Genomic DNA, 189,221 nt, shown 5'->3' with positions numbered 1-189,221 from the left:
GATCCAGTAGACGACCCGCCCGTAATCGTCGAACCCCGAATCCACACCGACCTCCCGCATCCCCTCAGGCAACGACAGGTCACTGAACTCCGCGAACCCCTCCAAAGACGCCTCAGGCGGAGACACCGTGGGATCCGGAACCTCCCATCGAGGTTCAATGACATCCTCCAGCGAACACCCGGAGAGCACCACGAGAACGGCCGTAGACGAGAACGCCTTGTCGATCCACCCTGAAACGGCCATGCCTCTCCTCCACTCCTCCACGAGCGGTTTCCAGATGAGGACCCTACGCGACCGATCTTCACGGGACCGGAGTGGTTTCCCCATCCGGCCACCGGAACGGTTCCGGCCCTTCTATCGCGCGCAGTGGCTCCGGCGGCAGGCATGGGCCCATGTCCCGCTCCGCCATCCGCCCGATCCTCCACGGAAAGTGATGTCTCAAGCCATCGAATTCATGTTCTTCCGTGAATTCGGCGATGCCCCGGTCCCTTTGTCGCCGGGGCCTGGCACGAGTGGAACAGCACCGCCGGCCGTCGCCCGTCCCACCGTCCCCGTTCCGGTGTGCCGGAGCCTCCGGAAAACCAGGTGCCTCATGTCGGAGGGTGCCGTTACCGTCGGTCCCATTCGTCCCCATCACTCCAGGAGGCGCAGGTGAAGCACTCCACCCCCGAGGCCGCGCGGATCGCCGACCAGGGCACGATCCTGCTCTGCCAGGTCGGCTCCGGCGTGCACGGAACCTCCGTCGACGGTCTGAACGACCGCGACGAGATGGGGATCTGCGTGGAACCGCCCGAGTACGTGATCGGGCTGCGCTCCTTCGAGCAGTACGTCTTCCGTTCCCAGCCCGAAGGCGCTCGATCGGGTCCCGGCGACCTCGATCTCACCGTGTACTCGCTGCGCAAGTGGATGCGGCTGGCCCTGAGCGGGAATCCCACGGTCCTGTTGCCGCTGTTCGTGCCCGACGCGGAGATCGTCCACCTCTCTCCCCTGGGGGAGGAGCTGCGCGCCTCGGCCTCCCGCATCGTCTCCCGGCAGGCCGGCCACCGTTTCCTGGGCTACCTGCGAACCCAACGCGACAGCCTGCTCGGCCGACGCGGCGGACGCCGCACCAACCGGCCCGAGCTGGTCGACCGCTACGGCTTCGACGTGAAGTTCGCGATGCACATGGTGCGTCTGGGGGTGCAGGGCGTGGAACTGCTGGAGACCGGGCGGATCACGTTGCCGATCCCCGACCCGTGGGGGCCGTGGCTGCGCGACCTGCGCCGTGGGCGCTTCACGCGGGAGGAGGCCCTGGAGGCGGCGAAGGGGTTGGAGGAACGGCTGGAGGAACTGTCGAGGTCGTCGTTCCTGCCCGAGCGGCCCGACCACGCCTGGGCCGACGCCTGGATGACCCGGGCCTACCTGAGCGCCTGGCGTGAGCGCGACGAGGTCGCCTAGCCGGCAGCGGGGCGCCCCGCTGTCTCAGGAGCGGCGCGCCACCCCGGCGAGGACTCCGGTTCCGCGACCGGTGACCTCCTCGTCGGGGTAGGGCCACCAGGCCATGTCGGCGAGGCCGGGTTCGATCAGCCGGAACGGGGCGAACAGCTCGGCGGTGTGTTCCCGGCTCCGCGTGTCGGGGCAGCCGTGGGGCGGCCGGGTGATCGCGAGGTGGCTGCCCGGGCACAGCACCGCGTGGAACGTCGCCGCCAGTTTGTGCGGTTGGAGCGGGCCCGTGAGGCGAAGCTGGGCGTCGAGGACGAACACGGCGACCGGTGCCGTGAAGTCGACCAGCCCCCGGACGCGGAGCCGGCCGATGAGCTCCCCCGCGGGGAGACCGCCGGCGCGTAGGACCGTGATCTCCTCCTCCCCCGCCTGTCCGCGGCCGGCCAGGGAGGGGACGGAGTCGGTGTCGATCCGTAGGAAGTGGGGGTCGGGGACGTGTTCCCGGGCGGCGTCCCGGGCGGCGCCGACGGCGGCGGCGTCGGCGCCCAGGGTGATGTACTGGCGGACGCGCAGATCCGCGGCCAGGTAGCCGACGGCCCGGCGCAGGAAGGCGGTCTGGGCCCGTTCCAGGGGAGAGGGAGGTTTCACGATCGCTTGTGCCCGTGGTGCCGCACGGCGCGGCCCGCTACGTCGTTCGTCCAGCCGGACCACGCGCGGCCAGGGGATCTCCAGCACGCTCGGCCGCCGGTCGGTCCTCGTCGCCCACCAGTGATCAGTCACGATCGCGCTCCCCGAGCCGTCGGCTGATGGGCGCCCGGACCGGAGTGGACTCGTGATCCATTCCGGCTCCGTTACGGTGCCCGTTCATTAGCGCCCGATGCTACCGCCTCTTCGGACTTTTATCCCCCCGGGATAATTCTCACTTTATTTAAGCGAATTTTGTCCTCTGAAAAGTCTTTTGTCCTTTACTCGTGGAGGCGGAGGTCCGGAACCGGGACGATCCGCCCCTCCTCGCGTCCGTAGGTCCACCGGGGTCCCTCCGCCACGAGTTCGGCGACCGCGTGGACGAGGCGGTCCACGTGCTCCGGGGTCGTCCCCAGCCCGATGCTGGCCCGGACCGCGCGTCCGTGTCCCTCCGGCAGGAGCGCCCGGGTGAGGGGGTGGGCGCAGAACAGGCCGTCGCGCACGCCGATCCCGTACTCGGCGGACAGCGCCGCGGCCAGCAGGTCACCCGCCACCCCCTCCACGACGAACGACGTGATCGCCACCCGTGGCCACCCCGTCCCCCACAACGCGAGCTCGGTCACCGCGGAGATTCCCGCCAGGCCGTCCCGCAACCGGCCGAGCAACAGCTCCTCCCGCAGGCGCAGATGTTCCCACCCCGCCTCGGTCAGGGCCTCACAGGCCGCGGCGAGCGCCACCGCCCCGATGACGTTGGGGCTGCCCGCCTCGTGCCGATCCGGTAGGTCGCTCCAGACGACACCGGCGTCGGTGACGTTGGCGGTGGCGCCACCACCGGCCAGGTAGGGGTCGGCCGCCCGGAGCCAGTCGGCGCGTCCGGCGAGCACGCCACAGCCGAAGGGCGCGTAGAGCTTGTGGCCGGAGAAGGCGACGTAGTCGGCGCCGCAGGCCGCCAGGTCGAAGGGCCGGTGCGGGACGAGCTGGGCGGCGTCCACCACGACGCGCGCCCCCTCCTCCCGCGCCACCAGCGCCAGTTCCTCGATCGGCCACACCTCGCCGGTGACGTTGGACGCCGCCGTCACGCACAACAGGCGGGGTCCCGGCCGCGCGGCCCGCAGCGCGGCGCGGGCGGCCTCGACCGCCTCCTCCGGCCCGCCGGGCAGCGGGAGCCGGACGACCTCGCCCGCCCGGCTCCCCTCGTGCTCCCAGGGCAGCAGGCTGGCGTGGTGCTCTCCGGCGAACAGCACCACGGTGGTGCCCCGCGGCAGACACCGCGCCAGGAGGTTGAGCGCGTCGGTGGTGCCGCGGACGAACACCACCGTGTCCTCCTCGCCGGCGCCGACGAAGCGCGCCACCGAGGCCCGGGCCCGCTCGTAGGCGTCCGTGCTGATCTGCGAGTGCAGTCCGGCCCCGCGGTGCACGCTCGCGTAACGGGGCAGCGCCTGTTCGACGGCCTCGCGGACCGCCTCCAGGCACGGGGCGCTGGCCGCGTGGTCGAGGTTGGCGTACTCGGCGCTCCCGCCGGTGACCAGCGGAACCCGCAGTCCGGTCCCGACCACGGCGGGGGCGTCGGGCAGGTCGGTGGAAGCGAGCGGGGACGGGGCGATAGCTGTCATCAGGCACCTCTCAGAGTCACAGAGGACCCCAGGGCGCATCTGCTGGCACCGTCGGACGGGGTCCGCGCTTGTCTGACACGTTGACGTTGGTGGTCGTGTCTCGACCTGGTCCTCACCCGGGGCACCCCACCGCGGAAGGAGGGTTGCCGGCCAGCGAGCCGGGGCTTGGCGCTGGCGCTCATGACCTGGCCCGGACTATAGCGCACGCTCCCCTGGGGAAGGCAAACCGGGCTGTTCGGGGGTGGGAGCGTTGACACCGCCACGATCGGATCCGACATACTGGGAGGGCCTGCCCTCCCGCCGAGGGTGACCGGTCCTTCCCGGTCGTCCTGTCCAGGCGCGAGACTCCAGTGCAAGACATGGAGTACTCGCATGCCCTCTGGAGGAACAGCACCGTGCAGGCACACGACCGTTTCCGGCCGCTCCTGGACAACCCCGACGTGGTCCTGGTCTCGGGCTACGCCCGCCTTCCCGACACGGTCGCCGGTCACTCCCAATACGAACGGCTGGGGGTCGTGCTCGCCGTCGACCTCTCCGACGGCCGCGTCGTCGCCGCGGACACCACCTTGCTGACCGATCTCGCCCGAGAGTTCTTCCGCTGTCTCGTGGAGGGGCTGTCGGTCCGTACCGACACCGCCGAAATGGTGCGTCGCGTCCAGACCCGTTACGCCGGGCAGTCGGGGGGAGCGCTGGCCACGGCACTCCGCCGCTGTCTGGAGACCTGTCACCAGTTGCGCGCTTCCCGCGCCGGCACGCATGAGGAGTGTTCCCGAGGATGACCGACACCGATCGCACCGCCCCCTCCGGTCCCCTGGACGGGATCCTCGTCGCCGACCTGTCCCGGGTGCTCGCCGGGCCCTACGCCACCATGCTGCTGGCCGACCTCGGAGCCGAGGTCGTCAAGGTGGAACACCCCGGTCACGGAGACGACACCCGCTCGTGGGGACCGCCCCGGGCCGGTGGGGAGGCCGCCTACTACCTGGCCGTCAACCGCGGCAAACGGAGTCTGGCCGTGGACGTCAAGGACCCCGACGGTCTGGCCGCGGTGCGGGAGCTGTGCGCGCGCGCCGACGTGGTGGTCCAGAACTTCCGTCCGGGTGTGGCCGAACGGCTCGGCCTGGGGTACGCGGCGGTGCGGGAGCGCAACCCCGCGGTGGTCTACTGCTCCATCAGCGGCTTCGGCCCCGGGCACGTCCCCGCCCAACGGCCGGGGTTCGACCTGATCGTGCAGGCGGAGAGCGGGCTGATGGCGGTGACGGGCGAGCCAGACGGCGCGCCGGCCAAGGTGGGCGTCGCCGTGACCGACGTCCTGACCGGGCTCAACGCGGCCGTGGCGATCCTCGGCGCGCTGGTGCGCGCCCGCGCGTCGGGAAGGGGCGAGCACGTCACCGTGTCGCTGATCGGCTCCGCCCTGTCCGGGCTGGTCAACCTCGCCCAGCAGGCCCTGGTCACCGGCCGCGAGCCGGGACGCGCCGGCAACGCCCACGGCGCGATCGTGCCCTACCAGGTCTTTCCCACCGCCGATTCCGACATCGTGATCGCCGCCGGCAACGACACGCTGTACCGGCGCCTGTGCGCCGTGCTGGAGCGGCCGGACCTGGCGGCCGACCCACGCTACGCCACCAACCCCGGCCGGGTGGAGCATCGCGGGGAACTGGTCGCCGAGATCACCTCGGTACTGCGTGGGCGCGGCGCCGAGGAGTGGACCCGGCTGCTGATGGAGGCGGGCGTGCCGGTGGGCCGGGTGCGTGGCGTGCTCGACGCGATCCGCACGGCCGACGCGGCCGGCGACGACGTCACCATGACGACCGACCACCCCACCGCCGGGCGCCTGGACCTGGTCCGGGCCGGCTTCCGGCTGGAGTCCCAGGCCGATGACGCCGGCGCGGTGTCACCGCCTCCCCTCCTGGGTCAGCACTCGGCCTCCGTGCTCGCCGAGCTGGGCTTCACGGCCGAGCAGATCGGCGGGATGATCGACCGGGGCGCGGCCCGGCAGGCCACTCCCTGACGATCCGCCCGCCAGCACGCTCGGTTCCCTGGACATCCACACCACAACCGAAAGGACCCATCATGGGCGACCAGCACAAGCCCGCCGCCCCCGACGCGCGGGACTTCCTCGCCGTTGACACGTCGCTGGACGCGGAGGAGGGCTCGATCCGCGACACGGTCCGCGACTTCGCGACCCGGGAGCTCCTCCCCCACGTCGCCGACTGGTTCGAGGCCGGCACGATCCCCGACCCTCGCGGACTGGCCAAGGCGTTCGGCGACCTCGGCGTGTTCGGCATGCACCTGGAGGGCTACGGGTGCGCCGGGACGAGCGCGGTCGCCTACGGGCTGGCCTGTCGTGAACTGGAGGCGGTGGACTCGGGGCTGCGCAGCTTCGTGTCGGTCCAGGGGTCACTGGCGATGACCGCGATCCACCGGTACGGCTCGGAGGAGCAGAAACGGGAGTGGTTGCCGCGCATGGCGGCCGGCGAGGCGATCGGCTGCTTCGGACTGACCGAACCGGACTCCGGCAGCGACCCCGGATCGATGCGCACCCGCGCCCGCCGTGACGGCTCCGACTGGATCCTCGACGGGACGAAGATGTGGATCACCAACGGCTCGGTGGCCGATGTCGCCGTGGTCTGGGCGACGACGGAAGAGGGGATCCGCGGGTTCCTCGTCCCCGCGGGAACGCCCGGCTTCAGCGCCAACGTGATCCACCGCAAGCTGTCGTTGCGCGCGTCGATCACCTCCGAACTGGTGCTCGACGGAGTGCGGCTGCCGGAGTCGGCGCGGCTTCCCGGTGCGGCCGGTCTGGGCGCGCCGTTGTCGTGCCTCAACGAGGCCCGTTACGGGATCGTGTGGGGGGTCGCCGGCGCGGCGCGCGCCTGCTACGAGGCCGCGCTGGAGTACGCCGGCACGAGGGTGCAGTTCGGCCGTCCGATCGCGGCCTTCCAACTCACCCAGCGCAAGATCGCCGACATGGTCGTGGACGTCAACTCCGCCGCCCTGACTGCGCTCCAGATCGGCCGGCTCAAGGACGCCGGCGCCTGCCACCACACCCAGGTCAGCTACGGCAAGTTTGCCAACGTCGCGGCGGCCCAACGGGTGGCCGGCGCCGCGCGGTCGATCCACGGCGCGAACGGGATCACCCTGGAGTATCCGGTGCTGCGGCACCTGCTGAACCTGGAGACCGTGGCCACCTACGAGGGCACCGAGGAGGTGCACGCGCTCAGTCTGGGACAGGCGGTGACGGGTATCCCGGCGTTCCGATGAGCCCCTTCGCCCCCGCGGGTTCGCCGTCGGGCCGGCGGGTATGGAGGGTGCGCGCGAGGTGATCGTCGCGCCCCCCAGAATGGAGGGGAGTGCGACGTAGGGAGAGGCGATGACGAACGGCACCAGGCGATTTGAGATGACCAGACTGCGACGCACGGCGAACGCCCTCATCGGCGGTCTCGTCAAGTACGGCGCCGCGCCACGGGAGACCCACCTGCTCACCACCCGCGGCGCGAAGTCCGGGTTCCTGCGTACAACGCCGATCAGTCTCGTGGAGAACGCCAACGGCCGTTTCCTGGTCGCTCCCTACGGCCCCGTGGGCTGGGTCCGCAACCTCCGCAAGGAGGGCATCGCGACGCTGCGCCGGGGCGGTTGGATCGAGCTGATCAGCGTTCTCGAGGTCGAACCCGAACGGGCGGCGCCGGTACTGCGCGAGTACCTCGCCCATCCCCGGGCCGTGGTGGTCGGTTCCTACTTCGAGGTGGGCCGTGACTCCTCCGACACCGAGTTCGTGGAGGCGGCACCCAACCATCCGGTGTTCGAGATCGTGCGCAGCACCACCATTCGCATCTGAGGCCCGCCGGAGGCGGCGTCGCGGTGGATCCCGCGACGCCGCCTCCGGCATGTCAGGGGGAGATCCGTCCCTGAGAGTCCTCCGAAAGCAGCATCCCGGTTCGGCATTCGGCAGGAGGCGCGGGAGACGCCCGGGCGGAAGTATCGGAAGCGTTCCGGCCGGAAGGGCGGCCGACTGATGGAGGGACGCTGACGATGGAGACCACGACCACACGGACCGGAGTAGCCGCGGGGCCGGCCGCGGCGCGGCGACTGCCGCTGCTCGACGTGTTACGTGGCGTGGCGATCCTGGGCACGCTCGGCACGAACGTGTGGATCTTCACCGCCCCGGGCGGCGACATCGCTCCGCTGGCGGCCGGCACTCCACTGGTGCCGTTGGACTCGCTGCTGACGGACCCCTCGCTCTCCGGAATCGCCGAGGTGCTGCTCCGCTTCGCCGCCAACGGAAAGTTCCTGGCCCTGCTGACCGTGCTGTTCGGCGTGGGCCTGGCGATCCAGTTCCGTTCGGCGGCCCGGCGAGGGGACCGTTGGCCCGGGCGCTACCGCTGGCGGGCGCTGTTCCTGCTGTTCGAGGGGGCGGTGCACTTCACCCTGGTGTTCGCCTGGGACGTGCTCATGGGGTACGCGGTGACCGCGCTGATCGTCGCGTGGCTGCTCCCCCGCTCCCGCGTGGTCCAGCGGGTCGCGTTGTGGGGCTCGGGGGCGTTCCACGTCATCGCGATGACCGCGTTGACCGTGGTGCTGGTGGCCGCGGCCCGCTCCGAACCCGGCGGCGGGGACGCCTCCGCGGTCGAGGATCCCGTGGTCGCGCTCTACGCCCAGGGCGGTTACCTCGACCTGGTGGCCTTCCGGCTGGCCAACGTGGCCGTGCTCCGCGCCGAGATGGTGGTGGCGCTGCCGTTGATGGTGTGCCTGTTCCTGGTGGGGGTGCGGCTGTTCAGGGCCGGGGCGTTCGATCCCGGCGCCTCCGGGCGGCGCATACGGACGCGCATGCTGGTCTGGGGCGTGGGCGCGGGCCTGCCGCTGAACCTGGCGACGACGTTGGCCGGGCCCGACTTCTTCCTGCTCGACCGCTACGTCGCCGCGCCGGTACTGGCGATCGGCTACATCGGCCTGGTGGGGGTCGTGATGGACCGCGTCCGGCGTCCGGGGCCGCTCACGCACGGCCTGTCGGCGCTGGGCCGTACGGCGCTGTCGGGCTATGTCGCGCAGAACGTGGCGTGCATGCTGCTGTGCTACGGCTTCGGGCTGGGACTGGCCGAGCGGATGGCCGGCAGTGGGCCGTGGTGGGTGCTGGGCCTGTGGGCCGCGGTCAGCCTGCTGCTGGTCGTGGCGGCTTCCCTGTGGCTGCGCCGTTTCTCGCAGGGGCCGCTGGAGGCCGTGCAGAAATGGACGCTGGCTCGCCTGCCCTCGGCCTCCTGAGGCGCCCATGGACGAGACGGGACGGGACCCGCGCATGACCGCGCGGGTCCCGTCCCGGCGTTGTCGCGTGCGGGGCAGGCGGTCAGGCCCCGACGGCGCTCTTCAGCGCCTCGGCCCGGTCGGTGCGCTCCCAGGTGAACTCCGGGAGCTCGCGGCCGAAGTGACCGTAGGCGGCGGTCTTGGAGTAGATCGGGCGCAGCAGGTCGAGGTCGCGGATGATGGCGGCCGGACGCAGGTCGAAGACCTCGAGGACCGCCTTCTCGATCAGCTCGGGGGCGACCTGCTCGGTGCCGAAGGTCTCCAGGAAGACGCCGACCGGGTGCGCCTTGCCGATGGCGTAGGCGACCTGGACCTCGGCGCGCTCGGCCAGCCCCGCGGCCACGACGTTCTTGGCCACCCAGCGCGTGGCGTAGGCCGCGGAACGGTCGACCTTGGAGGGGTCCTTGCCGGAGAAGGCGCCGCCACCGTGGCGCGCGTAGCCGCCGTAGGTGTCGACGATGATCTTGCGGCCGGTCAGACCGGCGTCTCCCATGGGGCCGCCGATCTCGAAGCGGCCGGTCGGGTTGACCAGGAGGCGGTAGTCGTCGGTCTCGAGGCCGTAGCTGGCCACGACCGGGGCGATCACGTGCTCCTTGATGTCGGGCGTGAGCAGCTCGCCGAGGTCGATGTCCGAGGCGTGCTGGCTGGAGACCACGACGGTGTCCAGCCGGACCGGGGTGGCGCCGTCGTACTCGATCGTGACCTGGGTCTTCCCGTCAGGGCGCAGGTAGGGGATGGTGCCGTCGCGGCGCACCTCGGACAGCCGCTGGGACAGCGCGTGGGCGAGCTTGATCGGCAGGGGCATGAGCTCGGGGGTCTCGCGGTTGGCGTAACCGAACATCAGCCCCTGGTCGCCCGCGCCCTGGAGGTCGAGGTCGTCGGAGTCCTGGTTCTCGCGCTTCTCGTAAGCGGTGTCCACGCCCTGGGCGATGTCGGGGGACTGCGCGCCGATCGAGACGGAGACCCCGCAGGAGGCCCCGTCGAATCCCTTCGCGGAGGAGTCGTAGCCGATCTCGAGGATCTTCTCCCGGATGATGCTGGGAATGTCGACGTAGGTTTCGGTGGTGACCTCACCGGCGACGTGCACCTGCCCGGTGGTGATCAGCGTCTCGACGGCGACCCGGCTCTTCGGGTCGTCCTTGAGCATTGCGTCGAGGATCGCGTCACTGATCTGGTCGGCCATCTTGTCGGGGTGGCCTTCGGTGACCGACTCGGAGGTGAAAAGGCGACGGGACACGTTGAGGGACTCCTTGCAGCGGCTGCTGGCTGACAGTTGTCGGCGGCGATCGGTACCCGAGGGACGCTACCGCCCGCAGGTCTCCGGCCGACGCGATCGATTGGTGGGAACCACTGTAGTAGGGCGCCTTCCCGCACGGCATCCGCACAACAGTACGACACCGGCGATGGCATGTCACCATGGAATCCCACCAAATGACGACCTTACCGGTGGGTTTTCACCGGGACAGCCTTTCCGTCACCAGATCCCACACCCGATCGGCCAGATCCTCCTTGGGACCGCGCGGGATCTCGGTGCTCGTACCGTCGCGGCCGAGCACGACCGCCTGGTTGTCGACGGTCCCAAAGGCCCTGCCCCGACCGACCTGGTTGACCACGAGCAGGTCGCAGCCCTTGCGGGCGAGCTTGGCGCGCCCGTTCTCCAAGACGTCGTCGGTCTCGGCCGCGAACCCGACGATGACCTGGTCAGCCCGCGCGCGCTCGCGCACCAGCTCGGCGAGCACGTCAGGGTTCTCGACCAGGGTGATCGGCGCGGGTGCGGCCCCCGTCTTCTTGATCTTCCCACCGGCCTCACTGGAGGGCCGGAAGTCGGCGACCGCCGCGGCCATCACCACGGCGTCGGCCGCGGGCGCCTCGGCCAGAACGGCCTCGCGCAGCTCCAACGCGGAACCGACCCTGCGCACCTCGACCCCCGCGGGGTCGGCCAGCTCCACGTTGGCCGAGACGAGGGTGACCTGGGCGCCGCGGGCCACCGCGGTGGCCGCCAGCGCGTACCCCTGCCGTCCCGAGGAACGGTTGCCGATGAACCGGACCGGGTCGATGGGCTCGCGGGTGCCCCCCGCCGAGATCACCACCCGCCGGCCGGCCAGATCGGTGGACAGGGCGCCGCGCGCGAGCACGCGCCGTCCCACGGCGAACAGCTCGGCGGGGTCGGGCAGCCGGCCACGGCCGGTGTCGGCGCCGGTGAGCCGGCCCACCGCCGGGTCCAAGACGATGGCGCCCCGCGATCGCAGTGTCGCGACGTTGGCCTGTGTGGCCGGGTGCTCCCACATCTCGGTGTGCATCGCCGGAGCGAACACCACCGGACAGCGGGCGGTGAGCAGCGTATTGGTGAGCAGGTCGCCGGCCAGGCCGTGGGCCGCCCTGGCGAGCAGGTCGGCGGTGGCGGGGGCGACGAAGACGAGATCGGCGCGCTGGCCGATGCGTACGTGCGGGACCTCGTGGACCCCGTCCCACACACCGGTGGCGACCGGACGGCCGGACAGCGCGGCCCACGTCGGCTCACCGACGAAACGCAACGCCTCGGCGGTCGGCACGACGGTGACCCCGTGCCCGGATTCGGTGAAGCGCCGCAACAGGTCGCAGACCTTGTAGGCGGCGATGCCCGCGCCCACTCCCAGGACGACTTCGGGCTGGTGTTCAGTGCTCACGGTCGAACCCTAACGAAACCGCCCCGGCCCCTGGTGGGCGACCCCGGACGGTCCGTCTCAGACGCCCTCGTAGGGGTCCGCGCTGAGCAGCCCCTCCTTGACCTCGCGCAGGGCGATGGACAGCGCCTTCTCCTGGACCTGGGTCTCGACGAGCGGCCCGACGTACTCGAGCAGGCCCTCGCCCAGCTGGGCGTAGTAGGCGTTGATCTGCCGAGCGCGCTTGGAGGCCATGGTGACCAGGCTGTACTTGCTGTCGACGACCTGCAGGAGCTCGTCGATGGGCGGGTTGGTGATGCCTTCGGCGACAGGCAGGGTGCCAGCCACGTTGCGTACTCCCGGATATCGACCGGCCCCGTGTCGACGGGGCCGTGGGTGGATCGTGCGGTGGCCGTCGCAGAGCGCCCCTGGGCTGCCGCCCTGTCGGGTCGCCCCTATCACACAGACGGCGCGAACATCAACGCTAGCAGCTCATCGCACACGTCGCGCACGGACGTGTTGACGAGCGTGGTGTCGAACTCCTTCTCGGCCGCGAGTTCGACGCGGGCCGTGTCGAGGCGGCGGCGGATCACCTCGGGCGATTCGGTGCCGCGGCCGGTCAGCCGGCGCACCAGCTCGTCCCACGAGGGCGGGGCCAGGAAGACGAGATAGGCGTCGGGCATGTTCTCGCGGACCTGGCGCGCCCCCTGGAGCTCGATCTCCAGCAGCACGGGATCGCCGCCGGCGAGCCGTTCGACGACGGGACGGCGCGGGGTCCCGTAGCGGTTTCCCGAGAACTCGGCCCACTCCAACAGCTGCCCTTCGGCCACGAGGCGGTCGAACTCCTCGTCGGAGACGAAGTGGTACTCGACGCCGTCGGTCTCGCCCGGACGAGGGGCGCGGGTGGTCACCGAGACCGAGAGCCACACCTCGGGGTGGCGTCGGCGGATCTCCTTGACGACCGTGCTCTTGCCCACTCCCGACGGCCCCGACAGGACGATGAGCCTCTTCGACGGGCTGGTAGGGCTGGCGTCGTTCCGCGGCTCAACAGGCACTGGATTCCAAACTCTCAACCCCGCGCGAGCGGATCGACGGTTGTTCGTGCTCCGGCACCGCGTGGACGAAGGCGACGCGCGTGCCGTGCGCCCGACCTCGTCGCGGACGGCCCCATAAAGCCGTTCCGGCACATCGAGCGGGCCGTTGGCATGGGTCTTTTATACCACCGTGCCGCGGCGCGACCGGGCGGGATCGCGATCGGAAGATCGCTCTCGCCCCAGGTCACACCGCGGCATCGGTGTCCGGTCGGCCGGAGCCTAGGGCTCGCGACCTGCGGTCACCGAGCGGGACATCCACGTGCCGGATCTCCCGCTCGGGACCGTCCGGTTATTCGGCGCTGCCGAACTCGCGCTCCAGCGCGGCGCGCTGGTTGGCCCCGAGACCACGGACACGCCGGGACTCGGCGATGTTGAGGCGCTCCATGATCTGCTTGGCGCGGACCTTGCCGACGCCGGGGAGCGACTGCAGCAAGTCGGAGACCTTCATCTTGCCGATGACGTCATCGGTCTGCCCGTCGGCGAGGACCTCGGACAGGGAGATGCCACCGTGCTTGAGACGGTTCTTGACTTCCGCACGCTCTTTTCTGGCCTTCGCGGCTTTTTCCAGAGCCGCGGCGCGCTGTTCAGGAGTGAGGGGAGGAAGGGCCACGCCGGGTCACCTCGGTTTTCTCTCGTTTGCGGAGGGCGGACGCCTGCGCAAGTTAGTAGGTTCCGGGCCTGTTCGGCAACGCAAAGTGGCTTTTCAAGCGCTATTTCGTCCAACTAACTACGTTGCGTTATCAGGCGATCGCGGAGAGGTGATGAAAATCGGGATTCCGGCCTCTTGCGCAGCCGCCTCCCTCTTTCCCCTTCCAGGACCGGAACCGACGTGACCTTTCCCACTCCGGCCCATTTCGGCCACATTTCGGTTGGGCCTTTATCCCTCCCACTTATGACCGTAAGTGGGCCTACCGAGGGTCACGCCGACGCCGTCGACGCCCTGCGCAGTGCCGCGGCGATCGTCGCCGCCGCCGCACCGGGGTCGGCGGCGCGGGTGATCGGACGACCGATCACCAAGAGATCGGCCCCCGCTGCGATCGCCTCCTCCGGCGTCGCCACGCGGGCCTGGTCCCCCTTGTCGGCCCCCGCAGGACGGACGCCGGGGGTGATGAGCGTGATGTCCGGACCGACCTCCGCGCGCAGCGAGGACACCTCGTGCGGCGAGCACACCAGCGCCCGCGCCCCCGCCTCCACCGACAGCACGGCCAGGCGGCGGACCGCGTCGTGGGCCGGGCCCCGCAGCCCGATCTCCTCCAACGCGGCGTCCTCCAGCGAGGTCAAGACGGTCACGGCGGCGATCCTGGTCTCGGGGGCGGCCTCGACGGCCGCGCGGATCATGTCGCGCCCGCCCGCCGCGTGGACCGTCAGGATCGAGGGGCGCAGCCGGGCGACGGAGCGCGCGGCGCCGGCCACCGTGGCGGGGATGTCGTGCAACTTCAGGTCGAGGAAGAGCGCGACCTTGTTGGCGCCGCGCATGGAGGCGATGACGTCGGGCCCATAGCGCAGGTAGAGCTCCAGGCCGACCTTGACCGTACTGACGTGCGGGGCGACCGACGACGCCCAGCGGGCTGCGGTCTCGATGTCGGGTGCGTCGATGGCGACGGCGATGGGCGCGACCACGTTCGTTCTCCTTCGTTCTCCGGGTGAGCGGCTCTCGTGGGCGTCCGCAGGTGACGGAGCCCCTGTGGGGGACGCACGGTGCCATCGCGCGTCTCGCGACGGCACCGTGCCGGGCCCACGCGGGCGCACTGCCCCGTGCGGTTCCCCGGCTGGACCGGATCATGCCCGTGGCAGTGCGATCGCGCTGGTGATTCGGGGTGCCCGGACCTGCCGGGCACCGGATCTGTCATCGTCTGCGGCGCTCAAAGGGCCGTGGCCGCCCCGCCGCTACTTCGGCCTCTCCTCGGCCGTTCCCAGCGGGAACGGCCCGCCACAGGCCATCTCAGCGCGCCCGGTTCAACGCAGCGCCGTGGCTCCCAGAGGTCGGTGGGCGGCGCCGATGAGGTCCCCCACCCGGGCGACGCCTCGTTCCTCCAGGGCCTCCTCGAACTCCCGCAGAATGCGCACGCAGGCGGAGGGATCGTGGAAGATGACCGTTCCCACGGCCACCGCCGAGGCCCCCGCGAGCAGGAACTCCAACGCGTCGGAACCGGTGCGCACGCCCCCCATCCCGATGATGGGAACATCAGGCAGCGCGGCGTGCACCCGATAGACGCAGGCGATCGCGATCGGGCGGATCGCCGGCCCCGACAGCCCGCCCGTCCCCCCGGCGACCGCGGGACGCATCGTCGCGGTGTCGATCGCCATGCCGCGCACCGTGTTGATCATGGACAGCCCGTCGGCCCCGGCCTCGGCGCAGGCCGTGGCCAGCCCCACCAGGTCCGGCACGTCCGACGACAGCTTGGCGAAGACCGGGATGTCCGAGCGGGCCGAGGCGCGGACCACGCGCACCACCCGCGCCGCCGCCGCCGGGTCCTCGGTGAAGTCGCGCCCGCGGTCGGCCAGGTTGGGGCTGGACAGGTTGATCTCGATCATCGTGACCCCCGGCGCCATGGACAGGCGCCGGGCCAGCTCCGCGTACTCCTCGGCAGAGCCCCCCGCGATCGAGACCACGGCGCGCCCGCCGCGCGCCAGCAACCAGGGCAGGTCCCGCTGGAGGAACACCTCGATCCCCGGGCCCTGGAGCCCGATCGCGCTGAGCATCCCGCTGGGGGTCTCGGCCATGCGCGGCGCCGGACGTCCCGCCCGCGGCTCCAGCATCACCGATTTGGTGACGACCGCGCCGATCCGGGCGACGTCGAAGAACTGGGCCAGTTCACGTCCCGCGCCCGCGCAACCCGCCGCGGTCATGATCGGATTGGCCAGCTCCACGTCCCCCAGTCGGGTCCGCAGGTCGGGACTCATCCCGGACGCACCTTTCGTTGCCTCGTCCCGGCCGGACCCGTCGGTCCGCCGGGCCTCCTCCTGTGTCCCCCCGCCGCCTGCGGGCACCTCGGCCACCGGCGGGAGCAGGGGGCCGCCCGCGCCCTTCCACCATGTCGCGCCGGGAGTCGTCGCGGCCACGGCTAACCCGCCTCGCGCGTCTGGACGGCGTCGTCACCGTGCGTCTTCCAGCCCGGGGCGCCCAGGGCGTCGAAGGGGATGGTGCCGACGTCGTCGAAGCGCACCCGCTCGCCCCGGAACACCGGACCGTCCACACAGGAGCGCGTCATACGGGTGATGCCGTCATCGCCGATCACCGGGATGACGCACGTCATGCACACCCCGGTGCCACAGGCCATCGTCTCCTCGACCGACACCTGCACCGGGATGTCGTAGCGCGCCGCCAGCGCGGTGACCTCGCGCAGCATCGGCATCGGCCCGCAGGCGTAGATCACGTCGGAGCGGGCGTCCTCGACGACCTGGGGCAGCACCTCGGTGACCTGGCCGCGCAGGCCGAAGGAGCCGTCGTCGGTGGTGAAGGTCGCGGTCTCGGCGACCCTGCGCGCGGTGATGGCGCCGAAGACCCGTTCCGCGTCGGCCGCGCCCAGCACGAAGTCGACCCGGCAGCCCCGCCGGCGCAGCGTGTGCGCCAATGGGAACAGCGGCGCGGCCCCCGCGCCGCCGCCCACCAGCACGCAGTTGACCGGGTCGCGCGGCAACGGGAAGGGACGTCCCAGCGGCCCCACGATGTCGAGCAGGTCCCTGGAACGCCGCTCGGCCAGCCAGGCGGTGCCCCGTCCACGCACCGCGAAGAGGAACTCCACGGTTCCCCCGTAGTCGGGCTTGACCTCGTGGATGGCGAACGCGCGGCGGAGCAGCATGCTGGACTGCTCACCGCCCACCGCCACCGCGACGAACTGTCCCGAACGGAACCTCTCGGCGATGCCCGGCGCCACCACGGTGATGGCGTGGTAGGCGTCGACACGCCGCACCGTCAGCACCGGACTGCGCATCTGCACGGGTCGGAAATCACTCACTGTCCACTGGCCTCGCTTCGCTCGGTGGATCCGGGGCGGTCGGACCCGGTTCCACGTCTCGCGCCGGTCCGGCGGCCTCCCTCGTCGGTTCCCCCACAGCTTCTCCGGACAGGTCGCGGACCGCGAGCACGGCACGCGCGAAACCACCGAATCGGTCCGAAGAGGGTCCGGGTACGCCGGACGCCCCGCTGTCGACAGCAGGGCGTCCGGACCGCCCCTGAGTCTAGCCCCGGCGCGCCTGAAGGCTCTCGGCGTGCTCCTGGAGCGAGCGCACCCCGATGTCGCCGCGCACGAGAGCCTCGATGCCCTGGACCGCGGCGGACAGGCCCTGGACCGTGGTGACGCTGGGCACGCCCCGCACCACCGCGGCCGTGCGGATCTCGTAACCGTCCAGGCGCGGGCCCGACTGTCCCGCACCGCCGAAGGGGGTGTTGACGATCAGGTCCACCTTGCCGTCGTGGATGAGCCCGACGATGGTGGGCTCCCCGTTGGGACCGGGCCCTTCGCTGTGCTTGCGCACGACTTGGGCCTGGACCCCGTTACGGCGCAGCACCCAGGCCGTCCCCTCGGTCGCCAGGATCTCGAAACCGAGGTCGGCCAGCCGCTTGACCGGGAAGATCATCGTGCGCTTGTCACGGTTGGCCACCGAGACGAAGACCGTCCCCGAGCGGGGCAGCGACCCGTAGGCGGCGAGCTGGGACTTGGCGTAGGCCGACCCGAAGTCGACGTCGAGTCCCATGACCTCGCCGGTGGAGCGCATCTCCGGCCCGAGGACCGTGTCGACCCCCTCGCCCTTGCGGTCGATGAAGCGGTTGAAGGGCAGCACCGCCTCCTTCACCGACACCGGCGCGTCCATCGGCAGCGTGCCGCCGTCGCCCTCGGCCGGGAGCAGCCCCTCGGCCCGCAGTTCGCGGATCGAGGCCCCCAGCATGACCCGGGCCGCCGCCTTGGCCAGGGGGACGGCCGTGGCCTTGGAGACGAAGGGCACGGTGCGCGAGGCGCGCGGGTTGGCCTCCAGGACGTAGAGCACGCCCGAGGCCAGCGCGTACTGGACGTTGAGCAGGCCGCGCACCCCGGTCCCGCGGGCGATGGCCTCGGTGGAGTAGCGGATGCGCTCGATGTCCTCGTTGCCGAGCGTGATCGCCGGCAGCGCGCACGCCGAGTCGCCGGAGTGGATACCGGCCTCCTCGATGTGCTCCATGATGCCCCCGAGGTAGAGGTCGGCGCCGTCGTAGATGGCGTCGACGTCGATCTCGATGGCGTCGTCGAGGAAGCGGTCGACGAGCACCGGGTGTTCGGTGCTCACCTCGGCGTTGCGCTCGATGTAGTCGCGCAGCATCGTCTCGTTGTAGACGATCTCCATGCCGCGTCCGCCGAGCACGTAGGAGGGACGCACCAGGACGGGGTAGCCGATCTCGTCGGCGACCGCCTTGGCCTCCTCGAAGGACTGGGCCATGCCGTGCTTGGGCGCGGGCAGGCCGGCGTCGGCGAGCACCTTGCCGAACGCGCCGCGGTCCTCGGCCAGGTCGATGCTCTCGGGGCTGGTGCCGACGATCGGGACGCCCGCCTCCTGGAGGCCGCGCGCCAGGCCCAGAGGAGTCTGGCCCCCCAGTTGGACGATCACGCCGATCACCTCGCCGGTGAGCTGCTCGGCGCGGACGACCTCCAAGACGTCCTCCAGCGTCAGCGGCTCGAAGTAGAGCCGGTCGCTGGTGTCGTAGTCGGTGGAGACCGTCTCGGGGTTGCAGTTGACCATCACGGTCTCGTAGCCGGCCTGCGACAGCGCGAAGGAGGCGTGGACACAGCTGTAGTCGAACTCCACGCCCTGGCCGATGCGGTTGGGGCCGGAGCCGAGGATGATGACCTTGGGCCGGCTCCCCTCGGGGACCTCGGTCTCCTCGTCGTAGCTGGAGTACAGGTAGGGCGTGTTGGCGGCGAACTCCGCGGCGCAGGTGTCGACGGTCAGGTAGACCGGGTGGATCCCGAGCGCGTGACGCAGCTCCCGCACCACCTCCTCGGACTTGCCGAGGATCTCGCCGATCTGCTGGTCGGAGAAACCGAGCCGCTTGACCGAGCGCAGCAGGTCGGCGTCCACCTGGGGGGCCGCGGCCAGCTCGCGCGCGGTCTCCTCCAGCAGCAGCAGCTGGTCGAGGAACCACGGGTCGATGCGGGTGGCGGCGTGCAGCTCGGCCACCGTCGCCCCCGCCCGCAGCGCCTGCTGGACCAGGCGCAGCCGACGCTCGCCGGGGGTGGCGACGGCGCGCAGCAGCTCGTCCTTGTCGCCGGGCTCGCCCGCCCAGGTGAATCCGACGCCCTTCTTCTCCAGGGAGCGCATCGCCTTTTGCAGCGCCTCGGGGAAGGAACGGCCGATCGCCATGGCCTCGCCCACCGACTTCATGGTCGTGGTGAGGCCGGGGTCGGCTCCGGGGAACTTCTCGAAGGCGAACCGCGGCACCTTGACCACGACGTAGTCGAGGCTCGGCTCGAAGCTGGCCGGGGTCTCGGCGGTGATGTCGTTGGGGATCTCGTCGAGCGTGTAGCCGACCGCGAGCTTCGCGGCGATCTTGGCGATCGGGAAGCCCGTGGCCTTGGAGGCCAGCGCCGAGGAACGCGAGACCCGCGGGTTCATCTCGATGACGATGATCCGGCCGGTCTGGGGATGGACGGCGAACTGGATGTTGCAGCCGCCGGTGTCCACGCCGACCTCGCGGATGACCGCGATGCCGATGTCGCGCATCCGCTGGTACTCGCGGTCGGTGAGGGTCATGGCGGGCGCCACCGTGATCGAGTCGCCGGTGTGCACGCCCATGGGGTCGAGGTTCTCGATGGAGCAGACGACGACCACGTTGTCGTTGGCGTCGCGCATCAGCTCCAGCTCGTACTCCTTCCAGCCGAGGATCGACTCCTCCAGGAGCACCTCGGTGGTCGGCGACAGCGCCAGGCCCTGTCCGGCGATGCGGCGCAGCTCCTGCTCGTTGTGGGCGAAGCCCGAACCGGCGCCGCCCATGGTGAACGAGGGCCGCACCACGACCGGGTAGGACAGCTCCTCGGCCGCGGCCAGGCACTCCTCCAGGGTGTGGCAGATGCGGGAGCGGGCGGACTCCCCGCCGATCCGCTCGACGATGCCCTTGAAGGTCTCGCGGTCCTCACCGGACTGGATCGCCTCGACGTTGGCGCCGATCAGCTCGACGCCGTACTTGTCGAGGACCCCCGCCTCGTGCAGCGCGACAGCGGTGTTGAGGGCGGTCTGCCCGCCCAGCGTGGGCAGCAGGGCGTCGGGACGCTCCTTGGCGATGATCTTCTCGACCATCTCGGGGGTGATCGGCTCGACGTAGGTGGCGTCGGCGATCTCCGGATCGGTCATGATCGTGGCCGGGTTGGAGTTCACCAGGATGACACGCAGGCCCTCTGACTTGAGGACCCGGCAGGCCTGGGTGCCGGAGTAGTCGAACTCCGCTGCCTGCCCGATGACGATCGGTCCGGAACCGACCACGAGGACGGATGAAAGGTCACTACGGCGCGGCATTGCTCTTCCTCTGCGGAGGTGGTTGATGCGCGGGGCCCGCGGCGATCGGCGCGGTCGCCCCGCGGACGACGGGGTTCCCCGGCTGTCGGGGAGAGGCGGGACGGGGACCGGGGGTCACCGTCGGCCTTCGCGCGAAGGCCGACGGTCGGCTCCGGCGTGTCTCACCCAGCGGCCCGCACGGACACCGCGCCTTTCCGCTCGGCCATGAGGTCGCAGAACGCGTCGAAGAGCTCGGCGGCGTCGTGCGGGCCGGCCGCGGCCTCGGGGTGGTACTGGACGCTGAAGGCGGGCCGGTCCAGCAGCCGCAACCCCTCGACCACGCCGTCGTTGAGGTCGACGTGGCTGACCTCGGCCCGGCCGTAGGGGGTGTCGAACGGGCCGTCGGTGGGCGCGTCGACCGCGAAGCCGTGGTTGTGGCTGGTGATGTGGACCCGCTTGGTGTGCACGTCCTGGACCGGCTGGTTGACGCCGCGGTGACCGAATCGCAGCTTGTAGGTCCCCAGGCCGAGGGCGCGGCCGAGCACCTGGTTGCCGAAGCAGATGCCGAAGAGGGGCTTGCCCGCCTCCAGGACGCCGCGCATCGCGGCGACCGGGCCGTCGGCGGTGGCGGGGTCGCCGGGGCCGTTGCTGAAGAACACCCCGTCGGTGTCGAGCGCGAGGATGTCCTCGGCGGTCGAGTCGGCGGGCAGGACGTGCACCTCGCACCCGCGTTCGGCCAGGCGCTGGGGGGTCATGGCCTTGATGCCCAGGTCGACGGCCGCGACCGTGAAGCGGGTGGCCACCCCCTCGGGGGGACGGACCACGTAGGGCCGGGCCGTGGTGACCTCGGCGGCCAGGTCGGCCCCTGCCATCCCGGGACTGGCCAGGACCCGCTCCAGCAGGGCCGCGGGATCGGTCTCGGTGGTGCTGATCCCCGCCCGCATCGCACCGCGGTCGCGCAGGTGGCGGGTGAGCGCGCGGGTACCGGACATCGCGATGCCGACGACGCCCTGGCGGCGCAGCTCCTCGTCGAGGGTGCGCTGGGAACGCCAGTTGGAGGGGATGCGGGCCGGCTCGCGCACGACGTATCCGGCGACCCAGATACGACCGGACTCGGGGTCGTCGTCGTTGACCCCGGTGTTGCCGATGTGCGGGGCCGTCATGGCCACGATCTGGCGGTGGTAGGAGGGGTCGGTGAGGGTCTCCTGGTAACCGGTCATCCCGGTGTTGAACACGATCTCACCGAACGTCTCGCCCTCGGCGCCGAAGGAACGACCGTGGAACACCCGGCCGTCCTCCAGCACGAGCAGAGCGGGGACCTTCGGGTTGGCTGCTTGTGTGGTCACTGAATCTTCCCATCGAGAACCGTCGGAACACCGCGCAGGAACGTGGCGACGACCCGGCCGGGCAGGCGCATGCCCCGATAGGGGGTGTTGGCGCTCTTGGAGACCATGGCCGTCGGGTCGACCTCGCGCGTGGCGTCCGCGTCATAAAGCGTAACGTTGGCGGGTTCGCCGACCGCGAGCGGGCGGCCGTGCCCGCCCAGACGGCCGATGCGCGCCGGGGCGGCCGACATGCGCTCGGCGACCCCGGCCCAGTCGAGCAGCCCGGTGTCGACCATGGCGTGCTGGACCACCGAAAGGGCGGTCTCCAGCCCGATCATCCCCATCGCGGCGTTGGACCACTCGGTCTCCTTCGCCTCGATGGGGTGGGGCGCGTGGTCGGTGGCCACGCAGTCGATCGTGCCGTCGGCGAGTCCCTCGCGCAGCGCGCGGACGTCCTCGGCGGTGCGCAGCGGCGGGTTGACCTTGTAGATCGGGTCGTAGCTCTCGGCGAGGTCGTCGGTGAGCAGCAGGTGGTGGGGGGTGACCTCGGCGGTCACGTCGCAACCGCGGCTCTTGGCCCAGCGGATGATCTGCACGGATCCCTTGGTGGAGACGTGGCAGATGTGCAGGCGCGAGCCGACGTGCTCGGCGAGCAGGCAGTCGCGGGCGATGATCGCCTCCTCGGCGACGGCCGGCCATCCGGCCAGGCCCAACCGGTCGGAGACGACGCCCTCGTTCATCTGCGCGTGCTCGGTCAGCCGTGGCTCCTGCGCGTGCTGGGCGATGACACCGTCGAACGCCTTGACGTACTCCAGCGCCCGGCGCATGAGCAGCGCGTCGGAGACGCACTTGCCGTCGTCGGAGAACACGCGGACCCCGGCGATGGAGTCGGCCATCGCGCCCAGCTCGGCCAGGTGCGCGCCGTCGAGGTTCTGGGTGACCGCGCCCACCGGCTGCACGTCGCAGTATCCGGCGTCGCGGCCCAGCCGCCAGACCTGCTCGACGACACCGGCGGTGTCGGCGACGGGGTCGGTGTTGGCCATGGCGTGTACCGCGGTGTAACCGCCCATCGCGGCGGCCCGGGCACCACTGGCGACGGTCTCGGCGTCCTCGCGGCCGGGTTCGCGCAGGTGGGTGTGCAGGTCGACCAGGCCGGGCAGGGCGATCAGCCCCTCCGCATCGACGACCCGCGCGTCCCCGGCGTCCAGGCCGGCGCCGACGGCGGCGACGACGCCATCGCGCAGCAGGAGGTCGGTGGGGTGGCCGCCCAGCAGGCGGGCGCCGCGGAGCAGGTAGGTGGTGGTCTGGCTCATTCGTCGTCTCTCCTAGTTGCCGATCGCCGACTCGGACCCGCCGAGCAGCAGGTAGAGCACTGCCATGCGGACACTCACACCGTTGGTGACCTGTTCGGTGATCGTGGAGCGCGGGGAGTCGGCGACCTCGGCGGAGATCTCCATACCGCGGATCATCGGGCCGGGGTGCATGACGATGGCGTCGTCGGGCAGACGGGCGAAGCGGTCGCGGTCCAGCCCGTAACGACGGCTGTACTCACGGGCGCTGGGGAAGAAGGCGGCCTGCATGCGCTCGGCCTGGACGCGCAGCATCATGACGACGTCGCTCTTGGGCAGCACCTCGTCGAGGTCGTAGGAGACCGCGCACGGCCAGGCGCCGACCGAGACCGGCAGCAGGGTGGGCGGGGCCACCAGGGTGACCTCGGCGCCGAGCGTGCTGAGCAGCAGGACGTTGGAGCGGGCCACCCTGCTGTGCAGGATGTCGCCGACGATCGCCACGCGCAGCCCCTCCAGGCGGCCCATGCGCTCGCGCATCGTGTAGGCGTCCAGCAGGGCCTGGGTGGGGTGCTCGTGGGTGCCGTCGCCGGCGTTGAGAACCGCCCCGTCCACCCATCCGGCCAGGCGCCGAGCGGCCCCCGAGGAACTGTGCCGGATGACGACGCCGTCGGCGCCCATGGCCTGCAACGTCAGCGCGGTGTCCTTGAGGCTCTCGCCCTTGGAGACGCTGGATCCCTTGGCGGAGAAGTTGATGACGTCGGCCGACATGCGCTTGGCCGCGGCCTCGAAGGAGATGCGGGTCCGGGTGGAGTCCTCGTAGAAGAGGTTGACGACGGTCCGCCCCCGTAGTGTGGGCAGCTTCTTCACCGACCGGCCGCTGACCTGCGCGAGCTCCCTGGCCGTGTCGAGGATGAGAAGGGCCTCGTCACGGGAGAGGTCCCCGGCGGAGAGCAGGTGCCTCATCGCTTCTCCTCCTCGATCGGCTGTCCGCCGCGAGGACGGGCCGGGCCCAGCAGGACGGCGTCGCTACCGTCCAGTTCCTCCAGCAGCACGGTGACGCTCTCGCGCAGCGAGGTGGGCAGGTTCTTGCCGACGTAGTCGGCGCGGATCGGCAGTTCGCGGTGACCGCGGTCGACCAGGGTCGCGAGCTGTACCGCGCGCGGGCGGCCGATGTCGTTGAGCGCGTCCAGCGCGGCGCGGACGGTGCGGCCCGAGAAGAGGACGTCGTCGACCAGGACGACGACACGTCCGTCGATGCCCTCGGCCGGGATCTCGGTGCGCCCCAGCGCACGGGCCGGCGCCAGGCGCAGGTCGTCGCGGTACATGGTGATGTCGAGGGAGCCCCAGGGGACGGAGCGGTTCTCGACCTGCTCGATACGCCGGGCCAGCCGCCGGGCGAGAGGAACGCCGCGGGTGGGGATCCCCAGCAGCGTGATGTCGGTGCCGCCCTTGGTGCGTTCCAGCACCTCGTGGGCGATGCGGGTCAGCGCCCGGTCGATCTCGGGGCCTTCGAGGACGGCCCGCGCGCCGTCGGAGTCCGCGCGCGAGGGCGGAGCTGCGGCCTGTTCGCCACCTTCTGCATGATTTCGGGCACGCATAGTGATGACCTCCTTCCCTGCCTCACAGGACAGGTCGTTAAAGGACGTCGGACGATCATCACGCTATCAGCGCGGCACGGGAGGGCCGACATGGCAAGGACCCCATCCCCTGGAAGTTGTGATGCTCGTCACCGAGCGGAGTATTGACCAGATCCCGCCCGCCGTACTCGCTCTCGCGCCCCTAAACTTCCGGCGACAGTGGCCACAACGCGCCATCCCTTACGCCGCAGGGGTTTCCGCCTCACCTTGCCAGAATGAAGTGTCCTATTTAATTACGGTATGAGAGCCCCCTCACTTACGCACAGTTTGGCCACTGATTCGTCGCGTTTTCACCTAACGGCTTGACCTCGCGCGCTCACCGCTTTACCGTCACTGTCCGTAACCAATCTGGGTGGAACGGCTCCGCGCCGCTCCGGCCGGGCCCCGTCGTACGGGCCGCCGGACCGCCGCGTCCGTCGAGTGGGCTCGGGGAGAGTCCACCGCCCACCTTCACGGCCGGGGAGCGACGAAGAAAATGCCATCGGAATACGCCAAGTCCCTCGGCGCGCGGCTGCGCGCCATCCGCACCCAGCAGGGGCTGTCCCTGCACGGTGTCGAAGAGAAGTCCCACGGGCGCTGGAAGGCCGTCGTGGTCGGTTCCTACGAACGTGGTGACCGCGCCGTGACCGTGCAGAAGCTCGCCGAGCTCGCCGACTTCTACGGGGTCCCCATGTCGGAGCTGCTGCCGGGCGGCGCGGCGCCGACCCCGCTGGGCCCCACGCCCAAGCTGGTGATCGACCTGGAGCGCATGCAGCAGCTGCCCCAGGAGAAGGCCGGCCCGCTGGCGCGCTACGTCGCCACGATCCAGAGCCAGCGCGGCGACTACAACGGCCGCGTCCTGTCCATCCGCCAGGAGGACCTGCGCTCCCTCGCCGTCATCTACGACCGTTCGCCGGGGGACCTGACCGAGGAACTGATCAGCTGGGGCGTGCTCGACCCCGAGGCACGCCGCGCGGTCGACGCCTTCTAACGGCGGCGACCACCGGCCCGGCCTTCCTCCGTTGTGGGCCACGCTCGCTGGCGAGAGCGGCCCACAACGGCGGGTGAGGCCCGGCCCCACGCGCTCGGGCCGTGGCGGTCGCCGCCCCACCACGCGCCGGGGCGGTTCGGCCTGCGCGGGCGAGCCCGGCGGGCGGGTTCATCCCGCGCGCCGTAGCGCCGTGCCGCCGGACGTGGCTCCGAGGATCGCCCGGGCCACGTTCACGAACGTCCGGGCGTCCCTGATGAGCTCATCGGCCTCGGCCCGCGAGACCGCGTCGGGCAGGTGAGCCTCGGCCGCGGCGCGTTTGGCCGCACCCGCGGCGAAGAACCCGGCCCACTCGCGAAGTTCGGGCGCGTTCTCCTCGAGCAACTCCCACACACTGCGCAGTGCCCTGCCCCGCACCGGCCGGGCCGACGGCCCGCTTCGGTGGGCGACGATGGCCGCGCCCGCGCGCAGGGCCGCCATGTGGGCGTTGATGTAGCGCAGATCGGGATCCGAGGCGTCGACGGCGTCGCGTAGGTAACCGTGAGCCGATTCGAGCAGGTTCAGCGCCGCCGGGGCGGTCCGCGGGCGCGGGCGCGCGTTGACCAGGTCCGCGGAGAAGATGGGTGGCTGTACGACGGTCATGGATGACCTCCAAACCGGGTGCCCGTTGGATGCGGCCGGGCGAGGGGCTTCCCCTCCTCCCGCCCGACCGCTCCCGTGTCCGTCCGCCGCGGGGGCGGCGCCGGGCACGAGCCTGTGAAGGGCTCCAGGGTCACCCGTCGATCAGAAGGGGATCGGCCCCGCATACGCGGAAAGCGTTCCGTCCTTGGTGATCCGTGCGTCCGACCAGGGCTTGATTTCAGTGAACCTTATCGAACACCTGTTCGTCAAGGCCGCCCACCTGCGCCTTCGTCATCACCGGGACGCGAGCGGAACTTCCGGCGTACAATCGCCGCCATGGGACCGGCCTCTCTGCTCGTCGCCGACCGCCTCGCCGAACTCGGGGTCAACGGCGAGGTACGCGAACTCCCCCACCCCGCTCGAACCGCGGCCGACGCCGCCAGGCAGCTGGGCTGTCCGACCGGGGCGATCGCCAACAGCCTCATCTTCGCGGTGACCTGTGACAGTTCCCCCCGGCCCACCCCGCTGCTCGTGCTGACCAGCGGCGCCCACCGGGTGGACACCGCCAAGGTCGCCGCCCTCCTCGGCGCCACCTCGGTGGAACGGGCCACGCCGGAGTTCGTCCGCGCCGCCACGGGACAGCCCATCGGCGGCGTCGCCCCGTTGGGACACCCCTCGCCCATTCCCACCCTGGTCGACGAATGGCTGCGCGGGTACGACGTAGTGTGGGCGGCAGCGGGACACCCGCACACCGTCTTCCCGACCTCGTTCGCCGAACTCGTCCGGATCACCTCCGGAACGGTCGCCGACGTCGGAGCGGACTGACCAGCCGATCCCGTCCCAGGAAGCGCCGTGGACACCCAGACCGAGATATGGGATCTCGCCGCGCCGGCGTTCGTTCGCGCCATTCCGGCGCTGGCGGAGATCTACTCCGCGGCCATGCGCCCCGAGCCCGACCTTCTCCCCGGCCGGCGCGCCATCATGCACCACCACGCCGACCTGCCCTCGTTCCACTCCGTCGTGGCGGTGAAGGCCGACACGGACGAGGCCGTGGGCTTCGCCTACGGCTTCCACGGGCGGGCCGGGCAGTGGTGGCACGACGTGGTCACCCGGGAACTGACGGCGCACGATCCCGCCGCCGTTCCCCGCTGGTTCGGCGACTCCTTCGAGATCGCCGAGGTCCACGTCCGTCCGGAGTCACAGGGACGGGGCCTGGGGCGCGCCCTGCTGGAACGGCTCACCTCTGGCCGGACCGAGCGCACCGCGGCGCTGTCGACCCCCGTGGGCCCCAGCCGCGCGCGGCGGCTCTACCTCTCGTGCGGCTTCGTCGACGTGCTGGACTCGCTGCGCTTCCCGGGAAGCCCCGACCAGCCGTTCGCGATCATGGCCGCGACGCTGCCCCTACGGGAACCCGCGAGCCGGCGATCCTCCGGTAGATCTCCCGGGTCGCGGTCGACTGGTTCAGCGTGATGAAGTGGATGCCCGGCACCCCTTCGGCCAGCAGCCGTTCGCACAGACGGGTCCCCTGCTCGATACCGAGCTGACGCACCGCCTCGGGATCGTCCCCGAGGCGTTCGAACTCCTCGGCCAGACGACGGGGGAAGGGCGCTCCCGACAGCTGCTCGGAGCGCTCGATGGTGCTCAGCTTCGTCACCGGCATGATCTCGGGGATGATGGGGATGTCACACCCCTTGGCCGCCACCCGGTCGCGCAGCCGCAGGTACTGGTCGGCCTCGAAGAACATCTGGGTGATCGCGTAGTCGGCTCCGGCCCGACACTTGCGGACGAAGTACTCCAGGTCAGTCTCAAGGTCGACCGAACGCGGGTGCTTGTGCGGGAAGGCCGCGACGCCGACGCTGAAGTCCCCGCTCTCCTTGATGAGCCGGACCAGCTCCTCGGCGTACTCCAGCCCCTCGGGATGGCGCACCCACTCGCCCAACGGATCGCCCGGGGGATCGCCGCGCAACGCCAGCATGTTGGTGACCCCGACGCCGGCGAAACGGCCGATGAGATGACGCAGCTCGCGCAGCGAGTGGTTGACCGCCGTCATGTGGGCCACCGGCAGGAGCGTGGTGTCGGTCGCCACGCGCTCGGTGATCTCGACCGTCCGGTCGCGGGTGCTGCCACCCGCCCCGTAGGTGACCGACACGAAAGAGGGTTGCAGGGCCTCGATCTCGCGGATGACCCGCCAGAACTTGCGTTCGCCCTCCGCGGTCTTCGGCGGGAAGAACTCGAAGGAGAACGTCGTCTCGCCCGCGGCGAGAAGATCGCTGATGCGCCGCGGGCGAGGGGCGGCTCCCCGCGGCGCGCCGGAGCGTGACGGTGACCCAAGCATGACCCTTACCTTAGGCCACGTCGTCATCCTGCGCCCCGGCCGGTGGCCGGATGAGGCACGGGGACGACGGAGTACGTCCCGAACCTGGTGGTATGGGCCCCGGTCTGGTAAGGGATAACCTGCTCTCCATGAGTTCCTCGCACTCCTCCCCCGTCTCCTTCGTGCGTCCGGCGATCGACGCCCGGCTCGCCGGGTTCGTCCAGCGCCGCCGCCCCGAGGTCCTGGAGATCGGCGCGGAGCTCGCCCCGTTGCTCGACTCCCTGGACTCCATGCTCACCGGGGGGAAGCGGCTGCGTCCGGCGTTCTGCTACTGGGGGTGGCGAGGGGCCGGCGGCGAGGACGTCCCGGAGATCTACGCCGCGGCGGCGTCCCTGGAATTCCTCCAGGCCTGCGCGCTCATCCACGACGACGTCATCGACAACAGCGACACCCGCAGGGGGCTCCCCGCCGTCCACCGGCAACTGGCCGCCCTGCACGCCGACGCCGGCTGGGACGGCGGGTCGCTGGAGTTCGGGCGCGGCGCGGCCGTTCTGCTCGGCGACCTGTGCCTGGCCTGGTCGGACGAGATGTATCAGGCCAGCGGCCTGCCCGCCGACGCGCTGAGCGCGGGCCGGGGCCCGTTCGACCTGATGCGCACCGAGGTCATGGCGGGTCAGTACCTGGACCTGGTGGAACAGGCGCGGGGCGCCGACAGCGTCGAGGCGTCGCTGCGGGTCATGCGTTACAAGTCGGCCAAGTACACGGTCGAGCGGCCTATGCATCTGGGAGCGGCGCTGGCCGGACGCGGCGTTGAGCTGGCCCCCGTCTACTCCGCCTACGGGATTCCGCTCGGCATCGCCTTCCAGCTCCGCGACGACGTGCTCGGCGTGTTCGGCGACCCCGAGTTGACGGGCAAGCCCGCCGGCGACGACCTGCGCGAGGGCAAGCGCACCCTGATCGTGGCCGAGACGCTCAGCCGCGCCAAAGCAGCCGAGACACGCCGGTTCCGGGACCTGCTGGGCGATCCGGGGCTGAGCGCCGAGGACGTGGAGTGGATGCGCGACGTCATCGTCGACAGCGGTGCTCTGGCGGCGTGCGAGCAGCGCATCGACGACTACGTCGGTGAGGCGACGACGGCCCTGGAGAGCGACCTGATCGCCGAAGAGGCCCGCTCCGCGTTGGCCGACCTGATCGTGGCGGCCACCGCGCGCAAACACTGAAGGACCCGAGTGTCACCTTCGGGTTCCACATGGGGCCTCCCCCTCATGGGGGACGCCGGGGTGCGCGCTCGTCTCCCAGACTGAGACACGGCCCGCGATTCCGCCCGAGTTGGAGATCCCACGATGAGCCCGCCCGCCGCCCCGTCCCCCGGCCCCGTTCGCGCGTCCGAGCGGATCCTCGCCCCCGACCTCGCCCGGGGGTCGATGCTGCTCCTGATCGCGCTGGCCAACACCCCCTGGTACATCTGGGGACGGGAACTGAGCGGCTACTCCGTGCATCCCACCGAGGGATCACTGCTCGACCGGGCCGTGCAGTTCGTGATCATCACCGCCGTGGACGCCCGCGTCTACCCGATGTTCGCGTTCCTCTTCGGCTACGGGATGGTGCAGCTGCTCCGGCGTCAGACGGCCGCGGGGGTGCCGGAGCGCTCGGCGCGCGCCCTGCTGCGCCGGCGCAACCTGTGGCTCCTGGTGTTCGGGTTCCTCCACGCGGCGCTGCTGTGGATGGGCGACGTGCTCGGCGCCTATGGCCTGGCCGGCCTGGTCCTCGGCGCGCTCTTCCTGCGCCGGCGCGACACCACGCTGCTGGTCTGGGGCGGTGTCCTGGCCGCGCTGCTCTTCCTGGCCGGGATCCTGGCGGTGCTGGGCGCCGTCGCCCTCACCCTGCTCGGGGGGTCTTTGGGCGCGGGCGACCTCATGGCGGGGTTGAACGCGAGCGTGACCACGGGGAATTACGCGACCTCGGTGGTGGAGCGCGTCCTGTTCTGGCCCTCCGCGGTGGTCGACCAGGGACTGTTGTCCATGTCCGTTCCGATCGCGATCCTGCTCGGGTTCTGGGCGGCACGGCGACAGATCCTGGAGGAACCGCACCTGCACCTGCCCCTGCTCCGGACGGTGGCGGTCGTCGGTGTCGGCCTGGGCCTGCTGGGGGGAGTGCCGAACGCGCTGCACCACCTCGGCGCCCTGCCCCTGCCGGCCGAGCAGGGCTGGGTGTTCGTCTTCACCCAGACGGCCACCGGCCTGGCCTGCGGGATCGGTTATGTGGCGCTGTTCGGGCTGCTGGGGCACCGCCTGGCCGGCCGTGCCCGGCACGGCCTGGCCATCACCGCCGTCACCGCCGTGGGCCGACGCTCGCTGTCGGCCTACCTGGCCCAGTCGGCCCTCTGCGCGCCGTTGCTGGCGGCCTGGGGTCTTGGGCTCGGAGGCGAGTTCGGTAGCGCGGCCATGGCGGCCTTCGCGCTGGGCGTCTGGCTGGTCACCGTCGCCGGCTGTTACGCGCTGGAGCGCGTGGGGCGGCGTGGCCCCGCCGAGGCGGCGCTACGCCGGCTCGCCTACGGTCGCGCGGCCGGCCGGAGCTGATCCGGCCGACCGCCGGTAGAGGTGGGCCTCAGCCCGCCTCCGTCAGCCTGCGGCGGAATTCCGCGGCGGCGGCACGGGGATCGGCGGCCTCGGTGATGGCCCGCACGACCACGACACGACGGGCGCCCGCCGCCACCACCTGGTCGAGGTTGTCCAGGTCGATGCCGCCGATGGCGAACCAGGGGCGGGCGGTGGCCAGACCCGCGGCGTACTCCACGAGGGGGATCCCCGCCGCGGGACGGCCGGGCTTGGTCGGTGTGGCCCAGACCGGTCCGACGCAGAAGTAGTCCACCCCCTCCTGCTCGGCGGAGGCCGCGGCGGCCGACGGGGAGTTGTTGGAGCGCCCGATCAGCGGCCCATCGCCGACGATTTCACGGGCGTAGGGGACCGGCAGGTCGTTTTGGCCCAGGTGCAGCACGTCGGCCCGGACGGCGCGGGCGATGTCCGCGCGATCGTTGACGGCCAGCAGCGCGCCATGGCGTTCGCACGCCTCGCGCATGACCTCCAGCGCCTCCAGCTCCTGACGGGCCTCCAGCCCCTTGTCGCGCAACTGGACGATGTCGACGCCGCCGGCCAGGGCCTCGTCGAGGAACCCGGCCAGGTCGCCTCGTTCCCGGCGGGCGTCGGTGCACAGGTAGAGCCGGGCGGATTCCAGGCGTTCTCGCAAGCTCGCATTCACGCCGCCCAGGTTAGGGCGTGCGGCGCGCCCTCCCGCGCGCCGGCCCACCCTGGACGGGAGGCGTGGCCGGACGGCCGGCCACGCCCGTCGGGTTCACCGTCAGGTCACAGCAGCATGGCCTGGGCACGGCGCCGGACTTCGGTGCCGCGGTTGGCCCGCAGTGCGTCGATGGGCGAGCCCGGCAGCGACTCATCAGAGGTGAACATCCACCGCAGGGACTCCTCCGGGGCGAACCCGCAGTCGGCGAGCACGGTCAGGGTTCCGGGAAGTCCCTTGACGATCTCGCCGTCGGTCACGAAGGCCGCCGGAATCGACAGTTCGCCGTCACGCACGGCCCCGGCGAGTCGGTGCTCGCGGACGAGCTGTTTGATGCGGTTGGGGCTGACGTTCAGGGCCTTGGCGGCCTCCCGGAGAGTCAGCCAGTCGCCGACGAGGGCGTCGGTCTCAGGGTCGATCTGCGTCACGTGACCCAATTTCCCACACCCTTTCCCCTCCCAAACCCGGTTTCCGCCGGTGATCGCTCTAGGCGTAGCCGCCGCCCGCCCTGCCCAGAGCCCCTCCGCGGTCCCCTCGAAAGGGCGCCACTAGGATGGGCGCGAGGACACGAGAACCCCGCGGGAGCCGGGCGGACCCGGCTGAGAGGGAGGCTGACCGCCTCCGACCGCACGAACCTGATCCGGATCATGCCGGCGAAGGGAGCGGAGGGCGACATCATGCGCACGACGACCGACTTCGACGTGATCGTCGCCGGCGGTGGACTGATCGGCCTGGTCACCGCCTGGCGGGCGGCCCGGCTGGGGCTGCGCGTGGCGGTCGCGGCGCCCCACACCCCGGGCGAAGCGTCGGGGGTGGCCGCGGGCATGCTCACCCCGGCCACCGAGGCGACGTTCGGCGAAGAGGCGCTCATGCGCTTCGGGCTCCTCTCGCGCGACCGCTATCCGGAGTTCGTCGCCGAACTCCGCGCCGACAGCGGGCATGACGTGGGCTACCGCACGGAGGGCACCCTCCAGGTCGCCTTCGACACCGACGACCTGGCCAGGCTCACCGAATTGATGGAGCTCCAGGCACGGCTGGGCATCCAGACCCGGCGCCTCACCGGACGCGAGTGCCGAAGGCTGGAGCCGATGCTCGCCCCTTCCGTCCGCGGTGGTCTCCTCGCCCCCGACGACCACTCGGTGGACCCCCGCCGGTTGACGGCCGCGCTGCGCGCCGCCGCGGAACGGCACGGCGCGGCACTGGTGGACGCGAGGGTCGAGGAGGTCGCCGTCTCGGCGGAGCGGGTCCGCGGCGTCCTGCTGGACGACGGCCGGCGGCTGGAGGCCGACCAGGTCGTCCTGGCGGCCGGTACCTGGACTTCGCGTATCGGCGGGCTGCCCGAGGGGGTGGTGCCCCCGCTGCGTCCGGTCAAGGGCCAGCTGCTGCGGCTGCGCACCCCTTCGGGCGAGGAGCCGATCGTGACCCGCACGGTACGGGGGCTGGTCCGCGGCACCCCCGTCTACCTGGTCCCGCGTGTCGACGGCGAGGTCGTGCTCGGCGCCACCCAGGAGGAGATGGGCCACGACACCCGGCTCACCGTCGGGGGCGTCTGGGAGGTCCTGCGCGACGCCCGCGAGCTGGTGCCGGGGGTCACCGAACTGGAGATCGCGGAGACCTGCGTGGGCCTGCGCCCCGGCTCTCCCGACAATGAGCCGCTGCTCGGGCCGACCCGCGTGCCCGGTCTGCACCTGGCCGTCGGTCACTTCCGGCACGGCGTGCTGTTCACGCCGGCGACGGGCGACGCGATGGCCGAGGCGCTGACGACCGGGGAACTCCCCGACTACGCGCGCCGCTTCGCCGCGACCCGGTTCTCGCACGCCTCCGCGACCGTCTGAACAGCCGCACCCGTGCGGCCGGGCGGTCCGCGCCATCGCCCGGCCCAGGAAGGAAAGAGTGAAGCAGTGGACGTGATCGTCAACGGTGAGCGTCGCGATCTGGCCCCGGGCACCACGGTGGCCGACCTGGTGCGGTCGCTGACCGACGCAACGGGCGGCGTCGCCGTCGCCGTCAACGACGAGGTCGTACCGAAGGCCGCGTGGAGCGGTACCCCGGTCTCGGCCGAGGACCGCGTGGACGTGCTCACCGCGGTGCAGGGAGGCTGAGATGACCACCACCCCGACAACGGACGGTCCTGCGGTGTCGGCCGCCGTCGAACACGATCGGCTCGTCATCGCCGGTGAGGAGTTCGGCTCGCGGCTGATCATGGGCACCGGCGGAGCCCCCTCCCTTCAAGTGCTGGAGGAGGCGCTGCTGGCCTCTGGAACCGAGATGACCACCGTCGCGATGCGCCGGGTCGATCCCACGTCGACCGGTTCGGTCTGGGACGTGCTGCGCCGTAACCGGATCCGGGCGCTGCCCAACACCGCCGGCTGCTTCACCGCGACCGACGCGGTGCGCACCGCGCGGCTGGCCCGCGAGGCCCTGGAGACGAACTGGGTCAAACTCGAGGTCGTCGCCGACGAGCACACCCTGCTGCCCGACCCGGTGGAGCTGCTCGACGCGGCCGAACGGCTGGTCGACGAGGGGTTCGTCGTCCTGCCCTACACCAACGACGACCCCGTCCTCGCCCGCCGCCTGGAGCAGGTGGGCTGCGCCGCGGTCATGCCGTTGGGCGCGCCGATCGGCTCGGGGCTGGGCATCCGCAACCCGCACAACATCGAGTTGATCGTGGAGCAGGCGGGCGTCCCCGTCATCTTGGACGCGGGGATCGGAACCGCGAGCGAGGCGGCGTCGGCGATGGAACTGGGCTGTGACGCGGTGCTGCTCGCCACCGCGGTGACCCGGGCGCAGGAGCCCGTGCTCATGGCGTCGGCGATGCGTGACGCGGTCACCGCCGGCCGTCTGGCCCGGCGGGCCGGCCGTATCCCGGTACGCCGCTACGCGCACGCCTCCTCCCCCGCGGTGGACTGATCCGCCCAGGGCACGACAGCCGGCGGAAAGCGGCGTGACCGGACGCACACCGTCCGATCACGCCGCGCGACGTCCTCCCGGTCGCGGGCGGATCGGGGCCGGCCCCCGCCCGTGGCCTCCGCGTTTCGTGGCGGCACGCGGCCACGACCCGCCCGCATCGTCGCGATCGCCCGTAAACTCACCCTCGTGGACATGACGACTGCGGACCCGCTCGTTGGCGCGACCCTCGACCATCGCTACTCCATCGAGGCGCGCCTGGCGGGTGGAGGCATGGCGACGGTCTACCTTGCGCACGACCTCCGGCTGGACCGGCGTGTCGCGTTGAAGGTCATGCACACCTCGCTCGCCCAGGACCCCACCTTCGTGCGCCGCTTCATCAACGAGGCGCACGCCGTGGCCAAGCTGTCCCATCCCAACGTGGTCCAGGTCTACGACCAGGGGACCGACCAGGGGCGCGTCTTCCTGGCCATGGAGTACGTTCCCGGTCGTACGCTGCGCGACGTGTTGACGGCCCGCGGGCGCTTCTCCCCCGTCGAGGCGTTGCAGGTCATGATCCCGGTGCTGGCCGCCCTGGGCGCGGCGCATCGCGCCGGCATGGTGCACCGTGACGTCAAGCCCGAGAACGTCCTGATCGACCAGGAGGGGCGCGTCAAGGTCGTGGACTTCGGCCTGGCCCGGGTCATCGAGGCGACGCAGCAAGAGCTGACCAGGACCGGGACCCTGATGGGCACGGCGGCCTACCTGTCCCCCGAGCAGATCTCGCAGAGCCTGGCCGACGCCCGCAGCGACGTCTACGCCGCGGGCATCATGCTGTACGAGCTTCTCACCGGCGAGCAGCCGCACACCGGCGAGAACGCCATCACCGTGGCCTACCAGCACGTCAACGAGGACGTCCCTCCCCCCTCCCACATCGTCCCCGGCATCCCGCCCGAGGTGGACGAGCTCGTGCTCCGGGCCACCGAGCGCAACCCCGACTACCGTCCCGCGGACGCCGGCCGGTTCCTCGCCTCGTTGTTCGAGGTCCACCAGGCCCTGGGAGGCGGCACCGGCCCCAACGGGACGATGGTCGGCCATGCCCCGGGGGCCTCCTCCACAGGAGTGCCCGAGAGCGGGGACAGCGAGCTCAACCGGACCCTCGTCGTCGACCTCGATGAGATCGGCCTCGCCTCCGAGGGCTCCGGCCACCGACGGCGACGGAGCGGCCCCGGCGCGAACCTGCCGATCCTGCTCGTCGGCTCCCTGGTGCTGGTGGCCCTGCTGGGCTTCGGCTGGTGGATGCTGCTCGGTCGCTACGAGAGCGTCCCCGACCTGGTGGGGATGTCGCGCGAGCAGGCCCAACAGGAGCTGGCCAGCCACGGTCTGAAATTGGAGGTGGCCGAGGAGGCCGTCTACAGCGACGAGGCCGAGATCGACGCGATCGCCGAGTCGACTCCGGCGGCCAACGGCCGACTCCTTCCGGGCGAGACCGTGACGGTGGCCCTGTCCAAGGGACCCCAGAGCGTCGAGATGCCCGATGTCGTGGGCAAGCCCGTCGAAGAGGCGCGCACCCTGCTGGAGGACAACGGCATCACCCTGATCGAGGAGGAGACGACGGTCTCCTACGACCAGAAGTCCGGGACGGTGCTGTCCTCCGACCCCGAAAGCGGCGAGCAGGCCGATCGCGAGGAGGCGGTGACCCTGACGGTCAGCGCCGGCTTCGAGTTGCCCGACGTCGTCGGCCGTGACCAGGACGAGGCCAGGAGCCTGCTGGAGGACAAGGGGCTGCAGGTGGACGTCACCCAGAAGCCCAGCGACGACGTTCCCGCCGGACAGGTCATGGAGCAGAGCCCCGGCGAGGGCGCGGGGGTCGAGAAGGGGGTGACCGTCACCCTCACCGTCTCTTCGGGCCCCGAACAGGTCGAGATCCCCGACATCACCGGGTGGAAGGTCGACGACGCGAAGAAGAAGCTGGAGGAGCTGGGCTTCACCGTCACCGTCCACCGGATCCTGGGCGACCGGGTGACCGAGTACTCCCCCCAAGGCGAGGCGGAGAAGGGCAGTGAGGTCCAGATCTGGGCGACCCCGTTCGGGGGCGGCGACAGGGGCCGTGGACGTGGCGGCGACGACGACTGAGGTCCGCCCGCGGGAAGGACGCCTTCTGTCGCCCGGCTTCCAGCGCCGTCTTCGCCCGGCCTCTCGCCGGCCGGACGCCCGTGGTTTCGGGGGCGGTCTCCGGTAACGCGGGCCGGCGGCCCCGTGAGCCCGAAGCGGGGCCCGCGTACCGGGGGTGAGCGTCCCGACGCACCGGACCTCGTCCCCCTGAGGGGGTTCCCGTCGTGGCCGGGCCCGCGTCGGCGGATTCCGGCACGACGGTACCGCCCGGGCTCCACCCTCGTGGCGCCCGGGCGGCTCCTTCCGGCGCCGTTCCCCTCTTCGCTCCGACGGTTCCCCGGCCGTCTGGAGCGCGGCGCCGTTCCTCCCCCTGTTCATCCGGTTCCGGGCTGAGCCGGTTCCGGTCGGTCCAGGCCGGTTCGTTCCTCTCCGGCCCGTCCTGTGGCATCACACTAGGCCCAGTGGGGGGCCCGCGGAGAGGTTCGGGGCGTCTGATCGGCGGGCGGTGCGGCGGCGTCGCCACGCGGGGAACGGTTCACGCCGAACGGTCATCCTCGGACGATGAACGGTCATCCCCTGTGTCAGGACGCATGACCCGGCAGGTGCATACGGGCCAGCTTCTCGTCCACGTCCGCGGGCACCCGATGGCGGGTGCACCAGGAGACGGTGACCATCACGGCCAGCGTGAGCGGGAACAGGAACAGCGTCGGGGCCAGCGCGACGGCTCCGCCCTCCACGTCCGTCGTCCAGCCCAGCGCCCCGGCGCTCACGCACAGGGCCGTTCCGGCCATTCCGAAGAGCACCCCCGACGCGGCGCCCACGTCGGTCAGACCGCGCCACCAGATCCCCAGGAGAAGGAGCGGGGCGACGGTCACCGCGCTGACCTGGAACGCCACCAATGCCAGCACGTTGAGGCCCAGCTCGGTGACCTCGGGAACGAGCGCTATCAGGGCCAGCGGCAGGCCCAGGGCCAGGACCGCCCCACCCCAAAAGGCCCGGCGGTCGCCGGCTCCCGCGCACTGGGCGATCATCCCGGCGACCGCGGAGGTCAACGCGACCGACGCCGTGACCACCGCCGCCGCGGCCCCCGCGGCGAGCAGCGCGGTCAACACCATGCCGGTGGACCCCGGCAGGAGGCGCTTCGGCAGCTCCAACGGCAACAGGTCCAGCCGGCCGGTGACCAGGAGGTCGGGGGTGTGGACGCGGCCGAGTCCCCCGAGCAGGATCGGAGCCACGGAGAACACCGAGAGCAGGGCGAGTACCAGGATGAGCGTCCGGCGGGCCGATCTGGGCCCCGTGGTCCCGTAGAAACGGGCCACGAACTGTGGAAGGCCGATGACCCCCAGCACCAGCGCGAGGTAGATCGAATACCCGTCCCATGTGAAGGGGCCCATGTGCACCCCGTTCCACTCCCCCGTGTCGAGCACCGGCAGGAAGGAACGGTGGGGAACGGGGGCTCCCTCGGCGAAGGACATCCGGGTCCCGCCCTCGACCTCGTACATGCCGGGCTCCAACACGACCGCGCCGTCCTCGCCGGTGTAGGCGACCCCGTTGATCCGTCCCTCGACCCGCACCAGGGTCGACTCGGAGACCACGACGTGCTGCCCCTGGTCGATGTCGACCCCCATCGACTCGTGGAACACCGGCGGTCCCGACATCGTCCCGGTGTCCCCCCCGTGTCCCCACCACACTCCGGCCAGCACGAGGGCCGGCAGCCCGATGGCCACCAGCTTGAACCAGAAGTGCAGGGCCTGGAACCCCGTGCTGGATCCCCCGGCCGAACCGAGCACGACCGACAGCGTGAGGACGAGGAGCGCACCCCAGGCGCCCCATTCGGGCACGTGGGTCAGCTCCCGGGTGAGCATCCCGGCCGCGACGTACTGCACCAGCAGGTACAGCACGGAGGCGAGCACGACGCTCGCGGTGACGATCCGGCGCGCCACGCGCGAGCCCAGCCGCCACTCCGCGAAGTCGGAGGGACTGTAGGCGCCACTGCGTCGCAGGGGCGCGATCACCAGCGTGGCCAGCAGGACATAGCCCAGGGCGATCCCCGAGAAGAACCAGGCGCCGCGCACCCCGGAGGCCAGCACGATGCCGCTGGAGCCCAGGAACAGCACCGCCGAGAGGAACTCCCCGCACACCGCGGCCGCCGCCGACCTCGACGACACAGGGCGGACGGCGACGCTGAAGTCGGAGGTGGCGCGGGAACGGGTCAGGTAGCCGACGACCAGGAGCGTGGCCAGCAGAGCCGTGAGCGCCAGCAGCGCACCGCCCATCGGTGAGGTCACGGGAGGTCCCGTCGCGTCGCGCACCGGCACCGTTGTTCACCGCGTTCGACCATCCGCACGTAGCATCCCACCGAGAACAGGGCGAGCTGCGGCAGGAACATCACGAAGACGGCCCAGCCGAACTGGCTGCCGAAGAGCCTCGGGACGGCCCCGCACAGCAGGGGCGCCCCCATGGCGAGGAGCAGGCAGGGCAGCACACAGGCCGCGCCCAACAGGAGCTGGTGGCGCATGTGGGCGGCGATGTCGACCACGCGGCGCGGCGCGGGTGCGAGGGGCTGCGCTCCCCCCTGCTCCGTCAGGGCCTGCCGGGTGGCCGGACCGGCGACCACACTGCGCCGTGTCTTCGTGGCCACGCCGTCGAGGAGGGGCGGCTCGCTCACGCCGGTTCTTCCTCCCCCGGCGGCGGCGGCAGGAGGCGATCGCGTACCTCGCGGGTCTGTCTACGGCTCACCGGCAGCAGCTCGTCGCCGACTTTCACCCTGGTCCTCGTACCGTCGGAGTGCAGTTCTGAGACATGCCGGGCGGCCACCAACATGCTCCGGTGCACGCGCACGAAGCCGGCACCGGTCCAGGCGCGTTCCAGCGCCCCGAGGGTGCTGCGGATCAGGTAGCTTCCCTCCGCGGTGCGCAACCTGACGTAGTCTCCCCGGGCCTCGGCGTACCAGATGTCGGCGCGTGAGATGAAGCGGGTGCGCCCGGCGAGCTCCACGGCCACCCGCTCGGGCGAGGGGTCGGGGGCGTGGACGTGGGTCAGGCGTCCCAGGGTCTCGCTGAGACGCTCCTCCCTGAGGGGCTTGAGCAGGTAGTCGACGGCGCGCAGCTCGAAGGCGGTGACCGCGTGGTCCTCGTAGGCCGTGACGAAGACGATGGCGGGGGGCCGGGGCAGCGCCGAGATGAAGCGGGCGATGTCGATTCCGCTCGGTCCCGGCATGTGGATGTCCAGGAAGAGGACATCCAGGAGGCCGGCCGCGACACGCTCACCGATGAGCCGCATCGCCGTCGTGGCGTCGCTTGCCGTGACGACATCGGCCACACGGGGGTCACGCCGAAGCAGGTAGGCCATCTCCTCCAGTGCCGGAACCTCGTCGTCCACTGCGAGGACACGGAGCATGCCACTGAGAATGTCCGAGCCTTCTGCCAGCCGCAACCGTTTTACGGTAATGCGATGGGATCTCTATTTACCGCACTGTTATTTGCCCCATTTTTCCTTTTATTCCTGCGGGTGGCTCGCCCGACTCCGTCCGGAAGCAGGACAAGCGCCCTCATCCCCCCATCCCCTCGGGACGGAATTTCGGAATACGCAGGTTCACCTTGGTCCCCATCCCGATCCCGGTCTCGATGACCAGCCCGTAGGCGTCGCCGAACATGTTGCGCAGCCGCTCGTCGACGTTGGCCAGCCCGATCCCCGACGTCCCGGCGGCCTCCCCCGCGAGGATCGCGCGCAGACGTTCCGGATCCATTCCCACACCGTCGTCCTCGACGCTGATATGGGCCTCGGGACCGGCGTCACGGGCGGTCAGGCTGACCAGGCCGGTCCCCGTCCGCGTCTCCAGACCGTGCCGGATCGCGTTCTCCACCAGTGGTTGCAGGCACAGGAAGGGGACCTTCACCGAGAGCACCTCGGGAGCCACCCGGACCTTCAGGCTCAGCCGACCACCGAAGCGGGCCCGTTCCAGGGCCAGGTAGCGGTCGATCGACCGGAGTTCCTCCTCCAGCGTGGTGAGGTTGCGGGAACTACGGAAGGAGTACCGCGCGAAATCGGCGAAGTCGAGCAGGAGGGCGCGGGCCCGCACCGGATCGGTGCGGACGAAGGAGGCGATCGTCGTCAGGCAGTTGTAGACGAAATGCGGTGAGATCTGGAGCCGCAGCGCCCGCAATTGGGCGTCGGCCAGCCGGGCGCGGACCCGGTCCAGATCCGCGAGTTCGAGTTGGCCCGAGGCCCACCTGGCCACCTCGACCGTCGCCTCGGTGAGCGCGGGCACACCGGGCCGGCCGAACGCCAACAGCGCCCCCACCACCCGGTCGGCCACCGTGAGCGGGGCGACGGCGCCGCTTCCCAGGGGACACGCCGAGTCGTCACAGGAGGGCCGGGGCAGCGTCTGGGGCCGGCCCCCCGCGAGGACCGGCCGGGCGAGTTCGACGGCGTCGACGCATCCCGGCCCGGCGCCGTCCCAGGCCAGGAGCCCTTCGGCGTCGACGATGGCGACGGCGCGGGCCCCCAGCAGTACGCGCAGGTGCCGCACCGCCCTGCCCGCCGGACCACTGCGCAGCCCCTGGCGCAACGCGGGTGCCGCCAGCGCGGCGATGCCCAGGGTGCTCCTCGTCGTCTCGGCGACCGGCGCGGCGGCACGGCTGCGTTCGGCGGACACCCGTCGCAGCAGCTCGCAACAGCAGGCCAGGGCGATCAGGCCCGCGGTGATCGCGACATAGACCATGCGCCACAAGCTAGAGGATCGGCCTACGGCGGGTGGGGCGTTCTCGGGAGCCACCGCACCGGCTTCAGACCAAGGGTGGACCTTGTCCCGGTTCCTCCTGGTAGGAGTAGCGCTGCTCGGCCCAGGGGTCGGCGAGGTTGTGGTACCCCCTCTCCTCCCAGAAGCCACGGCGGTCGGCGGTCAGGTACTCGATCGCCCGCAGCCACTTGACGCTCTTCCAGGCGTACAGGTGCGGGACCACGAGCCGCAGCGGATGGCCGTGCTCGGGTGAGAGCGGCCGCCCCTCACGGTGCGTCGCCAGCAGGACCTCGGGGCGCAGGAAGTCGTCGATGCGCAGGTTGGCGCTGTAGCCGTACTCCGCCCACACCATGACGTGGGTGACCGACGGCGCCGGCGGCGCGAGTTCGACGAGCCTGGTCGCCGGAACCCCTCCCCATCGGCTGTCGAGGATGGTGAACCTGGTGACACAGTGGAAGTCGGCCACCACCTCGGTGACCGGTAACTCCGCGAACTCCGGCCATGTCCAGCGGTGACCTCGCGGATCCTGTGTCGCACCGTAGACACGCAGGTCCCAACGGTGCGGACGGAAACGGGGCACCGGCCCGTAGTGCACGGCCGGCCACTCGCGTGGCTCGTACTGTCCGGGGGGCAGTCGATGCTGCGACATCGCTCTCCTTCGTGGCCGTCCCGGCAATCCTGCCAGGCTTCCCCGGCCCGCCCGAGCAGACCCCGGTGTCGCGGCGGATACAACGAGGTGCGCTATAGTCACTGTTATGCAGCGGAAGTTTTGGCGCTTTTATGGCTACCGGCCCTTGGGTAGGACGGTCGCCCGACTAGCGCTGCGCTGACACGGACGACTTTCGAAGAGCCCCGGGCCGAACGGCCCGGGGCTCTTTTCGTTTTCCGGCTCTTCCCGATCTCACACCGATTGCTGAGGACGAAGCACATGGTCATCGTGATGGCTCCCGAAGCCTCTTCCGACAACATCGACGCCGTCGTCGAGCTGGTGGCCGCGGCGGGGGGCGAGGCCTATGTGACGCGCGGCGTGAGCCGGACGATCATCGGCCTGGTCGGCGACGTCGAGCGGTTCGAGGGGCTGGGGCTGCGCGCCCTTCCCGGGGTCAGCGACGTGCTGCGCATCTCGGCCCCCTACAAGCTGGTCAGCAGGGAGAACCACGTCAGCCGGACCGTGGTCAGCGTCGCGGGCGTGCCGATCGGCGGCGATGGGATGACGTTGATCGCCGGCCCGTGCGCGGTGGAGACGCCGGAACAGACGCTCAAGGCCGCCCTGATGGCGCGTTCGGCCGGTGCCGCGCTGCTCCGTGGCGGCGCCTACAAGCCGCGCACCTCCCCCTACGCCTTCCAGGGGCTGGGCGAGGCCGGTCTGCGGATCCTGGCGGACGTGCGGGCGGAGACGGGGCTGCCGATCGTCACCGAGGTCGTCGACGCGGCGGACGTGGAACTCGTCGCCTCCTACGCCGACATGCTCCAGGTCGGCACCCGCAACATGCAGAACTTCGCGCTGCTTCAGGCCGTCGGCGACGCCGGCCGGCCGGTCATGCTCAAGCGGGGGATGAGCTCCACCATCGAGGAGTGGCTGATGGCCGCGGAGTACATCGCCCAGCGCGGCAACCTCGACATCGTGCTGTGCGAACGCGGCATCCGCACCTTCGAGAAGGCCACCCGCAACACCCTGGACATCAGCGCGGTCCCGGTCGCCCAGCGCCTGTCGCACCTTCCGGTGATCGTCGACCCGTCGCACTCGGGGGGCCGACGCGACCTGGTGCTGCCGCTGTCGCGCGCGGCGATCGCGGTGGGCGCTGACGGACTCATCGTCGACGTCCACCCCCACCCCGAGACCGCCCTGTGCGACGGCCCCCAGGCGCTGGTCGGAGAGGACCTGGAGGAGCTGGCCACGCTGGTCCGGACACTGCCGAACGCGCTGGGCCGCGTCCTCACGCCGGCTCCGGAGGCGGTGGCCATGGGCGTGTGAGGCGCCGCATCCGGCTCCGCGGACGCCATCGACGTGTCACGACGCGAACGTCCGGGAGCCACCCGGGGCGGAGGCCAAGCGCCTCCGCCCCGGCGGAGCGGGTCAGGCCCCGGCGGGCATCGACTCGGGGCCGCCGAAGTAGCTGGGCTTGTGCAGCTGGGCGGTTCCGGCGAGGTAGTCGGCGAGTTCCTCGGCGTCCAGCCGCTTCTCGATCTGGCGCAGGTCGGCGATCTTGGCGGCGGTCTCGACCTGTCGCGGGGTGAGCAGCGTGCAGCAGTCCTCGTCGGGCAGCTCGGAGATCGCCAGCGTGCCGATGCGACGGGCCTGGTCCATGATCTCGGTCTTGTCCATGCCCACGAGGGGGCGCAGGATCGGCAGGTCCACGGCGTCGTCGAGGGCCGTGATGTTGGTCAGGGTCTGGCTGGAGACCTGTCCCAGGGCGTCACCGGTGATCAGGGCCGCGCCGCCGAGACGGTCGGCGAGCACCTCGGCGGTCTTGAGCATGAGACGGCGCTGGGCGACGATCTGGAGCCGCTCGACGCCGGAGTTCTTGATCTGCTGCTGGGCCTTGCCGAAGGGGACGACGAACAGCCGCGATCCCCCCTGGAAGCGGTCGAGCTGGCGGACCAGGCTGTAGGCCTTGTAGATCGACTCGGGCCCGGTGAAGGGCATCCCCGAGAAGTGCAGGAAGTCCACCTTGAGACCGCGGCGCATCATCCGGTGCGCGGCGACCGGGGAGTCGATGCCGCCCGACATCAGCACCAGGGCGCGTCCGCTCATACCGACGGGGAGTCCCCCCTGGCCGGGCATGCCGTCGGTGAAGACGAACGCCTCGTCCTTGTCCACCTCGATGGACACGGTGTTGTCGGGGTTCTTGAGCTTGACGTCGAGGTGGGGGTGGGCCTTCTTGACGGCGGAGCCGACGTGCGCGGCGAGCTCGGAGGAGATCAGGGGGAAACGCTTGTCACGGCGGCGGGCCCGCACCGCGAAGGTACCGGTGCGCTCGGCCATGGAACGCACCGCGACGTCGGTGATCGTGTCGAGGTCCTTGGCGACCCGGCGTACCAGGTGCACCCAGACGATGCCCATGACGTTGCACATGCGCTCGGCCAGCTCGGCGACCTCCAGGTCGGAGGCTCCGGGCAGGCGCAGCATGATGATGCCCTTGCGCTGGGAGATCTTGAGTTCGGGCAGTCCCTTGGCCGCGGCCCGGATGTTGTTGTGCAGCCGGCGCTCGAACAGGTGCCGGTTGCTGCCCTTGAGAACGATCTCGCCGAGCTTCATCAGGACGCACAGCTCGCCCAGGCCGTCCAGACCCTCCGGGGCACTGGGCGCCGGGCCGACAGCGTCCTCTCGCGCTTCGACGACCGCGTGGTCGGACGTGGCGGACATGACGACGCCTCCCAGGTGATTCGGTGAAAGGGGATCGGGGCTCGCTCGTGGGGTCCCGTACTCCAGTATCGAACACGCGCGCAACCGGTTGGACCACCTTCGTCCCGGCGCGGACCTCCTGGCACGCGAAGGGCCCCGCCCTTGTGAGCGGGGCCCCGAGCGCGGGATCCGTGGACCGGCCTAGCCGAAGAAGACCTCGGCCTCCTGGTAGCGCTCGACCGGAACGGTCTTGAGCTTGTCGGTGGCCGCGGCCAGCTCCACCCGGACGATGGAGGTGCCCTGGAGGGCGACCATCTTGCCGAAGTCGCCGTCGTGGACGGCGGCGATGGCGTCCAGGCCCAGGCGGGTGGCCAGGACGCGGTCGAACGCCGAGGGGGTGCCGCCGCGCTGGACGTGGCCCAGGACGACCGAGCGGGCCTCCTTGCCGGTGCGCGACTCGATCTCCTCGGCCAGGCGCTGGCCGATGCCGCCGAGCCGGACGTGGCCGAAGGCGTCGCGTTCGCCGCTGGCGAGCTCCATCTGGCCCTCCTTGGGGTGGGCCCCCTCGGCGACCACGATGATCGGCGCGTAGTTGGTCTTGAAGCGGCTCTCGACGTGGGCGACGACCTCGTCGATGTCGAAGGGGCGCTCGGGGATGAGGATGACGTTGGCGCCGGCGGCCATGCCGGAGTGCAGCGCGATCCAGCCCGCGTGGCGGCCCATGACCTCGACGATGAGCGCGCGGTGGTGGGACTCGGCGGTGGTGTGCAGCCGGTCGATCGCCTCGGTGGCGATGTTGACCGCGGTGTCGAAGCCGAAGGTGTAGTCGGTGGCGTTGAGGTCGTTGTCGATGGTCTTGGGGACGCCGACGACCTTGACGTCGAAGTCGTGGAGCTGACGCGCGACGCCGAGGGTGTCCTCGCCGCCGATGGCGACCAGGGCGTCGACCCCGAGACCCGCGAGGTTGTCCTTGACCCGCTCGACACCGCCCTCGATCTTCATCAGGTTGGTGCGCGAGGACCCCAGGATCGTGCCACCGCGCGGGAGGATCCCGCTCACGGCCGCGCGGTCCAGCGGCATGGTGTCGCCTTCGAGCGGTCCGCGCCAGCCGTCACGGAAGCCGACGAACTCGTAGCCGTAGTCCTTGATACCCCTGCGGACCACCGCGCGGATGACCGCGTTCAGCCCCGGGCAGTCGCCGCCTCCGGTCAGAACCCCGACTCGCATGCGTGTACTCCTCAAATTCCCGTTGGAAACCAGCGCCATGGGGTCACCCGCGACGCCTCGAACATGGATCATCGACCTCGCGGTGCGCCGCCGCCGACCAGGCGACGGCACTGTGACAGGCGTCACGGAAGCGGGTCCCAAAAGAGTTGAAAGATGTTCACACCCGGGTAGATCTCCGGGATGCGCCCCCTTCACGGGACACCGTCGCCGTACCGCACACCTCACATGGTCTAGACCATAGTCGTCCGAGCTACTGGAGGCCAACCCCATGACCGTGCTCACCATCGACGCCGGGACCACCGGCGTGACAGCGCTGATGGTAAGCGAGAACGGGACCGTCCTCGCCCGCGGTTACCAGGAATTCGCCCAGCACTACCCGGATACCGGATGGGTCGAGCACGTTCCGGAGGAGATCTGGCAGGCCACCCTGGCCGCCTGCCAGACCGCGATCGACGCGGCCGGGGTCCAGCCGGCCTGTCTGGGAATCACCAACCAGCGTGAGACCGCGGTGCTGTGGGACCGCAAACGCGCCACCGCGCCACGCCGTGCGATCGTCTGGCAGGACCGCCGTACCGCCGGCATCTGTTCCTCACTGCGTGAGGAGGGGCATGAGGAGCGGATCACCGAACTGACCGGGCTGCGCCTGGACCCCTACTTCACCGCCACGAAGCTGACCTGGATCGCGCGCAACGACGAACGGGCCTGGAAGGGCGTCCAGGCCGGCGATGTCGCGATCGGAACCGTGGACTCCTACATCGTCGCACGGCTCACCGGCGGGGCGCGCCACATCACCGACGCCTCCAACGCCTCGCGCACCCTCCTCTACGACATCAGGGCCGGCTCGTGGTCGCCCGAGCTGTGCGAGCTGTTCGGCGTCCCCATGGAGGCGCTGCCCGAGGTCGTCCCCTCCTACGGCGCCCTGGGCGAGACCTCGCCCGAGGAGTTCCTGGGCCTGCGCATCCCCATCGCCGGCATCGCCGGTGACCAGCAGGCCGCGATGTTCGGACAGACCTGCTACTCCCCCGGCACCTCCAAGTGCACCTACGGCACCGGGTCCTTCGTCCTGCTCAACACCGGCGGCGAACCCGTCGCGCCGGAGCACGGCCTGCTGAGCACCGTGCTGTGGCAGCACCCCGACGGCCGGTTGGAGTACGCCCTGGAGGGCTCCATCTTCGTGACCGGCGCCGCGGTGCAGTGGCTGCGCGACGGCCTGGGGCTGATCGACAGCGCCCCCCAGTCGGAGGCCCTGGCCACCAGCGTTCCCGACTCCGGGGGCGTGGTGTTCGTCCCCGCCCTGACCGGTCTGGGCGCGCCCGACTGGGACCCCCAGGCGCGTGGCGCGATCTTCGGCATCACCCGTGGCACCCGACGCGCCCACCTCGCCCGCGCCACGCTGGAGGCGATCGCCTTCGAGGTCCGTGACGTCGCCGAGGCGATGACCAAGGCGTCGGGCACCGAACTTCCCGAGCTGCGGGTGGACGGCGGGGCCTCGGCCAACAACCTGCTGTGCCGGCTACAGGCCGACCAGCTCGGCGTCAGCGTGGCCCGGCCACGGATCCAGGAGACCACCGCGCTGGGAGCGGCCTTCCTGGCCGGGCTCGGCGCGGGCGTGTGGTCCTCCACCGAGGAACTGGTCGACACCTGGAAACTCGATCTGCGTTTCGAGCCGGGCGAGCGTGACGAGGCCGCCTACCGTCGCTGGCGCGAGGCGGTGGAACGCTCCAAGGGCTGGGCCGACCTGGGGTAGCCGGGGTGGTGTCGCGCGTCGAAGGGGCGGGCACCGTGTGGCGCCCGCCCCTTCGACGCGCGCCGTGGTCGTCGATCCGGGGAGGGGTCAGCCCGTGGAGCCGGCGTCCTCGCCGGCCTCTCCCCGACGCTCGGCCTTCCGCTGTCGGCGCTGCGCCTTCTTCTCCGCCTTCTTCCGCGCGCGTTCGGTCTTCTTCGACTCGCGCTCGGCGCGGCGCTGCTCCTTGCGTCCGGCGTGCTGCTCCTTGCGCTCCTCCTTGGCCGCGGCCTCCAGCTCCGCCTTGACCGACTGGGCGTAGCGGTCGACGTACTCCTGCCCGGAGAGCTTCATCAGGGCGTACATGATCTCGTCGGTGACGGCCCGCAGCACCCTCGGGTCCTTCTCCATGCCCTGATAGCGGGAGAAGTCGAGCGGTTCACCGAAGACCACCTTGGGCCGGATCCCGAGCCGGGGCAGGGTCCGTCCCGGAGGCATGATCTTGTCGACGTTGATCATCGCCATCGGCACGACCGGGGCACCCGACTCCAGGGCCAGGCGGGCCACGCCGGTCCGGCCTCGGTAGAGCCGGCCGTCGGGTGAGCGGGTGCCTTCGGGGTAGATGCCGAGGAGCCTGCCCTGCTTGAGCACCTTCAGGCCGGTGCGCAGCGCGGCCTCACTGGCCTTGCCTCCGGACCGGTCGATCGGGATCTGTCCGACTCCGGTGAAGAAGAGCCTGCTCGCCAGCCCCTTGACGCCCTTGCCGGTGAAGTACTCGGCCTTGGCGAGGAAGGTGATCTTGCGGGGAAGAGGGAGGGGCCCGAAGAAGTGGTCGGAGAAAGAGAGGTGATTGCTCACCATGATCGCCGGTCCGTGCCTCGGTACGTTCTCGACGCCTTCGGCCCGCGGCTGCCACAGCACCGCGAGCACCGGGCCGAGAATCGCCTTGACCACCCAGTAGAACACCCGGATTCACCCCCGCACGCACGGGGAGGGGTCGCCCTGACTTGTCACGCTCACCTTCCCGCTTCCACGAACAATCGCCGTTATCTTCGCATCGCTCGCGGCCTACTACCAATGTCGGCTCTGGTTACCTGGGGGTAGGGGACCTTCGGCCCACTCCTCCGCCACACCAGGGCGGGGGTTACGGGGGCCTTGTCCCTGAGCTAATTTCGTAGACCCGGTGCGCTACGCCGACGGCGCGACGACGCACACAGGACTGTCGAGGGAGAACCCATGTCGTTACTGCCAGGCGCCGGGGCCTTCCGGCACGACGGCGGGTCCGTCGGCGTGGTGCTGTGCCACGGTTTCACCGGAAGCCCGCGGTCGATGCGGCCCTGGGCCGATCACCTGGCCGCCGCGGGGATGACGGTACGTCTTCCCCTGCTCCCCGGACACGGGACCACGTGGCAGGACATGAACCTGACCACCTCCGACCAGTGGCTCGCCACCGCGGAGGAGGCCCTGCAGGACCTGCGCGGACGTTGCGACGAGGTCTTCGTGATGGGCCTGTCGATGGGCGGGTGCCTGGCGTTGCGGCTCGCCCAGCTCCACCCCGGCGCGGTGTCGGGGATCGTCGTGGTGAACCCCTCGATCGCGGTGGAGAACCGGGGCCTGCACGTCGCCCCGCTCCTCAAACACGTGCTCCGGTCCACGCGCGGTCTCACCAACGACATCAAGAGGCCGGGTGTGGACGAGCACGGCTATGACCGCGTGCCGCTCGCCGCGGCGGCGACGCTGCCCCGGCTGTGGCGGGCGACGCGACGCGGGCTCGCCTCGATCACCGCGCCGATCCTGGCCTACCGCAGTTCCGAGGATCACGTGATCGGTCCCGCGAGCATGCGTATCCTCACCGAGGGAGCGGTCAACACGACGGTGACCGTCGTGACGCTGGAGAACAGCTACCACGTCGCGACACTCGACCACGACGCGCAAACCGTCTTCGAGGGAAGCCTCGCCTTCGTGCGCGGGCACAGCCGGAGCGGGGAAGGGACAGCAGCATGACGCACCGTCGTGGCAACGGCCTGCTCGCGGACTCCTACGTGCCGCTGATCCTGCTGCCTCCGGCGCTGGCCGACGTCATGCTCGACGCGCTGCGCCGGGCCGGGATCGCCGCCTACGCGGTCCCGCTGGGCGAGGACGTGCTGGAGCCGGACGGGATCACGCTCGAGGAGCCCCCGACCGACCACCTCTACGTCGACACCAACGAGCGCTCCGCCGCCGAGGAGATCCTGCGCGCGGAACTTCCCGGGCTCCGGGAGTCCGCCACCGAGCCCGGCGACGACGCGATCGCCGGGCTGGACGAGGCTCCCACCACCACGGCGCAGACCGGCCGGCGCGATCCCGCGGCGCCGGCCGACGGGGAGGACGAGGAGGTCTGGGCCGACCTGGTGGCACGCTTCTACGCCCAGGAGGGCGCCGGCGACCTCGGGCCGCCGGTGTGGCCCGACGCCGAGAACGTCTCCCCGGGCGAACGCGAGCGCCCACCGGAGCCGGACGAGGAGCACGCCACCGACGAGACGCCGACCGTGTCCCGACGAGGCCGGCGCGAGGGCGTGGTCGAGGAGGACGAGGGGCACTACGTCCCGCCGCCGCCTCCCCCACTACCGCGCGGTGACCTCGTCAGCCGGTTGTCCTGGGGCGGGCTGTTTGGAGGACCGCTCCTTCTGCTGGGATCGATGCTGGTGGGCATGCGCATCCCGGGCTGGCTGGCCTTCCTCGCCGTGGGCGCGTTCATCGTCGGATTCGTGGTGCTGGTGGCGCGCATGGGCGATCGCCCGCCACGGGACAGCGGGCCCGACGACGGTGCCGTGCTGTGAGGGCGACCGGCCCCGCTCACAGCGCGATCTCGGCCAGCAGCGGCCGGTGATCCGTGGCGAGCTCGAGGTCGGCTTCGCTGACCAGTTCCAACGGCACTCCCGCGCCCACGGGCCGCAGCCCGGGCCCGGTGAAGATCGCGTCGATGCGCTTACGCGGGCGCCGCGCGGTGAAGGTCATCTCCCCGCCTCGGGGAACGGTCGCACCGGTGTCGACCATGCCCGACGCCAACAGCCGCCAGGCGGGTCCGTCCGCCTCCTCGTTGATGTCGCCGGTGAGCACGGGATCCACCCCGTCCCCCGTGACGGCCGCCAGGCGCTCCACCACCTCCGCGGCGTGCTGGAGGCGCGCGCCCTGGTGCAGGTCCAGGTGGGTGGTGGCGAGCGCGACACGGCGTCCGGCCATCTCCACCACCGCGATCGAGACCGCCCGTACGTGCAGCCCGAGGTGGTAGGTGAGCCGATGGTGGGCGGTCCGGACGACCCTGACATCGGGGGCCGCGAGGATCGCCAGGCCCCCGACACGCCGGTTGACCACGGGGGCCAGGCCCACCGCCCGGGCGAAGCGACGTCGCCGGCTGCGCCACCGCCATAACCGGGGCGCCTCCTGGAGGCAGAGGACATCGGGACGACAGGCCCTGACGACCCGGACGAGCGCGTCGACGTCATCGCGGAGTGAACGGACGTTGTAGGACAGGACCCGCAGCACCGCCATGCCCAGGGGATACCCCGTTCGGGCAGGCGTGACCCGCTCCCGGCCACACGGTCGCGGCCGGGAGCCGGGAGGTCAGCGTTCCACGAGGTCGGCCGCGCCGACCAGGCCCGCCTCGGCGCCGAGCTCGGCCGTGCGGATCTCCGCGAGCCGGCGGGTGACCCGGCCGGTGACGCTTCTGGCGAACGCCGCGCGGACGGGTTCGAGCAGGATCTCGCCGGCCTCGGAGACGCCGCCGCCGATGACGAAGCACTCGGGGTCGAGGATGGCCGCCATGTCGGCCAGTCCCAGACCGACCCAGTGACCGACGATCCGGAAGCACTCCAACGCGGCGCCGTCGCCCTCAAGGGCCGCCTGGGTGATCTCGGGGCCCTGGATACGCGCCACATCGCCGTCGGCGAGCTTGAGCAGGCGCTCGGCGCGACGGGGCTCGGTTCTGGCGAGGTCCTGGGCCTCGGCGACGAGGGCCCGGCCGCTGGCGTACTGCTCCCAGCAGCCGTGGTTGCCGCAACCGCACCGGCGCCCGTTGGGGACGATGCGGTAGTGCCCGATCTCGGCGGCGATGCCGTAGCGTCCCCGGTACAGCCGCCCGTCCAGGACGACCCCTCCGCCGATGCCGGTCCCCAGCGTCACGCACACCACGTTGCCGGTGTCGCGGCCGGCCCCGAAGCGGGCTTCTCCCCAGGCCGCCGCGTTGGCGTCGTTCTCGATGACCACGGGCAGGTCGATGCGGCGCTGGATCCGCTCCTTGAGCGGTTCGTTGCGCCAGGCGAGGTTGGGCGCGAACACGACGACGGAACGGCCCTCGTCGACGAAGCCCGCGGTACCGACCCCGACCCCGGCGAACGTGTCGTCGGGGTGGGTGGCCATCAGCTCCTCGATGGCGTCGCAGACCACGTCGGCGATGGCCGAGCTGTCGTTGGCGGGGGTGGGGTGCTTGACCTTCGTGAGGATCCGTCCATCCGGATCGACAACGCCGGCGGCGACCTTCGTGCCACCGATGTCAACGCCGATAGTCAACCGCATGGACGGCTCCTTTTCACCTCATGTCCGGGCGCGCTGCCCGGGGTTTCCCGGGCGCTCGAATGGAGTAAACCATTGGATTAAACCAGCGCCCCGGTTCAGTGGTGGCCGTCGGCCCCGCCCCGTGACCCGTCCGGGCGCGCGGAGCCGTTGCGGCGCTCCCGCTCGGCCTGTTCGCGGGCGCGCTCGAAGACGTCCCAGGCCTGGCCGACCGCGCCCACGAGAACCGACCCGGCCCGGCCGAGATGCCCGACGACCTGGGGGGCGGCGGTCCGCACGATGTCGATGACCTGGTCCAGGGGCGGCTCATCGCGCCGGGTCTGCTCGGCCACGGCCTGCTCCCACACGTCGCCCTTGGGAGGTGGCGGGGTGGAGACGACGTTGGTGACGCCTCGCCGCACACCGGCGATGATCAGCTTCCGTTGCAACGCGTCCACCAGGCGCAACGCCTCGTCGATGAGCTCGGAGGAGGGCGCGGGGTCGCGGTTCGGCTGTGCCATGGTCACCTGCCTGTTCGTCGGTCTCCTGTCACGTTAACCGGACGATGGCGCCGGGAGTTCCACGCGGGCGGGAAACCAGGGGGAACCCCGGAGGGTTTCAGGGTGGGGCGGGAGAAACGGTTCCGTCGGTCAGGGAACGTGGCGCTCGTCGCCTACCAGCGCGTAACCCGCTCATCTGTGCTTCCGCAGCACCCTACCGGTGCATACTTGGCTTTTCCAGGCACAGAGCCTCCGGCTCCGGCCGCGCACCGCGGTCTGGTCCAGGATCACTATCCCATACCAAAGAGAAGCCGGTTTTACCGGCCGGTAGCAGAACTTGTTACCGTCCTCACGTTCCCTCGTCGAACCCGTATCGTCCAGGAGCTGACCACGTGCGCGAGTACAGCCGTCCAATAAAGGTCGAGATCCCTACCGACGCGCGTCTGACCGACACCGTCTTCGCGCGCGCCGCGCAGGAGCCTGACACCGTCATGCTCCGGCGTCTGGAGTCGGGGCAGTGGCACGACGTGACCTGCGGGGAGTTCGGCGCCACGGTGACCGCCATCGCCAAGGCCCTGATCGCCGCCGGCGTCGGGCACGGCGACCGCGTCGGCCTGATGTCACGCACCCGCTACGAGTGGACCGCCATCGACTACGCCGTGTGGGCCGTGGGCGGTGTGACCGTCCCCATCTACGAGACCTCCTCCGAGGAGCAGGTCCAGTGGATCCTCGGCGACTCCGGCTGCGTCGCCGTGTTCGTCGAGACCGCCGAGCACGAGAACCGGGTCGAGGCGGTACGCGCCGACCTCCCCTCCCTCACCTCGGTGTGGCGCATCGAGGACGGTGGGCTGAAGGAGTTCACCGCCTCGGGCGGCGAGATCGACGGGGCGGTCGTGGAGGAGCGCCGTCGCGCGGGAAGCGCCGACGATCTCGCGACGCTCGTCTACACCTCCGGCACCACCGGACGCCCCAAGGGCTGTGAGCTGACCCACCGCAACCTCCTGTTCACGATCCTCAACATCATCGAGGGGCCGCTTCGGGAGGTCTTCACGGTGGAGGGGCGCTCGACACTGCTCTTCCTGCCGCTCGCCCACTCCTTCGCGCGCATCATCCAGGTCGGCTGCATCGAGTCCAAGACGGTGCTCGGCCACTTCCCCACCACCGGCCCCGAACTCATCGACACCCTCGGCGTGTACCGGCCGACGTTCCTGCTGGCCGTGCCGCGGGTCTTCGAGAAGGTCTACACCAAGGCCGAGCAGAAGGCCGTCTCCGAGGGCAAGGGAAAGATCTTCCACGCCGCGGCCGAGACCGCGATCGCCTACAGCCGCGCCCTCGACTCCGGCGGCCCCGGACTGCTGCTCAAGCTCAAGCACGCCCTGTTCGCCAAACTGGTCTACGGCAAGATCCTGGCGGCCGTGGGAGGCCGGGCCGGCTACGCGGTCTCCGGCGGGTCCGCGCTGGGCGAGCGGCTGGGGCACTTCTTCCGGGGTGTCGGGCTGACGATCATCGAGGGGTACGGGCTGACCGAGACCTCGGCCCCGACCGCCGTGAACAGCCCCGACGCCAACAAGATCGGCACGGTCGGCCCGCCCTTCCCCGGCGTCTCGGTGCGGATCGGCGAGGACGGCGAGCTGCTCATCAAGGGCGACCACGTCATGCGCGGCTACTGGGGCAACCCCAAGGCGACCGCCGAGGCCTTCGACGAGGACGGCTGGTACCGCACCGGCGACCTCGGCTCGCTCGACGAGGACGGCTACATCCGCATCACCGGCCGCAAGAAGGAGATCATCGTGACCGCCGGGGGCAAGAACGTCGCCCCGGCCGTCATCGAGGACCGCATCCGCGGCCACGAGCTGGTCAGCCAGTGCATGGTCGTCGGCGACAACCGCAACTTCGTGTCCGCCCTGATCACCTTGGACGCCGAGGCCCTGGAGTTCTGGAAGAAGCAGAACCGCAAGGAGGGGGAGCTCGCCTCGCTCATCTCCGACCCCGACCTGGTCGCCGCGGTCCAGCAGGCGGTCGACAACGCCAACAAGGCCGTCTCCCGCGCCGAATCGGTCCGCAAGTTCAAGATCCTGCCGGTGGACTTCACCGAGGAGGGCGGCCAGCTCACCGCGTCGCTGAAGGTGAAGCGGCACGTGGTGGCCCGGCAGTTCGAGCGTGAGATCGAGGAGATCTACGGGGGCTGATCCACGGGGCGGTCGGTGGAGGAGACGCGCACCGGCCGCCCCCGCCCTACCCCTCCAGCAGTTCCCCCAGCCGGGCCGCGGCCCGGTCCCAGCTCCACTCCTTCTCCACCCAGGCCCGGCCGCGCTCCCCCATCTCCCTGGCGGCCGAGGGGTCGCGCAGCAGCCGGACCACAGCGCGCGCGGTGGGGCCGGGGCGCGTGCCGTCGACCACGTGACCGGTCTCCCCCTCCTCGACCGCGTCCGGGGCCCCACCCGAGTCCCCCGCGACCACCGGCAACCCGGTCGCCGACGCCTCCAGGTAGACGATCCCCAGGCCCTCGACGTCCAGGCCCCCGTTGCGGGTACGGCACGGCATCGCGAACACGTCACCGGCGTCGTAGTGGGCGGGAAGCTCCTCCCAGGGAACCGACCCGGTGAAGCGCACCGACCGATCCACCCCCAGCTCCTGGGCCAACCGCTCCAGCCGGGACCGGTAAGGGCCGCCCCCCACGATCAGCAGCGCCGCCTCGGGCACCTCGGCGAGCACCCGGGGCCAGGCCCGCAGCAGCGTGTCCTGCCCCTTGCGGGGCACCAGCCGCGACACGCACACCACGACCGGTCGGTTCCCCAGCCCGTACCGTTCCCGCACCCACGCGCCCCCCGCCCCGCGCCGGAACCGGTCCACGTCCACGCCCGGCGCCAGATGGCGCATGCGCGCCGCGGCCTCGGGGGTGAGCGCGCGGGCCAGCCGGGTGCGCGTGTATTCACCCAGGTAGGTCAGGACGTCGGTCTGCTCGCCGATCCGCCGCAGCAGTTCCCTGCCACCCGGCAGCGCCGCCCAGCCCGCCTCGTGTCCGTGGGTCAGCGCGACGATGCGCCGCGCTCCGGTTCGGCGCAGCCCGCCGGCCAGCAGCCCGAGCGGGGCGGCGGCACCGAAGAGGACCGAGTCGCACTCCTCCAGCCGGGCGATGGAACGGGCCCGGCGCAGCACGCCCGGGGTGGGCAACAGCACCGAGGTGCGCTCCCGGATGACCGGGAAGGGCTGGCGCAGGTCGAACGCCTCGGGATCGCGCCAACCACGCGCGCCGGGCCGGCGCGCCGGGGAGGAGCAGTAGACCACCACGGAACCGGGCGGCCGGCGCAGCGCCAGCGCGTGCACGAATGCCTGGATTCCACCGGGGCGGGGCGGGAAGTCGTTGGTGATGATCAGCGTTCGGGCCACGGGGGCAGTCTAGGAGCAGCCCGCTCCGGTTCCCACGGGGCGAGGGGGCGCGTGGACGCCGAAGGGCCCTCCGGACGCCGGATCCAACCCTGCACCCGGCCCGGAAGGCCCTGTCGTCCGCTGTGGGAGGCGGCCGCGGCTAGGGACGCACGCCGCCGACGAACTCGCTGCGGTAGTAGTCGTTGAGCGTGACCTCGCCGATGGGCTTGGACGAGGTGGAGGCGTGCACCATCTTGCCGTTGCCGGCGTACATGCCGACGTGGGTGGGCGAGGAGCCGTAGAAGAACATCAGGTCGCCGGGCTGGAGCTGGTCCCAGGAGACCCGGGTCCCGGCGTGGAACTGCTCCTGTGAGGTGCGGGGGAGGCTGACGCCGGCCTGCGCCCAGGCCGCCTTGGTCAGGCCGGAGCAGTCGTAGCCGTCGGGGCCGTTGCCGCCCCAGATGTAGGGCTTGCCGATCTGGGCGTAGGCGAAGTCCAGCGCCACTCGGGCGTTACCGGAGGCCGAACCCGTGTAGGAGGCGCCGCCGCCGGAGGACGAGGAGGATGAAGAGGACGCCGAGCCCGACGAGGTGGAGCCCAGGTTGGCGGTGGCCGCCTCCTGCTCTTCGGCCGTGAGTTGCTCGAGCAGCTCCTCCTGCTCGGCGATCTTCGCCTCGCCCTCCTCCTTGGCCTCCTCGGCCTCGGCGAGCTTGTCCGCGGCCTCCTGCTCGATCTGCTGGGCCTCGGCCTCCAGTTTGGCGAGCTTGTCCTTCTCCGAGGAGTAGCGCTCCAGGCTGGCCTGCTGGCTGCTGGAGAGGTAGCCGAGGTCGGCCGACTGCCGGAGGACCTGCTCCGGCCCCTGTGAACCGAGCAGATAGGCGGGTGAGCCGTAGTCCACGCCGCTGTAGGCGGAGCTGGCCAGGATGCGGACGTCATCGCGCAGGGCGGCGAGCCCTTCGTCGGTCTCCTCGAGGTCGTCCTGGATCTCCTCGAGCTTCTTCTGCGCGGCGTCGTGGTCCTGCTTGGCCTGGTTGTACTCCTCGTTGAGTGCCGAGAAGTCCCGCTCGAGCTGCTCGATCTCCTCCTGCACGTCCTGCGCCGTGGGGTCGGCGTGGGCGACCGCGGGGGTGAGGATCAGGGCGCCGGCGGCGATGAAGCCGACCGACGCCAGGTGGCGGCGATAAGAGCCACGATCATGGCGTTCATCCACGGTTGTGGCACACCTTTCTCCCAGTCATCCGCCTACCGGCCGAGCACGGGGCTTCGGTGGGGAGTCCGGCGCCGCGGACTGACCGACGGGCGCGGGGGTTTCCCGGGAGCCACCCTGGCGCGCGGCCCGGTCGGGCGGGGGTGTCGCGCGGGGGCTGGGCTCCCTCGGTCTCCGCGCCTCGGGTGAGTTAGCGAGTGGAGCGCGGAGTTCGGCGGGAGTGGCCGCCGCCATCCTGGTGATGGCGAGAAGACGACCTCACTCGGCGATGAACCCTAGTGCATCTCCAGGACTGGTCTCAACCAATTCGTTACGTTAGCCCCATTTTTCCTGCAAGGAGCACCCCGTCCCCTTGACGACGACGCCGCCCGGGCCACGGCAGACCGTGGCCCGGGCGGCGAGGCGAACAATCTCACTCGTCCCGGTCGACGGGACGAACGCTAGGGGCGGACGGCGAACTGGTACTGACCGTCCCAGTAGCCCGCCAGCGACGTGATCTCGATGTTCTTGCCGGTACGCGGGGCGTGGACCATCTGGTTGTTGCCGACGTACATGCCGACGTGCCCCAGGTCACTGAAGAAGAGCAGGTCGCCCGGCTGAAGAGCGTCCCGGCTGACCCGCTGGCCGACCTCGGCCTGGCCGTAGGTGGTGCGCGGCAGGCTCACGCCGGCCGCCCCCCAGGCGCGCATGGTCAGACCCGAGCAGTCGAAACCGTCCGGACCGGCACCGCCCCAGACGTAGGGCTTGCCGATCTGGGCGTAGGCGAAGTCGAGAGCGGTGGCCGCGCTGCCGGAGGCCGACCCCGTGTAGGTGGCTCCCCCGGAGGAGTCGACGGAACCGTCGTCGGTCGGGTCGGCGCCGGGGAACTGCGCGAGCAGCTCCTCCTGCTCGGCGATCTTCTCCTCGACCTCGTCCTTCTTCTCCTCGGCCTCCTCCTTCTGCTCCTCGGCCTCCTTCAGGGCGTCCTCGGCCTCCTGCTTCAGCTTGATGAGGCGCTCGGAGGAACCGGCGAACTCCTCCAGCTCGGCCTGCTGGCTCTCGGAGAGGTAGCCGATGTCGGCCGACTGGTCGAGGATGTCGGAGGGGTCGTCGCTGGCCAGGATGTTGGTCGTCGACCCGACGTCGGTTCCCTGGTAGGCCGCGCTGGCGAACTGGGCGACCTTGTCACGCAGCTCGTTGTAGCGGTCCTCCTCGTCGCCGACCTGCTTCTCGAGCTCGTCGACCTTCTTCTTGGCGGCGTCGTAGTCCTCCTTGGCCTGGTTGTAGTCCTGGACTACGCTGTCGGCCTCTTCCTGGAGTTCCGCGAGCCTCTGCTCGGCCTCCTCCTGCGTCTGCTCCGGCTCGGCGTGGGCGATGCCGGACGGCAGGATGATGCTTCCTGCGGCCACGACTCCGAGACCGGTGACGATCCGGCGGGCCGTGCGCCGACCACCGTTGTCAGTCATGGGCGGTACACGCTCCTTCATCAAAGTCCGCTGCGGGAGTGGGGATGGGCGAGGGGTCGGCGCCAGCGATCACGGCGCACGCGAGCCAGGCGGCGGGGGAACCGCCGTCCCGTGCGTGGGGGGTCGTTGACGCGGCAGCACGACCACGTGCTCCCGCACGATCGGGCGAACCTCCCGCGCGCGGTCGGGCTACCACGAGTCCGCCACTGCGGCGCGGAAGCGATCAAGCTCCGGATAGAACCTAGCGGACGACCCCACCGGGCTCAACCACAACAGGGCACTTGTAACGGCGGACACAGTCGTCCCAGAGGTGTCACCGCAGCCCTCCACCTCGGGAGCCGACCCCGCCCACCTGGCCGCTTTCGGTCAGACGGCGCCCTGATGTCCGCATCCGTGTCCGTCAGGAGGCGAAAGACCACGCTGCAATCGTGACCTGCCGGCGCCCGCCACCCCGCCCACACCGCGTGCTCCCGCGCGGCCGGGCCTCTCAAGCCGAGGGGTCCAGGCGGCGCAGCAGCAGCGCCGAGGGCACCGCGTGGGCCCCCTCGCGCCGGACCGCGGACACGATCTCCCGGTCGGAGGTGACCACCGCCAAGGGCCGTCCCGAGGGTTCGGCCCGGACGAGCCGGATGATCAGCTCGTCGGCGGTCTCCCCCGGCTCGCTGAACAACAGGCGCACCCGTCGCTGGCCGGACTGCACGGGCGGGAGGTCGACCTCCGCCCCGTCGAAGACGCACGTGATCTCGGCCTTGGTACGGCTCGCCAACCCCTCGAGGCCGGCCATCAGCCGGGTGCGCTGATCGGCCAGGGGGAGCGTGCCATAGCCCGTCTTGGTGACGTTGTAGCCGTCGACCAGGAGATGGACGCGCGGCATGGTGAGCAGCTGGTCGATCAGGGCGGGATCGTCCGTGGGCAGCCCTCCCGTCATGGGGGTCCGCCCGCGCGCCCCGCCGGCCACCAGGTCCGCCGGGCTCTCGATGGACGTGGGCAGCGCCAGTTCGCGACGCAGCCCGTGCGCCGCGTCCAGCAGCACGTCGACGAGGACCCGCAGCCGCGCCTCTTCGGCGCTGCGCCCCGCGCGGGCGGCGCGGCGGGCGTTGTCCACCTGGGCCTCGGCGGCGGCCAGCCGGTTGCGCAGCCGCCGGTTCTCCGCTTCCACCGCGCTGACCTGTCCCGCGGCGTTGCCGCTACGGTCCGCGGCCTCGGCGATCGCCTGCTCGGCGCGGCCGATCGCCTCCTTGGCCCGCTGTCGCTCGGCGTGGATCCGCCGGCGCAACTCGGCGATCTCGCCGCGCTGCTCCCGTAGTTCGGCGCGGAGCCGGATCACCTCGTCACGGTGTTCGTCCTTGAGCTCGCCGATCTGACGGCGGAGCTCGGCGATGGTCTCGGCCGCCTCGTCGGCCTCCTTGGCGCTGGCTCGCCGCTCCAACTCGCTGTTGACCCGGTTGACGACGTCGACCCAGCCGTCAGGGCGGATGAGATAGGCGGCCGCGGCGACCGTCACCGGATCGGCGGCGGGGGGCACCACCCCCTTGCGCAGCCCTTCGGTCAGCTCGGGCCAGACCGCCTCCATGCGTTCGGCGACCCGTCCACGAAACGTCGCGTCCGTCTCCAACTGGGCGGCGATCTGCGGGCCGGCGAGCCGGGCCCGTCTGCGCGGCTCGAACTTGGCGACTCTACGCAGCACCGGGGGGAGATCGGTGATCGGCAGCCCGCCGAGAACGTCGGACCCGTAGTCGATGACGCGGGTCCGCACGCTCTCCGGGAGCACGAGAGGTACCCCGCCGTTGCCGGAGGCGTGGGAGGACTGCTCCGGCGCGGACGTCCCGACGTCCTCCGGTTCGGCGCCCGCCGTCCCGTCGGAGTCGGTGCTCATGCCCGCCCCACGGGGCCTTCCGCCGCAACGGTCTCGCCCGCCGGACGGTCGACGACCTCGACGGAGTCGACCGCGTTGCACCAACGGCACCGGACCTGCTCGACCGTCTCGCTCAGCGTCTCGCTCTCCTCGAAGCGGCTGTCACCGGACAGGTCGAAGTGCAGGTAGTCCCGCGAACGGACGGTGCGGGTCACGTCGAACCGGGTCAGGTTCCCGCATTGGGTGCACCGCCACCGCTGGGCGTCGGTCGGCATCGTCGTGCTCACGGCCTTGTCACTCCTCGACTTCGATCCCCGATCCCCTCCACGTGGAGGGCGGCCCGCACCGGTTCCTCCGGCCGGCCGTTGCTGGTCCGGTCCATCTTTCCATGTCGGGGGATAGTTCCCCCCAGTCCCCCACAAGGTGCAGGAACCCCGCCCCCATCGCGGCCCCGCCTTCCGCCGGCACGCACCACCTCCACCACGGTCCCTTCCCGTCACCACCTGCGCCTACCCTGACGAGGTGGCACAACAGCAGCACTCGGTCCAGACGTCGCTGGAGGACCTGGGGACACCCCTGTCGGCCACGACCTTCGTGGTCGTGGACCTGGAGACGACGGGGGCGCGGTCCAGCGGCGCCGGCATCACCGAGATCGGCGCGGTGAAGGTCCGCGGGGGCGAGGTCCTCGGCGAATTCGGCACCCTCGTCAACCCCGGCGTGCCGATCCCCCCGTTCATCACCCTGCTGACGGGCATCACCCAGGCGATGGTCGCCACCGCCCCGCCGGTCGACGCCGTCCTCCCCGGTTTCCTGGAGTTCGCCGAACTGGACCGGGGCGCCGTCCTGGTCGCCCACAACGCCCCCTTCGACGTGGGTTTCCTCAAGGCCGTCTGCGCCGACCACGGTCTGCCCTGGCCGGCTCCCACGGTCGTGGACACCGTGCCGTTGGCCCGGCGGCTGATCCCCCGCGGCGAGGTCGGCAACCACAAGCTCGCCACCCTCGCCGGCTTCCTCGGGGTGCCCGACCGCCCGACCCACCGGGCGCTCGACGACGCCAGGGCGACGGTGGGCGTGCTGCACGGCCTCTTGGAACGGCTCGGCGCCTTCGGAGTGGACACGCTTGAGGAACTGCGGGCGTTTCGCAGCGCCCCGACCTCGGTCCAGCGCGGCAAGCGGCACCTCGCCGACGACCTGCCCGAGTCCCCCGGCGTCTACGTCTTCGAGGACGCGCGCGGCGACGCGCTCTACATCGGCAAGAGCGGCAACCTGCGCCGGCGGGTGCGCTCCTACTTCACCGCGGCCGAGACCCGCCGCAGGATCAGGGAGATGGTCGGGCTGGCCGAGCGGGTCAGGCCGATCGTGTGCGCGACCCCCTTGGAGGCCGAGGTCCGCGAATTGCGGCTGATCTGCGAACGCCACCCTCCCTACAACCGCCGTTCCCGCCACCAGGAACGGCTGGTCTGGCTCAAACTGACCCGCGAGCCCTATCCGCGCCTGTCGGTGGTGCGCGACCTGGCCGAGGACGGCGCCCCCTACCTCGGACCGTTCCGTAGCGCGCGCGAGGCGCAGCTCGCCCGCGAGGCCCTTGAGGAGACCGCCCCGATCCGGCGCTGCAACCACCGTCTGCGCCGCTCCCCCACCGTGGCCGCGTGCGCGCTGGCCGGGATGGGGCGCTGCGGCGCCCCGTGCGAGGGACGGGAGAGCGTCGACGACTACGCCGCGCACGTGGCCGCGGTGACCGCGGCGATGACGGATGAACCGGGCCGCGTGGTCACCCGGCTGCGGCAGCGGATCGAGGAGCTGTCGCGGGAGCTTCGCTATGAGGAGGCGGCGGCCCACCGCGACCGCCTGGCCGCGTTCCTACGGGCCTCGATCCGCCGGCAGCGGTTGGCCGCGCTGGCCGGCTGCTCCCACCTGGTGGCCGGCCGCCCCACCCCCGCCGGGTGGGAACTGGCGGTGATCCGACACGGCCGGCTCGCGGGATCGGCGCTGATGGGCCGGGGGGAGCGTCCCGCGCCCTTCCTCTCCGCCCTCGTGGCGACCGCCGAAACCGTGGAGCCGGGCCCCGGCCCGGCGCCGCGCGCCACGCCCGAGGAGATGGAGTGTCTGCTGCGCTGGCTCGAATCCCCTGGTCTGCGGTTGGCCGAGATCGAGGGCACGTGGAGCTGCCCGGTCGATGGAGCGGAGAAATACCGGGACCTGACAGACTGGGGCCATGGCAGGCATCCCGCTCAGTGACGACTATCCGGTCCGGCGCGTCCCCGTCGTCACCTACCTGCTGATCGCGGTCAACGTCGCGGTCTACCTCCTGTCCCCCTCCTCACTGGTGGCGACGTGGTACGGCGCGGCCGACGGGATGGTACGGGCCTGCGCCCAGGAGTTGTATCTGCTGCGCTGGGCGGCGATCCCGGCCGAGCTGCTGACCGGCGACGCGCTGGGCGCGGCGGGGCTCACGCAGACCCCCGGCTGCCCGCCCACCGAGGTGGCCAAGATCCCCTGGATATCGGCGGTGACGTCGATGTTCCTGCACGGGGGCACGCTCCACCTGCTGGGCAACATGGTCTACCTGTTCGTCTTCGGCCCGTGTGTCGAGGACCGGCTGGGCCGGATGCGCTATCTCGGGATGTACCTGGCCTGCGGTGTCCTGGCCTGCTACGGGTTCGCCCTGAGCGAGGGAGCGATCGAGGTGCCGATGGTCGGCGCCTCCGGCGCGATCTCCGGCGTGCTGGGCGCCTACCTGGTGGTCCAGTTCCGCAGCCGGGTGATCACCCTGGTCTTCGGCGTCCTGCCGGTGCGGCTGCCGGGCTGGGTCCTGGTCGCCACCTACTTCGTGCTGCAATATTTCCTCTACATCAGCCTGTCACTGTTCCCCGGCGAGGACGCCGGGGTCGCCTACGCCGCGCACGTCTACGGCTTCGTCGCCGGTGTGGCGGGCGGGCTGCTCGTCTACCGCATCCGCTGGCGCGCCGGATGGCGCCTTTCCGACGTGCACTGACGCCGCGACCCGGCGCACCCTCACCACCGATCCCAGGAGGATTCCACGTGATCACCGCGATCGTCATGATCAAGGCCGACGTCGACCGCATCCCGGAGGTCGCGGAGGCGATCGCCGAGATCGACGGCGTGAGCGAGGTCTACTCGGTCACCGGAGGAATAGACCTCATCGCCCTCGTCCGGGTGCGACGGCACGAGGAGCTGGCCGAGATCATCCCCGGCCGGGTGAACAAGGTGGCCGGCGTGCTGTCCTCCGACACCCACATCGCCTTCCACACCTACTCCCAGCACGACCTGGAGGCCGCGTTCTCCCTGGGGCTGTAGTCGTCGGGTCCGTGCCCGGGGCGCGCCCGGGCACGGACGGCGAAGGCTAGTTCCGCGCGGCGCGCTCCTGGCTGGCCTTGATCCAACGGTCGAGCGTGGCCTGCGCCGCGCCACTGTCGACCGCGGCGGCCGCGCGCTCGTAGGCGGCGCCGATCCCCTCGGTCAGGGTTCCGCTGAACCCCTCCGCGGCCACGAGCGCGCCGGCCGCGTTGAGCAGAACGGCGTCGCGCACGGGTCCGGTCTTACCTCCGACAAGGTCGCGCACGACGGCGGCGTTGAATCCGGCGTCCCCCCCGCGCAGCGCCTGCGGTTCGGCCCGTTCGATGCCGAGGGCGGCCGGGTCGAGCCGCTCCTCGCGCACCTCCCCGTCACGGACCACCCACACCGCGGAGGTGGTGGTCGTGGTCAGTTCGTCCAGGCCGTCGTCGCCGCGGAAGACCAGCGCGGAGACGCCGCGCCGGGCGAACACCCCGGCGATGACCCCGGCCATGCGGGGATCGAACACCCCGATCGCCGCGGCGGTCGGGCGCGCCGGGTTGGTCAGCGGGCCCAGGAAGTTGAAGACGGTGGGGGTCCCCAGTTCGCGCCGCGGCTTGGCCGCGTAGCGCAGCGAGGGGTGGAACAGCGGCGCGAAGCAGAAGGTGATCCCGACCTCCTCGACGACGTCGACCGTGTGCCGGGGGGACAGGTCGATGACGACGCCGAGGCGTTCGAGCACGTCGGCCGTTCCACACGAGGACGAGGCGGCGCGGTTGCCGTGCTTGACCACGCGCACCCCCATGGCCGCGGTGACGATCGCGGCCATGGTGGAGACGTTGACCGTGTGCGCCCGGTCCCCTCCGGTGCCGACGATGTCCAGGGTGGGTCCCGGGACGGTGATGGGCACGGCGTTGTCCAGCATTCCCTGGGCGAGACCGGTGACCTCCTCGACGGTCTCGCCCTTGGCGCGCAGCGCGATGGCGAATCCCGCGATCTGGGCGTCGGTCACGGCGCCGGACATGATCTCGTTCATGGCCCAGGCGGTGTCGTCGGAGTCGAGGGACCTCCCGGCCAGCAGCGTGTCGAGGAGTTGGGGCCAGGTGCGTTCGGAGATGCTCACTAACGGTTCCTTCAAAGGTGTCGTGGTCCGTGGGTGTTCACTGCGGGCACGTGTCAGGCACGCCATCGGGCGATGTCCGCACCGTGGTGGAGGGCACCGCTGAAGAACCGGAGGGATCGTCCGCCGTACCGGGGCACGGCGACACCTTGGAAGAGGGGCATCTACAGAATTATCCGTGGGACGGCCCGCCGCTGGGCGACGGGCGGGGCGTGTCGTGTGACGTGGCGGCGCCGCCCGGGCCGAAGCGCCCGGGCGGCGCGCATCGTCAGCCGGCGACGACCGACTTGCGGGCGCGCTCGCGCAGCATCTCGGCCAGCGTTCCGGCCAGCGCCACGGGGTCGATCGGGTGGGCGAGCACACGGTCGGCACGCGACCAGGCCCCCAGCCAGCGGTCGTCGCGGCGGCCGATGAGCAGCAGCACCGGTGGGCAACGGTAGATCTCGTCCTTGGCCTGCCGGCACAGGCCCATGCCGCCGGCGGGCCGGGCCTCGCCGTCGAGGATCGCGACGTCGATGGCGGAGTCCTCCAGCCGCTTGAGCACCACCGGCGCGGTGGCGCACTCGACGAACTCGACCTTGGGCACGTCCGCGGCGGGACGACGGCCGATGGCCAGGCGTACCTGTTCGCGGACGCCGGCGTCATCGCTATAGATGAGGACGCGCATCGTGGGGGTGTGTTCGGCGGTCTCGGTGCCGCTGTTCGCCATGGGAACCGTCCTTATTGTTCGGCCACCGCGTCCGGCGTCGGCCGCCGCCGCTGGGCCATGACTTCGTTGTCCCGGCCGATCAGGCGGCGCGCGGGCGCCACACGCCCTCTCCGGCGCCCACGTGTTACCCCGCCACGGCCACTCCCACACCCGCCCTCGAACGCACGCGGTCGGGTGCACACGGCACCGAGCCTATTGCCTTGAGACGTTCGACACGACGGGAGCCCGCGAACCCGTGGGACGCCGGCCGTATCAGGACGTCCGTTCCGGCCGCATCGCCATGGGCGTTGCCGAGACCTTCCTGATACCCTCGCTGCGGACCGACGGCCCGACACGAGGCGGTCGGGGCCGCTCGACCTCCGTATCAATGGGGGTTCGGCGGGCCCCCTTCCGCCCGGATGTCCCCGCCACGTCTCGTTCCCACTGGTCACGGGGATGTCACGACGGCCCCAGGGGCGCACAGCCACCTCTGGCCTCGTGATCACGACCTATCTCACCCGATACGGGGGGTCGTGCAACACCCCTCGTCAGATGCCGCAATAATGCAGACGTGGCGACAGCAACCGCGAACCAAGAAACAGGACCGACACCAGCACATCATGGTGCGGCGAAGCGACCTGACCTGGTGAGCGTTGGCACCATCGTTTGGTTGGCCAACGAGCTCATGTTCTTTGCGGCGCTGTTCGCGATGTACTTCACCATCCGATCGGTGACCAAGGGAAACCCGGAACTGGGCGCCTGGCCCGACGTTCACCTGAACGTGCCGTGGGCCCTGTCCATCACCGTCATCCTGGTGGCCTCGAGCTTCACCGCGCAGGCCGGCGTCTGGGCCGCCGAGCGCGGTGACGTCAAGAAGCTCCGTAAGTGGTTCTTCATCACGTTCGCCATGGGCCTGATCTTCGTGCTCGGCCAGGCGTACGAGTACTACGAGCTGATCGTGCACGAGGGCCTGACCCTGCAGTCCAGTGCCTACGGTTCGATGTTCTACCTCACCACGGGCTTCCACGGGCTCCACGTGATCGGTGGTCTGATCGCGTTCCTGATCATGCTGGGACGCACGTACGCCGCGAAGCGCTTCACTCACCAGCAGGCGACCAGCGCCATCGTCGTGTCTTACTACTGGCACTTCGTTGACGTGGTCTGGATCGCTTTGTTCGCATCCATCTACTTCATCCAGTAACCCGAACGGGGAAACCGTGAAATGGATTACCGCGCGGCGACGGCATCCCCTTGCGGGGTATGTCGTCGTCATAATCGCGCTCGCCTTCTTCGGCGTGGGCTACGCCTTCGTGGCGCCCAACGCTGATCGGGCTCAGGCGCAGACCGTTGCGGCCGGCTCCGAGGAGGCCCCGGTCGACATCAGCAACGGCAAGCAGATCTTCGTCCAGAGCTGCGCCAGCTGCCACGGGCTCGACGGGAAGGGCACCGAGAACGGTCCCGACCTGACGGGCGTGGGTGCGGCCGCGGTGGACTTCCAGGTCAGCACGGGCCGTATGCCGTCCATGAACCCGGACGTGCAGATGCCCCGCCGCGACCCGGTCTACACCGAGCAGGAGATCCTCGACCTGGCCGCCTACGTCGACCAGGAGTTCGGCGGCGGCCCGGCCATCCCGGAGCAGGCCCCCGGGCTGGCTCCGCAGCGCTCGGACTTCGAGGACGAGAGCGAGTACAAGGCCGCCAAGGAGCAGTACGAGGCGGCCTACGAGCAGTACATCGCCGGTGGTGACACCGAGGCCGGCATGAAGCTGTACATGACCAACTGCGCGCACTGCCACAGCTGGTCCGGTGCCGGCGGCGCCCTGACCGACGGGCGTTGGGCCCCGGAGATCCACGAGGCGACCCCGCGCGAGATCTACGAGGCCATGATCACCGGTCCCGGTGCGATGCCGGTGTTCAACGACACCACCATCACCGAGGAAGAGAAGCAGTCCCTGATCAAGTTCGTGAAGGACCTGCAGGCCGAACCGGACGCCGGCGGCGTCTTCTCGCTCGACCGCATCGGCCAGGTCGCCGAAGGCTTCATCGGCTGGACCGTCGGCATGAGCCTGATCGTGGCGTGCGCCATCTGGATCACCGCGAAGCAGCGAGCACATGACTGATAACAACACCAACCACGACAGCGGGGCCGGTGCCGAAGGACCCGACCGGGTCATCGGCACCCCCTCGCCCGCCGGCGAATCCCTCGCCGGCGCCACGGCGACCGCCCATGAGCGGCGGCACGAGGGGCCCTACCCCGCCGTGGAGACGCACCCGCGCCCCGAGGAGATGCAGCGCAAGGGCGAGAAGCTCGCCGCGCTGTGGTTCCTCGTGGCGTTCCTCGCCGGCATCGGCTTCTTCGTCAGCTACTTCTCGTTCCCGCCGAACGCCGAGGGCGAGCCGGCGATCGCCGACCCGCAGACCGCGCAGTACGCGAACATGCTCATGGGCGGCACGATCGCCCTGGCGCTGTTCGCCATCGGCGCCGGTATGACGGTGTGGGCCCGCCGGGTGATGCCGCACTACGAGGTGTCCTCGCCCTACGACGAGCTGCCCTCCTCCCCCGAGGAGAAGGGCTCGTTCAGCGACTTCTTCATGCAGGGCGCGCATGAGAGCGGTTTCACCAAGCGTCCGCTGATGCGCCGTACCCTCCTGCTGGCCATGGTCCCGCTGGGCCTGGCCCCCATCGTGCTGCTGCGCGACACCGGGCCGCTGCCCGGTGACAAGCTGAAGCACACGATGTGGGAGGACGGCATGCGGATGGTGGTCGAGGGCACCGACCGCCTCATCCGCGCCTCCGACCTCGACGAGGTCGGCGGCATGGTCACCGCGCTGCCCGAGTCGCATGACCCCGAGCACGGGCTCAGCCTGAACGACCAGGCCAAGACCGTGGTCCTGCTCATCAAGATGGACCCGGCCGACTTCAGCGACGAGATGACCCAGCAGCAGCTCGACTGGACCCACGACGGGATCGTCGCGTACTCCAAGATCTGCACCCACGTGGGTTGCCCCGCGGCCCTCTACGAGCAGACGTCGCACCGGATCCTGTGCCCGTGCCACCAGTCGACGTTCGACGCCGCCAACGGCGCCAAGGTCGTCTTCGGGCCGGCCCACCGGGCGTTGCCGCAGCTCCCGGTTAGGGTGGACGATGAGGGGTACCTCGTCGCGGCCGGTGACTTCTCCAGCGCCGTCGGCCCGACGTTCTGGGACGCGGAGAAGGGTGACTAGCAGATGAGCACTACTCCTGCCCCCAAGGCGCTGCGCGGCCTCGGCAACTACATCGACGACCGGTTCCACCTGGCGAAGACCGGCGAGAAGAACCTGCGCAAGGTCTTCCCGAACCACTGGTCGTTCATGCTGGGCGAGATCGCGCTCTACTCGTTCATCATCCTGTTGGTGACGGGTGTCTTCCTGACGCTGTGGTTCAACCCCAGCATGGGTCACGTGGTCTACGACGGCTCCTACGAACGGCTGAGGGGCGTGGGGATGAGCGAGGCCTACGCCTCGACGCTCCACATCACCTTCGACGTCCGTGGCGGCCTGTTCATCCGCCAGGTGCACCACTGGGCCGCGCTGATCTTCGTGGCCTCGCTGGTCATCCACATGCTGCGGGTGTTCTTCACCGGCGCGTTCCGCAAGCCGCGCGAGATCAACTGGCTCATCGGTGTCGCCATCTTCACGCTGGCGATCGTCGAGGGCCTGTTCGGCTACTCGCTGCCCGACGACCTGCCCTCCGGCATGGGCGTGCGCATCTTCCAGGGCGTGCTGCTGGCCATCCCGGTCATCGGCACCTACCTGATGATGTTCATGTTCGGTGGGGAGTTCCCCGGCGAGGCCATCATCCCCCGGCTGTACACGCTGCACATCCTGGTGATCCCGGGCATCCTGCTGGCGCTGATCGTGGCGCACTTCATGATCCTGTGGCACCAGAAGCACACCCAGTACCCGGGAACCGGACGGACCGAGAAGAAGGTCGTCGGCACGCCGATGTACCCGGCGTTCGCCGTCAAGGCCGGTGGGTTCTTCTTCTTCACCTTCGCGGTCATCGCCGGGCTGGCGGCCTTCGTCCAGATCAACCCGATCCACCTGTTCGGGCCGTTCACCCCGACGTCCATCACCTCGGGCCTCCAGCCCGACTGGTACATGGGCTTCCTGGAGGGTGCGCTGCGCATCTTCCCGAACTGGTTCGACTTCACCATCGCGGGTTACGCGGTGCCGATGGGCGTCTTGCTGCCCGGCCTGGGCGGCATGGGCCTGCTCTTCGGCGGCCTGGCGGCGTGGCCGTTCATCGAGGCCTGGATCACCGGGGACAAGCGCCACCACAACGTGGCCGACCGTCCGCGCAACGCCCCGACCCGCACCGGCATCGGTGCGGCGGGTGTGACCGCCTACGGTCTGATCTGGCTGGCCGGCTCCAACGACATCCTGTCGGAGACGTTCTCCATCAGCCTGTACGCGACGACGTGGTTCTTCCGCATCGCGATCATCCTCGGCCCGATCATCGCGTTCATCGTGACCAAGCGCATCTGCCTCGGTCTGCAGCGCCGGGACCGCGAGATCCTGGAGCACGGCTACGAGAGCGGCACCATCCAGCAGCTCCCCAGCGGTGAGTTCATCGAGGTGCACAAGGAGTCCTCCCCGGACACCGTGCACGTCCTCCAGAGCAAGCCGCCGGCCCGCATCGACATCGACTCCACCGACGAGAACGGGGTGGAGCCGCCGAGCGGGCGGGGGGCCAAGGGACGGCTTCGCGCGCGTCTGGCCCACTGGTACACCAAGGACAACGTCTCCTTCGAGGGCGTCCGTCCGCACAGTGGGCACCACCTCCACCACGGCGCCACCGCGTCCGAGGAGGAGTCCGTGAAGGCCCACTGAGCCCGTCTCGGTGGCCTGTGAAGGGCCCGGCCTCCCCCGCGCCACGGGGAGGCCGGGCCCTTCGGCGTTCCCGGCCGCTCTTCGCCCGCGGGGCCTGTGATACCTTGCAGCCGCCAGCCGCCCCGCACGGGGCAGGGAATCCGGTGCGAATCCGGAACTGACGCGCAGCGGTGAGGGGGACGGACGGGGCACGGGCCACTGGGACCATCCTGGGAAGGCGCTCCGGCCGGACGAACCCGAGTCCGAAGACCTGCTGGCACTCTGGTCTCCCGCCGACCGGAGGAGGATGCCCGCCGGGCCCCGCGACCGGGCCCCACGCGAAAAGGACGGCCGTGCCGACCCCCCATCGTCCCCTCGTCCCCGTCCTGCTCTCCCTCGCCCTGTGCGCCGCCACCGGATGCGGTGCCGACTCCGCGGACCCGACCACGCACGCCGCCCCGGAGTCCGCCGTGACGGTCCACAACTGCGGCCGTGACGTGGTGGTCGCCGAGCCGCCCCAGCGCGCGGTCTCGCTCAACCAGGGGTCGACCGAGATCCTGCTCTCCCTCGGCCTGGCCGACCGGATGGTGGGGACCGCCACCTGGACCGATCCCGTCGCCGAAGGGCTGGAGCAGGCCAACGCGGGCGTGCCCCGCCTGGCCGACAACGCCCCCTCGTTCGAACGGGTCCTGGACGCGGAGCCCGACTTCGTCTCCGCGTCGTTCGTCTCGACCCTGGGCGAAGGCGGCGTCGCCACCCGCGACGACTTCGAGCGGCTCGGGGTGGCGACCTACCTCTCCCCGGCCGACTGCGCCAAGTCCTCCTTCGACAGGGGCGACGGTTCCCGCGCGGAGCCGTTGACGATGCAGGACGTCTACGGTGAGGTGCGCGACCTCGCGAGGATCTTCGGAGTCCAGGAGCGCGGCGAGGAGCTGGTCGCCGACCTCTCCTCCCGTGTGGACGCCGCCACCCGTGACGTCGACGCCTCCGGCACCACCGTGCTCTTCTGGTTCGCCAACTCCGAGGCGCCCTACCTGGCGGGATGCTGTGGGGCGCCGGGCATCATCACCGAAGCCGTCGGCGCGGAGAACGCCTTCGACGACACCCACGACGAGTGGCCCCAGGTCAACTGGGAGACCATCGCCGACCGCGACCCCGACGTTCTCGTGCTCGGCGACCTGACCCGGGACAGCCAGACGGCCGAGTCCGGTGCGGCCAAGATCGACTTCCTGAAGTCCACTCCGGTCACCCGCCACATGGACGCCGTCGAGAACGACCGATTCATCCTCGTCAGCGGTGCCGCCATGAACCCGTCGATCCGCACCGTCGAGGGGATCGAACAGGTCGCCGCCGGGCTGCGCGAGCTGGGTCTGGCCGGCCCCCGACGTTCGTGAGAGGGCTTTTCGCGGCGCGCCCCCTCCTGCTGTGGCCGGCCGGCTGCGCCCTGCTGGTGGCCTCCGTCGCGGTCGCGATCACGATCGGCCCCGCGGGGATCTCCGTGGGCGAGGTCGCGGCGGTGACCGTCTCACGCCTGGGCGGAGCCGACTCGGGGCTCAGCGCGATCCGTGAGGGCATCGTGTGGGACCTGCGGCTGCCCCGCACCCTGCTCGCGGCGGTGTGCGGCGCCGGACTGGCCCTGTGCGGGGTGGTGATGCAGTCGCTGCTGCGCAACCCGCTCGCGGACCCGTTCGTCCTGGGGGTCTCCTCCGGAGCCTCCACCGGCGCGGTGCTGGTCGTCGTGCTGGGCGTGGGCGGGGGCGCGCTGTCCCTGTCCACCGGGGCGTTCCTCGGCGCGGCCTGCTCCTTCGCCCTCGTCTTGGGCCTGGGGCACCTGTCGGGGGGAACGACCGACCGCGTGGTGCTGTCCGGCGTCGCCACGATGCAGTTGTTCTCGGCGCTGACCTCTCTCGTCGTCATGTCCTCGGCCGATCCGGAACAGACCCGGGGCGTGCTGTTCTGGTTGCTGGGCTCGTTGAGCGGGGCGTCCTGGCCCGATGTGTGGCCCTGCCTGCTGGTGCTGCTCCTGGCGTTGCCGGCGTGCCTGGGACGGGCCCCCGCTTTAGACGCGCTCGTCTTCGGCCAGGACGCCGCCGGCTCGCTGGGGATCCACGTCGCCCGAACACGCCTGGCGCTGCTGGGGGTGACCGCCCTCATGACCGCGGCGCTGGTGAGCGTGGTCGGCGCGATCGGTTTCGTCGGCCTCGTCCTGCCCCACGCGGCCCGGGCGATCGTCGGCCCCGGCCACCGCCGGCTCCTGCCCGTCTCGGCGCTGGCCGGCGCGATCTTCCTCGTGTGGGCCGACACCGTGGCGCGGACCGTCCTGGACCCGCAGGAGCTTCCGGTCGGCGTGGTGACCTCGTTGATCGGTGTTCCCGCCTTCGTCCACATCCTGTACCGCGGCCGGAGGACGGCATGAGGACGCGGAGGGGGCACGGATGAGCCTGCGCGCGGAGGACGTCTCCTGGAGCGTCGGCGGCAGGATGATCGTGGCCGGCGTCAGCCTGGAGCCGGCCCCGGGACAGACGGTGGGGCTGCTCGGCCCCAACGGGTCCGGCAAGTCGACGCTGCTGCGGCTGCTGGCCGGGGTGCGCCGGACTTCATCGGGGGTGGTCCGCCTCGATGGCGCGCCCCTGGAGGAGATCGGGCGGAAAGGGGCGGCCCGCCGGATCGCCGTGGTGGAGCAGGAGGCCACCCCCCAGGTGGACCTGACCGTGGGCGACGTGGTCCGGCTGGGCCGCATCCCGCACCGCAGGGCCTGGGCTCCCCTCTCCTCGGCCGACGAGGCGGCGGTGGAGGCCGCCCTCGGTCACACGGGGTTGACGGACCAGGCGGAACAGTCCTGGCACACCCTGTCGGGAGGGGAGCGCCAGCGCGCCCACATCGCCCGCGCCCTCGCCCAGGAGCCTCGTGAGCTGCTCTTGGACGAGCCGACCAACCACCTCGACGTCCGTCACCAGCTGGAACTGCTGGACCTGATCACCCGCCTCCCGGTCACCACGGTGATCGCGCTGCACGATCTCAACCTGGCCTCGATGTTCTGCGACCACCTCGTGGTGCTGCGGGAGGGGAGGGTGGTCGCCGCCGGACCGCCGGAACGGGTGGTGACCCCCCGGTTGGTCTCCGAGGTCTACGGGGTCCGCGCGGTGGTGTCTCCCGACGGGCCGGGGGGACGGCCCTACGTCCGTTTCCTCCCGCCCACCGGGGAGGCGCGCTGAGAGGACGTGGCGGGAGCGCCACAGCGCCGGCGCCCCGCCCGGGAGGGGTCCCTGTGGCGGGCGGCGGGAGGCCGCTCAGCCGGCCTCTCCCGGCCATCGGGGCCTCGGGCCTTCCCCGGCCGTACCGGAGAGGCAGCTGAGAGATCTCAGGCCCCTGAAACGGTCCGTCCATAATTCGTCCGTCCCTCACCGCGGAAGGCCCCCGGAGCGATGCTCCGGGGGCCTTCCAAGCGGGCTCGGCCGCGTCAGTCCGTGGCGGAGGCGGCGGCCGGCTCGGCCAGCGGGGAGCCCGGCGAACCGGCCTCATCCGTCTTGTCGGACTCGCCCAGGTTGCTGTTTGCCAGCCACTCGTCCCACGAGCGTTGCCAGTAGCCCCACCCGTTGTCGACCTCGAGCTCGCGGTCGGTCCCGGTGATGGTGAGCGGGTCGCCCATCAGCGAGTTCTCGTAGAACCACTTGGCGTCCTCGGTGCTCATGTTGGTGCAGCCGTGGCTCATGTTGGCCTGGCCCAGGGAACCGTTCCACGGGGCGGCATGGGTGAACTCGCCGCTGTTGGAGAAGCGGACCGCGTACTGCACGTCGAGCTTGTAGTAGTCGGGGTGCCCCTCGGGGATGCCGACCGTCGCGGAGTCCATGACCAGGTGCTCGTACTTCTCCATGGTCAGGTGCACACCGCTGGTGGTGGTGTAGGCGCGGGTCGTGGCGTTGCCGTTGCTGATCGGGAAGTCCTTGATCTGCTCGCCGTCGCGCTCGACCACCATGCGGTGCGTGTCGTCGTCGATCTCGGTGAACTGCGCCCGGCCGACCTCGAAGTTGATCTGGGAGTTCTTGATGCCGTAGACGCCCTCGGCTGCCTGGACACCGGCCAGCCGCAGGTTCACCGTGACCTTCTGGTAGGGCTCCCAGTACTCCTTGGTGCGGAAGACCGCCATCTGGTCGCCGAACCAGTTCCACGCGCCTTCGGCCGGCTTCTCGGAGACGACCTCCATGGCGGCCTCGACCGCGGCCTTGTTCTCGACCGGAAGGTCGAAGTTGACGATGATCGGCATGCCCACGCCGACCGTGTCGCCGCTGACCGGGAAGTTCGACTGGAGTTCGAGCCGCTTGCCCTCGGTCGCGGGGAGGGTCGAGAACTCGCTGACGACCTCGGTCTTCTCACCGTCTTCACCCTCGGCGGTGGCCGTGACGGTGACGTCGCTGCCCGGTGTCAGCGTCCAGTCGCTGACCCATTCGGTCTTGTCCTCGTTGAGCGTTCCGGTGATCTCGTCGAGCGCGCTGTCGGTCGACTCCTGCTGCTCCGTGGACACCTCGGCCGTCTGCGCCTGCTCGCCGGCCGCCTGGGTGATCTTCACGTCGGTGATGGTGCCGTTGGCCGCGGTGACGGTGACCGGCAGGTTGGGTTGGACCTCGGTCGACCCGTCCTGCGGGGTGATCTCGACCTCGACCGCGCTGCCGGTGCTCTCAGAGCCGGTGGTGTCGGCCCCCGGTCCGGCTTCGCCCCCGGAGCACGCGGCCGTGAAGACGAGGGCCACACCGGCCAACCCTGCGCCCAGGCGACGAAGTGTCGGTGTGAATGCGCTGTCCTTCACGCGTGCGACCTCCAGCATCGAGCTCGACCGGATCCCGACCCGTCCGCTCGGGCTCGAATCCAAGCGAACAAGTTCCAAAAACGATGACAAGGCGGCCGTACCGGGAGATACCCCGACAGGATGTATCGGTCCGCTCGAAAAGAATACCCCGGCCGGGCAACGATCTCAGCGGATTCGTTGCCCGGCCGGGGCCACAAAAGGACATCGATACCCGGTTACAACCGGGTTCAATCCTGTTCTAGTGCTGGAACTCCTTGCGGTAGTACTCGAAGACCCAGCCGATCGAGGTGAGGATGATGGCGAAGGCGCCGATGAAGACCATCCACCAGCCGATCGCCACGCCCACCGCGGTGAACGCGACCGCCATGGCCACGAACAGCGGCCACCAGCTGTGCGGGCTGAAGAAGCCGTACTCGCCGGCGTTCTCGGCGATCTCACCGTCGAGGCGCTCCTCCGGCGGCAGGCCGTGCGCGCGCTCGCTGCGACGCGCCGCCTGCCACAGCCAGAAGCCGACCATCCAGCCGAAGCCGATGGCGACGACCAGGGCCACCGTGCCGGTCCACTCGATCTGGCCCTCGACGGCCCACGCCCAGTAGGCGTAGAGGCCGGCGATGAGCCCGAAGAAGGTCGAGACGCCCATAAACAGGTAGGCCTGCATCTTCATGGTGAGCCCTCCCTCCTACTTCGTGGTTGCCGGAGCCGGGGCCGCGCCGGGCGCGGCGGCGTACGGGTGGTGCAGGTCGAACGCCGGACGCTCCGACCGGATCCGCGGCAGCGAGGTGAAGTTGTGCCGGGGCGGCGGGCAGGAGGTGGTCCACTCCAGCGAGCAGCCGTACCCCCACGGGTCGTCGACCTGGACCTTCTCGGCCTTCTTCGCGGTGATCCAGAGGTTCCAGAAGAAGATCAGCGTGGAGGCGCCCAGGATGAACGAGCTCACCGAGGAGAACTGGTTCAGCGCGGTGAAGCCGTCAGAGGGCAGGTAGTCGGCGTAGCGGCGGGGCATCCCCTCCGCGCCCAGCCAGTGCTGGACGCCGAAGGTGCCGTGGAAGCCGAGGAACAGCGTCCAGAAGTGCCACTTCGCCAGCTTCTCGTTGAGCATCTTGCCGGTGAACTTGGGCCACCAGAAGTAGAAGCCGGCGAACATCGCGAAGACCACGGTGCCGAACACGACGTAGTGGAAGTGGGCCACCACGAAGTAGGAGTCGGTGACGTGGAAGTCGATCGGCGGGGAGGCCAGGATGACACCGGTCAGGCCGCCGAAGAGGAAGGTGACCAGGAAGCCGATCGTGAACAGCATCGGCGACTCGAAGGTGAGCTGGCCCCGCCACATCGTCCCGATCCAGTTGAAGAACTTCACACCGGTCGGAACCGCGATGAGGAAGGTCATGAAGGAGAAGAACGGCAGCAGCACCGCGCCGGTCGGGAACATGTGGTGCGCCCAGACCGTGACGGACAGGCCGGCGATCGCGATGGTCGCGGCGACCAGGCTCTTGTAGCCGAAGATCGGCTTGCGGCTGAAGACCGGCAGGATCTCCGTCGCGATACCGAAGAACGGCAGCGCGATGATGTAGACCTCGGGGTGGCCGAAGAACCAGAACAGGTGCTGCCACAGGATGGCGCCGCCGTGCTCGGTGTCGTAGACGTGGGTACCGACGATGCGGTCGGCGCCCAGGGCGATGAGGGCGGCGGTCAGCACCGGGAACGCGATGAGCACCAGCACGCTGGTCAGCACGGTGTTCCAGGAGAAGATCGACATCCGGAACATCGTCATGCCCGGTGCGCGCATGCACAGGGCGGTGGTGATGAAGTTGACCGCACCGAGGATCGTGCCCAGACCGGAGACGGCCAGGCCGAGGATCCACAGGTCACCGCCGACGCCCGGCGAGCGGACCGCGTCGGACAGCGGGGTGTAGGCGAACCACCCGAAGCTCGCGGCGCCACCAGGGGTGAGGAAGCCGCTGATGGCGATCAGGCTACCGAAGAGGAACAGGTAGTAGCCGAACAGGTTGATGCGCGGGAACGCCACATCGGGCGCGCCGATCTGCAGCGGCAGCAGGATGTTGGCGAAGCCGACGAACAGCGGCGTCGCGAACATCAGCAGCATGATCGTGCCGTGCATCGTGAAGAGCTGGTTGAACTCTTCGTTCGTCATCATCTGCATGCCGGGGTACATCAGCTCGGCGCGGATGAGCAGCGCCAGGATGCCACCGAAGATGAAGAACGCGAACGAGGTGATCAGGTACATGTACCCGATGACCTTGTGGTCGGTCGACGTCATCCAGTTGACGATGATCGACCCTTTTCTGCGCGCCGGCGACTGCTCAGTGGCCGGGGCGGCGTGCGACTCAGTGACAGCCGTCATGACTGCTCCGCCTCCTCGTCAGCCGCGGGGGAGGCCTCGGGCGACTGCTCGCCCTCGGGACGCGCGGACGCGCCCTCGTTCTGCTCCGCACCCTCGGTGCCGGCGTCCGGCTCCTGGCCGGTCTCCTGCTCGGCCTCGGGAGCGGGGGCCTCGATGACGCCCTCCGCGGGGTTCTGCTTCTGGTCCTCGAGCCACTGCTCGTACTCCTCGGGGCTGACCACCTTGACGGTGAACAGCATGCGGGAGTGGTCAACACCGCACAGCTCGGCGCAACGGCCCGCGAACGTGCCCTCGACGTCGGGGTTGACCTTCACCTGGAACTCGTTGGGGTGACCCGGGATGACGTCCATCTTGAAGACGAACGCCGGGATCCAGAACGAGTGGATGACGTCGGGCGACTCCAGGTCGAAGTGGATGACGCTGTCGTTGGGGAGGACCAGCTGGGGGTCATCCCCGGGAATGCCGGCGATCGAGACGTCCTCGCCGTTGACGTTCTCTTCACCCTCGTACGTGAACTGCCAGCTCCACTGGAACGCGTTCACGTGGATGTTGACGTCGGCGGGCTCGTCGGTCTCCATCAGGTAGGCCTGGTCACGCGCGGTGAAGTAGAACAGCACCGCGATGATGACGATCGGCAGGACGGTGTAGAGCGCCTCGATGGGCATGTTGTAGCGCACCTGCGGCGGAAGCTGCTCGGAGCGCTTGCGGTGGAAGATCACCGACCAGATGATCAGTCCCCACACGAGAATGCCGACCGCGATCGCCGCCACCCACGAGCCCTGCCAGAGCGCGAGGACACGCTCGGCCTGCTCGGTGATCGGCTCCGGCACACCCAAACGAGTGAACTCGTTCGACGCGCAGCCGGTCGCGGCTATACCCAGCGCGGCGAACGCGGCGCCACGTGGTGCCCATCGGCGCAGCGCGGGGCGCCGATTCCTATGGCGGGTCGGACTCACGGATTGCCTTCCCAGCGGTGATGCCCGCGCGAAGCGCGGGCGGTCGTATATCCAAAGCTTGTCAAGGGGAAACATTATCGCGAACCACCCGCGGTGCTGATCACGGGCATGGCGGGCCAGCGTGTTGCGTTGCGCCCATTCGGTGGCGCGGCAGGGTCGGTCCGGTGCTTTGGACCTCTCCCACCCCGAGGCGCCGCGCTTTCGCACTTGAGGCCGTCATGGTGTCGCGTCTGTCGCCCGGCCCGCTCTCGGGAGCGCCCCGGTGTCCGTCAGACCCCGAAACACGCCCTCCTCGAGCGGGCTAAGGCGAGGGTATCGCTGGTTTTACGAGGCCCTTAACCGGGTGCCTCTTACCGGCCCACATGGGTAAAGATTGGGACACGAACCGTAGACGCGAGGAGCAAGACCGTGCCGGAACAGCCAGTCCTGACGATCGACGCGATCGGCCGCAAGTGCCCCATACCGATCATCATGCTGGCCGGGCGGATCCGCGAGGTGCCGATCGGTTCGGTGATCGCGGTCACCGCAGACGATCCGGCCGCGATCACCGACATCCCATCGTGGTGCCGGCTGAAGATGCAGGAGTTCGTCGCGCGGGTGCCGTTGGCGCGCGGAAGCGCGTTCCACATCCGGCGCATGTACTGAAGGCGGCCGGCCCCGGCACCGCCGCGTGGTGGATCCGCGCAGCGCGAGGGCCGCGCGACCTTGCGGTCGCGCGGCCCTCGTTTCGTGCTCGCTGTGTCCTAGCGGGCGTAGTACTCGACGACGAGCTGCTCGTCGAAGGGCACGGGGACCTGCTCGCGCTTGGGGCGGTCGACGACCGCGATGCGCAGGTCCTTGTGGCTGACGGCCAGGTAGCCGGCGATCTTGTCGTCGGCGTGGACACCCTCGGCGGCCTCGACGAACGGGACCATCTGCCGCGACTTCTCGCGAACGCCGATGATCTGGCCCGGCTTGACCTGGTAGGACGGGATGTCGACCTTCTTGCCGTCAACCGTGATGTGACCGTGGTTGACGAACTGGCGAGCGGCGTAGATCGAGGCGGCGAAGCCGGCGCGCAGCACGACGGTGGCCAGGCGCAGCTCCAGCTCGGCGATCATCTCCTCACCGGTACGGCCCGGGCGCTTCTTGGCGTTCTCGTAGACGCGCGCGAGCTGCTTCTCCGAGAGGTCGTAGTACCAGCGCAGCTTCTGCTTCTCGGCCTGCCGGACGGCGTAGTCGCTGGTGGAGCGACGGACACGGCGGCCGTGCTCGCCGGGCGGGTACGGGCGCTTCTCGAAGTAGCTGACCGCCTTACGGGTCAGCGGGGTACCGGCGCGCCGGGACAACCGCACCTTCGGTCCGGTGTAGCGCATTCAAGTCCTCCGTTTTTCGTTTCTTGCAAAAACGGGAATCCTAGGTAAGGCTTGCCTAAGTCTAGGAGGTGTCATGCGACAGCCCTGCCCGTCCGAGATCGAACGGGTCCGTTCCCTCGCCGCCACGGCGACCCCGACCGCGGTGGCGTTGGCCGATGATCCGGACACGCGTTTCAGCGCATCCGGAGCGGTCGACCGTGTCGGGCGCGTAGTCCTGCTGATCGGCACCGACCACCCGCTGCACGGGGCACTGCGGGAGGTTTCACGCGGGTCGACCGGCCCGCGGGCCGGTGTCGATCTGTGCGCGATTCGACACGTGGGTCGGACACCCACTGTACGCGCTCGGCTGTGGTGCGAGGGCCGGGTGTCCGAGGTCCCCGCGCACGAGCGCCGCCAAGCCGCCCTCGCGATCTGGGAACGTCATCCCGACGAAGGGCTGCTCGCCGCAGTGGACAATGATCCCACACCCGACGGACCGCTCCTCGCCTGCATCGAGCCCGACGTGGTGGTCTACGACACCTACGACGACGCCGGCGTCATCGACGGCGCGGCCTTTCGCGCCGCCCGCCCCGATCCGCTGACCCTCCCCGCCGAACGGATCCTGGCCCGGGTCAACGACCGCCATCGCGACGAGTTGAGCGCGTCCCTGCGCGACGTGCCCGACGTCCCGCAGGGCCGGGCCTGGCTGTGGGAGCTGGACGGATTCGGCGCGACCCTGTGGGTGTCCCCCTACGCCTCGGACCGGCCGGTGCTGGTCCGGCTGCCCTGGAACGTGCGCGCCACCGCGCCCTGCCAGTTGGAAGGAGCCCTACGGGAGCTGTTGGGCCGCCGCGGGGCGCTGCGCTGATCCCCACGACGGCTCCGACGTCACAGGTGGATCTCGACCTCGTGGGCGGCCTCGTCACCGTAGGACAGCGCGATCCGCTCGGTCAGCGACTCAGCGGTCAGGGTGTACTCCTGGGGACCGTTGACCTCCAGGGCGTGGACCGCGACCGCGTTGCCCACCTGGGCGCAACGCTCCAGGGACAGCCCCCACGACAGCGCGGAGAGGAAGCCGGCGCGAAAGGCGTCGCCGACGCCGGTCGGGTCGACCTTCGTCGTGACGCTCGCCGCGGCGACGTGCAGGGACGGCTCGCCCTTGCGGTCGATGCGCACGCCCTTGCCCCCCAGCGTGGTGACACGAACGTCGACCCGGTCGAGGATCTCCTCGTCGCTCCAGCCCGTCTTCTGTTCGGCGAGCGCCTTCTCGTACTCGTTGGTGAACAGGAAGCGGGCGCCCTCGATCAGCCCGCGGACCTCGGGCCCCTCCATACGGGCGAGCTGCTGGGAGGGGTCGGCGGCGAACGGGATGCCCCGCTCGCGGCACTCGTCGCTGTGACGGGTCATCGCCTCGGGGTCGTCGGCCCCGATCAGCACGAGGTCCAGTCCCCCGACGCGCTCGGCCAGCGGCGTCAACTCGATGAGCCGGGCCTCGGACATGGCACCGGCGTAAAACGACGCGATCTGGTTGTGGTCGCGGTCGGTGGTGCAGACGAAGCGGGCCGTGTGCCGCAGTTCGGAGACGTGCACCGCCGAGGTGTCCACCCCGTGGCGTTCGAGCCAGGAACGGTAGTCGGCGAAGTCGGTCCCGACCGAGCCGACCAGGAACGGGGTGAGCCCCAGGCAGCCCATGCCGAAGGAGATGTTGGCGGCCACGCCACCCCTCCGCACCTCCAGCTCATCCACCAGGAACGACAGCGACACCTGTTCCAGCTGGTCGGCGATGAGCTGTTCGGCGAAGCGTCCCTCGAAGGTCATCAGATGGTCGGTGGCGATGGATCCGGTAATCGCGATACGCACTGCGGCGGGCTCCTCAGATGGGGGCGGGCGAGACGTCTCAAGGGTAGCGACCAGCGCCCACCCGGCCCCGTGATCGGACCACCATAGGACAGGCCCGCGCGGTGTTCCGCGCGGGCCCGTGTGGCTGGGCGTCTTGGCCCGGTGCCCTAGTTGAACGAGTCGCCGCAGGCGCAGGAACCGGTGGCGTTGGGGTTGTCGATGGTGAACCCCTGCTTCTCGATCGTGTCGACGAAGTCGATCGTGGCGCCCATGAGGTAGGGGGCGCTCATCCGGTCGGTGACGACCTCGACACCGCCGAAGTCGGCCACCACGTCGCCGTCGAGCTCACGCTCGTCGAAGAAAAGCTGGTACCGCAGGCCCGAGCACCCCCCGGGCTGGACGGCGACACGAAGACGAAGGTCGTCGCGGCCCTCCTGCTCCAGGAGTCCCTTGACCTTGTTCGCGGCATCGTCAGTCAGGATGATCCCCTGCGCGGTGGCCTCGCTCTGAACCGTCATCTGCTAGCTCCTCCAAAAGGGGTGGCGGCCGCCACGGCGACCTTTCTGCCTCTGACGTCTCAACGCCGAGGTGTCGTTGCGCATTCCTGCCGCGGCCCCGAACGCCCGGCTGTGCTGTATCCAGGTTAGGTTCTCCGCGGCACCGTCGCCATCCCGGCCACCCCGTGCCGGCGCGGGTCAGCGCCGCCAGCGGCGGGCGACCTGGGCGGCCAGCCTCCGCAGTTCCTCGGCCGGCCGCGCCAGGGCCGCCTCGACCGATCCCGCGGAGTCGGTGAGCGCGTAGGTCTCGGTGATGCCGGCGGCCGCGGCCTCGGCCCGCCCCACCGCCACCCGTCCGGCCAGCACCAGGCAGGGGACACCGTGGTCGGCGGCGGTCCGCGCGACGCCGTGGGGCAGCTTGCCGCGCAGCGACTGGGAGTCGAAGGACCCCTCTCCCGTGACCACCACGTCGGCCCGCGCGACCTGGGCGTCGAGCCCGACCGCGGACAGGACGCGGGACACCCCTGATTCCACCGTTCCCCCGAGGAGGAGCAGGGCGTATCCCAGGCCACCCGCGGCGCCCGCGCCCGGGGTGGCGCGCAGTGTCGCGTCGGGGTCGGTGGCGTCGGCGAACACCGTCAGCGCCGCGTCCAGGCGCTGGACCAGGTCGCGGTCGGCACCCTTCTGGGGGCCGAAGACCGCGCTGGCGCCGTGGATGCCCAGCAGGGGGTTGTCGACGTCGGTGGCGGCGACGAGGCGCACGCCCTTGGTCGCGGCACGGGCGGGTTCGAGGTCCACCCGGCCGGCGAGGTCGGCCAGGGCGACGCCGCCGCGGTCCAGGGCCGAGCGTGGGGTGGCGCCCAGGGCCGCGAGCATCCCGGCGCCGCCGTCGTTGGTGGCGCTGCCCCCCAACCCGACGACCACGGTGCGCGCTCCCGCGTTGACGGCGTGGGCGATCAGCTCGCCGACACCGGCGCTGGTGGCGCGGCCGGGATCGCGGGTCGTCGCGGGCACCAGGTGCAGCCCGCAGGCGTGCGCGCTCTCGATGTAGGCGGTGTCACCGGCGAGGAGGTACTGCGCGCTCACGGGGGCGCCGAGCGGGCCGGTCACGGTCACGTCGGCGACCGCGCCGCCGAGCGCGGCGTGCAGGACCTCGACGAAGCCGGGACCTCCGTCGGAGAGCGGGATGAGTTCGGTCTGGGCGTTGGGGTCGGCCGAGCGCCAGCCCTCGGCGACAGCCTGGGCCGCCTCGAGCGCGGTGAGGGTACCGGCGAACTTGTCTGGGGCAATCACGATACGCACGGCCCCAGTCTGCCCTTGGTGGAAGTGTTCCAGCCATACCCCCAACGGAAATACTCCACTTTGCGGTATCAAGAATCCGCATCACGGAATTACCATGGTCCTGTCCCTCAGGAACCGGCGTGTTCGGCCCGGGTGGTGAGGTCCGGGCCACCGACGGGCCGCCGCCCGCCCTCGCCCCTGCGCCCGAGTGGCGTCCGTCCGGTCACGGCGAGGGCCGGCTCATCGGCCGCCCCCTGCCGGCACCGCCTCCGCCGGCGTCTCCGGAGGCGCCCGCGGCGGGTCGAAAAGGGAGCGGACTCCCGCAGGCTCACGCTCCGCGCCCACCGAGGTCTCGGTTCGATCGGCGCACCGGCACCTCGCGCGGCCCCGTGGGCCGGAAGCGGACACACCGGCCCGCTTCGGCACCGGAGCGGGACGAGGCACCGGCGGTGGTCTCCGGGGTTCCGTCGCGCCCGCGGACACGGGCGGAGCGCTTCACCGGTTCTCGCGGCGCCCGGTGGGTGGGGCCGCGACCACGGCTCACAGTCCGGGCGCCCCGTAGACCGGGAACCACCGCGCCTTGTCCTTCTCCAGGAGAAGGTCCCCCTCGACGGCCGCGGCCACCTGGAGTTCCAACGCGGTGTCACGGCGTTGCCCGCCCAGAGGGGCGAAGGGGTAGAAGGTGCCGCGCTTGTAGAGGTAGACCAGGGCGACCCGGCGTCCGTCCTCCCCCTGGAAGGCGACCAGCGAACACAGCAGGGAGGGGCCGAAGCCGGCCTCCTCCAGGGTGGAGTTCACCGCGTGGACGTCGGTGACCAGGGAGCCGATGCCCGCCGGGTCGTCGGGATCGCCGCGGAGCACCAGCCAGGTGTAGCCGTACTCGTCGGCGACCTGGTCGACCGGTGGCCCCTCCCCCGCGTCCAGCAGTTCGGTGACCTCCCGCCGGACGTCGGCGAAGGCCCGCCCCTCGACGGCGCGGAAGGCCACCGACGCCGTTCCCATCGGGCGCAGGCCCGACGCCGCGCGCAGCGTCACCGCAGCCGAGGGAAGCGCGAACAGACGGTCCAGGTCGGGCTCTGGCGGCTTGGATCGGCCCAGCAGGGCGCGCAGGAACCCCACGGAACTCCCCCTTCGGTCGTGGTGGACGTCGTGGTCGGCGGCGGACGCCGCGCGAGGCTAGGCTCCGCTCCCCAGCCCCCGGGAGATCTCGGCCAGCTGGGTCAGCCGGCGCTCGATCGGCGGGTGGGTGGAGAACAGTGCCGCAAGACCCCCCTGGCCGTGGGCGAAGGCCGGGGTGAAGAAGAAGGCGTTGAACGGCTCCGCCTGGCGGAGGTCGCGTGTGGGGACCCGGGCCATGTCCCCGCTGATCTTGGTGAGGGCGCTGCCCAACGCCGAGGGACGGCCGGTGAGGAAGGCCGCGGCGCGGTCGGCCGACAGCTCCCGGTAACGCGACAGCGCCCGGGTGAGCAGGAAGCTCACCACCCACACCACCGCGCTCACCGCGACGACGAGCAGGGCCACCAGCGCCGGATTGTTGTCACGGTTGCCGCGTCCGGCCGCGCCGAAGGCGGCGAAGCGCAGCCCGGCCTGGGTGAGGAACCCGGCGACCACGCCGAGGAAGCCCGCGATCGTCATCACCATCACGTCGCGGTGGGCGACGTGGGACAGCTCGTGGGCCAAGACGGCCTCCAGCTCGACCGGCTCCAATCGGCGCAGGATGCCGGTGGTCGCGCAGACCACGGCCCTCTTCTCGTCACGCCCGGTGGCGAAGGCGTTGGGCACGTCGGTCCGGGCGATCGCCACCTTCGGCTTGGGCATGTCCGCCATGGCGCACAGCCGGTCCACGATCGCGTGCAGCTGCGGCGCCTCATGGGGAGTGACCTCCCGGGCGCCCATGGAGTACAGCGCGAGCTTGTCGGAGGCGAAGTACTGCACCAGCGCGAACCCGGCGACGATGAGCAGCACGAGCCACACGGACAGGCCGGCCAGCACCAGCCCTATGACGAACGCCACGTAGACGACGCCGAGCAGGGCCATCGTCGCGACCATCCGGACGGTCAGACCCCGGTCGGGAAGAAAACGGGATCGTGCCACGGTGTCCCACCCCCATGGTCGGCCGGGAACGCTCCTACCTGCAACGAGTCTAGGCGGAGGGGGTTCACGGGGCGGAGACCGCCGTCCCGGGCGCGGCCCACTGGGCGGTCCGCTCCGACCGCGGAGAACGCGAAGGCCGCCGTGAGCGAGTCACGGCGGCCCGCACAGCCGCGGCCCGGGGCGGCGAAGCACCGCCCCGTGGGGAACACCGGTGCGCCCGGGGAGGGATCAGGTGGGGTCGGGGATCAGACCCTCGTCCCCGAGCATCGCCCGGACCTCCTCCATGCTCGCGTCAGCGGGAGGGAGGATGAACTGCGAGGTCTGCAACGAATCGGGGGGAAGCGGCCGGCCGTCCTGGCGGACCTTCTCCAACAGGTCGTGCAGTGCCGCGCGGAACCGGGACTCGTCACCGGACTCGATCGCCCGCTCCAGGGCGTCGTCGAAGGAGTTGAGAAGGTCCAGGTCGGCCTCTGACAGGTCGAGCTGGCCCTCGCCCATGATCCGGACGATCATGCCCCTTCCCCCTGCCGGTAGCGCTGCGCCTGCCCGTCGGAGGCACTGCCGCTGGCGCCGCCCTCGATCTGGGGCGTGCTGGAGCCTCCGGTCCCCTGGCCCAGCTCGCGCTTCATGCGCTCCAGCTCCAGCTCCACGCCGCTGGTGCTGGCCATACGGTCCAGCTCGGCCTGGATGTCGTCCTTGGGCGCCCCGGAGACGTCGTCCAGCGCACCGGAGGCGAGCAGCTCGTCGACCGCGCTGGCCCGCGCCTGCATCTCGGCGGTCTTGTCCTCGGCCCGCTGGATGGCCAGGCCGACGTCGCCCATCTCCTCGGAGATGCCCGAGAAGGCCTCGCTGATCTGGGTCTGGGCCTGGGCGGCGGTGTAGGTGGCCTTGATGGTCTCCTTACGGGTGCGGAAGGCGTCGACCTTGGCCTGGAGGCGCTGAGCGGCCAGGGTCAGCTTCTGCTCCTCGCCCTGGAGCTGTTCGTGCTGCTGGCGGAGCCCCTCGATCTGCTGCTGAAGGCCCGAACGGCGGGTCAGGGCCTCGCGGGCGAGGTCCTCACGGCCCTGGGAGAGCGCGGCTCGGCTCTGGTTCTCCAGCTTGTCCGACTGCTGCTGCAGCTGCTGGAGTTGCAGTTCCACCCGCTTACGGGAGGTGGCGACGTCGGCCACCCCCCGACGGACCTTCTGCAGCAGTTCAAGCTGCTTTTGGTACGAGTAGTCAAGGGTCTCTCGCGGGTCCTCGACAGAGTCCAGGGCCCTGTTGGCCTTGGACTTAAAGATCATGGAAAGTCGCTGAAACACGCTCATCGGCGTGGCCGTCCCCTTCTCGGTCCGTATCGGCTGTTCCCAGCGGGCGCTTTAACCAACCCTACGCGCAATGGCAAGAGGTCGCTATGAAGCTCGAACCGGCTACCCTGAAGGAGTGTTCCGACGTCGCTCCGCTCCCGCATCCGAAGAGCAGGTCATGACCAGCTCCGTTGATTCCGAGGCTACTGAGGCCAGCCAGCGAAAGGGATATACCCCGCCCAAAGACCGGCCCACGCCCAAGCGCAAGGAGGCCGCTCGCGACCTCCGGGGTCCTGTCAGCGCGCCTCAGACCCGCAAGGAAGCCTATAAGCAGTACCGCGACCGGCAGCGGCGCCAGCTCCAGCGCGAACGCGAGGGCTACATCAAGGGCGACGAGCGCTTCTTCCAGCCCAAGGACCGTGGTCCGGTCCGGGCGTTCGCGCGCGACTACGTCGACTCCCGGCGCAGCGTCAGCGAGTTCTTCCTCTACTTCTCGCTGGCCATCATCGTCCTGCTCTTCCTGCCCTTCCCCGAGTTCCAGCTCACCGTCACCTACGTGGTGTGGCCGCTGATGATGATGACGATCGTCGTCGAGGGGCTGTTCACCGGGCGCCGCGTCAAGCGCGCCGCGGCGGCCCGCTTCCCCGACGAGTCGCTGCGTGGCGTGGGCATGTACGCGGCCATGCGCCAGCTCCAGATCCGCAAGCTGCGCCTGCCCAAGCCCCGGGTCAAGCCGGGCGAGGCCATCTAGGCCCGTCCCCTCTGGGCGCGGGACCCCCGCGGGCCGTAGGGTCTCGGGCATGGAATTCCGTCATCTTGGCAACAGCGGTCTCGTCGTGAGCGAGATCTCCTACGGCAACTGGCTCACCCACGGGTCTCAGGTCGAGGAGGAGGCCGCGGTCGCGTGCGTGCGCGCGGCGCTGGACGAGGGCATCACCACCTTCGACACCGCCGACGTCTACGCGCAGGGACGCGCCGAGGAAGTCCTGGGCCGCGCGCTGAAGGGCGAGCGTCGCGACGGCCTGGAGATCTTCTCCAAGGTGTACTGGCCGATGGGTGAGGGCCGCAACGACCGCGGCCTGTCCCGCAAGCACATCGTGCGTAGCGTGGAGGACTCGCTGCGTCGGCTCGGCACCGACTACCTCGACCTGTACCAGGCCCACCGGTTCGACTACGCCACTCCCCTTGAGGAGACGATGCGGGCCTTCGACGACCTGGTCCGCCAGGGCAAGGTGCTCTACATCGGCGTCTCGGAGTGGCGCGCCGAGGAGATCGAGCGGGCCTTGAAGATCGCCGACGACATGGGGCTGGACCGGATCGTGTCCAACCAGCCGCAGTACAACATGCTGTGGCGGGTGATCGAGTCCGAGGTGGTCCCCGTCTGCGAGCGCGAGGGGATCGGCCAGATCGTGTGGTCGCCGATCGCCCAGGGGGTGCTCACCGGCAAGTACCGGCCGGGCCAGGCCCCGCCGGCCGGCTCCCGGGCGACGGACGGGCAGGGCGGCGACAAGATGATCCGTCGCTTCCTCGACGACGAGAAGACGCTGGAGCGCGTCCAGGGCCTCGCCCCGCTGGCGCAGGAGGCAGGGTTGAGCATGGCCCAGCTCGCCGTGGCCTGGGTGTTGCAGAACCCCAACGTCTCCTCGGCGATCATCGGCGCCTCGCGCCCCGAACAGGTGCGGGACAACGTCGGCGCCGCCGGTGTCCGGCTCGACGCCGAACTGCTGCGCCGCATCGACGAGCTGCTGGGCGACAGCGTCCAGCGCGACCCCGCCCTCACGGCGAGCCCGGCACAACGGCCCTGACCCAAGACGCCCGGCGGGCCCAGGGCCCGCCGGGCGTCGGCTACTCGGCGAGCTCCATCCGGTAGACCTCGCGGTCGTCCTCCAACAGCGCCACACGTTCGGCGCCCGCGTCGGCGAGGTCGCGCCAGGTCTCCCCGAGCCAGCTCTCGGCGTCCCCCCGGGAGGAGAACGTCTCCTGGGGCAGCGCCTCGTCCGCGAGCAGCGCTCCCTCGGCCGTCTCGTACCGCCAGCTCCACGTCATGGCCAGCCTCCGTCACCACCGGTTCAGGGTCGGAGCCGAGCCTAGGTCCTCGCCCCGGACACTTTCCAGTTCCCTCCCGGCCCCGCTCCGGTCGCACACGTTTCGCGTTCCCGAGGCCCATCGGGGTGCTGTTAACTGACGGACGTGCGTATCCGTTTCTCGGGGACCGCGGGTCCCACCGGCTGGCCGGCTCCCAACTGCCGGTGCGCGTCGTGCAACCTCGCCGCAGAGCAGCGCCGTCTGCCGTTGCGCGTCACCGTGGACGATGCCTTCGCGCTCACGGCGCCCGACACGGCGCCGGCCCGCCGTCTTCCCCCGGGCTACCACTCCTCCGTCACCGAGCACGGGGTCCGGATCGACGCTCCGGACGGCACCCGTCTGCTCTACGCCGCGTCGGGGGCCTGCGCCGATCTCGCGACCGGTTCGGGCCGGCACGACGACCCCGAGGTGGACCTGGCCATCGTGGACGTCGGGGAGTCGGCGTCGGTCATCGGCGCGCTGCGCCGTTGCGGCGTGGTCGGCGCGGCAACGGCCGTCGCGGCGGTCGGTGGCGACCACCGGGTGCACTCCCCCGCCGAGTTCGCGCGCCGGGCCCGGTTGTGGGGAGCGCTCGCCCCCGCCGACGGCCAGGTCGTCGGCTGTCCTCCCGCGACGTGGCCGCCCGAGCGGGTGCGCGGCCCCTATCGGGTGCTGGTCACCGGTGGAGCCCGTTCCGGCAAGTCCTCCGAGGCCGAACGGCGGCTCCTGGCCGAACCCGAGGTCACCTACATCGCGACCGGTCCCAAACCGACGGCGCACGATCCCGCCTGGAGCGCGCGGGTGACCGCCCATCGCGAGCGCAGGCCGTGGTGGTGGCGCACCGAGGAGACGCTGGAGGTGGCCCACCTCCTGGAGAACGCCTCCGGGGCCGTGCTGCTGGACTGTGTGGGCACGTGGCTGGCCGGCGTCATGGAGGAGTGCGGCATGTGGGAGGAGCACCCGCGTCCCACGGCCGCCGACGAGGTGCGCTCCCGCATCGACGCGCTCGTCGCGGCGTGGCGGCGCTGCCCGGCCCACCTGGTGGCGGTGACCAACGAGGTGGGGTCGGGGGTGGTCCCGGCCACCGTGAGCGGCGGCCTGTACCGGGACTGGCTGGGCCGGCTCAACCAGGCCCTGGCGGCGGAGTCGGAGGAGGTCACGCTGGCCGTCGCCGGCCGGATCGTGGAGCTGCGGTGAGACCGGCGGACGGGGTCGCGGGGCTGCGCCTGGCCGTGGGCACGCTCACGGTGGTCCCGGTGCGTGTGGGCCGCGTGGACCGCGTCGCCGCGGGGTGGGCGATGGCGCTGGCCCCGCTGGTCGGGCTGGGCGTCGGCGGAGCCGGCGCGCTCGTCCTGGTGATCGCGGTCCTGGTCGGGCTGCCCGCGGCCCTGGGGGCCGCGCTCGCCGTGGGGGCCTTGGCGTTGTTCACCCGCGGGCTGCACCTGGACGGCCTGGCGGACCTGGCCGATGGCCTGGGCAGCGCGCGTCCGGCCGAGGGGGCGCTGGAGGTCATGAAGCGCTCCGACATCGGCCCCTTCGGGGTGATCACGCTGGTGCTGGTGCTGCTCGTCCAGGTGCTGGCCCTGGCCGGGCTGGAGGCGCGTTCCCTCGCCACGGCGGCCAGCGGACTGGTGAGCGCCGTGGTCGCCGGACGCCTCGCCATCACCTGGGCCTGCACGCGCGGCGTGCCGCCGGCGCGTCCCGGCGGCCTGGGAGCGCTGGTGGCCCAGACGGTACCGCGTCCCGTGGCGGTCGCGGTCACGGCCGCGGCGCTGCTCGCAGCGATCTCGGTCGGCCATGGCGTGGCCCTGCTCGCCGGGCTGGCCGGCGCGGGCGCGCTGCTGTGGCACGCGCGGCGGCGGCTGGGCGGGATCACCGGGGACGTGTTGGGCGCGGTGGCGGAGGCCGCGACGACCGTCGCCCTGGTGATCGCCCTCGCCCTCTCCTGACCGTCGTGCGCCCGGCGACACGCGGAGGAGGCGCGACGTTTTGTCCCACCCCGGCCGCACATTGGGACGATACACACAAAACCTGTATCCAGCGTCACATTTTTTCACACCGCGTTCCGTCTCCGCGCTGCTCGGGCCCGCCACGGCGCCGACTTCGCCCCCTCCCCCCTCCCATGCCCGCCGACCGCATGCGATACTGTGCGCCGCCCGCACGCCCGTCGACGGCCACACCGCCCGCCCCACCGCGGAAGCCGCAGGTCACCCCGGCCCGGCGCGGACGCGCCGCCCACCGTCGCCGGCCTGCGCGCAGGCGTCCCGCCCATCCCTTGCCCGACCACGCCCCACCTCCCCGAGCGGCGGCTCGCGCGGTCCTTTCGCGGGACGCCGCGTCTCCGGCCGCACGTCATAAGGACTAGCATCGGGACCGTGAGCACGTCGTTGTCAGTCATCACGGAGTCCCCCAGTTCGCTCGACGCCGACGCGGTAGTCGTCGGCTACCACTCCGGCGCCAATGGCCCGGAGCCCGCGTCGGGCGCTCACGACGTCGACGCCGCCTTCTCCGGCGGCCTCGCCTCGACCCTGTCGCTGCTGGGAGCCCGCGGCGCCCTTGAGGAGGTGCGCACGGTTCCCACGCTCGGCGCCCTTCGGGCCCCCGTCGTCGTGGCGGTCGGCCTCGGCGAGCTTCCCGCGGAGGGCGACGAGATCTCCTCCGACACCCTGGCCCGTGCCGCCGGCGCCGCCCTGCGCGCCTGCGAGGGCAAATCGCGCGTCGTCCTCGCGCTCCCGGCCGCCAGCGCCGAATCCGCCGGCGCGGTCGCGCTCGGCGCGCTGCTGGGCGCCTACGGGTTCGACCGCTACCGCACCTCCGAGGAGCCCGTCCAGCGTGCCGAGACGCTGCTGCTGGCCAGCTCCGCCGAGGGGGCCGACGCCGCGGCCCGGCGGGCCACGGCCCTGGCCGAGTCGGTCAACCTCGCCCGCGACCTCGTCAACACCGCGCCGGCCGACCTCACCCCCGAGGACCTCGCCCACGCCGCCGAAGAGGTGGCCCGCGAGTGGGGCCTGGACGTCGAGACGCTCGGCGAGCAGGCACTCGCCGACGGGGGGTACGGCGGCATCCTCGGCGTCGGACAGGGCTCGGCCAACCCGCCGCGGCTGGTCCGCCTGGCCTACTCCCACCCCGAGGCCCGGCGCACCGTCGCCTTCGTCGGCAAGGGGATCACCTTCGACTCCGGTGGCCTGTCGCTGAAGCCGGCCGCGTCCATGGACTGGATGAAGTCCGACATGGGAGGCGCGGCGGCGGTGCTGTCGGCGCTGCGCGCCGTGGCGGAGCTCAAGCCGGCCGTCAACGTCGTCGGTTACCTCGCCATCGCCGAGAACATGCCCAGCGGCACCGCCCAGCGTCCCTCCGACGTGCTCACCATGTACGGCGGCAAGACCGTCGAGGTGCTCAACACCGACGCCGAGGGGCGCCTGGTCATGGCCGACGCCCTGGTCCGCGCGCACGAGGACGGGCCCGACCTGATCGTGGACGTGGCGACGCTGACCGGCGCGCAGCTCGTCGCGCTGGGCACCCGGGTGTTCGCCGTCATGGCCAACGACGACGAGGTGCGCGAGCAGGTCGTGGCCGCGGCCGCCGAAGCGGGCGAGGCCGCCTGGCCGATGCCGTTGCCCGAGGAGCTGCGCAAGGGACTCGACTCCTCCGTCGCCGACATCGCCAACGTCGCGGGGGAACGCTGGGGCGGGATGCTCAGCGCCGGGGTGTTCCTCAAGGAGTTCATCGCCGAAGGCGTGCGCTGGGCCCACCTGGACATCGCCGGTCCCGCCTTCAACCAGGGCGGCCCCTACGGTTACACCCCCAAGGGCGGTACCGGCTCGGCGACGCGCACGCTGGTGCGCATCGCCGAGGCCTACGCCGAGAACTGAAAAAGGAAACACGGCCGGACGCGACCCGTGTCCGGCCGCGCGAACTGTCTGAACAAGACAAATGACGAATCCGGAACAAGGAGTGTCCTTCCCGTGAGTGAGAGCGGCGGCACCTTCGACCTCGTCGTCCTGGGCGGCGGCAGCGGCGGCTATGCGGCGGCGCTGCGCGCGGCCGAACTGGACATGAGCGTCGTCCTGATCGAGAAAGACAAGCTCGGCGGCACCTGCCTGCACAAGGGCTGCATCCCCACCAAGGCCCTGCTGCACTCCGCCGAGGTCGCCGACAGCGCCCGGGAGAGCGAGACGTTCGGCGTCAAGGCGAGCTTCGAGGGCATCGACATCGAGGCCGTCCACAAGTACAAGGACAAGGTCATCGGTGGCCTGCACAAGGGTCTCAGCGGCCTGATCAAGGCCCGCAAGATCACCGTCGTCGAGGGCGAGGGCAAGCTCACCGGCCCCGACGAGGTCACCGTCGACGGCACGGCCTACAAGGGCCGCAACATCCTGCTCGCCACCGGTTCCAAGCCCAAGACCCTGGGCCTGGAGATCGACGGCGAGAAGATCATCACCAGCGACGAGGCCCTCAAGCTGAACCGCGTGCCCGGATCCGTCGTGGTCCTGGGCGGTGGCGTGATCGGCGTGGAGTTCGCCAGTGTGTGGCGTTCCTACGGCGCCGAGGTGACCATCGTCGAGGCGCTGCCGCACCTGGTCCCGGTCGAGGAGGAGTCCAGCTCCAAGCTGCTGGAGCGTGCCTTCCGCAAGCGCGGCATCAAGTACGAGCTGGGCACCCCGTTCGAGAGCGTCAAGACCACCGACTCCGGTGTCACCGTGACGTTGCAGGGCGGCAAGACGCTGGAGGCCGAACTGCTGCTCGTGGCCATCGGCCGCGGCCCGGTCTCCGAGGGCCTGGGCTACGAGGAGCAGGGCATCACCCTGGAGCGCGGTTTCGTCAAGGTCGACGAGAACCTGCACACCGGCGTCGGCAACATCTACGCCGTCGGCGACCTCATTCCGACCCTCCAGCTCGCCCACGTCGGCTTCGCCGAGGGCATCTTCGTGGCCGAGCACATCGCCGGCCTCAACCCGCCGGCGATCGACTACGACGGTGTCCCGCGGGTCACCTACTGCGAGCCCGAGGTCGCCTCCGTGGGCATCACCTCGAAGGTCGCCAAGGAGCGCGGTTACGACATCGTCGAGATGAACTACAACCTCGGCGGCAACGGCAAGAGCCAGATCCTGCAGACGCAGGGCGCGGTGAAGGTCATCGCCGAGAAGGACGGTCCGGTCCTGGGCGTCCACATGGTGGGCAGCCGCGTCGGCGAGCTCATCGCCGAGGGGCAGCTCATCTACAACTGGGAGGCACTGCCCATCGAGGTGGCCCAGCTCATCCACCCGCACCCGACCCAGTCGGAGGCGCTCGGCGAGGCGCACCTGGCGCTCGCCGGCAAGCCGCTGCACGTCCACGACTGACGCACCCGGTCGCGCGGGCGGACCGCTCCCGGTCCGCCCGCGATCTCTTCCGCGTTGAGACCGTCCATCCAAGAGGAACCCATGCCGACTCCCGTAACCATGCCCGCGCTGGGCGAAAGCGTCACCGAGGGCACCGTCACCCAGTGGTTGAAGAAGGAGGGCGAGACCGTCGAGGTCGACGAGCCGCTCCTCGAGGTCTCGACCGACAAGGTCGACACCGAGATCCCCTCGCCGGTCGCCGGTGTCTTGACCCGCATCCTCGTGGGTGAGGACGAGACCGTCGAGGTCGGTGCCGAGATCGCGATCATCGGTGACGCCGGGGAGGCCCCCGCTGAGGAGGCGGCCCCGGCCGAGGAGGCCGCTCCCGAGCCCCAGCCCGAACCCGAGCCGGAGCCCCAGCCCGAACCGGAGCCGGAGCAGGCCCGCCCCGAGCCCGAGCCCCAGCCGGCCGCCCCGGCCCCGCAGCCGGCCCGTGCCAGCCGCGAGGAGTCGACCCCGCCGGTCGACGTCGAGACGCTGAGCGGCACCGGCCGTTCCTCCGGTACCGACACCGGTGGCGAGGCCTACGTGACGCCGCTGGTGCGCAAGCTCGCCGCGGAGCAGGGCGTCGACCTCTCCCAGGTCGAGGGCACCGGCGTCGGCGGCCGTATCCGTAAGCAGGACGTCCAGGAGGCGGCCCGCAAGCAGCGCGAGCAGCGTGCCGCCGCCCCCGTCGCGGCCGCCGCCGCTCCGGCGCGCCCCCGCCAGGTCGTGGCCGACACGACGCTGCGCGGCCGTACCGAGAAGATGTCGCGCCTGCGTCAGACGATCGCCGAGCAGATGGTGGAGTCGCTGCAGACCTCCGCCCAGCTCACCCAGGTCGTCGAGGTCGACGTCACCAAGATCGCGCGGCTGCGTGAGAAGGCCGGGGAGCAGTTCCGGGCCCGCGAGGGCGTCGAGCTGTCCTTCTTCCCCTTCTTCGCGCTGGCCACGGTCGAGGCGCTGAAGGTGCACCCCAAGCTGAACGCGGTCATCGACGGCGCCAGCCACGAGGTCACCTACCACAGCATCGAGAACCTCGGCATCGCGGTCGACACCGAGCGCGGTCTGCTCGCCCCGGTCATCAAGGACGCCGGTGACCTCAACCTCGGCGGCATCGCCCGCAAGGTCGCCGACCTGGCCGAGCGCGCCCACACCGGTGGGCTCAACCCCGACGAGCTGAGCGGCGGCACGTTCACGCTGACCGACAGCGGCGCCGAAGGCGCCCTGTTCGAGACGCCGATCATCAACCAGCCGCAGGTCGCGATCCTGGGGACCGGCACCGTGGTGAAGCGTCCGGTCGTCGTGGAGGACCCGAGCCTGGGCGAGGTCATCGCGGTGCGCTCGATGGTCTACCTCTCGCTGAGCTACGACCACCGGCTGATCGACGGCGCCGACGCCGCCCGCTTCCTGCGGACGGTCAAGGAGCGCCTGGAGGAAGGCGCGTTCGAGGCCGAGCTGGGCCTGGCCTGACCCTCCGGCCGTGTTCCCGTGGGGTGAGGCCCCGCGGGAACACGGCGGGGCGGCTTGACCGCCCGGAAACGCACGGTGGGGCGGTACCCGAATCGGGTACCGCCCCACCGTTTTCACCCCACCATTCACCATCCCCTGATGATCCCCATCACCAAGGTCTGCGGTCGGCGACACGCGGTCACCGGACCCCCGGCCGCTTACTGGCGGCTCAGGTGCCAATACATACGGTAATCCATCTCCGGGGCTGCGCGCGCCGTTTCTCTGGGAAACCTCGGATTTCCGGGAGATCTCGATCGTCCGTTCCGTCCCGCGTGGTCCGCCCGTCCCCGGGTAGACCGCGGGCATGAGGATCGCGATCACCGGAGCCTCCGGGCTCATCGGGACGGCGCTCAGCCGTTCCCTCACCGCCGAGGGACATGACGTCCTCCATCTCGTGCGCCGTCCGGCGCGGACCGCGGCCGAGATCGAGTGGTCCCCCGAGGAGGGGCGGGTGGACACCGAGCGCCTGGCGGGCGTCGAGGCGGTCGTCCACCTGGCCGGAGCCCCGATCGGACCGGCCAGGTGGACGGCGCGGCACCGGCACCGGGTCCGCGAGAGCCGTCTGGCCGGCACCCGCACGATCGCCACGGTCCTCGCCGCGATGGACACGCCGCCCCGCCGACTGCTCTGCGGCTCGGCGATCGGCTTCTACGGGGACACCGGGACCCGCTCGGTGGGGGAGGACGGTCCGCGGGGCACGGGTTTCCTGGCCGACCTGGTGGCCGAGTGGGAGGCCCAGACCGACCCCGCCGAACGGGCCGGGATCCCGGTGGCGCACCTGCGGACCGGTGTCGTCCTGGACCGCGCCGGAGGCATCCTCGGCGCGACGCTTCCCCTGTTCCGGCTCGGCCTGGGAGGCCGATTGGGCGACGGCCGGCAGTACCTGAGCTGGATCTCGCTGGCCGACGAGGTGGGCGCCATCCGCTTCCTGCTGGAGCGGCCCGACATCACCGGACCGGTCAACCTGACCGCGCCCGGTCCGGTGCCCAACGCCGTCTACACCTCGACCCTGGCCCGCGCGCTGCACCGTCCGGCGCTGGTGCGGGTGCCGGGCGCGCTGATGCGCGCGGCGCTCGACGGGTTCGCCGAGGAGGCCGTTCTGGTGAGCCAGCGGGTGGTGCCCGAACGCCTGACGGCCTCCGGTTATTCCTTCCACCATCCCGACATCGCCGGTGCGCTATCCGACATCGTCGGCAGGTGACGGCGGGGCGTATGGTGGAAATCGTGAGTGAGCTCGTCTACGCCCGGCTGGGCACGATCCCGGTCCCCTACGAGGAGGGCTGGGCACTTCAGCGGCGACTACACGAGCGCCGCGTGGCCGGCCTGGTCCCCGACACCGTTCTGCTCCTGGAGCACGAGCCCGTCTACACCGCGGGCAAGCGGACCGGCCCGTGGGACCGGCCCCAAAGCGACCCCGGAGCCCCCGTCTACGACATCGACCGTGGTGGCAAGATCACGTGGCACGGCCCCGGCCAGCTCACCGTCTACCCCATCGTCAAGTTGCGGGACCCGATCGACGTCATCGCCTACGTGCGCATGCTGGAGGAGGCCGTCATCCGCGTCATCGCGGAGTTCGGGCTGTCGGGCCGGCGCGTCGAGGGACGCACCGGGGTGTGGCTGGAGGCCGACCCGCAACGGGGACTGATCGAGCGCAAGATCGCGGCGATCGGCTGCCGCATCGCACGCGGGGTGGGGATGCATGGTTTCGCCCTGAACTGCAACAATGATCTGACCTGGTTCGACCGGATCGTCCCATGCGGGATCTCCGACGCCGGCGTCACCTCGCTGACCCAGGAGCTGGGGCGCGACATCGGGGTCGCCGACGTGATCGAGGCCACCGAGCGGCACCTGGCCGATGTCCTCGGCGCGCGGACCTACGACCACGTCGACGGCGTCCCCGAGCTCCCCGAACCCGCCGAGCCCGCTCGTGCCTGACCCCCGCGCCGCAACCACCTCCCCACGAGGGACGCAGAAAGGAAGGGCCCCGTTGACTGTCGCTCCCGAGGGACGCAGGCTGCTACGGATCGAAGCCCGCAACAGCCAGACCCCCATCGAGAAGAAGCCGTCGTGGATCAAGATCAAGGCGAAGATGGGGCCGGAGTACTCCGAGCTGCACTCGCTGGTGCGCCGCGAGGGGCTCCACACGGTGTGCCAAGAGGCGGGCTGCCCCAACATCTTCGAGTGCTGGGAGGACCGCGAGGCCACCTTCCTCATCGGCGGTGACCAGTGCACCCGCCGCTGCGACTTCTGCCAGATCGCCACGGGCAAGCCCACCGCCCTGGACCGCCGCGAACCGCTGAAGGTCGCCGAGTCGGTGCGCACGATGGGCCTGAAGTACGCGACCGTCACCGGTGTGGCCCGCGACGACCTCGACGACGGCGGGGCCTGGCTCTACGCCGAGACGGTGCGCAAGATCCACGAGCTCAACCCGGACACCGGCGTCGAACTGCTCATCCCCGACTTCAACGCCGACCCCGACCAGCTCGCCGAGGTCTTCGGCGCGCGTCCCGAGGTGCTCGCCCACAACGTCGAGACGGTGCCGCGGATCTTCAAGCGCATCCGCCCCGGCTTCCGCTACGAGAGGTCGCTCGAGGTCATCACGCGGGCGCGCGAGGCGGGCCTGGTCACCAAGTCCAACCTGATCCTCGGCATGGGCGAGACCCGTGAGGAGATCAGCGAGGCGATGCGCGACCTGCACGAGGCGGGATGCGACCTGCTGACGATCACGCAGTACCTGCGCCCCTCCAAGCTGCACCACCCCATCGACCGGTGGGTGAAGCCGGAGGAGTTCGTCGAGCTCGGCGCCGAGGCCGAGGAGATCGGCTTCGCCGGTGTCATGTCGGGGCCGCTCGTGCGTTCCTCCTACCGGGCCGGCCGGCTGTACCGGCAGGCGGTGGAGCGCCGTGAGGCGCAGGTCACGGCCGGTGCCTGACCTCGTTCGGACAACGTGACCAACCTGAAACGGCGGCCTGAGGCCGCCGTTTCACGTATGCTCCCCTATTCGCCATATCCTTGTTTCATGGCGAAGAAGCCCCAGGAACCCCAGGAACCCTCGGCGCGTGCCGCCAAGGGCAAGGACGGCGCAGAGAAGCCGCCCGGCAGGCTGAAGCAGATCCGCATGGTCGCCAAGGTCGTGCACCAGCAGAGCCCCAAGAGCATCCCGATCGCCGTCGGCGTCTCGGTCGCCCTGGTGGCCCTGGCCGTGCTCGGGGCCGTGCTCACCGGCGCGTGGCTGTACTGGTTGCTGCTGGGCCTACCGATCGCCTTCCTCGTGGGCTTCATCGTGTTCACCCGCAGCGCCCAGAAGGTCCAGTACAAGATGCTGGACGGGCAGCTCGGCGCGGGCATGGCGATCCTGGAGAACATGCGCGGCGACTGGACCGTCGACGCCGGGGTCAACGCCAACCGCAGCATGGACATCGTGCACCGCGCGGTGGGCCGGCCCGGCATCGTGCTCGTGGGCGAGGGCGACCCCCAGCGGCTGCGCGGACTCATCGCCGCCGAGAAGAAGCGCACCGCGCGCGTCGCGCCGTCGACCCCCATCTACGACGTCCAGGTCGGCAACGGCGAGGGCCAGGTGCCGGTCTCGGAGCTACAGAAACGGATGTTCAAGCTCCCCCGCAACCTGGACAAGCCCGAGGTCGCGGAGCTGCGTTACCGTCTCAAGGCTCTGGCTCCCGCGATCCAGATGCCCAAGGGGCCCATCCCCAAGGGCGTGAAGATGCCGAAGGGACCCAAGACCCAGCGCTGATTCGCCGTGGATGCCGAGGGGCCCGGTGGGAGATCTCCCACCGGGCCCCTCGGCGTCTCGGCGAACCGCTCAGAAGCGCAGGCTGACGGTCCCCGCCACCCGGTCGTGCAGGCCGCGCTGGTCCCGGTCGTAGACGACGGCCGGGATCACCAGACACAGCAGGAGCGTCCGCGCGAGCATGGCGACCGGCCACGGCAGCGACCGCTCCCCCGTGGCGGCGACACGTATGCCCACGATGCGCTTGCCCACCGTCGAGCCGAACAGGGTGAGCAGGACGACGGTCAGGAGCGCGAAGACGAGCAGCGTGACGTTGGCCTGGTCGGCCTGGTCGAGGTCGAACAGCAGCCGGACGATGGCGAGGGCCAGGATCCAGTCGAGTATGAGGGCCACGAGTCGGCGCCCGACCCCGGGGATCGATCCGCTGCCCTTCTCCGGCAGCCCCAACCGGTTGCCCCGGTAGAGGTAGTCCACATCCTCGGCGCCGGTACCCGCGCCGCCGCGTCGCGCGCCCTTGTCTTCCATGGTCAACACGTTACCGAGCGTTCCAGAGCGGACCGAACCACCCCGGTCGCCGGGAGGGCCCGGCCGCTTCCCGTTTCACCGGGCGCTCGCGGGAAAGACGGAGGAGGGTGGCCGGCTCCGCCCCCACCGGCCTCTGTAACATGCGCGAAACATTGGGGACATGGGTCGGAAATGGCCCACTCCTAGCGTCGAGAGGGTAGCCAAGGGGTCATGTGTCCGGGCCGTCCAACCCGGCGTACGGCAGCGGCACCGGCCCCTTATACCTGCACGGAGGTACGTTTTGTTCAGCAGCGCCGAAGAGGCTCTCGCTTTCATCCGCAACGAGGGCGTCCAGTTCCTCGACGTCCGGTTCACCGACCTGTTCGGCGGCGTCAACCACGTCACCATCCCGACGGAGAACGTCTCGGAGAAGACGTTCACCGAGGGACAGATGTTCGACGGCTCCTCGATCCGCGGCTTCCAGGCGATCCACGAGTCCGACATGCTGCTGCTGCCCGACCTCAGCACCGCCGTACTCGACCCGTTCCGCGAGTACAAGACCCTCAACGTCACCTTCTTCGTGCACGACCCGTTCACGCTGGAGTCCTACAGCCGGGACCCCCGTAACGTCGCCCGCAAGGCCGAGGCCTACCTGAAGAGCACCGGCATCGCCGACACCGCCTTCTTCGGTCCCGAGGCCGAGTTCTACATCTTCGACGACGTCCGTTTCGAGACGAAGTCCAACTCCGGCTACTACGCGATCGACTCGGTCGAGGGCGCGTGGAACACCGGCACGGCCGTCGAGGGCGGCAACCGCGGCTACCGTCCGCGCTACAAGGGCGGCTACTTCCCGGTCGAGCCGGTCGACCACTACAGCGACCTGCGCTCCCGCATGGTGCGCGCCCTGATCGACGCGGGCATCCCGGTCGAGCTGCAGCACCACGAGGTCGGTACGGCCGGTCAGGCCGAGATCGGCATCGAGTTCGGCACCCTGCTCCAGGAGGCCGACCGGGTCCAGCTCTACAAGTACATCGTCAAGAACGTCGCCAACGCCGCGGGCAAGACCGTGACCTTCATGCCCAAGCCGCTGTTCGGCGACAACGGTTCGGGCATGCACTGCCACCAGAGCCTGTGGAAGGACGGCGAGCCGCTGTTCTTCGACGAGAGCGGCTACGCCCAGCTCTCCGACACCGCCCGCTACTACATCGGCGGCCTGCTCAAGCACGCTCCCGCGCTGCTGGCCTTCACCAACCCGACGGTGAACTCCTACCACCGCCTGGTGCCCGGCTACGAGGCCCCCATCAACCTGGTGTACTCGCAGCGCAACCGCTCGGCCTGCATCCGCATCCCGCTGACCGGCTCCAACCCCAAGGCCAAGCGCCTGGAGTTCCGCGTCCCCGACCCCTCGGCCAACCCCTACCTCGCGTTCTCCGCGATGCTCATGGCCGGGATCGACGGCATCAAGAACAAGATCGAGCCGCCGGAGCCGATGGACAAGGACCTCTACGAGCTCCCGCCCGAGGAGGCCGGGGCCATCGAGAAGGTGCCGGCGTCCCTCGACGCGGTGCTCGACGCGCTGGAGGCCGACCACGAGTTCCTGCTCGAGGGCGGCGTGTTCACCCAGGACCTCATCGAGACCTACGTGGACTACAAGCGCACCGAGGAGATCGACTCCCTGCGGCTGCGCCCGCACCCGCGCGAGTTCGAGCTCTACTACGACATCTAGGGAGGGGCACGGCCGGGCGCGAGCCCCGGTCGCCTTCCAGGGCCGCCGGTCGCGTTCCCTCAGCGGGACGCGGCCGGCGGCTCCGTCGTGTCCGGACCGTCCGGTCCTCGGACGTCCCGCCTTCTGGCCGGCCCCGCCCACCGGCGGGCCTCGGCACGGACGTCGTCCAGGTCCGCGGGGTCGCGCAGCAGGGCGCGCAGGACGAAGTCGGCGGTGCGCCGGGCCTCGGTCTCGCCGGTGCTCCGCCCGGGGGGAGAGCCGCCGCTCAGCCGGAGCAGGTGCAGCAGCAGGCCGTCCACGCTGTCGGTGACGAACATCGGGTCGATGTCGACGAACTCCCCCTGCCGCACCCCTTGGGCGACGATCCCGGCGATCGAGGAGAGGGTGGCGTCATAGGCCTCGCGCCAGTGGGCGAACTCGGGGTCGGAGAGCACACCGGTGCGGTACAGCCCGGTCAGGTCGTAGGGGCTGGAGACGATGGCCTGGGCCTCGGCGTGCACATAGCGGTACAGGCGGACCGCGGCGCTTCCCGGCTGGTCGGCGAGTTCGCTGGTGAGGGCGAGGGAGGCGGCCAGGTCGATCTCGAACAGCTTCTCGAGGATCGCCCGTTTAGAGGGGAAGTGATGGAACAGGGAGGGTTGGCGGATGCCCACGGCGGCGGCGATGTCGCGGGTGGAGGCACCGTGGTACCCCTTCTCCGCGAACAGCCGGGAGCTCTCGCGCAGAATGCGCTCGCGCGTGCCGGCCGGGGGCCCGGTCCTGGGGGGAGGTAACGGATCCACCCGACCACGCTACCCGCCCCCTACGCGGCCCCCGGCGGCGTCCCCGGCCCGAACGGGGCTCCGAGGGGCGCGCCCGCTCAGGTGACACGGTCGGCCGATCCCGACTTGATCGACTCGACCAGCCGAGCGAGCTTGTCCTCGGGGAGGTTGCGGGCGAGGTCGGCCTCGCTGATCATGCCGACCAGCCGGTGCTCCTCGATGACCGGCATCCGCTTGACACGGTGCCGCATCATCCGCTTCAGGACCTCGTCCACGTCGACACCTGCGTCGACGCAGAAGGGCGTGCCGCCGGCGATCTCGCCGGCCCGGCACTGCGCCGGATCCTTGTCCTCGGCCAGGCACTTGATGACGATGTCGCGGTCGGTGATGATGCCGTGCAGCCGATCGTCCTGGCCGCAGACCGGCAGCGCCCCGACCCCCAGGTCGCGCATCTTGTGCGCGGCGTCGCGCAGTGTCTCGTTCTCTCCCACGCACTCGGCCCCGCGGTGCATGATCTCCGCTGCGGTGGTCATGGCCTCTCTCCTCTCCCTGTGAAATGGGTCCTCTCTCCTGCGCCCATACCCGGCTGTCACCGGAGGCCCGTCCAGGGGCGGTAAGACACGGGTGAAAGACCGGTCAGGGATGGCCCCGCCCCGGCGTCACGCGGGCAGCGGGAGGCGGCGGTCCCGGGGACGGCGCCTGAAGACGGCCAGCGCCCGCCCGGCGGGCTACGGTAGGCGTGTGGCAACTCGCGACAGGCTGGGCACGACCGCCGGCACGCTGGCCCGCCGGGGATTCACCGACGCCTCCCGGGCCGAGCGCCTTCTCTCCGAGGCGGGAGTGGATCCGCACGAACACGCCGTCCTGGTCGACGCGCTGGCCTCCGCCGCCGACCCCGACCTCGCCTTGCTGGGGGTGACCCGGCTGCTGGAGCGCTCCCCCGATCCCGACGAGCTCCGCACCGCGCTGTGCGAGGACCCCGACCTTCGCCTGCGACTGACCCGGGTGCTGGGTGCCAGCGCGGCGCTCACCGACCACCTGGTGCGCCACCCCTGGGACTGGTTGGAGCTGCGCGGCGCCGACGCGGCCCGGGTGCCCGACCCCGAGGAGCTACGCGCGGGACTGCTCCACACCGTCGGCGCCGACCCGAACTCCCCGGCCCCGATCGCCGACCCCGCCGTGGCCGGGCCGGACGGCCTGGAGCACACGTTGCGGGTCGCCTACCGGCGCCGGGTGCTGCGCCTGGCCGGGCGCGACCTCACCGGCGCCCAGTCCATCGACGAGGTCGCCGCCGAACTGGCCGACCTGGCCGCGGCGATGTTGGACGCCTCGCTCGCGGTGGCGCGCGCCGCCGCGCCCGAGGACGCGGCGCTGTGCCGCCTGGCCGTCATCGGCATGGGCAAGTGCGGCGGGCACGAGCTCAACTACGTGAGCGACGTCGACGTCGTGTTCGTGGCCGAGCCCGCGGAGGGGGTGGCCGACGAGCAGGCGGCGCTTCGCGCGGCGGCCCGGCTGGCCGCGGCGATGATGCGGGTCCCCGGCGAGACCGACGCCGAGGGGACGCTGTGGGAGGTGGACGCCGCGCTGCGCCCGGAGGGGCGCAACGGCCCCTTGGTGCGCACCCTGGCCGGACACCTCGCCTACTACGAGCGCTGGGCCAAGACGTGGGAGTTCCAGGCGCTGCTCAAGGCGCGGCCGATCGCGGGGGACACCGCCCTCGGCTCGGCCTACCTGGAGGCGATATCGCCGTTGGTGTGGCGGGCCGCGGGCCGGCCGAACTTCGTCGACGACGTGCAGGCGATGCGCCGCAGGGTCGAGGCCCACATCCCCCCGCACGAGGCCGAACGCCAGATCAAGCTGGGACCGGGAGGGCTCCGGGATATCGAGTTCTCGGTCCAGCTCCTCCAGCTCGTGCACGGCCGCACCGACGAGTCGCTGCGCTCGGGGTCCACGTTGATCGCCCTGGAGGCGCTGTCGCGCGGCGGTTACGTGGGCCGCGCCGACGCCGCGGGGCTCGCCGACGCCTACCGCTTCCTGCGCCGCGTCGAGCACCTGCTCCAGCTCTACCGGTTGCGGCGCACGCACCTGTTGCCCGATGCGGCGACCCCCGCGGGGAAGGAGCAGCTACGTCGGCTGGGACGCGCGCTGGGATACGGCGCCGACCCGGTCGCCGCCCTGGTGGCGGAGTGGCGCAAGCAGTCCGCCGAAGTCCGCCGGCTCCACGAGAAGCTGTTCTACCGGCCGCTGCTCAACGCGGTCGCCCGCCTGCCCGGGGACGAGGCCCGGTTGACGCCCGAACAGGCGCGCGACCGTCTGGAGGCCCTGGGGTTCGTCGATCCCGGCGGGGCGCTGCGCCACCTGGAGGCGCTGACATCGGGGGTGACGCGGCGGGCCGCGATCCAGCGGACCCTGCTGCCGGTGATGCTGGGCTGGTTCTCCGACGCCCCCTCCCCCGACGCGGGCCTGTTGGGCTTCCGCCAGGTCAGCGACGCGCTGGGGACCACGCCGTGGTACCTGCGGCTGCTCCGTGACGACGTGCGCGTGGCCGAGCGCATGGCGCGGCTGCTCGGCACCAGCCGCTATGTCACCGACCTCCTGCTGCGGGCCCCTGAGGCGGTGGCGCTGCTCGCCGACGACGCCTCGCTGCGCCGGCGCGGCAACGCCGAGCTGGCCGCCGAGGCCGACGCGGCGCTGCGCCGCTACGACGACGCGGAGAACGCGGTCGCCGCGCTGCGCGCGCTGCGCCGTCGCGAGCTGCTGCGCACCGCGGCCGCCGACCTGCTGGAGGTGTCGGGGATCGAGGAGGTCGGGAGCGCGCTCACCGCGATCTCGGCGATCACGGTCGACGCCGCGTTGCGCGCCGCCACCAACCGGGTGGCGAGGGCGACCGGGGAGGAGCCGGGCACCCGGTTGTGCGTGGTCGCGATGGGCCGGTTCGGCGGTGGCGAGCTGTCCTACGCCAGCGACGCCGACGTGATGTTCGTCCACGAACCACTGCCCGGCGTTCCCGTACAGCAGGCCACGGCGGCCGCGGACGCGATCGTCCGCGAACTGCGCCGGTTGCTGGAGCTGCCCGCCGCCGACCCGCCGGTACGCCTGGACGCCGATCTGCGGCCCGAGGGGCGTAACGGCCCGATGGTGCGCACCCTGGACTCCTACGCCGCCTACTACGCCCGTTGGTCGTCGCCCTGGGAGAGCCAGGCGCTGCTGCGCGCGGCCCCGGTCGCCGGGGACCCCGGGCTGGGCGAGCGTTTCGTCGCGCTGATCGACCCGATCCGCTATCCGGCCGGCGGGGTGGACGACGCCGCGGTCCGCGAGATCCGCCGGCTGAAGGCGCGGATGGAGGCCGAGCGGCTACCGCGTGGGGCCGACCCGGCCCTGCACACCAAACTCGGGCGGGGCGGCCTGTCCGACGTGGAGTGGGTCGCCCAGCTCATCCAGCTCCGGCACGGGCACGACGTCGCGGCCCTGCGGACCACGGGGACGATCCAGGCGTTGGACGCCGCGGTGGCGGTCGGGCTGCTGGACGCCGAGGACGCCGCGACCCTGGAGCTCGCCTGGCGGCTGGCGGCCCGGGTGCGCGGGGCGATCATGCTGGTCCGGGGCAAGGGGGGCGACTCGATCCCCAGCGACCTGAGGGACCGTTCGGCCCTGGCCGGCGCGTTGGGCTACCGCGGTGAGGAGGAGGGCGAGGGCGTGGCCGAGCAGCTCGTCCAGGACTACCGGCGTGTCACCCGGCGGGCGCGCGCGGTGATGGAGCGCGTCTTCTACGACGACTGAACCGGCCGTGCGGCCCCGTAACGACGAGGGCCAGACCGCCCTCGGGAGGGGCGGTCCGGCCGGTGCGCGGAGAAAGGGTCTACCAGAAGACGGCGACGGCGACGTTGACCAGGGTCAGCACGCCGGCGGCGGTGGCCAGGCCGGTGCTGGGCTTGCGCAGGTTGACCACGCCGAGCACGGCGACGGCGAAGGCGACGACGAGCTTGACGCCGATCTTCATGTGGTTGAGGTCGCCGTCCCCCATCTCGGCGACGCCCACCAGCAGCAGGCCGGTCGCCAGCTGGAGGAGTGAGCTGTGCAGCAGCACCTTGGGGGCTTTGGCGTGGCCGGCGATGAGCTGCATGAGCCAGCCGCTCACGATACCGGCCATACCGAGCAGGTGCAGGAAGACGAGCGCGGAGTAGACGATGTCCATGCTCCGCACGCTACTACAGCCTGTAGTACACCTTGCCCGTTTTCTCGACACGGTGACATCACATTTCGGGCGGACGGCGCGCCCTGGCCCTCAGACCGGCCGCCCGGGGGCGGGCGCCCCCGGGCGGCGACTCAGGCGCGGCTCACCTCCAGGTGTCGGAGAAGGTCACCGCGCATCCCTCCCCAGCGGCCTCGGCGACGCGGGCGCGGTTGGGGTCGGACTCCCACGTGATCCGCCCGTCGGGATCTTTCTTGATGTACTTGTACTCCAGCCGGGTCCCCTCGGGGATGTCCACGCTGGCCTTCCACACCGGATAGTCGGCCGAGGAGAGCGCGACCGCCCGCCCGGTGTCCCAGCTCCCGAGTTGGGGGACGGACCCGACGACGAACACGTTCTGCCCGTACCAGGTGGTCACCCTGGCGTGGAAGGAGACGTCCACGGTGGCGCACTCCCCCGGCGGGTCGGTGGGCCCGGGCGTGGGCTCCCCGCCACCACCGTCGACCCTGGCCTGGACGTGCAACGCCAGCGAGCTGTCGGCCGGGACCGCGGCGGTGAACGTCCCGTCGGCCGCGACCGTGTGGGTGGGACCGTCGCACGCGCCGTCGCTGAAGGTGCCGTTGACGACGTCGCAGTAGACGCCGGGCGGCAGCGAGGTGGTGAACGTGCGCTGGAGGGCGCCGCCCTGGTTGAACACCGCGTAGCCGGCCGACCCCCGGCCGAAGGCGATCTGGTCGCCGGCGCCGCTCCACCAGTTCGTCACCCCCGCGTCGCCCACGGCGTTGCGGAAGCCCACCATCCCGGCGATCCCGGGATCGCGATGCTCGCAGACCCAGGCCGCCGAGGCGCAGTCGGCGGCGCTGGTGGTGCCGTCGCCGGAGGCCGGCGGGCCCGCCTCCTTGTCGGAGAAGGCGAAGCTCGACATCACCTTGGGGGTGCCGAACGGGTGGGCGAGCATGAACTCGGTGGCCTGGCGGTAGGCGTCACCGTCCTTGTAGGTCAGGATCGGGTCGCTGCGTTGGGTGTCGTGGTTGTCCACGAACACCACCGCCTGGTCCGATCCCACGGCCATCCGCCCGGAAAGGTCCCGCAGACCCGACAGGTTCCCCTGTTTGAAGGCGTTGCTCACCTCGCGGTGGTAGCGGAAGTCGGTGACGTCCCCCTGGCCGGTGTACTCGTCCGGCCGGATCGCGGCGTCCTCGATGACCTCCTGGTAGACGTAGGGCCGGCCGCCCCACCCGGGGACGTCGTTCAGGCCCGCCGTGATCGCGGCGATGTCGGCCACCGCCATGTGCTTGGCCGCGTCGATCCGGAATCCGGCGACTCCCAGCCCGATCAGGTCGTTGAGGTAGGCGGTGAGCCTGTCCCGGACGTAACCGGACTCGGTCTTGAGGTCGGACAGGCCGACCAGTTCGCAGTTGCGGACCTCCCAGGGGTCGTTCCAGTTGGAGATGTCCCGGCGGCAGTCGTGGAAGTCCTGGCTCTGGTAGATGCCGGGATAGTCGTACTTGGTGTAGGGGGATCCGGCGCTGCCGGGCCCGCTGTTGACCGAGCCGCTGCCGCTCATGTGGTTGAGCACGGCGTCGACGTAGATCTTGACGCCGGCCTCGCGGCAGGTGCGGACCATGGCGGCGAACTCCGCGCGGCCGCCGCGGCGCGACTCCAGCTGATAGGAGACCGGCTGGTAGTCCTGCCACCAGGGGTGGGCCTCCCGGGCGAGGACGACATGCTCCTGGGGTGGGGACACCTGGATCGCGCCGTAACCGTTGGGACCGAGGAAGGTCTCGCACTCGCGTGCGACGGACTCCCAGGGCCACTGGAACAGGTGGACGATGACGTCACGGCCGCCGGTGGCGGCCCGGGCCGGTTCGGCCCGTGTGATCAGGGGGACGAGCAGGGTGATCGCGAAGAGCAGGGCCGCTACGGCGGCCGTCGACCTGCGTAGTGTCATCGCGCCCTCCAAGGCGGGGTGACGGGGGACCGTCAGGGACGGAGACAACGCCGTGGGAACAGCAGGGCCGTACGCCTTGCAAGAACTTTCACGGCGTGACGAAGCTAACAAACCGGTGCTGCTTTGTGAACGGCGTGTTTCGCGACGTTTCTCTGCCGGACACCTTCCCGCAGAGGACGTCGACCTCCCTTGATGCTCCGTGAACTGGCGCTTCAGCGCGACGGAGCCACGTCGCCACGCCGCGTAGGATGCACTCCCGGTTCGAAATTCCGTCGAAAAGAACGAAAGTTTGCGCAAGGGCTTGCGAAGCGCACGGTGGAGGGAACGCCCCGGAGGCGGGCCGGCCGCCTCCGTCCCAGGTCCGAGGCAGAGCGCGTCCCCGCCCCTGGAAAGGCGCGGCCCCTCGGCGCGGCCGGGGAGGCCGTCACAGGTCCCCGCTAACGTGGGCGCCCGCACCGCGGGAAGCAACGGGAAAGGGGAGCACATGCGACACGAACTCGGAGAGGTCGTGGCCACACGCAGACTCGACGCGATCGCCGAGAACGGCGGCCGCACCCAGGTGGTGGTGGAGATCGGCAGGCCGCGCCCCGACCCCCGATCCCCCGGAGGCGACTGGTACTGCCCCCACAGGATCGTGGGCCTGGGCGATGAGACGGTGGAGGCGGCCTTCGGGGTCGACTCCCTCCAGGCCCTCCTGTTGTGCGTGTACCGCCTGCGGCTGCGGCTCGCCGAGCGCGCGCGGGCCGCGTCGCTGCGGCTGGACTGGCTGGGGTTCCCCGAGCTCGGCCTGACGGTGATCCCGGAACCACCGGGACCCGCCGTCGCCGAAGCGACAGGCGGGTCCGTGTCCTGACCTTCACGCGCCCGGCCGGGATCCGCCGGCCGGGCGCGCGGGATCAGACGAAGGCGCCGTGGCCGGTGATCGCCCGGCCGACGACGAGCGTGTTCACCTCGCGGGTGCCCTCGTAGGAGTACAGCGCCTCGGCGTCGGCGAAGAAACGGGCCACGTCGTTGTCGACGAGGATGCCGTTACCGCCCAGCAGCTCGCGGGCGCGCGCCACGACCTCGCGCATCCGGGTCGTGACCTGGGCCTTGGCCAGGGCCGCGTGGTTGTGCCGGTTGACCCCCGCGTCCTGGAGCTGGGCCAGGCGCACCATCAGCGACAGCGACGAGGTGATGTCGCCGAGCATCCGCACCAGGTGGTCCTGGACGAGCTGGAACTGGGCGAGCTTGCGGCCGAACTGGTCGCGTCGGGTCGCGTAGGACAGCGCGGCCTCATAAGCGCCCATCATCACGCCGACCGACTCCCAGGCGACCCCGCTGCGGGTCTGGCGGAGGACGTCGTTGGTGTCCTTGAAGCCGGTCGCGCCCGCGAGCCGGTCGGCCTCGGGCACCCGCACGCCGTCGAGCGTGATCTCGGCGTTCTGCACGATGCGCAGGGCGATCTTGTTCTCGATCGTGGTCGCCGTGAACCCGGGGGCGTCCCCGGGGACGACGAAGCCCTTGATCTGGCCGTCGGCCACGTCGCGCGCCCACACCACGATGAGGTCGGCGAAGGTGGCGTTGCCGATCCACTTCTTGCGGCCGTCGAGGACCCACTCGTCCCCCTCGCGCCGGGCGGTCGTCGCCAGCCCCCCGGCGATGTCGGAGCCGCTCTGGGGTTCGGTCAGCGCGAACGCGCCGATGCGCTCCATCCGCGCCATGTCGGGAAGCCAGCGACGACGCTGCTCGGGGGAGCCGGTCAGGGCGACGCTGCCCATGGCCAGCCCCTGGTGGACGCCGAAGAAGGTCGCGATCGAGGCGTCGACGCGGGCGAGTTCCAGGGCGAGGAAGCCGTTGAGCAGTTCGCTCGCCGGCTCGACCTCGCGGACCCGCCCGTCCGCGCCGACGGAGAGCCCGTAGGGCAGACCGGCGATGTCGAGTTCGGCGAACCGCTTGATCAGGTGGTGCGGGAACTCCGCCCTGGCCCAGTGGTCGTTGACGACCGGCGCGACCTCCTCGGCGAGGAACCCGCGGACGCGCAGCACGATCTCGCGTTCCCGTTCCGACAGCAGCGCCTCACTGGCGAACAGGTCACCGGGCAGCAGCAGGTCGGCTCCGCCGCTCTCCTGGGCACGCTCCGTCATCTTCGCCCCCTTCCACGGCCCCTGACGAGCCGAAACTTTAAGTTACCCATCAGTGCTACTCATGAGTAACTTAACCGTATGTCCGATTCGGGACTCGCGCGAACACTCCCGCCTATGAACCCGCTCACACCGCCTTAGTCACCGATCCGGACCGACCCGGCGCGGCGGCAGCGAATACGCAGTTCTGCCGATGCCCGCCCGGGGGTCTTAGGGCGAATCTGAGGACATCGAGGACGAACACCTCGCCTCGGCCCCACGACCAGGGAGACAGCGATGATGCACCCCGACATCCTCGGCCGGATCGCCCACGACCGGATGACCGAACGTCACCGCCGGGCCGACCGCCACCGGACCGAGCGCCGCCAAGCAGGCGACCCCAAGGCCCCCCGTCCGCCCCGCCCCGCACCCCTCCCCCGGTGAACGACCGCACCCGCTCCCGTCCCCGCCCGACGGCATACTGGGAGACATGCCTTTTCACGGTTCAAGCCCGGTGTTCGTCGGCCGGTCGGCCGAACTCGCCGCCCTCACCGAACACGCGCACCGGGCCCGAACCGGCTCCCCCTCCGTGATGCTCCTCGCCGGAGACGCCGGTATCGGCAAGACCCGGCTCCTCGGCGAGTTCGCCCGCAGCTCCCCCACCCGGGTGGTCACCGGAGGCTGCCTGGAGCTGGGCATGGACGGTCTGTCCTTCGCCCCCTTCGTCACCGTCCTGCGGCACCTGCTGCGCGACCTCGGCCGCGCCCCCTTCGACGCCCTCGCCGAGGACGGCGAGCACGAGCTCGCCCGCCTCCTGCCCGAGCTCGGCCCCGTTCCCAGGGAACGCCGGGAGGCCCGCGGCCGGCTGTTCGAACAGGTGTTGCGCCTCCTCACCGGCGTCGCCGCCCCGGACGGGCTCACCCTGGTCGTCGAGGACCTGCACTGGGCCGACCCCTCGACCCGCGACCTGCTGGTCTTCCTCATCCGCAATCTGACCGACGCCCCCGTCCAGGTCATCGTCAGCTTCCGCTCCGACGACCTGCACCGTGACCACCCGCTGCGCCGCCTCCTGCCCGAACTCCAGCGCCTGCCCACGGTCGACCGCCTCGACCTGTCCCCCCTCACCCGCGAGGAGGTCGCCCGCCAGGCCGCCGCCATCCGCGGTGGCGACCTCTCCCCGGACGAGGTCGCCACGCTGCACGAGCGCGCGGGCGGCTACCCGTTGTTCGTCGAATCGCTGTTGGAGGACGCCGGACATGACGCCGGCACGCTTCCCGAACGCCCGCGCGAGCTCCTTCTCGCCGGCCTGAGGCGGGTCGACGACGCCGCGCGCTCGGTGATCGACATCGCGTCCGTCGGCGCGCTGGACGGTGGGCGCATCGGCCACGAACTGCTCGCCCACGTGGCGGAGCTGCCCGAGACCGACCTCGACACCGCCCTGCGCTCCGCCATCGACGCCAACATCCTGCTCGTCGACGGTCCCGGTTACCGCTTCCGGCACGCCCTGCTGCGCGAGGCGGTCCACCAGGACCTCCTGCCGGGTCAGCACACCCGACTGCACCTGCGCTGGGCCGAGGTCATCGACGCGCACCCCGACCTGGTCCCACCCGACCGCCTGGCCGTGGAGCAGGCCCACCACTACCACGCCGCCCGCGAACCCGCCCGGGCCCTCGGCGCCGCCTGGCGCGCGGCCCGGCACGCCGCCCGCTCCTTCGGCTACGCCGAGGAGCTGCGCATGCTCGAACGCGTCATCGCCCTGTGGGGGCGCGTCGCCGACCCCGGCTCGCTCGTCGACGGCCTGTCCCTGGCCGAGGTGTTCGACCACGCCGCCGCCGCGGCGTTCGACAGCGGCGAGTTCGCGCGGACCCTCGAACTGTGCGACACCGGACTGGCCGAGCTCCCGGCCTCCCTCCGAGCATCGTCCGTCCCCCTCGACAGGGGTGCCGCCGACCCCACGGGCACCGCCCGATCCGTGACGCGCGGGCGGCTGCTGCGCCGCCGCGGCCTGGCCCGCATCCAGCTCGGCGAGGAGGCCGGCATCGAGGACCTGTACACGGCGTTGGAGGTCCATCCTCCCGACGACGGTAACTACGGTTTCCTGCTGGCCCGGCTCGCCAGCGAGCTGATGCTGCGCGCCGAACCCGTGCCCGCGGGCCGGCTTCCCGCCGGACACCCGTTGCTCGTCCTCATCGGGCGCGACGGCGAAGGTCCCGTGTCGGCCATCGAGCTCGCCCGGGCCGCCCTGTCCCACACCGAGCGGCACGGTGACGACTGCGCCCGCAGCGAGGCGCTGATCACGCTGGCCGCCCTCCAGGCGGGCGACGGCCTGGAGGCCGAGGCGCGGGCCGCCTTCGACGACGGCCTGGCCCTGGCCCGCGCCATCGGGGAGGCCTCGATGGAGGTGCGCGCCCTGGGCGACCTCGCCTCCCTGCTGCGCGGACGCGGCGAATACGCCCAGGCCCGCGACCTGTGCCTGGCCGGACTGGAACGGGCCCGCGAGGCCAGTCTGCTCCGGGTCTGCGCAGCCTTCGTCATGGTGAACCTGGCGGAGATCTCGGTTGAGACCGGCGCCCTGCGCGAAGGGCTGGACCAGGCCCGTCAGGGTCTGGGCTGGGCGTCCTCCTCCTTGCACCGGGCCCACCTCAACTGCCTGGCCGGACGGATCTCGCTGGCGTTGGGCGACCTCGACGCGGCCCGCGCGGCCTGGGCCGCCGTGGAACGGGAGGCCATCTCGGGACGGCCGCGCGTGAACCACGCCCTCGCCACGGCGACGTTCACCGTGGAACTGCACCAGACCCTGGGCGATTTCGACGCGGCCCTGGAGGCCGGATTGCGGGCCACCCGTGACATCGCGGTGGAACGGGACCCCGCCTACGGCTGGCCGCTGCTGGACGCCCTGGCTCGGTTACTGTCCCCGCTCGGCGCCACGGACACCGCCGCCGCCCGGGTCGCCGAGCTACGCGAAAGAGTGGAGCGGCCGGCCTCGCTGATGGAGCCCAACGGACCGGTCCAGGCCGCGTTACGGCGGTCGATCCGGGCCCGGCTGGCCGACGCCGACGGCGAGGCCCCCGACGCCTCCCGCGTCTCCTGGCAGGCCATGGCCGAGGAGTGGGGGCGTCTCGGGCTGCCCCTGGCACGGGCCGAGGCGCTGCTGCTCGCCGCCGAGGCGGCGGCCGTGGCCGGTGACCGAGGCGGCGCGGCCCCGCTCCTGCGCGACGCCGCGCGGCTCGCCGGGGAGGCGGGCGCGGTTCCGCTGGAACGGCGCGCCGCGTCGCTCGCCCGGCGGATCAACGTCGCCCTGGACCCGTCGAACGGCTCGACGCCACCCGCGCCGCCCGCCGGACTGACCCCGCGGGAGACCGAGGTGCTCCGTCTGCTCGCCCGGGGGCACACCAACGCCGCCATCGCCGCCGAGCTGTTCATATCGGCCAAGACCGCCAGCGTCCACGTCTCCAACATCCTGGCCAAGCTCGGTGTCGCCAACCGGGTGGCCGCGGCGGGCCGCGCGCGCGAACTCGGTCTCGTCCACTGACCCCCTCCCCGCGGGCCTGAGGTTGCGCCCGGCGGGGAGGGGCTCATGGCCCGGGGCCGAGATCAGGCGAGGCCGGCCGGGGCGGTCCACCTGTTGGTGATCGGCAGGCGCCGATCACGGCCGAAGTTGCGCCTGCTGATCTTGGGGCCCGGCGGATACTGGCGGCGCTTGTACTCGGCGCGGTCCACCATCCGGATGACCCGGTCCACCAGCGCGGCGTCGTGTCCGGCCGCGACCAGCTCGGCACGCCCCAGATCGGTGCCGACGTAATCGTCCAGCAGCGCGTCGAGCACCTCGTAGTCGGGCAGCGAGTCGGTGTCGAGCTGGCCGGGGCGCAGTTCCGCGCTGGGCGGCTTGGAGATGGAGTTCTCCGGGATCGGCGGGACCTCGCCGCGCCGCGCCGCCTCGGCGTTGCGCCACTTCGACAGCTCCCACACCAGCGTCTTCCAGGCGTCCTTGATGGGGGCGTAGCCGCCGGCGGAGTCGCCGTAGAGGGTGGAGTAGCCCGTGGCCAGCTCGCTCTTGTTCCCCGTGGTCAGCACGAGGTGGCCGTGCTGGTTGGACAGCGTCATCAGCAACTGGCCGCGCACCCGGGCCTGGAGGTTCTCCGCGGCCAGGCCGTCGATCTCCACCGCCGCCTCGAAGGCGTCGACCATGGGGCCCACCGCGACCGTCCGCGCGTTGACGCCCTGGCGCTTGACCAGCTCCTCGGCGTCGGAGACCGAGTGGTCGCTGGAGTAACGGCTGGGCATGAGCACGACGTTGACCCGCTCGGGGCCCAGCGCGTCCACCGCGATCGTGGCGGTCAGCGCCGAGTCGATGCCACCGGACAGGCCGAGGACGACCGACCCGAAACGGTTCTTGCGGACGTAGTCGCGGGTTCCGGTGACCAGTGCCGCGTACACCTCGGCAAGGTCGTCCAGACGCGGTTCCACCCGACCCGGCAGCGGCTCGTAGGCGGCGACCGGCTCTTCCGACAGGACGTGGCGTTCGATCCGGATGCCGCTCACCGGGACCGGGGCGCCCTCGGCCGGGGCCGCCACCGGCAGTTCCAGGTCGGTGACGAGCAGGGTCTCCTCGAACTGCGGCCCGCGCGCGAGGAGTTCGCCGCCGGCGTCGACGATGAGGGAGTCGCCGTCGAAGACCAGCTCGTCCTGGCCGCCCACCATGTTCACGTAGGCCAGGGCCGCGCCGGCCTCACGGGCGCGCCGCTGGCACAGTGCCAGACGCTCGTCGTCCTTGTCCCGCTCGTAGGGCGACCCGTTGAGGACGACGAGCAGTCCCGCCCCGGCGTCGCGCACGGCGGCCACCGGCCCGCCCTCCTGCCACAGGTCCTCGCAGATCACCAGGGCGACGTCCACACCGTGCAGGCGCACCACCGGCAGCGTTTCCCCGGGGACGAAGTTGCGGAACTCGTCGAAGACCCCGTAGTTGGGCAGGTGGTGCTTTGCCGAGACGACCCGCACCTCACCCCCGTGCAACAGCGCGAGCGCGTTTTGGGGCGCGCCGGCCGGACGGCCGTAGCGGGGCGCCGCGTCGGCCGACCGGTTGAGGAAGCCGACCACCACGGGCAGCCCGCCCAGGCCCTCGTCCTCCAGGCGCCGGGCGAGACCGCGCACGGCCTCGATGGATGCCTCGGCGAACGACGCGCGCAGGGCGAGGTCCTCGACGGGATAACCGGTCACCACCATCTCGGGGAAGACCGCCAGGTGCGCCCCCGCCTCGGCCGCCCTGCGGGCGTAGTCCACGACGATGCCGCAATTGCCTTCCAGGTCACCGACCGTCGGGTTGACCTGGGCCATAGCTATACGCAGTTGTGCCACGGGTATGAGCCTAACGAGCCGGCCCCTTCCGGACACGACCGGTAGGCCCCACCTGGGCGTTCCCCGCGGTGATACGGCTCTCATCACGCACGGGCGACCGTGAGTTAACGTCGGGGAAACCCCCGGCAGGCAGACTGGCCTTGGGGCGTCTGGTAAGAACGCGTCAGACGCGCTTGGACCGTAAGGAAGGTGGACCGTGAACCGACAGCAGGAGTTCGTGCTCCGGACCTTGGAGGAGCGCGACATCCGGTTCGTGCGACTGTGGTTCACCGACGTGCTCGGCTACCTCAAGTCGGTGGCCATCGCGCCGGCCGAACTGGAGGCCGCCTTCGCCGAGGGCATCGGGTTCGACGGATCGGCGATCGAGGGGTTCGCCCGGGTGCACGAGGCGGACATGCTCGCCAAGCCCGACCCCTCGACGTTTCAGATCCTGCCCTGGCGCAACGAACCGCACGGGACCGGCCGGATGTACTGCGACATCCTCATGCCCGACGGCTCGCCCAGCTACGCCGATCCCCGTCACGTGCTCAAGCGCCAGCTCGGCAAGGCCTCCGACCTCGGGTTCACCTTCTACACCCACCCCGAGATCGAGTTCTACCTGTTGAAGAAGAAGCCGGAGTTCGGTGAGTTCCCCGAGCCCAGCGACTCGGGCGGCTACTTCGACCACACCCCGCACAACAGCGCCCACGATTTCCGCCGCAACGCCATCATGATGCTGGAGAGCATGGGCATCTCGGTGGAGTTCAGCCACCACGAGGGCGGACCCGGCCAGCAGGAGATCGACCTGCGCTACGCCGACGCGCTGACCACCGCCGACAACATCATGACCTTCCGGCTGGTGATGAAGGAGGTGGCGCTGGAGCAGGGCGTCTACGCGACGTTCATGCCCAAGCCGTTCACCGAGTACCCGGGGTCGGGTATGCACACGCACCTGTCGCTGTTCGAGGGCGACCGTAACGCCTTCTACGAGCCGGGGGCGGAATACCAGCTCTCCAAGGTGGGGCGCGGTTTCATCGCGGGCCTGCTGCGCCACGCCACCGAGATCACCGCCGTGTGCAACCAGTGGACGAACTCCTACAAGCGGCTGTGGGACAACGCCTCCGCCTCCGCCGGCGCCGGCGGCGAGGCGCCGGCCTATGTGTGCTGGGGCCACAACAACCGGTCCGCCCTGGTCCGGGTGCCCATGTACAAGCCGACGAAGAGCAACTCCAGCCGGATCGAGTTCCGCTCGCTCGACACGGCCTGCAACCCCTACCTGGCCTACGCGGTGATCCTGGCCGCCGGTCTGAAGGGGATCGAGGAGGGCTACGAGCTGCCGCCGGGCGCCGAGGACGACGTCTGGGCGCTCACCGACGCCGAGCGGCGGGCGCTGGGCATCTCCCCGCTGCCGCAGAGCCTGGACGAGGCGATCCGGGCGATGGAGAACAGCGAACTGGTGGCCGAGACCCTCGGCGAGCACGTGTTCGACTTCTTCCTGCGCAACAAGAAGGCCGAGTGGGAGGAGTACCGGCGGCAGGTGACGCCCTACGAACTGAACCGTTACCTGCCGACCCTGTGACGCTCCTCGGAGGCGGGGCGCGGTCCGTCGGGCCGTGCCCCGCCGCTCTTCCGATCAGGCGGGACGGGGCGCGGCGATGCCCGCGAGGAGGGTGTCGACGAGCAGTTCGGCACACGCGCGAGGGCTGCCGCCGCCGGCCGAACGCCGGTGGAGCAGGGCGCCGCCCATGAGGAGGTTGAGCACCGCCTCCGGATCGGCGCCGGGTCGCAGCTCCCCGGTCTCGGCACCGCGGCGGAGGACCTGGTACAGCGCCTCACGACGGGGGGCCAGCACGGCGTGCTTGATGCGCGCCCCGATCTCGGGGTGGGCGCGGCTCACCAGCAGGGCGTTGATCGCCCGCTGGAGCTTGCCGTCCATCTCCGCGCAGACCTGTTCGAGCAACAGCACGAGGTCGCCGCGCATGGAGCCCTCGTCCAGGTCGGGCAGCGGAGGGCGCAGGGTGGCCACCGCGTCGACGAGCAGTTCCTCCTTGCCCGGCCAGCGACGGTAGATGGTCGCCTTCCCCACTCCGGCCCGGGCCGCGATGGCCTCGATCGAGACTTCCGCGATGTTGCCGCGCTCGCCGAGCAGATCGAGGGCGGCGCTCAGGATGGCGTCGTCGGCGCGCCTGCTCCGTGGCCGTCCGGGCCTGCGGCCGGGAGGGGTCTGCATGGGTCGCTCATTCATCGGGGTCGTCGGGGGGAGAGGCCGGGGACCCTCGTTCGCGGGGTCCTGTCCTACTGTGCCCGACCTCGACCGGACGCGCATCCCGGTTCCCGACCGGCCGTCCGTGGCGTGGCAGCCAGATCATGACGATGACCAGTCCGGCCAGGGCGACGCCCAGCGAGCACAGCGCGGCGACGTGCATGCCGGCCAGGAACGCCTGCTTCGCGGGTTCGACCATCCCCTGCCCGGCGGGACCCGCCTCCCGGGCGATCGCCAGCGTCCCCTCGATCGACGCCCCCGCGGCGGCGCGCGCGTCCTCGGGCAGCCGGGACAGCCACGGGCCGAACTCCGCCCGGTAGACCGCGGAGACGACCGCGCCGAGCACCGCGACGCCGAGCGCCGTGGCGACCTGGCGCACGGTGTTCTGCACCGCCGAGGCCGCTCCCGCCTGGTGCCGGGGCACCGAGGACATGATCGACTCGGTGGCCGGTGTCATGACGATGGCCATGCCGGCGCCCTGGAGGAAGAAGACCGCCTCCAGGATCCAGATGGGGGTGTCGCGGCCGAGCAGCGCGTAGGAGCCGAGCGCCGTGGCCACCAGCGCCAGACCGGTGGAACAGACCGCCTTGGGCCCGAACCTCGCCACCAGCAGCGGGCTGAGCGGTGAGAAGACGAGCTGGGCCAGCGCGATCGGGATGACCAGCAGGCCCGCGTGCAGGGGCGAGTAGGCGCGGACGCTTTGCAGGTAGAAGTTGATGAAGAACATCACGCCGGCCATCGCGAAGAAGACCAGCATGATCGCCGCGATGGCGACCGCCAGGCGCGGGTCGCGGAAGAGCCGCACGTCGAGGGCCGGGGAGGCGGTGCGCGCCTCGTGCCAGGCGAACAGGGCCAGCACCGCCAGGCCGGCGAGGACGGAGCCGAGTACGAGGGGGTCGGCCAGGACGCCCTCCTCCCCGGCCCTGATGATGCCGTAGACGAGCAGCACCAGGCCGAGGATGGACAGCACCACCCCGAGCGGGTCGAACCCTCCGGGCCGCTCGTTGCGGGACTCGGGGACGAGGACGACCATGAGCACCAGACCGACGGCGACGACGGGCACGTTGATCAGGAAGACCGAGCCCCACCAGAAGTGCTCCAGCAGCAGCCCGCCCAGAGGTGGGCCGATGCCCATCGCGAGGCCGACGGCACCGGCCCACACGCCGATCGCCCGCCCGCGCTCCTCGGGGTCGAACACGTTGGTGATGATCGACAGCGTCTGGGGCATGACCGCCGCCCCGCCCAGTCCCTTGAGTGCGCGTGCCCAGATGAGCTGTTCGGGGGTCTGGGCGTAGGCCGAGGCGAAGGAGGACAGGCCGAACAGGAGCATGCCGAGGACGAGGATGCGCTTGCGGCCGAAGCGGTCGCCGATGACCCCCCAGGTGAACAACAGGCCGGCGAAGACGAGGGTGTAGGAGTTGATCGCCCAGGCGAGCTGGCTCTGGGTGGCCCCCAGCCCCTGGTGGGGGTCGGAGAGCACGCGCAGCGCGACGTTGAGGATGGTGTTGTCGAGCACCACCACGAGCAGGCTGATCACGAGGACGCCCAGGATCGCCCAACGCCGCCGGTGGATGGTCGAACGGTCCACGAAAGCCCCCTGTCGTCGGTCTCGACGGGTTCCCCACCCTGGACAGGACGAGACCGATCCGTTCCGCGCATCACGAACGTGACACCGCTCTCCTCCCCGCTCCCCCACGCTCCACACCGGCCCGGTTCCGCCGCTCTCCCGCTTGGTCCGCTCCTCACCCCCGGGGCGCGGCGGGTGACCGCGGCCGTGCGACCATGGCCGCACCGGTGAAGTCCGCCGGTACCGTTACCGACACGTCCGGGGACGCCGAGAGGCGCTTCGAGACAACGGAGGAACGCATGAACACCACCCCTGCCCCCGCCCTGTACGGGGGGACGTCCACCCGCCGCGTCACCGTCCGCGACATCGCCCTGGCCAAGGAGCGGGGCGAACGCTGGCCGATGCTGACCGCCTACGACGCGCTGACCGCCCGCATCTTCGACGAGGCGGGGATCCCCGTCCTGCTCGTCGGCGACTCCGCCGCGATGGTCGTCTACGGCTACGACTCCACCCTGCCGGTGACCGTCGACGACCTGCTGCCGTTGACCGCCGCCGTCTCCCGCTCGACCCGGCGCGCCCTGGTCGTGGCCGATCTCCCCTTCGGGTCCTACCAGGGCTCGCCGCAGCAGGCCCTGGCCTCCGCGGCGCGTTTCATGAAGGAGGGCGGCGCGCACGCCGTCAAGCTGGAGGGGGGCGAGCGCGTCGTTCCCCAGGTCGAGGCGCTGGTCGCCTCCGGCGTCCCGGTGATGGCCCACATCGGGTTGACCCCCCAGGCCGTCAACACCATCGGCGGTTACCGGGTCCAGGGCCGGGGGGCGGACGGGGAGCGGCTGCTGGCCGACGCCCAGGCGCTGGAGCAGGCGGGGGCGTTCGCGGTCGTCCTGGAGTGCGTGCCGGCCGCGCTCGCCCGGGAGATCAGCGGGAAGCTGTCGATTCCCACGGTCGGCATCGGCGCGGGTTCGGGTACCGACGCCCAGGTGCTGGTCTGGCAGGACATGGCCGGGCTGTCGCCGCGGGTGGCGAAGTTCGTCAAGACCTACGCCGACCTGGCCTCCGACCTGGGCGACGCCGCGCGGGGGTTCGCCGAGGAGGTCGTCGCCGGCACCTTCCCCGATGAGGCGCACTCCTACGCCTGACCGCGGGAACCGCCGTGCCGCCGCCCGGGGCGCCCGGGCGGCGGCCGATCCGCCCCCTCCCATGAAACCGAACGCTACTCGGCGGTAGGCTGACCCGAATCCTGGTGCGACGGACAGCGGAGGCATCCACATGCGCATCTCCATGCCCCTGGGCTACGCGGGCGACCTCAGGGAATCGGCCAACCGGCTCGCCGACCTGGAAAAGGCCGGACTCGACACCGTCTGGGTGGCCGAGGCCTACGGCTACGACAGTCCCACCCTCATGGGCTACATCGCGGCCCGCACCGAACGGGTCCGCATCGGGGCCGCCATCCTGCCGCTGTACACCAGGACGCCGACCCTCATCGCGCAGACCGCCGCGGGCCTGGACTACCTGTCCGACGGACGGGCCGTCATCGGCCTGGGCGCCAGCGGTCCCCAGGTGATCGAGGGCTGGCACGGCGTCCCCTACGTCAAGCCGCTGGCCCGCACCCGCGAGGTCATCGAGATCTGCCGCAAGGTCTGGGCCCGCGAGAAGCCGCTGACCCACGACGGCAAGGTGTTCACCCTGCCCCTTCCCCCCGACCAGGGCACCGGCCTGGGCAAGCCGCTGAAGATCATCAACCACCCGGTGCGCGACCGCATCCCGCTCTACGTCGCCTCCCTCGGCGCGAAGAACGTGGAGCTGACCGCGGAGATCGCCGACGGCTGGCTGCCGATCTTCTTCATCCCCGAGAAGGCCGAGGAGGTCTGGGGCGCCTCCCTGGAGGCCGGCCGGGCCGCCCGCGCCCCCGAACTCGGCCCGCTGGAGATCTCGGCCGGCGGCCTGCTCGCCATCGGCGAGGGCGAGGAGACCAAGCGGCTGCTCGACTTCGCCCGCCCGCAGATCGCGCTCTACGTCGGCGGCATGGGCGCCAAGGGCAAGAACTTCTACAACACCCTCGCCCGCCGCTACGGCTATGAGGAGGCGGCGGAGCAGATCCAGGAGCTCTACCTGGCCGGCCGCAAGGACGAGGCCGCCGCGGCGGTGCCCCAGGAGATGGTCGAGCTGACCAACCTGGTGGGGCCGGAGTCCTACGTCCGCGAGCGGATCGAGGCCTTCCGCGCCGCCGGGGTCACCGACCTCAACGTCACCCCCGTCGGCGGCGACCCGGTACGGCTCATCGAGAAGGTGCGGGGCTGGCTGTGACCCCCGCCCCCGGTCCCCGCCCCGGAGGCGGGGACCGGGGCGATGGTCACGGCAGGCCCAGCGCCCGCTCCAACCGTCCGCGCGCGGCCACCAGCGACGGCCCGTACCAGGTGAGATCGCGTCCGCTGACGAAGGCCGCGGTCACGCCGGGGAACGCCTCGGGTCCGTCCTGCGGCCCGAAGGCGTAGGGCTCGTCCGGGAAGACCAGCAGCTCGGCTCCCGAGGCGAGCTCCCGCGGGGTGAGCCGTGGATAGCGCTGCGAGGCGTCGGCGTGGACGTTGGCCACGCCCAGCCGGGCCAGCACGTCACCGGCGAAGGTGTCGCGTCCCAGCGCCATCCAGGGCCGCCGCCAGATCGGCACGGCCGCCCGCCGCACCGGAGCCGGCGGCTCCCCCAGCACGTCCTCCCAGGTGGCGCGGGCCCGGCGCAGCCACGACGGCGCGGGCCGGCCGCACGCGGCGAGCGCGCGCTCCAGGCTGTCCAGGGCCTCGGGCAGGGTGCGGATCACCGTCGTCCACACCGCGATCCCCGCGGCGCGCAGCGCCTCCAGGTCCTGGGGGCGGTTCTCCTCGAAGTTGGCCAGCACCAGGTCGGGGCGTAAAGCGATGACACGCGCCAGGTCGGGGCTCTTGGTCCCGCCCACCCGGGTCACGGACAGCCCCGGCGGGTGGGAGCACCAGTCGGTGGCCCCGACCAGCAGCCCGGGGGCCGTGCCCGCCACCGCCTCGGTCAGCGAGGGGACCAGGGAGACCACCCTGCGCACCGGGGTCCGCGGCGTGACCGCGGCCCCGGTGTCATCGCTCAACGGCGGCGCGCTCACACGTCGGTGACGCGGACCCCGGCGTGGGCCTTGTAGCGCCGGTTGATGGAGATGAGGTTGGCGGTGAACGCCTCGACCTGGTGGGCGTTGCGCAGCCGGCCACCGTAGATCCCGCGCACGCCGGGGATGCGCGCGGCCAGGGCGCGCACCGTGTCGGTGGCCTCGCGGTCGTCTCCCAGCACCAGCACGTCGAGGTCGACCTCGGCGACCTCGGGGTCGAGCAGCACCACCGCGGAGACGTGGTGGAAGGCGGCGACGACCCGGCTGTCGGGCAGGACGGCCGCCGCCTGCTGGGCGGCGCTCCCCTCCTCCACCGGCAGCGCGTAGGCGCCCTTCTTGTCGAACCCGAGCGGGTTGACGCAGTCGACGACGATCTTGCCGGCGAGCCGGTCGGCGAGGGAGGCCAGCAGGTCGCGGTGGCCCTCCCAGGGGACCGCGACGATGACGATGTCGCCCTGCTCGGCCGCCGCCGCGTTGTCCAGCCCGCGCACCGGCAGCCCGGCCCCCAGTTCCTCTGCGGCGGACCGCGCGCGTTCGGCGCTGCGCGACCCGAGGATCACCTCGTGCCCGGCCAGCGCGAAGCGCCGTGCCAGTCCACGTCCCTGGTCGCCGGTTCCTCCGAGTACGGCGACCGACAGGCCGGCGACATCGGGAAGGTCGTGTGGAGATCTCTGCTCTGCCATGGGCCGATTCTCCCAGCCCCTTCCACGGTCGAGGTGAGGCGGGGCCGCGACTTCGCCGGGTATTCCTGCGCGCGACCCGGTTCATGAGGCACCATGGGAGGCGTGGAAGCTCACCACGTGGCGGCCCTGCGCGAGCTCCTCGCCGCGACCCCCTGGCTGGATCGCACCGAGGAGCTCGCCCGCGCCCTGCGCCACACCCGCGAGCCAGGTGGCCTCTTGCTCGTCGGCACGGCCGAGGACGAACCCTGGCATCTGACCGCCCACCTCGCCGACGAGAGCCGCTACGCGGGACTGCCACAGCTGTCGCCGACCCTGGTGCGCTGGGACCCGCCCCCCGACGCGCCCGCCCATCTGCGGATCGGGCTGGACCGGCTGGCCGAGGCGCGACGCGGCGAGACCCTGTTCGTGGTCAACCCCGCCCCCGCGGCGCCCGTCCCCCTGCTGGAGCGGGTCGACGACGCCCGGCGCACCGGCGCGACCATCCTCGCACTGGACCAGGGCGATCCCGAGCTCTCGGCGCTCGCCCACGACGCCATCAGCCTCGATCCGTCGAACGCCCCGCTGTCGTTCGACGGACTGCAACACCTGGTCAGCACCGCGGCCGGACATCCGGCGGAACGTCGCCGCCGTCCGGGGCTGCGCGACCGGATCTCCCGCTTCCTCGACGTCGTCAGCGGGCCGCGCGTCCTGGACTGAGACGCCGCGCGCGGCCCACGCGCTCAGTCGCGTTCGTCCTGTTCCTCCCATGCCTCGTTGCGCTCTTCGGCGATGCGCAGCGCCGAGGCCGCCGTCGCCTCGTCGGGATAGGGCCCCAGACGGTACTTGCCCGGACAGCCGGGACCGTACTCCGGCGCGTTGTGCTTCAGGCAGTACCACCACTGGTGGTCGCTGTCGGGTCGGTCACTCATGTCCGTTCTCCTCGGGTCCGTGGCGCCGTGTCCGAGCGCCGTCAACCGCCCTTCTACCCCACGGACACCGCACCGGCACCACCCCCGGGGAGCCGGTGGACGACGAGAGCGGACCTTCCTGACACGAACTACACTCGTCTGTCATGACGACCCCGCTGGTTCCCGGGCGCATCTCGCCGCCCCGTTCGGTCCCCTCCCACATCGAGCGCCCGGAGTACGTCGGCAGGAAACGCCCGGTCGAGGGCGTCCTCGGGGACGTCCAGACCCCCGAGACGATCGAGGCCATGCGGGTGGCCGGGCGCATCGCCGCGCAGGCCCTCCAGGAGGTCGGCCGCAACGTGCGTCCGGGCGTCACCACCGACGAGCTCGACCGGATCGGTCACGAGTTCCTGTGCGACCACGGCGCCTACCCGAGCACGCTCGGCTACAAGGGCTACCCCAAGTCCCTGTGCTCCTCGCTCAACGAGGTCATCTGCCACGGCATCCCCGACGACACCGTCGTGGCCGAGGGCGACATCGTCAACATCGACATCACCGCCTATATCCACGGGGTGCACGGCGACACCAACGCCACCTTCATCGCGGGCCAGACCGACGAGGAGTCCCGGCTGCTGGTCGAACGCACCCACGAGGCGACCATGCGCGGGATCAAGGCGTGCCGTCCGGGCCGCCGGATCAACGTGATCGGCCGGGTCATCGAGTCCTACGCCAAGCGGTTCGGTTATGGCGTGGTCCGCGACTTCACCGGCCACGGTGTCGGCCCCGAGTTCCATTCCGGCCTGATCGTGCCGCACTACGACGACCCGCACGCCGACACCGTCATGGTGCCCGGGATGACCTTCACCGTCGAACCGATGATCACCCTCGGCACGATCGAGTACGACATTTGGGACGACGGTTGGACCGCGGTGACCGCCGACCGCAAGCGCACCGCCCAGTTCGAGCACACCCTGGTCATCACCGAGGACGGCGCGGAGATCCTGACCCTGCCCTAGACGCCTGGCCGCCGGACGCGTCCAAGGCGTGCGGCGCGCCGCCCCAGGTACTAGGGTCGGGCCGTGAAGATCCTCATCTCCGCCGACATGGAGGGCGCGACCGGGGTCACCTGGCCGGCCGACGTGGCACCGGGCACCGAGCAGTGGCAGCGCTGCCGGGCGATGTTCACCTCCGACGTCAACGGCGCCATCGCGGGCTTCCTGGCCGGCGGGGCGACCGAGGTCGTGGTCAACGAGGCCCACGCCACGATGCGCAACCTGCTGCTGGAGCGGCTCGACGACCGCGCGACGATGCTGACGGGCCGGCACAAGGACCTCAGCATGGTCGAGGGCGTGCAACGCGGCGACATCGACGGGGTGGCGTTCGTCGGCTACCACTGCGGAGCGGGGGCCGAAGGCGTCCTCGCCCACACCTACCTGCCCAACTCCATCACCGGGGTGTGGCTGGACGGGGAACCCGCGAGCGAGGGACGGCTCAACGCCCACGTCGCCGCCCAGTACGGCGTTCCGGTCGTACTCGTCACCGGTGACGACCTGACCTGCGTCGATGCCGCCTCCTACGCGCCCGACGCGCGTACCGTCGCGGTCAAGGAGCACGTGTCGCGCTATGCGGCGATCTGCCGGCCCCCCGAGCGGACCCGGGCGGCCATCGCCGCCGCGGCCAAGTCCGCCGTGGCGCTGGCCGGGCGCACCGCCCCGGCGCGGCAGGCGCCGTTGACGGTGGAGGTCGAGGTCGACGCCGCCCACCTCGCCGGCGCCGCGACCCTGGTTCCGGGCGTGTCACTGGTGTCTGAGCGGCGCGTCCGCTACACCTCCCCCGACGCCTATGAGATGATCCGCTGCTTCAAGGCCGTGACCACCCTCATCTCCAACGCGGTGGAGAACAGCTATGGCTGACATCCAGGGAACGGATCGGACCGGCGACGCCGACTGGGCGATCACCGACGAGGAGGTCGTCGCCTTCACCTCCGACCTGATCCGCATCGACACCACGAACCGGGGCGGCGGTGACTGCCGGGAGCGCCCGGCGGCGGAGTACGTCGCCGAACGGCTGGCCGAGGCCGGCGTGGAGCCGACACTGCTGGAATCGGCGCCCGGACGCACCAACGTGGTCGCCCGGATCCCCGGTAGCGACCCCGGCGCGCCGGGCCTGCTCGTCCACGGCCACCTGGACGTGGTGCCCGCCGATCCCGCCCAGTGGCGGGTCCACCCGTTCTCGGGCGAGGTCCGTGACGGCATGGTGTGGGGCCGCGGCGCGGTCGACATGAAGAACACCAACGCGATGGTGCTCGCCCTCGTCCGCGCCTGGGGGCGCACCGGGCGCGGCCCGCGCCGGGACGTCGTCGTGGCCTTCACCGCGGACGAGGAGGACAGCGCCGCCTACGGCGCGGACTGGCTGGTGCGCGAACACGCCGGCCTGTTCGAGGGCTGCACCGAGGGGATCGGCGAGTCGGGGGGGTACACCTTCCACGCCGCCACCCCCGGCGGCGACCCCGTGCGGCTGTACCCGATCGGCGCGGGCGAGCGCGGCAGCGCGTGGCTGCGGCTCACCGCCCACGGCACCGCCGGGCACGGTTCGAAGGCCAACCCCGACAACGCGGTGGGCGAGCTGGCCGCCGCGGTGGCCCGGATCCACCGGCACCGCTGGCCGGTCCGGCTGACCTCGACGACACGCGCCGCGATCACCGAGATCGCCGCGGCGCTGGGCCGCAAGGTGGACTTGGACGCCCCGGGTTTCTCCCCCGAACTCGACATCGACCCCCTGCTGGAATCGCTGGGCGCGGCCGGCGCCCTGGTCGGCTCCACGCTGCGCAACAGCGCCAACCCGACCATGCTGGAGGCCGGTTACAAGGTGAACGTGATCCCGGAGACCGCCACGGCCGGCGTTGACGGCCGGGTCGTCCCCGGCGGCGAGGCCGAGTTCGCCTCGACCATGGACGAGCTCACCGGTGACCGGGTCGCCTGGGAGTACGCCCACCACTCCGTCCCCCTGCTGTCCCCGGTGGAGTCGCCGACGTTCGCGGCCATGCGGGCGGCGCTGCTGGCCCACGATCCGGACGGCCAGGTCGTCCCGGTATGCCTGACAGGGGGAACCGACGCCAAGCAGTTCTCGCAGCTGGGTATCACCGGTTATGGGTTCTCGCCGCTGCGCATGCCGCCGGGTCTCGACCTCGCCCCGCTCTACCACGGCGTGGACGAGAGGGTCCCGGTCGACGGACTGCGTTTCGGCGCCCGCGTGCTGGACCGCTTCTTGACCACGGTCGAATAGGGCGGCCCGGCTGACTCGGGGCGGCCGGTGACGGCCGTCCCGGCGGTACCGGCCGGTGCTCCCCGGCCGGCGGAGACGACGAACAGGAAAGGCCCGGCGGTGACGAAGCGCTCCCTCCCCTACGGCTCGTGGCCCTCCCCGATCGACGCCGCGGCGGTGGCCCGGCACGACGGGGCCCCCAACTGGCCCGCCACGCTTGAGGAGGAGGTGTGGTGGACCGAGCCCCGGCCCGGGGAAGGCGGTCGGGTGACCCTGTGCCGGGTCCGCCTGGACAGCAGCCCGGGCGGCGTCGAGACGGTCCTGCCCGCCCCCTGGAACGTGCGCAACCGGGTCCACGAATACGGCGGCCGGCCCTATGTCCTGTTCCGCGGCGGCGACGGCCCGGTCGTGGTGTTCAGCGAGTACTCCGACCAGCGGCTGTACCGCTACGAGCCCGGCCGCGCCCGCCACCCGCACGACCCCGCCCCGGGCCCGGTCGCGCTTCCCCGGCCGTTGACGCCCGAACCGGGCCTGCCCTCGGGGGTCCGCTACGCCGAACCGGTCGTGACCCCCGACGGCACGGAGGTGTGGTGCGTGCGTGAACTGCACACCGGTCCGGCCCCCACCGACGTGGAACGGGCGATCGTGGCGGTGCCGCTGGACGGCTCCGCCGCCGAGGACCCCCGGTCGGTCCGGATCGTTGCCTCGGGCCACCGTTTCCTCGCCTGTCCGCGGATCTCCCCCGACGGGCGCCGGCTGGCCTGGATCGGCTGGGACCACCCGGACATGCCCTGGGACTCCACGGCGCTCATGGTCGGCGAGATCACCGAGGACGGCAGGGTGGACGGGGCGCGCCGCGTCGCGGGCGGAAAGGACCAGGCGGTCGTCCAGGTGGAGTGGGTCAACGCCACCACGCTCTACTGCGTCACCGATCCCCAGGGGTGGTGGAACCCGCACCAGCTCACCTTGGACCCGGAGGGCGAGGCCGTGCGCGAGCCGGTCAACCTGTGCCGCCGCGACGAGGAGTTCGGCGGTCCGCTGTGGCAGACCGGCGCCACGTGGTCGGCTCCGCTGCCCGACGGCCGGATCGCCGTCGTGCACGGCCGGGCGGCCACCTCCCTGGGGCTGCTCAGCCCCGACTCCGGCGAGCTCGTCGACCTGACCACGCCCCACACCGAGTGGAGCGGCCGGATCACGTTGGGGGGCGCGGCGGGCAACTCCGTCATCGGCGTGGCCTTCTCCCCGACTCTTCCCGCCGAGGTGGTCTCCGTCTCGACGGTGACCGGCGAGTGGCAGTCGCTGAGCCGGCCGCCCGGCGACGACGCCGATGACCCCTTCGCCGACTACCTGCCCCGCCCCCAGGCGATGGTGGTGCGCGGGCCCGGCGGTCGCGACGTGCACGCCAACCTCTACCCGCCGCACAACCCCGAGGCGACCGGTCCCGAGGGGACCCCCGCCCCCTACGTCGTCTTCGTCCACGGTGGCCCCACCAGCCGCGCCCCGATGGTGCACGACCTTGAGATCGCCTACTTCACCAGCCGCGGCATCGGCGTCGCCGAGGTCAACTACGGCGGTTCCACGGGCCACGGCCGCGCCTACCGGGAGCGGCTGCGCGGCACCTGGGGGATCGTCGACGTCGACGACTGTGTCGCGGTGGCCCGGGACCTCGCCGAGCGCGGCCTGGCCGACCCCGAACGGTTGGCGATCCGCGGCGGCAGCGCCGGCGGGTGGACGGCGGCGGCGGCCCTGGCCTCCACCGACGTCTTCCGCTGCGGCGCGATCCTGTACCCCATCTTGGACCTGGTGGGGTGGCGCACGGGCGAGACCCACGACTTCGAGTCGCGGTACCTGGAGACCCTGGTCGGCCCCTGGCCCCAGGAGCGACGGCGCTACGAGGAACGCTCCCCGGTGAACCGGGCCGACTCGATCAACGCGCCGTTCGTGCTGTTGCAGGGGCTGGAGGACGAGATCTGTCCGCCGGTGCAGTCCGAACGTTTCCTGGAACGCATCCAGGGCCGGGGCGTGCCCCACGCCTATCTGGCGTTCGCCGGTGAGCAGCACGGCTTCCGCCAGGAGGCGACGATCCGGGCGGCGCTCAACGCCGAACTGTCGTTGTACGCCCAGGTGTTCGGGTTCGAGACCGATGCCGAGCCGGTGGAGCTGCGGCCGTGACCGCCGCGCGTCCGGGCAGGCGGCCACGGCGGCTGCGTCCCGGCGACCGGGTCTCGGTGGTGGCCCCGTGCGGGCCGGTACCCCGGCAACGGCTGGAGGAGGCGTGCGCGCTCCTGCGCGGCTGGGGGCTTGAGGTGAGTCTGGGCCGGCACGTGCTGGACCGTCATCCGGTCCTGCCCTACCTGGCCGGCAAGGACGCCGACCGCGCCCGCGACCTCCAGGAGGCGTGGTCGGACCCCGACAGCGCCGCGGTGTTGTGCGCCCGTGGCGGCGACGGCGCGCACCGCACCGTCGACCTGCTCGACTTCGCGGCGATGCGGGCGGCGCGGCCGAAGGCGTTCGTCGGCTACAGCGACGTCACCGCGCTGCACGAGGCGTTCGCCGGCGAGCTGGGGGTGGCGACCGTGCACGGCCCGGTGCTGGCCACCGCGGAGTTCGTCGGGGACGCCCGCACCTCGGCGGAGCTGCGCGCGACCCTGTTCGAACCGGAGTCACGCCTGAGGCTGACCTCGCCGGGGGCGGCGACGCTGATCGGGGGGAAGGCCCGCGGGGTCACGATCGGAGGCAATCTGAGCCTGCTCAACGACGGTCTGCGCACCCCGCACAGCCGCCCCTCGGCGGCCGGCGGGATCCTGCTGTTGGAGGACGTCGGTGAGGACGTCTCCCGGATCGACCGGATGCTCACCCAGTTGCTGCGCACCGGTTGGCTCGACGGCGTGGCCGGGATCGCCCTGGGATCCTGGCACAACTGCACGCCGGGGCCGGAGGGGATCCGCGCGTTGATGCTGGAGCGGCTGGCGCCGTTGGGCGTCCCCGTGGTGTGGGAGCTGGGGTTCGGCCACGCGCCGAGCCAGCTCACCGTCCCCCTGGGGGTGACGGCGACCCTGGACGCCGACGCCGCGACACTCGTCCTGGACGAGCCCGCCCTGCGGTGAGGCGGGTCCGGTCGCCTCCGCTCCGGGGGCGACCGGACCGCTCTCCTGCACGCCCACCCCCTACTTTCGGCTTAACCGAACTCCCCTCTCGAGGATGAGGTCGGGCTCGCCCCGGCTGGGAATACTGGCGGATGAGGGCGGAGACCTCCGCCCGGGAGGTGATCACGATGGCCACGATCCGGGCACCGCACCCCACCGGGGCCTGGCGCTCCGACGTCCCTGTCCACCACCGGGGGCAGCACCGTTTCACCGACCTCCTGCGTGACGCTCTCACCTGGGCCGGCGCGGTGCTGGCCGGTGCGCTCGCCCCCGATCTCGTCCTTCCCGAGGCCGACCCCGCCGAGGTCCGCGCGTTGCTGATCGAGCTGGGACTGCTGGACGCGGCCGCCGCGCCGGCCCAGCGCATCCTGGCGTTGCAGGAGTTCCAGCGTTCGATGGGCCTGCCCGCGGACGGGCGCGCCGACGGCCGGACCGTTTCGCTGCTCGCCCGCTCGGCCCGAGAGCACCGCGAGCTCCGCGAACTGGGTCTGCTGGGTCTGCCAGGCCACTAACCGGGGGATCCCCGGCCGTCCTGGCCGGTGGCGTGGTGGCAGGCCACCTGCGCCACCGGAACCGCCGAGAGGATCCCGGGATCCTCGGTGCGGCAGCGTTCGGCGATCCCCGCGCGCTCGGCCTCGCCCGAGGCCAGCACCTGGCAGCGGGCGTGGAAACGGCATCCCCCGGGGATCCTGGTGGGGTCGGGCGGCTCACCGGTCAGGATGATGGGCTCCCCGGTCCGGCCCTCGGGCAGGACCGACAGCAATGCGCGGGTGTAGGGGTGGCGTGGCGCGGTCAGGACCTCCTCGACCGAGCCGACCTCGACGATGCGGCCCAGGTACATCACGGCCACCCGATCGGCGATGTTCCAGGCCAGACCGAGGTCGTGGGTCACCACCAGGGCCGACAGCCCCAGGTCGTCGCGGAGGCGCAACAGCAGGTCGAGGATCTCACCGCGCACCGAGGCGTCGAGCGAGGCGACCGGCTCGTCGGCGACGATGACCTCGGGGTCCAGCACCAACGCCCCGGCGATCACGACACGTTGGCGCTGTCCGCCCGACATCTCGTGGGGGTAGCGCAGGAAGAACCGCTCGGGCGGGCGCAGCCCCGCCCGAGACAGCGCGGCGGCGACCCGCTCCCGCTCGTCGGCGGTCGTCCCGTGGTGGATGCGCAGCCCTTCGGCGACCGCGTCGTAGACGGTGTGCCGGGGGTTGAGGGAGCCGTTGGGGTCCTGCAACACCAGTTGGACGCGGCGGCGGTAGGCCTTGAGCTCACGGGCGCGGTGGCCCAGCGGCCGGCCTTCGAAGGTCACCTGTCCGGCCGTCGGCCGCTCCAGGCCCAGCAGCGTGCGGGCCAATGTGGTCTTCCCGCACCCCGATTCGCCGACCAGGGCGACGATCTCGCCCGCCCGCACGTCGAGGTCGACCCCGTCGACGGCGCGGGCGACGGCGCGTTCCCCCCGGCCGCGGAACTCCACGCGCAGGTCGCGCGCCGCGAGAATGGCCGGGGCCGTCTCGGGGACGGGCCCGGCGACCCCGTCGGTGCGAATGGTCATCGGGTCTCCTCCACGGCCGTCTCGGGTGCGGTCCGCGCCGCGGGCGCCTCGACCGTCCCGTCGAGCACCCGCACGCACGCGGCCCTCCGTCCAGGGCCCGCGGGCCACAGCGTCGGGTCGACGTGCGCGCAGCGCTCCTCGGCGACCCCGCAGCGGGGTCGGAAGGAACAGCCCGAGGGCAGGGCCGCCGGGTCGGGCGGGTCTCCGGGCAGTCCGCGCGGGTTGCGGCGCGACGCCGGATCGCCGATCCGCGGGAACGCGGCGCCGAGAGCCTGGCCGTAGGGGTGGCGGGGGGCCGCGAACACCTCCGCCGCCGGCCCCTCCTCGACCACGCGCCCGGCGTACATCACGGCGAGCCGGTCACAGGTGTCGGCCAGCACCGACAGGTCGTGGCTGATCATCACCATGCTGATGCCGTGGTCGCCGATCAGGCGGTCGATCAGCCGCAGGATCTGGGCCTGGATCATCACGTCGAGCGCGGTGGTCGGCTCGTCCGCGACGATCAACCGCGGCTCGCAGGCCAGCGCCATGGCGATCATGACGCGTTGACGCTGGCCTCCCGACAGTTCGTGCGGGTAGGCGGCGGCGCGCGCCGCGGGCAGGCCGACCTGTTCCAGCAGCTCCCCTGCGCGGCGGGCGGCCTCGGCCCGGGTCACCCCGCCGTGCAGCAGGATCGGCTCGGCAATCTGGTCGCCGATGCGGTGCACGGCGTTGAGCGCGTGCATCGCCCCTTGGAAGACGATCGAGGCGCCGGCCCAGCGGACCGCGCGCAATCGGCCCCACTTCATGGTCAGCACGTCCTCACCGTCGAGCAGGACGCGCCCGCCCAGCACCGCCGACTTGGGCAGCAGCCGCAGCAGCGCGAGCGCGACCGTGGACTTGCCGCACCCCGACTCGCCGGCGATACCGAGCTTGCTCCCGGGTTCGACCGTCAGGTCGACGCCGCGCACCGCGGGCAACGGGCCGCCCTGGGTGCGGTAGGTGACGGTGAGGTCGTTGACTTCCAGGTAGTTCACGAGCGGTCCCTCAGCCTCGGGTTGAGCACGCCTTCCAGGGCCCGGCCGCACAGCGTGAAGGAGAGCGCCACCAGCGCGATCGCCAGGCCCGGCGGGAGCAGGTACCACCACACGCCGGAGCTGACCGCGCCCGCGTTGCGGGCGTCTTGGAGGACACCACCCCACGACACGGTGGTCGGGTCGCCCAGGCCGAGGAACGCCAGGGTGGACTCCATGATGATCGAGCTGGCCACGAGCAGCGTGGTCTGCGCCAGCACCAACGGCATGACGTTGGGCAGCACGTGGCGCATCATGATGTGCAGATGCCCGCCGCCCAGCGCCCTGGCCCGCTCGATGTAGGGGCGGGCCTCCACCGCGAGCGTCTGAGCGCGGACCAGACGGGCCGTGGTCGGCCACGCGGTGACCCCGATCGCCAGGATGATGGTGAACACGCTCCGGCTGAGCACCGTGGCCAGCGCGATGGCCAGCACCAGAGTGGGCAGGACCAGGAACCAGTCGGTGACGCGCATCAGGACGGTCCCGGTGGCCCCGCCGAAATGACCGGCGATGATCCCGATCAGCGCGCCCAGGGTGACCGAGACCAGCGTGGCGAGGAAGCCCACGAGCAGCGACACCCGTGACCCCCAGATGACGAGGTCGAGCACCGAACGGCCGAAGTTGTCGGTCCCCAGCGGATAGTCGAGGCTCGGCGGCTGGTAGGGAAGGCCGGGGGCCCGGGTGACGCTGAGATCCGCGGGCTGGACGAGCCACGGGGCGGCCAGGGCCACCAGGACGAACAACGCCAGCCCCGCCAGGCCGAACAGTCCGGCGCGGTTGGCCCGGTAGTCGCGCCAGAACCGCGCGAGCGCCCGCCGACGCCGCTGCCGGGCGAGCCTGCGCGGGGAGGCCGTGGCCCCCTCCGGGCCGTCCACGGGACCGGGGCTTCGCGGTGCCGGGCGGGGTTCCGGCGTCGCCGCCGGTTCGGTCGTACTCATGAGCGCACCCTCGGGTCCAGCAGCGGGTAGACAAGGTCGGCGACCAGGTTCATGAGGATGACCGCCGCGGAGAAGAAGATGAACAGGGCCTGCACGAGCGGGAGGTCGGGAACGGACAGGGCCTCATAGAACAGCGTTCCCAGCCCGGGCCAGGAGAAGACCGTCTCGACCAGGATCGCGCCCGAGGCGACCAGCCCGATGTTGAGGAAGATCAGCGTGACGGCGGGCAGCAGCGCGTTGGGGACCGCGTGGCGGCGGAGCACCAACGCGTCGCGCAGTCCCTTGGCCCGGGCCGTCACCAGGTAGTCGCCGCCCATCTCGTCCAGCAACGAGGAACGCATGATCATCAGGTACTGGGCGTACAGGACCGCGACCATCGTGGCCACGGGCAGCACCATGTGGTGGGCGACGTCCAGCGTCACCGCGACGGCCCCGGTGGTCCCGGGCGTCATCATGCCGCCGGTGGGGAAGAGGTCGGCGCCCGAGGCCAGCAGGACGATGAGGATCAGCCCGAACCAGAACGTCGGCACCGACCACAGGGTGAGCGCGACACCGGAGTTGACCCGGTCGGAGACCGAACCGCGGCGCCACGCCGAACGGGTCCCCAGCCACAGCCCCAGCAGCGCGGCCAACAGCGTGCCGGTGCCCGAGAGCAGGACGGTAGGCCACAACCGGTCGGCGATGAGCTCGACGACGGGGACGCGGTACTGGTAGGAGACCCCCAGGTCGAAGCGGAGCAGCCCCAGGCAGTAGTCGACGAACTGCTGCGGCAGTGGCTTGTCCAGCCCGAACTGGCGGCGCAGCTCCTCCATCTGCTCGACGCTGACCGAGCGTCCCTCGGTCATGGCCCGCACCGGGTCGCCGGGCAGGATGCGGAAGAGGAAGAACGCGGTGAACATGACCGCGACCAGGGACAGCAGCGAGGTCAGCAGTCGCCCGGCGATGTAGCGCAGCGCCTTGCCCCGGCCGGGCCGGCCCTCCCCGCCCCTGTCCGGGGCGGAGCCGGCGGCCGCGGTGACCGGGGCCTGGGTCCCGGTCATTCGCGGTCCTCCGCCGTCGCCGAGCGGTGGCGCACGACGAGGAAGACGACTCCCGCGCCGACCACGACGACCCCCGCGGCGATACCGGCGATCAGCGCACCGGAGACGCCCGACGAGGAGCCCGCGGCGTCGGCGGGCTGGGCCGACCAGAAGCTCCAGTAGCCGTCCTGTCCCCAGATGTTGCCGCCGGGATCGGGCTGGACCTGGATGGAGGCGATCTGGTCGGATCGGTAGGCCTCCAGCGTGTTGGGATAGACCAGCACGTTGACGACCGCCTCCTCGTAGAGGATCTGCTGCATCTCCTTGACGAGGTTCGCGCGCTCCTGCGGGTCGTACTCGGCGATCTGGCGTCGGTAGAGCTCGTCGTAGTCCTCGTTGCAGAAGTAGGAGTCGCTGCGCATCGTGCCCGGTTCGACCGGAAGCGCGTCGCAGGTGTGGATGCCGAGCACGTAGTCGGGGTCGGGGTTGACCGCCCAGCCCGTGAAGATCAGGTCGTACTCGCCGCTGGTGAGCGCGTCGCCGATCTTGCCGGGGTCGACGTATTCGCCCTGGACCTCGACACCGATGTCGGTGAGCCACTCCTCCACGAACTGGCCGGTCTGCACGTAGTCGGGCCGGTCGTTGTGGACGTGCAGGCGCAGGGAGAGCCGTTCGCCGTCGGGGGAGACGCGGACGCCGTCCTCGCCGCGTTCATACCCCGCCTCGTCCAGCAGCGCGTTGGCCGCCTCGGGGTCGAAGGCCAGCCGCTCGTCCCCGGCCGGGGTCCAGTGGTAGTCGCCGTACCGGGAGGGGATGTAGCCCTCGGCGGCCTCGGCGTAGCCGCCGTAGACCCGTTCGACGATCGCCTCCTTGTCGATGGCCATCGTGATCGCGCGGCGCACGTCGCGGTCGCGCAGCGCCGGATGGCCGTCGCCGATGGGGTCACCGTCTTGGGTGCGAGCCCCGGGGTTGATGGTGAAGCCCATGAAGCGTTTGCCGCTGGCGTCGTTGACGGTGATGCCGGATTCGCCGGCGAGCGCGTCGGCCTGGGCCGGGGTGAGCTGGCTGACCAGGGAGACCTCACCCTTGCGCAGCGCCTCGACCATCGCGTCCTGGTCGTTGTAGTAGCGGAACACGATCCGGTCGAAGCCGGGGGCGCCCCGCCAGTAGTCGGGGTTGGCCTCCAGGGTGATCGAGCGATTGGGCTCGTAGCCGGTGAGGACGAACGGCCCGCTGCCGACGACGGGGAAGTCCTGGTCGTTGTTGTGGCTCGCGAAGTCGTCCACGTTCTCCCAGACGTGCCGGGGCAGGATCGGCACGTCCAGGGCGAGCATCGTGGCCTGGGGTTCGGCCAGCTTGACGACGACGGTGGCGTCGTCGGGGGCGGTGACCTTCTCGAAGTTGGCGACGAAGTTGCCGTTGGCCGTGGCCGCGGCCTCGTCCTCCATCATCGTGGTGTAGGTCCAGGCGACGTCGTCGGCGGTCAGGGGCTCGCCGTCGCTCCACTCCAGGCCGTCTCGGAGGTGGAAGGTCCAGGTGAGCTGGTCCTCCGAGACCTCCCATGACTCCGCGATGGCGCCGATCGGCTCGTTGGTCTCGGCGTCGTAGTTGGTGAGGTAGTCATAGACCAGCCGGTGGATGTTGGTGCTGATGGCCCGCTGGGCGAGGAAGGGACTGAGGGAATCGACCGGTTGGGAGACGGCGAGGGTCAGCGTGGTCGGCGCCCCGTCGGCGGACTCGGCCGCCGCGGCGGTGGGGAGGGACCCCACCACGAAGGCCAGCACGGCGGCGCCCAGCGCCGTCCAGCGGGAGGATCTCGGTCTCGAAGGTGTCTGTCGAACGACCATGGAGCGGATTCCCTCATTGCTCGGGGGGAGAGTGATCTTCTCGCCGCTGAGTTGGTTGTCTACCAGCGTCGCCGGAGGAGGGTCAACGATTCGCACCGTGGACGTCACATAACGTTTACGATGGGTAGACCCGCTCATGGCGTGGTCGGTGCTGACATCACCGCGCGTCCCCGTTTTGTAGCCGCTCAGGCGATTCGCCTGAAACGCCGTCAACCGCTACGGTTCCGGCCATGATGGGGCACTCTCACGCGCTGAGCGGCGTGGTCGGTTGGATGGCGATCGTTCCCCTGGTGCAGGGGACGGAGATCCTGGGCGTCCGGTTCGACCTCGGCCCCGGAGAGATCATCGCCGGGTCGTTCGTCTGCGCCGGCGCGGCGCTGCTGCCCGACCTCGACCACAAGAGCGCCACCATCACCCAGACCTACGGCGTGGTCACCAAGACGTTGGGGGCGTTGCTCAACTGGCTCTTCGGCGGGCACCGCAACGGGACCCACTCCTTCCTCTTCGCCCTCATCATGGGGGTGCTGACCCAGGCACTGGCGTTGTGGTCCGACATGGCGGTACAGGTCTTCGTCTTCCTCCTCACCGGCATCGCCCTCAACGGGCTGGGCTTCGGCATGGACAAGAACCGCACCGCCGCCGAGGTGATCAACGCGATGGGGACGGCCGGCATCGTCCTCGCGCTCTACACCTCGGGCGTCGACTACTCGTGGATGGGTCTGGCCGTCGCCTTCGGCTGCCTGCTGCACTTCGCCGGCGACATGGCCACCGAGATGGGCGTCCCGCTGCTGTGGCCGGCCAGCAAGTACCGCTTCGGCAAGAACATGGGGTTCAAGACCGACGGCCCGATCGAGCGCAAGGTCATCACGCCGCTGCTGACGATCGCCATCGTCCTGTACTCGATCTACCTGTTCCCCTGGGCCGAGATGCTCCCCGAAGCGTGAGCCCGCCGCCTCGGGGCGGCGTTCACGAGAGTTTCCAGGCCCGGCACGCCAGGTGCAGGGCCAGCCGCTGGTCGGGGTCGTCCAGGTCCACGTCCAGCAGCGACACGATGCGCTTGAGCCGGTAGCTGACCGCGTTGCGATGCAGGTTGAGCGCCGTCGCGGTGCCGCTGAGCGACCCCTGCTGGTCCAGGTAGACCCGCAGGGTGCGCACCATCATGGCGCACTTGTCAGGCCCGAGCCGTTCCAGCGGGGCGAGCAGGTCGCGCACCGCGGTGCGGGCGGTGTGGGTGGTGTACCACTCGACGAGCATGCGGTGCAGCCCCAGGTCGTCGAAGACCACGATCTCGGGCGTCCTGGCGCCGTGGGCGGGGTCGTCGCTGAGCAGGGCGGCGCGGGCCTCGGCCCACGAGGCGCGCAGCCCCTCGACGGTCTCATGGACGCTGCCGATCCCGAACCGGACGCGCCGCTCCGGCATTCGGCGGGCCAGCTCGGCGTGCACCGTCTCCACGGCGGCGCGCACCTTGCGCATCGCCCCCTCCCCCGGGTTACGGCCCCAGGTGCGCACCAGCAGGGGGGTTCCGTCGGCGTAGGCGAGGTGCCAGCCCGCGCCCCCGCCCTCGCCGTGCCCGGCCCCGGAGCGGCCGACCGCCTGCATGACGACGGTGCCCAGCGTCTCGCCGAACCCGAACCGCTGCGCCTCGCTCAGCTCCTCGGTGTCGACGTCGAGCTGCACCACCGCGTGCCAGTCGTCGATGCCCAACCCCAGCGAGCGGGCCCGGGGCACCAGTTCGATCACGTGCTGCGGGCCGGCCGTCAACAGCTCGCTGAGCAGCTGGGAACGGGATCGGATGGGCAGCTCCTCGGCCCGCCTGCGGGCGATCGTCACGCGGGCCGCGGTCTCCGCGGTCAGCCGGGCGACGATCCGGGCGAGGTCACCGCCGGGCCCCGCGGCGTCGGGCACCGCGACGTGGTCGACCTCCACTCCGTCGATGAGGACCGGCGCGCCCACTTCGCCGTCCTGGGGTCTGCGGGCCTGGACCGGGCAGCCCGCGGCCTGTGCGGCCAGCGCGCACAGTTCGGCGGTGGTCAGGTCGTCCTCGACCGCCTCGGCCAGGGCCCGGGCGGCCGCCGTGGCGCGGGCCAGCGCGTCCTCGGACCCCGCGTCGATCACCCGGCCGATGGCGCGCACGAGACGCGCGGCGTCGGTCTCGGCCGGGACACAGGCCAGCGCCATCTCCGAGCGGCTGGCGAGCCTGGTGGCGCTGCGCGGCACCTTCTCCGGGTGGTAGCCGTGCAACAGGAGCAGGGCGGCACCGCGTTCGGCCACGGTTCGGCCCCAGATGTCGAGGTGGTAGGCCTGGGCCTGGGCCAGCAACGAGGGCGTCAGGATAACAACAGCGCCCTCGGGGACCTTGTGCAACCGGGCCGGATCGTCCACCATGGCGACATCGCTCACCTCGCGCGCCGGAAGGCTGCCCGTGACGACGTTGGCCGTCTCCAGTCCTGGACTGGACAAAAGCTCCGAAAGCTTCGCCATGATCGTTTATTGTGCCCTATGCACAATAGAAAGATGAAACGTCGTGCAAAGAAGCCGGTGACCTTACTACATACCCGTCCTTAGGCTCGTTAACCGTGTTTATGGATGAAACCACACTGCCCGACTATGCGCGGGGAGCGGCGATCCTGGGAGCGGGAGGCGGCGGGTCCACCCGGGTCGGCCTGCTCGCGGCGCTCCAGGCCGTTGAGGAGTTCGGCCCCGTCGAGGTCATCAGCGTTGACGACCTGCCCGACGACGCGCTGGTCCTCCCGGCCGCCGGACTCGGCTCCCCCGACATCACCCTGGAGAAGCTCGGCAACCCCGAGCAGGGCGTGTGGATGCGCACGGCGATGGAGAAGGAGCTCGGTCGTCCCGCGCACGCGCTGATGGCCAGCGAGGTCGGGGGCAGCAACGCGCTCACCCCGATCGTGTGGGCGGCGCACACCGGCCTGCCCCTCCTGGACGCGGACGGCATGGGCCGGGCCTTCCCCGAGGTCCAGATGGTCACCATGCACCTCAAGGGCATCCCCGCCACCCCGACCGCGCTCGTGGACGAACGCGGCCACCAGATGATCTTCCGCGACATGGACGCGCGCTGGCTGGAACGCTCCGCCCGCGCGGTCGCCGTGGCCTTCGGCGGCTTCGCCTGCACCGTGGACCACCCCTTCACCGGCGCGCAGGCCCGCGATTGCACCATCCCCGGCAGCGTCTCGCGCGCCCTGCACATCGGGCGCGTCATCTCCGAGACCACCCACGACCGCGTGGCGACCGTCATGGACCGCCTCGGCGGCCACGTGCTCATCACCGGAAAGATCAGCGACGTCGAACGGCGCACCGTCGACGGCTTCGTCCGCGGCAACGTCCTGATCGACGGCGTGGGCGAGGACCGCGGCCGGCTGGTGCGGGTGGAGATCCAAAACGAGAACCTCGCCGTCTTGGAGGACGGCCGGGTCCTGGCCTCGGTGCCCGACATCATGACCATGCTGGACAGCCAGACCAGCGACGTCATCTTCACCGAGGAGCTGCGCTACGGCCAGCGGGTGACGCTCGTCGCGCTGCCCTCCCCCGACGTCTGGCGCACCGACGCCGGACTGGAGCTCGTCGGCCCGCGGGCCTTCGGATACGACTTCGACTACACGCCGGTGGAGGAGCTGCTGGCCCAGCGAGAGGGAGGCTCCGCGTGACGACCACCGACCTGCGTATCGGCATCGACGTCGGCGGCACCAACACCGACGCCGTCGTGCTCGGCGACACCCAGGCCCCCATCGCCCGGACCAAGGTCTCCACCAGCTCCGACATCACCACCGGCATCGTCACCGCGCTGACCGAGGTCCTGTCGGCCCCCGGCGTCTCGGCGGCGCGCGTGGGCCACGTGATGATCGGCACCACCCACGCCACCAACGCGCTGCTCCAGCGCCGCGACCTCCAGCGCGTCGCCGCGATCCGGATCGGCGCGCCCGCCTCCACCGCCATCCGCCCGATGTTCGGCTGGCCCGAGGACCTGTACCGCAAGGTCTCGGCGGGCGCGTGCATCGTGCGCGGCGGGGTGGAGCTCAACGGCGAGGACGGCGCCCCCTTCGACGCCGAGGCGGTCGCGCGCTTCTGCGGCGAGGTGGCAGGGACCGCCGAGGCCGTCGCCATCACCAGCGTGTTCGCGCCGGTCTCGGCGGCGCACGAGCACCTGGCCCGCGAGGTGGTGCGCCGCGAACTCGGCGACATCCCCGTCACCCTGTCCCACGAGATCGGCTCGCTCGGCCTGCTGGAACGCGAGAACGCGACGATCCTCAACGCCGCGCTGGGCCGGGTGGCGACCCAGATCGTCCAGGCCATCGACGAGGCGCTGAGCGCCCACGACCTGGCGCACGCGGTGCCGTTCTTCGCCCAAAACGACGGCACGCTGATGACCCTGGAGTCCACCGAGCGCACCCCGGTGCTGACCATCGGCAGCGGCCCCGCCAACAGCCTGCGCGGCGCGGCCTACCTCACCGGCGAGGCCAACGCGCTGGTCGCCGACGTCGGCGGCACCTCCACCGACGTCGGCGCGCTGACGCTGACCTTCCCGCGCGAATCCGCGTTCGGGGTCGAGGTGGGCGGGGTGCGGACCAACTTCCGGATGCCCGACCTCGTCAGCATCGCCATCGGCGGCGGAACGATCGTCCAGGCCGGCGAGGACGGCGCCCCCCAGGTCGGTCCGCGCAGCGTCGGCTACGAGCTGTCCCGGCGCGGCCTGGTGTTCGGCGGCGACGTGACCACCCTGTCCGACGCCGCCGTCCTCGACGGCCGGGCGAGCATGGGCGACACCGACGTCCCCGACTCGCTGCGCCCGCTGCTGCGCGCGGCCCTGGAGGAGGCCGACCGCCAGGTCGCCGAGGCGATCGACCGCATCAAGGTGACCCGTGGTGACCTTCCACTCATCGCCGTGGGAGGCGGAAGCGTGCTGATCCCGGATACGCTGCCCGGCGTGACCGAGGTGATCCGCCCCGAACACTACGACGTGGCCAACGCCATCGGCGCCGCCATCGGCACGGTCAGCGGCCAGGTCGACCGGATCTACCCCGTCGGCTCCGCGGCCGGCGGCCGGGCCAAGGCCATCGAGGCGGCCCGCCAGAGCGCGGTCGAGAACGCCGTCAGCTCCGGCGCCGACCCCAAGGCGGTGGAAATCGTCGAGATCGACGAGATCCCGCTGTCCTACCTGCGCGAACCCGCGATCCGGCTTCGTGTCAAGGCCGCCGGCCCGCTCAGCAAGGTGTGAAAGGTTTCCCGGATCACCCCCCGTTCCCCCGTCGGCGTACCGCACGGTACGCCGGCGGGCTTCGGCGTTGCGTCACCACGCGACGCCGGCATGTTCTGTTTGCCGGTTCCTGTCCCCGACCCTCCACGAGAAACAACCCATGACCCCAGTCACTCCCCCCTCCACCCGCCGATCACGTCGCGCGGGCGCCCGGTCGATCCTGGCCGCGGCCACCGCCCTCGTCATCACCGCGGCCGGGTGCTCCTCTGGTGACTACGGCTCGACCAGTGCCGACTCCACCACCTTCACCTACCTGAGCACGACCGATATCATGACCGAGTGGGACCCGGCGGCCTCCTACTCCAACGAGATCGTCGCGTTCCCGAACATGTACGAGACGCTCACCCGCTACAACTCGGAGAGCGGTGAGGTCGAACCGCTGCTGGCCACCGAGTGGTCCTCCTCCGACGACGGGTTGACCTGGACGTTCACCCTGCGCGAGGGGGTGACCTTCCACTCCGGGGAACCCATGACCGCCGCCTCGGTCAAAAAGGCGATCGAGCGCACGATCGAGGTCGGCGCCGGTGCCGCCTACCTGTGGTCCCCGGTGGAGGAGATCTCCACGCCCGACGACCGCACCGTCGAGTTCAAACTGAGCCACGCCGCTCCGCTCGACCTGATCAGCGCCGCCGCCTACGGCGCCTACATCTACGAGGTGCCCGAGAACGAGGGGGCCTTCGAGTCCACCTCCCACGGCACCGGCCCCTACACCGTCTCGGAGTGGAAGCCGGGCGAGGAGAACGAACTCACCCTCACCGCCTACGAGGGCTACTGGGGCGGCTGGGAGGGCGAGCACTACGAGCAGATCGCCTACCGCGTCGTCCCGCAGGCCTCCACCGCCGCCCAGCTCATCACCTCCGGTGAGGCCCACTACGCGCAGGCCCTGCCCACCCAGCTGCTGGAGCCGATGCACGACGACCCCTCGCTTCAGGTCATCGAGACCGCGTCGTGGCAGAACCTGTTCGGTCTGATGAACACCGAGAAGCCCCCGCTGGACGACAAGCGGGTGCGCCAGGCGATCGCGCACGCGATCGACTACGACGCCCTCATCGAGGGCACCAACGGCGGCTTCAGCGAGTCCGAGGGCGTCATCCCCGAAGGACTGATCGGCCACCAGGAGGACCCGGGCCTGCGGATGTACGACCCCGACCGGGCCGAACAGCTGCTGGAGGAGGCCGGCTACGGTCCCGACAGCGGCGAGATCCTCACCCTGAACCTCACCTACACCGAGGGTGAGGAGGACGTCGCCACGATGGCCAGCCTCATGCAGTCCCAGCTCGCCAGCGTCAACATCGAGCTGCAGATCGAAGGGCTGCCCTGGGAGTCGGCCCAGTGGCCCAAGGCCCAGGAGGCCGATCCCGAGGACCGGCAGGACATCCTCCTGATGTACTGGTGGCCCGACGACCCGCAGCCGCTGTCGTGGTACCAGAACCTCTTCCGCACCGAGGAGGAGATCCTCCTCAACCTCGCCTACTACTCCAACCCCGAGCTCGACAAGCTCATCGACGAGGTCGGCCCGCTCACCGCGACCGACCCCGAGGCCGCGGAACGGACCTACGCCGAGATGCAGGAGATCCTCAACGAGGACGCCCCCGCCCTGTTCCTGGGCAACCGGCGCTACCAGCGCGCGGTGAGCGCCTCCGTCGAGGGATTCCGGGACGAACCGATGTATGCCAACGTCCCGTTCGTCTACGACTACTCCCCCGCCTGATCCACCTCCCAACGGTCCGGGGCCGTCACCGTCCGGCGGCCCCGGACCCCCTTCCGACCCCCTTTTCCCCTCCCAGGAGAACCCGTGATCGCCTACACGGCCCGCAGGCTCGGCCTGTCGGCGCTCGTCGCCTTCGGGGTCGTCGTCCTGACCTTCGTGATCGCCCGTGTCGTGCCCGGCGACCCCGCGGCCGGCTGGGCCGGTCCGCGGGCGAGCCAGGCCGAGCGCGATCGAGTCCGCGCCGAACTGGGCCTGGACGATCCCCTGCACACGCAGATCGTCAACTACGTCGCCGGCGTCCTGCGCGGCGACTGGGGCATCTCGGTCCGCACCCACCGGCCCGTCCTGGACGACCTGTCCACCCTGCTGCCCAGCACCCTCCAGCTCGTCCTGGCCGGCCTGCTCATCGGCCTGCTCGTCGGCATCCCGGCCGGCCTGCTCGCCGCCCGCTGGCAGGGCCGGCTGCCCGACGTCGTCGTGCGCGTCGGCGCCGTCATCAGCGGGTCGATGCCCGTCTTCTGGCTGGCCCTGCTGATCCAGATGTTCTTCGCCACCCGGCTGGGCCTGCTGCCCGTGGCCGGCATGTACGACCAGGCCGTGCTCGCCGAGCACCCGCTCACCCGCATCACCGGCCTGTCCCTCGTCGACGCGCTGCTCACCGGCAACTGGGCCATGGCCGCCAGCGTCTTCGACCACCTGCTGCTGCCCGCGCTCGCCGTGGCGGCCTACCCCGTCGCGGTCATCGCCCGGCTGGTGCGCGCGAGCGTCCTGGACACCCTCGGCGAGACCCACGTGCAGATGGTGCGCGCCCTGGGCTTTCGCGAGCGCTCCGTGCTGGGCCGCTTCGCGCTGCGCCTGTCGTGGAACCCCGTCCTGCAGACCGTCGCCCTCATCTTCGGCTCCTCGCTGGTCAACACCTTCCTCGTCGAGGCGGTGTTCAACTACCCGGGCCTGGGCGGCTACGCCGCCGCCTCGGCGACCGTCCTCGACGTCCCGGCGATCGTCGGTGTCACGCTCCTGGTGGCACTGCTCTACATCGCCGCCAACCTCATCGTCGACCTCCTGCACGCCGCCCTCGACCCACGGATCCGGCTCCGGTGACCACTACCCCTGCCTCCCCTCCCGCCCGGCGCGGCCGTTCGGCCCGGACGCCGGCCATACTCCGACGTTCGCCCGCGATCTGGACGATCACCGCGCTGCTGGCGCTGCTGGCCCTCATCGCCCTGTTCGCCCCGCTGCTGGCCCCCTATCCCGGCGACGCGACCGGCGCCACCGACACCTCACGCGCGCTGCTGCCCCCCTCGGCCGACCACTGGTTCGGCACCGACCACCTGGGCCGCGACGTGTTCACCCGGGTCCTCTACGGTGCCCGTGTCGGCCCGCTGATCGCCCTGATCGTCGTCTTCGTCTCCCTGCTCGTCGGCCTGGTCGTGGGCCTGGTCGCCGGCTACTTCGGCGGATGGATCGACGAAGTCCTCATGCGCGTCACCGACGTGTTCCTCGCGGTGCCCGCGCTGCTGCTGGCGCTCGCGCTCGCCTCGGTGCTGCCTCGTGGCGTGGTCGGGCTGACCATCGCCCTCGCGGTGACCTGGTGGCCCTGGTACGCTCGGCTCGTGCGCGGCGAGGCCGCGTCGATCGCCGGCCGCCGCCACATCGAGGCGTGCCGGGCGCTGGGCCTGCCCACGTGGCGCATCCTGGCCCGTCACGTCCTGCCCAGCGCCACGACCCCGCTGCTGGTCCAGGCCTCCACCGACATCGGCGGCGTCATCCTCGTCGCCGCCGGCCTGTCCTTCCTCGGTCTGGGCGCCCAGTCGCCCACCCCCGACTGGGGGCTGATGGTGCAGGAGTCGCAGAACTACTTCGCGACCCACTGGTGGATCGGCACCTTCCCCGGCCTGGCGATCATGCTGGTCGCGGCACTGTGCTACCTGCTCGGTGACGCGTTGCGCGACCGTCTCGACCCTCGACGCACGCCCCGGATCTGACGACGATGACAGCGAACCCCACCACCTCCGGCCCCCTGCTGGCCATCCGCGACCTGCGCATCGGCTTCGGCGCGCGCACCCAGGTCCACATCGGCGAACTCGACGTGCGCGCCGGCGAGATCGTCGGCCTGGCCGGCGAGAGCGGCGCCGGCAAATCCCTGACCGGGCTGTCCGTCCTGGGACTGTCCCAGCGCTCCGGCGCCACCGTCACCGGCTCGATCACCCTGGACGGGGTGGAACTGGTCGGCGCCCCCGAGGCGCGGCTGCGACGGCTGCGCGGGGGCACCATGGCGCTCATCCCGCAGAACCCGTCCTCGGCGTTCAACCCGGTCCTGCGCGTGGGCACCACGGTGCGGCGCGCGCTGCGCCTGCACGGCGACTCCCGGGCGACCGCGCGGCGCCGGGCCGTCGAGGCCGTCACAAAAGTCCGCCTGGAGGAACAGCACCTGGAGCGCTACCCGCACCAGCTCTCCGGCGGGCAGCTCCAGCGGGTGGCCATCGCGCTCGGGCTGGCGCTGGGCGCCCGCCTGCTCATCGCCGACGAACCCACCAGCGCCCTCGACGTGACCGTGCAGGACGAGATCTGCGGGCTGTTGCGCTCGCTGCGCGACGACGAGGGGGTGTCCGCGCTGTTCGTCAGCCACGACCTCGCCGTGCTGGGCTCCACCTGCGACCGCATCGCGGTGATGCGCGACGGGCGGATCCTGGAGGACCGTCCCGCCGTCGACCTGGTCACCGCGCCGCACCACGACTACACCCGTGAGCTGCTGGCCGCCGTGCCGCGCTTGAGAGGGGGCAGCGATGCTTGAGGCCAAGGACGTCACCGTGCGTTTCGGCCGGACCGTGGCCGTGGACCGGGTGAGCCTGCGGCTCCCCGACGGCCCGTGCGGCCTCGGCCTGATCGGGGAGAGCGGATCGGGCAAGACCACGCTGGGCCGCGCCCTCCTGCGACTGGCGCCGGTCGCCTCGGGGTCGATCCGCTTCGACGGCGAGGACGTCCTCGCGATGCGCCAGCTGCGGCCCTACCGGCGCGCGGTGCAGGTCGTCCTCCAAGACACCGATGGGGCGCTCAGCCCGCGGATGCGGGTCGGGACGGCGATCGCCGAGGTGCTGCGCTCCCACCGGCTGGTGCCGCGCGGCGCCGAACGCGAGCGGGTCGTGGAGCTGCTCACCGACGTCGGCCTGCCCGCCGAGCACGCCGACCGCTACCCGCACCAGCTCTCGGGCGGGCAGCGCCAGCGTGTGGCGATCGCCCGCGCGCTGGCGGTGCGGCCCCGCGTCCTCGTCCTGGACGAGCCCACGAGCGCGCTGGATGTGACCGTGCAGGCGCGTGTGCTGGAACTGTTCGAACGGCTCCGCGAGGAGCACCGGCTCGCCTACCTGCTGATCTCCCACGACCTCGCGGTCGTGGAACGCCTGTGCGAGCGGACCATGGTGCTGCGCTCCGGCCGGGTCGTCGAAGAGGGGCCGACCGCCCAGGTCCTCCACGACCCGCGCGAACCCTACACCCGGCGGCTGCGCGACGCGGTCCCCCGCCTGCCCGCCACCCCGCCGGCCACCCCCTGACGGCCGTGTTCCCTCCCCCTCCGGACGAAACCCCCACCTCAGGGGCCCGGCCGGAGGGGGTGGAGGGTCTAGGCTGACGGGGTGACGCGCACGAGTGAGAACCTCAGCCCCGCCCTGCACGACTACCTGGTGGCGCACAGTTCCCCGGTGGACGAGGTCCTGCGCGACCTCGCCGCCGAGACCGAGCGCCTCTTCCCCGCCAGCGCGCGATTGCAGATCGGCCCCGAGCAGGGGACGTTCATGACCCTGCTGGCCCGGATGTGCGGTGCCCGCGACGCCGTGGAGGTCGGCACCTTCACCGGCTACTCCTCGATCTGCCTGGCCCGCGGCCTCCCCGAGGACGGCAGACTGCTCGCCTGTGACGTCAGCGAGGAGTGGACCGCGGTGGCGCGGCGCTACTGGGAACGCGCCGGCGTCGCCGACCGGGTGACCCTGCGCATCGGCCCGGCCATCGAGACGCTGCGCTCCCTGCCCCGCGAGCCCCGGTTCGACCTCGCCTTCATCGACGCCGACAAGGAGGGCTACGTCGCCTACTGGGAGGAGCTGGTGCCCCGGATGCGGCCGGGCGGCGTCCTGCTGGCCGACAACACCTTCTCCCACGGCCGCGTGATCGACCCGTCCGTCACCTCGTCGGCCGTGCAGGGCATCCGCGACTTCAACGCCCGGGTCCACGCGGACGACCGCGTGGAGCAGGTGCTCCTGCCGATCGGCGACGGCCTCACCCTGGCCCGCAGGCGCTGACCCGGCGGCCCCTCGCGCCTTCCGCGCGCCGGGCCGCCCGTCCCCGTCCTTCCACAGGCGTCACCGGTCTCCCCCCGCCCCCTGCCCTCCCTGAAGTAATCTCGTCCACCATGCGGCTGTTGCACACCTCCGACTGGCACCTGGGCCGGTCCTTCCACCGGGAGAACCTGCTCGACGCGCAGGCGGCGTTCGTCGACCACCTGATCGAGACCGTCCGCGCCGAACACGTCGACGTCGTGGTCGTGGCCGGCGATCTCTACGACCGCGCGCTCCCCCCGGTGGACGCCGTCCGGCTGTTCGGCGAGGCGCTGCGCCGTATCCACGCCACCGGCGCGCGCGCCGTGCTCATCAGCGGCAACCACGACTCCATGGTCCGCCTGGCCTACGCGACCGAGCTCATCGACGCCTCGGGCGTCCACCTGCGCAGCTCGGCCGAGCGTGTCGGCGAACCGGTGATCATCGACGACGCGCACGGCCCGGTCGCCTTCTACGGCATCCCCTACCTCGAACCCGAGATCGTGCGGCACCTGTGGCGGCTGCCCGAGCGCAGCCACGCCGCCGCGCTCGGCCACGCCATGGACCTCGTCCGCGCCGACCTCGCCACGCGGCCCGCCGGAACCCGTTCGGTCGTGCTGTCCCACGCCTTCGTCAGCGGAGGCGAACCCTCCGACAGCGAGCGCGACATCAGCGTGGGCGGCGCCGCCCACGTTCCCGCCGGCGTCTTCGCCGGGGTCGACTACGTGGCGCTGGGACACCTGCACGGCCGACAGGGCATGGGCGGCACCGTGCGCTACAGCGGCTCCCCTCTCGCCTACTCCTTCTCCGAGGAACACCACGTCAAGGGCTGCTGGCTGGTCGACATCGACGCGGCGGGCGCCGTCACCGCCGAGTTCGTCGAGGCCCCGGTGCCGCGTCCCATCGCGCGCCTCCGCGGCACCCTCGACGCGCTGCTCGGAGAGGACCGGTGGGAGACCTACACCGACCACTGGGTGCAGGTCACGTTGACCGACCCGGTCCGCCCCGCCGCTCCGATGGAACGGCTGCGCGCGCGCTTCCCCCACGCGCTGCACCTCGAATTCGCCCCCGAGGGGGTCCGCCCCGACGACGGGCCGCGCTGGGCCGAGCGTGTCGCCGAACGCTCCGAGATCGAACTGGCGTTGGACTTCGTCGACTGGTCGCGCGGCAGCGCGGCCACCCCCGAGGAGCGCGGGCTGCTCCAGCGCGCCTTCGAGGCGGTCCGCGCGCAGGAGGCCGCGCGGTGACGCCGCCCTCCCTTCCCCCTTCCCCACCGACGACGAGGCGCCGATGAAACTGCACCGGCTCACCATGCAGGCGTTCGGCCCGTTCGCGGGCACCGAGACCGTCGACTTCGACGCGCTCGGCGAGGCGGGCCTGTTCCTCATCCACGGCCCCACCGGCGCGGGCAAGACCTCGGTGCTCGACGCCGTGTGCTTCGCCCTGTACGGCAAGGTCCCCGGGGCCCGCGAGGCCGCGAAATCCCCCCGCAGCAACCACGCCCCACCGCATCTGGCCCCCGAGGTCACCTGCGAGCTCACCATCCGCGGCCGCCGCCTGTCCATCACCCGCAGTCCCCAATGGGAGCGGCCCAAGAAACGCGGCAGCGGCACCACGGTCGAGAAACCACGCATCGCCGTCTCCGAGTACACCGGACAGGGCTGGCGGGGCGTCACCACCCGCATCGACGAGGCCGCCCAGTTCATCGACGAGCTGCTCGGGCTCTCACGCGAACAGTTCTGCCAGATCGTGCTGCTGCCCCAGGGCGAGTTCGCCCGTTTCCTGCGGGCCAGCGCGTCGGAGCGGCGCCGCGCCCTGGAGAGGCTGTTCGCCACCGAGGCGTTCGGCGACGTCGAGAAGTGGCTGGCCGAGCACGCCCGCGAGCTGGGGCGCGCGGCCACCGCCGCCGAAACCGCGGTGCGGCGTGTCGCCGACCTGATCGCCGACCGCTGCGGCGCCCGCGCGCCCGTCCCCGAAGAACCCGACGACCTCGTGCCCTGGGCCGCCGAACTGGCCGGCGTCACCCTGGGGACCGCGCGCGACCTCGAAAGGATCGCCGCCGACCGGGTCCGGCGGCGCGACGAGGCCCGCCACGCCCTGGAACGGGCACGCGAACTGGCCGACCTCCACCACCGCCACGCCGACGCGCAACGGCGCGAGGGCGAACTGTCACAGCGCGGCGAGTGGCGGTCCGCGCTCGACGCCGAGCTGCGCGCCGCCGAGCGGGCGGCGCCGGTGATCCCGCTCCTCGACGCCCTCGACCAGCGCCGTGGCCAGGTCCGCAAGGCCGAACTCGACCTCGCCCAGCGGGTACCGCTCATCGAGGGGCTGGCCGGCCTGCCGGCCGCCCTCTCCCGCGACGGCCTCCTCGCCCCGGCCGATCCCGCCTCCAGCACGCGGGCCGAGACCCTGCTGGGCGCGGCCGAACGCGACCGCCGCGACGAGATCGCCCAGCTGGAACACCTACGCGGCAACGCCGGCCGGCTGGCCGGGCTGCGCGACAGCATCGCCGCCGACACCGCCCGGATCGAGCGGGTCGAAACGGAACTGGGACAGGTGACGGCCCACCTGGACCGGATCCCCGAACGCAGGACGGCGCTGGACCAGGCACTGACGAAGGCCCGCGAACGGGCACTGCCCCGCGAGAGCGCGAGCGAGGCGGTGCGGGCCGCGCAGGCGCGGTTGACCGCCGTCCTCTCCTGCGAGCGGTTGGCGGACGAGCTCGACGTGGCCGCGCGCCGCCGCGAGGCCGCCGTCGACGCGGCGCAGCGGAGCCGCGACCGGCTCCAGGAGATACGCGAGCGGCGCATCGCCGGCATGGCCGCGGAACTCGCCGCCGGCCTGGTGACGGGCGCGCCGTGCCCGGTGTGCGGCTCGGCCGACCACCCCGCTCCCGCCTCGGGCGAGGAGGGACGTCCCAGCCGCCGGGACGAGGAGGAGGCCCAGCGCGCCTTCGACACCGCCGCCGCCGAACGGGTCGCCGCCGAGAGCGCGGCCGCCTCCGTGGCGGAACGGCTGGCCGCCGCGCGCAGCGCCGCCGAAGGGATGGACGCGGCGCAGGCCCGCGAACTGGTGGCCCGGCGCGAGGCCGCCCTCGCCGAGATCGACGGCGCCGCCGAGGAGGCACGCCGGCTCGCCGACGAACTCGCCGCCCTCGACACCGAGACCGAGCGCGCCCGCGTGCGGGAAGGCGAGCTCGGTAGGGAGCTGGCCCGGCTGCGCGAGCGCGTCGAGGTCGGGGAGAGGGATGCCGCGCGGCTCGCCGCGGAGCTCGACGCCGCCCGTGGCGACGACCCCGACCTGGCCGCCCGGATCTCCCGGCTCTCCGACGAGGCCGGGCTGCTGGAGTCGGTGTCCCGTGCCCTGCGCGCCCGCCTGGTCGCCGTCGAGGAGCTGACGGCCGCGGAACAGGAGGCCCGCGCCGCTGTGGCGGCGGCGGGCTTCGACGACGCCGGCGAGGTCCGTGCCGCCGCCCGCGACGCCGCCCGCAAGCGCGACCTCGCCGAACGCGCCCGCGCCTACGACGACGAACTGGCGGCCGTCCGTTCCGTCCTGGCCGACCCCGCCCTGGTTGCGGCGCGCCGACTCCCCCCGCCCGACCTCGCCGCGCTGGGCGCCGCCGCCGAAGCGGCCGAGGAGGCCGCCAGGTACACGCTGGCCTGGCATGACCGCCTGGAGGAGCGCGCGGCCCGGTTGGCCGACCTGCGCGCCGAACTGGACGCCGAGCTGGACCGGTCCCGGCCGGCCCGGCACCGCCACGCGGTGGCCGAACGCCTGTCCCGGCTCGCCTCGGGCACCTCCGGGGACAACCGCGAACACGTCCCCCTCTCCTCCTACGTCCTGGCCGCCAGGCTGGAGCAGGTGGTGGCGGCGGCCAACGACCGGCTCCACCGGATGTCGGACGCCCGATACGAGCTGCGCCACACCGTCGACAAGGTGGCGGGAGACCGGTCGCGTTCGGGGGGCGGGCTCGGGCTGCTCGTCATCGACGCCTGGACGGGACAGGAACGCGATCCCTCGACGCTGTCGGGCGGGGAGACCTTCATCACCTCTCTGGCCCTGGCCCTGGGGCTGGCCGATGTGGCCGGGGCCGAGGCCGGGGGAGCCGAGATCGGGACCCTGTTCATCGACGAGGGGTTCGGCACCCTCGACGAGGAGACCCTGGAGGAGGTCTTGGAGGTGTTGGACCATCTGCGCGACGGCGGGCGCGCCGTCGGGGTGGTCAGCCACGTGGCGGACCTGCGGACCCGGATCACCTCGCAGCTCCGGCTCGTCAAGTCCTCGTCGGGGTCGCGGATCGCCCAGTCCGGTTAGGCCGCGTCCTTGGGCGAGCGGTCCACCGACCGGACATCCAGGCCGTTCCACCGGTCCACGGGCGCCTGGAGCCCCGTCACCGTACGCGTGGAGCCGAGGTGGTGGAAGGGACGCTGCGTCCTGGCGACGAAAACCGCAGCGGGCCGAGGGGCCGGCGCTGCTCGTCGTACCCGAAGCGGCCCACCCACTGTTCGGTCCGCTCCCGAGCGATCCCGTCGCTGAGAACCCGGACCGGCCTCGTTCGCCGGCGCGGTCGCCGTGCCGGGGCCTCCCGGTGAGGGCGAGGGCGGGCGGTGTCCTCGCGTTCACGCAGAACGACGGGATGCCGTGGCGGAGGATCTGCCGGGAGCCGGAACGGCGTTCGGTCCCCGGGCCAAGGTTTCCGCGCCGCTCGGAGGTCGGCCTCGGCTCGGTGGTCCGGGCCGTCGATGGGTCGCTGTTCCCTGGCGGCCGGCGGGGTCGTGGTGGCCCTGGTCGGCCTCCTCCCGACCGTATGGGTCCCGCGGTTCCCGGCCCCCCGTGTGGTCGGCCGTGCCCCGGAGGGTGCCGGGGCGGCACCGGTCCCCCTGCGCGCCGCGTCGCCACGCGGGTGGGAATGTCGGTGGGAACGGAGGTCGTCGCGGCGTGATCGCGATACTCGGCCACCGTGTCCGATACTGGGACCCGTGTTCCGTTAGTGATCGCATCCCTTCCTTTACGACGTAGATCATTTCCAGAGCGGGAGAGGAGGGACCGGAATCGGACATCCCACGCCACACCCGCACCCCTCCCGTCCCATCCGATCCCCGCCTCACCTGGCCGGACCCACCCCACCCCCGCATCCCGCCACTCCCCCGCCATCCGCCCGGCCGACCGGCGGGGAACGTTTCCGCGCGCCTGTACGTGGTCTCAATGACCGGTGCCGTTTTCACCCGCTCTTGCCGGTTGGTCCCGGCCGGGTGGTGAGGGGAAAAGAGAGTGATGCAGACGCCGCTCGCCGTCTCCGAAGATTCCGATCCCCGACCAGGCCCGGCGGAGGTCCTGCGCTACCCCGCTCGCTCCCTGATCCTGCTCGGCGGCATCCCCGGGGCGGGCAAGAGCACCCTGCTCAACCGGCTCTACGGACTGACCGGTGAGGAGACCTCGACCGTGGTCGCCGCCGAGGGGGTGCGCATCATCGACTCCCAGCAGTCCCGCAACCGCCTGACCCCGTGGTTACGCCTCCTGCCCTACCCCTCCTGGCGCTGGGTCGTCCACCTCGCGCACTACATGAGCCTTGTCCTGGCGCTGCGCCACGGCGGTCCCGTGATCGTGCACGAACCCGCCACCCGCCCGTTCGTGCGCGCACTGGTCAGCGCCTGTTGCCGGGCCGCCCGGATCCAGCTCCACCTGCTGTTCATCGACGTCGATCCGGCAGAGGCGCGGATCGGCCAGATCGCCCGGGGACGGATGGTGAGCTCACGCAGCTTCCGCGCCCACGAAGTGCGGTGGCGGCGGCTGTTGGCGGCCTGTTCCGGCGATCCGGCGCGGGGCATCCCCGGCGCGGTGTCGCTCGTCGTGCTGGACCGGGCGCGAGCCCGTGTGGTGCGCGCGATCCACTTCCGGCACGTCCCGGTGCCCGCCGTACGGTGGCGGGCCGCCCGGGCCTTCACCTACGGAGCGTTGCTGCTGGCCGCGCTGTGACCACCCCCGACCGGGGCATCGGGGCGACGGTGGGACAATGACCGGGTGAATTCGCTGGTCAACGTCGTCGTTTTCGGAATCGTCGGTGCCGTCGTGATGGCGGCGCTCCTCGGCTTGCTGCTGGTCTTCGCCGGACGCGCCAAGGGGACCGGCCCACGGGTGCTGTCGGGTGCCGTGTCGGTGGTGGTGCTCGTGGCCCTGCCCACCCTGGCCGTCCTGGCCCACCTGCGTGGTGGTGCCGGCCTCGGCGGGGCGTTCCTGGTCGCCCTCGGCGTGGTCGTGATCGTCTACGCGGCGAACGTGGCGCTGCTGCCCCTGGTCGCCCGCCGTGCCGCGGCGGACCGGGGTGACGCCCGCCTGCTCCGGCTGCGCCCCTCGCCGGCGATGCTCGCGGGAGGACTGGTGGTCTGCGCCCTGCTCGCCCTCGTCGGGACCGGCCTGGGCGCCCTTCTCAGCTGAGACAGCCTGCGAACGCGTGTGGGGCGGGGGCCCGGGCCCCCGCCCCACACGCGTTCAGCCCTGTTGTTCCCTGGAGCGGCGGTCCAACTGCTGGAGGTAGGCGTTGTAGGCGTCCATGTCGGCGTCGTCGGACCCGCCGCGACGGCTGTGCCGCTCGCGCCGCCGCTCCGTCCGCTCCTCGTCACGCGACCACTGCACGACCAGTGCGATGAGCACGATCGTCGTCGGGATCTCGCCGATCGCCCAGGCGATGCCCCCGCCGGTGTACTGGTCGTCCTCGACGCTCTCCAGCCACGGCACCTCGAAACGGCCGTAGTACTCCATCCCCAGCGGCGCGGACTGCATCATGATCGCGATGCCGAAGAAGGCGTGGAAGCCCATGACCAGCAACAGCAGCACGATGCGGAGCAGGTAGGGGTACTTCCGCGGGGCCGGGTCGACCCCGATCATGATCCAGTAGAACAGGAAGCCCGTGAGGAGGAAGTGCACGCCCATGAACAGGTGACCGAGGTGGTCGGACATGAGCGAGCCGAACAGAGGGGTGAAGTACAGCGCGTAGGTACTGCCCACGAACATCGGGACGGCGAACGCCGGATGGGTGACGAAGCGGGAGTAACGGCTGTGCAGGAACGCGGTGAGCCATTCGCGCGGTCCCCGGTCCCCTCGGCGCTTCGCCGGCTTGAGCGCCCGCAGCGCGAGCGTGGCCGGAGCGCCCAGCACCAGCAGGATCGGCGTCAGCATCGACAGCACCATGTGCTGCACCATGTGGGTGCTGAAGAGCACCATCGCGTAGGTGGCGACACCGGAGAGCTGGACCACCACGATCGTGAGCAGACCCGCGTACCAGGCGACGAGGCGCCCCCAGGGCCAGCGGTCGCCGCGGCGGCGCAGCCGTAGGACGGCCGCCGCGTACAGCCCGCCGAGCACGACCACGAGCAGGGCGAAGAACAGGTCCGGGCGCCACAGGGTCAACAGCGTCCAGGCGCTCTGCTCGGGAGGCATGCTGAAGCCCAGCAGTTCCCGGACCGGGTCGTAGGTGCCCTCCAGCGGCGGCGGCGGAGCGGTCCGGCTGAGGGCCGAGGCCAGTCCCATGGCCACCGACATGAGGACCACCTCGACCGCCGCGACCCGCGCGAACAGGGCCCGCCCGGCCCCCTCGGCGATGCGCGGCACGGTGCGGCGCCGATGCAGCCAGCCGAGGTAGCCCAAGACCAGGAAGACCACGGCCTTGGCCACCATGATCAACCCGTAGGAGGTGGTGAACAGGTCCGTGACGCTGTAGAGACGGCTGGCCGCGCTGGCCACGCCGCTGACCGCGACGCCGACGTAGGACCACAGGGCCAGCAGGCTGAAGCGCTCGGCGGCCGGGGCCAGGTGCTCGCCGTCGCGGCGCAGCGCGTGGTAGGTGAGCGCGGCGAGGCCGCCAACCCACACCGAGATGGCCACGACGTGCAGCGCCAGGCCGGTGACCGCGAGCTCGTGGTTGGGGGACGAGGAGGAGTGCCCCGTGAGCGCAGGGGGGACCGTGCCCACGAGCGTGAGGCCGAGCAGCCCCAGCGTGCCCGTCGCCGAGGCGACCGTGCGCCCCAGCAGCGCCACGGCCGTGGCGATCAGGATCACCAGCATCAGGGCGATGCCCTGGGCGACCGATCCCGCATAGCTGGTGAGCTGGTTGCCGATCACCTCCATCGGGGGCAGCCCGAGCAGATCGGAGAGCTGGAAGATCAGGGTGGCGGCCGCCGCGGCCGCCCAGACGAGGGCGGCCCACGAGGCCGCGCGGACGTACCCCTGGGCCTGGCCGCCGAGCACGCCCCGGTCGGAGGGGAGCAGGACCACGGCGAGCAGCAGCACCCCCAGCGTGAGCGCGGCCGTGACGTCCATGACCGTCTTGGAGATGGGAAGGCCCCATCGGGTCAGCATGCCGGCGTCCGGAAGGCCCGGGATGACCTGGGCGCGCACCGCCCCTCCGGCGACGAGGGCGATGATCAGGGCGATGAGGCAGGCCGCGGCGGAGGCTCCGCCCACGGCCATGGCGGTCGCGCCGCCTCTGCTCCGCTGGGTGTCAGTCTTGCGGATTCCCGGGGAAGCCACGCGCGCCGCTCCGTTGTCGTCGGGGGTCCTGCTGTCGGAGGCGGCGCCGCACCACCAGCGTGCCGATCACCGCGCCGACCACCAGACCGGCCCCTCCTTGGATCCAGGGGACCCAGGAGGCGAACGCGGCGGCCAAGTCGCTGAAGAGCACCTCTGAGAGATCCAGGGCGGACACCACCTCTGCTAAGGGTAAACGAACCGTTCGCCCCTCCTCACCCGGGTCGTGAGCAGGGGGAACGGGCACGAGAGGGTGACCCCGGCCACCCGTGCCGAGAGCCTAATCCCCCGGTGGCTCCTCCGGCGGGCAGGCGTCGCCGGTGTCCGCTCCCGGCCTGATTCCGCACCGGGGTGTGCCCCGCCGTCAGGGAGGCAGCCGGGGGATATCCGGGAAAAGCGGCGCGAAGGTGAGACGACCCGGCGAGAATCGGGAAGGCGCAGGCCGCTGGAGGTTCCCGGCGCCGGCGGGCAGGAGCCGGTGCCGGGGCGGCGCCCTGTCCGGGTACGGGTCCCACGGCGGATCCGTCCGTCCAGCACGTCAACGAAGGGGATCCGGTGCGCCGATTCGATCTCGTCATCCGTTCCCGCCTGGTCGTCACCCCCGAGGGCGCGGGCCCCGCGTCGGTGGCCGTCAGCCGGGGACGCATCAGGGCCGTCTGCGACTACGACACCCCCCTGGCGGCCGGCCGCGAGACCGATCTCGGCCACGTCGCGCTCCTGCCGGGGTGCGTCGACGTCGACGTGGCGGTGCAGGCCCCCGGCGACTCGGTGGCCGAGGCGTACGCGCGCACCACCCGGACCGCCGCCGAAGGCGGTGTCACCACCGTCGTCGTCGCCCCCGCCCCCGCCCGTCCGGCCATCACCACGGCCGACGCGCTCGCCACCCATGTGCGCGCGGCGGCCGGCAACAGCTGGACCCACGTGGCCTTCCTCGGCGGCGTGACCCCCCGCAGCACCCCCGCCGACCTCGCCGACCTGCGCGCGGCCGGCGTCACCGGGTTCGCCTGCTCGCTGTCGGACGGAGGCGCCCCCGACCTGGCACCACTGGACGACGTACGCCTGCGCAAGGCCATGGCGGGGCTGGCCGCGATGGGCGTCCCCCTGGTCGTGCACGCCGAGGACGCGGGCGAGCTGTCGAAGCCGTCCGGTTCCGGCAACAGCGCGCTCCTGGCGGCGCGGCCCTCGCGCGCGGAACGGCGCGGCCTGGAGCGGGTCATCGCCGCCGCGCGGGTGACCGGTGCCCGGGTGCACGTCGCGCCGTTCGTCGCGGCCGAGTGCGCGGCGATGCTGGCCGCCGCGCGTTCCATCGGGGTGGCGGTGAGCGCGCAGACCAGCCCGCACTACCTGTGCCTGCCCGCCGAGCAGGTGCCCGACGACGACCCCGCCTACCGCTGTCGCCCCCCGATCCGCTCCGACGCCAATCGGGGGGCGTTGTGGAGCGCGCTGCTCGACGGCTCCGGTGACATCGTCGGCGCGATCGGTTCCGGGCACCGGCCGGGAACCGGGATCGACGCCATCCGCTGGACGCTGCCGGCGATGTGGACCGCCGCCCGCCGGCGCGGCCTCGACCTCTCCGCGCTCGCCCGTTGGACCGCGGCGGGCCCCTCAGTGACGCTCGGGCTGTCCGCCAAGGGACGGATCGCCGTCGGCGCCGACGCCGACCTGGTGGCGTTCGACCCGTGGTCGATCCAGGAGGTCCCCCACGCCGACCCGAGCCCCTACGCCGGCCGGACGTTGCACGGCCGGGTCGAGGCGACCTGGGTACGGGGCCGGGTGCTGCCACGGGAGGCGGCGCGGCGCAACCTCTCCCCGGCACGGCACGGCGGCCTGCTGCTGCCGGCCGCCCGATAAGCGTCCCGCCTTTGACAGGATGTCAAGAAAATCCCCAATGGACATGCACCGTGGTCATGGCACGGGGTCTCGCGACATCGCACAGTGGGTAGGTATCACAGGCGATACGAGGAGGAGATGCACCGTGCGCATCGGTGTGCCCCGCGAGGTCAAAAACCACGAGTACCGGGTGGCCATCACCCCCGCCGGCGTCCACGAACTGGTCGGGCGGGGACACCAGGTCGTCATCGAGCGCGATGCCGGGGCCGGTTCGTCCATCTCCGACGACGAGTATGTCGCGGCCGGAGCCGCGATTGTCGACAACGCCGACGAGGTCTGGGCCGAGGGCGAGCTGATCCTCAAGGTCAAAGAGCCCGTGGCCGAGGAGTACCACCGGATGCGGCCGGGCCAGACCCTCTTCACCTACCTCCATCTGGCCGCCTCCCGCCCCTGTACCGACGCCCTGCTGGAGCGGGGGGTCACCGGAATCGCCTATGAGACCGTCCAGCTCCCCGACCGCTCGCTGCCGTTGCTGGCCCCGATGTCGGAGGTCGCGGGCCGGCTCGCGCCGCAGGTCGGCGCGGCCACGCTGCAGCGCCCCAACGGCGGGCGGGGGATGCTCATGGGCGGTGTGCCCGGCGTCCCCCCGTCGAGGGTCACCGTTCTGGGCGCCGGCGTGTCGGGGATGAGCGCCACCCGCATCGCGGTCGGCATGGGCGCCGACGTCACGCTGTTGGACCTGGACATCGACAAGCTGCGCCGGGCGGACGCGCTCTACCGGGGGCGGGTGCGCACCGTGACCTCCAACGCCTATGAGCTTGAGCGTGCCGTGGTCGAGTCCGATCTCGTCATCGGCGCGGTGCTGGTGCCCGGCGCGAAGGCCCCCAAGCTCGTGGGCAACGACCTGGTCGCGCGCATGCGTCCGGGGGCGGTGCTCGTCGACATCGCCATCGACCAGGGGGGCTGCTTCGCCGACAGCCGCCCCACCACCCATGACGATCCCACCTTCGCGGTCCACGACACCGTCTTCTACTGCGTGGCCAACATGCCGGGCGCGGTCCCCAACACCTCCACCCACGCCCTGACCAAGGACACCCTGCGTTACGCGGTGGCCCTGGCCGACAAGGGGTGGCGGCGGGCCCTGACGGAGGATCCGGCCCTCGCCCTGGGGTTGAACACCTTCGACGGCGAACTCACCAACGCGGCGGTCGCCCAGGCGCACGGACTGTCCTCGCGCGACGTCGCCGAGGTCCTCAAGGAGTGAAAGGTCCGCGCCCTTGCGCGGTACCACGCGGCGACAGGCGTGAACACCCTCCGTGACGGGAAGTCTCCCTGCTGGAGGAGAGACACCATGACGCATCGAGATCTCTGGACGGGTCAGCCCCCGGGGTCCAATCCGTTCGCGCTTCCCCGAGGACTGCCGGGGTTTCTCGCCGGAGTGGTGCTGGCCTGGACCAACCGGGCGCAAAACATCGAGATCGCCAATTCGCTGGGGGTGCGTCCGGGCGATCACGTCCTGGAGATCGGTACCGGCCCGGGTGTCCTGGTCCAGGCGCTGGCCCGGTCACCCGAGGTGACCGTCACCGGCATCGACCCCTCGCCGGAGATGGTGCGGATGGCGCTGCGTCGCAACGCCGCTGCGGTGCGGCGTGGCAGGGTGCGGCTGTACCGGGCCGACGCGGCCCACACCGGTGTCGCCAGCGGCGACGTCGACGTCGTCGTCTCGGTCAACACCGTCGCGATGTGGCCGGACCTGGACGCGGGCGTCGGCGAACTCCATCGCGTGCTGCGCCCCGGGGGCAGGGCCGTCTTGGCCTGGCATCACAGCGACACCCGCCTGGCGCTCAGCGACACGCAACTGGACCGTGTCGAGGCGGCGCTGCGCGATCGGTTCGGCGGCGCGCGGCGCGGCGAGTTGCGCATGGGGCTGATCTTCGCGGCGACCAAACGGGGGCGGGCGTGAACGCGAGCGATCCCACATCTGCGCTCGGACCGGTGGTCGGCCCGGGTCTGAGGGGATAACGTCGAGATGGGGCGTTCGTCGCGTCCCTGTCCGACATCGCTCCTGGGAGGCGGAACCCGCGTGTCACGCACCGAACCCGCGACGCTCACCCGCGTCGCGACGATCGACGCGACGCTGCTGCGGCTGCCTCTCGTCCAGCCCAAGCCCCGTAACCGGGGCGTGGGCGAGCGGCCCCGCTACGCCGATCACGTCCTGGTCCGGGTCGCCGACGCCTCCGGCGTCACCGGGTGGGGCGAGATCCCCGGATCGGCCGGGTGGCGGGCGTTGGTCGAGGAGTTCGCCCCCGCGCTGCTGCGCCACTCCTGGCAGCGTCCCACCGATGTCGAGCACGCGTGGGCGGGCCTGCCGGCCGATCCCGCGGTGCGGTGCGGCCTGGACGTGGCCTGCTGGGACCTGTGGAGCCGGCAACGCGACACACCGCTCTCCCACGCGCTCGGTGGTACCCGCACCGCCGTGACCGCCGGGGTCACCTTGGCCCGGCAGCCGTCCCTCGAAGCTCTGGTGCACGAGGTGAACCGGCAGGTCGGCAGTGGTTTCAAGCGCATCAGGCTCGAAATCGAACCGGGCTGGGACATCGAGGTGGTGCGGGCGGTGCAGGCGGCCTTCCCCTACCTGGCGTTGCAGGTCGACGCCGGTGGCCGCTACAGCGAGGATCCCGACCACCTCGCGACGCTGCGCGCCCTGGACGACTACGGGCTCCTCGCCGTCGAGCAGCCGTTCGCCTCCGATGATCTGGCCGCCCACGCCCGGCTGCGCCGGGACCTGCGCACCCCCGTCGCCATCCGCTGCCCCGCCGGTTCACTGGACCGCCTCGACGAGGCGATCCGGACCGAGGCCGCGAGCGCGCTCCACCTGAGCATGTCCGCCATGGGCGGGCTCACCCCCGCGCGGCGGGCCCACGACCGCGCGGTGGACGCCGGCTGGCAGGTGTGGTGCGGCAGCGACCACGAGACCGGGGTGGGGCGGGCCGCCATCGTCGCGCTGGCGTCGCTGCGCGGGGTGACCCTGCCCACCGAGATGCCGGGGGCCGGGGGGCGTTTCTCGCGTGACGTGGTGACACCACCGGTCCGGGCCCATGACGGCATCGTTCCGGTTCCGTTGACCCGTCCCGGCCTGGGCCACGAGGTGGACCCCGGCGCGATCCGCGCCATGGCCGTCACGAGCCTGACCCTCACCGGCTGAGGACGGCGCGCCGGCTCCCCTCCCCGTTCAGCGGGTCGGCAGCCGGCCTCCCTCGACCGCTCGGGCGCGCGCCGTCCTGCGGGAGAAGGACGGCGGTCCCGCCAGGGGGGACGTCGGAGGGACCGGCGGGGCCTGTCCCCGCTTCTCTGCGAGGTGCGCCGCGATCGTCACCGGCCCATAGCGCGCGGGATTGGCGCGTTCGACGCAGGTGGGCACCGGGGTGACCAGGGCGTCGAAGTCGCCGTGGTGGAAGAAGGCCGCCGCCCGGCGCCGCCCGGACGTGCCGGCCGTCCCCGGCGGCAGGACGCGGTGCACCGGCGAGGTCCAGCGGTCGTTGGTCCAGCGCGCCAGGAGGTCTCCGACCCCCACGAGCAGGGTGCCGGGACGGGGCAGGACGTCGTGCCAGTCACCGGCGCGGTCGCGCGCCTGCAACCGTCCGCCTCCCTCGGCCCACAGCAAGGTGAGGATCCCGAAGTCGGTGTGTCCGGGAGGCACTGTTCCGGGGCCGGTCGGGGATTCCTCGGCCGACGACGCCGCCGGGTGCTCGTACAGTCGCAGCACGTCCAGCGAGTGCCCGCTGTAGGTGAGGAAGAAGGCGTCGGGCAGGTCCAGGGCGACCGCGAACACCTCGGTGAGGCGACGCGCGAGCCGGCTGGCCTCGGTGAACCACGCCATCGTCCGGGGCTCGACCCCGGGCAGCCCAGGCGGCCAGACGTTGGCCGGGTACAGGTCGTCGGGCAGTGCCCGGTCGGGGTGGTCGGCCGCCTGGGTACCGATGGTGAAGGTCCGCGCGGTCCCGTCGGGCTCGGCCGGCCCGTGGCTCACCCAACCGCCTTCGGGGCGGCCGTAGCCCCGTCCCGTTCCCGGCGCGGGAGGCAGAGACGTGTCGGGGTCGGTCGAGGACGGCCGGTCGAAGAGCGCGTCCATCGCCTCGGCCAGCCCTTGGAACGTCTCGGGCCGGATTCCGTGCCCGGTGATCTGCATGAAACCGCTTCTGCGCGCCGCACCGTCGGCGCGGGCGGCGATGGCCGCCCGGCGCCGCACGGAGCCGCCTTCCCAGCCCGTCAGGTCGACGACGGGGACGTGGAGGGGGCGTCCGGTCGCCCCGGCCGCACGGACCATGGTGCTCCTCGCTCTCTTCGCGGCCCGCCACGACCCGTGGGCGGGACGGGCCCGACCCTGGCGACTCTAGGCAGGCGGTGTTGCCCACAGGTCAACGCGCGCAACGTCGACGTTAATCGGACGTACACGTATGCTCACTCAGAGTGAGTGAGCGTGGCGCGGGATGGCGCCCCAGGGGAACGGACGGCCACGTTCCGCCCTGGCGGCGGCCGGGCCGGCCGCTCCCCCGCTGATGTCCGCCCCCATGGCCGGAACGGAGGTCCGTGTGTCCGTGCGCGCGTCCCTGTGCCTCGCCGTCGCCCTCCTGTCTCCGGCGGCCCTGCTCGCCCCCGTCGCCCCGGCCATGGCGGCCCCGGTCGAGACGGTGCGCCGACAACCCGTCGCTCCCGGGGTGGAGCTGGTCTCCAGCGAGGTCGGTTCCGGCGCGCACCGCCAACGCTTCACCATGCTGCGCGTGGACCTGTCCGCCGGCCCCCGCCTGGGCTACCTGGACGGGGGCCGGGTGGCGGGAACCGGCTCGTTGCACGCGCGGGCGACGGCGGCCGGTGCGGTCGCCGCCGTCAACGGGGACTTCTTCGACATCGGCGGCTCCGACGCCCCTCTCGGCGCGGCCGCGCGCGGGGGCGAGGTGGTCAAGTCCCCCTCCCCCGGACACGGCCACGCCGTTCTGGTCGCGCCGGAGGGCCGTGGCCGGATCGGCCCGGTCTCCTTCTCCGGCGCGGCCGTGTCGTCCTCGACGGCCCTGGGAGTGGATCGGCTCAACGCCCACGAGATCCCGGTGGACGGACTGGGGGTCTTCACCCCGGCCTGGGGCGAGCACCCGCGCGGTGACACGGTGCCGGGGGCCGGGCGGGTCCGCGAGGTGCTGGTCGAGGACGGCGTGGTGACCCATAGCGGCGAGGCGGCCGGCGCGGGGACGGTGCCGGAGGGGGGCACCGTCCTCCTGGGCCGCGGGGAGGCTGCCGACCGCCTCGGCGGCCTGCGGCCGGGGGACCGGGTCGAGGTCGACTACACGCTGACGGCCGAGGGGGTCCGCCCCCACCTGGCGATCGGCGGGCGGCACGTGCTGCTGCGCGACGGCGTGGTCGCCGACATCGCCGACACCTCGCGGCATCCGCGCACCGCGATCGGCTTCTCCGCCGACGGCAGGCGGATGTATGCGATCGTGGCCGACGGCCGCTACACCGGTAGCCCCGGCGCGACCCTGCGGGAGATGGGCGAACGGATGCGGGCCGCCGGCGCCGACGACGCCCTGGAGCTCGACGGTGGCGGCTCCGCCGCGCTGCTCGCGCGTTCCCCCGGCGACACCGGCCTGCGCCGGCACAACCGCACCGGCGAGGAAGAGCGTCCGGTCCCCAACGGCCTGGCCGTCCACGCTCCTCGGGGCGATGGCCGGGCGAGCGGCCTGTGGGTGCGCCCGCGCATCGACCCGTTGGTGCCGGCGCGGACCGGCGCCCCCGTCCACGCCGACCCCCACCGGGTCTTCTCCGGGCTTCTCCGGCGCCTGGAGGCCGTTCCCCACGACGCGGCCTACGGGCCGGTGGAAGCGGCGGGACGGCGCCCCGCCACGGAGTGGGACGCGACGTCGGGAAGGGTTTCGGCGGGCGCGTTCACCGCGGGGCCGCCGGGGAGCGCGCGTGTCAGCGCCCGCGCGGCGGGGGTCGAGGGCGCGGTGACGCTGGAGGTGCTTCCTCCCCCGCAACTGCTGGAGGCGGCACCGGCGTCGCTGGCGCTGCCCGATCCCGCGAATCCGGCGGTGCTCGCCCTCACCGGCGTGGCGCCCGACGGGACCCGGGCGCCGATCGAGCCCGAGGACGTCACCGTCGATGTCGATCCGGAACTGCTCCGCGTCGTTTCACGCGCGGACGGGACCTTCGCCGTCACGGCGACCGTCGCGGCGGCAACGACCTCCATCGGGTTCGAGGCGGCCGGACGACGGGTGAGCGTGCCGGTGCGGGTGGGAACGACCGAGCGGGAGCTCGCCTCCTTCGACGACGCGGCGTCGTGGTCGGCCGAGGCCGTGCGCGCCACGGCGTCGGTGGCGGCGGTCGCGGGCCGTGACGGTACGGGGCTGGCCCTGGACTACGACTTCACGGGTTCCACCGGGACCCGCGCGGCCTACGCGCTGGCGCCCTCACCCCTGCCCCTGGGAGGCCACGCCACCCGCCTGTGGGCGTGGGTGCGGGGGGACGGGATGGGCGCGCGTCTGGCGGCGACGGTGATCGGCGCGGATGGGCGGCGGGTGTCCCTGCATGGGCCCACGGTCGACTGGACGGGGTGGCGCCGGGCCGAGATCCCGGTCGGTGACGCCGTGGCGCACCCGGCCGAGGTCGAGCGGCTCTACCTGGTGGAGACACGGTCGGCCATCGGCTATCGGGGCGGGGTCGTGCTGGACGGGCTGGGCGCGACGGTCACTTTGGGTGAATGACCCGGCACTCTTGCCGCCGTTGCGGACTTTCCGGGATGATCGGGGCCCAGAGCACTCGATAGGGAGGCCCTCGGTGGCGCTGTACGAGGTTCACGCCCGCAAGTGGGAGAACGGGTGGGAGCTACGGGTGGACGGGGTGGGGGTCACGTGGTCGCCCACGCTGGCCGACGCCGAGTCCCGGGCCCGCGAGTACATCGCGGGCCAGGCCGAGTTGGCGGAGGAGCAGGTGCACATCGATCTGCTTCCCCGGGTCAGCGACGAGCTCGACCGGTTGGCGCTTGAGGCGCGCCGGGCCCTGCACGAGGCCGACGAGGCGTTACGCGGTGCGACGGCCAAGACCCGGCAGGCGGTGGCCGGGCTGACCGCCGCCGGGCTCACCCTGGTCGACATCTCGCACTATCTGGGGCTGTCCCCGCAACGCATCACCCAGCTCACCGGGTCCTGACGGCGCTGTCGGGGACGCGGCCTTCCCTACGTGGCGCCCGACACAAACCGGTCAGTCGGTATGGGGTAAGGTCGGTCCAGATCCCCGGCCACGGCCCGAAGGAGTGCAAGGCCCATGCGCAGGTTCACCGACGTCACCGCCCTGGCCGCCGCCCGTGGCCAGCACCTCGGATACAGCGACTGGCACGTCGTCACCCAGGAACGGATCGACGCCTTCGCCGAGGCCACCGGAGACCACCAGTGGATCCACGTGGATCCCGAACGCGCGGCGCGCGGCCCCTTCGGAAGCACGATCGCCCACGGCTTCCTGTCCCTGTCCCTGCTGCCGATGTTCGGACCGGAGGTCTACGAGCTGGACACTCCTCCCACCATGGGCGTCAACTACGGCCTGAACAAGGTGCGTTTCCTTCAGCCCGTCACGGTGGGATCGCGCGTCCGCGACGGCATCGAACTGACCGAGGTCAAGGAGACCGACAAGGGACTGCTGTTGACCATGCGGCACGAGGTCCAGATCGAGGGCGTGGAGCGTCCCGCCCTGGTCGCCGAGACCCTGACACTGCTGGTCCCCTGAGCCTCGGCCGCCCCGGCCCGTCCCGGCCGAACGGCCTCGGCCGGGACGTCGAGGGACTAAGTTGGGGCAGGCCATGCCTACCGAAGCCGACGACATCCCGCACGCGCACCCCTCGGTCCCGCGGGAGGAACCCCCCTCGCCCCCTCCCCCGGCCGGTGACCTGTCCCGCCTGCGGCTCTACGCCTACCTCAGCGCGCCCGAGCGCCGTACCTACCTCGCCATCATGCGGTTGTTCACCTCGACCCTGCTGGCCGACCTGGGGGCCGGGGAGGTCGCGGCCGCGCTGGTGGAGGCCGAACGGCGTGGCGAGATCGACCCCGGCGAGGCCGCCCCCGACACCGTCGTCGACCGCCTGGAGCAGCTGGCCCGCTGGGGCAACCTCCTCCCCGGCCGCCGCGAGCCGGCCGCGACCATCGCCGAGTTCACCCGTAGCCGCGTCCGCTACCAGGTGGCCAAGCTCGCCATGCGCGTACAGCGCGAGGTCGATGAGATGCTCGACGTCGCCGAGGGCGCGCGCGAGGTGTCGCGGGAACTGCTCCCGGCGATCGAGGAAGGGCTCGCCGCGATCCGCCGTACGCTCGGGGAGGTGCTCACCGCCGAGCGCGGCCCGGCGCCCACCGTGTCGCGGACGCTGCGGGAGCGACTGGCCCAGCAGGTCACCACCCTGTTCCTGCAACACGACGAGTTCGCCGCGGCGGTCCGCGACTTCTACGCCTACCTCGGCTCGGTCATCGCCCGCTACGACCTCGACCCCGCCGAGACATCGGGGTTCAAGCACATGCTGCTGGAGTACGTGGAGCTGATCGTCAAGGACGTCCTGCGCCACTCCGCGCCGATCACCGCCCACCTGACCGCCCTGAACCGGCAGCGGGCCTCCCTGCTCGACCTGCTCGGCGGAGGCCCCGGCGACCTCACCCCGCGCGCCACCCGTGCCGGGCAGACCGAGTTGCTGGAGCGCGCGCCGGGTCGCCGCGAGGCCGACTGGGACGGGTTGACCGACTGGTTCGTGGGCCGGCCGGGCCGCCCCTCCGAGGTCGACGGGCTGCGCGAGGCGACCAGCCGGGCCATCACCGCGCTGCTCACCAACGTCAAGCGGATCACCGGGGCCGGCGGCGTCGATCCCGGCCGGCGACGGGACCTGCTCACCCTGGCCCGTTGGTTCGACGCCTCCTCCCCCGAACAGGCGCACGACCTGTACGCGGCGGCGTTCGGGCTCTTCTCCTCCCGCCATCTGGGCCTCGCCGGGGAGGACGACACCCCGGCCCCCGACCTGTCCTGGCGGGAGGGCCCCCGCGTGCCGGTCGAGGTGAACCTGCGCACCCGCGCCGAGCGCCCGCCCGCGGGGCGGGTCCCACGGGTGAGCGACGATCCGCTGGGGCGCGCCGCCCTGCTCGCCGAGGCGGCCCGGCGGGAACAACGGCACGCCGCCGCCGTCGGCGAGCTGGCCGCGGCCGCCCACGACCTCGCCGGGGCCCGGCTGTCGGGGCCGGCGCTGGAGCTGCTGTGCGAGCTGTTGGCGCTGGCCGGAGACGGCCGCGACGGCCCCGCCGAACAGGGCGCGGCCGGCGATCCGGTGAGCGGATTGACGCTGACCCTGCTGCCCCGCCCGCAGGGACACGTCACCCGCGTGGGATCGGTCCTGGGAACGTTGGAGCTGCACGGGGTGGACGTGCGCCTGGACGTCACGGCGGCGATCCGATGAGCCCCCGCTCCACCCTGGCCCCGGCCGAGACCGCCGCGTTGGACGGCCTGGACGCGATCGAGGCGGCCCAGGTGCGCAGGTGCGCGCGGGTGCTGCTGCGGCGGCCCCTGCTTCGCGCGGAGGGACCCGACGGCGAGGCGCTGGGCACGGTGCGCCGCTACGCCGACCGGTTACAGACCCTGTTCACCGCCTACCTCGGCTACCGGTTGGTGGTCGAACCGTCCTTCGCCCGGTTGTACAAGACCGGGCGCCGACCCGACGGCGTGCGCGGCGCGCGCAAACCCAACGGGGCGCCCCTCACGCCGCGCGCCTACGCCTACCTGGCGCTGGTGCTGGCGGTGCTCACCGGCGGCAGCGGCCAGCTCCTGCTGTCGGGGCTGGTCGCCGACGTGCGGGCGGCCGGCGCCGAGGCCGGCCTGGACCTGGGCACCGGGATCGTCGACCGTCGGGCGCTCGCCGCGGCGCTGCGTCACCTGGTCGACCTGGGGGTGCTCACCGAGACCGACGGCAGCGTCGCGCCGTGGGCCGACGACGCCGCCCGGGAGGCGCTCCTCACCGTCGACGTGGAACTGCTGGCCCACCTCGTGGCCGTCCCCCTGTCCCGGGTCGCCTCACCGGAGGCCCTGGCCCACGCGGGCGCGGAGTCCGCCGACGTCCGTCACCGGGTACGCCGCCGGCTGGTCGAGGACCCCGTGGTGGCGCGTTCGTCGCTGACCCCCGAGGAACGGGACTGGCTACGCACCCACCTGCGTTCCGAGGCGCGCCTGCTGGAGGAGCTGACGGGCATGCGGCTGGAGGCGCGCGCGGAGGGCGTGCTCGCGGTCGATCCCGACGGCTACCTCACCGACCGGGCCTTTCCCGGCGGGGGCACCTTCGCCCGCATCGCCCTGTTGGCGGCGGCCGAGCTGGTGGAGGAGGGGTCCCGCCCCGGCATCGACCACGGCGAGGAATCCCCGGGGCGGGGCGGGGAGGTGGACCGTGACGGCGTGGCCGTGACGCGCGAGCGGTTCGACGCGGTGGTCGCCGATCTGGCGGCGCGCCATCCACGGGCCTGGTCCAAGGACGCCGTCCGCGACACCGACCGGCTCGCCTCCTCGGTGCTGGAGACCCTGACCGAGGTCGGGTTGGCCGTGTCGCTTCCCGGCGGGCTCGTCGTGGTCAGCGCGGCGGCCGGGCGTTACCTCCCGATGCCCGACGCCGAAGAGGCGGCCCCCGCGCCCGACGCCGTCGCGCTCCCCGACCCGGGAGCAGCCGACGGCCAAGAACAGCTCTTCGCCCTGTGAGCGGGGCGCCGGCCGACCGGCGCCCCCGCGGGGCCTCGCCCCCATCCCTTTTCCGAGAGACGTGAGGATCAAGACGTGGACGGCCGAGCCGACCTTCGCGAACGCTGGCGACTGCACCGCGGTGGCGTGGTCAACATCTGGCAGTACGCCGAGGAGGAGTTCGACCTGTCCGGTGGCCGGGTGATCCTGAAGGGCACCAACGGTTCGGGCAAGTCGCGCACCCTGGAGCTGCTGCTCCCGCTGTGCCTGGACGGGGATCTGCGCAACATGGGGTGCAAGGGCTTCGACACGGTGAGCATGAGCCGTCTCATGCTCGACGACTACACCGCGGGCCGCTCCCGGGTCGGTTACGCCTGGATCGAGCTGCGCCGGGTGCGCGCCGACGGCACGGAGGAGTTCTTGACCTGCGGGATCGGGGTGAAGGCGAGCGCCTCGTCCCGCCAGGTCAGCGACTCGTGGCGGTTCATCACCCCGGCCCGGGTGAACAAGGACTTCGCGCTCATGGAGCAGCAGACCCCTATCAGCCAGTCCCGGTTGCGCGAGCACATCGGGGAGAGCGCGGTCGTCGCCGGCCAGGAGGCGTTCCAGGAGCGCGTCGCCGCCGCGGTCTACGGCATCACCGGAGGCAACCGCTACACCGACCTGCTGCACCTCCAGCGCACGCTGCGCAACCCCGACATCGGCCTGAAGGTCCTCCAGGGGCAGTTGGAGCAGCTGCTGTCCGACGCCCTGCCGCCGATCGACCCCGACGTCATCGCGCGCACCGCGGCCGGGCTGGACAATCTCGAAGGGGTGCGGCGCAACGTGGCCCGGCTGCGCCGGGCCGACGCCGCGCTCCAGGAGTTCCTGACCGGTTACCGCGCCTACGCCCGCGGCATCCTGGCCGACCGCGCCGCCCGGCTGGAGGACGCCGAGAAGGCGTTGGGCCGGGCCCGGCGGGCCCGCGACAGGCGCGAGACCGAGCGGGCGGCCAGCGAGGCCGAGCTGGTCCAGGCCCGGCTCGACCGCGACTCGTTGACCGAACGCGCCGAGCAGGTCGAGACCGAGCTGAGCGCGCTCAAGGCGTCCCCGGCCTACGGCGCCCTGGGCGATCTGGAGGACAAGGCCGCCACCGTCGACTCCCGGCGCAGCCACGTCGAGAGCGCGCTGGGCCACACCCGGGAGCTGCGAGCCGCCGAGGAGCAGTCGATCGCGGCCATCGGACGGGCCGCGGCGAGCGTGGTACGGCTGGGAGAGGGGGTCGCGGCACAGGCCGAGCGGGCGCGGGAGGAGCTGCGCGCCATCGGTCTGCCGGCCACGTTGGGCGCCCTGCCCCGCCTGGTGCCCGACCTGGAGCGGGCGAGCGGGACCGTCCGGGCGCTGCTGTCCCCCGAGCCCGACGCCCGCCCCGAGGAGCTGCACCGCGAACTCCCTCCCCGCCTGGACGTCGCCGCGCTGGAACGCGCGGCGCAGGAGACCGGCGAACGCGCTGATGCCGCGGCGCGCGCCGCGGCGGAGCGGGCGCCTGTGCTGGCGGCCCTGCGCGCGCGGGCCGAGCAGGTGGTGGAGGCCGAGGAGCGGGTGGAGCGGCTGGGCGAGCGCGCCGCGACGGCGGCGGAGGAGGCGGTGTCCGCGGCGCGGCGTGTCGCGGAGGGCGAGGAGCGGTTGCGCGCCGTCGCCGACCAGTGGGTGCACGCCGTCCGACGCTGGCGTGAGGAGGCACCGCCCGCGGGCGACCGGCCCGAGCCCGGCGAGCTGCCCGCGGCGCCCGAGCCGGCGGAGGTGATCGCCGACCCCGAGGGCTTCCGCGACGCCCAGCGGGAGGCCCGCGCCGCGCTGCAACCCCGGGTGCGCGCCGTCCAGCACGCCGCCGTGGTCGCCGAGCAGCGTCTGGCCCAGGTCAACGCCGAGCGCGGCCGTTTGGAGGCGGAACTGCGCCGGTTGCGCGAGGCCGTCGAAGTGGAGCTCGCGCCGCCGGCGCTGACCACCGCGCCGCGCGATCCGCGCCACGGCGCGCCCTTCTACCGTCTGGTCGACTTCGCCCCCGACCTGCCGGAGCCGGACCGGGCCGGCCTGGAGGCCGCCCTGCACGCTTCGGGCCTGCTCAGCGCGTGGGTGCGGGCCGACGGCGGGATCGAGTCCGAGGGCGACGACGTGTGGGCGCGGCCACGCGATCGGGTGGAGGGTCCCAATCTGGCCGATGTGCTGCGGCCCGCGACGGACTCCGCCGGTCCCGTCTCCGAGGAGCTGGTGGGGCGGTTGCTGGAGTCGGTCCCCCTCCTCGGGGCGGACCACGACGCGCACGGGCGTCCTTCCGTGGGGTGTGACGGCCGGTGGCGGGCGGGGGTTCTCAGCGGGCGCCACACCAAGTCCGAGGCCGAGCACATCGGCGCGGGCGCGCGGGAGCTGGCGCGTCGCCGCCGTATCGCCGCCGTGGAGGCGGAACTCACCGCGCTGACCGAACAGGCGGAGGGGTTCGCGGCGTCGCTGCGGGCCGCCCAGGAGCTGGAGCGGGCCTGGCAGTCCTGCCTGGACTCCTTCCCGGAGGTGGCCGAGGTGCTGCGCGCCCACTTCGAGGCGCAGGCCCGCCGTTCGGCGGCGCGGCGCGCCGCCGACGAGGCCGAGCGCGCGGAGGGCGAGCACGCGCGGGCCCGGGCCCGGTTGGGCGCCGAGCGCTCCGAGCACCAGCGCGCCTGCGGTGAGCTCGGTGTCACCGAGGACGCCGAGGGGTTGCGCGAACTGTGCGAGCGCGCCCGCCGCGCGATCGAGGCGCTGGAACGCATGGGGGAGCTCCTCCGCCGTGACCATCCCGACGCGCTGCGCTCGCTGACGGCCTCCCAGCAGGACCACGAGCGGGCCGCCCGGGCCCGGGAACAGGCCGAGGCGCAGGCGCACGAGGCCCATCGCGGCTACGCCGAGGCCCACGCCACGCTGGCCAAGCTCCGCTCCACCCTCGGCCGCGACGCCGGCCAGGTCGGGGAGGAGGTCCGCCAGCTGGAGGAGGAGCGGCGTCGTCTGCGTTCGAAGGCCCCCGGCGCCCAGGAGCGGGTCGAGAACCGGGTCAAGGCCCTGGCCGACGCCGAGGGACGCCTGGAGAACGCGGAGAAGGAGCACGCCCGGGCCGAGGCCGACGTGGCCGACGCCGAGGACGCGCTGACCGACACCGCTGAGGTTCCCGGTGTGTGGGAGGCCGCCACCGGCGCGGAGGAGCCCCCGTTCGACCGGACCGAGTTGCGCGCCGCGATCGCGGCGGCCCTGGAGGGGGAGACGCCTCCGGGCGAGCCCGCCGCCCTGGAACGCGACCTTCTCGGCCGGATCCAGACGTTGCAGACCGCGCTGGCCGGAACCCACGACGTCCAGGCCGACCGCACCCGCGGGGTGCTGACCGTGGCGGTCAGCGAGGAGGCGGGAACCGCGCCGGTCGCGGCGACCGCGCGGCGCACCGCCGAACGCCTGACCCTCGCCGAGGACAACCTCACCGGCCGTGAGGAGCGGATCTTCGAGGAGTACCTGCTCGGCGACGTCGCCGAGGAACTGCACCGCCAGATCGGTTCGGCCGAGTCGCTGACCCGCCGGATGAACGCGGTGCTGGAGAACGCCCGCTCCAGCCAGGGCGTGCGGGTGGAACTGTCGTGGGAGCCCGCCCCCGATCTGGATCCGGCCGAGCGTTCGGCGTTCGCGCTGGCCAAGAAGTCCGTCGCCCGGCGCACGCCGGAGGAGAACGAACGGCTGCGCCGCGCCCTGATGGACCGCATCCGCGCGACCCGGGCCGAGGGGCGCAGCAGTGGCTACGCCGAGGTGCTGGCCGGCGCCCTGGACTACCGGCGCTGGTACTCCTACCGGGTGCGCATCCACGACACCGGGCCGGACGGCCAGCCGCGCGACCGTCGGATCCGCCAGCTCTCCTCCGGGGAGACACGCCTGGTGTCCTATGTGACCCTGTTCGCGGCCAGCGCCGCGTTCTACGACGCGCTGGAGACCGAGCTGGAGGGGCCGCTGCGCCTGGTGCTGCTGGACGAGGCGTTCGAGCGACTGGACGATCCGACGATCGCCCGCCTGCTGGAGCTGCTGGTGGACCTCGACATGGACTGGGCGATCACCTGGCCCTCGGGGTATGGCGTGTCGCCGAAGATCGACCGGATGCACATCTACGACATCCTCAAGCGCAAGGGCGCCTGGGGGGTGGCGTGCGCCCGCACGACGTGGAACGGCAGCGGATTCGAGCGCGCGGCGTGAGCGGCGCGCCACCGGCCGGAGATGCCGGGCGCGCCCCCGCGGCCCCCGTCGAGCGGCTGCCCGCCTACCTGCGCGCCTTCTACGCCAAGGCCGAACTCGCGGAGTTTTGGACCCGGGCGCGCCGACACGTCGAGGGCAGGCGGGCCGGCATCGACCCGGACGGCCGCCCCTCGAAGGTCGGGGTTTCGGTCACCGCCGAGACCCGTGGGGTGGTCCAGCAGCTCCCCGGTGCCGAGCGCGGCCGCGACGAACGGCCCGCTCAGGTGCGGGTGGACCTGACCGCGCTGGCCCGGAAGCTGCGCGACGAGCACGGCGTGGACCTGGCCGACCTGATCGCGGAGCACACCGGCGGCGCCCCGCTGGTCCATCGCCCCGCGCAGAAGCGGGTCAGGCGGGAACGGGCCGCCCGGGTGCGCGAACGCTTTCTCGGCGAGTTGGAACGCACCGACCTGGCCGGTGCCGCCTGGACGTCGGAGTGGCTGGACTGGTTGACCCGCGGGCTGACCGAGGAGACGGCGGCGGAGCGGGTCCGGCTCGCCCGCCACGCCTGTGACGTGCTCGCCCGGATCCACCTGGATCCGGACCGGCCGGCCGAGTCCGTCCTGGGCCTGGCCGAGCTCGCCCACGCCGAGGCGAGGGGCGGCTCCCACGGGCTGGAGGAGCGGCGCGCCCCCTTGGCGACGTTGGTGCTGCGCGCCGCCGCGTTCGCCCACGGGCGGTCCTGGAGCGATCGGGCGGAGGACGTGCGGACCCTGTGGGAGCGCTGCGGGGTGTCCACCGGCTCCCCCACCACCACGGTGTCCGCTCGTGGCCTGCTCTTCACCGGGGACCATCCCTGGGCGCGCAACCTGGGCGAGCGCGTCCGGCTGGGGCACGCCCTGCACCTGGACCGCGACGACCTGCGCGTCGCCCGGGGACTGCCCGCCCTGATCACCCCCGGGACGGTGGTCGCCGTGTGCGAGAACCCCCTCGTCCTGGAGTACGCCGCGCGGGCGGGGGCGCGCTGCCCGCTCGTCTGCGTCGGCGGACAGTTCTCGACCCTGGCCTTGGACTGGCTGCGGCTGCTGGCGGAGTCCGGGGCGAGGTTGCGCTACCACGGCGACTTCGACTGGGCCGGCCTGCACATCGCCACGCGGGTGCTGCGGCTTCCCGGCGCCCGTCCGTGGCGGATGTCGGCCGCCGACCACGCCGCGGCCCTGGCCGGGCTCGACCCCGATCGCCTGCCCCCACTGGGGCCGGGAGGTGCCGCCTGCCCGTGGGATCCGGCCCTGCCCGAGGTGATGCGGGCGGCCGGCGTGGTCGTCGAGGAGGAGTGCCCCCCGGTGCGCGCGGCCCTGGTCGCCGACCTGACCGCGTGGGGACGGGAGCGGTCGCCGCATGGGAGGCCCGGTGCCGGGTAGGGCGCAGGGTGCGGGTTATTCCCCACAACGGCTGTCATGAGGGCAACACCGGTCCGCCGGGGCACCTGCTGATAGCTTTTCCCAAGCGATCGATTCGCGTGTCAGAGCCACAACCGTGTCAGAGGAAGGTGCGTAGATGTCCGCGCCCTATTCGCTTCCCGAGCTGCCTTACGACTACAGCGCGCTTGAGCCGTGGATCTCCGGTCAGATCATGGAGCTGCACCACGACAAGCACCACGCGGCCTACGTCAAGGGCGCCAACGACGCGCTGGAGGGGCTCGCGGAGGCGCGTGACAAGGACGACCTGAGCAAGGTCAACCTGCTCCAGAAGAACCTCGCGTTCAACCTGGCCGGTCACGTCAACCACACCGTCTTCTGGCCGAACCTGTCGCCGGACGGTGGCGACAAGCCCGAGGGCGAGCTGGGTGCCGCGATCGACGACGCGTTCGGCTCCTTCGACAAGTTCCGTGCGCAGTTCAACGCGGTCGCCACCGGCATCCAGGGTTCGGGCTGGGCCATCCTCGCCTGGGACATCCTCGGCCAGAAGCTCATCATCGAGCAGCTCTACGACCACCAGGGCAACCTGGCCGCGGGTTCCTACCCGCTGCTGATGCTCGACATGTGGGAGCACGCCTTCTACCTCCAGTACAAGAACGTCAAGGCCGACTACGTCAAGGCCTTCTGGAACGTCGTCAACTGGGCCGACGTCCAGCAGCGTTTCGAGGCCGCCCGCAAGGTCGCCCTGGCCTAGCCCGGGTGGGGGCGCGCCGCGTCCGTCCCACGACGAGCAGAGGGGCGGTGCCATAGGCACCGCCCCTCTGCCGTGTCGGCGTCGGCGCGCCGTCTTCGCGGGCGGCCCTTTGGCCGCGCGGACCCGCGCGACCGGCCGCGCCCTTGGCGGCTGCGCATCGCGACGGGTGGACGGTCGGGGCCGGGAGGAGGTCAGCCGCGCAGCAGGGCCACGGCCTCGGTGACGGAGTCGACCACCGGGTGGCCGGTGGCCTCCAGGCGGTCGCGGCTCATCAGGCCCGAGGCGACCAGGATCGCGCGGGTGCCCGCCTCGACCGCGGCGTGACCGTCGTCGTCGATGTCGCCGATCAGCACGACCGTCGCGGGGTCGATGTCCTGGACGCGCAGGTGCTCCACCAGGTGTTCGGCCTTGGAGTCGTGGACGGTGTCGCGGCGACGCCCGTCGATGCGGGTGAAGTGGTCGCTCAGCCCCCGCTCCGCGATGAGGGGGACGAGGTGGTCGTGGCCCGCCATGGACAGCAGCGACTGCGTGCGTCCGGTCGCCGGCCATGACGTCAGCACGTCGATCACCCCCTCGGCCAGGTCGCAGGAGGGCAGCAGATCCAGGTAGTGGCTGTCGTAGGCGGTGTTGACGCGCTCCCACTCGGCTTCGGTGAAGGGCCGCCCCAGCAGTTCCTCGTAGCAGGCCAGGAGGGGACGGCGGAACTTCGCCCGCCAGTACTCCAGGTCCACGGGGTCACGGCCGAACTCCGCGCAGACGCGGTTGACCGCGGCGAGGTTGGCGTGGTTGTCGTTGAGGAGGGTGCCGTTCCAGTCCCAGACGATGTGGGAGATCTCGCCTGGCCGTTCGATCGCGTTGTGAAGCACGTCCTGCACTCTACGGTCCCGTGAGTCCTGCCTGTTCCCCGGCCCGGCGTCCCCCGCCGCGTCTGCGACGGGCCCGCCAGACCGCCACCGCGAGAACGGCGAACAGCGGCAGGATCACGAGCAGCAGGATCGGCACCACGACGGCGAGCAGGGCGAGCACGACGCTGGCGATGTCCTCGGCGGTGCTGGCGACCGGCGCGCCGACGCCCACGGTGACCGTGTTGAGGACCGGCCGGGCGAGGGCTTTGAGGCCGTGGAAGGCCAGGGCGATGAGAATGCCCGAGAGCACCGGCCACCACGGGCCCTCCCCCGCGGCGGCGATGTCGCCGGGGGTGACCGCGGAGACTCCGGCCCCGAAGGTGACGCCGCCCGAGGCGGGGCGCACGAACGTCTGGAGGAGGTCGTTGATGCTGTCCACCGCCGGGATCTTGTCGGCGACGATCTCCACGACCAGCAGCAGGCCGAAGACGGCGAGCACGACCGGGTGTTCCAGCCACTGCCAGCCCGAGGACAGTGGGAGCAGGTCGGTATAGCGAGCGAGCAGGCCGACGGCCAGCAACGGCACGTAGGCGTTGAGCCCGGCCGCCGAGGCCAGCCCGGTCCCGGTGAGTACCTCCAGCACGTGTCCTCCCGTCCTCGAAGGGCGCGGGAGGATCCCGCACCGCCTGTTTCGACGTCGGGACGGGGCGCGGGGTTCCGCTGTCTACTGCCGGTACTCCTCGACCTGGGCCGCGGGGCGGACCTGGGCGGTGTCGGGGTCCTTGCCGAACTCCTCCTGGGCGCGACGCTGGCGCAGGAGGTCCCAGCACTGGTCGAGCGCGGCCTCCAGGTCGCGGATGCGCTGGCGTTCCATGGGGGTGAGCCGGTGTTCGTGCTGCTCCCTCAGGTCGCGTTCCTCGGTGACGAGCTCACCGATGCGCCGGATGATGTCCTCGTCGCGGTTGCTGACGTCGCTCATGTGATCCATGTTCCGTGCCGATCCCCCTGGTTGGCAAGCATCGACCGAGGTCACCAAGGGTGAGACATCACCACCTATCGGGACGGATCAGGTTAACTCGCTCACACCGAGGGAAGGTCCCGGCCCGCCGGACGACAGCCGCCGTCCGGTGGAGCGCGTCACGGCGCGTCCCGCCTCCCCAACGCCGCCCTGGAGCACACGATGAAGTTCTATGCGGACCGCCCCCTGCGCTTCTTCCTCCAGTTCCTCAGCGACACACTCGCGCTGGCCTGGATCGCCGGCTGGGTCTGGGCGGCGGTGTCCCTCCACGAGACCCTCAGCGGTCTGGCCCGGCCGGGGGAGCTGATGGAGGACGCCGGCGGGGGGTTGAGCGCGCACATGGGCGAGGCCGCGGAACGCGCCGGCGAGATCCCGCTGATCGGCGACACCCTGAGCGAGCCGTTCACCAGCGTGGGAACCTCCGGCGAGGCGTTGAGCGAGGCGGGACAGCGCTTCCAGGAGACGGTCGCCGATCTGGCGCTGGTGGTGGCGCTGCTGACCGCGGTGATCCCCCTGCTGTTCGTGCTGGCGACCTGGCTTCCACTGCGGGCACGTTGGGTCGTGCGGGCCGGGGGCGCCCGGCGGCTGCGCGCGATGTCTCCGGAGGCCCGCGGCGAACTGCTGGCGTTGCGCGCGCTCGGCTCGGTCCCCCCGGGCCGGCTCCTCAAGATCCACTCCGACCCCGTGGGGGCCTGGCGGACCGGGGACGCCCGCACGATCGCCCGGCTGGCCGACCTGGAGCTGCGGCGCCTTGGTCTGCGCCCCTGACCCACGCCGGACCGGTTCCTTTCCCCGCGCCCGCTCTCGCCCTGTTTGCCGGACAACGCCCATCAGCGTCGATACTCGGAGGGAGACGGCTCCCTCCCGTGCCCCGCGCCGCGGCCACGCGCGCCGGCCGGTCACGCACCGGGGGCCCGGAGCACACCGCTGGAAATACCCAGAGGGGGTATCATTGGCCGAGGAAGCACAGAGGACCCAGGGGGACGCCGGCATGGCCACCTACGGCTACCACGACAACAAGCAGAAGCATCTCAACCGGCTGCGCCGGATCGAGGGCCAGGTCCGTGGGCTGCAACGGATGGTCGAGGACGACTCCTACTGCATCGACATCCTCACCCAGACGTCGGCGGTGAACAAGGCACTGCGCTCGTTCGCGCTGTCACTGCTGGATGAGCACCTCAAGCACTGCGTCGCCCACGCCGTCGCCAATGGCGGCGACGAGGCCGAGGAGAAGGTGCGCGAGGCGTCGGAGGCCATCGCCCGGTTGGTCCGCTCCTGACCTCTGACACGTCGTCACACTACGGAAACGGGAACGCCATGGCTACCAGCACCACGATCACCGTCAGCGGCATGACCTGCGGGCACTGCGTCGCGTCCGTGAAGGAGGAGGTCGGCGCCCTGCCGGGTGTGACGTCCGTGGACGTCGACCTGGAGAGCGGGCGGGTCACCGTCGACAGCGAGGGGCCGCTGTCCCGCGAGCAGCTCGACGCGGCCGTCGCCGAGGCCGGTTACGAGATCGTCGCCTGATCCTCTCCCCTCCCCCGCGCGCCGCGGGGTGGACGCGCACTTGCGTCCACCCCGCGGCGTGGCGATGGGCGGTCATACCGCTCCGCGCGCCATCTCCACCTGCTGGCGCACCTGGTCCTGGTCCAGGTACTGCGACGTCTCCTCCGGATCGACCAGGGTGTCGATCTTGCGGTTGAGGAAGCCCAGCCGCGACACCTCACCGCCGAGCAGGGCCCGGATCGCCCAGTTGGTCGCGACCCGTGCCCGGCCGGGTCCCGAGGGCAGCGCGTACAGGTGGTAGGCGCGGGTGATGCCCAGCGCCGGAAGACCCGTGATCTCCTTGCCCAGGGGACGGGCCACCGCGTCGCGCCCGCTGAGGTCGACCAGCAGGCCCAGGTCCTTGTGCCGGTACTCCTGCAGGGGCTGTCCCAGCAGCGAGGCGATGACGTTGTCGGCGAGGAGGTGCCCCTGCCGCATGGCGTGCTGCGCGGTGGGCGGGCACAGCGCCCCCTCCTCGTCCTTGCTCAGGTCGGGGACGGCGGCGGAGTCGCCGGCGGCCAGGATCTCGGGGCTGCCGGGCACGGCCAGGTCCGCGCCCACGACGAGCTTGCCCTTGTTCGTGGCCAGGCCGGTCGCCTCCATCAAGGGGCTGGGCGAGGTGCCCGCGGTCCAGATCAGGGTGCGGCAGGGCAGCACGCGGTCGTCGGTCAGCGTGACCTTGTCCTCGGTGGCCTCCTTGACGCTCACCCCCAGGGACACCTGCACGCCGCGCTGTCTGAGCAGGTTCATCGCCGCGTCGCCCAGGCTCTCGCCGAGCTCGGGCATCAGCCTGGGCGCGATGTCGATGAGGTGCCAGCTGATGGACTCGCGCAGCCGTGGGTAGCGCTTGCACGCCTCCTCGCACAGCAGCTCCAGTGACGCCGCCGTCTCGACGCCGGTGTAACCGCCACCGACGACGAGGAAGGTGCAACGTTCCTCGCGTTCCTGCGGATCGTCGCTGGCATTGGCCAGCTCGAGCTGGGCGAGCACGTGGTCACGCAGGTAGACGGCCTCGGCGAGGTTCTTGTTGCCCCGTCCGTGCTGGATGAGCCCGGGGATGTCGAAGACCCTGGTGTTGCTTCCCGGGACAAGCACCAAACGGTCGTAGGGGACGTAGGTGGTCTCGCCGGAGATCTTGCGCGCCACGACGGTGCGCGACTTGGTGTCGACACCGATGGCGGCCCCGGGGACCATCTTGGTCCGGCGCAGCAGCCGGTGCAGCGAAACCGCGATCGACTGCGGGGTCAGCAGCCCGGAGGCGACCTGGGGCAGCAACGGCTGGTAGAGCATGTAGTCGTTGGGTGTGATGAGGACCAGTTCCGCCGCGTCCTTGGGGATGCGCCGCTCCATCCGGCGCAGCGCGTTCAGCCCCGCGAAACCGGCTCCGACCACCACGATGCGAGGCCGTGCCATCGTCGAACCACTCCCCCTCGAAGACGGCCCGGCGTCATCCGCGCCCTGTGCCACGGGCGCCGGGCGGTTCAGGTTCACGGCTCCGCTGCCCTGGCGCCCACCACTCAAACGTGACGCGATCGCGCCCGGGAGGGTGGGCGCGGGTCATCCCCCGGGGCGCGCGGAGGCGAGCAGCGCGGCGCGTCCCATGGCCAGGAGCAGGTCGGCCATGCGGCCGGAGGGGAGGCGGCCGGCGCTGTGCGGGGTGGAGTTGAGCAGGCCGAAGGTCGCGTGCACGGCGGCGCGCAGCTCTTCCGCGGAGACGCCGGGGCGCAGCCGGGCGAGGACGTCGACCCACTGTTCGACGTAGCCCCGTTGGAGCCGGCGGACCCGCCGCCGTTGCGGCTCGGGCACGTTGCCCAGTTCGCGATCGTGGACGGTGATGAGGGCGGGCTCGCCCAGCGCGAAGGCGATGTGGCCGCGCAGCAGCCGGTCCAGGGCGTCCTCGGGCGAGTGGGCCGCGGCGACGTGGGCGGCGCCGTCGGCGGCCAGGCGCTCGCTGATGTCTAGCAGCATGGCGGCCAGCAGGGCCTCCTTGCCGGGGAAGTGCCGGTACAGGGCGGGGCCGCTGGTGCCGACCGCGCGCCCCAGCTCCTCGATGGAGACCCCGTGGAAGCCCCGCGCGGCGAACAGGTCGGCGGCGGCGCGCAGGATCGCGTCACGGCGACCGGTCCGGCCGGCCCCAACGTGGTCGATGGCCATCGTCCCTCCCGCCTCGGGGATCCTCCCCCTACCGTGACCCTGGACACGGCTGTTAACGATCATTAACATCGACCATGTTAGCGGTCATTAACATCTCGCGACCAGAGGGGAACCCATGAGCAGGGCACCCGTGCTCACCTCGGCGGTCGACACCACCGGCGCGGCCTTCCAGGCCAACGCCGAGGTCAACCGCGCGCTGGCGGCCGAACTACGGGAGCGGATCACGACGGCCGCGGCCGGCGGGCCGGAGAAGGCCCGCGCCCGCCACGTCGAGCGCGGCAAGCTCCTGCCGCGCGACCGCGTGGACGCGCTCCTGGACCCCGGATCGCCCTTCCTCGAACTCTCCCCCCTGGCCGCCTTCGGCATGTACGGGGCCGACGGCCACGACGCTCCCGCCGCCGGCATCATCACCGGGGTGGGCCGCATCCAGGGCCGCGAGGTCGTGGTGGTCGCCAACGACGCCACCGTCAAGGGCGGCAGCTACTACCCGATGACGGTCAAAAAGCACCTGCGCGCCCAGGAGGTGGCCCTGCACAACCACCTGCCGTGCGTCTACCTGGCCGACTCCGGCGGCGCGTTCCTCCCGATGCAGGACGAGGTGTTCCCCGACCGCGAGCACTTCGGACGGATCTTCTACAACCAGGCCACCATGTCCCGGCTGGGCATCGCCCAGATCGCGGCCGTGCTCGGCTCGTGCACGGCCGGCGGCGCCTACGTCCCCGCCATGAGCGACGAGGCCGTCATCGTCCGCGACCAGGGGACGATCTTCCTCGGCGGTCCTCCCCTGGTCAAGGCCGCCACCGGCGAGGTGGTCACGGCCGAGGAGCTGGGCGGCGGCGACCTGCACACGCGCGTCTCCGGAGTCGCCGACCACCTGGCCGAGGACGACGCGCACGCGCTGGAGATCGTCCGGCGGATCGTCTCCACCCTCGGTCCGCGCCCCGCGCCCGCCTGGGAACAGCTCCCCGCGCGCCCTCCTGCGGCCGATCCCGAGGAGCTGTACGGGGTGATCCCCGCCGACACGCGCACCCCCTACGACGTCCGCGAGGTGATCGCGCGCGTCGTCGACGCCAGCGAGTTCACCGAATTCAAGGCGGAGTACGGGACGACGCTGGTGACCGGCTTCGCCCACATCCACGGCCACCCCGTCGGCATCGTCGCCAACAACGGCATCCTGTTCTCCGAGTCCGCGCTCAAGGGCGCGCACTTCATCGAACTGTGCGACCGCCGTTCCATCCCGCTGGTCTTCCTGCAGAACATCTCCGGTTTCATGGTCGGCCGCGACTACGAGGCCGGTGGTATCGCCAAGCACGGCGCGAAGATGGTCACCGCCGTCGCCTGCGCGCGGGTCCCCAAGTTCACGGTGGTCATCGGGGGCTCCTTCGGAGCCGGGAACTACAGCATGTGCGGCCGGGCCTACTCCCCCCGGTTCCTGTGGATGTGGCCCAACGCCCGGATCTCGGTGATGGGGGGCGAGCAGGCCGCCTCGGTCCTGGCGACCGTGCGCCGCGACCAGATGGCCGCGCGCGGCGAGGAGTGGGACGCCGAGGCCGAAGAGGAGTTCAAGGCCCCCATCCGCGAACAGTACGAGCGTGAGGGCAACCCCTACCACTCCACCGCCCGGCTATGGGACGACGGGATCATCGACCCCGTCGACACCCGTACCGTGCTCGGGCTCGCCCTGGCCGCGGCGCGACACGCACCGCTGGAACCGGTCGGTTACGGCGTCTTCCGGATGTGAGGCAGTGATGGTCAGCGGGACGGAGTCACAGATGATCGACGGGGCCGAGCCCACCGGGACCCCCCACCCCGCGGTCCGCGGCGGCACGGGCGCCGCCCCGGTCGTGCTCGTCGCCAACCGGGGCGAGATCGCGGTGCGGATCATGCGCACGCTGCGCCGGCTGGGGATGCGCTCGGTCGCGGTGCACAGCGACGACGACGCCGGCGCCCGGCACGTGCGCGCCGCCGACAGCGCGGTGCGGTTGGCCGGGGACGGCCCCGCGGGCGGTTACCTCGACGGCGCGGCCATCATCGCCGCGGCCACGGCCACCGGGGCCACCATGGTCCACCCCGGTTACGGGTTCCTCTCGGAGAACGCCGCGTTCGCCCGCGCCTGCGCCGACGCGGGACTGACCTTCATCGGTCCACCTCCGGAGGCGATCGAGGCGATGGGCGACAAGATCCGCGCCAAGCGGACCGTCGCCACGGCGGGGGTCCCGCTCCTGCCCGGCTTCGCCGAGGAGGCCGGGCGGCCCATGGACGACGGGGAGCTCGTGGCCGCGGCCCAGCGCGTCGGGTACCCGTTGCTGATCAAGCCGTCGGCCGGGGGCGGCGGCAAGGGCATGCGCCTGGTGGGCGACCCGTCGGAGCTGGCGAGCGCCGCCGCAGCTGCGCGCAGGGAGGCTCTCGCCTCCTTCGGTGACGCCACCCTCCTGGTGGAACGGTTCGTGGAGCGTCCCCGCCACATCGAGGTGCAGGTGCTCGCCGACGCCCACGGCAACGTCGTCCACCTCGGCGAACGGGAGTGCAGCCTCCAGCGACGGCACCAGAAGATCGTCGAGGAGGCCCCCTCCCCCCTGCTCGACGCGGACCTGCGCGCGGCGATGGGCGGCGCGGCCGTGGCCGCCGCCAAGTCCTGCGGCTACGTAGGCGCGGGGACGGTGGAGTTCATCGTCTCGGGCACGGGCAGCGGCGAGTACGCCTTCCTGGAGATGAACACCCGGCTCCAGGTCGAGCACCCCGTCACCGAGGAGGTCGTGACCATCGGCGGTGTGCGCGGGGTCGACCTGGTCGAGCTCCAGGTGCGTGTCGCCATGGGCGAGCCGTTGCCCTTCTCGCAGGCCGACATCGGTTTCGCTGGACACGCGGTGGAGAGCCGGGTCTACGCCGAGGACCCCGCGCGCGGTTTCCTGCCCACGGGCGGCAGCGCGCTGCTGTTGGAGGAACCCGCGGGCGAGGACGTGCGCGTCGACTCCGGTCTGGCCGAAGGCGCGCGGATCACCTCGGCCTATGACCCGATGCTCGCCAAGGTCATCACCTGGGGACCCGACCGCGGCGCCGCGCTGCGCCGCATGGACACCGCTCTGGCGGGTTACGGGCTGCTGGGGTGCGACACCAACGTCGCGTTCCTGCGCCGCCTGCTGGGCCACCCCGAGGTCGCCGCGGGCCGGCTGGACACCGGCCTGACCGAACGGGTCCGCGCGGAGCTCACCGCCGGCGAGCGGGAGGTCCCCGACGCCGTCTACGCGGCCGCGGCCCTGGACCGTCAGCTCGCCTTGGAGCCCTCCGGCCCCGTCGTGGACCGCTTCGACGTCCCCGACGGCTGGCGGATCGGCGGCCCCGCGTGGACGACGTGGCGATTGCGCGCCCCCGGCGCGGACCCCGTCGCGGTCCGGGTGCGTCGCCGCGACGGCGTGGGGCGCCGCTTCGAGGTGCGTGTCGGTGACGGCGCGCCGGTACGGGCGAGCGCGTCACGCGGCGCGGGCGGCCGCTCCCTCACCCTCACCTACGGCGGGCTGTCCCTGCGCTTCTCACGCGCGCTGGAGGGGGAGGTGCTGTGGCTGGGCCGTGAGGGCGCCACCTGGCGGCTGCACGAGGAGACGCTGCTCGCACCGACCCGCGCGGGTGAGGGCGCGGGCGACGGGACCCTGCGGAGCCCCATGCCGGGGACCGTGCTCTCGGTGGCCGTGGCGGAGGGCGACTCCGTGACGGCCGGCGCCCCGGTGGTGGTGGTCGAGGCGATGAAGATGGAGCACGCCGTCACCGCGCCGATCGACGGGGTGGTCACCGCGCTGCCGGCGCGCCCCGGGCAGTCCGTGGCCATGGACGCCGTCCTGGCCGTCATCACCGCCTCTCCCGCGGGCGATCCCGCCGGGGACGGGGCCGTCACCAGGAGCGAAGAGGAGTCAGCGTGAGCCACCGGCTGTCGGAAGAGTACGAGGAGCTGCGCCGCAGCGTCGAGGCGTTCGCCCACGAGGTCGTCGCGCCCGTGATCGCCGGCCACTACGAGCGAGGCGAGTTCCCCTACGAGATCGTCGCCCGCATGGGCGAGATGGGACTGTTCGGCCTGCCCTTCCCCGAGGAGTACGGGGGCATGGGCGGCGACTACTTCGCGTTGTGCCTGGCCTTGGAGGAACTGGCCAGGGTCGACTCCTCCGTCGCGATCACCCTGGAGGCCGGCGTCTCGCTGGGCGCGATGCCGATCTTCCGGTTCGGTTCGGCCGAGCAGAAGAAGACCTGGCTGCCCCGGCTGTGCTCGGGCGAGGCACTGGGCGCGTTCGGCCTGACCGAGCCCGGGGGCGGATCCGACGCCGGCGCCACCCGCACCACGGCGCGGCTGGAAGAGGGCCACTGGGTCGTCAACGGGACGAAGTCGTTCATCACCAACTCCGGCACCGACATCACCGCCCTGGTCACGGTCACGGCGGTCACCGGACGACGCCCCGACGGCCGGCCCGAGATCTCGGCGATCCTGGTGCCCGCGGGAACGCCCGGGTTCTCCGTGGGGCAGCACTACTCGAAGGTCGGCTGGAACGCCTCCGACACCAACGAGCTGGTGTTCGAGGACTGCCGGGTGCCCGAGGAGAACCTGGTCGGCGAGCGCGGCCGCGGCTACGCCCAGTTCCTGCGCATCCTCGACGAGGGGCGGATCGCGATCGCGGCGCTGTCGGTGGGCCTGGCCCAGGGGTGCGTGGACGAGAGCCTGCGCTACGCGGCCGAGCGTGAGGCGTTCGGCCGGCACATCGGCCACTACCAGGCGATCCAGTTCAAGATCGCCGACATGGAGGCCCGGGCGCACACCGCGCGGCTGGCCTACTACGACGCCGCGGCGCGCATGCTCGCGGGCGAGCCGTTCAAGAAGCAGGCGGCGATCGCCAAGCTGGTGGCCTCCAACGCCGCGATGGACAACGCCCGCGACGCCACCCAGGTCTTCGGCGGATACGGCTTCATGAACGACTACGCGGTGGGCCGTTTCTACCGCGACGCCAAGATCCTGGAGATCGGCGAGGGCACCAGCGAGGTGCAGCGCATGCTCATCGCCCGCGAACTGGGCCTGCCCGCCTGATCCACGCCGGCAGAGGATCCCCGCGAGTCTCGTCGCGGGGATCCGGCCGCCTCGCGCGGTCCTCGCCGTGGGGTGAGCGGTCAGCCGCCACGGGGGCTGGGAGCCCCATCGGGGGCGGCGAGGATGTGCGGCTGGCCATGGGGCTCAGGGAGCGGTCCCGGCCTCCTCTCCCCGGCCGTCTCGCGCCCGGCCGCCACGCGCGGGAGCGCCGGGACGGGGCGCCGGCCGGCTGGACGTCGGCCGGCGCTTCGGGGGCCGGACGGCCCACCGAGCCCCCTCCGTCGGAGCCGGGCGTTCGGCGAGGCGGGCCATATGGAACGGTCACCGCCGGCGCCACCACGGCACCTCGCGGCTCAGACCGCGGCCCAGCCGTTGTCGACCGGCAGCACGACGCCGTTGATGTTGCTCGCGGCCTCGGAGGCGAGGAAGACGATCGCGGCGGCCTGCTCCTCGGCCTCGGCCGGGTGCCCGATGTTGCGCATGTAGGAGGCGAGGACCCCGGGACCGTGCGCCTCGGCCTGGGCGTCGACGGTGATGCCGGTACGGGTGCCTCCGGGGGCGATGGCGTTGGCGCGGATCCCCTTCTCCCGGTACATCACGGCGACCGACTTGGTCAGGCCGGCGACACCGTGCTTGGAGGCCGTGTAGGCGGCGCCGGCGGCGCTACCGCGCAGCGACGCCTCCGAGGCGGTGAAGACGATGGCGCCCTTCCCCGCGTCCAGCATGTGCGGCAGCACGGCGCGGGTGAGCATGAAGGGGGCGGTGAGATTGACGCGCAGGACACGCTCCCACTCGCCGTCCTCGGTGTCGGCGGCGGCCGACATGCGGTCCATGATCCCGGCGTTGTTGACCAGCACGTCCACACCGCCGAAGGACTCGACGGCGGTGGCCGTCACCCTGTCGACGACGGTCTGGTCGCTGAGGTCTCCGGCGACCACCACGGCGGTGCCACCGGCCTCCTCGATCTCGCCGGCGACCGCGCGGACCTTGGCCTCGTCGATGTCGGCGATCAGGACCCGGTCCCCTTGGGCCGCGAACTTCAGGGCGGCGGCCCGGCCGATGCCCGAACCCGCACCCGTCACGATCACGCCACGGCCCACCGGGCCGGAATTACCGTTCACGTCGTTCTCCATTGTCCGTCTGGCGCGGCGGAGCGCGGCTTGTGGCCGGTTTGCGCTGTTCCCGCCGCCTGAGGACTTCAGCGTACGACTTTATGGCACTCAACGCCAAAAAGAGATCGGGGAACCGCCACGCCGATCGTGACGGCTCCCCGACAGGCCGGAGGGACGGGGAGGGGCGGAACGCGCGAGGATGTCCCCATGGAGGACGCCACGCACACGGACGCGCAACGCCCACGCCCCCGGACCGGACGCCCGCCCCTGAGCGAGCAGAGCAAGGCCGCCACCCGGCTGCGCATCGCCCACGAGGCGGTGCGCCTCTTCACCGCCCAGGGGGTGGCCAAGACCTCCTCCGCCGAGATCGCCCGCGCGGCCGACATCTCCCCGCGCACCCTGTGGCGCTACTTCTCCGCCAAGGAGGAGTGCGTCAGCCCGTTGCTGTCGGCCGGCGTCGAGGCCCTGGTGACGGCCCTGCGCGACCGAACCCCCGGCCAGGTCTTCAGTGAGGCGCTGCGCTCGCTCTCGGTGGAACGCTCGGGAAACTCCTGGGCCATCGTGCAGCTCGTCCGCCTGACCCGTACCGAGCCGGGGGTGCGCTCCGTGTGGGTGCGGACCCATCTGGACGCCGAGCCGCTGATCGCCGAGGTGATCGCCCTGCGCATCGGCGCCTCCCCGGAGGACCTGCGCCCCCGCGTCCAGGCGGCGGTGCTCAACGTGGCCCTGCGCGCGGCGGTGGAGGACTTCGCCTGGCACCCCCGCGACGACGGCCGCTCCCTCGACGACACCGTGCGCGAGGCCCTCGCCATCGCGGCCGAGGGGCTGTCCGACTGACCCCCGAACTCGATCCCCCCGCTCCTGCCCGTGAGAGCGGGCCGCCGCGGGGCACTGGGCCTAGGACGGGACGACCGGTCGCAGACTCCACGCGCCGGAGCCCGGCACGTGAATCAGGGGGATGACCGTGGCAACCGAAGGCAGTACCCGCGCCGTCGTCACCGCGCTCGGCGCCAACCTGGGGATCGCCGTGACGAAGTTCGCCGCCTGGGCGCTCACCGGTTCCTCGGCGATGCTCGCCGAGTCCATCCACTCCGTCGCCGACTCCGGCAAC

168 protein-coding genes and 3 riboswitches (1 of these 171 only partly in view) are annotated in these 189,221 nt (G+C 71.8%); of the genes, 91 read left to right on the top strand and 77 right to left on the bottom strand.

Translation table 11 applies throughout. The features are described 5' to 3' along the window. Nucleotides 1-243 (bottom strand): hypothetical protein (locus B5D66_RS05565; protein WP_394330030.1); only part of this gene is annotated, 243 nt, incomplete at its 3' end. Nucleotides 244-651: 408 nt separating this feature from the next. Between B5D66_RS05565 and B5D66_RS05560 the strand changes: the two genes are divergently transcribed. Next, nucleotides 652-1,437 carry a nucleotidyltransferase domain-containing protein gene (locus B5D66_RS05560; RefSeq protein ID WP_078760503.1) on the top strand — a complete coding sequence of 262 codons (786 nt, stop codon included), beginning with the start codon at nucleotides 652-654 and terminating at the stop codon, nucleotides 1,435-1,437. Nucleotides 1,438-1,461: 24 nt separating this feature from the next. On the opposite strand, the gene B5D66_RS05555 is transcribed toward B5D66_RS05560, so the two are convergent. Next, nucleotides 1,462-2,202 carry an SAM-dependent methyltransferase gene (locus B5D66_RS05555; protein WP_159457217.1) on the bottom strand — a complete coding sequence of 247 codons (741 nt, stop codon included), beginning with the start codon at nucleotides 2,200-2,202 and terminating at the stop codon, nucleotides 1,462-1,464. A gap of 185 nt (nucleotides 2,203-2,387) precedes the next feature. Next, complete coding sequence (locus B5D66_RS05550) at nucleotides 2,388-3,719, bottom strand: aminotransferase class V-fold PLP-dependent enzyme (RefSeq protein ID WP_078760501.1); 1,332 nt, start codon at nucleotides 3,717-3,719, stop codon at nucleotides 2,388-2,390. Nucleotides 3,720-3,778: 59 nt separating this feature from the next. Then, nucleotides 3,779-3,905: riboswitch (SAM riboswitch) on the bottom strand. A 209-nt stretch (nucleotides 3,906-4,114) separates the two neighbouring features. Between B5D66_RS05550 and B5D66_RS05545 the strand changes: the two genes are divergently transcribed. The 5 genes from B5D66_RS05545 (at nucleotide 4,115) to B5D66_RS05525 (ending at nucleotide 8,975) form a co-directional block, all read left to right on the top strand. Continuing rightward, nucleotides 4,115-4,498: a DUF3870 domain-containing protein gene (locus tag B5D66_RS05545; protein ID WP_235000768.1), complete on the top strand. Its 384-nt coding sequence runs from the start codon at nucleotides 4,115-4,117 to the stop codon at nucleotides 4,496-4,498. Then, nucleotides 4,495-5,727 carry a CaiB/BaiF CoA transferase family protein gene (locus B5D66_RS05540; protein ID WP_078760499.1) on the top strand — a complete coding sequence of 411 codons (1,233 nt, stop codon included), beginning with the start codon at nucleotides 4,495-4,497 and terminating at the stop codon, nucleotides 5,725-5,727. The genes B5D66_RS05545 and B5D66_RS05540 overlap by 4 nt, the downstream gene beginning before the upstream one ends. A 62-nt stretch (nucleotides 5,728-5,789) precedes the next feature. Then, entirely contained in the window at nucleotides 5,790-6,980 is a 1,191-nt protein-coding gene (locus B5D66_RS05535; protein ID WP_078760498.1) for an acyl-CoA dehydrogenase family protein, read from the top strand. A 109-nt stretch (nucleotides 6,981-7,089) separates the two neighbouring features. Continuing rightward, nucleotides 7,090-7,554 carry a nitroreductase/quinone reductase family protein gene (locus B5D66_RS05530; protein WP_078760497.1) on the top strand — a complete coding sequence of 155 codons (465 nt, stop codon included), beginning with the start codon at nucleotides 7,090-7,092 and terminating at the stop codon, nucleotides 7,552-7,554. Between the two features lie 194 nt (nucleotides 7,555-7,748). Next, entirely contained in the window at nucleotides 7,749-8,975 is a 1,227-nt protein-coding gene (locus B5D66_RS05525; RefSeq protein WP_078760496.1) for a DUF418 domain-containing protein, read from the top strand. Nucleotides 8,976-9,057: 82 nt separating this feature from the next. Here the strand turns inward: B5D66_RS05525 and metK are convergent, their stop codons facing one another. The 13 genes from metK to pyrR form a co-directional block, all read right to left on the bottom strand. Further along, a complete protein-coding gene (gene metK / locus B5D66_RS05520) occupies nucleotides 9,058-10,251 on the bottom strand; it encodes a methionine adenosyltransferase (protein ID WP_078760495.1) in 1,194 nt (397 codons plus the stop codon). 217 nt (nucleotides 10,252-10,468) lie between these two features. After that, nucleotides 10,469-11,680, bottom strand: a complete 1,212-nt coding sequence (gene coaBC / locus B5D66_RS05515) for a bifunctional phosphopantothenoylcysteine decarboxylase/phosphopantothenate--cysteine ligase CoaBC (protein WP_078760494.1) — start codon at nucleotides 11,678-11,680, stop codon at nucleotides 10,469-10,471. Between the two features lie 57 nt (nucleotides 11,681-11,737). Continuing rightward, on the bottom strand, nucleotides 11,738-12,004 hold the full coding sequence (gene rpoZ, locus B5D66_RS05510) for a DNA-directed RNA polymerase subunit omega (protein ID WP_078760493.1): 267 nt from the start codon (nucleotides 12,002-12,004) through the stop codon (nucleotides 11,738-11,740). 110 nt (nucleotides 12,005-12,114) lie between these two features. Continuing rightward, nucleotides 12,115-12,711, bottom strand: coding sequence for a guanylate kinase (gene gmk, locus B5D66_RS05505; RefSeq protein WP_078760492.1), 597 nt, complete (start codon nucleotides 12,709-12,711; stop codon nucleotides 12,115-12,117). Between the two features lie 328 nt (nucleotides 12,712-13,039). Continuing rightward, complete coding sequence (gene mihF, locus B5D66_RS05500) at nucleotides 13,040-13,360, bottom strand: integration host factor, actinobacterial type (RefSeq protein WP_078760491.1); 321 nt, start codon at nucleotides 13,358-13,360, stop codon at nucleotides 13,040-13,042. 308 nt (nucleotides 13,361-13,668) lie between these two features. Beyond that, nucleotides 13,669-14,370, bottom strand: a complete 702-nt coding sequence (pyrF, locus tag B5D66_RS05495) for an orotidine-5'-phosphate decarboxylase (protein ID WP_078760490.1) — start codon at nucleotides 14,368-14,370, stop codon at nucleotides 13,669-13,671. Between the two features lie 336 nt (nucleotides 14,371-14,706). Continuing rightward, nucleotides 14,707-15,654 carry a dihydroorotate dehydrogenase gene (locus B5D66_RS05490; RefSeq protein WP_078760489.1) on the bottom strand — a complete coding sequence of 316 codons (948 nt, stop codon included), beginning with the start codon at nucleotides 15,652-15,654 and terminating at the stop codon, nucleotides 14,707-14,709. Nucleotides 15,655-15,815: 161 nt separating this feature from the next. Continuing rightward, a complete protein-coding gene (locus tag B5D66_RS05485; protein WP_078760488.1) occupies nucleotides 15,816-16,709 on the bottom strand; it encodes a dihydroorotate dehydrogenase electron transfer subunit in 894 nt (297 codons plus the stop codon). Nucleotides 16,710-16,932: 223 nt separating this feature from the next. Beyond that, nucleotides 16,933-20,235, bottom strand: a complete 3,303-nt coding sequence (gene carB / locus B5D66_RS05480) for a carbamoyl-phosphate synthase large subunit (protein WP_078760487.1) — start codon at nucleotides 20,233-20,235, stop codon at nucleotides 16,933-16,935. Nucleotides 20,236-20,396: 161 nt separating this feature from the next. Next, nucleotides 20,397-21,524, bottom strand: coding sequence for a glutamine-hydrolyzing carbamoyl-phosphate synthase small subunit (gene carA, locus B5D66_RS05475; RefSeq protein WP_200813539.1), 1,128 nt, complete (start codon nucleotides 21,522-21,524; stop codon nucleotides 20,397-20,399). A 32-nt stretch (nucleotides 21,525-21,556) separates the two neighbouring features. Further along, nucleotides 21,557-22,852: a dihydroorotase gene (locus B5D66_RS05470; protein ID WP_078760485.1), complete on the bottom strand. Its 1,296-nt coding sequence runs from the start codon at nucleotides 22,850-22,852 to the stop codon at nucleotides 21,557-21,559. Between the two features lie 12 nt (nucleotides 22,853-22,864). Further along, nucleotides 22,865-23,791, bottom strand: a complete 927-nt coding sequence (locus B5D66_RS05465) for an aspartate carbamoyltransferase catalytic subunit (protein WP_078760484.1) — start codon at nucleotides 23,789-23,791, stop codon at nucleotides 22,865-22,867. Next, nucleotides 23,788-24,426, bottom strand: coding sequence for a bifunctional pyr operon transcriptional regulator/uracil phosphoribosyltransferase PyrR (gene pyrR / locus B5D66_RS05460; protein WP_078760483.1), 639 nt, complete (start codon nucleotides 24,424-24,426; stop codon nucleotides 23,788-23,790). The genes B5D66_RS05465 and pyrR overlap by 4 nt, the downstream gene beginning before the upstream one ends. Before the next feature lie 514 nt (nucleotides 24,427-24,940). On the opposite strand from pyrR, the gene bldD reads away from it, so the two are divergent. Continuing rightward, nucleotides 24,941-25,435, top strand: coding sequence for a transcriptional regulator BldD (gene bldD / locus B5D66_RS05455; RefSeq protein ID WP_078760482.1), 495 nt, complete (start codon nucleotides 24,941-24,943; stop codon nucleotides 25,433-25,435). Between the two features lie 168 nt (nucleotides 25,436-25,603). On the opposite strand, the gene B5D66_RS05450 is transcribed toward bldD, so the two are convergent. Beyond that, on the bottom strand, nucleotides 25,604-26,074 hold the full coding sequence (locus tag B5D66_RS05450) for an SAV_6107 family HEPN domain-containing protein (RefSeq protein ID WP_078760481.1): 471 nt from the start codon (nucleotides 26,072-26,074) through the stop codon (nucleotides 25,604-25,606). 315 nt (nucleotides 26,075-26,389) lie between these two features. Here B5D66_RS05450 and B5D66_RS05445 point away from each other — a divergent pair, with 315 nt between their 5' ends. Further along, nucleotides 26,390-26,878, top strand: a complete 489-nt coding sequence (locus tag B5D66_RS05445) for a YbaK/EbsC family protein (protein WP_078760480.1) — start codon at nucleotides 26,390-26,392, stop codon at nucleotides 26,876-26,878. A 27-nt stretch (nucleotides 26,879-26,905) separates the two neighbouring features. Continuing rightward, the gene (locus B5D66_RS05440; protein WP_078760479.1) at nucleotides 26,906-27,523 is read left to right on the top strand and encodes a GNAT family N-acetyltransferase; all 618 of its coding nucleotides are present in this window, start codon (nucleotides 26,906-26,908) and stop codon (nucleotides 27,521-27,523) included. Here the strand turns inward: B5D66_RS05440 and metF are convergent. Continuing rightward, a complete protein-coding gene (gene metF, locus B5D66_RS05435) occupies nucleotides 27,435-28,388 on the bottom strand; it encodes a methylenetetrahydrofolate reductase [NAD(P)H] (RefSeq protein WP_078760478.1) in 954 nt (317 codons plus the stop codon). The two genes, B5D66_RS05440 and metF, sit on opposite strands and share 89 nt — an antisense overlap. A 128-nt stretch (nucleotides 28,389-28,516) precedes the next feature. Between metF and B5D66_RS05430 the strand changes: the two genes are divergently transcribed. Both B5D66_RS05430 and B5D66_RS05425 read left to right on the top strand, forming a co-directional pair. Continuing rightward, a complete protein-coding gene (locus tag B5D66_RS05430; protein ID WP_078760477.1) occupies nucleotides 28,517-29,587 on the top strand; it encodes a polyprenyl synthetase family protein in 1,071 nt (356 codons plus the stop codon). A gap of 123 nt (nucleotides 29,588-29,710) precedes the next feature. Beyond that, a complete protein-coding gene (locus tag B5D66_RS05425) occupies nucleotides 29,711-30,946 on the top strand; it encodes a DUF418 domain-containing protein (RefSeq protein ID WP_078760476.1) in 1,236 nt (411 codons plus the stop codon). A 28-nt stretch (nucleotides 30,947-30,974) separates the two neighbouring features. Here the strand turns inward: B5D66_RS05425 and thiE are convergent, their stop codons facing one another. Beyond that, nucleotides 30,975-31,625, bottom strand: coding sequence for a thiamine phosphate synthase (gene thiE, locus B5D66_RS05420; protein WP_235000766.1), 651 nt, complete (start codon nucleotides 31,623-31,625; stop codon nucleotides 30,975-30,977). A gap of 104 nt (nucleotides 31,626-31,729) precedes the next feature. Further along, complete coding sequence (locus B5D66_RS05415) at nucleotides 31,730-32,089, bottom strand: Rv2175c family DNA-binding protein (RefSeq protein WP_078760475.1); 360 nt, start codon at nucleotides 32,087-32,089, stop codon at nucleotides 31,730-31,732. 140 nt (nucleotides 32,090-32,229) lie between these two features. Next, a riboswitch (TPP riboswitch) is annotated at nucleotides 32,230-32,340 on the top strand. Between B5D66_RS05415 and thiO the strand changes: the two genes are divergently transcribed. The 4 genes from thiO (at nucleotide 32,309) to pknB (ending at nucleotide 36,683) form a co-directional block, all read left to right on the top strand. Further along, the gene (gene thiO, locus B5D66_RS05410; protein WP_394330029.1) at nucleotides 32,309-33,496 is read left to right on the top strand and encodes a glycine oxidase ThiO; all 1,188 of its coding nucleotides are present in this window, start codon (nucleotides 32,309-32,311) and stop codon (nucleotides 33,494-33,496) included. (Overlaps the previous riboswitch by 32 nt.) 66 nt (nucleotides 33,497-33,562) lie before the next feature. After that, on the top strand, nucleotides 33,563-33,763 hold the full coding sequence (gene thiS, locus B5D66_RS05405) for a sulfur carrier protein ThiS (protein ID WP_078760474.1): 201 nt from the start codon (nucleotides 33,563-33,565) through the stop codon (nucleotides 33,761-33,763). A 1-nt stretch (nucleotide 33,764) separates the two neighbouring features. Then, nucleotides 33,765-34,571: a thiazole synthase gene (locus tag B5D66_RS05400; RefSeq protein WP_078760473.1), complete on the top strand. Its 807-nt coding sequence runs from the start codon at nucleotides 33,765-33,767 to the stop codon at nucleotides 34,569-34,571. A gap of 186 nt (nucleotides 34,572-34,757) precedes the next feature. Then, complete coding sequence (gene pknB / locus B5D66_RS05395) at nucleotides 34,758-36,683, top strand: Stk1 family PASTA domain-containing Ser/Thr kinase (protein WP_078760557.1); 1,926 nt, start codon at nucleotides 34,758-34,760, stop codon at nucleotides 36,681-36,683. A gap of 560 nt (nucleotides 36,684-37,243) precedes the next feature. Here the strand turns inward: pknB and B5D66_RS05390 are convergent. The 5 genes from B5D66_RS05390 to B5D66_RS05370 form a co-directional block, all read right to left on the bottom strand. After that, the gene (locus B5D66_RS05390; protein ID WP_144389974.1) at nucleotides 37,244-38,950 is read right to left on the bottom strand and encodes a sodium:solute symporter family transporter; all 1,707 of its coding nucleotides are present in this window, start codon (nucleotides 38,948-38,950) and stop codon (nucleotides 37,244-37,246) included. Beyond that, the gene (locus tag B5D66_RS05385; protein WP_078760471.1) at nucleotides 38,947-39,330 is read right to left on the bottom strand and encodes a hypothetical protein; all 384 of its coding nucleotides are present in this window, start codon (nucleotides 39,328-39,330) and stop codon (nucleotides 38,947-38,949) included. The genes B5D66_RS05390 and B5D66_RS05385 overlap by 4 nt, the downstream gene beginning before the upstream one ends. Continuing rightward, nucleotides 39,327-40,061: a LytR/AlgR family response regulator transcription factor gene (locus tag B5D66_RS05380; RefSeq protein ID WP_078760470.1), complete on the bottom strand. Its 735-nt coding sequence runs from the start codon at nucleotides 40,059-40,061 to the stop codon at nucleotides 39,327-39,329. The genes B5D66_RS05385 and B5D66_RS05380 overlap by 4 nt, the downstream gene beginning before the upstream one ends. 151 nt (nucleotides 40,062-40,212) lie before the next feature. Further along, complete coding sequence (locus B5D66_RS05375) at nucleotides 40,213-41,385, bottom strand: sensor histidine kinase (protein WP_078760469.1); 1,173 nt, start codon at nucleotides 41,383-41,385, stop codon at nucleotides 40,213-40,215. A gap of 64 nt (nucleotides 41,386-41,449) precedes the next feature. Then, nucleotides 41,450-42,052, bottom strand: coding sequence for a sulfite oxidase-like oxidoreductase (locus B5D66_RS05370; RefSeq protein WP_078760468.1), 603 nt, complete (start codon nucleotides 42,050-42,052; stop codon nucleotides 41,450-41,452). Between the two features lie 279 nt (nucleotides 42,053-42,331). Here B5D66_RS05370 and aroF point away from each other — a divergent pair, with 279 nt between their 5' ends. Continuing rightward, nucleotides 42,332-43,378, top strand: coding sequence for a 3-deoxy-7-phosphoheptulonate synthase (aroF, locus tag B5D66_RS05365; protein ID WP_078760467.1), 1,047 nt, complete (start codon nucleotides 42,332-42,334; stop codon nucleotides 43,376-43,378). Nucleotides 43,379-43,480: 102 nt separating this feature from the next. Here the strand turns inward: aroF and thiI are convergent, their stop codons facing one another. Together thiI and B5D66_RS05355 are read right to left on the bottom strand one after the other, a co-directional pair. Beyond that, complete coding sequence (gene thiI / locus B5D66_RS05360; protein WP_078760466.1) at nucleotides 43,481-44,770, bottom strand: tRNA uracil 4-sulfurtransferase ThiI; 1,290 nt, start codon at nucleotides 44,768-44,770, stop codon at nucleotides 43,481-43,483. 180 nt (nucleotides 44,771-44,950) lie between these two features. Continuing rightward, the gene (locus B5D66_RS05355) at nucleotides 44,951-45,976 is read right to left on the bottom strand and encodes a 6-phosphofructokinase (protein ID WP_078760465.1); all 1,026 of its coding nucleotides are present in this window, start codon (nucleotides 45,974-45,976) and stop codon (nucleotides 44,951-44,953) included. A gap of 268 nt (nucleotides 45,977-46,244) precedes the next feature. On the opposite strand from B5D66_RS05355, the gene glpK reads away from it, so the two are divergent. After that, entirely contained in the window at nucleotides 46,245-47,723 is a 1,479-nt protein-coding gene (gene glpK / locus B5D66_RS05350) for a glycerol kinase GlpK (RefSeq protein ID WP_078760464.1), read from the top strand. A gap of 87 nt (nucleotides 47,724-47,810) precedes the next feature. On the opposite strand, the gene B5D66_RS05345 is transcribed toward glpK, so the two are convergent. Then, on the bottom strand, nucleotides 47,811-48,665 hold the full coding sequence (locus B5D66_RS05345) for a lysophospholipid acyltransferase family protein (RefSeq protein ID WP_078760463.1): 855 nt from the start codon (nucleotides 48,663-48,665) through the stop codon (nucleotides 47,811-47,813). A gap of 270 nt (nucleotides 48,666-48,935) precedes the next feature. Between B5D66_RS05345 and B5D66_RS05340 the strand changes: the two genes are divergently transcribed. Both B5D66_RS05340 and B5D66_RS05335 read left to right on the top strand, forming a co-directional pair. Continuing rightward, complete coding sequence (locus B5D66_RS05340; protein ID WP_078760462.1) at nucleotides 48,936-49,703, top strand: alpha/beta hydrolase; 768 nt, start codon at nucleotides 48,936-48,938, stop codon at nucleotides 49,701-49,703. Next, nucleotides 49,700-50,518 (top strand): hypothetical protein, encoded by an 819-nt coding sequence (locus B5D66_RS05335; RefSeq protein WP_078760461.1) that lies wholly within the window; start codon nucleotides 49,700-49,702, stop codon nucleotides 50,516-50,518. The genes B5D66_RS05340 and B5D66_RS05335 overlap by 4 nt, the downstream gene beginning before the upstream one ends. 16 nt (nucleotides 50,519-50,534) lie before the next feature. On the opposite strand, the gene B5D66_RS05330 is transcribed toward B5D66_RS05335, so the two are convergent. The 3 genes from B5D66_RS05330 to B5D66_RS05320 all read right to left on the bottom strand — a co-directional run bounded on the left by B5D66_RS05330 (nucleotide 50,535) and on the right by B5D66_RS05320 (nucleotide 52,750). Then, nucleotides 50,535-51,230, bottom strand: a complete 696-nt coding sequence (locus B5D66_RS05330) for an endonuclease/exonuclease/phosphatase family protein (protein ID WP_078760460.1) — start codon at nucleotides 51,228-51,230, stop codon at nucleotides 50,535-50,537. Between the two features lie 72 nt (nucleotides 51,231-51,302). Further along, nucleotides 51,303-52,253, bottom strand: coding sequence for an ROK family glucokinase (locus B5D66_RS05325; RefSeq protein ID WP_078760459.1), 951 nt, complete (start codon nucleotides 52,251-52,253; stop codon nucleotides 51,303-51,305). 95 nt (nucleotides 52,254-52,348) lie between these two features. Then, nucleotides 52,349-52,750: a hypothetical protein gene (locus B5D66_RS05320; RefSeq protein WP_078760556.1), complete on the bottom strand. Its 402-nt coding sequence runs from the start codon at nucleotides 52,748-52,750 to the stop codon at nucleotides 52,349-52,351. Nucleotides 52,751-53,121: 371 nt separating this feature from the next. Here B5D66_RS05320 and B5D66_RS05315 point away from each other — a divergent pair, with 371 nt between their 5' ends. Then, nucleotides 53,122-54,918 carry an AMP-dependent synthetase/ligase gene (locus B5D66_RS05315; protein ID WP_078760458.1) on the top strand — a complete coding sequence of 599 codons (1,797 nt, stop codon included), beginning with the start codon at nucleotides 53,122-53,124 and terminating at the stop codon, nucleotides 54,916-54,918. 46 nt (nucleotides 54,919-54,964) lie between these two features. Here B5D66_RS05315 and B5D66_RS05310 read toward each other — a convergent pair whose 3' ends face one another. The 5 genes from B5D66_RS05310 to B5D66_RS05290 all read right to left on the bottom strand — a co-directional run bounded on the left by B5D66_RS05310 (nucleotide 54,965) and on the right by B5D66_RS05290 (nucleotide 60,892). Further along, nucleotides 54,965-56,119, bottom strand: coding sequence for a glycosyltransferase family 4 protein (locus B5D66_RS05310; RefSeq protein ID WP_078760457.1), 1,155 nt, complete (start codon nucleotides 56,117-56,119; stop codon nucleotides 54,965-54,967). 139 nt (nucleotides 56,120-56,258) lie between these two features. After that, the gene (locus B5D66_RS05305) at nucleotides 56,259-57,308 is read right to left on the bottom strand and encodes a C40 family peptidase (RefSeq protein ID WP_078760456.1); all 1,050 of its coding nucleotides are present in this window, start codon (nucleotides 57,306-57,308) and stop codon (nucleotides 56,259-56,261) included. A 437-nt stretch (nucleotides 57,309-57,745) separates the two neighbouring features. Then, nucleotides 57,746-58,750, bottom strand: coding sequence for a C40 family peptidase (locus B5D66_RS05300; protein ID WP_078760455.1), 1,005 nt, complete (start codon nucleotides 58,748-58,750; stop codon nucleotides 57,746-57,748). Between the two features lie 487 nt (nucleotides 58,751-59,237). Continuing rightward, nucleotides 59,238-60,626: an NYN domain-containing protein gene (locus B5D66_RS05295; protein ID WP_078760454.1), complete on the bottom strand. Its 1,389-nt coding sequence runs from the start codon at nucleotides 60,624-60,626 to the stop codon at nucleotides 59,238-59,240. Further along, entirely contained in the window at nucleotides 60,623-60,892 is a 270-nt protein-coding gene (locus tag B5D66_RS05290) for a hypothetical protein (RefSeq protein ID WP_144389973.1), read from the bottom strand. Before B5D66_RS05290 ends, B5D66_RS05295 begins: the two co-directional genes overlap by 4 nt. Before the next feature lie 235 nt (nucleotides 60,893-61,127). Here B5D66_RS05290 and B5D66_RS05285 point away from each other — a divergent pair, with 235 nt between their 5' ends. Genes B5D66_RS05285 through B5D66_RS05275 form a run of 3 tightly spaced genes read left to right on the top strand, consistent with a single transcriptional unit; the run spans nucleotide 61,128 to nucleotide 63,923 of the window. Beyond that, nucleotides 61,128-62,843, top strand: a complete 1,716-nt coding sequence (locus B5D66_RS05285) for a DEDD exonuclease domain-containing protein (protein ID WP_078760453.1) — start codon at nucleotides 61,128-61,130, stop codon at nucleotides 62,841-62,843. Continuing rightward, nucleotides 62,821-63,600: a rhomboid family intramembrane serine protease gene (locus B5D66_RS05280; protein WP_078760452.1), complete on the top strand. Its 780-nt coding sequence runs from the start codon at nucleotides 62,821-62,823 to the stop codon at nucleotides 63,598-63,600. The genes B5D66_RS05285 and B5D66_RS05280 overlap by 23 nt, the downstream gene beginning before the upstream one ends. Nucleotides 63,601-63,647: 47 nt before the next feature. Continuing rightward, nucleotides 63,648-63,923 (top strand): Lrp/AsnC family transcriptional regulator, encoded by a 276-nt coding sequence (locus B5D66_RS05275; protein WP_078760451.1) that lies wholly within the window; start codon nucleotides 63,648-63,650, stop codon nucleotides 63,921-63,923. Between the two features lie 46 nt (nucleotides 63,924-63,969). Here B5D66_RS05275 and trpD read toward each other — a convergent pair whose 3' ends face one another. Both trpD and B5D66_RS05265 read right to left on the bottom strand, forming a co-directional pair. Further along, nucleotides 63,970-65,022 carry an anthranilate phosphoribosyltransferase gene (gene trpD / locus B5D66_RS05270; RefSeq protein WP_235000763.1) on the bottom strand — a complete coding sequence of 351 codons (1,053 nt, stop codon included), beginning with the start codon at nucleotides 65,020-65,022 and terminating at the stop codon, nucleotides 63,970-63,972. A 265-nt stretch (nucleotides 65,023-65,287) separates the two neighbouring features. After that, a complete protein-coding gene (locus tag B5D66_RS05265) occupies nucleotides 65,288-65,728 on the bottom strand; it encodes a DNA-binding transcriptional response regulator (RefSeq protein ID WP_078760449.1) in 441 nt (146 codons plus the stop codon). Nucleotides 65,729-66,278: 550 nt separating this feature from the next. Between B5D66_RS05265 and ctaE the strand changes: the two genes are divergently transcribed. The 7 genes from ctaE to B5D66_RS05235 all read left to right on the top strand — a co-directional run bounded on the left by ctaE (nucleotide 66,279) and on the right by B5D66_RS05235 (nucleotide 73,773). After that, nucleotides 66,279-66,908 carry an aa3-type cytochrome oxidase subunit III gene (gene ctaE, locus B5D66_RS05260; protein WP_078760448.1) on the top strand — a complete coding sequence of 210 codons (630 nt, stop codon included), beginning with the start codon at nucleotides 66,279-66,281 and terminating at the stop codon, nucleotides 66,906-66,908. Between the two features lie 16 nt (nucleotides 66,909-66,924). After that, entirely contained in the window at nucleotides 66,925-67,827 is a 903-nt protein-coding gene (gene qcrC, locus B5D66_RS05255; RefSeq protein WP_078760447.1) for a cytochrome bc1 complex diheme cytochrome c subunit, read from the top strand. After that, a complete protein-coding gene (gene qcrA / locus B5D66_RS05250) occupies nucleotides 67,820-68,932 on the top strand; it encodes a cytochrome bc1 complex Rieske iron-sulfur subunit (RefSeq protein ID WP_078760446.1) in 1,113 nt (370 codons plus the stop codon). The genes qcrC and qcrA overlap by 8 nt, the downstream gene beginning before the upstream one ends. 3 nt (nucleotides 68,933-68,935) lie before the next feature. Beyond that, on the top strand, nucleotides 68,936-70,579 hold the full coding sequence (gene qcrB / locus B5D66_RS05245; RefSeq protein ID WP_078760445.1) for a cytochrome bc1 complex cytochrome b subunit: 1,644 nt from the start codon (nucleotides 68,936-68,938) through the stop codon (nucleotides 70,577-70,579). Nucleotides 70,580-70,676: 97 nt separating this feature from the next. Continuing rightward, nucleotides 70,677-70,851: riboswitch (cobalamin riboswitch) on the top strand. Nucleotides 70,852-70,944: 93 nt separating this feature from the next. Then, a complete protein-coding gene (locus B5D66_RS24935; RefSeq protein WP_455429552.1) occupies nucleotides 70,945-71,952 on the top strand; it encodes an ABC transporter substrate-binding protein in 1,008 nt (335 codons plus the stop codon). Beyond that, nucleotides 71,949-72,974: a FecCD family ABC transporter permease gene (locus tag B5D66_RS05240; RefSeq protein ID WP_144389971.1), complete on the top strand. Its 1,026-nt coding sequence runs from the start codon at nucleotides 71,949-71,951 to the stop codon at nucleotides 72,972-72,974. Before B5D66_RS24935 ends, B5D66_RS05240 begins: the two co-directional genes overlap by 4 nt. Nucleotides 72,975-72,993: 19 nt before the next feature. After that, nucleotides 72,994-73,773 (top strand): ABC transporter ATP-binding protein, encoded by a 780-nt coding sequence (locus B5D66_RS05235; RefSeq protein ID WP_078760443.1) that lies wholly within the window; start codon nucleotides 72,994-72,996, stop codon nucleotides 73,771-73,773. A 245-nt stretch (nucleotides 73,774-74,018) separates the two neighbouring features. Here B5D66_RS05235 and B5D66_RS05230 read toward each other — a convergent pair whose 3' ends face one another. From B5D66_RS05230 to ctaC, 4 genes are all read right to left on the bottom strand, one after another. After that, the gene (locus B5D66_RS05230; RefSeq protein WP_078760554.1) at nucleotides 74,019-75,362 is read right to left on the bottom strand and encodes a L,D-transpeptidase; all 1,344 of its coding nucleotides are present in this window, start codon (nucleotides 75,360-75,362) and stop codon (nucleotides 74,019-74,021) included. 238 nt (nucleotides 75,363-75,600) lie between these two features. After that, nucleotides 75,601-76,026, bottom strand: a complete 426-nt coding sequence (locus B5D66_RS05225) for a cytochrome c oxidase subunit 4 (protein ID WP_078760442.1) — start codon at nucleotides 76,024-76,026, stop codon at nucleotides 75,601-75,603. Between the two features lie 15 nt (nucleotides 76,027-76,041). Next, nucleotides 76,042-77,724: an aa3-type cytochrome oxidase subunit I gene (gene ctaD / locus B5D66_RS05220; protein ID WP_078760441.1), complete on the bottom strand. Its 1,683-nt coding sequence runs from the start codon at nucleotides 77,722-77,724 to the stop codon at nucleotides 76,042-76,044. Next, nucleotides 77,721-78,680 carry an aa3-type cytochrome oxidase subunit II gene (ctaC, locus tag B5D66_RS05215; RefSeq protein ID WP_200813523.1) on the bottom strand — a complete coding sequence of 320 codons (960 nt, stop codon included), beginning with the start codon at nucleotides 78,678-78,680 and terminating at the stop codon, nucleotides 77,721-77,723. Before ctaC ends, ctaD begins: the two co-directional genes overlap by 4 nt. A 408-nt stretch (nucleotides 78,681-79,088) precedes the next feature. Here ctaC and B5D66_RS05210 point away from each other — a divergent pair, with 408 nt between their 5' ends. Further along, nucleotides 79,089-79,325 carry a sulfurtransferase TusA family protein gene (locus B5D66_RS05210; RefSeq protein ID WP_078760439.1) on the top strand — a complete coding sequence of 79 codons (237 nt, stop codon included), beginning with the start codon at nucleotides 79,089-79,091 and terminating at the stop codon, nucleotides 79,323-79,325. A 98-nt stretch (nucleotides 79,326-79,423) separates the two neighbouring features. Here the strand turns inward: B5D66_RS05210 and rpsD are convergent, their stop codons facing one another. Beyond that, nucleotides 79,424-80,035, bottom strand: a complete 612-nt coding sequence (rpsD, locus tag B5D66_RS05205; RefSeq protein ID WP_078760438.1) for a 30S ribosomal protein S4 — start codon at nucleotides 80,033-80,035, stop codon at nucleotides 79,424-79,426. Nucleotides 80,036-80,108: 73 nt separating this feature from the next. On the opposite strand from rpsD, the gene B5D66_RS05200 reads away from it, so the two are divergent. Next, the gene (locus B5D66_RS05200) at nucleotides 80,109-80,882 is read left to right on the top strand and encodes a hypothetical protein (protein WP_078760437.1); all 774 of its coding nucleotides are present in this window, start codon (nucleotides 80,109-80,111) and stop codon (nucleotides 80,880-80,882) included. Nucleotides 80,883-80,902: 20 nt separating this feature from the next. On the opposite strand, the gene B5D66_RS05195 is transcribed toward B5D66_RS05200, so the two are convergent. The 7 genes from B5D66_RS05195 to B5D66_RS05165 form a co-directional block, all read right to left on the bottom strand. Then, complete coding sequence (locus B5D66_RS05195; RefSeq protein ID WP_078760436.1) at nucleotides 80,903-81,874, bottom strand: carbohydrate kinase family protein; 972 nt, start codon at nucleotides 81,872-81,874, stop codon at nucleotides 80,903-80,905. A 146-nt stretch (nucleotides 81,875-82,020) separates the two neighbouring features. Then, on the bottom strand, nucleotides 82,021-82,371 hold the full coding sequence (gene erpA, locus B5D66_RS05190; RefSeq protein ID WP_078760435.1) for an iron-sulfur cluster insertion protein ErpA: 351 nt from the start codon (nucleotides 82,369-82,371) through the stop codon (nucleotides 82,021-82,023). 177 nt (nucleotides 82,372-82,548) lie between these two features. Continuing rightward, a complete protein-coding gene (locus tag B5D66_RS05185; protein WP_078760434.1) occupies nucleotides 82,549-83,652 on the bottom strand; it encodes a glycerate kinase family protein in 1,104 nt (367 codons plus the stop codon). A 519-nt stretch (nucleotides 83,653-84,171) separates the two neighbouring features. Continuing rightward, nucleotides 84,172-84,750 carry a PspA-associated protein PspAB gene (pspAB, locus tag B5D66_RS05180; RefSeq protein ID WP_078760433.1) on the bottom strand — a complete coding sequence of 193 codons (579 nt, stop codon included), beginning with the start codon at nucleotides 84,748-84,750 and terminating at the stop codon, nucleotides 84,172-84,174. A 57-nt stretch (nucleotides 84,751-84,807) separates the two neighbouring features. Beyond that, nucleotides 84,808-85,725: a zinc metalloprotease HtpX gene (gene htpX / locus B5D66_RS05175; RefSeq protein ID WP_078760432.1), complete on the bottom strand. Its 918-nt coding sequence runs from the start codon at nucleotides 85,723-85,725 to the stop codon at nucleotides 84,808-84,810. Nucleotides 85,726-85,953: 228 nt separating this feature from the next. Continuing rightward, entirely contained in the window at nucleotides 85,954-86,238 is a 285-nt protein-coding gene (gene pspAA, locus B5D66_RS05170; protein WP_078760431.1) for a PspA-associated protein PspAA, read from the bottom strand. Further along, the gene (locus B5D66_RS05165) at nucleotides 86,235-87,032 is read right to left on the bottom strand and encodes a PspA/IM30 family protein (protein WP_078760430.1); all 798 of its coding nucleotides are present in this window, start codon (nucleotides 87,030-87,032) and stop codon (nucleotides 86,235-86,237) included. Before B5D66_RS05165 ends, pspAA begins: the two co-directional genes overlap by 4 nt. 157 nt (nucleotides 87,033-87,189) lie before the next feature. Here B5D66_RS05165 and B5D66_RS05160 point away from each other — a divergent pair, with 157 nt between their 5' ends. Continuing rightward, a complete protein-coding gene (locus tag B5D66_RS05160; protein WP_078760429.1) occupies nucleotides 87,190-87,762 on the top strand; it encodes a DUF3043 domain-containing protein in 573 nt (190 codons plus the stop codon). Nucleotides 87,763-87,811: 49 nt separating this feature from the next. After that, complete coding sequence (locus B5D66_RS05155; RefSeq protein WP_078760428.1) at nucleotides 87,812-88,816, top strand: aldo/keto reductase family protein; 1,005 nt, start codon at nucleotides 87,812-87,814, stop codon at nucleotides 88,814-88,816. A 40-nt stretch (nucleotides 88,817-88,856) separates the two neighbouring features. Here B5D66_RS05155 and B5D66_RS05150 read toward each other — a convergent pair whose 3' ends face one another. Further along, nucleotides 88,857-89,057: a hypothetical protein gene (locus B5D66_RS05150; protein ID WP_078760427.1), complete on the bottom strand. Its 201-nt coding sequence runs from the start codon at nucleotides 89,055-89,057 to the stop codon at nucleotides 88,857-88,859. Nucleotides 89,058-89,303: 246 nt separating this feature from the next. Between B5D66_RS05150 and B5D66_RS05145 the strand changes: the two genes are divergently transcribed. The 9 genes from B5D66_RS05145 to B5D66_RS05105 all read left to right on the top strand — a co-directional run bounded on the left by B5D66_RS05145 (nucleotide 89,304) and on the right by B5D66_RS05105 (nucleotide 99,698). Then, complete coding sequence (locus B5D66_RS05145) at nucleotides 89,304-90,272, top strand: bifunctional adenosylcobinamide kinase/adenosylcobinamide-phosphate guanylyltransferase (protein ID WP_394330032.1); 969 nt, start codon at nucleotides 89,304-89,306, stop codon at nucleotides 90,270-90,272. After that, nucleotides 90,269-91,024, top strand: a complete 756-nt coding sequence (locus B5D66_RS05140) for an adenosylcobinamide-GDP ribazoletransferase (protein ID WP_235000760.1) — start codon at nucleotides 90,269-90,271, stop codon at nucleotides 91,022-91,024. Before B5D66_RS05145 ends, B5D66_RS05140 begins: the two co-directional genes overlap by 4 nt. A gap of 426 nt (nucleotides 91,025-91,450) precedes the next feature. Further along, complete coding sequence (locus B5D66_RS05135; protein WP_078760425.1) at nucleotides 91,451-92,947, top strand: leucyl aminopeptidase; 1,497 nt, start codon at nucleotides 91,451-91,453, stop codon at nucleotides 92,945-92,947. A 93-nt stretch (nucleotides 92,948-93,040) separates the two neighbouring features. Further along, nucleotides 93,041-94,417 carry a dihydrolipoyl dehydrogenase gene (lpdA, locus tag B5D66_RS05130; protein WP_078760424.1) on the top strand — a complete coding sequence of 459 codons (1,377 nt, stop codon included), beginning with the start codon at nucleotides 93,041-93,043 and terminating at the stop codon, nucleotides 94,415-94,417. A 99-nt stretch (nucleotides 94,418-94,516) separates the two neighbouring features. After that, complete coding sequence (sucB, locus tag B5D66_RS05125; RefSeq protein ID WP_078760423.1) at nucleotides 94,517-95,908, top strand: 2-oxoglutarate dehydrogenase, E2 component, dihydrolipoamide succinyltransferase; 1,392 nt, start codon at nucleotides 94,517-94,519, stop codon at nucleotides 95,906-95,908. A gap of 343 nt (nucleotides 95,909-96,251) precedes the next feature. Further along, on the top strand, nucleotides 96,252-97,148 hold the full coding sequence (locus B5D66_RS05120; protein ID WP_200813522.1) for a TIGR01777 family oxidoreductase: 897 nt from the start codon (nucleotides 96,252-96,254) through the stop codon (nucleotides 97,146-97,148). A gap of 23 nt (nucleotides 97,149-97,171) precedes the next feature. Further along, on the top strand, nucleotides 97,172-97,882 hold the full coding sequence (gene lipB, locus B5D66_RS05115) for a lipoyl(octanoyl) transferase LipB (RefSeq protein WP_078760551.1): 711 nt from the start codon (nucleotides 97,172-97,174) through the stop codon (nucleotides 97,880-97,882). A 52-nt stretch (nucleotides 97,883-97,934) separates the two neighbouring features. After that, on the top strand, nucleotides 97,935-98,879 hold the full coding sequence (gene lipA / locus B5D66_RS05110; RefSeq protein WP_078760422.1) for a lipoyl synthase: 945 nt from the start codon (nucleotides 97,935-97,937) through the stop codon (nucleotides 98,877-98,879). A gap of 87 nt (nucleotides 98,880-98,966) precedes the next feature. Further along, entirely contained in the window at nucleotides 98,967-99,698 is a 732-nt protein-coding gene (locus tag B5D66_RS05105) for a DUF4191 domain-containing protein (protein ID WP_078760421.1), read from the top strand. 69 nt (nucleotides 99,699-99,767) lie between these two features. On the opposite strand, the gene B5D66_RS05100 is transcribed toward B5D66_RS05105, so the two are convergent. Then, entirely contained in the window at nucleotides 99,768-100,220 is a 453-nt protein-coding gene (locus B5D66_RS05100; RefSeq protein ID WP_078760420.1) for an RDD family protein, read from the bottom strand. Nucleotides 100,221-100,500: 280 nt separating this feature from the next. On the opposite strand from B5D66_RS05100, the gene glnA reads away from it, so the two are divergent. Further along, nucleotides 100,501-101,925 (top strand): type I glutamate--ammonia ligase, encoded by a 1,425-nt coding sequence (gene glnA / locus B5D66_RS05095; protein ID WP_078760419.1) that lies wholly within the window; start codon nucleotides 100,501-100,503, stop codon nucleotides 101,923-101,925. 59 nt (nucleotides 101,926-101,984) lie between these two features. Here the strand turns inward: glnA and B5D66_RS05090 are convergent, their stop codons facing one another. Both B5D66_RS05090 and B5D66_RS05085 read right to left on the bottom strand, forming a co-directional pair. Next, entirely contained in the window at nucleotides 101,985-102,707 is a 723-nt protein-coding gene (locus B5D66_RS05090; protein WP_078760418.1) for a TetR/AcrR family transcriptional regulator, read from the bottom strand. A gap of 77 nt (nucleotides 102,708-102,784) precedes the next feature. Then, on the bottom strand, nucleotides 102,785-103,219 hold the full coding sequence (locus B5D66_RS05085; protein WP_078760417.1) for a CBS domain-containing protein: 435 nt from the start codon (nucleotides 103,217-103,219) through the stop codon (nucleotides 102,785-102,787). 208 nt (nucleotides 103,220-103,427) lie between these two features. Between B5D66_RS05085 and B5D66_RS05080 the strand changes: the two genes are divergently transcribed. After that, nucleotides 103,428-106,466, top strand: coding sequence for a bifunctional [glutamine synthetase] adenylyltransferase/[glutamine synthetase]-adenylyl-L-tyrosine phosphorylase (locus B5D66_RS05080; RefSeq protein ID WP_235000756.1), 3,039 nt, complete (start codon nucleotides 103,428-103,430; stop codon nucleotides 106,464-106,466). Nucleotides 106,467-106,545: 79 nt separating this feature from the next. Here B5D66_RS05080 and B5D66_RS05075 read toward each other — a convergent pair whose 3' ends face one another. After that, nucleotides 106,546-106,881, bottom strand: a complete 336-nt coding sequence (locus B5D66_RS05075; protein WP_078760415.1) for a hypothetical protein — start codon at nucleotides 106,879-106,881, stop codon at nucleotides 106,546-106,548. 142 nt (nucleotides 106,882-107,023) lie between these two features. Further along, complete coding sequence (locus tag B5D66_RS05070; RefSeq protein WP_078760414.1) at nucleotides 107,024-108,829, bottom strand: carbohydrate-binding module family 20 domain-containing protein; 1,806 nt, start codon at nucleotides 108,827-108,829, stop codon at nucleotides 107,024-107,026. Nucleotides 108,830-109,313: 484 nt separating this feature from the next. Here B5D66_RS05070 and B5D66_RS05065 point away from each other — a divergent pair, with 484 nt between their 5' ends. Beyond that, the gene (locus B5D66_RS05065) at nucleotides 109,314-109,682 is read left to right on the top strand and encodes a DUF6968 family protein (RefSeq protein ID WP_078760413.1); all 369 of its coding nucleotides are present in this window, start codon (nucleotides 109,314-109,316) and stop codon (nucleotides 109,680-109,682) included. A 43-nt stretch (nucleotides 109,683-109,725) separates the two neighbouring features. On the opposite strand, the gene B5D66_RS05060 is transcribed toward B5D66_RS05065, so the two are convergent. Further along, nucleotides 109,726-110,955 (bottom strand): acyl-CoA dehydrogenase family protein, encoded by a 1,230-nt coding sequence (locus B5D66_RS05060; RefSeq protein ID WP_078760412.1) that lies wholly within the window; start codon nucleotides 110,953-110,955, stop codon nucleotides 109,726-109,728. 273 nt (nucleotides 110,956-111,228) lie between these two features. Here B5D66_RS05060 and B5D66_RS25385 point away from each other — a divergent pair, with 273 nt between their 5' ends. Both B5D66_RS25385 and B5D66_RS26430 read left to right on the top strand, forming a co-directional pair. Continuing rightward, complete coding sequence (locus tag B5D66_RS25385) at nucleotides 111,229-111,375, top strand: hypothetical protein (protein WP_159457216.1); 147 nt, start codon at nucleotides 111,229-111,231, stop codon at nucleotides 111,373-111,375. A gap of 46 nt (nucleotides 111,376-111,421) precedes the next feature. Further along, nucleotides 111,422-114,463 (top strand): helix-turn-helix transcriptional regulator, encoded by a 3,042-nt coding sequence (locus B5D66_RS26430; protein WP_078760411.1) that lies wholly within the window; start codon nucleotides 111,422-111,424, stop codon nucleotides 114,461-114,463. 62 nt (nucleotides 114,464-114,525) lie between these two features. Here the strand turns inward: B5D66_RS26430 and B5D66_RS05050 are convergent, their stop codons facing one another. Continuing rightward, on the bottom strand, nucleotides 114,526-116,286 hold the full coding sequence (locus B5D66_RS05050) for an NAD+ synthase (protein ID WP_200813521.1): 1,761 nt from the start codon (nucleotides 116,284-116,286) through the stop codon (nucleotides 114,526-114,528). Between the two features lie 196 nt (nucleotides 116,287-116,482). Between B5D66_RS05050 and B5D66_RS05045 the strand changes: the two genes are divergently transcribed. After that, on the top strand, nucleotides 116,483-117,844 hold the full coding sequence (locus tag B5D66_RS05045) for a glutamine synthetase family protein (RefSeq protein WP_200813520.1): 1,362 nt from the start codon (nucleotides 116,483-116,485) through the stop codon (nucleotides 117,842-117,844). Nucleotides 117,845-117,898: 54 nt separating this feature from the next. Here the strand turns inward: B5D66_RS05045 and B5D66_RS05040 are convergent, their stop codons facing one another. Both B5D66_RS05040 and B5D66_RS05035 read right to left on the bottom strand, forming a co-directional pair. Continuing rightward, a complete protein-coding gene (locus B5D66_RS05040) occupies nucleotides 117,899-118,495 on the bottom strand; it encodes a TetR/AcrR family transcriptional regulator (protein ID WP_235000754.1) in 597 nt (198 codons plus the stop codon). A gap of 7 nt (nucleotides 118,496-118,502) precedes the next feature. After that, nucleotides 118,503-120,116, bottom strand: coding sequence for an MFS transporter (locus B5D66_RS05035; protein ID WP_078760408.1), 1,614 nt, complete (start codon nucleotides 120,114-120,116; stop codon nucleotides 118,503-118,505). A 278-nt stretch (nucleotides 120,117-120,394) separates the two neighbouring features. Between B5D66_RS05035 and panB the strand changes: the two genes are divergently transcribed. Then, entirely contained in the window at nucleotides 120,395-121,231 is an 837-nt protein-coding gene (gene panB / locus B5D66_RS05030) for a 3-methyl-2-oxobutanoate hydroxymethyltransferase (RefSeq protein WP_078760407.1), read from the top strand. Nucleotides 121,232-121,361: 130 nt separating this feature from the next. Continuing rightward, nucleotides 121,362-122,399, top strand: a complete 1,038-nt coding sequence (locus B5D66_RS05025; RefSeq protein WP_078760406.1) for an LLM class F420-dependent oxidoreductase — start codon at nucleotides 121,362-121,364, stop codon at nucleotides 122,397-122,399. A 46-nt stretch (nucleotides 122,400-122,445) separates the two neighbouring features. On the opposite strand, the gene B5D66_RS05020 is transcribed toward B5D66_RS05025, so the two are convergent. Beyond that, the gene (locus B5D66_RS05020) at nucleotides 122,446-123,204 is read right to left on the bottom strand and encodes a helical backbone metal receptor (RefSeq protein ID WP_078760405.1); all 759 of its coding nucleotides are present in this window, start codon (nucleotides 123,202-123,204) and stop codon (nucleotides 122,446-122,448) included. A gap of 11 nt (nucleotides 123,205-123,215) precedes the next feature. Then, on the bottom strand, nucleotides 123,216-123,902 hold the full coding sequence (npdG, locus tag B5D66_RS05015; RefSeq protein ID WP_078760404.1) for an NADPH-dependent F420 reductase: 687 nt from the start codon (nucleotides 123,900-123,902) through the stop codon (nucleotides 123,216-123,218). Nucleotides 123,903-123,995: 93 nt separating this feature from the next. On the opposite strand from npdG, the gene B5D66_RS05010 reads away from it, so the two are divergent. Further along, complete coding sequence (locus B5D66_RS05010; protein ID WP_078760403.1) at nucleotides 123,996-124,598, top strand: hypothetical protein; 603 nt, start codon at nucleotides 123,996-123,998, stop codon at nucleotides 124,596-124,598. 23 nt (nucleotides 124,599-124,621) lie between these two features. Here B5D66_RS05010 and B5D66_RS05005 read toward each other — a convergent pair whose 3' ends face one another. Beyond that, entirely contained in the window at nucleotides 124,622-124,810 is a 189-nt protein-coding gene (locus B5D66_RS05005) for a hypothetical protein (protein ID WP_078760402.1), read from the bottom strand. Between the two features lie 143 nt (nucleotides 124,811-124,953). On the opposite strand from B5D66_RS05005, the gene map reads away from it, so the two are divergent. The 6 genes from map to B5D66_RS04975 all read left to right on the top strand — a co-directional run bounded on the left by map (nucleotide 124,954) and on the right by B5D66_RS04975 (nucleotide 131,711). Then, nucleotides 124,954-125,805: a type I methionyl aminopeptidase gene (gene map / locus B5D66_RS05000; protein WP_078760401.1), complete on the top strand. Its 852-nt coding sequence runs from the start codon at nucleotides 124,954-124,956 to the stop codon at nucleotides 125,803-125,805. 63 nt (nucleotides 125,806-125,868) lie between these two features. After that, complete coding sequence (locus B5D66_RS04995; RefSeq protein ID WP_078760400.1) at nucleotides 125,869-126,702, top strand: M55 family metallopeptidase; 834 nt, start codon at nucleotides 125,869-125,871, stop codon at nucleotides 126,700-126,702. Beyond that, nucleotides 126,695-128,074, top strand: a complete 1,380-nt coding sequence (locus tag B5D66_RS04990) for a M20/M25/M40 family metallo-hydrolase (RefSeq protein ID WP_078760399.1) — start codon at nucleotides 126,695-126,697, stop codon at nucleotides 128,072-128,074. Before B5D66_RS04995 ends, B5D66_RS04990 begins: the two co-directional genes overlap by 8 nt. A gap of 99 nt (nucleotides 128,075-128,173) precedes the next feature. Then, nucleotides 128,174-130,225, top strand: a complete 2,052-nt coding sequence (locus B5D66_RS04985) for a S9 family peptidase (protein ID WP_078760398.1) — start codon at nucleotides 128,174-128,176, stop codon at nucleotides 130,223-130,225. Next, entirely contained in the window at nucleotides 130,222-131,160 is a 939-nt protein-coding gene (locus B5D66_RS04980; RefSeq protein WP_078760397.1) for a S66 peptidase family protein, read from the top strand. The genes B5D66_RS04985 and B5D66_RS04980 overlap by 4 nt, the downstream gene beginning before the upstream one ends. A 167-nt stretch (nucleotides 131,161-131,327) precedes the next feature. Next, entirely contained in the window at nucleotides 131,328-131,711 is a 384-nt protein-coding gene (locus tag B5D66_RS04975; RefSeq protein ID WP_144389970.1) for a peptidoglycan-binding protein, read from the top strand. Here the strand turns inward: B5D66_RS04975 and B5D66_RS04970 are convergent. From B5D66_RS04970 to B5D66_RS04950, 5 genes are read right to left on the bottom strand one after another with little or no spacing between them, the layout of a single operon-like run. After that, the gene (locus B5D66_RS04970) at nucleotides 131,708-132,751 is read right to left on the bottom strand and encodes an oligopeptide/dipeptide ABC transporter ATP-binding protein (protein WP_078760395.1); all 1,044 of its coding nucleotides are present in this window, start codon (nucleotides 132,749-132,751) and stop codon (nucleotides 131,708-131,710) included. The genes B5D66_RS04975 and B5D66_RS04970 overlap by 4 nt on opposite strands. Next, complete coding sequence (locus B5D66_RS04965; protein WP_144389969.1) at nucleotides 132,748-133,767, bottom strand: ABC transporter ATP-binding protein; 1,020 nt, start codon at nucleotides 133,765-133,767, stop codon at nucleotides 132,748-132,750. Before B5D66_RS04965 ends, B5D66_RS04970 begins: the two co-directional genes overlap by 4 nt. Further along, nucleotides 133,764-134,741, bottom strand: a complete 978-nt coding sequence (locus B5D66_RS04960; RefSeq protein WP_078760394.1) for an ABC transporter permease — start codon at nucleotides 134,739-134,741, stop codon at nucleotides 133,764-133,766. The genes B5D66_RS04965 and B5D66_RS04960 overlap by 4 nt, the downstream gene beginning before the upstream one ends. Then, nucleotides 134,738-135,781, bottom strand: coding sequence for an ABC transporter permease (locus B5D66_RS04955; protein ID WP_078760393.1), 1,044 nt, complete (start codon nucleotides 135,779-135,781; stop codon nucleotides 134,738-134,740). Before B5D66_RS04955 ends, B5D66_RS04960 begins: the two co-directional genes overlap by 4 nt. Next, nucleotides 135,778-137,607 (bottom strand): ABC transporter substrate-binding protein, encoded by a 1,830-nt coding sequence (locus tag B5D66_RS04950; RefSeq protein WP_078760392.1) that lies wholly within the window; start codon nucleotides 137,605-137,607, stop codon nucleotides 135,778-135,780. The genes B5D66_RS04955 and B5D66_RS04950 overlap by 4 nt, the downstream gene beginning before the upstream one ends. A 230-nt stretch (nucleotides 137,608-137,837) precedes the next feature. Between B5D66_RS04950 and B5D66_RS04945 the strand changes: the two genes are divergently transcribed. Then, on the top strand, nucleotides 137,838-138,551 hold the full coding sequence (locus B5D66_RS04945; RefSeq protein ID WP_078760391.1) for a metal-dependent hydrolase: 714 nt from the start codon (nucleotides 137,838-137,840) through the stop codon (nucleotides 138,549-138,551). 22 nt (nucleotides 138,552-138,573) lie between these two features. On the opposite strand, the gene B5D66_RS04940 is transcribed toward B5D66_RS04945, so the two are convergent. Beyond that, a complete protein-coding gene (locus B5D66_RS04940) occupies nucleotides 138,574-140,088 on the bottom strand; it encodes a PucR family transcriptional regulator (protein WP_078760390.1) in 1,515 nt (504 codons plus the stop codon). A gap of 101 nt (nucleotides 140,089-140,189) precedes the next feature. Between B5D66_RS04940 and B5D66_RS04935 the strand changes: the two genes are divergently transcribed. The 12 genes from B5D66_RS04935 (at nucleotide 140,190) to B5D66_RS04885 (ending at nucleotide 155,332) form a co-directional block, all read left to right on the top strand. Next, nucleotides 140,190-141,272, top strand: a complete 1,083-nt coding sequence (locus B5D66_RS04935) for a DUF917 domain-containing protein (RefSeq protein ID WP_078760389.1) — start codon at nucleotides 140,190-140,192, stop codon at nucleotides 141,270-141,272. Continuing rightward, nucleotides 141,269-142,840, top strand: a complete 1,572-nt coding sequence (locus B5D66_RS04930) for a hydantoinase/oxoprolinase N-terminal domain-containing protein (RefSeq protein WP_144389968.1) — start codon at nucleotides 141,269-141,271, stop codon at nucleotides 142,838-142,840. Before B5D66_RS04935 ends, B5D66_RS04930 begins: the two co-directional genes overlap by 4 nt. 139 nt (nucleotides 142,841-142,979) lie before the next feature. After that, nucleotides 142,980-144,590: an ABC transporter substrate-binding protein gene (locus B5D66_RS04925; RefSeq protein WP_078760388.1), complete on the top strand. Its 1,611-nt coding sequence runs from the start codon at nucleotides 142,980-142,982 to the stop codon at nucleotides 144,588-144,590. Nucleotides 144,591-144,674: 84 nt separating this feature from the next. Next, the gene (locus B5D66_RS04920; protein ID WP_078760387.1) at nucleotides 144,675-145,691 is read left to right on the top strand and encodes an ABC transporter permease; all 1,017 of its coding nucleotides are present in this window, start codon (nucleotides 144,675-144,677) and stop codon (nucleotides 145,689-145,691) included. Further along, entirely contained in the window at nucleotides 145,688-146,575 is an 888-nt protein-coding gene (locus B5D66_RS04915; protein ID WP_078760386.1) for an ABC transporter permease, read from the top strand. Before B5D66_RS04920 ends, B5D66_RS04915 begins: the two co-directional genes overlap by 4 nt. Nucleotides 146,576-146,580: 5 nt before the next feature. After that, nucleotides 146,581-147,384, top strand: a complete 804-nt coding sequence (locus tag B5D66_RS25655; protein WP_235000752.1) for an ABC transporter ATP-binding protein — start codon at nucleotides 146,581-146,583, stop codon at nucleotides 147,382-147,384. Then, a complete protein-coding gene (locus B5D66_RS25650) occupies nucleotides 147,377-148,141 on the top strand; it encodes an ATP-binding cassette domain-containing protein (protein WP_200813519.1) in 765 nt (254 codons plus the stop codon). Before B5D66_RS25655 ends, B5D66_RS25650 begins: the two co-directional genes overlap by 8 nt. A gap of 81 nt (nucleotides 148,142-148,222) precedes the next feature. Continuing rightward, nucleotides 148,223-148,882, top strand: a complete 660-nt coding sequence (locus B5D66_RS04905) for an O-methyltransferase (protein ID WP_078760385.1) — start codon at nucleotides 148,223-148,225, stop codon at nucleotides 148,880-148,882. Nucleotides 148,883-148,992: 110 nt separating this feature from the next. Continuing rightward, nucleotides 148,993-150,144 carry an exonuclease SbcCD subunit D gene (locus B5D66_RS04900; RefSeq protein WP_078760384.1) on the top strand — a complete coding sequence of 384 codons (1,152 nt, stop codon included), beginning with the start codon at nucleotides 148,993-148,995 and terminating at the stop codon, nucleotides 150,142-150,144. 43 nt (nucleotides 150,145-150,187) lie between these two features. Further along, nucleotides 150,188-153,211 carry an AAA family ATPase gene (locus B5D66_RS04895; protein WP_078760383.1) on the top strand — a complete coding sequence of 1,008 codons (3,024 nt, stop codon included), beginning with the start codon at nucleotides 150,188-150,190 and terminating at the stop codon, nucleotides 153,209-153,211. 960 nt (nucleotides 153,212-154,171) lie between these two features. After that, nucleotides 154,172-154,873, top strand: a complete 702-nt coding sequence (locus B5D66_RS04890; RefSeq protein ID WP_078760382.1) for an AAA family ATPase — start codon at nucleotides 154,172-154,174, stop codon at nucleotides 154,871-154,873. A 45-nt stretch (nucleotides 154,874-154,918) separates the two neighbouring features. Beyond that, nucleotides 154,919-155,332 (top strand): hypothetical protein, encoded by a 414-nt coding sequence (locus B5D66_RS04885; RefSeq protein ID WP_078760381.1) that lies wholly within the window; start codon nucleotides 154,919-154,921, stop codon nucleotides 155,330-155,332. A gap of 54 nt (nucleotides 155,333-155,386) precedes the next feature. Here the strand turns inward: B5D66_RS04885 and B5D66_RS04880 are convergent, their stop codons facing one another. Then, nucleotides 155,387-157,363 carry a bifunctional copper resistance protein CopD/cytochrome c oxidase assembly protein gene (locus B5D66_RS04880; protein WP_078760380.1) on the bottom strand — a complete coding sequence of 659 codons (1,977 nt, stop codon included), beginning with the start codon at nucleotides 157,361-157,363 and terminating at the stop codon, nucleotides 155,387-155,389. Between the two features lie 612 nt (nucleotides 157,364-157,975). On the opposite strand from B5D66_RS04880, the gene B5D66_RS04870 reads away from it, so the two are divergent. The 4 genes from B5D66_RS04870 (at nucleotide 157,976) to B5D66_RS04855 (ending at nucleotide 162,455) form a co-directional block, all read left to right on the top strand. Then, a complete protein-coding gene (locus B5D66_RS04870; protein ID WP_078760378.1) occupies nucleotides 157,976-159,271 on the top strand; it encodes an amidohydrolase family protein in 1,296 nt (431 codons plus the stop codon). Between the two features lie 124 nt (nucleotides 159,272-159,395). Next, nucleotides 159,396-160,514, top strand: a complete 1,119-nt coding sequence (gene ald / locus B5D66_RS04865; RefSeq protein WP_078760377.1) for an alanine dehydrogenase — start codon at nucleotides 159,396-159,398, stop codon at nucleotides 160,512-160,514. An 87-nt stretch (nucleotides 160,515-160,601) separates the two neighbouring features. Continuing rightward, nucleotides 160,602-161,213: a class I SAM-dependent methyltransferase gene (locus B5D66_RS04860; RefSeq protein ID WP_078760376.1), complete on the top strand. Its 612-nt coding sequence runs from the start codon at nucleotides 160,602-160,604 to the stop codon at nucleotides 161,211-161,213. A 120-nt stretch (nucleotides 161,214-161,333) separates the two neighbouring features. After that, nucleotides 161,334-162,455 (top strand): enolase C-terminal domain-like protein, encoded by a 1,122-nt coding sequence (locus tag B5D66_RS04855; protein ID WP_078760375.1) that lies wholly within the window; start codon nucleotides 161,334-161,336, stop codon nucleotides 162,453-162,455. Between the two features lie 27 nt (nucleotides 162,456-162,482). Here B5D66_RS04855 and B5D66_RS04850 read toward each other — a convergent pair whose 3' ends face one another. Beyond that, nucleotides 162,483-163,577: an isopenicillin N synthase family dioxygenase gene (locus B5D66_RS04850; protein WP_078760374.1), complete on the bottom strand. Its 1,095-nt coding sequence runs from the start codon at nucleotides 163,575-163,577 to the stop codon at nucleotides 162,483-162,485. A 265-nt stretch (nucleotides 163,578-163,842) separates the two neighbouring features. Between B5D66_RS04850 and B5D66_RS04845 the strand changes: the two genes are divergently transcribed. From B5D66_RS04845 to B5D66_RS04805, 8 genes are all read left to right on the top strand, one after another. Then, nucleotides 163,843-166,005, top strand: a complete 2,163-nt coding sequence (locus B5D66_RS04845) for a phosphodiester glycosidase family protein (RefSeq protein WP_159457215.1) — start codon at nucleotides 163,843-163,845, stop codon at nucleotides 166,003-166,005. A gap of 73 nt (nucleotides 166,006-166,078) precedes the next feature. Next, nucleotides 166,079-166,450 (top strand): hypothetical protein, encoded by a 372-nt coding sequence (locus tag B5D66_RS04840; protein WP_078760372.1) that lies wholly within the window; start codon nucleotides 166,079-166,081, stop codon nucleotides 166,448-166,450. Between the two features lie 114 nt (nucleotides 166,451-166,564). Beyond that, entirely contained in the window at nucleotides 166,565-167,020 is a 456-nt protein-coding gene (locus B5D66_RS04835; RefSeq protein ID WP_078760371.1) for a MaoC family dehydratase, read from the top strand. Nucleotides 167,021-167,093: 73 nt separating this feature from the next. Then, the gene (locus B5D66_RS04830; RefSeq protein ID WP_078760370.1) at nucleotides 167,094-168,722 is read left to right on the top strand and encodes a DUF2397 domain-containing protein; all 1,629 of its coding nucleotides are present in this window, start codon (nucleotides 167,094-167,096) and stop codon (nucleotides 168,720-168,722) included. Next, nucleotides 168,719-170,005 (top strand): TIGR02678 family protein, encoded by a 1,287-nt coding sequence (locus B5D66_RS04825; protein ID WP_078760369.1) that lies wholly within the window; start codon nucleotides 168,719-168,721, stop codon nucleotides 170,003-170,005. The genes B5D66_RS04830 and B5D66_RS04825 overlap by 4 nt, the downstream gene beginning before the upstream one ends. A 75-nt stretch (nucleotides 170,006-170,080) precedes the next feature. After that, complete coding sequence (locus tag B5D66_RS04820; RefSeq protein WP_078760368.1) at nucleotides 170,081-174,220, top strand: TIGR02680 family protein; 4,140 nt, start codon at nucleotides 170,081-170,083, stop codon at nucleotides 174,218-174,220. Next, nucleotides 174,217-175,620 (top strand): DUF2399 domain-containing protein, encoded by a 1,404-nt coding sequence (locus B5D66_RS24930; protein ID WP_159457214.1) that lies wholly within the window; start codon nucleotides 174,217-174,219, stop codon nucleotides 175,618-175,620. The genes B5D66_RS04820 and B5D66_RS24930 overlap by 4 nt, the downstream gene beginning before the upstream one ends. A 136-nt stretch (nucleotides 175,621-175,756) precedes the next feature. After that, nucleotides 175,757-176,371, top strand: coding sequence for a superoxide dismutase (locus B5D66_RS04805; RefSeq protein ID WP_078760366.1), 615 nt, complete (start codon nucleotides 175,757-175,759; stop codon nucleotides 176,369-176,371). Nucleotides 176,372-176,562: 191 nt separating this feature from the next. Here the strand turns inward: B5D66_RS04805 and B5D66_RS04800 are convergent, their stop codons facing one another. The 3 genes from B5D66_RS04800 to B5D66_RS04790 form a co-directional block, all read right to left on the bottom strand. After that, nucleotides 176,563-177,237, bottom strand: coding sequence for an HAD family hydrolase (locus B5D66_RS04800; protein ID WP_078760546.1), 675 nt, complete (start codon nucleotides 177,235-177,237; stop codon nucleotides 176,563-176,565). Between the two features lie 10 nt (nucleotides 177,238-177,247). Beyond that, entirely contained in the window at nucleotides 177,248-177,859 is a 612-nt protein-coding gene (locus B5D66_RS04795; protein ID WP_078760365.1) for a DUF4126 domain-containing protein, read from the bottom strand. An 81-nt stretch (nucleotides 177,860-177,940) separates the two neighbouring features. Then, nucleotides 177,941-178,195, bottom strand: a complete 255-nt coding sequence (locus B5D66_RS04790) for a DUF2630 family protein (RefSeq protein WP_078760364.1) — start codon at nucleotides 178,193-178,195, stop codon at nucleotides 177,941-177,943. Between the two features lie 201 nt (nucleotides 178,196-178,396). Between B5D66_RS04790 and B5D66_RS04785 the strand changes: the two genes are divergently transcribed. The 3 genes from B5D66_RS04785 to B5D66_RS04775 all read left to right on the top strand — a co-directional run bounded on the left by B5D66_RS04785 (nucleotide 178,397) and on the right by B5D66_RS04775 (nucleotide 179,761). After that, on the top strand, nucleotides 178,397-179,002 hold the full coding sequence (locus tag B5D66_RS04785) for a hypothetical protein (protein WP_078760363.1): 606 nt from the start codon (nucleotides 178,397-178,399) through the stop codon (nucleotides 179,000-179,002). Nucleotides 179,003-179,225: 223 nt separating this feature from the next. After that, nucleotides 179,226-179,513, top strand: coding sequence for a metal-sensitive transcriptional regulator (locus tag B5D66_RS04780; RefSeq protein ID WP_078760362.1), 288 nt, complete (start codon nucleotides 179,226-179,228; stop codon nucleotides 179,511-179,513). A 38-nt stretch (nucleotides 179,514-179,551) separates the two neighbouring features. After that, nucleotides 179,552-179,761: a heavy-metal-associated domain-containing protein gene (locus tag B5D66_RS04775; RefSeq protein ID WP_078760361.1), complete on the top strand. Its 210-nt coding sequence runs from the start codon at nucleotides 179,552-179,554 to the stop codon at nucleotides 179,759-179,761. Between the two features lie 72 nt (nucleotides 179,762-179,833). On the opposite strand, the gene B5D66_RS04770 is transcribed toward B5D66_RS04775, so the two are convergent. Together B5D66_RS04770 and B5D66_RS04765 are read right to left on the bottom strand one after the other, a co-directional pair. Further along, on the bottom strand, nucleotides 179,834-181,192 hold the full coding sequence (locus B5D66_RS04770) for an NAD(P)/FAD-dependent oxidoreductase (RefSeq protein ID WP_078760360.1): 1,359 nt from the start codon (nucleotides 181,190-181,192) through the stop codon (nucleotides 179,834-179,836). Between the two features lie 144 nt (nucleotides 181,193-181,336). Beyond that, nucleotides 181,337-181,933 carry an SACE_7040 family transcriptional regulator gene (locus B5D66_RS04765; protein ID WP_078760359.1) on the bottom strand — a complete coding sequence of 199 codons (597 nt, stop codon included), beginning with the start codon at nucleotides 181,931-181,933 and terminating at the stop codon, nucleotides 181,337-181,339. 130 nt (nucleotides 181,934-182,063) lie between these two features. On the opposite strand from B5D66_RS04765, the gene B5D66_RS04760 reads away from it, so the two are divergent. From B5D66_RS04760 to B5D66_RS04750, 3 genes are read left to right on the top strand one after another with little or no spacing between them, the layout of a single operon-like run. Beyond that, entirely contained in the window at nucleotides 182,064-183,674 is a 1,611-nt protein-coding gene (locus B5D66_RS04760; protein ID WP_078760358.1) for a carboxyl transferase domain-containing protein, read from the top strand. Between the two features lie 31 nt (nucleotides 183,675-183,705). Continuing rightward, on the top strand, nucleotides 183,706-185,847 hold the full coding sequence (locus B5D66_RS04755) for an acetyl/propionyl/methylcrotonyl-CoA carboxylase subunit alpha (RefSeq protein WP_078760357.1): 2,142 nt from the start codon (nucleotides 183,706-183,708) through the stop codon (nucleotides 185,845-185,847). Then, a complete protein-coding gene (locus B5D66_RS04750; RefSeq protein WP_078760356.1) occupies nucleotides 185,844-186,998 on the top strand; it encodes an acyl-CoA dehydrogenase family protein in 1,155 nt (384 codons plus the stop codon). The genes B5D66_RS04755 and B5D66_RS04750 overlap by 4 nt, the downstream gene beginning before the upstream one ends. A 353-nt stretch (nucleotides 186,999-187,351) precedes the next feature. Here the strand turns inward: B5D66_RS04750 and B5D66_RS04745 are convergent, their stop codons facing one another. Then, on the bottom strand, nucleotides 187,352-188,119 hold the full coding sequence (locus tag B5D66_RS04745; RefSeq protein WP_235000750.1) for an SDR family NAD(P)-dependent oxidoreductase: 768 nt from the start codon (nucleotides 188,117-188,119) through the stop codon (nucleotides 187,352-187,354). A gap of 198 nt (nucleotides 188,120-188,317) precedes the next feature. On the opposite strand from B5D66_RS04745, the gene B5D66_RS04740 reads away from it, so the two are divergent. Further along, the gene (locus B5D66_RS04740) at nucleotides 188,318-188,947 is read left to right on the top strand and encodes a TetR/AcrR family transcriptional regulator (protein ID WP_078760354.1); all 630 of its coding nucleotides are present in this window, start codon (nucleotides 188,318-188,320) and stop codon (nucleotides 188,945-188,947) included. Between the two features lie 127 nt (nucleotides 188,948-189,074). Continuing rightward, nucleotides 189,075-189,221 carry the beginning of a cation diffusion facilitator family transporter gene (locus B5D66_RS04735; protein WP_078760545.1) on the top strand. It continues 810 nt past the right edge of the window, so 147 of the gene's 957 nt are visible here — the first part of the coding sequence; it begins with the start codon at nucleotides 189,075-189,077; its stop codon lies beyond the right edge, outside the window.

It is taken from the genome of Marinactinospora thermotolerans DSM 45154, from assembly GCF_900167435.1.
Lineage (GTDB): Bacteria > Actinomycetota > Actinomycetes > Streptosporangiales > Streptosporangiaceae > Marinactinospora > Marinactinospora thermotolerans.
This window is presented reverse-complemented; position numbering and strand designations above follow the sequence as displayed.

What these genes read in the sequence shown, in the direction of transcription:
- B5D66_RS05550 (WP_078760501.1), bottom strand. Translation starts at nt 3,719, where the DNA reads ATGACAGCTATCGCCCCGTCCCCGCTCGCTTCCACCGACCTGCCCGAC.
- B5D66_RS05540 (WP_078760499.1), top strand. Translation starts at nt 4,495, where the DNA reads ATGACCGACACCGATCGCACCGCCCCCTCCGGTCCCCTGGACGGGATC.
- B5D66_RS05535 (WP_078760498.1), top strand. Translation starts at nt 5,790, where the DNA reads ATGGGCGACCAGCACAAGCCCGCCGCCCCCGACGCGCGGGACTTCCTC.
- B5D66_RS05530 (WP_078760497.1), top strand. Translation starts at nt 7,090, where the DNA reads ATGACGAACGGCACCAGGCGATTTGAGATGACCAGACTGCGACGCACG.
- B5D66_RS05525 (WP_078760496.1), top strand. Translation starts at nt 7,749, where the DNA reads ATGGAGACCACGACCACACGGACCGGAGTAGCCGCGGGGCCGGCCGCG.
- B5D66_RS05490 (WP_078760489.1), bottom strand. Translation starts at nt 15,654, where the DNA reads ATGAGTCCCGACCTGCGGACCCGACTGGGGGACGTGGAGCTGGCCAAT.
- carB (WP_078760487.1), bottom strand. Translation starts at nt 20,235, where the DNA reads ATGCCGCGCCGTAGTGACCTTTCATCCGTCCTCGTGGTCGGTTCCGGA.
- B5D66_RS05470 (WP_078760485.1), bottom strand. Translation starts at nt 22,852, where the DNA reads ATGAGCCAGACCACCACCTACCTGCTCCGCGGCGCCCGCCTGCTGGGC.
- B5D66_RS05465 (WP_078760484.1), bottom strand. Translation starts at nt 23,791, where the DNA reads ATGAGGCACCTGCTCTCCGCCGGGGACCTCTCCCGTGACGAGGCCCTT.
- pyrR (WP_078760483.1), bottom strand. Translation starts at nt 24,426, where the DNA reads ATGCGTGCCCGAAATCATGCAGAAGGTGGCGAACAGGCCGCAGCTCCG.
- bldD (WP_078760482.1), top strand. Translation starts at nt 24,941, where the DNA reads ATGCCATCGGAATACGCCAAGTCCCTCGGCGCGCGGCTGCGCGCCATC.
- B5D66_RS05450 (WP_078760481.1), bottom strand. Translation starts at nt 26,074, where the DNA reads ATGACCGTCGTACAGCCACCCATCTTCTCCGCGGACCTGGTCAACGCG.
- B5D66_RS05445 (WP_078760480.1), top strand. Translation starts at nt 26,390, where the DNA reads ATGGGACCGGCCTCTCTGCTCGTCGCCGACCGCCTCGCCGAACTCGGG.
- metF (WP_078760478.1), bottom strand. Translation starts at nt 28,388, where the DNA reads ATGCTTGGGTCACCGTCACGCTCCGGCGCGCCGCGGGGAGCCGCCCCT.
- B5D66_RS05430 (WP_078760477.1), top strand. Translation starts at nt 28,517, where the DNA reads ATGAGTTCCTCGCACTCCTCCCCCGTCTCCTTCGTGCGTCCGGCGATC.
- B5D66_RS05425 (WP_078760476.1), top strand. Translation starts at nt 29,711, where the DNA reads ATGAGCCCGCCCGCCGCCCCGTCCCCCGGCCCCGTTCGCGCGTCCGAG.
- thiO (WP_394330029.1), top strand. Translation starts at nt 32,309, where the DNA reads ATGCCGGCGAAGGGAGCGGAGGGCGACATCATGCGCACGACGACCGAC.
- B5D66_RS05400 (WP_078760473.1), top strand. Translation starts at nt 33,765, where the DNA reads ATGACCACCACCCCGACAACGGACGGTCCTGCGGTGTCGGCCGCCGTC.
- B5D66_RS05380 (WP_078760470.1), bottom strand. Translation starts at nt 40,061, where the DNA reads ATGCTCCGTGTCCTCGCAGTGGACGACGAGGTTCCGGCACTGGAGGAG.
- B5D66_RS05375 (WP_078760469.1), bottom strand. Translation starts at nt 41,385, where the DNA reads ATGGTCTATGTCGCGATCACCGCGGGCCTGATCGCCCTGGCCTGCTGT.
- B5D66_RS05370 (WP_078760468.1), bottom strand. Translation starts at nt 42,052, where the DNA reads ATGTCGCAGCATCGACTGCCCCCCGGACAGTACGAGCCACGCGAGTGG.
- aroF (WP_078760467.1), top strand. Translation starts at nt 42,332, where the DNA reads ATGGTCATCGTGATGGCTCCCGAAGCCTCTTCCGACAACATCGACGCC.
- thiI (WP_078760466.1), bottom strand. Translation starts at nt 44,770, where the DNA reads ATGTCCGCCACGTCCGACCACGCGGTCGTCGAAGCGCGAGAGGACGCT.
- B5D66_RS05355 (WP_078760465.1), bottom strand. Translation starts at nt 45,976, where the DNA reads ATGCGAGTCGGGGTTCTGACCGGAGGCGGCGACTGCCCGGGGCTGAAC.
- glpK (WP_078760464.1), top strand. Translation starts at nt 46,245, where the DNA reads ATGACCGTGCTCACCATCGACGCCGGGACCACCGGCGTGACAGCGCTG.
- B5D66_RS05340 (WP_078760462.1), top strand. Translation starts at nt 48,936, where the DNA reads ATGTCGTTACTGCCAGGCGCCGGGGCCTTCCGGCACGACGGCGGGTCC.
- B5D66_RS05335 (WP_078760461.1), top strand. Translation starts at nt 49,700, where the DNA reads ATGACGCACCGTCGTGGCAACGGCCTGCTCGCGGACTCCTACGTGCCG.
- B5D66_RS05330 (WP_078760460.1), bottom strand. Translation starts at nt 51,230, where the DNA reads ATGGCGGTGCTGCGGGTCCTGTCCTACAACGTCCGTTCACTCCGCGAT.
- B5D66_RS05325 (WP_078760459.1), bottom strand. Translation starts at nt 52,253, where the DNA reads ATGCGGTTGACTATCGGCGTTGACATCGGTGGCACGAAGGTCGCCGCC.
- B5D66_RS05320 (WP_078760556.1), bottom strand. Translation starts at nt 52,750, where the DNA reads ATGGCACAGCCGAACCGCGACCCCGCGCCCTCCTCCGAGCTCATCGAC.
- B5D66_RS05300 (WP_078760455.1), bottom strand. Translation starts at nt 58,750, where the DNA reads ATGACTGACAACGGTGGTCGGCGCACGGCCCGCCGGATCGTCACCGGT.
- B5D66_RS05295 (WP_078760454.1), bottom strand. Translation starts at nt 60,626, where the DNA reads ATGAGCACCGACTCCGACGGGACGGCGGGCGCCGAACCGGAGGACGTC.
- B5D66_RS05280 (WP_078760452.1), top strand. Translation starts at nt 62,821, where the DNA reads ATGGCAGGCATCCCGCTCAGTGACGACTATCCGGTCCGGCGCGTCCCC.
- B5D66_RS05265 (WP_078760449.1), bottom strand. Translation starts at nt 65,728, where the DNA reads ATGGCGAACAGCGGCACCGAGACCGCCGAACACACCCCCACGATGCGC.
- qcrA (WP_078760446.1), top strand. Translation starts at nt 67,820, where the DNA reads ATGACTGATAACAACACCAACCACGACAGCGGGGCCGGTGCCGAAGGA.
- qcrB (WP_078760445.1), top strand. Translation starts at nt 68,936, where the DNA reads ATGAGCACTACTCCTGCCCCCAAGGCGCTGCGCGGCCTCGGCAACTAC.
- B5D66_RS05235 (WP_078760443.1), top strand. Translation starts at nt 72,994, where the DNA reads ATGAGCCTGCGCGCGGAGGACGTCTCCTGGAGCGTCGGCGGCAGGATG.
- B5D66_RS05225 (WP_078760442.1), bottom strand. Translation starts at nt 76,026, where the DNA reads ATGAAGATGCAGGCCTACCTGTTTATGGGCGTCTCGACCTTCTTCGGG.
- ctaD (WP_078760441.1), bottom strand. Translation starts at nt 77,724, where the DNA reads ATGACGGCTGTCACTGAGTCGCACGCCGCCCCGGCCACTGAGCAGTCG.
- rpsD (WP_078760438.1), bottom strand. Translation starts at nt 80,035, where the DNA reads ATGCGCTACACCGGACCGAAGGTGCGGTTGTCCCGGCGCGCCGGTACC.
- B5D66_RS05200 (WP_078760437.1), top strand. Translation starts at nt 80,109, where the DNA reads ATGCGACAGCCCTGCCCGTCCGAGATCGAACGGGTCCGTTCCCTCGCC.
- erpA (WP_078760435.1), bottom strand. Translation starts at nt 82,371, where the DNA reads ATGACGGTTCAGAGCGAGGCCACCGCGCAGGGGATCATCCTGACTGAC.
- pspAA (WP_078760431.1), bottom strand. Translation starts at nt 86,238, where the DNA reads ATGATCGTCCGGATCATGGGCGAGGGCCAGCTCGACCTGTCAGAGGCC.
- B5D66_RS05165 (WP_078760430.1), bottom strand. Translation starts at nt 87,032, where the DNA reads ATGAGCGTGTTTCAGCGACTTTCCATGATCTTTAAGTCCAAGGCCAAC.
- B5D66_RS05160 (WP_078760429.1), top strand. Translation starts at nt 87,190, where the DNA reads ATGACCAGCTCCGTTGATTCCGAGGCTACTGAGGCCAGCCAGCGAAAG.
- B5D66_RS05155 (WP_078760428.1), top strand. Translation starts at nt 87,812, where the DNA reads ATGGAATTCCGTCATCTTGGCAACAGCGGTCTCGTCGTGAGCGAGATC.
- B5D66_RS05150 (WP_078760427.1), bottom strand. Translation starts at nt 89,057, where the DNA reads ATGACGTGGAGCTGGCGGTACGAGACGGCCGAGGGAGCGCTGCTCGCG.
- sucB (WP_078760423.1), top strand. Translation starts at nt 94,517, where the DNA reads ATGCCCGCGCTGGGCGAAAGCGTCACCGAGGGCACCGTCACCCAGTGG.
- B5D66_RS05120 (WP_200813522.1), top strand. Translation starts at nt 96,252, where the DNA reads ATGAGGATCGCGATCACCGGAGCCTCCGGGCTCATCGGGACGGCGCTC.
- B5D66_RS05105 (WP_078760421.1), top strand. Translation starts at nt 98,967, where the DNA reads ATGGCGAAGAAGCCCCAGGAACCCCAGGAACCCTCGGCGCGTGCCGCC.
- B5D66_RS05100 (WP_078760420.1), bottom strand. Translation starts at nt 100,220, where the DNA reads ATGGAAGACAAGGGCGCGCGACGCGGCGGCGCGGGTACCGGCGCCGAG.
- B5D66_RS05085 (WP_078760417.1), bottom strand. Translation starts at nt 103,219, where the DNA reads ATGACCACCGCAGCGGAGATCATGCACCGCGGGGCCGAGTGCGTGGGA.
- B5D66_RS05075 (WP_078760415.1), bottom strand. Translation starts at nt 106,881, where the DNA reads ATGGACATCGTCTACTCCGCGCTCGTCTTCCTGCACCTGCTCGGTATG.
- B5D66_RS05070 (WP_078760414.1), bottom strand. Translation starts at nt 108,829, where the DNA reads ATGACACTACGCAGGTCGACGGCCGCCGTAGCGGCCCTGCTCTTCGCG.
- B5D66_RS05065 (WP_078760413.1), top strand. Translation starts at nt 109,314, where the DNA reads ATGCGACACGAACTCGGAGAGGTCGTGGCCACACGCAGACTCGACGCG.
- B5D66_RS05060 (WP_078760412.1), bottom strand. Translation starts at nt 110,955, where the DNA reads ATGACGGAGCGTGCCCAGGAGAGCGGCGGAGCCGACCTGCTGCTGCCC.
- B5D66_RS25385 (WP_159457216.1), top strand. Translation starts at nt 111,229, where the DNA reads ATGATGCACCCCGACATCCTCGGCCGGATCGCCCACGACCGGATGACC.
- B5D66_RS26430 (WP_078760411.1), top strand. Translation starts at nt 111,422, where the DNA reads ATGCCTTTTCACGGTTCAAGCCCGGTGTTCGTCGGCCGGTCGGCCGAA.
- B5D66_RS05040 (WP_235000754.1), bottom strand. Translation starts at nt 118,495, where the DNA reads ATGCAGACCCCTCCCGGCCGCAGGCCCGGACGGCCACGGAGCAGGCGC.
- panB (WP_078760407.1), top strand. Translation starts at nt 120,395, where the DNA reads ATGAACACCACCCCTGCCCCCGCCCTGTACGGGGGGACGTCCACCCGC.
- B5D66_RS05025 (WP_078760406.1), top strand. Translation starts at nt 121,362, where the DNA reads ATGCGCATCTCCATGCCCCTGGGCTACGCGGGCGACCTCAGGGAATCG.
- npdG (WP_078760404.1), bottom strand. Translation starts at nt 123,902, where the DNA reads ATGGCAGAGCAGAGATCTCCACACGACCTTCCCGATGTCGCCGGCCTG.
- B5D66_RS05010 (WP_078760403.1), top strand. Translation starts at nt 123,996, where the DNA reads ATGGGAGGCGTGGAAGCTCACCACGTGGCGGCCCTGCGCGAGCTCCTC.
- B5D66_RS05005 (WP_078760402.1), bottom strand. Translation starts at nt 124,810, where the DNA reads ATGAGTGACCGACCCGACAGCGACCACCAGTGGTGGTACTGCCTGAAG.
- map (WP_078760401.1), top strand. Translation starts at nt 124,954, where the DNA reads ATGACGACCCCGCTGGTTCCCGGGCGCATCTCGCCGCCCCGTTCGGTC.
- B5D66_RS04990 (WP_078760399.1), top strand. Translation starts at nt 126,695, where the DNA reads ATGGCTGACATCCAGGGAACGGATCGGACCGGCGACGCCGACTGGGCG.
- B5D66_RS04975 (WP_144389970.1), top strand. Translation starts at nt 131,328, where the DNA reads ATGGCCACGATCCGGGCACCGCACCCCACCGGGGCCTGGCGCTCCGAC.
- B5D66_RS04970 (WP_078760395.1), bottom strand. Translation starts at nt 132,751, where the DNA reads ATGACCATTCGCACCGACGGGGTCGCCGGGCCCGTCCCCGAGACGGCC.
- B5D66_RS04960 (WP_078760394.1), bottom strand. Translation starts at nt 134,741, where the DNA reads ATGAGTACGACCGAACCGGCGGCGACGCCGGAACCCCGCCCGGCACCG.
- B5D66_RS04955 (WP_078760393.1), bottom strand. Translation starts at nt 135,781, where the DNA reads ATGACCGGGACCCAGGCCCCGGTCACCGCGGCCGCCGGCTCCGCCCCG.
- B5D66_RS04950 (WP_078760392.1), bottom strand. Translation starts at nt 137,607, where the DNA reads ATGGTCGTTCGACAGACACCTTCGAGACCGAGATCCTCCCGCTGGACG.
- B5D66_RS04945 (WP_078760391.1), top strand. Translation starts at nt 137,838, where the DNA reads ATGATGGGGCACTCTCACGCGCTGAGCGGCGTGGTCGGTTGGATGGCG.
- B5D66_RS04940 (WP_078760390.1), bottom strand. Translation starts at nt 140,088, where the DNA reads ATGGCGAAGCTTTCGGAGCTTTTGTCCAGTCCAGGACTGGAGACGGCC.
- B5D66_RS04935 (WP_078760389.1), top strand. Translation starts at nt 140,190, where the DNA reads ATGGATGAAACCACACTGCCCGACTATGCGCGGGGAGCGGCGATCCTG.
- B5D66_RS04925 (WP_078760388.1), top strand. Translation starts at nt 142,980, where the DNA reads ATGACCCCAGTCACTCCCCCCTCCACCCGCCGATCACGTCGCGCGGGC.
- B5D66_RS25655 (WP_235000752.1), top strand. Translation starts at nt 146,581, where the DNA reads ATGACAGCGAACCCCACCACCTCCGGCCCCCTGCTGGCCATCCGCGAC.
- B5D66_RS25650 (WP_200813519.1), top strand. Translation starts at nt 147,377, where the DNA reads ATGCTTGAGGCCAAGGACGTCACCGTGCGTTTCGGCCGGACCGTGGCC.
- B5D66_RS04900 (WP_078760384.1), top strand. Translation starts at nt 148,993, where the DNA reads ATGCGGCTGTTGCACACCTCCGACTGGCACCTGGGCCGGTCCTTCCAC.
- B5D66_RS04895 (WP_078760383.1), top strand. Translation starts at nt 150,188, where the DNA reads ATGAAACTGCACCGGCTCACCATGCAGGCGTTCGGCCCGTTCGCGGGC.
- B5D66_RS04890 (WP_078760382.1), top strand. Translation starts at nt 154,172, where the DNA reads ATGCAGACGCCGCTCGCCGTCTCCGAAGATTCCGATCCCCGACCAGGC.
- B5D66_RS04880 (WP_078760380.1), bottom strand. Translation starts at nt 157,363, where the DNA reads ATGGCCGTGGGCGGAGCCTCCGCCGCGGCCTGCCTCATCGCCCTGATC.
- B5D66_RS04860 (WP_078760376.1), top strand. Translation starts at nt 160,602, where the DNA reads ATGACGCATCGAGATCTCTGGACGGGTCAGCCCCCGGGGTCCAATCCG.
- B5D66_RS04850 (WP_078760374.1), bottom strand. Translation starts at nt 163,577, where the DNA reads ATGGTCCGTGCGGCCGGGGCGACCGGACGCCCCCTCCACGTCCCCGTC.
- B5D66_RS04835 (WP_078760371.1), top strand. Translation starts at nt 166,565, where the DNA reads ATGCGCAGGTTCACCGACGTCACCGCCCTGGCCGCCGCCCGTGGCCAG.
- B5D66_RS04830 (WP_078760370.1), top strand. Translation starts at nt 167,094, where the DNA reads ATGCCTACCGAAGCCGACGACATCCCGCACGCGCACCCCTCGGTCCCG.
- B5D66_RS04825 (WP_078760369.1), top strand. Translation starts at nt 168,719, where the DNA reads ATGAGCCCCCGCTCCACCCTGGCCCCGGCCGAGACCGCCGCGTTGGAC.
- B5D66_RS04805 (WP_078760366.1), top strand. Translation starts at nt 175,757, where the DNA reads ATGTCCGCGCCCTATTCGCTTCCCGAGCTGCCTTACGACTACAGCGCG.
- B5D66_RS04790 (WP_078760364.1), bottom strand. Translation starts at nt 178,195, where the DNA reads ATGAGCGACGTCAGCAACCGCGACGAGGACATCATCCGGCGCATCGGT.
- B5D66_RS04785 (WP_078760363.1), top strand. Translation starts at nt 178,397, where the DNA reads ATGAAGTTCTATGCGGACCGCCCCCTGCGCTTCTTCCTCCAGTTCCTC.
- B5D66_RS04780 (WP_078760362.1), top strand. Translation starts at nt 179,226, where the DNA reads ATGGCCACCTACGGCTACCACGACAACAAGCAGAAGCATCTCAACCGG.
- B5D66_RS04775 (WP_078760361.1), top strand. Translation starts at nt 179,552, where the DNA reads ATGGCTACCAGCACCACGATCACCGTCAGCGGCATGACCTGCGGGCAC.
- B5D66_RS04770 (WP_078760360.1), bottom strand. Translation starts at nt 181,192, where the DNA reads ATGGCACGGCCTCGCATCGTGGTGGTCGGAGCCGGTTTCGCGGGGCTG.
- B5D66_RS04765 (WP_078760359.1), bottom strand. Translation starts at nt 181,933, where the DNA reads ATGGCCATCGACCACGTTGGGGCCGGCCGGACCGGTCGCCGTGACGCG.
- B5D66_RS04755 (WP_078760357.1), top strand. Translation starts at nt 183,706, where the DNA reads ATGATCGACGGGGCCGAGCCCACCGGGACCCCCCACCCCGCGGTCCGC.
- B5D66_RS04740 (WP_078760354.1), top strand. Translation starts at nt 188,318, where the DNA reads ATGGAGGACGCCACGCACACGGACGCGCAACGCCCACGCCCCCGGACC.